This is a genomic window from Amycolatopsis benzoatilytica AK 16/65 (assembly GCF_000383915.1).
Taxonomy (GTDB): Bacteria; Actinomycetota; Actinomycetes; order Mycobacteriales; family Pseudonocardiaceae; genus Amycolatopsis; species Amycolatopsis benzoatilytica.
Map to the genome: position 1 here is coordinate 1978887 of NZ_KB912942.1, position 230686 is coordinate 2209572.

The window sequence follows — 230686 nt, forward strand, 5'->3', positions numbered from 1 at the left end:
CACATCGTCGGCACCTTGCACGACGGCCTCGCGCTGGCGCTGCTCGGCATCAGCCGGGGACGGCTGTCGATGTCCGCGTTGTGCGTCGGGACCGCACGCTGGGCGCTGGGCCGCGCTGTCGAGTACGCCAATCAGCGGCAGACGTTCGACCGGCCGATCGGCCAGCACCAGGCGGTGCAGATGATGCTGGCCGAGATGGCCATGGACATCTACTCGGCCAAGGCCACGGTCGCGCGCACGGCCTGGCTGGTCGAGCGCGGACAGAAGAGCGTCAAGGAAACCTCGATCACCAAAGCGCTGTGCACGGAAATGCTCGGGCGCGTCACGGACATGGCGATGCAGGTGCACGGCGGCATGGGATTGACCAACGAGCTGCGCATCGAGGAAGCCTGGCGCCATGCCCGCGCCCTGCGCATCCCCGACGGCACCGCGGAGATCCAGCGCCGCACGATCGCCCTCCGCTTGCTTCGCGGCGACACCGACCTGTAGGAGTCGAGCGTGACTTTCGACGACGTGAGCGTGTTGCCTGCCTACCGCGATCTGCCGCGGCTCGAGGACATCGGCTCGAACCATTCGTGGGGCGTCTTCGGCGACGAGGACGACTTCGGGACGCTCAACCTGCTCACCTCTGCGCGGGTGCGGGACGCGGCGCGGAGCGTGCGGACCGGCGAGCGGGTGGGGCTGAGCCTGCCGCTGCACGAACCCGACCCGCCGTTGTTCCGGCGCGAGCCGTACCGGCATACGGTCAAGCAGCTCGGCAGCATGTGGGACGATCGCCTCGACACGTTCTTCCCGCAGGGATCGACGCAGTGGGACGGGTTCCGCCACCACCGCGTGCGCCAGCACGGGTTCTACGGAGGCGTCACCGACGATCCGGCTCCGGGAAATCCGCGGCTGAGCGTCCACCACTGGGGCCGGACCGGGATCGTCGGCCGCGGGGTGCTGATCGACCTGGCCGCGCATCTGTTGCCCGGCGGCTACGATCCGCTGGCCGAGCGGCCGATCACGGCCGAGGAGGTCCGGGCGGCGGCCGCCGCGCAAGGCGTCGAAGTCCGTCCGGGCGACGTGCTTTGCCTCCGCACCGGATGGCTGCGCGCCTACCGCGCTCTCTCCCCGGAGGCGAAAGCGGAGATCTCGGCGAAGAAGGCGGGCTTGTACTCGGCTGGGCTGCGCGCCGACGAAGAAATCGCGGAACTGTTGTGGGACTGGCACATCGCGGCTGTCGCGGTGGACAACCCGGCCGTCGAAGCCACTCCCGGCGACCCGGCGGTAGGCAGCCTGCACCGCCGGGTGCTCGCGATGCTCGGCATCCCGCTGGGGGAGCTGTTCGATTTCGAGGCGCTGGCGGAGAAACTCGCCGGGCCGCGCGACTTTCTGTTCACCGCGGTTCCGCTGACGCTGGTCGGCGGCCTCGGGTCACCGGGCAATGCAATCGCCGTGTTGTGACCCGAGGCCGGGCCTGCGTCGTTCAGCGGCGCAGGCCCTCCGCCCGAGCGAGATGTTCGGTGATCGGCCAGGCGACGTCTGCCTCGCCCCGGCCGCCCCGCGTCCAACTGGGCGGGGCGGGCACCCCCGGCGCGCCGGCACCGCGCTGCTCCCAGTCGAGGAGCACCGTCCGGTGCGCGATCCGCCACGCCTCGGCCCGGCGCTCGAAAACGTCGAAGTACCGCAATCCTTGCATCAGCACCTCGGCCTCCGGGTCGAGCAGCTCTCGGCGGTAGAGGCAGTAGGTCTCCGCCATGGCCCGGCCGGGATCGCCGCCTGCCCCGACGACGATCAGCGGCACGCCCAGGAAATGGTACGTGCCGCGCAGATTCGCGCCGTAGCTCTCGAAAAACGCGAAAACGTCGTCGACGGAACCGTTGATCCGGCCGTGGTTGTCGATCGCGTCGGCGTGGTAACAGGTGCGCGCCAGCCGCCGGTCGCCTCGGTCGATCGCGTGCGCGTAGCGAGCCAGGACAGCGCCGATCTCGGCCCGCGCGATCAGCTCCTCGATTTCAGTCATCCCCGCGCTCCAGTGGCGCGCGGGGCCGCTACCTGAAAGGACTCCCTGCGATGACTGCTCACGAAATCACTCCTGTTCTGCGACGACGAGTCGCGCTGGTGACGGGTGCTGCGTCGGGAATCGGGGGGGCTATCGCGCGGCAGCTGTGCGCGGACGGCCTCGCAGTTGCGCTGGTCGACCGCGACGCCGAGGGGCTCGCGGCGGTCGCCGAGTCGTGTGCCGGACCGGTGCTGCCGGCCACCTGCGACGTCGTCGACGCAGCTGCGGTGCGCGAAACCGTCGACGCCGTGGCGCAGTGGGGCGGCCGGCTGGACGTCGTCGTGAACGGAGCCGGAATTCTCGTCCGCGCAGATGCCGAGAGCACCACGCCGGAGGTCTGGCACCGCGTGCTCGACGTCAATCTCACCGGCACGTTTCAGGTGATCCAGGCCGCGCTGCCGCACCTGCGAGCAGGTGCTCGCACCGCTGGGCGGCGCATCGTCAACATCGCCTCTGGCGCCGCGACACGCGGATACGTCTACCCCGCCTACTCGGCGTCGAAAGGCGGCGTGACGGCGCTGACCCGGCAGCTCGCCAGTGAGGTCGCGCCCCTCGGCATCACTGTCAACGCGGTCAACCCCGGCGTCGTGCGCACCGCCATCAACCGCGACTCTTGGGAGGACGACGCGGTGCGCGAGCGCTGGGAGCGCCTGATCCCGCTCGGCCGGCTCGGCGAACCCGAGGACATCGCCGCCCTCGTCGGGTTCCTGGCCTCGGAAGCGGCCGGATTCATCACCGCGCAGGACATCGGCGTCGACGGCGGCAGTTCGAACATCACCGCCAAACCTTGGTGAGGGTCCGCTGACCGGGGGCGGGTGCCCCCGGTCAGCACTCGCTGTCGACATAGGACAGTGCGTCCGAGCACAGCCGGGACGCGTGGACGAGCTGGTCGATGGCGGCCATCATGGTGTCGAACGGGATCTCGCCGTTCGGCCCCCACAGGGTGAGGGTGAACGCGAGCCCGTGCCTCGGATGGAAGACCGGCGCGGTCGCGGCATGGAACTCATACGCTCGCTGCGGGCTCAGGAACTCGATGTTGTAGTGCTGGCTCGCGCGCCGGATCGTCTGCCGGAACGCCCGCACCGCCGCCGTGCTGGCATCACGGCCGCGTCGGTCGCCCATCGACTCGATCGCGCGGCCGATCTCGTGGCCGACCGTGAAGCCGAATCCGCGCTCGCGGATCGTCTCGAGCATGCGTTCGGCGCGCTGCTTCTCGGGCCCGGCGTCCGGCGGGAGCTGCGAGAGCCAGTAGTCGCGTACGCGGTCGGTGCCGTAGGCGGCGAACACCGCGCCGACCGGGGGCAAAAACGGCGTCTGCCTGCCGACGCGGATGCGGGCGAGCTGCGAGGAGTCATTGGCCGCCGCGGCGGTGACCAGTTCTCCGTCGTGCAGGACGAGTGCGGTGATCTCGCGGCCGGTGTCGGAGGCGAGCCGTTCGATGATCGGCCGGGCTACGTCGACGTAGCGCAACTGGTCGAACAACTGCGGCGCTCCGGCCGCCAGAGACCGCGGCCGGAAGGAGCCGTAACCGCCCCGGAAGAACAACAGTGACTCGGTGGGTCGCTGCACGCCCATCTGGACCACCTCGCCGAGGACGAGATCGTGGTCGCCGGCGTCGCGCACCTCCACGGTCCGGCAGTCGAGATAAGCCACGCATCCGTCGAGGACAGGCATGCCGGCGGGGGAGGAATGCCACTCGACGCCGGTGAACTTGTCGGCGCCCGGGGACGCGATGCGCCGGCAGATCACTTCCTGGTCGGCGGCGAGAATGTTGACCCCGAACGCTTCCCCGCTGTCGCGCAGCGCCGCCCACGTGCGGGCGGTCTTCGACGGCAGGAACGCGATCAGCGGCGGGTCGAGGGAGACCGAGGTGAAGGAGCCGACAGTCATGCCGATCGGCTTGCCCTCGGGCGACATGGCGGTGACCACCGCGACGCCGGTCGGGTAGTGGCCGAGGGTCTGGCGGAACACGTGCTCGACGGGCGGATGCAGATTGTCCATGGGATTGGGCTTCCTGCCGTGCGGTGGTGCGGTGGAGGTGCCTGCACCGAGCGGAATCGCCGCGGTGCCAACGGGTCTGCGCAGCTGCCTAACAGTGACGCTCGTGTCATGTTTCGTCAAGGGGTCAGCGGGCGGTATAGCCGCCGTCGATGACGAGTTCCGAGCCGGTCAGGTAGCGCGACTCGTCCGACGCGAGGTAAAGCACGCCGTAGGCGATGTCGATCGGCTCGCCGCGACGGCCCAGCGGAATCGATTCGAGCGTGCGCCGGTTGTACGCCAGCGCTTTTTCGGTTTTGTCGGCGCGCACCGATGCGGGGGAGTGCGTCTCGATCGAACCGGGATGCACGGAGTTCACCCGGATGCCGTGCGGCGCGTACGTCACCGCGTCGGCTTTCGTCATGAGCCGGATCGCGCCCTTCGTCGCGTGGTAGGCCGGGATCAGCGCATTGCCGACGAGTCCGTACATCGAGGACATGTTGACGATGCTGCCGCGGCCGGCGGTCAGCATGTGCGGAATGACGTGCTTGGTGCACAGCCAGGTTCCGCGGACATTCACGGCGAAGACCCGGTCGAATTCCTCGGCGGTCACTTCATGTGCGGGTTTGCGCGGGCCGGGAATGCCGGCGTTGTTGACCAAGACGTCGATCCGGCCGTACTCGCAGGCGACCCGGGCGACGGCGGCGGCGACTGCGTGCTCGTCGCTGACGTCGACGCGGAACAGCAGCGGATCGGGGCTGACCGGCTCCGCGACGTCGAAGCCGATCACGGTCGCGCCCTCGCCGGCGAGCAGGTCCCGGGCGGCGGCGCCGAGCCCCGAAGCGGCACCGGTGATGACGCAGATCTTGTTCTCTGCACGGAGTGTGCTCATGCGCGGCCTCCTCGGGCGGGTCGGGCGGCGTTGACAATGACGCGCGTGTCATGTTTAGTCAAGACCCGTTCGCCGAGGACGCCCCGGGGAGCCGGGACCGGTGCCGAGCACGGAAGCGGAGGCAACGCCATGGGACCGCTCGCGGGCGTCAAAGTGGTCGAATTCGGCCAGTACATCGCGGCTCCCGCCGGGGCGCAGACGCTGCTCGATCTGGGCGCCGAGGTGGTGAAGGTCGAGCCGCCGGCCGGCGACGCGGCACGCCACATCGGTTCGCACGGCGAGGGAATCGTGCGCGCCTACAATCGCGGCAAGCAGTCGATCGCGTTGGATCTGCGCAACGACAACGATTTCCGCGTCGCCCGCGGCCTGGTCCTCGGCGCCGACGTAGTCGTGCAGAACCTGCGGTACGGCGCGCTGGCGGAGCTGGGCCTCGGACCCGGCGAGATGCGCGCCGCCCGTCCGGATCTCGTTTACGTTTCGGTGTCAGGATTCCCGCCCGGCACCGGATCCCGCCATCGCGCCGGCCTCGATATCGCGGCGCAGGCGGAGAGCGGCATCATGTCGTTGACCGGCGAGGGCGACGGCGATCCGCAGCGCGTGGGTTTCCCGCTCGTAGACGCGTCGGCGGGCTCGGCAGTGGTGCAAGCCGTGCTGACCGGCCTGCTGCAACGCGCCCGCACCGGCCAAGGAACGACGTCGCACATCTCGCTGCTGAATGTCGCGCTGGCGATGCAATCGGCGATGTGGGGCGAATGGTCGGTCACCGGCACGATGCCGCGGCGCAAGGGCAATGGCCAGGCGGCGATGGCCCCGGCCGCCGACTTGGTGCGCACGTCCGACGGCGTCGTGATGGTGTCGGCCTACACCCAGATCCACTTCCGCAAGCTGTGCGACGCGCTGGGGCATCCCGAGTGGGCCTGCGACGAACGCTTCGCGGTCAACCAGGCGCGGCTGGCCCATCGGGCGGAATTGCTTCGCCTGCTGAACCACGCGATGGGCCGCTGGACGACAGCCGACTGCGTCCGGCGGCTCGGGGACGCCGGCCTCGTCATCGCGGAAGTCCGCGATTTCGACCAGGTGCGCGACGCCTCCGATGTCGTCGAGGGCGGGCTGCTGGCGGAGGAGATCGACGAGAACGGCCGGCCGTTCCAGGTGCCGGGGATGCCGTTCTCGATCGAGGGGTACCAGCCGCCGGCGCGCCGACGAGTGCCGGTCGCGGGAGAGCACTCCGCGCGGGTGCGCGAGTCCGGTTGGGCACGAGGGCGGTGAGCGCTATGCGACCGGGCCGCCGTAGCGCGCTCACCGTCACGTGTGGCAGCCCGCTGCCGCCGCCGGCACGCGGCAAGCGGTCGAAGGTCCGGTCAGGCGGTGGTGCTGAGCGGCGGCTGCAAGCGGCGTCCGGTCACTCTCTCGGCCTGGATCCGGACGAAGCGGTCGCGGCGGCCGTCCGCCCACGGCACCAGCCAGGTACCCGACAGCTCGACCAGCTCCCCGACAGCGGTGATCAGGTTCGCGTGCCCGACCACGGTCACACTCCACCCGCACCGCAGATCCTGGTCCAGCTCGTCCGCTTCGAAGGCCACCACCGCGTTCCGGGTCGCAGCGGACAGCTTCGCCCCGCCGGCGACACGGATCACCAACTGTCCCCGGTGCAGGCGGAAGTTGACCGGCTGCACGGCGGGCAGCGCGCCCTCGGTGAAGACCAGCCGCCCCACCTGCACCGTCTGCAACAGCGCCAGGCACGAGTCACGGTCCAGCAGTTCAAGGTGTTGTCGATGTGTCATGGCGGCTCCACGCGAACGGACTGGCCTTGGTCAACCACCGTCCAGGATGCGTACGGCGCTCGCCGCCGGGCAGGGCCAGAGGTCCCTCGGACGGGGGCAGAGCGGCACTGGCAGCCGGTCCGTGTCCGGTTCGTGCTCCGCCGCACCTCGGCGGACGTGCCGCGCTCGGCCGTCAACCGAGGTGCGCGGCGGAGTATCCGGCGAACCGTTCGGCGACGTCTCGCGCGGTCAGGCCGAAGTCGGCAAGATGGTAGCGGTGCGCCGGTTTCGCCTGCCCGGAACGGCTTCGGGCGTGCAGTGCGGTCATCGCGTCGCGTGCGCCCGGACTGAGGTCGAGCCCGAAATAGCGGTATACCGTTTCCACCGTTCCGAGCGGGTCGGCGACGAAGTCGTCGTACTGGACATCGCAGAACTGTGCGGCGTCGTGCCGCGCGCGGACCTCCTGGAATCGTTCCGCGCCTCGGGCCCAGAGTTCTAGCTGGCTTCGTCCGATCACCTCGCCGCGGAAAGTGTCCGACCAGCCTTCCGATGCCTGCTGGGCAAGGCTGCACACCGACGCTATGACCGTGCCGGGCGCACGGTGGGTCTGGATCACCAGTGCGTCGGGGTAGACCTCCAACAGCGCGTCGAGCGCGAACAGATGGCTCGGGTTCTTGAGGACCCAGCGACGGCCCGCGTCGGGCAGGCCGATCAGCTGGAGGTTGCGCCGATGCCGGCGGTAGGCGTCGGCCCAGTCCTGGTGCGCGAGCCAGTCCGAGTAGGACGGCAGGTGCGCGAGGCATTCGTAGGACACGGATTTCATCGACTGCCGCAGCAACTGCCAGCATTCCTCGACCTGATCTGCCGACATGTGGTGCACGCCCATGAACTCGGGATGGTCGACGTGGTGCTGTTCGTAGCCGGACTGGATCGCCTGGAAAACCGGGTTTTCCGGCCAGGTGCGCCGCGGCGGGCGCGGTTGCGGGACTTCGGCCAGCCACACCTCCAGGCCTTGGTGCGCGGGGTCTTCGGCCAGCAGCCGGTGCAGCGCGGTGGTGCCGGTCCTGGGCAGGCCGGTGACGAAGACCGGCCGCTCGACGGGGACGTCGGCATGCTGCGGATGCTGTTTCCACGAGGCTTCGCTCAGCAGCCTGGCCGCCAGTGCGCCGCGCAAGAAGGCGCGGTGGACCTTGTTGCCGTAGGGCGTCAAGCCGGCCTCGGCCTCGTAGGAGCCGAGCAGCACGCGCAGACCTTCGAGGTATTCGTCGCCGCCGAAGTCCTCGAGGCCGGTGAGTTTCGCCGCGGAGGCGTGCAGGTCCTCGACGGTGCCGACGCTGTCTCGTCCTGGCAGCATGCTTCTCCCTCTCAGTGGTGGTATTCGCCGGCGTTGACGTCGAGGCACTGTCCGGTGACGCAGCGAGCGAGCGCGGAGGCAAGGAACACGACGGTGTCGGCGATCTCGTCCGGTTCCGGGAGGCGGCGCAGGTCGACGGTCTCCGCGGTTTCCGCGTACACCTGCTCGGCCGGCACCCCGCGTTCCTTGCCCAGATAGGCGAAGTACCACTTGAGCGAATCCGCCCAGATGTAGCCGGGTGCGACGGAATTGACCCGGATTCCGCGCGGGCCGAGCTCCGACGCGAGGCTCTGGGCGAGGGCGAGCAGGCTGGCCTTGGCCATTTTGTACGCGCCGAACGTCCGCCGGGAATGGCGCAGGACAGCCGAATTGATCATCACGACCGAACCGGCGCTGTCGGCGAGCGCGGGCGCGCACAACCGGGTCAGCCGCAATGCGGCCAGCACGTTGGTTTCGAAGCCGGTCCGGACCTCGTCCAGGTCGACCTCGGTGAGGTCGGTGATCGGCGGAATGGCGAAAGCGTTGTTCACCAAGGTGTCCAGCCGTCCGAACTCGTTGAGCGCGGCTTCGACGAGATGCCCGGCCGACGCGTCGTCGGTGATGTCGGTGCGCACCGCGAGCGCGCGCTGTCCGAGCGCCTTGACTTCATCGGCCACCGCGGCGAGCCGCGATTCGGTGCGTGCCGCGAGGACGACGTCCGCACCCGCCGCGGCGCTGCGCAGCGCGATCGAGCGGCCCAGTCCCGGCCCGATTCCGGAAACCAGGACTACCTTGCCGGTCAGCAGGTCCATCGGCTCAGCCCAGCATCCGGGCCGCGACCGCGGCCTGCCGCGCGGCGATCCGCTGTGTCCACTCGCCGCGGGTCACCCGGGCCTGGTCGTGGAAGGGCAGCCGGTCGGGCAGTTCGCCGAACTTCACGACCTGCACTTCCGGACCGTCTGCCGCGCCGAGTTCCCGGGAAAGGCGCTGCCATCGGATCTGGACGTAGCCGCGGTCGTGGCCGGTGCGTTCCAGCCAGTTCGCGAGCCCGGGATCGCGCTCGCTGATCACGAACCGGATCTTCCCGTCCGGGTCGACCCGGGCCTGGTCGGCGGTGAGGCTGGTCTGGTGGTTGAGGTAGTCCAGCGACACGTACCACATACTGCCGAGCTGGATGCCCTGATACGGCGCGTCCGAACGGGGCACCGTGACGATCATGACCTCGTCGTCGGCGAGTTCGTAATGTCCGGCCGAGGAGTACTGGGTGGGCAGGCCGCCGGGGGTGCTGCGCGGTTCGGTCATCGTGTTGACCGGCAGGTTGAGATAGAACCACTTCGGGAAGGCGAGGAACGTCCGGAGCCGGCTCAGCAGGATCTTGCCGGTGACGCCGTAGCGCTTTTCCATCGCGGTGCGGGAAAGCGCGGCAGGCGCCTGCCCGGCGGTGTCGGCGCACCGGAGCCGGATCGTTCCGCGCCGTTCGGTCGCCCAGTCGCTGTAGACCTCCCGGACGACGAGCATCGACGCTCCCGGGCCGAGTGCGAAATAGCCCGGCCCGGGGTCGGCTTTCGCCGGTCCGAAGCGGATCTCGAACGAGCCGTCGGCGGCGATCGGGATGTCGCGGTCGTCGAACGCGGCCACGCTGTCGGGCACCTCGACCGGGGTGTAGTCCCCGCCGAGGATCTGGAAACTCAGGTCGGCGGTGCTGCCGCGGGTCCCGGTGACGACGTATTCGCGATCCTCGCGGATGTTCGCGTTGAAATACAGCGTGTCCGGGTTGTCCAGGCCCATCTTCGTGTACGGGCCGGTGGAGAGCGTGAAGTACGGGAAGTCGCGGTCGTAGGCCCACGCCGTCTGCACCGAGGCCCGGATGCTGCCCGCGAGGTAGTCGTAGCCCTCGACGAGGTCCTGTTCGGTTCGCACGTGCGGGGCGTCCGCGATGATCTTCTCGGCTTCGGCGATCGCGTCGGCGAGTGGTTCGGTGAGCACCGGGAACTCCTCACGCTGGTCCAAATATGTACCGGACTGGTACGTTTGAGCTGGAAACAGACTAGAACGCGTTCTAAGGATGGGTCAATGGCCGTTACCCGGCGCTCGCCGCCGACCGAGCGGGTCGTGCGGTTGCTGGATTTCTTCGCGGCGCGGCCGGGGGAGCGCTTCGGGCTCTCCGCGCTCGCCCGCGAGCTGGACCTGAGCAAGCCCACCTGCCTGGGCATCCTGACCGAACTGACGGCGGGCGGCTATCTGCTCCGGGATCCCCGCTCGGCGACGTATCGCCTGGGGCCCGCGATGGTCGCGGCCGGCCGTGCGGCCGGGGAGGGGCTCGGCGCGAGCGAGGTGGCGCGCGCCCGCTTGGAGGAGCTCAGTGCCCGGTACGGGGCCACCTGCACCGCCTCGGCGGTGGTCGACGGGCGGATCGTGATGCTGCAGAGCGCCGGGCCGGGAAAGGTGCGGCTGGGCGAGAGCTACCCGTTCGCTCCGCCGGTGGGACTGATGTACGTGCTGTGGGACGAGGACGCCGCTTTCGACGCGTGGCTGTCCACGCCGCCCGCGGTGCCGGTGCGGCTGGACGAGGCGTACCTGCGGCGAGTGGTCGCCGAATGCCGGGCGCACGGCTACCTGGTGGAGAGCCTGACCGCGGCCGGACGCCGGCTCTACGCGCTGATGGCCGGCGTGGCCGCGGGCGACCTGCCGCCGGACGTGCGCGGCCTGGTCGGCGAACTGGTGTCGAGCCTGGGGGAGCGGGTGTATCTCGGCGCGGACCTCGAACCGAGGAAGAAGCACGCGGTGAGCCTGCTCGCCGCGCCGGCGTTCGACGCGTCGGGGCGGCAGGTTCTGGTCCTCACCCTGTCCGTCGGCGAGCCGATCACCGGTGCGGAGATCGCGCGGCGGGGTGCGGCGCTGGCCGCGGTCGCCGACGCGGTGACCGCCGAGTCCGGCGGCGTCCGGCCCGGCGACCGGTGACGGCCGCCGCGGCTGTCTCGATCAGGACGGGTCCTGGCCCCACCGGTTGGCGGTCAGGTTCCAGCCCGGCTGGTCTTTCAGCGAGGTCATGGTTTCGTACAGCCGCTCGTATCGGGTGCTGCTGATCAGCCAGGAGCCGTTCTCTCGCCGGTAGGTGTCCTCGTAGTAGGCGGCGCCTTCGATCACCGCCCGGTGCTCGGGCACGATCACTTTGTCCTGGAAGAGCCAGTTGCCGGTGGCCGTCTCGCCGTCGATCTCGATCTCCGGGTGTCCGGCGAAGTGCATCGTGGTGACGCCCGGGCCGACGGCGCGGCGGAGGAAGCCGATGACCGCGTCGCGGCTGTCGAAGTCCAGCGGTTCGCCGTACGAAGGCGTCCCGTAATGCACGCGGGCGTCCGGCGTCAGGGTCTCCGCCATCTCGTCCCACCGCTTGAGGTCGAGGCACCGCAGGTAGCGGAATTTCACGCGGCGGATCTCTTCAAGTGCGACCAGGTCCATGGCGCTCAGCCTCCTCCGGCGCTTGACCAAACGCAAGAACCTGTTCTACTTTCGGTGCTCGAACCTCGGAAGGGCGGATCCGATGGCGACCGTGATTCCCCCGGCCTACGAGCTGACCCACCTCGAAGCGCTCGAAGCCGAAGCCGTGCACGTCTTCCGCGAGGTCGCGGCGACCTTCGAGCGGCCGGTGCTGTTGTTCTCCGGCGGCAAGGACTCGATGGTGATGCTGCACGCCGCGGCGAAGGCGTTCTGGCCCGCGCCGCTGCCGTTTCCGGTGCTGCACATCGACACCGGCCACAACTTCGACGAGATCCTCCGCTTCCGGGACGAAACCGTTGCCGCGTACGGAGTTCGGCTTGAGGTCGCGAGCGTCCAGGACGACCTCGACGCGGGCCGGGCGGTCGAGGACCCGAAAGCCGGGAGGAACCGGCTTCAGACCGGCACTCTGCTGCGCGCGATTCGCGAAAACGGTTTCGACGCCGTGTTCGGCGGCGCCCGGCGGGACGAGGAGAAGGCCCGGGCCAAGGAACGGGTGTTCAGCTTCCGCGACGAGTTCGGCCAGTGGGATCCGCGCCGGCAGCGACCGGAGCTGTGGAACCTCTACAACGGCAGGCACCGCAAGGGCGAGCACATCCGGGTCTTTCCGCTGTCGAACTGGACCGAGCTGGACATCTGGCAGTACGTCGAGGCGGAGAACGTGAGGCTGCCGTCGCTGTATTACGCGCACCGGAGGCAGGTGATCGAACGAGACGGGATGCTGCTCGCGCACACCCGCTTTCTCGACCTGCGCGAAGGCGAAACCGCTCGCCCGGCGACAGTTCGCTTCCGCACCGTCGGCGACGCGACGTGCACGGGATGCGTCGAATCGAGCGCGACCTCTCCGTCCGAAGTGGTCGCCGAGGTCGCCGCGACCCGCGTCACCGAACGCGGCGCGACTCGCGCCGACGACCGAATTTCCGAGGCCGGGATGGAAGACCGCAAGAAGGAAGGCTACTTCTGATGGGCGCCTCGCCGCACCGGGACCGGGTCACCACCGTCCGGCTCGCCACCGCGGGCAGCGTCGACGACGGGAAATCGACCCTGATCGGGCGGCTGCTGTTCGACTCGAAGACGGTGTTCACCGACCAGCTCGAAGCGGTCGAACGCGCCAGCCGGGCGCGCGGCGACGCGCATCCGGATCTTTCGCTGCTGACCGACGGGCTGCGCGCGGAGCGCGAACAGGGCATCACCATCGACGTCGCGCATCGGTATTTCGCTACGCCCCAGCGCAAGTTCATCATCGCCGACACGCCGGGACATGTGCAGTACACGCGGAACATGGTCACCGGAGCGTCCACTTCGGACGTCGCGCTGATACTGGTGGACGCACGCAAGGGCGTGCTCGAACAGTCCCGGCGGCACGCGTTCCTGGCGAGTCTTCTCGGCATCCGGCACCTGGTGCTGTGTGTCAACAAGATGGACCTCGTCGACTGGTCGCGAGCCCGGTTCGAGGAGATCCGCGAGGAGTTCCGCCGGTTCGCGATGAAGCTGCAGGCGCCGGACCTGGCGTTTGTGCCGATGTCCGCGCTGCACGGGGACAATGTGGTGCATCGGGGCGCGAGCATGCCTTGGTATGAAGGCACTTCGCTGTTGCACCATCTCGAACAGGTGCACGTCGCCTCCGACCGCAATCTCGTCGACGCGAGGTTTCCGGTGCAGTACGTGATCCGCGATCACCGGAGGGATTTCCGCGGTTACGCGGGAACGGTGGCCGGCGGCGTGTTCAAGCCGGGCGACGAGGTGACTGTGCTGCCGTCGGGGTTCACCACGAGCGTGCGCGCGATCTGGGGCCCGGGCGGCGAAGCCGTGTCCGAGGCGTTCGCGTCGAGGGCTGTCACTCTCGAACTGGCCGATGAGCTGGATCTCGGCCGCGGCGACCTGATCTGCCGTCCGGGCAACCGGCCGCACGTCGGGCAGGACATCGACGCCATGGTGTGCTGGTTCTCCGACGAGGCTCCGCTCGTTCCGTGCGCGCGTTACCTCGTACGGCACACCACCCGGGAGACCAGGGCCGAAGTGCAGGCGCTCGACTACCGGCTCGACGTCACTACGCTGCATCGCAGTGAGAACGCGGAATCCCTGTCGCTCAACGAGATCGGCCGGATCCGTCTCCGGACCCGGCAGCCGCTGCTGTTCGATCCCTACCAGCGGAACCGGCCGACCGGCGGGATTCTGCTGATCGACGAACACACCGGAGACACCGTCGGTGCGGGCATGATCACCGGCCCCGCCGTGGCGCCGAGCGTCGTGTGGCATCCCGCTGCGGTGGCCAGGAACGAACGGGCGACCCGCGGGCACACGGTCTGGCTCACCGGGTTGTCCGCGTCGGGCAAGTCGAGCGTCGCGGTCGAAGTGGAGCGAGCGCTGGTCGCCGCGGGCCGGCCCGCATACCTGCTGGACGGAGACAATCTCCGGCACGGACTGAACGCGGACCTCGGGTTCGCACCCGCTGACCGGGCGGAGAACATCCGGCGGGTCGCGGAGGTCGCGAAGCTGTTCGCCGACGCGGGAGTGGTTTCGGTGGTTTCCTTGATCAGCCCGTATCGGGCGGACCGCGAACGTGCGCGGGCTGCCCACGAAGCGGCTGGGCTGCCCTTCCTGGAGGTCTTCGTCGACACTCCGCTGGAAGTATGCGAGGACCGTGATCCGAAGGGCATGTACCGCAGAGCGCGGTCCGGGGAGATCACCGGGTTCACCGGAGTGGACGCGCCTTACGAACGGCCGGGGTCGCCCGATCTGGTGCTGCGCCCCGAGGACGGTGATCCGGCGGCAATGGCCGCGATGGTTCTCGCCGCGCTGGAGTGACGCGGCCGGCCGGAAGGCGCGGAACGGCTTCGTCGGCCGTGTGAATGCCGGTGGGTGCAGTCGGGCCTGGCTGTGGGCGAGGTCGCCGGGCGTCGCGATTCGATACCGCGCATCGCCGTCGTAGCCGGGCAAACTCGGTCTCCGCTTTTAGAGCGTGTCTCAGTTGGCTGGGCGCCGAGATCGGTCACGGATGTCCGTGAAGGACCCCTTGAGGGACTCAGATTCCCTCAAGGGACCCTTCACGGACTTAAGTTCCCTCAAGGGGCCCTTCCCGGACCTGGGCCGCCGCGCCTGCACCGGCGTCCAGGTCAACCCCAAGAAACTCGCCGACCACAACGCAAGCCAAGACGCCGGAATCGCCGGACAGTAGTGATATTTTCACCTCGCCGGGCATTACTCGAAGCGGGCTGATCGAGTGCTTTCGGTGCCTTGCTGGCCTGTACACCGGATACCAATCGCGGCAGGCTGGCACCATGCGGAAACTGACCTTCGGCATGAACGTGACGCTGGACGGCTACATCGCCGCGCCTGGTGACGACCTCGGCTGGAGCGTGCCCAGCGACGAGCTGTTCCAGTGGTGGTCCGACCGGGTGCGGACGACGGGTCTGGCGCTGTACGGGCGCAAACTGTGGGAGACGATGAATTCCCACTGGCCGACCGCCGACCAGCAGCCCGGCGCCAGCCCCGCGGAGATCGAGTTCGCCCGCCGCTGGCGCGACATGCCGAAGGCGGTGTTCTCCTCCACGATCAGCACGGTCGAGGGCAACACCCGGCTGGTCACCGGCGACGCGGTCGCCGAGATCACCCGGCTCAAGGCCGAGGAGGGCGGCCCGATGGACATCGGCGGCGCCACGCTCGCCGCGGCGGCGATGCGGGCCGGGCTGATCGACGAGTACGTGCTGGCCACCGCTCCGGTCTTGGCGGGCGGCGGCACGCCGCTCTTCCCGGCTTTGGACAACTGGGTGAACCTGACCCTGGTGGAGACCCGGACGTTTCCCGAGGGCGTGGTCCTGACCAGGTACGAGACCAGGCGCTGACTGCCCGGCGGCTCTGGAGTTCGGGCTGCTGCGCGGCGTTTCGGCACGGCCCGCGACGCGAGTCTGTCAGGATTGTCGTGTGTCGCACGCGGCAACACTGCGCGTTTGATGGCCGCGCGCGACATGGAACGGCTGGCACGCGATCGCGCGTGACAGCTCCGACGAGAGCGGCGGGAGAGTTGGCGGTGCCGGGAACCAGGGGGTCGCGTCCGCGGGCGGTGACGATCGCGGATGTGGCGCAGGAAAGCGGCGTGTCCCGGACGACGGTGTCGCACGCGCTCAATGGCATCGGGCGGGTGGACGCGGCGACCCGGGAACGGGTGCAGCGAGTCGCTCAACAGCTGGGGTATCGGCCGAGCTTGCGGGCGCAGCGCTTGCGCCGCGGGCAGTCGCGGACGATCGGGTTGATCTCGTCGATGCCGCCTGCGGTCGCCGCGGGACCGGCGCGGCTGGGGTTCTACATGGAAGTCGCCGCGGCGGCGGCCGAAACGGCGCTGCTGCGCGGGTTCGCTCTCGTGCTGACGCCGCCGGTGCCGGCGGGGGTGTCGCTGGACCTGCTGGACATCGACGGCGCGATCGTGGTGGAGCCCGAACGCGACGACGCGGTCACCGCCGAGCTGCGGGCAAGGGGACTGGCGGTGGTGACGCTGGGGCCGCAGCCGGGCTCGGCGCTCCCGCACGTGGATTTGGGCGGCGAAGCGGTGACAGAGTTGCTGCTGGACCATTTGCGAGAGCAGGGCGCGCGGCGGATCGCCCTGATGATCGGCGACAGCAATCGGTTTTCGCACCTGGCCGCGCGCGCCGGATACGACCGGTGGACCGCCGAGCACGACGCCGAAAGCATTGTGGTGGCGGTTGCCGAGGAGGGCGGCGCAGCAGCCGGGCAAGAGGGCTGCGAGCGGCTGCTGGCCGAGCATCCCGAGGTGGACGCGGTGTGCGCGGTCGTCGATGCGTTCGCGGTCGGCTGCGTGCGCGCGCTGCGTGCCGCCGGGCGGCAGGTACCCGGCGACGTGCTGGTCGCGACCCGTTATGACGGACTGCTGGCCCGTACCTGCGATCCGCCGCTGACCGCGGTGGACCTGCATCTGAGCCAGGTCGCCGCCAGCGCGGTGGACCAGCTCCTCGCGCAGCTGGACCACCGCCCGGCGGCGGATCCGGCACCCGCGCCGCCGCCGGTCCTGATCGCCCGGCGCTCGTCATCGCGCGGCGTCGACGCCTAGGTGCGATGTCGGAGGACGCCGACCAGTCGGGTCGGCTGACGGACGGCTCCGTTTCGCTGGCCGTTCGCGGCGCAGAGGCGCGCACAGGGCCCACGGTCCGCGGCGGGTGGAATCTCCCGGCCTCGCCGCTGTCTCTGCACCCACGGCGTGTTTCACCATCTGCGGAGCCGCCTGCTGCTGCGGGCCGCCAACCGGTTCCGCTACTCGTACCGCCGCGCACACCACGTCCACGCCAGACTTTGGCCGGGCGCTGCGCGGTCGGCGAGAGTCAACCGCCCGCGCTCCTCATCATTCCGGGTCATTCGGGCGTGCCGGGCATCGCCGAGGCGTCGAACGAGAGCAGTTCCCAGCTGTGGCCGTCCGGGTCGTCCACCGCACGGTTGTACAGCCAGCCCATGTCCTGAGCGGGGCGCGGCTCGGACCCGCCCGCCTTCACCGCGGCGTCGGCCAGCCGGTCGACCTCCTCCTTCGACTCGGCGGGCAGCGCCAGGATCGACTCGATCGCACCGGAGGCGACCGGCCGCGAGGTGAACTGGCCGAACTGCTCGTGCGTCATCAGCTGCACAGTCACCACCTCGCCGAGGGCGACCTGCGCGGACGTCTCGTCGGTGAACTGCGGGTTGAGCACACCGCCCAGTGCCAGGTAGAACGACGTGCTCGCGTCCAGGTCGGTGACCGGCAGGTTGACATAGATCTGCGTGAAAGCCACTGGTGCTCCTCGGTTCTTGCGGCCGGTCCTTCCGGCTGATCTCGAACCTACGGCCGTACCTCGACCTCGGTCTTGTACAGCAGCGACACCATCTCGCCGGTGGTGGGCCGCCGCAGCTGGGTCGCCGTCCGGCCGACGAACCGGGTCAGCGACCGCGCCAGATGCGGCTGGTCGTGATACCCGACCAGATGCACGACCTCGGTCGCGGCCACGCCCTGCCGCAACAGCATCGTGGCCCGCCGCACCCGCTCGATCTGGCGGATCATGCCCTGCGTCAGGCCCGTGGCCGCGGCGACCCGGCGCTGCACCGAGCGCGGGGTGACCAGCACAGGCCGCTCCCCGGCGACGACATCGGTCACCAACGGGTCCCGCACCAGCAAGCCCGCCCGGACCAGGCGCTGCACAAACGTCTCCGCGTTCTCGTAGGTGGGGATCTCCCACTCGCTGCCCTGCAACACGAAGGAGCGCGGCGTCGTGCACGGACTCGACACGCTGCCGTCCACAAGCCCGCCCACGGGCAGGTTTCGCAGGAAGGCACCGTGCCGGAAGATCACACCGAAGGCGCTGCCCAGCCCGCCGCCCAACGGGACCACGGTGGGCCGGGTCTCGGGACCGCGGACCGACACGGTGGTGACGCCGTCCGACGCCCACACCAGCAGCTCCCAGTTCGAGTTCACGACTGACACCATGCGCTCCGGCGCGAAACTGCCAGGCCCACCATTCGGCGCCACCCGATATACGCCCTCGACATAGGGCGAGTCCGACGATCGGTACTCCAGCCCTGAAATGTCCTCAAACCGGTCGAGCGCCACGTCCGGCATCGTAGCGCGGAGAGACTAGGGGGTATTTCAAAGCTGCGGGCCGGGGTGTTGCTGGGTGCACCTTCGCAAGAAAAGGCTCACGGGATGGGCGGCCACCGGCTGACGGCTCACCGGCAGCGGCATGCGGTGGAGTGCGGCATCAACCAGGCCTGGCAGTCAGACCTTGACCAGTAGCGCGAGACCGGACGCGAGCGCGAAGCCGAGCACGCCGACGCGGACTCGCGGCCCGCTGACGCGATGGTGCACGAAATGGCTGGCACCCGCTCCGACGACGAGCGCTGGGAATAACAGCAGCGAGGCATCAAGCTGCTCGGCGTGCACCCGGCCGGTCGCGAACAGCACTGCCAGGGAAACGATCTCGCCGACGAGGAAACACAAGGCGACGGTGGCGCGCAGCTCGGCGGCGGGCCGGTGCTGGTAGGCCAGGGCGTAGGGCGGCCCGCCGACGCCGGTCGCGGTCTCGACGATCCCGGTCACCGCCCCGACCCCGAGCAAGGTCGCCTTGCCCGGGGTGAACGCGGGCGCGGCGAAGCTGGCGAGCGCGGCCAGTACGGTGGCCGCGCCGACGAGCAAGTTGAGCTTGGCGGCAGGGACCACGGCCAGCAGGGCGAGCCCGCCGAGCGTGGCCGGGACGCGGCCGAGGGTGATCCACCCGCTGCCGCCGAGGTCGATGTGCCGGCGGCCGCGCCAGGCGATGTAGGCGTTGAGCGGGATCATCAGGACCAGGGTCGTGACCGGCACCAGATCCGGTCGCACGATGCCGATCACCGGGGTGCAGATCAACGCGAATCCCAGCCCGCTGGCGCCCTGCACGAAGGCGGCCAGCACCACCGCGGCGGCCAGCAGGGCAAACGCGGCCCCGCTCACCGGGCACCGTTCCGGCGGTGCTCGGCGGCGGTGGGATGGACCCGGTGGACCTCCGCCTCGGCAAGCACCTTTTCGGCGGCCTTGGCGGCTTGGGACACCAGCGCCGGGCCGTCCCACTCGGTCGGCCAGCCGCGCCACAGGCGCAGCTTGCCCTCGACCACGACGGCGGTGATCTGGTCGCGGTTGGCCAGCCTCACCAGCTCCCAGGTCAGGTCGTGCGAGGGTCGCAGCTCCGGCACGGTGAGGTCCACCAGCAGGTAGTCCGCGGCCAGTCCGGCTGCGATCCGGCCGGTCACCTGCCCGAGGCCGACCGCGTCGGCGGAACCGGCGGTGGCGTGCTCAAGCCAGGTCCACCCCGCACCGCACGAGGAATCGCCGCTGGCCAAGCCGTAGGCGAGCCGTTGCGCGAACTCCGCGGCGTCCATCAGCCGGAAGGCGTCGCCGCGGGTGCCGTCCGTGCCGAGCCCGAACCGTATCCCGGCCGCGGCCATCGCGGTGGCCGGGGCGACCGCATTGCCTTTCCACGCGCTGGCGACCGGGTTGTAGCTGACCGCGGCCCCGGTTTCGGCGAGGAGATGCAATTCGCGGGGGGTGAGCAGGGTGGCGTGCGCGGCGAGCAGCTGCGGACCCAGCGCACCGGCGTGGTGCAGCTGCTCCAGCGGCCGGCGTCCGCACGCCACCAGCGACCGTTCCACCGCGGCGAGATGCTCGTTGACATGCACCTGGAATACCGCACCGGCCTCCGCGGACAGCGCGGACAAGCGCCGCAGCACCGCGTCCGAGGCGGCTTCCGGGATGGACACCGCCAGCGACGCGTGAACCAGCCGGTGCCCGCTCCAGTGGGCCAAGTGCGCCTCCGCTTCGGCAGCCGCGGCCCGCGGATCCGGGTCGAGGTCGTTGCCGACCTGGGCGAGCACGCAGCGCAGGCCGGCTTCGGTGGTGGCGTCCGCGACCGCGCCCAGGTCGATACCGGCGCGGGTGCCGGCATCGGCGACCGTGGTGAACCCGCCGCGCAGCGATTCGAGAGCTGACAGTTTCGCTGCCAGGTAAGCACTTTCCTCGTCCAGGCGGCTCTCCAGCGGGACCCACACCCGGCGGAAGATCTCCGACGGCTCACCGAACGCGAGTGCTTTGCCGAAGGACTGGGTGAGGTGGTGGTGCGCATCGACGAAACCGGGCATGAGCAACTGGCCGTCGAGGTGCCGTACCGCGAGCCGGGAGTGGCGCCGGGTCAGCTCGGCGGCGGGGCCGACTTCGGTGAACACGCCGTCGGTGATCAGCACGGCATAGCCGGACGCTGGACCGTCCGGCAGCAGCGTCACTTCGGGCGCCAGCAGCAATTGCTGGCCGCTCAGGGTGTCCGGAGTCAACTGGGTGCGCACAGTGCTCTCTCTCGTTCGTCGAGGGTTTCGTCGATGTCGGCGGCCGCGCGGTCAGCCGGTCGCGCCGGTTTTCGCCGGCGGCGCAGGCTGTTCGGGAACCTGCGGGAGGCGTTGCGCGGTGCGCGAACCGGGCAGACGGGTGTGGTGGAAAACGATGTTGAGCAGCACCGCGGTGATCGCGGTCATCGCCACTCCGCCGCCGAGGATGTTCTGCCACGCCGCGGGGAAGTGCGAGTAGGCGCCCGGGACCACGATCGGGAGCAGGCCCACGCCGAGCGCGACCGCGGCGATCACGATATTGGTGTGGTCGCCGGAAAAATCGACTCGCCGCAGCATGGTGATCCCCATGACCGAGACGACCGCGTAGACGACGAGCGCGGCGCCGCCGACCACCGGAGACGGAATGCCGTTGATCAGCCGGGCGACCGGGCTGAACAGTCCGATCAGGATCAGCAGCACGCCCGCGGCGGCCGTGACGAAACGGCTGCGTACTCCGGAAACCTGCACCAGCCCGACGTTCTCTCCGCTGGTGACCAGAAGCGAGGTGCCGAAGCAGCCGCCGATCAACGAGACGAGGGCGTCGGCGGCGATCAGCTTGGGCACATCTGCCTTGAGCCGGATCTGCTTGCCGACGATCTCCCCGTTGATGACCGTCTGGCCGGTGGCTTCCGCCATCGTGGCCAGCGCAACGGTGACCAGCGGCAGCGCCGCGACGATGTTGAACACCGGGTTGCCGAACGGGAACACCGACGGAGCCTGGAAGACCGGGCCGGTTCCGATGGCGCCGAACTGTCCGGTCAGCGCGGCCAGCGCGCCGCCGGCCACCAACCCGAACATCACCGAGAGCTGTCGCCAGGAACCTCGCAACAGCCGCCAGAACACCACCATGAACGCGATGGTGACCAGTGCCAGGCCGAAGTTCTTCGGCGAGGCGAACCCGGGCGTCCCGGGCGCCCCGGTGATCAGCTTCGCCGCGACGGCGATCACGTTGACGCCGATCACCACGATCAACGTGCCCAGCACCACGGTGGGGAAGAACCGCAGCAGCTGCACGAAAACCGGCAGGAACAACACCATCGTCACCCCGGCGATCAGCACCGCTCCGGAGGCCACCCGCAGGTCGTACTGCTTGCCGATGGCGATGAACACCACGAGCGGGGCGCCGCCCTGCAGCATCACGAACGGCAGCCGCACCCCGACCTTCCACACTCCCAGCGATTGGACCAGCGCGCCGATCCCGGACAGGACGAACGCGGCGGCGAGCAGGTCGACCGTCGTGCGCTGGTCGAGACCGAAACTCTTGCTGATCAGGAACACGGCCGAGATCGGGGTCGCGGCCATCACCAGCACATGCTGCAACCCCAGCGGCAGCATCCGGCGGACCGGTGGCACGGTGTCGACGGTGTCGGGTGTTGTTGTCACGGCAACTCCTCCAGGGGGACCGGGGGTCAGGCCAGGATCCGGATCGAACCGTCTGCCGACTGGTGCGGAGGGGACAGGCCCGCTGTGGTTGTGCGTGCGAGGCAAACGCTGCCAAATCGATTTGGCATATGGTAGTTCGTGGCGCGAGCCAGGTCAAGGGCTGCGGACGCGAGCGCGGTTCGATGGGATTGCCCGGCCGCTTCCAGGTGGTCGGCGTGGGCGTAGAACGGGCGTGCGCCCCGCCGGGCAGCTCTGGCCGGGTTTTCGCGCGAGTTCGCCGAGTCGGGGACTTCCGTCGTCGCGCAACGGTGCCGGGCGCGGTCCCTCAGGGTCGGCGAGCGCGACGAAGCTCATCGTCGGCTGGTGGCGGAGCCGACGCAAAAGGCGAGTGGCGGTGGGGATTGGCAGCCGACTGCGGTCGTGGGCGGGGGCAGTTCGAGCGCTAGTGCTCCGGCGTCTGCCGGCACCGACTGCCGCGAAAGCTGGTCGGCGACGGCGGTGAGGCGAGCGCGCTGGTGCGGCTGCCTCCGGGCCGCTCGCCGCTCAGTGCAGCGGCGAGAAGGCAGTCGGAATGGCGATGCTGGAAGTCGCCCGGGCGATGTTCTCCGGCCCGTTTTCCGGTGGCCAGATCCCTCGCTCGTAGGACTCGCGGCGGATGGCGAGGCGTGCGTCGAGGCTCGGGAACGGCCAGATGTGGGTGATCCGCGGTGCTCCGTCGAGTCCGTACATCGCGGTGGTGAGCGGAAAAAGCTTGGTGCGTTCGGGCAGTGCGGCTTCCCATCCCGCCATGGTGGGCAGCAGGCCGCCGACTTTCAGTTCGTAGGTGCGGAATTCGTAGACGTCCCCGAAGCGTCCGGGCTGGACGGGCGGGACGAAGGGGAACGGCGCGTAGCTGCTGACGGTGAACGAGTCCAGATGCTCGCCGACCCCGAACGGGTCCGAACTGGTGAGGATCCGCTGCCGCTCGTCGGCGAGTGCGCCCGCGTCCTCGAACTCCCGGAGCAGCAGCACGCGACCGACGATCTCTCCGTGTTCGGTCTCCCAGCAGCCGAGCAGCCTGCCGCGCGCCGCTGGGTTCGCGGCGTAGTCCTCAAGGGCGGGCAGTGCTTTCGGCACCGTGTAGAGCTTCATCGCGAGATGGGCGAGTTCGTACAGCACTGCGGAACCTCCGTAAGCGTGCGCATTATAAGTAAGCATGCTGATGCTAGTAGGATTGACAACGTCCGGTCCACGGCCACGTTGGCAGCGAAACGAACCCCGGCCCCGACCACCCCAATGTGGCATTGGGTGCGTCAGATGCACCCAATGCCACATTGGGTGCGGCAGATGCACCCAATGTGGCATTGGGGCGCTCGGGGCGTGGGCAACCGGGGCGGTAGGGTCGCACGCGCCCCTCGGAGTCGATTCGCACGCCGCCTAACGTGACCGGCTGAATGATCGGTTCCGGGCGATATCGGCCGCGGAGCTCGGTTCACCATCGGAAGGCGAGCGGTTGCCCGGCAGCGGGTCCATCCGGCACCGGCCCGGTGTGCCGGACGAAGCCCTTGCCGGGCACGTCGAGTTCGCCCGCCAGCCAGTTCGCTGCGCCGATCAGGCGCGGCAGATCGATCCCGGTATCCACATCGGACAGTTCGAGAAGCTGTACGGCGTCCTCGGTGCACACGCCGCCGCCCGCTGCGCCGGGCATGGCCGGGTGCCCGCCGCTGCCGGCGAGCGCGGTGTCGATGTTTCGCACGCCCAGGTCGAGCAGGGGGAGCAGGGCGGCCAGGCCCATGCCGCGGGCGTCGTGGATCTGCACGGTGAGGTTCTCCGCCGGAATGTGCGTGAGCGCGGCGGTGACGAGTGCGCGGATCTGCGGCGGCGCCGCGTAGCCGGACGAGTCGGCCAGAATCCAGCGGTCCACCCCGAGGTCGAGAAGCCGCCGGGCCAGCGGTTCCAGTTCGTCGGCGCCGCGGGCGGGTCCGGCCGGTCCGCCCCAGGCGAAGATCACGTACGTGCCGAGCTGGATCCGGTGGCCGGCGGCGTAACCGGCCATCCGTTCGAGCTCGGCCAGCGAGTCCATTGTGGAGCGACCGATGTTGGCGCGGGCGAAGTCCTCGTCTGCCGACAGCAGGAACGACGCGCTGTCCGCGCCCGCGTCGATCGCGCGTGCCAGGCCGCGGAGGTTGCCGACACAGCAGCCGAGGTGCAGATCCGGTGCGCGCGGGACCGCCGCGAACACCTCCTCGGCGTCGGCGAGTCCTTTGATCAGGTCGGGCCGCACGAACGAGGACAGCTCGAACGCGCGCACCCCCGCGTCGACCAGCCGTCGTACGAGCTCGATCTTGACCTCGGTCGGCACGACGTGGTCCTGGAAAGTCAGGCGTGGCGCGATTTCGCGAAGACGCACCGAGGTGGGCTCAGACATGACGAGTCGGGGCGAATCCGGCGGCCTGTGCGTCCCAAGCCTCCCCCCGGCCTTGGCCGCGCAGGTCGGTCTTGCGCACCTTGCCGGTCGGCGTTACCGGCAGCTGGTCGAGGACGCGGTAGTACCGGGGGACCATGAAGTGCGGAAGAGAACGGTCGCAGTGCGCGAACAGTCCGGCGAAGTCCAGCTGCCGCCCGGATTCCACCTGCAGCACAGCGAGGACCTCGTCCTCGCCCAGCTCAGAGGGAGTGGCGACGGCCGCCGCCGCGACCACTCCGGAGTAAGCGAGCAGGACCGATTCGACCTCGTGCGAGGAGATGTTCTCGCCGCGCCGGCGCAGGGCGTCCTTCTTGCGGTCGATGAAGTAGAAGTACCCGTCCTCGTCGGTGCGGCCGAGGTCCCCGGTGTGCCACCAGAGGTCTTTCATGGTGGCGAGGGTGGCTTCGGGCTCGCCGCGGTAGCCGGAGAACATGATGTCCGCCTCGCGTGGCCGGTACACGATCTCCCCGGCTTGGCCGGGCGCCGCGCGGTTCCCCGACTCGTCGTGGACTTCGAGGATCGACGACTCGGTGGGCAGCCCGATCGAGCCGATCTTGCGGGCGGCCAACGGGTTGTAGAGGACGTTCTTGATTTCGGTGAGCCCGTAGCCCTCCACGACGTGGATTCCGAACCGTTCCTCGAACGGTTCCAGCACCTGGGCAGGCGCGGGCGCGGCGAAAACGCGCTTCACCCGGTGGTCGCGGTCGCGCTCGGACGGCGGCTGGGCCAGCAGGACCGGCAGGATGGAGCCCAGCGCGTTGAACTGGGTGACCTCGCCGGCGCGGATCTCGTCCCAGAACCGGCGGGCGGAGAACCGGCGGCCGAGCACCACGGTGGCCCCCGCGAACAAGCCGTGCAGGGTGATGTTGACCTGGGCGGCGCCGTGGAACAGCGGCAGGCAGGTGTACAGCCGCTCGTCGGCGGCGGTGCCCATCTGCTGCGCGCATTCCTTGGCGGCGACGACCTGCATGCGGTTCGGGTACACGACTCCCTTGCTGCGGCCGGTGGTGCCGGAGGTGAGCATGACCGCCACCGGATCGGCGGGGCCGACCCGCGGAAGCTCGCGGGCCGGGTCGCCGGAGGCGAGCAGTTCCGGCCAGCCCAGCACCCGCAGCCCCGGCGGAATGCGGCCGGGCGCGGCGTCGTCGAGCACTACGAGCGTGGTCAGCGCCTGCGGCGGCTCGGGGAGGTCGGCGACGAGGTCGAGCAACGCGGGCTCGGTGACGAGGACCCGCACGCCGGTACTGCGCAGCGCGTGGTCGAGGAACTGTCCCTTGTAGGCGGTGTTGACCGGGACCTCGACGAGCCCGGCGCGGGCGGCGCCGAACCAGGCGAGGAGGTATTCGCAGCGGTTGGGCAGGAGAATGCCGACGGAGTCGCCCGGCTCGGCACCGGTGGCGAGCAGACCGCGCGCGACCTGGGACACCGCCTGGTCCAGCTCGCCGTAGGTCAGCTCGGCGCCGTCGACCACGAGCGCGGGTTTGTCCGGGTGCTGCCGTGCTCGGGCGGCGATCAGCCCGCTGACGGTCTCCGCGGCGAGATCTCCGGTCATGCCAGCTCCTTCTTGACCCTGGCGAGGAATCCTTCGAGAGCCGGGTCCCACGCCGCCTCGGCGCCGGTCGTCACCAGGAACGCGTCGACACCGAGATCACGATAGGTGCCGAGGGCGTTCAGGAGGCGCTCCTCGGTGCCGACCAGCGCCTGCGAGTTGGCGAACCCGCCCAGCAGCTTCGTCAGCCCGGTCCAGAAGCAGTCGTCGTGCAGTTCTTCGTCGGTCAGCGCGAGCGCACGCTGCCGCCCGACCGAGGTGTCGGACGACGACGAACGCAGGAATTTCCCGGCGGCTTCGGCGATCTGCCGCTCCGCCGCGCGCGCTCGGGCCCAGGCGTCGTCGTCGGTGTCGCCGAGGAAGAGGCGCAGGCTCAAGGAGAACCGCATTTTCCGGCGGTAGCCCTCGGCGGCGGCCCGGACGCGGTCGATGCGTTCCTTCGTGCCCGCGAACGGCTCGCCCCAGAGCATGTACAGGTCGGCGTGGCGGGCGCCGAAGTCGACCGCGTCGTCGCTTTCGCCGCCCATGAAGATCGGCACCTGGCCCTGCACCGGCTTGGTCAGGATCTTCACCGCGTCGGCGGTGTAGTACTCGCCGCGGTGGTCGAACTGCTCGGTCGAAGTCCAGGTGCGCCGGACCACGTCGAGGTACTCGACTGCGCGCCGGTAGCGCCCGGCCTTGGGCAGATCGTCGGATTCGCGGCGGAGGTCCTTGTCCGAGCCGCCGACGACCACGTTGACCGCCAGCCGCCCGCGGGCCAGCACGTCGAGCGTCGCGAAGTAGCGGGCGGCGGCGGCCGGCGGCATGACCCCGGGGCGGTGCGCGACGATCGGCGAGAACTTTTCGGTGAGCGCGAGGGCGAACGGCGCGGTCGCGTGGTTGTGCGGCCAGGTCGAGGAGTACCCGACCAGGACGCGGTCGATCACCTCCGAGCGGTCCAGTTCCGTTACCCGAGCGATCATTTCGTCCGGGCCGGTCTCGCCCGCTTCGAGGGGCTGCAGCCCGGTGAAGAATTCGACCATCAGGTCCTCCTTAGTGGTGTGCCAGCCAGGCATGGTGCTTGGCGAAGTGGTCGGGCCGCCGGGTGCGGAGTTCGGCGCTGGCGGAAGCCAGCGCCACGGTGTCGCCGGCGAGAGTCATCCGCGCGGAGACCTCCCAGCGCCTGCCCGCGTGGCTGTCGATCCGCGCCGTCACCTCCAGCGGCCGTTCGACGGGAATCGGGACGTGGTAGGAGATGTGCAGCGATTTCGTGACCAGACGGGCCTCGCCGCGCAGAGCGACGACGTTCAGCACGTCGTCGAACACCGCCGCGGTCCAGCCGCCGTGCGCGACCTCGGGTCCGCCGTGCCAGTGCCGCGGGCAGACGACGTCGAATGTCGTCGCGCCCTCGCCGGCGTGCGCGGTCTCGATGCCGAGACGGCAGCGGTCGTCCGGGGCGCAGCCGCCGCACAGCAGTCGTCCCGACGGCGACGGGCCGATCCGGAAGTCGTCCTCGCGCTCACTCATCCGCGGCCTTTCGCAGCGCCGTGACGACCGTGTCCGGCACGTCGATCGCGCCGCGCCGCAACGCCTCCTCGCGGCAGGCAGCGGACCGGTCGAACGGCACGCGGACGGCGGGACCCCTTTCCGCGGGCCGGGTCGCCCGGATCGACGCGGCGTACTCGCTGACGCGACGGCGGTAGTCGTCGGCGTCGGTGAGGGCGGCCGGATCGACCAGCAGTACGAAGAACCCGCAGTCGGAGATCCCCGGCGGGGCCGCGGCCGCGCCGCTCATCATGCCGAGCAACTGCACCACCATGGCCAGCCCGGAACCCTTGTGCGCGCCCCAGACGCCGAACGCTCCGCCCAGCGCCGCCGCCGGGTCGAGGGTGGGCGCCCCGGAAGCGTCGAATGCCTGGCCCTCTTCGAGTTTCTCGCCGAGCCGCGCCTTCAACACCACCTCGCCGTACATCACCGCGGAGGTGCCGATGTCCCAGATGACCGGCGTGGGCGCGGCGGGGAATCCGAACGCGATCGGGTTGGTGCCGAACCGTCCCTCGGTGCCGCCGTGCGGGGCGACGACCGCGGGTCCGCTGCCCGCGATCATCCCGGCGAGCCCGGCCGCGGCGGCCTTCTCCAGGTAGTAGGAGAACATGCCGGTGTACCAGGTGTTGCGGGCGCCGACGACCGCCATGCCCTGCCCGCGGGCCTTCTCCATCGCCAGGTCCAGCGCCCGCATGCCGACCAGGTAGCCCACCTGGTCCCCGCCGTCGAGCGTCGCTGACACTGGAGTCTCCGCGAGTACCCGGATCGGCCGCGGCGGCGCTGCCGCGGCGCGGATGCGCTCCACAATGGACAGCGCGCGGGCGAGGCCGCCGAACGTCAGCCCGCGCAGTTCGCAGTCGAGCAGATGATCGGCGATCACGGCGGCCTCGTCCGGCGAGTGGCCGGCGCGGGTCATCGCGGCCAGCACGAGGCCGTGGGCGTCGGTCAGGGGCAAGGTGGTCATGAGCTGGACTCCGCGGTCAGGGGAAGGGCGGACGGGGAAGGTGCGGCGGTTCGCGCCGCGCGGCGGGCGAGCGCGAACGCGGCGAGCGCGCTGACGGCTGCCGCGGCCGCCAACAAGTACGCGGGGGAGCGGGGGTCGCCGGTCAACTCGACCAATGCCTGGCAGATGAACACTGCCGAACCGCCGAGGACGCCGACGGTCACGTTGTAGGAGATGCCGACGAGCCGGCCGCGCCTGCGCACCGGAATGAGCTGGACGTAGGTGATCGGCGCGACGCCCGAGTAGAACGCCGGGCCGGCCGACAGCACCACGGTGCAGACGATGATCAGCCACAGGGGCGGGGCGCTGGCCAAGACGGCGAACATCGGGTAGCTCACCACGAGCACAGCGAGCGAGGACGCCAGCAGGACCTTCGGGCGGCCTCGCCAGTCTGAAGCGCGGCCGCCGGCGAGTACCAGAAAGATCCCGGCCAGCAGCGCGAGCGCGATCACCGCGGTCGCGGCGACGGCGGACAGGCGCAGCTGGATGAGGTAGCTCTGCACATAGGTGTAAACCAGGTAGATGCCGACGATGTGCAGCACGGACACGCCGACGAGCAGCAGCACCGGGGACCATTGCCGGTCCGTTCCCTGGCCGGAAGCGGCCGGCCGGTTGCGAGCGTCGAGGAACTCCGGAGTCTCGCCGAACCGGCTGCGCAGGTAGAGGCCGATCCCGCCGATGGGGAATGCCAGCAGGAATGGCACCCGCCAGCCCCACGCGAGCAGCTGCGCCGGAGTCAGCGCGGCGTTCAGCGACAGCACGACGATCGCGCCCAGCAGGAATCCGGCGAGGCTCCCGACCTGCACCCGGCTCGACAGCGCGCCGCGCCGGTGCGGCGGGGCGAACTCGGCGACGTAGATGATCGCCGTGGTGAACTCGCCGCCGCCGGCCAGACCCTGGGCGAACCGCAGCAGCACCAGGAGGATCGGGGCGGCGATGCCGATCGTCCCGGTCGAGGGCAGCAGGCCGATCAGCGTGCTGCCGCCGGCCATCAGCAGCAGCGACGCCACGAGTGCGGGGCGCCGGCCGAGCCGGTCCGCGAGCGGGCCGAAGACCAGCGCGCCCGCGGGACGCGCCAGGAACGCCGAGCCGAACACCGCGAACGACGACAGCAGGCCGACTCCGGCGCTAGCGGCCGGGAAGAAGACCTTCGCCAGGACGGCGGAGAGGAACCCGTAGACGGCGTAGTCGTAGGTCTCCACCGTGTTGCCGACCGCCGCCGCGAGCGTGGTGCGTCTTGCTTCTGCCGAAGTGGTCATGACCTGCCTCTCCGTTGAGGGTGACCGAACGGGCGGCTCAGGCCGCGAGGTGGTGGTACTGGCTGCGGAAGAACAGCAGCGGATCCGCCGTCGCGTCGGCGGCCAGATCGTCGACGCGGCCGAGGACGAGGTGGTGGTCGCCGGCGTCGTGCACGGCCTCGATCGTGCAGGCGATCCAAGCCACCGCGCCGTCGAGCACCGGATCGCCGTGCGGCCCGGGCCGCCAGCTCACGCCGGCGAACTTGTCCCCGCCGGAGACCGAGAGCGCGCGGCAGACGTCCTCCTGCCCGGCGGCGAGGACGTTGGCGCAGAAAGTGCCGCGCCGGGCGAGCGCCGGGAACGTCGAGGACGTCTTGCCGGGCAGGAACGCCACCAGCGGCGGATCGAGCGAAACCGACGTGAACGACGAGACGGCCATGCCTGCCGGCCGGTCGTCCGCGTCCCGCCCGGTGATCGCCACGACGCCGCTGGGGAAGTGCCCCAGAGCGGAGCGGAATCGAGCTGATGTAAGCATGCTGACACCATATAAGCGTGCGGATACGAATGCAAGCATGCTGATGCCTGCGCGCGCCCGGCGTTCTACGCTGCGGGGGTGACCGATCCCTTGCCTTACCTAGATCCGTTCGACGACGGCCGTTCCCCCGCCCGCGCGGCGACCGGCATGGACGAGGCGTCCTCCTTGATCGACGCCGTGTTCCGGTTCGAGCGCGCGGTCTCGCGGATCGGGAATGCGCGGCTGCGACCGTGGAACATGACGTTGTCCAGCTACACCGCGCTGCGAATCCTTGCCAACCGGCCGCATCTCACGCTGGCTCAGCTGTCGCGCCGGTGCTACGCGCGTCCGCAGACGATGACGCGCATCGTGGCGCAGATGGAGAAGCGCGGGTTCGTCGCCCGGAGCGCGCACCCGGAAAGCGAGCGGGCGCTCTCGCTGGAGGTCACCGCGGCCGGGCTCGCCGCACTCGAAGAGATGGGTGCGGAGGTGCTCAGGATCAGCGACACGCTGGGGGCGGTTCTCGGTCGGGAGGAGATCGTCGCCGCCGACCAGCAGCTGCGTCGGGCGGCTCTGGTCGTCGAGGGCGAGCTTCGGGAGATGGAACGCGGCGGAGAGTAAGCATGCGTAGATAGCATAAGCATGCTTATACTTGCGCCATGGACCGAATGACCATGGCGCTGGAGGCGCTGCGCGAGGGCAGGCCGGTGCTGGTCACCGACGCCGCCGACCGCGAGAACGAGGGCGACGTGGTGCTGGCCGCGCACGCCGCGACGGAGCACTGGGTCGGGTGGACTGTCCGGCACACCTCCGGGCTGCTGTGCGCGCCGATGACCCCGCGCCGCGCGGCGGAGCTCGGGCTGCCACCGATGACAGCGCACAACGAGGATCCGCGCGGCACCGCCTACACCGTGACCGTGGACGCGAAAACCGGGGTGAGCACCGGGATCGGCGCGGGGGACCGGGCCCGCACCCTGCGGCTGCTCGCCGATCCGGCGGCCGCGCCCGCGGATTTCGTCCGCCCCGGGCACATTCTGCCGTTGCGCGCACGAGCGGGCGGCGTCCTCGAGCGGCCGGGACACACCGAAGCGGCGGTCGATCTGTGCCGGTTCGCCGGAGTGCCGACGGTCGCGGCGATCGCGGAACTGGTGGCCGACGACGGGTCGATGCTCCGCGGCGCTGGCGTCGACGAACTGGCGCGCCGGTTCGACCTGCCCGCGCTGAGCATCGCGGAGCTGATCTGCCATCGTCGCCGGAATCCTCTCCCCGCCGGCGAGCAGCCGCGCGTGCGGCGGACCGCCGAAACCGAACTTCCGACCCGGTACGGCAGCTTCCGCGCACTGGGCTACCTGGACCTGCGTACCGGTGCCGACCACCTCGCGCTCGTCAGCGGCGAGCAGTGCGACGCGGCGACCGTACGAGTGCACTCGGAATGCCTCACCGGCGAGTCCCTCGGCTCGACGCGCTGCGACTGCGGACCGCAACTCGACGCCGCCCTGGCCCGAATCGGACGCGACGGCGGCGTGCTCGTGTACTTGCGCGGGCACGAGGGCCGGGCCATCGGACTGGCGAAAAAGCTGGCCGCATACGAACTCCAGGACCGCGGACTGGACACAGTGGACGCCAATCTCCGACTGGGCGAACCAGCTGACGGACGCGAATACGGTGCGGCTGCGGCAATCCTGCGCGATCTCGGCATCACCCAAGCGCAGGTCCTGACCAACAACCCGGAGAAGCTCCGGGATTTGGCGGCGGGCGGGGTTTCCGTCCTGCGCAGACTTCCGCTCGCTGTCGGGGCCACGCCGGCGAACGTTCGCTACTTGGACGCCAAGCGGCACCGCATGGGACACCTCTTCGAGGTCCCGAAAGACCGGCTGCCTCGCTGAGCCGCCTGGACAGTGCTTCAGTCCGGGAGGGACTCCTTGCGAGAATTAGATTCCCTCAAGGAGTCCCTGACGGACTTCAGCATCGGGTACCGGTCGCAGGCACCGCGCGTGGCTGGGGTTCGGCGGCGTCTTCGTCGCCCGTGCGGTACAGCCGGAGCAGAGCTTTGGCCCGGGCGAATTCGGCGAGCGTGAACGGCAGGAGCGGACGTCGCACTTCGATGAGCTCACCGGCACGGCCGTGCAGCACCATGGTCGTGTCGGCCACCCGCTCGTCCCGCCTGCGGCCGCCTGGTTTCCGGTGGACCGTGCAGGATTGACCGAGCAGGGTGCCGATCAATTGCCGGACGTCGGCTGCGGGGTCGGCGGCCTGCGCGGCGATGGCGAGCATCCGGGTCGGGAGGTCGACGAGTTCGTGCACGTCCGCTCGCACGACCCAGACATCTTCGCCCCCGCCGGAGCGAGCCGCTTCGGCGATGTCCGCGCCGGTCGTGCCGTCCGGAGCGCGGAGGAGGAATTCGTCCACAGCACCGTCGGGCACCGCGAGGACTTGCATGGAGGCGATGTCGTAGCGATGCGCGGCCAGGGTGGCGGTGAGCGCGGCCAGGCTCCCGGGCACGTCGCGCACGGTCGTGCGGAGGCGCCATCCGATCGCTGCCGTTTGCTCGGCTGGAGCGGGCCGACGATGCGGACGGTGGCTCCATCGGTGCCGCAACGCGGCCGAGACGACGAAAAGCCCGCCCAGCGCGAACAACAGCGCAGGACCGACGCGGTTGTTCGAGAGCGTGCTGACGAACAGGTCGGCGACTCCGGTGGCGAAGAACAACGCCGCCAGTTCGACCAGTTCCCGGTTGACCGAACGCTTCCGGCTCTCGGCGGTCGTACGCCGCTTCTCGGACGCTGTCATGCCGGTCAGCGTCGCGTCGGGTGTTTACCGTTGGCGGCACGGCCTGTCACGATTCAGTTAACCGTCGGCGACTAGATCGTCCTGTGAGGTGCGTCGGGGCGCCGCCAGCCCCGGAAGGCGTTCCGGGACTGGCGGCGGACGGACCGGACAGCGTGATTACTCCTGCGGGCCGCCCCTGGGGGCGCGGGCCGGCATTGGCCGTTGCGGGCCGGGTTTGCCGGCCGAGTGCAGCACGGTGTCGTCGAAGGCCATGTCGACGACCATCTTCGCGAATCCCCGGGAGATGAACGTCAGCACCGCCGGGTCGTTGTTGGAAAGGTTGTCGCACCAGCGGAACGGGTTGTCGACGCAGCCGCCGTCGAAGCTCGGCACGTTGCCTTCGAAATTGCCGAGCGAGCCGCCGAACAGGTCGACGTCCTGCTGGTTCTTGCAGCAGTCCTGTCCGGTCAGCACGCCGCTCGCGGGGATGCCGGCCATGTTGAAGCTGAAGGCGTCCGTGCCGACCGGCGAGAAGAGCTCGTGGTTCTTCCCGATCGAGTCGAAGTACTGGATGGCTTGGTCCCGCGCCACCGTCGAAGGCTGGTAGACCTGGGAGGGGAAGGTGGTCGAGACGGTTCGGCTGAACAGGTCGACCCCTGCCGGGTCGAGCACGCCGACCAGGTAGTTCGGCGTCGCGGTGACGTCGGCGTCGAGGTCGTAGCCGATCTTGCCCAGTTCGGTCGGGCTCAGGTTGTTGACGTAGTAAGCAGAACCCAGCAGGCCGAGTTCCTCGCCGCCGAACCAGACGAACCGCAGTTTGTTGCGCGGCTCGACTTTGCGCATCATCTGCGCGATGTCGAGGACGGTGACCGAGCCGGAGGCGTTGTCCAGCATCCCGGCGCCGTAGATCGCGTCGAGGTGCGCGTCGACGACCACGACATGGTTGGGGTCGCCGCCCTTGGAATCGGCGATGACGTTGTAGTCCTCGGCGTTCGGGTTGACGACGGCGCTGATGGCGAGGTTCACCACGGGCAGCGCGGTGCCGCCGGCCACCGCGGCGTTGTACTGGTCGAGCAGGCCGCTGCCGGTGTCGAACGCGGTGAACGACACCGGGATCGTCGGGACGATCCGGTTGCCGGCCGCGTCGACCAGGCTGCCGTTGACCAACGCGGTCCGGCCGGGGTTGCCTTCATTGAAGATCACCACGCCGGACGCACCGGCCGCCTGCGCGTTCAGCACCTTGACCCCGAAGCTGCATCCGCCGCGCTGAATGAGCGCGACGCGGCCGGACACGAAGCCGCTGAAGTCGGCCGCTGTGCACCCGCTGGTCGAACTCGGCGTCGGCGTCGGCGGGATGACGATGCCGTGCGCGGGCTGCACCGCGGCCGTCGTGGAGCCAGTGCTCTGCCCTGGATTCCAGTCGCTGGCCAAGGCAAAATCGCGCGCCGTCGGCGAGATCTCGCGAAACGTCGGCTTCGCCGTGTAGGCGAAATAGAAGAAATGGTAGGTCTGGAGCGTGGCGTCGTATCCCGCTGCGCGCATTTGGTTGGCGACGTATTCCGCCGACGCTTTGTAGCCCGGCTCGCCGGAGTTGCGCGATGGATGGCCGTCCGGACCCGGATTGGCGTCCGCGATCGCCTGCAGCGCCTTCATGTGCCGCCAGAGATCGTCGGTCCGGATGCACGGCAACAGTTTTTGCTCGGTGTTGTTGACCCGATTGGCGCAGCCGGCCGAACTTGGCTGCCCGCCGTCGCCCGGGGTGGCCGGGTCGGCAGTCGCGGCGGCCGCGGTGACGAAACCGGCGGCGACCACCAAGGCCGCGACAAGATAAGAAAATCTCCAACGATATCGTGACATTGGCAAGCTCCCATTTGTGATGGCATGCGTTGGCCAACGGGTAAATGTGCCACGAATCGGACGGGAGGAACAGATGCATTGTGGCGAGACAATGCTCGGTCGTGCCCGGGACTGAGTTCCGGACTGTGAGCGTGTCTCAGTTGGCTGGGCGCCGAGATCGCTCACGGATGTCCGTGAAGGACCCCTTGGGGGACTCAGATTCCCTCGAGGGGCCCTTCACGGACGAGGTCTGCGCCCTGTCAGCTGCACCAAGCGGCGAATCGTCGTTCATCGCCGAGATGGTGCGCCTGCGGCGGCACGTGTTCCCGTTCTTCCGGGAACACGTGCCGTGTGCGACCCGCTGCGGTCGAGAGAGATGCTGCGTGGCCGACGGCGTGATGTTCGCCGATCCGTTCGTGAAGCCAGCAGTCGCTTGGCCGAAGCCGGTTTGAGAGGAGGCCGGGCGGCGGCACGGGCACCCGGCCGCGGAAAGCGATCGGCCCGCCGGTCCTCAGTGCTGGCTGTTCGCGGTGCGACGTGCGGCGGCGGCGTCGCGACGCTCCTCGAAGCGGGATGCCTGGGTGTTGAGGGTGGTGACGAAGGCGGCGAGTTCCTCCCGTGCGGCTTCGCCGGCCGGGCCGAGGCCGGTCAGGTCGAACACCTTCCAGTAGCGCAGCAACGGCAGGATCACGTCGTCGTGGTGGATGCGCAGGTCGTAGATGCCGGCTTTGGCGATCAGCGCCGCTTTGCGGGCGAAGCTCGGAATCACCGCGCCCGGCATCGCGAAGTTCAGGACCTCGTCGGTGATCGCGCGCATCATCGCGTCGGGGGAGATCTCCAGGGCGGCCTTGACCAGGTTGCGGTAGAAGACCATGTGCAGGTTCTCGTCCGTGGACACCCGGGCGAGCAGCCGCTCGGCCAGCGGGTCCTGGGTGTAGCGGCCGGTGTTGCGGTGCGAGAGCCGGGTCGCCAGTTCCTGGAACGAGACATAGGCGCAGACCTGCAGCAGCGGCTTGTCCCCGGTCGAGTAGCCGGCCTGCATGGTCGCCATCCGCATGCGCTCCAGTTCGACCGGGTCGACGGCGCGGGTGACCAGCAGGTAGTCGCGGATGCAGATGCCGTGCCTGCCCTCTTCGGCCGTCCACCGGTGCACCCAGGTGCCCCAGGCGCCGTCGCGGCCGAACGCGCGCTCGATTTCGCGGTGGTAGCTGGGCAGGTTGTCCTCGGTGAGCAGGTTGACCTCCAGCGCCGTCCGCGCGATCGGGCTGACCCGGGACTGCTCGGGGTCCCACGGTTCCCCGCCCAGTTCCGCGAAGTCGCGTCCCTGGCTCCAGGGGACGTACTCGTGCGGCATCCACTCCTGGGCGGCGGCGAGGTGCCGGTTGAGGTTCTCTTCGACCGTCCCCTCCAGCTCGTACAACAGGCGCGTGCTTTCGGAAACCGGCATGGGGACGACCTTTCGTTCCTACGCGACCGTAACTTACGGTGCCGTAGGTTACGGCAACGGACGTGGGGGCCGGGCAGTTCCCGGCAGGTGCGGCTCTGTGATGCCACTCACGGGTTCCGGCGCCGCCGGGCAGACGACCTCGCGCGGCTGTGCTCGCCTCGGTCCCGGCGTAACCGGTCCGCGGCACGGCTCTGGTCGCGTCGCCGCGGCCGCGACGCCGGAGACGGCCGGTTGCGCGGAAGCCAGTGCGAGCTATTTTATTAACAGTACTGTACTGTTAATAAAAGATGGGAGGTGGCAGTGTGATGACGGTGCTGGTGGTCGGGGCTGGGCCGACTGGTCTGTCCCTGGCTTGCGGGTTGCTTGTCCAGGGCGTGCCGGTCCGCGTGGTGGACAGCGCGGCAGGCCCGGCGGCGACGTCGCGTGCGTTGGGGTTGCAGCCGCGCGGTCAAGAGGTGCTGCGGCGGCTCGGCGCATTCGACGGCTTGCCGCAGCGGGCTGTCGACATCCGGGCGACCGGGATCCATGTGGCGGGCCGGAAGGTGGTCGACGTAGGCGCGGCGCTGGGGTCGGACGGGCCGCGGATGCTGTGGATCCCGCAGACGGAGGTAGAGGCGCGGTTGCGCGCGCGGCTGGCCGAGCTCGGTGGTTCGGTCGAATGGGGCGTCGCGGTGCGGTCGCTCGTTCAGGACGCGGACGGGGTGGACGTCGAGCTCGCTGGCGGCGAACGACTGCATGCGGCTTGGGCGATCGGCTGCGACGGCGCACACAGCCAGGTCCGCAAGAGCGCAGGCATCGGGTTCCCCGGCGCTTCGGTGCTGGAACGGTTTCTGCTCGCGGATGTGCATCTTGAGCGGGCCGGCGCTGCTGGGACGTTCCTCGGCACCGGCGGACAGTTCGTGGCAATGCCCTTGCCGCACCCGGACGGCGATCTGTGGCGGCTGATGGCGCCCGCTCCGGACGGAATGGGCTCCGAACCGGACGAGGCGGAGATCCTGCGGTTGCTGTCCCGGCTCGCCGTCGAGCGGGCCGGATTCACGCAGCTGCGCGTCAAGGGCGCGGAGTGGACCTCGGTCTTCCGATTCCACCGCAGGCTCGCCGACTCCTATCGCAGCGGGCGGATGCTGCTCGCGGGGGATGCCGCGCACATTCATTCCCCGCTCGGCGGGCAAGGTCTCAACACCGGCATCGGGGACGCGGAAAACCTGGCGTTCAAGCTGGCGCTGGTCATTTCGGGGCGTGCCGGGGAGTCTTTGCTGGACACTTACACCGCCGAGCGGAGGCCGGTCGCGAAGTCGGTGCTGGCGGCGACCAGCTTCGGCACGAAGCTCGGCTTTGCCGAGAAGCGCGCCGTCCAGTTGCTGTTCGCGGCCACGGCTCCTGTGCTGCGCATGCCGATCGTGCAGCGGCGGCTGCTGCGCGCTTCGTCCCAGCTGGGCATCAGCTATCGGCACGGGCCGCTGGCTGCTGCCCCGGCGCGGCGGGTGCGTGCGCTGGGCGGGCCGAGAGCGGGCGATCGAATGCCGAACATCTGGACCCGCGACGCCGCCGGCAGGCGGGGCCGGCTGCACGACCGGCTGGAGGCGGGGTGGGCGTTGCTCGCCAGCGGCACGGCCGGCGACTGCGCGCGGGTGGCGTCGGAACGGCTCGGCGAGGCAAACGTCCGGGTGCTCGCACCCGAAACCGGGAGTTTGCCGGAGGTGTGCCTGGTGCGGCCGGACGCTCACCTGGCCTGGCGCGGCACCGGTATCGACGAGTTGACACGGTGGCTGGACGCGGCTCTGGCACCGGGGCGGGTGACGAGGCCATGACTCCTCCCACTGGCAGCGGGTCGCGCGGGCGGCCGCGCGATCCGAGCACCGACCGGGCGATTCTGCGAGCTGCGCTGGATCTTTTCCTCGAACAAGGTCCAGAGGGCGCGAGCGTCGAGCAGATCGCCAAGCGCGCCGGCGTCGCCCGGCTCACCGTCTACCGGCGTTGGGCGACGAAGGACGAACTGTTGCTGGCCGCCATCGATCACGCCCGCGAAATCGACGAGTTCGCGCTGTTCGAAGATTTCACCGCGGCCTCGGGCCGCGGATTGCCGCTCGACGCGATCGTCGAGCACTTGGTCCGGCTGGCCGCTGATCCGCGTTCGAAACAGCTGGTGCTGCGCCTGATCGGCACCTCATCGAGCCATCCCGATCTGCTGCGCGCGTTCTGGGACACCTATCTCTGGCCGCGCCGGCAGCGCGCGAACGCGCGGGTCCTCGAACTCGTCGAGCAGGGCTCGCTCCCCGCGGACACCGATCCCGACGCGTTGACCGATGCCGTCCTCGGCGCGCTTCTCTACCGCATCTTGCTCTACCCGGACGCGCCCACGGCCGAGGAACTGCGCGACCGGGTCCGTGCGGTCTTTCGGCAGGTCGGCCTCGGGCCGGCGGGCTGAGGGCGTCAGCCCGGCACGCGCCCCGCAGCTCACCTTGGCAGAGGAGACACCGCTCATGGGACGAATCGATCCGCAAATCGCTCAGCTTTACGCCGAATTGGCGGCTTCCGGCCGGGCAGCGCCGCCAGCTCCGCTGGAAAAGGGAAATGCTGCGCAACTGCGGCAATTGTGCGAGGCGGCAATGGCTTCGGCGGCACCGCCGCCGCCGAACGGGGTGTCGGCGCGGACCTGCGCGGTGCCGACCTCGGACGGTGCTTCGATCGAAGTTCGTTGGTACACCAGGGATTCCGGGTCGGCACCCGAGGGCGCGGCCGTGGTGTACTTCCACGGTGGCGGAATGATCGCGGGCAGGCTGGACGCGTTCGACGGCCTCGTCCGGCAGTACGTCGGCAAGACCGGGGTTCCGTTCGCGGTGCCGGATTACCGGCTGGCGCCGGAATCGAGCGGGACGCGGCTGGCCGAGGACGGCTTCGACACCGTGCGCTGGGTACGGGACCAGGCGGGCCGGTTCGGCATCGATCCGGCACGACTCGCCGTGATGGGGGACAGCGGGGGAGGGGGCGTGGCGGCCGGAACCGCGATTCTCGCCCGGGACCGTTCGGTGCCGCTGGCGCGGCAGCTGCTCGTGTACCCGATGCTCGACGATCGCAACACGGTCGCCGATCCGTTGCTCGCCCCGTACGCCACCTGGGATTGGGACCGGAACTGGACGTGCTGGCGGGCGGTGCTCGGCGACGACTTCGGAACCGACCGGGTTCCACCCGCCGCGGCTCCGGCCCGGCTGCGGGACTTCGCCGGCCTGGCTCCGGCATATGTCGAAGTCGGCGAGCTGGACATCTTTCGGGACGAAGCGATCGACTACGCACAACGACTGCTGCGCGCAGGCGTGCCGTGCGAGCTGCACGTGCTGGAAGGCGTCGTCCATGGGCACGACCTGCTCAGCCTCGACATCGACGTCAGCCGCCGCAGCATCGCCGACCGATGCCGAGTGATCGGCTCGCTCTGAGCAAGCGCCTTGCCCGGGAGTTCTGATCGAGCGCCGCGGGGCGCGAGTCTTTCCGTCGCCGTCAGGCGAGGTGGAAGCGTTGGGCCCACGACGATTCGCGGCGCTGCTCGAGTGCTGCGAGTCAGGGCTGGTCGCCCACGAGGGCGATTGCGCGCGTCTCGGGAACCCCCAGCATCAGCAGGCTGGTGATCGTCGCGGCACGGGCTCCCGGGGTCCCGCTCGGCAGGTCGCTGTCCGCGATCGCGAACACGGTGCCGTAGGCGACCTGGCTCAGAATGTCCGCCGGCAGGTGCGGTGCGAACACGTCGGCTTCCTGGCCCCGTTTCACGAGGTCGGCGAGAAGCTCGTCGACCGGACCGAGCAAGCCGTGGATCGCCTCGCCGTACTCGCCCCGGCGCAACGCCAGCAGCACCCGGTACCGGTGCGCCACCGGCCAGACGCGGGCGATGAATTTGACCCATGCCGCGTCCGCGTCCGCGCCGGAGGCGTTGACCTCGGCGAGCACTGCCGTCATCTCGGCGACGGCCCGTTCGGTGAGTGTCCGGATCAGGTCGAGGCGCGACGGGAAATGGCCGTAGACGGTGCGCCGGACGACGCCGGCGGCGGAGGCGATCTCGCCCATTCCGGCGTCGGGGTTCTCTCCCAGCACGTCGAGGGCTACGTCGAGGATGCGATCGCGCGTCTCGTTCATCGAGCGCACGCGGGAGGACTCGGTGGGCACGACACCAGTGTTGCACACCGCTGTGCAGTGACCTAGGCTGCACACAAGTGTGCAACGGCGAGCTGCGCCACGCATCGAAGTTCAGGAGAAGGCAATGACCGCACCAGCGCCGTCCTCGACCGCCGTCCGCCCCTTCACCGTCTCGATCCCGGATTCCGAGATCGACGACCTGCGGCAGCGACTGGCCAGAACTCGATGGCCGGATCCGGAAACGGTGGGCGACTGGTCGCAAGGGGTTCGCCTGGAGAACGCCAGATCACTGGTCGCCTACTGGGAACGCGGCTACGACTGGCGGCGCTTGGAGTCCCAGCTCAATCGCTTCCCCCAGTTCCTGACCGAGATCGATGGCCTGGACATTCACTTCCTCCACGTCCGGTCCAGGAACCCGCGGGCGATGCCGCTGCTGCTCACGCACGGATGGCCGGGCTCGATCGTCGAGTTCCTGAAGCTGATCGGCCCCCTGACCGACCCGGTTTCGTTCGGCGGGGACGCCGCCGATTCATTCGACGTCGTCGTGCCGTCACTGCCCGGGTTCGGGTTCTCCCAGAAGCCCGCGCAGACCGGGTGGACCGTTTCGCGCATCGCGAGCGCATGGGCGGAGCTGATGAAGCGTCTGGGCTACTCGAGATGGGCCGCGCAAGGCGGCGATTGGGGTGCGGTCGTCACCACCGCCCTCGGCGCCATGCGACCGGAGGGGCTCGCCGGAATTCACCTGAACACCCAGTACGCCTTTCCCGCGCAGATACCCGAAGCCTTGTCGCCCGAGCAGCGCCACGCGGTGGAGACCCTCGCTCTCTACACCGGCGAACTGGGCGGGTCGAACCACCTTCAGGGCACGAAGCCGGAGACAGTCGGATTCGCCCTGGCGGACTCTCCTGCCGGCCAGGCCGCCTGGATCTACGAGAAGTTCCAGTCCAAGACCGACAACCACGGGCTCGCCGAGGACGCGCTCAGCGTCGACGACATGCTCGACGCGATTTCCCTGTACTGGTTCACCAACAGCGCAGCATCGTCCGGCCGCATCTATTGGGAGAACAAATCGCTCACTTTCGCCGGCCCGAAGGTGAGGCTTCCGGTCGCGGTGACTGTCTTCCCGCGGGACATCCCACGCCTGCCGCGGAGCTGGATCGAAGACACCTACGCCGATCTGATCCACTACGGCGAGGCGGAGCACGGCGGGCACTTCGCGGCCTTGGAACAGCCAGAGATCCTGGTCAGTGAAATCCGTGCCGGTCTGCGCTCGCTTCGTTCCGCCGGCTGATCGGGCTCAGCTCTTGACGATCTCGATGTGCTTGGCGGGCTTGTTCTGCTGGAGAGGCACTGTCACTTCGAGAATCCCGTTGGCGTATTTCGCGGTGATCTTCGAGGTGTCGGCGCCTTCGGGCAGGGAGACGGTCCTGCGGAACGAGCCGTAGTGGAACTCGCTGTGGCCCTTTTCCTCGGTCCTGGCCTCGCGTTCGGCCGCGATGGTCAGGTGTCCGCCTTCGGCGGTGAGGTGGATGCCTTTGCCCGGGTCGAATCCGGGAAGCTCAGCGCGCACGGTGTACGAGCCGCCCTCGGCGGACTCTTCGATTCGGACCAGGTTGTGGTCGGCGAACGGCCAAGCGGTGTCGAACCAGTCGGCCAGTCCGGGCAACATGGTCCGGGTTCGCTGTAGCGCAGTGGACATCCGACGCTCCTCGTCGTTGTGGGGTGTGCCTGCCTCCTCAGGCAACCGCCGAGGGTCGGGGCCTGGATGCGGGCGTCCTTCCCTATTCTCGGTGACGAACGGCCCTTCTCGTTCGCTCGACCGGATCATTGCCGCCTGCGCGGGTGAAATGGACGAAGCCGGCGCCCGTCGCGTAGAGGAGTGTGCTGGTCAGCGGGAATCGCCCGGCGGGTGCGAATCCGGCCGTGGTGAAGCGGAAGAGCGCGTAGGCCGCCGTCGCGGTGCCGAGAAGGAGCGTCAGGCGGGCCAGCGTCGGCGGAACTCGGAACGACCGGGCAGGCCGCCGGTGCCGGGAACGGGTGTGTGCCAGGCCGAACAGCGTCAGACCGGCGACGGTGACGGCGGTCAGGAGCCCCACCCATGGGATGCGGACGAGCCACCAGCCGGCGGTGCCGAGTGCTGGCTGGGGCAGGAGCCTCGTCGGGTAGACGGCCGCCGCGACGAAGACGACGGGGATCATGTGCCACAGGTAAAGCGCCATCACGTTCCGGTTGGCGGTGGCCAGGAGCGGTCGCCCGCGTGAGGTGCGCAGTCTGCGGGCGAGCGCGGGCGCCAATGCGAGCAGCAGCCCGGCTTGTGCCGCGCTGAAGGCGAGCAGCGCGAGGGTGGGCGGCGAGGTGTTGCGTACTGGCGCGCCGGGCACGGCGACCATGCTGAGCGGGTAGAGCTCCAGCCGGACCAGAATGGTCAGCGCGACAAGCGCACCCGCGGTCAGCAACAGCGGTCGCGGGCCGGACAAGGTTCCGCTGAACCACGCCACCCCGAGTTGATAGACGGTCGCCCAGCCCAGCAGGTAGTTGGCCCAGCCGAGCACGGGCAGGTGGGCGCCGAGCGTGGCGGCGTCGACCGCGGCGACCGCGACGGTCAGCGCCGCCGGAGCCGCGAGTCCCCAGCGGCGCTGGGCCGCCAGCATCGCCGGAGTCAGCGATACGAGTACGAGGTAGACGGGCAGGAACCACAGGTGCAGCGCGACCGCCGACGCGCCGTAGGCCAGCTGCGACCGGTCTGCCCCGGACAGCTCGATTGCGGCGACCGCGGCGAGTACCGCGCTCACGTAGAGCGTGGTGGGTCCAAGGGTCGCCGTCACTCGGCGCCGGATCCAGTCCTCCCAGCGGTGAGCGTCGCCGTAGCGGCTCCAGGAGGCGGCGTTGCCGTAGCCGGCGACGAGGAAGAACACCGGAATGACCTGGAAGAGCAGGGTCAGCCACTGCGTCCAGGGCAGGCCGGCGAGCACATTCTGATCCCCGAACTGCCCGCCACGGTAGGTGAGCGACGCGGCGAGCCAATGACCGAGTACGACGACGATCACCGCCAGGACGCGGTAGAGGTCGACAGACAGGTCGCGACGCGGTTCCCGCACGGTGCGGCCGATCAGGTGCGGATGAGGAGGTCGTCGAGAGGTTTGTCCTCGTGCAGGCGGCGGATCGTGTCGGTGAGCAGCGGCGCGATGGTGTGCACCTCGGCGAAGGCGTCGTGCTGGGCCACGCTGTCGGTGACCAGTAATCGCCGGATGGGCAGCGCGTGCAGGCGGCGGATCGCCGAAGGCACCAGGGGGCCGTGCGTGGCGGCGACGTCGATCTCGGGAATCGCGCCGTGGTCGAGCAGGACGCCCGCGGCGGCCTCGATGGTGCCGCCGGTGCTGATCATGTCGTCGACGATGATCGGCCGGCGGTCGGCGACGTCGCCGATGAGTTCTTTGGCGTGCACGCTTGAGCCGCTTTCGCGGTGTTTGCGGACGATCGCGACAGGGGTGTCGAGCAGCGCGGCGTAGCGCTCGGCCAGTTTGACGGCGCCGAGGTCAGGCGCGACCACGACGAAGCCGTCGCCAGTGCCTGCCAGCCCGTGGGCGAGCACGGGGACGGCGGTCACCATCTCGACCGGGATCTCGCACAGAGCTTCCAGAGCCGGCGTGTGCGGGTCGACCACGACCAGCCGTTCGGCCCCCGCGGTGGCGAGCGCGTCGGCGATCACCCGAGCGCCGACGGCCTGCCCGCCATGCTGGCGGCGGTCCTGGCGCGCGTATCCGAAGTACGGGACGACCGCGGTAACGCGGGAGGCGCCGGCCCGGTGGCAGGCGTCGAGCAGCAGCAGGAGCGCGACAATCGAATCGCCTCCGCCCGGGCCGGTCGGCTGCACCACGTAGACGTCCGCGCCGTGCACGTCCCGCACCCAGGGGCGAAGCTCCCCGTCGGGGAACCGCTCGACGGCGGAGGGATCCGGTTCGCCGCCCAGCTCCCTGGCCACAGTGTCGGCCAGCACCCGGTTGGCGGGTCCCGCCACGATGCGCAGATCGTCTCGGCTCATCTCGCTCATGCCTCCCGTCGCGCGGTGCCAGGAACCGACCGCCGGCGGTGCCCGTCCTCGGCCCGAACCTCCGCGCGGCACCGGTTGAGCACTGGCCGTTCGAGCGCGACCAACCCTGCGGCGACGATCGTGGCCGCGAGCCTGGCCAGCACGCCCGCCCCGGCGCGATCGGCTGTCCGGGCGTCGCCAGCGTCGCGCGGTCCGCGCGCCGCCGGGCAGAGCCCAAGGTCCTCTCCTTGCCTCCCAACGGGTGCCCTTCGGCCCTGGCCACGGCGCGCGACCGGCCGTAGCACGGGCCCATGACTTCTTTCGCTCCGGCAGAAATCCGCATCGCGATCGAAGCGCACGCATTCCCGGGCATCGCCGACCACGGGGGCCGGGGCGCGGTGCTCTTCGGGCTCAGCACCCCCGCCGAGGAGAGACCGTGACTGGCTCTGGCGAGGGCCATCGCACAGTGGAGCACACCGCCGACCTGAGGATCGAGGCGTGGGCGCCGACGCGGGAGCAATGCATCGGCCACGCGGTAGCGGCGATGGTGGAAAGCCTGCTCGGCAGTCGGCTGCCGGCTGCCACGAGCGCCGTGGAGTGCGTTATCGCCCGCGACACCGACGCCGACCTGCTCGCGGGCGCGCTCGACGAGGTGATCTTCCTGCTGGACACCACGGGCCGCGTCCCGGTGGCGACCGAGGTCTGGGCGACAACCGCCGGTCTGCGGCTGCGGCTGCACACCGTCGACGTGAGCGGCCTGGTCGCAGTGGGCGCGGTGCCCAAGGCAGTGTCGCTGCACGAACTGCGGTGCGAGCGCCGCGGTGCCCAGTGGTGGTCCACGGCGACGATCGATGTGTGAGGGATGGCCATGCAGCAGGCGCTCGACATCGTCGAAGAATCGCCCTACCGGTTCCGGATCGAACGGACCGGCCCGATGCGCGTGCCAGGCATCGTGTTCGCCTCTCGGGTCCTGCTGCCCGATCCCGCGGCGGACAGGTCGTTGCTGCAGGTGGCGAATGTGGCGACGCTGCCCGGCATCGTGCGGGCGTCGCTGGCGATGCCGGATGTGCACTGGGGCTACGGATTCCCGATCGGCGGCGTTGCCGCCACCGACGTCGACGAGGGCGGGGTGGTCTCGCCGGGCGGGGTCGGATTCGACATTTCCTGCGGTGTCCGGCTGCTGGCGGCCGATCTCGACCGCGCCGCACTCGCGCCAGGCTTCGGCGCATTGATGGACACGCTGGGGCACCGGATTCCGCGCGGGATGCACCGCGGTGCCGTGTGGCCGTTGGCGTCGCCGCGTCAGCTGCGCGAGATCCTGACCGGTGGCGCGTCCTACGCGGTCGCGGCCGGACACGGGGTGCCTCGGGATCTGTCGCGGTGCGAGGACGGCGGTGTCGTTCCCGGCGCGGACCCCGGCCAGGTGAGCGAGCGGGCGGTCGAGCGCGGGCTCGCGCAGGTCGGCAGCCTCGGTTCGGGAAACCACTTCCTCGAAGTCCAAGCCGTCGCGGAAGTGTTCGACGAACCGGCCGCGCGCGCGTTCGGGCTGCGCGCCGACCAGGTATGCGTGATGATCCATTGCGGTTCGCGGGGGCTGGGGCACCAGATCTGCACCGATCACCTTCGCGTGATGGAACAAGCCATGCCCCGCTACCGAATCCAAGTGCCGGACCGGCAACTCGCCTGCGTTCCGTTCGACTCGCCGGAAGGCCGGGCCTATGCCGCGGCGATGGCGGCTGCCACGAACTACGCCCGCGCCAACCGGCAACTGCTCACTGAAGCCACCCGCGCCGCCTTCGACGCGCACGCCGGCGCGGCACTCGACCTCGTCTGCGATGTGTCGCACAACCTCGCCACCCTCGAGTCCCACCACGTCGAGGGGCGCCCGCGGCGACTTTGCGTGCACCGCAAGGGCGCCACCAAGGCGTTGCCGCCCGGCCACCCCGACCTGCCCGCCGATCTCGCCCCGGTCGGCGCGCCGGTGCTGATCCCGGGCACGATGGGCACCGCCTCGTACGTGCTCGCCGGCGTGGCGGGCAACCCGGCGTTCGAGTCTTGCTGTCACGGCGCCGGGCGCGTCCAGAGCCGGCACGCCGCTGCCCGCGCCGTCCGCGGACCTGAGCTGCGCGACGAACTCGAGCGCCGCGGCATCGCCGTACGCGGCAGCTCCTGGCCGGGGCTTGCCGAGGAAGCACCCGCCGCCTACAAGGACATCACCGCCGTCGTCGACGCCGCCGTAGGCGCTGGACTGTGCCGCAAGGTCGCCCGCCTCGTGCCGCTGGGCGTGGTCAAGGGCTGAACATCTTTCTGGGTAAGCACTTTTCTGACTGAATGGCTTGTCTTGAATTTCGTCGCCGGCAATGGGTCCGGTGACCACGCGGGTGGTGCGGGAGGACCCGTCGAGGGCCGAATGTCGCGGGCCGAGGACGTTCGTCTCTTTCCCTGCCCGGGTCCGGGTGTTTTGCTGCCCGGATGACGGCGAACTTTACGACGAACCTGAATTTCGGCGCCGCGTTCGAAGTTCTGGAGCGCTGTCCCGACTGCGGCTCGACCCGGCTGGCGGCCATCGCGTCGGACGGCGGAGCGAACTTCCGTTGTGCGCGATGCGGGGTGTGCTGGCATCTGGAACTCGGCCGCGTCCGGCGTGTCGACGAGGTGACCAGATCGGGTGTCCGGCCGTGCGCATCGGACTGATCGCACCGCCGTGGTTGCCGGTGCCCCCGCCGGCTTACGGGGGCACCGAATCCGTGCTCGACGATCTGGCCCGGGGTTTGGCGGATCGCGGCCACGACGTGCACCTGTTCACGCTGGCCGAATCCACCTGCCCAGTGGCCAGCACGGCGTTCTTCGCTCGCGCGGCGGAGCCCGTGGACAGCAGCGCCGCCGAGGCCGCGCATGTGCTCGCCGCCTACGAGGAACTGTCCGATATGGACATCATTCATGATCACACGTTGCTGGGACCGTTGATCGGCCCTCGTCTCCGGCGCGAGACGCCGCCGGTGGTGGCCACCAACCACAACCTGTTCAGCGAGGTGACCCGCCCGGTCTTCGCGCGGATCGCCCGGCGTGCCGCGGTGGTGTCGATCTCGCACGCCCAGGCTCGCACGGCCGGTGACGTGCCCATCACGGCGGTGATCCACCACGGCATCGACCTCGATGCGTATCAGTCTGGACCGGGTGGCGGCGACTACGTGCTGTTCGTGGGCAGGATGTGCCGGGACAAGGGCGTTCATGACGCCGTAGAGATCGCCCGCCGGGCGGGCCGCAGGCTGATCATCGCCACGAAAATGCGCAGCATGGACGAGAAGGCCTATTTCGATCAGCAGGTGCGTCCCTTGCTGGGCCCCGACGACGAGCTTCCCCTGGAGCGGCCGGTGAGCCAGGTCATCGAGTTGATGCGGCACGCCGAAGCGCTGATCAACCCGATCCGCTGGCCCGAACCGTTCGGTCTGGTCATGGCCGAAGCGCTCGCCTGCGCCACTCCGGTGCTGTCGTTTTCCCGCGGGGCGGCACCGGAGATCGTCGAGCACGGCAGGACCGGATTCCTCTGTGCCGATGCGGAGGACATGGTCATCGCGTTGGACAAGATCGCGGATCTGGACCGCGACCAGTGCCGCAGCGCGGCCGTGCGCCGGTTTTCGCGCGAGCGGATGGCCGCCGATCATGAACGGCTCTACGGCGCCGTCGTGACCAAGCACTCCGGCTGTGCGGAGTTCACGCGGTGACTTCGCCGTGGGCGTCGACGGGCGGACCGGTCGACCGGGGCCAACCGGACAGGGCGGTCACGGTGATCGAGGGATCGACCTTCGCCATCACCGACCACGCCGGCCGGATATCGCCGGGTTACGCGCACGGGGTGTTCGTGCGCGATACCCGGGTCCTGTCCCGCTGGGAGCTGCGCATCGACGGGGCGATGCCCGAGCCGCTGACTACGCAGTCCAGCGAGCCGTACGGCGCGACCTTTCTCAGCCGGGTGGCGCCCGCGCCGGGGCAGGCCGACAGCACGCTGCTGGTGTCGCAGAGCCTCTACGTCGGTGACGGAATGCGCGCCGATATCGCGGTGCGCAACTACGGTCGCTCCACCGCCGCGTGCACGATCAGCGTCGTCGCCGCCGCCGATTTCGCGGACCTGTTCGAGGTCAAGGAAGGCCGGGCGAACCCTGCCGGCGACGTGGTGACCAGCACCGATCGCAGCACGCTCACGTTCGCCCGCCAGCGTTCCAGCCGGGCGCAAGCCGTGCGGATCGTGCCCCAGCGCGGCGCCGCCGTCAACGGGTCCACGATCACGTGGCGAGTGTCGGTGCCACCGCGCGGCCGATGGCAGACCTGCCTGGAGGTCCATGTCGTCGACGGCGAGAGCACGCTGCGGCTGCGCCACCCCTGCGGGGTGCCGCTCGAACACACCCTGCCGGCCAGGAGCTTGCGGGAATGGCGGGATCGCGGTCCCGAGCTCACCACCGCGGACGCCGACCTGGCCGAGGTCCTGCGGCGCAGCGTGGAAGACCTCGGCTCGCTGCGCATCGTCGATCCCGAGCATCCAGACCGTGCGGTCGTCGCCGCCGGCGCACCCTGGTTCATGGCCCTGTTCGGACGCGACTCGCTGCTGACGTCCTGGATGCTGCTCCCGCTGGATCACCGCCTCGCACTGGGCACCCTGCAAACCCTGGCCGCCCACCAGGGCACTGCCGTCAACCCGGCCACCGAGGAACAACCCGGGCGGATCCTGCACGAAATGCGGTTCGGCCCGACCGCGGCACTCGCCCTCGGCGGCGGCAACGCCTACTACGGCACAGCCGATGCGACCCCTTTGTTCGTCATGCTGCTGGCCGAACTGCACCGGTGGGGCGTGGACCGGGCGGAGATCGAGTCGTTGCTGCCGCACGCCGACCGGGCGCTGGACTGGATCGAGCGCTACGGGGACGCCGACGGCGACGGGTTCGTCGAATACCAGCGCGCCAGCGATCAGGGCTTGGTCAACCAGGGATGGAAGGACTCCTGGGACGGCATCACCTACGCCGACGGACGGCTCGCGCAACCTCCGATCGCGCTCGCCGAGGTGCAGGGCTACGTCTACGCCGCCTACCTCGCCCGCGCCCACCTCGCCGGCGACACCGCCGTCGCCCGGCACTGGCGGGGCAAGGCCGACGCGCTCAAACGTGCCTTCAACGACCAGTTCTGGCTTCCCGACCGCGGCTGGTTCGCCCTCGGGCTCGACGCCGCCAAACACCCGGTCGACTCGCTCACCTCCAACATCGGGCACTGCCTGTGGACCGGGATCATCGACGAGGACAAAGCGCCCGCCGTGGCCGAGCACCTGCTCTCGCCGCAGATGTTCAGCGGCTGGGGCATTCGCACGCTGGCGACCTCGATGGGCGCCTACAATCCGCTCAGCTACCACAACGGATCCGTGTGGCCGCACGACAATGCCCTGTGCGCCGCCGGGCTGATGCGCTACGGGTTCGTCGAGCACGCCCAGCGGGTCGTCACGGCCATCGTGGACGCGGCCGCGCATTTCGACCACCGGTTGCCCGAGCTGTTCTGCGGTTTCGCGCGTGCGGAGTTTCCCGCGCCGATCCCGTTTCCCACCTCGTGCTCGCCGCAGGCATGGGCCGCCGCGGCCCCGCTGTCCCTGCTGCGCACCGTATTGCGGTTCGAACCGCACCTTCCCGGCCACTGCCTGGGGTTCGCGCCCGCGCTGCCGGAGCGCTATCTGCCGCTGCGCATCAGCGGTCTCGCCATGGGCGAGCGCCTGATCACCATCGACGTCACGGCCGACGAGGCACGCATCGACGGCCTCGACGATTTCGACCTGCCTCATCCGCCGCATCGAGAGGCGTGATCCAGTGAGCGCGCACCATCCGACCATTTTTCTCGGCGGCGACGTGATGACCGGCCGCGGCATCGACCAGATCCTGCCGCATCGAGGCGATCCGGCACTGCGCGAACGGGCGGTGACCGACGCCCGCACCTATGTGACTCTCGCCGAGCGGGCCAGCGGCCCGATCGCGCGACCCGTCGAGTTTGCCTGGCCGTGGGGGGACGCGCTGGCGGTGCTCGACGAGTACGCGCCTGACGTGCGGTTGATCAATCTCGAGACTTCGATCACCGGCGACGGCCAGTTCGCGCCCGGCAAAGCCGTGCACTACCGCATGCACCCGGACAACCTCGCCTGCCTGGCCGTGGCCAGACCGGATGTGTGCGTGCTGGCCAACAACCACGTCCTGGACTTCGGCGCCCGGGGACTCGCCGACACTCTGGACACGCTGGCGAAGGCCCGGATCTCCGCGGTGGGTGCGGGTCCGGACGCCCGCCGGGCGCACTGTCCGGTGTCGGTGGGCGCGCCGGGCGAGCGCCGGGTGGTGATCGCCGCGGGCGGGATGGAGTCGAGCGGAATACCGCGAGACTGGGCCGCAACGGAGCAGCGTCCAGGCGTGGCCTTCGTTCCCGATCTGTCGGATCGCAGCGCCGAGGCGCTGGCGGAGCGGGCCGTCGCGCTGAAACGACCGGGCGATCTGGCAATCGTGTCCCTGCATTGGGGCTCCAACTGGGGCTACTCCATCGCGTCGGCAGAGGTCCGGTTCGCGCACCGGCTGATCGACGCCGGCGCCGATCTCGTGTACGGGCACTCCTCACACCATCCACGGCCGATCGAGGTGTATCGCGGGAAACTGATCCTCTACGGCTGCGGGGACCTGATCAACGACTATGAAGGCATCACCGGCTTCGAGGCATACCGGGACGAGTTGCGGTTGCTGTACTTCGCCACGCTCGATCCCGGCAGCGGCACACTCGTCTCCTTGCGCCTCGTGCCCTTGGCAGCGAAGCAAATGCGGCTTCGCTACGCGTCGTCCAGCGACGTGGACTGGCTGCGCTCGACGCTCGAACGCGTCAGTGTGCGGTTCGGGACCACAGTTCAGCGAGATGCTGGCGGCGCGCTCACCGTGTCTGCGGCTTGACTCCTGGCAGGTGGCGGACCGCGGCGGCCGGAACAGGACGCCGTCGGCCTGGCCGGGCCGGCTTGCTCAGGATCTTCCCGGTTCGCACCGGCTCTCGCGTTCGCTGGCCAGCGGGACCAGCATGACGGGAACTGTCGATTCCCGCACCGTGCTGCGCACGGTGCGGGCCCGGCCCTCGTCCAGACGCTGTGACCAGCCGAGTGCGATGAGGTCGACCTGCTCGTCGGCGGCCACCCGCGCCACGTGTTCGCCGGGAGTGCCGTTCCGGAGTTCGATACGTGCGTCGACGGGTGCGCAGAATCTGGCGCGAAATTCGGTTTCCCAGCTGCGGCGCGCGTGCGCGGCCTGGTCCCAGAACGCGGGCACCGTAGTTTTGTCGAACACGTGGAGCACGATGACTTCGAGTCCGGCGCCGGCGAACAAGCGCATGGTGTCCGCGACGGCCGCCGCGGATTCCTCGGTGCCGTCGAGGGGAACAAGCACTCGCGACAGCGGCGCGGCAGGGCCGGGGGAGAACGCCGGCGGTACGACGACGACCGGTTTGGCCGCACCCGCGGCGACGCGCCAGGCCTGGCTCCCGGCACTCGCGTCGCGGCCGACGACACCGAGCACGATGTCCGGGCGGGCCAGCTCGGCAAGCACCGCCACCACCGGCTCCGCTCCGAAATAGTCTATTGTGGACACTGAGCTGTGCAGGAGGTCAGCGATGGCTCCGGCGACTTCGGCCACCGGTACCGCTGGTTCCTGGTGCTGCACCGCCAGCACGGTCCGCATGCTCGGTTCTCCTTCCGGTGCTCGCTCAGGGCCGGGCCAGCCGCGTGTGCCCGGCCGGCAGGAGGTGTTCCCGCCCGTTCAGGCTCACTCGCAGCAGGCCGTCGGTGTGGATCCGGACGTCGTCCGGTGTGATGTCGAGCCGGATGTGCCTTCCGAGGCAGCGGAACCGCACCCCGAGCCGAGGCCACGAGCTTGGCAGGTTCGGGGCGAGGCGCAGCGTCGCGCCGCGGACCTGCACGCCCGCGATTCCGGACAGCAGGGCCTGCCAGGCCCCGCCCATGGTGGCCAGATGCAAGCCTGCGGAGGTAGTTCCGGTCAGGTCGTCGAGGTCGAGGCGCAGTGCGGTGCGCAGCAGCGGCAGGGCCTCGTCCGGCTGGCCCGCTCTGGCCAGCAAGCCGGCCATGATCGCGGGGGACAGTGAGGAACCGTGTGCGGTGCGCGGGCCGTAGAAAGCCAGGTTGGGCCGCAGCGAGCCGGGTGCGACCTGCTCGGGCACCATGTGGTGGAGCATCAGCACGTCCGGTTGCTTGATGATCTGCGAGGCGGCGACGTACTGCTGGCCGAACAGCACGTCGGCGGCCACCGGCGGGCTCGCCACGTCGGCGATGAGGGTCGGCTTCAGCGCGAAGTACCCGGCGAACTGTTCGTATACGCCGGTCTCGGCCTGGTACCCGTCCACGAGTGCGTCCGCGAGGGCGAACCAGCCTGGCGCCTCCCGGCCGGCTCCGGCGTCCAGGCCGGGCACCAGGCGGGCCGCGGCGTGCAGGTTCCACCGGGCAAGCACGTTGGTGAACGCGTTGTCGGACACCGATTCGTGGTACTCGTCGGGCCCGGTGACGGTGTCGATGTGTGCCGTCCCGGCGGTGTCGACGCGGCATCGCGAGGCCCAGTAGCGGGCGGATTCGGCCAGCAGCGGCAGCAACCGGGCGCGAGCGAACCGGCGATCGCCGGTCCATTCCGCGCAATGCCATGCCGCCCACGCGACGTCGGCGGTGATGTGTTCTTCCAGCCGCCCGGTGGTGATCTCCACGGGTCTGCCGCCGAGGTGACCGGAGCGCGGCGTGACGTCGGTGCCGTCGGCGGCCGATTCCCACGGGAAGCGGGCGCCGCGCCTGCCAGCCGCGCGTGCCGCGAGGCGTGCGGCAGGCAGGCGGTGCGCGCGGTAGGCCACCATCGCCTTGGCCAGTCGCGGATCCATGCTCGCCACCGCCGGCAGCACGAACACGTCGGCGTCCCAGAACACGTGCCCGGCATAGCCCGCGCCGGACACGCCGCGCGCACCCACCGCGGCCTCGCGGCGGCCTCCGACGTTGCACCACAGCTGAAACAGCGCGAACCGGGCCGCCAGCTCCAGTTCCGGATCGCCGGGGATCTCGACGTTCACGCTCGCCCATCGGTGCGCCCACGCGGCCCGATGCTCAGCGAGCAGCCGGTCGAAGCCGAGGTCCTCGACGGCGGCGAGCGTCCCTGCCGCCTTCCCCGGTGGCGGGGCGTGCTTTCCGGAGACGATGGCGACCAGCCGTTCCACGGTGCGCACGTCCCCGTCGCGGCGCTGCCGCTGGGCCGCGACCGCGGTGACGCCGGACTCGCCGGACACCTGTACCCACCGGTAGCGCCCCTGCTCGCCCTCGGCCGTCCGCGCGCCGGGAGGCGGTCGCAAGGGTGTTCCCGCCCGCACCCGCCCAATGCCCCCTTCGGCCCGCAGGGCGACCACTCCCGAACGCGTGACACTGGCGAACCGCAGGGTCCGCACCGGATGGTCCGCATCGGACTCTTCACGCACCAGTACACCCGCGTGAAGGTCGAGCACGTGGCGGTCGGCCGTGACGGACGGCGTGATCTGCAAACCCGTCCAGTCCGGTGCCGGCAGCAGGTGCTCGTCCGCGGCACCGCGGACGTACACGCCGGAGACCAGTGTCAAGGGCACTGAGCCCGCCGTTGGCTCTTCCACCGCGCCACGGGTCGCGCATCGACCTGAGCCCACCGTGAACAACGCCTCGACCACCCGATGGCGCAGGGGATCCAGGCCGGTCTCGACCAGCGTCCACGCCGGATCGTCGTACCGCACGGGGACCCGGCCGCGCCGGCGGCGGCGCAGCTCCTCGTCCAGGACACGGCACAGCTCAGCCCCGTCGTCGCGGACCCCGTCGAGCGTCAGCGCCTGCCCGGCGCCGATGCCGTGCGCTGCCAGCTGCGGCTGCGTTGCCACGACAGCGACTCCCAGCCTGCGCAGCGCGGCGATCCGCCGCCGTACTGGTGCCGGGCAGTGCCTGTCCGGTCCCAGCACGACGGCGTCGAACACCCGCCCTCGGCCGTTCACCAGGCCACTCTCGACGCCTCCATGGCCCGCGAGCTAGCGACCAAAGTCCTCGAAACAGCGACGGTCGCCTCTGCGAACGCGGGTGATCCCATCGCAGGCTCGGCAGGTATTCGTCGGGTGGAGCGAGGCCGGGACGGGAGGTTGGCGATGCCCTTCACTGATCGCACCGAAGCGGGCCGGCGGCTGGGGGAGCGTCTCGACGGCTTCCGCGGCGAGGACGTCGTGGTACTGGGGCTGCCCCGGGGCGGGGTGCCGGTGGCGTTCGAGGTCGCGCGGGCACTCGACGCCCCGCTCGACGTGATCGTCGTGCGCAAGCTCGGCGTGCCTTATCAGCCCGAGCTGGCGCTGGGAGCCATCGGCGAAGGCGACGTCCGCGTCGTCAACGACGAGGTCATGCACCGGACCCAGGTGAGCGCCGAGGAACTGGCCGCCGTCGAACGGGCCGAGCGCGGCGAGTTGCGCCGGCGGGTGGAGAAATTCCGGGCCGGGCGAGACCGGGTATCCCTGACCGGCCGGACGGCGCTCATCGTCGACGACGGGGTGGCGACCGGATCCACTGCCCGCGCCGCCTGCCAGGTCGCGCGAGCGCAGGGCGCGGCCCGCGTGATCCTGGCCGTGCCGGTGGGCGCCGCCGACGCGATCCAATCGCTGCGCGCTGACGCGGACAGCGTGATCTGCCTGGAAACGCCGGTCTGGTTCCTGGCTGTCGGTCAGTGGTACCGGGACTTCCGGCAGACCTCCGACGATGACGTCGCCGCCCTGCTGCGCGCGGCGGAGCGTTTTCCGCAACCAGCAGTCGCGGCAGCCGACGATCCGCCGATCCGCGACGACGAGATCGAAGTGCAGGCCGGCCAGGTGCGGCTGGCCGGGCATCTGACCATTCCGGAGAACCCGGTCGGCTTGGTCGTCTTCGCCCATGGCAGCGGCAGCAGCCGCCACAGCCCCCGCAACCGGCATGTCGCCGCGATCCTCAACCGCGCCGGGCTCGGCACGTTGCTGTTCGACCTGCTCACCGACAGCGAAGAACTCCACCGTGCCCGCGTCTTCGACATCGAGTTGCTCGCGCACCGGCTGGTCGAGGTCACCCGCTGGCTGGCGACTCAGCCGGACGCCATGTCCCTCCCGATCGGGTATTTCGGGGCCAGCACCGGTGCCGGGGCGGCGCTGTGGGCCGCCGCCGACCCGCAGGTCGACGTGCACGCCGTCGTGTCCCGGGGCGGCAGGCCCGATCTGGCTGCCCGCCGCCTCGCCGCCGTCACCACTCCCACTCTGCTGATCGTCGGCGGGCACGACGACCTCGTGCTGGATCTCAACCAGCGCGCCAAGGCTGCTCTGCACTGCGAGTGCCAGCTCGCCGTCGTGCCCGGCGCGACCCACCTGTTCGAGGAACCCGGCGCGCTCGACGCGGTCGCCGCGCTCGCCCGTGACTGGTTCGTCCGGCATCTCGCACCGGCGACATCCGAGCCGAAGGCCTGAAGCCCACCTGGCGTCGTTCACCCCCTTGTCGCTTCCAGACGATGTCTGAGACTCGCCGGGCCGGGCTTCGGCTCGGCTGTCCGCCATGCTGGACCCGAGCACGATATTCCGTTGCGTCGCAGTGGTTTTGGACGTCCCGGTAAACTCAGGTGCCCGGCTCGCGCGCTTCCAGTACCAGCGTCTTCCTTTCGCGTTCTCGTCGACGAATTTCTTGAGTTGGTCTGGTCGAGGCGGACCTGGACGCCGGGCGCGGGACCCGGGTCCGTGAAGGGCCCCTTGAGGGAATCTGAGTCCGGCAAGGGGTCCTTCACGGCAGTTCCGCCGTAAAGCGGACTGCCGGGCGGGCGCCCGCACTCGGTTCACCGCGCGAGCGGAGCGACCGATGCCGGGGTGACGAGGACCCGGTCGGAGCCGGCTTCGCGGACCGGGCCGACCAGGTCGAACGACGCGGAACAAGGCAGGTCGCCGGAGGACGGGCCGACCAGAACGTCGATCGTGCCGGGCTCGACGATCCTGCGGAGGTCGAGGCCGGTGAAGGCGGTGCGGTCGGCGTGCAGGGCGAAGGTGACCCGGGCACTTCGGCCGGCCGCCAGCGATACCCGGGTGAAGCCCGCCAGCTCCAGCACCGGGCGGGTGACCTGGGCCTGCACGTCGCTGAGGTACAGCTGCACGGTCTCGTCCGCGGCGCGTCCGCCCGTATTGCGCACGGTGACCGAAATGGACAGCTCGCCGTCGGTCGGTATCTCCGGTGCACTCAACTCGAGGTCCGAGTAGGCGAACGTGGTGTAGGACAAGCCGTGCCCGAAGGGGAACAGCGGCGTCGGGTCGAGGTTGCTGATGCCTTCGCTGTTGCGGCCGAGGGGCGGGTTCAGGTAGGTACTCGGCGATCCGCCGGGCAGCCGCGGAAGCCGGCCGCGATGCCGCGCCGCCAACCGGGATGAGGCAGCCGGCCGGGCGGAAACGTCGCTGTGCCGGGCCTGGCTGGTGGCCCGTTCCGGCCCGGCATCGCGATGGGGCGCCGGATCGTCCGGGCCGGTCAATTCCGCCGGGATTCGCAGTCCCCGTGCGGATGGCTACTGTCTAGCGGTCGTTGCCGCGGCGAAGCGGGCGGTCAGCCACGCCGGGTCGGTGATCGCAGTGCCGACGACTACCGCGGTGGCTCCGTCGGCCAGCGCGGCTGCTGCCGCCTCCGGGGCGTGGTAGCGGCCTTCGGCGATGATCGGCTTGTCCGGCAATGCCTTTCGCAACGCCGCGACCAGTGCCAGATCAGGTCCGTTCTGCTGCGGGGAGTCGGCGGTGTACCCGGAAAGCGTCGTCGCGATCAAGTCCGCCCCGGCGGCGGCTGCCGCTATGCCTTCTTCGGCGGTGGACACGTCGGCGAGCACGAGCCTGCCTCGCTCGTGCGCCGCGGTGACGATGTCGGCGAAGTCCGATCCGTCCGGGCGAGGTCGCCGGGTGCCATCGCTGGCTACGACCGCCGCACCCGCATCGATCACGGCGCGCGCGGCGGCCACCGTCGGCGTGATGTAGACGCCTTCCGTGCCGTCCTTGGTGAGCCCGAGCACCGGGACGTCGACTGCTTCGCACACGGCGGCCACATCCGGCACGCCGCCTACGCCTCCGCATCGGATCGCCACGGCACCGCCGCGGGCAGCGGCCTGTGCCATCCGGACGATCGTCGGGGTGTCCCGCAACGGATGCCCGGTCGGCGCCTGGCACGAAACGATCAACCGGCCGTCGATCGTGCCGACGAATTCTTCCAGCGTCAATCGCATCGCACTGTTCCTTCCTGCAGCGCCAGCAAGGCGGCGCCGATGACCGGGGCTTCCGGGCCGAGAAGTGCGGATCGCACCGGCAGCGGCCGGCCCTGCGGACGCACTTCCGCGTGCAGGGCCTCGGCGACCGCGTGGACTAACGGCCCGCCGAGACCGAGGGCAGCGCCTCCGCCGAGGACCACCGCGTCGATGTCGGCGGCCGTCACGAACCCGCCCAGCACCCGGCCCATCGTGTGGCCCGCCTCCGTCACGACCGAGCCGGCGAGCGGGTCGCCGGCCCGCATCCGCGTCGCCACCTCTGGGAGAGACACGGGTTCTCCGGCGGCCCGGGCTGCGTACGCGGCGGCGATGGCGGGCCCGGCGGAGACTGCCTCGAGGTGGTCGAGGCGGCCGCAGCCGCATGGCTTCGCCCCGCGCGTCGGGGTGAGCAAATGCGCTACCTCCCCGGCGCTCCCGTGCTGACCGTGGACCAGGGCGCCGTCACGGGTCAGGGCACCGCCGAGTCCGGTGCCGACCGCCACGTACAACACGAGCCCGTCTCCGCGCCCGGTGCTCTGGCGGGATTCGCCGTACGCCATCGCGCGTACGTCGTTGTCGACTACCACCGGCACACCGAACTGCTCGGACAGCCGATCGCGGACAGGCGCCCCCGCCCAGCCGGGCACGACCTCCGTTGCCGACACGACCGTTCCGTCGCGGACGATGCCGGGCGAGCCGACGCCGATCGCCGAGAACGGCTCGGCCAGCTCGCACAGCATCGCCGCCACTGTGTCGAGCACTGCGGCGGCCCCTTCGGCAGGCGTGGGCCGCCGCAGGATCCGCACGACGGCACCCGCGTCGACGAGTCCGGCGGCGATCTTCGTGCCGCCGATGTCGACGCCGACGGTCCGCGTCACAGCAGGCCGCTCTCGGCGAGACAGGTCCGGACGTACTCGATTTCGCTGGCGTCCAACGGAATCTGCGGGGGAGCGGTCACCGCGTCGCCGATGACGCCGAGCAGATGCAACGCCGCCTTGAAAGCGCCGAGCGCGGACGAACCGCGGCCCATCCGGTCGGTTGACCCGGCGTTGACGAGGTCGAACAGCCGGATCAGCCGTTCCTGTTCCTTGGCCGCCGCGTCCCATTCGCCGGCCGCGCACTGCCGGTAGAGGCGCACGTAGCCGTGCGGGTCGACGTTGCCCAGGCCCGGCACCACTCCGTGCGCGCCCATCCGCAGTGCGGTGTCCACTGTGGTCTCCGAACCGGTGAGGATGCTGAACGCCGGTGCGGTGTCCCGGGTCGCGAGGGCCGCCATGCGCATGGCGGACTCGTCGCCGCTGGAATCCTTGAGCCCGGCCAGGACGCCGTCGGCGGCCCAGGCGGGCAGGAGGTCGGCGGGCAGCTTCGTGTGCACTGAAACCGGGAGGTCGTAAGCGAAAACCGGAACTGGGCTGTGCTGGGCGACCAGCCGGAAGTGGCGGTCGATCTCGGCCGGATGGGTGCGGGTGTAGAAGGGTGCGGTGACGACGACGCCGTCGCAGCCCGCAGCTGCCGCCGTCTGCACCTGGCCGAGCACGCGCAGCGTCGTCATGTCGATGGCGCCGGCCAGCACTGGCACCTGCCCGGCGACGTGGGCCACGGCGGTTTCCAGCACGGTGCGCCGGTGTGCGTCGGGCAGGAACGCGACTTCGCTGGTGGAGCCGAGCACGAAGACTCCGTCGACTTCGGCGTCGAGCAGGTGGTCGAGAAGCCGTTCCAGCGACGGCACGTCGACCTCGAAGTCGGCGGTGAGCGGGGTGCAGACCGGCGGCACGACGCCGCGCAGCGGTGCGGTGATCACAGAGTTTCCTCGCGGTTCGAGAGCGGGCGGTTCAGTGGGCGGCCGCGGCGGCGGAACGGGTCCGGCCGTCGACGGCGTCGGTGGTCCAGGCCGCGTCCGGGCGCAGCAGCCGCTGCATCCGGGTCGGGGCGTCGATCGCGATGAGGATCAGCACGACGAAGGTGAGCGAGAACGACAGCACGGCCAGCGCGGTCCCCAGCGGCATGCGGGTGGCCAGGCTCGCGCCGAGCACCGGGGCGACGGCCCCGCCGAGCGCGCCGACGTTGTAGGTGAAGCCGAGACCCGCCGCGCGGTGGCGGACATCGAAGTACCCGGCGATCCACTTCGGAAGCAGCCCGGAGATTCCCTGGCCGAACACCTGCTGCAGGAACAGCAGCACTCCGAGCAGGACGAGCTGCCGTCCGCCGAGCGCGAACACCGGGAAGATCAGCACCTGGGAGATCAGCAGGCTGACCCAGTACGCCCGGGCGGTGCCGAAGCGGTCGCCGGTGAAGCCGGCCACCCAGCATCCGACGGCCGCGCCGAAGCCGGCGAAGAACAGGACCGTGCTGGTGTGCGCGGGGCTGTAGCCGAGGCTGGTCTTGAGGTAGGTGGGCAGCAGCGACTGGATCGGCCACGAGTAGAGGAACGCGCAGAACACGATGACCATCACGGTGATTCCGGTCGGCCAGCGCCTGCCGGAGAACTGCACGATGTAGGCGACGAACACCGCGGCGGTCACCGCCGCGAGCGGAATCACCAGGGCGGCCGAATCCGCGATATGCGTGAAAATCAGCACCAGCGAGGTCAGCGCGACGGCGGCGAGCGCCAGATTCACGGGTGCGCGGCGGCCGCGGAAGAGGAGGTCGAGCACGGTCGGCTCGCCGGTTTTCTCCGCCTCGGCCCAGTCTCGGGCTTCGGGCAGGCTTCGGCGCAACCACACCGCCACCGCGATCGGGGCCAGGCCGATCCAGAACAGGGCGCGCCAGCCCCAGGCGGGTACCACCAGCGCGTAGGCGCCTGCGGCTACGACCGTGCCGATCGAGTAGCCGGAGATGAGGAACCCGCTGGCTTTGTTGCGCAGGTGCTGCGGCCAGGATTCGATCACGTAGGTGGAGCTGGCGCCATACTCGCCGGCCATGCCGAGGCCGATGACCAGCCGGGCCGCGAACAGCACGCCGTAGGACGGCGCGAGGCCGCAGACGAGGGTGCCGGCGGAGAAGAGCACGATCGAAGTGATCATCGCGCTCCGCCTGCCGTAGCGGTCGCCGAGCGCGCCGATCACCAGGCCGCCGACCCAGCGCGAGACGAAAGCGGCCGAGATCAGCGCGGCGCCTTCCGCGGTGCTCAGCTGGAAGGTGTCCTTGACCTCGGTCAGCACCAGCGTGATGAGCACGAAGTCGAATCCGTCGAGCAGGTAGCCGAGCCACGCGGCGGCGAACGCCTTCCACTGGCTGCGGTCGATCTGGCGGTACCACCGCGCGGGTACCTCGGTGTGCGTCATTGCTCCTCCAGGACCGGCCACTCAAGGTTGGACGTTGGACGTCCAATGTTGTGGGGTAGGGTAGGCACACGCCCAGCCCGAAGTAAAGGGCTTCTTCCGGAAGAGAGGTTGCGATGACCCGAGTCACGGCCGGCAAGCCGCGTCCGGCCAGCGGCGATCCGCTCGCCGCCGAGATCCTGCGGCTGATCCGGGAGCAGGGCTTGCGCCCCGGCGACCCGATGCCCACCGAACTGGAGCTCATCGACCGTCTCGAGGTTTCGCGCAACACCGTCCGGGAAGCGATTCGCGGCCTGCGCGCGCTGGGCATCGTCGAAATCCGGCACGGGCACGGCACCTTCGTCGGGGAAGGTTCGCTGGCAGTGCTCGCGCCGTCGCTCGTGTTCCGGACCCTGGCCGACGGGGGAGCCGGAGGACTGCTCAACCTGGTCGACATCCGCGAACTGGTCGAGGTCGGCACGATGGACGTGCTGGCGGGCGCGCTGAGCGCGGAGACCCTCGCGCGGCTGGACGAGCTGTGCGACGAAATGGTCCGGACAGCGCTCGACCCGGAGGTGGACCGCGAGTTCCACCGCACCTTGTACGGCGGCCTGGCCAATCCGCTGGTGGGTCAGCTGGTGGACCTGTTCTGGGACTCCTACCACGCTGCCGAGTCCGCACTCACGCTGCCGACGGACGCGCAGAACGTCGCACACACCGCCGAACAGCACCGCGCGATCGTCGCGGCGCTGCGCGCGGCGGACCCGCGGCACGCCCGGACCGCGATGACTGAGCACTTCGCGGACATTCGGGCCCGGCTGACACGGATCGACGACGCGGTCGCCGAAAGCGCAGACCGCTAGCCGCCGGAGCCCGGCTCACCGCGGCAGAGATCTTGTTCGCGGCGGTGTGGCACAACGCCCTGGCACGTCGAAGGCTGTGGCGTGGCAGAGAAGGCATGGCTGGAATAGTTCCTGCGTCCGGACCCCCGGCGTGGCTCGGGCCAGCGGGCTACCGTGCGGGCGGATCCACTTGGGTCGGCAGCCACCACCCGGACTGGTGCTCGGCGCGGTCCTCGCGGCGGCATCCGTCGAACAGGGCGAGCCGGTCGAGCCCTGGCACGAGGTGGTAGCCGATCGAGTCCGGCCGGCTGACCAGGGCGAGCACCCGCCAGAGCGCACGTGCGTACGCTTCCGCGGAGGCGGCGCCATCCCATTCGTACAGGCCGCGGTACCGTCCCTGCTCGTCGTCGGCGAGCCACAGTTTCGAGACCAGCCCGGGAAATCCCGCGAACAGCACGGTGTTGAGCAGGCTTTCCCGGCGGAACAGCGCATGTCCTCGGCCGCGAACCACGCGCAGCTCGAATGCGACCACGAGGATGCAGGGTTCGGGCGGAGGCGGACGGGTGATGACGGTTTCCCGGAACACCGGCGCTTCGGTGCCGTCGGCGAAACGTATTCGCAGCCCGACGTTGTCACGTGGCAGGCGAATCCGGCGGCGCGCCATGAGTCCGATGGTCACCGGCAGGGAGCGCAGGACAGCGCCGGCCGCTTGCCCCGCCGGCATGAGGGTAGGGGGCGTGGTCATCCGCGCACCGAAGGTGACGTTCCGTCCGGTCCGGCGGGGGTGCGCCCGGCTGGGCCGGCCGTGACGAACGGATCGTCGCGGCCTTGTTCGACGGTGCGCCGAAGTACTGCCAGCATGCGCGCCTGCATGATCCAGACGACGGCCGGAGAGAGCCACGAGGCAGCGGCTGCGAGCCACCGTGGGCGGAATGCTTCGTACCCGCCGATGACGAGCCGGGTCGCCCCGTCAGGCAGCGCGTTGAGCTGGAACCCCCACAGTCCTTCGGTGTAGGCGGCGGGGCGTGGCTGCTGCGGATCGAGGCGTCGCCCGCGAAGATCGCTCAAGCCGTGCAGCCCGAGGAACCGGCCTGGTTCCAGCATGGCGACCCGCCAGGCGTCGACCAGACCGTGGCGGCGGGTCCGGTACTTCACGTAGTCGCCGACGCGCAGCTCCTGCCACTCCGGGTGGATCTCGCGGGCGCTGGGACGAGACGCGTTGTCCAGCCGATCCCAGGAGTACCAGCCGCCGCGATCGCCGCCCAGCTGGACGAGCCATGGCCAGACCTGCGCGGGCGGCGCGTCGATGGTGGTCGCCATCGTCGCGCCGCGCTTGCCGTCGGGGATCAGCCCGGCACCGGGGTACGGTCGCGTGACCTCCGCGTCGGTGGCGCCCCAGCGCAACAGCCTCGGGCGGACCACGGCCGAGTAGGCCACGACGGCGATCCCGGCCACGCCTGCGATCCCGCGTCCGATTGTCATGCCTCCGACCGTGCGCGACCGCCGGCGCGGTCACAAGGGGCCAATGTCACGTCCACGGCGGCCGGTGTTCCCTCCGCTGCTTCAAAGCGGGGACACGGGCGGCTCAACCCTCAGTGGCCCGGCTTGGTCACCGGAATCGCCTGCGCGGCGCTGAAGCAAACTGTCCGATGCCGCCGGGAAGGTGCCGACCGAAAGCATTGAACCGGCGAAGAGACGTCCCCGAACCACGATGGCTACGCCGGGAATCCGTTCTCCTCATCGTCGGCGACGGCGAGCGCCAGCTCGCAGAACATCGAGTCCGCCCACGAAAACCACGGTCTCGAGAACGACGTCGGGTCCGAGGCGTCGAAGCTTTCGTGCACCCGGCCGGTACCCGCGTCGGTGTCGGCGATGAGCTGCAGCAACCGCCGCCGGTCCGCCGGGGTTCCAGTCAGGCCTTCGACGGCGAGGGCGATCGGCCACACACGGCCGGGTTTGGTGTGCGGGCTGCCGATTCCGCTCGCCGCACTGCCGCGGAAGTAGTACGGGTTGCCGTCGCCGAGGACGAATGCGCGCGTCGCCCGCCACACCTCGGCGTCGACGACGTCTGGCGCGACGAGCGGCAGCGAGAGCAGGGACGGCGTGTTCGCGTCGTCCATGCGGAGCACCCCGCCGAGGCCGTCGACTTCGTAGGCGTAAACGCCATCGACAATGCCGTGCTCCTCGACGCCGTCGACGAGTTCTCCGGACAGCGTGCGGGCGTCCGCGGCGAGGGCGGGATCGGCGTAGACGTTGTCGGCGATTTCGGTGATCGCCCGTAACGCCTGCGCGGCGAACAGGTTCGCGGGGATGTTGTAGCCGTAGGTGCAGGCGTCGTCGGAGGGCCGGAATCCGCTCCACGTCATGCCAGTGAAGGCGACCGGTGTGCCGCGGCCTTCGCGCGCGAGTGTCTCGGTCGGGATCGCGCCCGGCCGCTCGAAGCGGTACGGCGAGTCGTCGTGCCGTTGCTCCAAGCGCAGTTGCGCGACGATCGTCGCCAGCACGCGGTGGACACGAGCGTCGAACACGTCGGCCGAGCCGGTCTTCCGCCACAGCGCATGGGCTAGGGCGACCGGGTAGGCGAGGCTGTCGACCTCGTACTTCTGCTCCCAGACGTACGGGTCGTCGCATACGTCTCCGGGCTCGTAGCGGGCACCGGTCGGCCCGTCGTTGAACGCGTTGGCGTAGGAGTCGTGGTCGAGGCACGCGAACTGCCGGCGCACGACGGCGGCGACAAGCTCGGCCAGCGGCGGGCACTCGGCGAGGAACCGCAGGTAGGGCGTCAGCTGCGTGGTCGAGTCGCGCAGCCACATGGCCGGGATGTCGCCGGTGATGACGAACGCGCTGCCGTCGTCGCCGATCGTGATGGTGTCGCGGAGGGTGCGCAGCAACGCGGCTTCGACGAGGTCGCCGATCCGGTCGCCGGCCGCGGCGCGCACGCGGGCCGCGGCGAACCCGATCGTCTCGCTCACCGTTGCCACGGCGTCGTTCCGTCCTGGTCGGTGACGCGCACTCGCAGGGCGTGGCCGGTCTCGCCGGTGCTCCAGACGTCGACCTCCGCCGGGACGGCGACCGGTCGCCCGGTCGCCCGGTCGCCCACGAACCGAGCTCGTCGAGGCCCAGTTCGAATTCGATCGTCGTCTCGCCCGGCGGGCACAGCACTCGCTTTACGGTCAGGAGGCTGCGGCGGCGTGGCCGCAGGCCGAGTTCGTGCCGACGGCCGTAGAGCGGCACGGCGACGGACGCCGCGGCACCGGTATTGGTGATGTCCACTCTGACGGGTATCGCGCCTCCATTGCTGAGCTCGGATGCCGAGATGGCGCATCCGGTTTGGCTCACCCTGGCCGAAAGCGATGCACCGCTGCCGAAGGGAATTCCCACCGGGTGCTTGTGGTCGACGTAGCCCCGCGCTGTCTCCAGACGCTCGTCGTGCGCGACCGGGAAGACGCCGTCGGCCACGGGAAACGACACCGGCAGCCTCCCCGAGGCCGTGCCCTCGAACAACGCGCTCGCGATCGCGGCACCGCCGCTCGGGCCGGGAAACGGCACGACGAGCAGCGCGTCGGCGAGCTCGGCCAGCTCAGTGAGCGCTCGCGGCCGCCCGTCGATGACGACGGCGGCGACCGGCTTGCCACTCGCTCTGGCCCGTCGCGCGAGTTCGAGCTGCGGTTCGGGCAGCGCGATCGACGCGAGGTCGACGCCTTCGCCATTGGTCGTATCGGGTGCGGGGCCTTCGACCGCGCCGTTGTCGGCGAACTCGTCGTCGTAGCCCCGGCGGCTGGTGCCCCCGAGCACGAGCACGCAGACGTCGGCCTGCGCGATGACCTTGTCCACGGCCGTGAGCGCGTCTTGGCCGAGAGCATCGCGCACGCGTGAGCCCGGCGTATACAGCGCCCGATCACCGAGCGCGGAGCGCACGGTCGACGCGGCCGGGTCGTCGGCGGGCCGCGGCGGGCTGTAGTCGCCGAGCTGCGCGTCGAGGTCGTCGGCGTTGGGGCCGATGAGCGCGATCGTGGCGGTGGGGTCAAGCGGCAGAACACCGCGGTCGTGCACGAGCACGACGGCTTGACGGGCGGCCCGGTCGACGAGAGCGGCGACGTCCCGAGCGGGCGGCGAAGCCACCGCCTGCTCGCCGAACAACCCGACGCGGCGTTTGAGCGCGAGCACCCGGTCGACGGCGCGGTCGAGGTCGCGTTCGTCGGCGAGCCCGCGGTCGAGGGCCGACCCGAGGTGGGTGAACGCCTCGTCCCACAGGCTCAGGTCGACGCCCGCGCGCAGGGCCAAGGCAGCGGCCGCGGCGGGGTCGGGCGAGCTGTCGCGGAGGCGGTCGATCGCGGTGCCGTCGGCCATCACGATGCCGTCCCAGGCCCACTCCTCGCGGAGCTTGCCCGTCAACAGCTCTCGGTTCGCGGTGCACGGCACGCCGTCGATGTCGTTGTAGGCGGCCATGTACCCGGCGACCCCGCAGCGGGCCGCGGCATACGCGGGCCGAAGGTGGATCTCGCCGAGTTCCCGGGGCCCGATCGGGGCGCCGGAACCGTTGCGGCCGCCGATTCCCGCGCCCTGGGCGGCGAGGTGCTTGGCGACGACGGCGACGTTTCCGGCACCGATTGGCCCGGTTCCGGTCGAGCTGCCCTGCATACCGCGCACGGTCGCGGCGAAGAGCATCGCCGCGAGCGCGGGGTCCTCCCCGAAGCATTCCTCCGCGCGTCCCCAGCGAGCGTCGCGCAGGACGTCGAGACCTGACACCAGCACAACGTGCGTACCACGGGACCGCGCTTCCGCGGCGACCGCGGCCGCGAGCTCTTCGGTGAGGCTGACGTCCATGCCCGCGCCGAGCGCGAGGTTGACCGGCAGGGTCGTCGCGCCGAGGGCTTGGAGACCGTGCGGGGCTTCCTCCACGAACAGCACCGGGAGGCCGTCGCCGTTGTGCGCGACGTAGTCCTGTATGGCCGCGTAGGCTTCCGCGCTGCGTTCGGGCGGGACGCCGTTGTGCCAGTGGACGGCCGACCACGGGTCGGCACGCAGCACCCCGTAGATCGCGCCGATCCCGCCGAAGCGGTCGACTTCGCGCCGCAGGACGTCGGTGACGCGCGGGGCGCCGTCGACCCAGCGCAGCGCTTCCCAGCCTTTGAGGCGCTGGTTGACCTGGCCGATCCGGCTCCGCAGCGAGAGCGAGGACGCGGAGATCATCCCTTGACCGCCCCGGAAACGAGCGCACGTTGCATCTGGCGCTGCAGGATCGTATAGACGAGGTACACCGGCAGCAGCGTGAACAGCGTGCCCGCCATCAAGACGCCGTAGTCGGTGCCCGCGTCGACCTTGAGTGTCGGCAACGCGACCTGGATCGTGCGTTGCGCGGTGTCGGGCCCGGTGAGGATGAGCGGGTAGAGGTAGGCGTTCCAGAACGACAGGAAGTTCAGCAGCAGCACGGTCGCGATGCCGGGCACGCAGATGGGCAGATAGACCTGTCGCAGCACCTGAAACGTCGACGCGCCGTCCATCGAGGCCGCTTCTTCGAGCTCGCGCGGGATCGTGCGCATGAAGGACGTGAGGATCACGATCGACAGCGGCAAGGCGGTGGCCGGCAGCAGGAACACCACGAACGTGCGGCTGTGGAAGAGCCCGAGTGCCGCCGCGAGCAGGAAGGTGGGGAACAGCGCGGCGAACGACGGGATGAGGAAGCCGAGCGCGAAGACGTTCTCGACGAGCTTGCCGAGCCGGCCCGTCGAGCGCGCGAGCGCGAACGCGGCGGGCAGGGCGAGCAGCAGCGTCAGCACCAGCGCGCCGACGGTGGTCAGCACCGAGTTCGCGACCGCGAGAACGAGGTCGGCTTGGCCGATCGCGGCGGTGAAGTTCGCGAAGTCCCACGCTCTGGGCAGCGCCAGGGGCGATCCGAAGATCTCGTCGTTCGACTTGAACGACGAGACGATGAAGTAGTAGAAGGGCACGATCAGCAAGGCGGCGTAAATCCAGGCGAGCGTGCCGCTGGTGATCGAGCCGAAGCGGTCGCGCAGCGGGCGGAGGGCGGTCCGGGCCATGGTGGACTCCTTGGGGGCGGGTCAGTGGGTCGCGCGGAGCACCCGGCGGATCGCGCCCATGCCCAGCAGGCCGAGCACGAACAGGACGATGCCGACCGCTTGGCTGTAGCCGAGATCGGTTTCGACGAAGGCCTTGCGGTAGACGAGGTAGGACAGCGTGGTCGTCGACGTGCCGGGCCCGCCTTGGGTCAGCAGCAGCACGGTCTGGGCCGAGTTGAACAGCATCGACAGGAACTGCAGCATCGTCACGACCCCGATGAAGTCGCGGGCGATGGGCCAGTACATGCCCCACGCGATGCGCCAGTCTCCCGCGCCGTCGATGCGTGCGGCCTGCACGATCTCGGCGTCGACGCTGTCGAGCCGGGACGCGATGAGCACAGCCGAGTAGCCGATGCCGCTCCAGAGCTCGACCGCGACGATCGCGCCGAGCGCGGTCGAGGGGTCGGCGAGCCAAGCGGTGCCGTCGAAACCGAGCGGGCGCAGCACGCCGTTGAGGAGACCGTCCGGGTTCAGCATCGCGTAGAAGACCATCGCGGTCGCGGGTGCGGAGATGAGCGCGGGGATGAAGAGCAAGTAGCGCAGCACCTTGTGGCCCCGCGGCTTCTGCACCACGTAGAACGCGAGCAGGAACGCCAGTACCATCATGACGGGCAGGCCGACGACGATCTGGAGCGCGGAGTTCCCGGCCGCGGACCAGAATTTCTCGTCGGCGAAGACGCGCTTGAAATTCTCCAGGCCCGCGAAGCCGGGCTTGGCGAGCATGCCCGGCCACGCCAGGAAGCCGATCACGATCATCGCCACGACCGGGCCGATCATGAACACCGCGTACCAGATCAGCGCGGGCAGGGCGAGGCCGGGAAAGCGCTCTCGCAACGACTTGCGCGAGCCGCGTCCGAGCGGGGTGGGGGGTTCGGGGGCGGTCGCGGCGCCGGCGGCCACGTCGGTCAGTGCAGTCACGGGTGGGTCCTTCCTCAGGCCCTCAGGCCGTGGCGTAGGCCTTCTCGAAGACGTCGATGATGCGCTGCGCGGGTACCGGGCCGTAGGCCGTCGCGGTGGCCTGGATCAGCGGCTCGAACGCGGACTGGGGGATGACCAGGTCGGGGAGCATGACGGGCGAGACCTGCGCCGGCGTGAGCCGCGACGCCGCCGCGACGAGCGGAAAGTTCTTGCTCACCGTGCGGGTTACCCGGCTCATGTCCCGGCCGGAACCGAGGATCATCGCGTCGGTGACCTCGTCGCTGTAGAGGTACTGCACGAACGGCTTGATGAGGTCGAGCTTCTTCGCGCCGTTCTCGCTGATCCAGATGCCGTGGCCGTTGAAGCTGCGGATCACGCTCGGGTGTTGCAGCACGCCGCCGCGGGACGGCTTGGGCCAGCCGCCCACCGTGACCTCCTTCGCGCGGTCAGCGGGGACCTTGGCCAGCGCCGAGGACATCGCCGGCACGATCGCGGCCTTGCCGGTGTTGAACTGTGTCAGTTCGGAGTCGGAGGTGTAGCCCTGGACGTTGTCGATGAAGACTCCGGCGTCCCGCAGTTCGACGAAGTGTTCGACACCGGCGATCGCGCCCGGGCTTTCGGAGAGTTTGCCGCTCGCGAAGACCTTCTTCGCTTCCTCGGCGGTGAGAAATCCCTGGACGATCTGCAAGAACAGCTTCTGGCCGCTCCAGTCCGACCCGCCCACGGTCACCGGGCCGATGCCCTTGGCCCGCAACGCGTGGGCGGCGGCGATGAGCTCGTCCGAGGTCGTCGGGATCCCCACCCCGGCGCGCTCCAGCAATCTGGTGTTGTAGGAGACGGGCCAGTTCGTGCGGGTGAAGGGGAAGGCGCGCAGCCGGCCCTGGCCGTCGGTCCACTCCGCGACGGCGTCCGGGATGATCTTGTCGCGCAAGCCCCACTCGTCGAGCAGCCGGGTGACCGGGATGGTGGCGCCGAGCTCGGTCCACGACAGCGTACGGCCCTGCAAGTTGACCAGTGCGACATCGGCTTCTTCTCCGGCGAGGGTGCTGGTCTCGAACACGATGGGCAGATCGGAGCCGTTCTTCAGCAGCGCCACCGTCCCGCCGGTCCGGCGTTCGTAGGCGGCGACTGCGTCGGCGAAGACCTGGGCGCCGGCGACCGCTCCGCTGAGCTGGGTGTGCACCGAGAGGGCGCCGGGTTTGGCCGAGGCGGGCGTCAGCGCCCCGCAGCCCGCGAGCAGCGGGGCTGCGACGCCTGCCCCGAGCGCGGCGCGCAGGGCGGTGCGCCTGCTGACGGTGTGGGACACAGGTCCTCCTCGGGAAGCTTCGGCGCGTCCGGGATGCGCCGCTTGTAAAGCGGTACACATCAAGTGGCGAGCAAGGTATACCGCTTTACATCGAACGGTCAATCCCCTAATCTCGGCGGTGTCATGAGTGAACCCACCACCAAGCGCGTGACGATCGCCGCTGTCGCCCGGCTCGCCGGTGTGTCGCCTTCGGCGGTGTCGCATGTGTTCAACGGACGGCCGAACGTCTCCGAAGCGACGGCAGCCCGGATCCGCGCGGCCGCCGACGAGCTCAATTGGCGGCCGAACTTCGCCAGCCGCAAGGTCTCCGGCCAGGGCGGCCGCAGCCTCGGCCTGGTCGTCGCCCGATCGCGCGGCACGTTCGGCCGCGATCCCTTCTTCATGCGCCTGCTCGCCGGGCTGACCGAGCCGCTGGCCGAGATCGGCTGGGCGCTTTCGCTGACGCTGGTACGGGCCGAGGAAGAGGAACAGGTCTACCGGCAGTGGTGGGGCGAGCAGCGCGTTGACGCGTTCCTGCTCGTCGACGTGCGCGACGACGACCCGCGACTGGCGCTGGTCGAGCAGCTCGGCGCGCCGGCGGCCCTGCTCGGCGCCCCCGTGCCCGGCCCGGTCGCCGCGGTCACCGTGCGCGACGGCACTGCCTTCGCCGAGGCGATCGAGCACCTGGCCGGGCTCGGCCATCGCAGCGTCGCGCGGGTCACCGACGCCCCCGGCCTGGTCCATACCCGTGCCCGCGACAAGCGCTTCCGCGCCGCCGCGCGCGAACGCGGGGTCCAAGCCAGCCTGGCCGCGTGGAAACCGGACGCCGCGGACCCGGTCGCCGATCTGCTCGGCCGGCTGAAGGGCGCGACCGCGATCATCGTCGACAACGAAACGATCGCCGCCGAAATCGTCGCCCACGCACCCGAGGTCGGGGTGCGCGTGCCCGAGCAGTTGTCGGTGATCGCTTGGGAAGACTCCTGGGTGTCCGCCATCGTGCGCCCTCGGCTCACCGCGTTCGACGCGCCGGTCGAGGAAAGCGCCCGCACCGCGGTCGCCCTGCTCGAACGGCTCGTCCGCGGCGAAACCGTCGCACCTCAGACCGTCACCGGCCGCCGCCTGATCGTGCGCGAATCCACGGCGGCCGCTCCGCACAACCGCGAAGGAAGCTCTTGACCACCAGGTTTGGCGTCAACTACACCCCGTCGCACGACTGGATGTTCCACTGGATGGCGATCGATCCCGACGTCGTGCGCGCGGACTTCGCCGCGATCGCCGCGCTCGGCGTCGACCACGTCCGCGTGTTCCCGCTCTGGCCGGTGCTGCAGCCGAACCGCACCCTGATCCGGCAGCGGGCCCTGGACGACATCGCCCTGGTCGCGGATCTCGCCGCCGAGTTCGACCTCGACCTCGCGGTCGACGTCATCCAGGGCCACCTGTCCGGGTTCGACTTCGTCCCGGCGTGGCTGGTCAACTGGCACAACGGGAACATGTTCACCGACTCGCTCGCGGTCGAGGCCCAGGCCGCGCTCGTCGCCGCCGTCTACGACGCGGTGCGAGACCGGCCGAATTTCCTGGGCCTGACCCTCGGCAACGAGCTCAACCAGTTCCAGCGTCCCAACCCGGCGGCGATGCCGGCCTCGAGCGAGCAGGTGCGGCACTGGCTGGCCACATTGCTCGACGCTCCGCGCGATCGCGACCCTCGGCATATCGTCACCCACAGCGAGAACGACCACCTCTGGTACCGCGACGAGCATCCGTTCCTGCCCGCACACGCCGCCCGCCTCGGGGACATGACGACCGTGCATTCGTGGATCTTCAACGGCACGGCCGCGCGCTACGGCGCGCTTTCACCGCAGTCGGTGCGGCACGCGGAGTGGATGATCGAGCTGACGAAGGCGTTCGCGGCGGACCCGGCGCGACAGGTTTGGCTGCAGGAAGTCGGCGCGCCGTCGATGAACCTCGCCGAGGCGGAGATGCCCGAGTTCTGCACGCGCACGATCGAAGCCGCGCTCACGACCACCGACCTCTTCGCGATCACTTGGTGGTGCTCGCACGACGTGTCCCGAGCCCTCGCGGACTACAAGGACCTCGAGTACTCTCTCGGCCTCCTCGACATCGATAACAGGGTGAAGCCGCTCGGCCGCCGCTTCGCCGAACTCGTCGCCCAGGCTCGGAACCGCACGCCGGCAGCGCAGCCGCGCACAGTCGGTGTGGTCGTGGATGTCGACGAGAACGACCTGCCGCGTTCGCGCGCCGCTCTCGCCCCGGGTGGCGCGGTTTTCGAGCGCTGGCACGAGCTGCGGGAGCGGGGTGTCGACGTCACCGTCGTCACCAGCACGACGGCCGCCTCGCCCGGCGCGCTCGCGTCGCGGGGCATCCGCGGACTTGATCGCGTCGCTGTCGTCTGAGCCGGCTAGTACTGGCGCCTCGGTAGCGGCGCTGGGCCAGGCGCTAAATCCGTACCGCGGCGGAGTGGAAATCCCGGCGGACGGTCTCGATTCCGGTCGTCGTCCGGGTGGGGTGGACGCGGTTGGTGAGGAGCACGTAGTACCGGCCCCGGCCGGGTTCGAGCCATATGCTGGTTCCGGTGAATCCCGTGTGCCCATAGGAATCCCGTGCCAGCGCGGTGCCCACCGGGGAGCCAGGCACGTCCAGCCCCTGCCAGGCGAGGCCGCGGCGCAGGTTCAACCCGGTGGTCTGACAGGCGATCATCTCGGCGTGTGTCTCGGGTTTGAGCAGGGGGGCGGTGCCCGCAGCCAAGATCCGGGCCCATCTCTCCAGGTCGGACAGCGTGGAGAACAGCCCGGCATGGCCGCAGATCCCGCCCAGCACCACGGCATTCTCGTCGTGGACCTCGCCGCGGACGACGCGACCGCGCCACGGGCAGTCCTCGGTGGCGACGGCGTCCGGGACCGGCCCGAAGCTCGTCGCGGTAAGGCCCGCTGGAGTGCTGACCAGGTCGGTGACGAGCCGGTCCAGCGGGGCGCGTCCGGCGGCTTCGGCGACCAGGCCGAGCAGGATGAACCCCTGCGACGAGTACTCCACCTGTCCGCCGGTCCGGCGCGGTCCGGTGCGGATGGCCTCCAGCAGCTCCGAGCGGGTGGAATGGGTGCGCCACAACGGAGTTCCGCCGGGAAGACCGGAGGTGTGCGTCAGCAGCTGCCGGACCGTGATCTCGGCCGGGTGCGAGGGAAGGTAGTCGGAAACGGGGTCGTCGAAGGACAACAGGCCGCGATCCGCGAGCGCGCCGACGACCGTCCCGACGACGGGTTTCGTCACCGAGGCCAGATCCCACCGGCTGCCCTCGGCGACCGCCGGGCCGTCCCGCCACTGGGTGCCGAGCATGCCCCGGTCGAGCACGCCGTCCGCGGTGCCGACCGACCACGCGGCGGCGGAGTAGACGCGCTCCTCCCGGCCGCGCTCCAGGATCCCGGCCAGATCAGTCCTCATCGGACACCAACCGGACCGGCGCCCCGCTCAGCGTCGCCGAAATCCGGTTCGCCGCCTCCGCGACGAGCGGGCCGAGTGTCGCGAAGCTGTCCGGCGGCAAGGTGAACGTCAGCCCGGACACGCTCACCGCGCCCGCCACCTGCCCGTCCGCGGCCAGCACGGGAGCGGCGACACAGCGGACGTGCTGCTCGTGCTGTTCGTCGTCCACGACGTACCCGAGAGTGTCCACAGTGGTCAGCGCGGTGCGAATTTCTGCCGGATCCGTAACCGTCTTCGGAGTCAGCGCACGCAGCGGCGCGGCGTCGAGCACGGTGGCGACCTCCGGAGGCGACAGCCGGGAGAGGATCGCGAGGCCGACTCCAGTGCAGTAGAGCGGGACCTCGCCGCCGGGGCGGGTGTTGAGCCGGTACGCCTGGTCCGGTTCGAGCTTGTCCACGTACACCGCGCGGTCGCCGTGCCGGACCGCGTAGTGGACGGTGTGCCCGGTCCGCCGCCGCAGGTCGGCCAGGACCGGCCGGATCGCCGGCCGCGTGGCGAGTACCGCTGCCGACATCCCCAGCAGGCGCGGCCCGACGGTGTACCGGCCGCCGCCCAGTCCGACCGCGAACCCGGCTTCGGCGAAGGTCTGCAGCATCCGGTGGGTGGTCGGTTTCGGCAGGCCACACGCCTCGGCGAGGTCGGCCAGCCGGTGCGGTCCGCCCGGTCGCGACAGCATGGCGAGGACCTCGAGCGCCTTGTCGACAGCACCGCGGGGTTCGGCCCGCCCGGCACCGGCCGGGCCGTTGACAGCGTTCTTCACGCCGCCTACCTTAGCGCAATCGCGTTCCATCTGACGGAATGAGATTTCATCCACGGAAAGGACGACCCCGTGGCCCCACCTCCCCGCCTGTCCCGCCGCACGGCGCTCCGGCTGGCCGGGCTGACGCTCCCCGCGCTCGCGTTCCCCGCCGCGCTCACCGCGTGCGGCACCGCGACGGGCAGCCCCGGCCGCGTGCTGCGCGTCGCACAGACGGCAGACCCGAAGACGCTGGACCCGCAGAAACAGGGCGACCTGACCTCGATGAACGTCCTGGTCAACATGTTCGACACGCTCACCACCCGCGGGCCGGACAACCAGCTCGCGCCCGGCCTCGCACTGTCGTGGGCCGCGCTCGACCGGCTGACCTGGCGGTTCCGGCTGCGTCCCGGCGTGCGCTTCCACAACGGCGAGCCCTGCGACGCGAATGCGGTCGCGTTCAGCGTGCAGCGGCTGCTCGACCCGGCGACGAAATCGCCGATCGTCGAGCTGCGCTACGTCAAGAAGGCGGCGGTCGTCGACGACCTGACCGTCGACCTGCACCTCAGCCAGCCCGACCCGATCCTGCCGGCGAAGGTCTCGCTGTTCGGCGGAGTCGTCGTACCGCCGGACTATCTCCGGCAAGTCGGCAACGCGGGCTTCGCGAAGCACCCGGTCGGCACCGGGCCGTTCACGTTCGTCGAGTTCCAGCGCGACCACCAGATGCGGATGCGCGCGAATCCGGCGTACTGGGGCGGGAAACCGGCGTTCGACGAGCTGGTGTTCCTGCCGATGCCGGACCCGTCGTCGGCGCTGGCCTCGCTGCAGAGCGATCAGGTCGACATCGTCGCGAACCTGACCCCGGACGCAGCGCTGCAGATCCAGGGCTACCGCGGCGTCGAGATCCGGCACTACCCGGGCATCCGCACGTCGTATCTGTCGCTCGACACCACTGCCGGGCCGCTGCGCGACGTACGGGTGCGCCAGGCGCTCAACCACGCCGTCGACGTGCCGCTGCTGATCAAAGCGGTGCTCGACGGCAAGGCACGTGAGGTGCCGACGATGTTCCCGCGCGAATCCTTCGGCTTCGACCCGTCCATCCAGCCGTACCCCCGCGACGTCGGCCTCGCGAAACGGCTCCTCGCCGAGGCCGGCTTCCCGAACGGCTTCGACACGACGCTCACCGCGCAGACCGCCGACGCCAACACCGCCGAGGCGATCTCCGGCCTGCTCGCTCGCGCCGGGGTGCGCGCCCGGGTGGAACTCGTCGACGCCGGCACCTACAGCAGCCGGCTGACCTCGAACAACCGCGGCGCACTCGGACCGGTCTACCTCGCCGCGAGCACCGGCTGGACGCTCGACGCGGAAAGCCTCGTGCAGTCCAACGTCCGCCACGACCGCAGGCAGAGCCGGTGGCACAACCCCGAAGCCGACCGGCTCGTGGACGCCGAGGAGCAGTCGCTCGCGCCCGCCGAGCGGCAACGGGCTTTCACCGACCTGCAACATCTTCTGAGCGAGGAGGCGCCGTTCGTGTTCCTCTACCAGATCGACACCATCTACGCGGTCAACACGCGACCGCGGTGGCAGCCGGGCGTCGTCGGCCTGCTCGCCATGTCCCGGGCGCAGGTGGACTCGTGACCGCCCCGGCCGTCTCCGTCACCCGTCCGGCGGCGACGGGGATCGGTGTGCTGCGCGCCGTCGGGACCAAGGTGGCGACCGCCGTCATCGTGTTGTTTTTCGTTGCCACCGCGGCGTTTTTCCTCGTCCGGCTCTCCGGCGACCCGGTGAAGCTGATCCTGCCGCCGGACGCGACCGCGCACCAGGAAGCGACCCTGCGGGCGAGCCTCGGCCTGGACCGGCCGCTGCTCACGCAGTATCTCGACTACCTCGGCGGGCTGCCGCGCCTGCACCTGGGCACGTCGCTGGTCTACGACCAGCCGGTCGCGGAGGTGCTGTTCTCCCGGGTGCCGGCGACGCTCGAACTCGCCGGGGCCGCGTTGCTGATCGCGCTGCTGATCGCGGTTCCGGCGGGCACCTACGCGGCGACCAGGCGCGGCCGCGCGGGCGATTCCGGCGTGATGACCGGTGTCCTCATCGGACAGTCGACGCCCCCGTTCTGGGTGGGCATCCTGCTGATCCTGGTGTTCGCGGTGCAGTGGCAAGTGCTGCCCGCGTCCGGATACGGCGGGCTGGAACATCTGATCCTGCCCGCGATCACGCTCGCGGTGTACTCGGTCGCGGTGATCGCCCGGCTGCTGCGGTCGTCGCTGATCGACGTGCTCGGTTCGGACTTCATCCGCACCGCCCGGGCGAACGGCCTAGGCACCGGCGGCGTCGTCCTCTCGCACGGCCTGCGCAACGCCGCGTTGCCGGTGGTCACCGTGGTCGGGCTGGAGGTCGGCACCCTGCTCGGCGGCGCGATCCTCACCGAGCAGGTGTTCTCCTGGCCCGGCCTCGGCCGGCTGACCGTCGAAGCCATCCAGAACCGCGACTTCCCGCTGGTGCAAGCCGCCGTCCTGTTGTTCGCGGCCACGTTCGTCGTCGTGAACTTGCTCGTCGACCTGTCCTACACACTGCTCGACCCGAGGGTGCGGGTGACCTCATGACCGCCGTGACCGTAGCTGTCCCGACCGCCCGGCCCGGCGTTCTGCGCGCGGTGCTGCGCAACAAACTGGGCGTGGCCGCGATCAGCGTGCTCGTGGTGATGGTGCTCATCGCCGTTTTCGCGCCGCTGATCGCACCGTACGACCCGAGTGCGCAGAACCTCCTCGTGCGGCTCAATCCGCCCGCCTGGGCGAACGGCGGCACGTCGGCACACCTGCTCGGCACCGACCAGCTCGGCAGGGACATCCTGTCCCGGCTTTTCTACGGCGCACGCGTTTCGCTGCTCGTGGGCGCGGGTGCGGCGCTGCTGGCCGGGATTGTCGGCGCGGCGATCGGGCTGATCGCCGGGTATCTCGGCGGCTGGTTCGACCGGGTTCTGATGCGGATCGCCGACATCCAGCTCGCGTTCCCGTCGATCCTGCTCGCGCTCGCCATCGTCGGCTTCCTCGGCTCCGGGTTGTGGTACGTCGTGCTGGTGCTCGGCTTCACCGGCTGGGTGTCCTACGCCCGGGTCATCCGGTCCGAGGTGCTTTCCCTTCGCACCAGGGAGTTCGTCACCGAGGCGCGGGCGATCGGGGTGCGCGGCGGCACCATCATGCGCCGGCATCTGCTGCCGAACGTGGCGGCCCCGCTGGCCACCATCGGCACCCTGCACGTCGCCGCGGCGATCGTGGCCGAGGCGTCGCTGAGCTACCTCGGCCTCGGCGTGCCGAAACAAACCGTGACTTGGGGCGGAATGCTCAGCGACGGCCAGCTGTACCTGGGCACCTCGTGGTGGGTCGCGGTGTTTCCCGGGCTGGCGCTGATGCTCACCGCGCTTTCTGTCAACCTGACCGGCGACGTCCTGCGCGACGTCGCGGACCCGAAGGCGTACCGCTCATGAGCGCTCTGCTGGAGATCGACGACCTGCGGATCGAATTCCGCCTCGCGACCGGGACCGTAGTGGCCGCCGACGGCGTGAGTCTAGCTGTAGAGGCCGGGGAAACCCTTGCCGTGGTGGGGGAATCGGGCACCGGTAAGACCGCGACGGCGCTGTCGGTGCTGCGGCTGAACCCGGAACCGCCGTGCGTGTACGCCCGGGGAGAGGTGCGCCTCGACGGACGCGACGTGCTTCGCTTGCCGGAGAAGGAACTCCGGCGGATCCGCGGCAACGACGTCGCAATGGTCTTCCAGGACCCGATGACCAGCCTGAACCCGGTCAAGCGCGTCGGTGCGCAAGTGGCCGAGGTGCTGCGCCGCCATCAGGGCGCGACGCGGGCGCGGGCCCGCGCGGCAGCGGTGGAAGCGTTGCGGGAGGCAGGGATTCCCGACCCGGAGAGACGCGCGGGCCAGTATCCGCACCAGCTGTCCGGCGGGCTCCGGCAGCGCGTGATGATCGCGATGGCCCTCGTCGGACGGCCGCGGGTGCTGATCGCGGACGAGCCGACCACCGCGCTCGACGTGACGGTCCAGGCGCGGATCCTCGACCTGCTGGTGGACCTGCAGCGCAAGCACGGCATGGCGATTGTGCTGATCACGCACGATCTGGGCGTCGTCGCCGAGGTCGCCGACCGGGTCGTGGTCCTGCGGTCGGGGCAGGTGGTGGAGACCGGCGAAGTGGTGCCGGTGTTCGAGCAGCCGCAGGAGGAGTACACGCGCGAGTTGCTGCGCGCCACGCCGAAGCTGGAGCGGGTATGACGAACCTGGTGGAGATGCGCGGGCTGCGCAAGCACTACGGCGGGCTGGCCGCGGTGGACGGCGTCGACCTCGACGTGCGAGCCGGGGAAACCCTTGCCGTGGTGGGGGAATCGGGGTCCGGGAAGACCACGCTGACTCGGCTGCTGCTGCGGCTGGAGGAACCGAGCGCCGGCTCGGTGCGCTTCGACGGCGCGGACCTGTTCGCGATGCCTGCCGCGCAGCTGCGGAAGGTGCGGCGGGAGATGCAGGTGGTGCTGCAGGATCCGTACTCCAGCATGAATCCGCGCTGGCGGATCACCGACGTGGTGGCCGAACCGCTGGTGACGCACGAACCCGGGATGCGCGGCCGCCGCGGCCGGGCGAAGCTGCGGGAACGCGTCGGCGAACTGCTCGCCGCGGTCGGCCTTTCCCCGCAGATGCAGGACCGCTACCCGCACGAGTTCTCCGGCGGACAGCGGCAGCGCATCTCGGTGGCGCGGGCGCTGGCGGTGCGGCCGCGGCTGGTGGTGCTGGACGAGCCGACGAGCGCGCTGGACGTCTCGGTGCAGGCGCAGGTGCTGGATCTGCTCGCGGCTTTGCAGGCCCGGCTTGGGCTGACCTACGTGTTCGTGTCGCACAACCTCGCCGTGGTGCAGCAGATCGCGGACCGGGTGGCGGTGATGCGCGCCGGGAAGGTGGTGGAGCTGGCCCCGGCGGACCGGCTGTTCCGCGCGCCGGAGCACGAGTACACGCGGATCCTGCTGGACGCGGTGCCGAACCCGGACCCGAGAGCGCGCCAGCGGGTGGTTTCGTGAGCTCAGAGCTTCGAAAGGACCAGACCGGCGCCGCCGAGGAGGGCGACGTCGTCGGCGGGGCTCTCGTTCACGACCACGCGCGGCGGTTCCGCCCCGGTGGCCCACGACGAGTCCTCGCGCAGCCGCTGTTCGATGCGGGCGCGGAAGGGTTCGCCGCCCTCGGCCGCTTCTCCGTGCAGAACGAACAAGCCCGGGGCGAAGAGCTGCTGGATGTTGACCAATCCGAGCGCGATGTTGCCCGCGTACTCGTCCAGCAGCGGGTCGCCGGCGAGCTCGCGGATTGTCTTCGCGGCGAGGCCGCGCCGTTCGGCTTCGTCGCGCAGCCACGGTGTGGTCGCGACAGTTTTCCAGCAGCCGCGGGCACCGCAGGTGCATTCGCGGCCGCTCGCGGCGACCGTCATGTGCGCGCCGCTGCGGCCGCCGGGAGGGGCGAGGACTTCGCCCTCGTACAGCAGGCCGACGCCGAGCACCTCGCCGGTCGAGACCGAGGCGAACGTGCTGCGCCCCCGGCCCGGCCCGAACCAGCGGTCGCCGAGGACCTGCAGCCGGGCGCGGTGCTCGACATGGACCGGAACACCGGCCAGGCCGCCGAGCACCTCGGCGATCGGATAGCCGTGCAGCGCCGGCACCTCGTGCACCTCGATGATGGTGCCCGTCGCGGCGTCGACCAGCCCGGCGGAGGCGACGCCGATCGCGGCCGGCGCGGTCGGGAACCGGGTGACCTCGGCCAGCGCGGCCGCGATGCCGGTCTGGGCGGCCGTGCGCGGGTAGGTCGCTTCGGCGCGCCACCGCACCGTGCCGGCCAAATCCAGCAGCGCGGCGCGGACACGGCCGGGGAGCAGCTCTACCGCGCCGAGCACCGGCCCGGTCCCGGAGGGTGCCGCGACCGGAGCGGGAACCAGCCGCAGGGCCGGGCGTTCGCCGGAATTCATGCGGTCACGATGCCACGCGCCGCGCCGAGACGGGAGGCCACATGTCCGAACTGATGCGAATGACCTGGCGGGAGACGCGTGCCGCCGGCCGGTCGGCGATCGCGGTGCTGCCGATCGGCTCGCAGGAACAGCATGCCGGGCACCTGCCGATGGGCACCGACACGATGCTCGCCGAAGCGGTCACCGATGCCGCGCTGGCTCAGCTCGGCGGCGATCCGGCGGTGGTGCGGCTGCCCGCGCTGCCGTTCGGGCACAGCCCGCACCACCTGTTCGCGGCGGCGGTGTCGCTGCGCGCATCGACGCTGCAGGCGGTGCTCGACGACGTGCTCGACTCACTGGCCACCAGCGGATACCGGCGCGTGCTGATCGTGAACGGGCACGGCGGCAACGACGAGATCATGCGGCTGGCGGTGAAGCAGTATGTGCTGCGCGCCGACGTCGCGCTGGCCGCATGCTCGTACTTCTCCGTCGGCGACGGTCAGGTGCCCGGGCACGCAGGGATGTTCGAGACGTCACTCATGCTCGCGGCGCACCCAGACCTGGTGCGCACCCCGGAACCGCGCCCGGCCGTCGATCCGCCGCCGCTGTTCTACGACTCGCCGTATCCCGGGCTGACCGTGGAACGGCACGGCGAATGGGCCCGCGCGGGCGGGGCCACCGACGACGCCACCGCGGCCACCGCCGCGCACGGCGGAGAACTGCTCGCCGGGCGCAGCGCCGCGCTCGCCGAGGCGATCCGGGCGTTCGACCGGAGCACCCGGGACAGCCACGCATCCACTGAAGGGGCGCGATGAAGATCACCGACGTCGACGTGCGGGTCGTGAACCTGCCGCTGACCAACCCGTTCACCAGCTCGTTCGAGACCAAGACCGGCGAGACCCGCACCGTGGTGCGGCTGCGCACGGACACCGGGGCCGAGGGCTGGGGCGAGACGATGTGGGGCCGCCCGGTCGCCGAGCTGACGCGGAAACTGGGCGCGGAAATGATCGGGACCAGCCCGTTCGCGCTCGAAGCGTTCCACCGCCGCCACCACATGGTGCCGTTCTTCCACGGCTATCTCGGCTACGCCGCGCTCGCCGCCCTGGACGTGGCGTGCTGGGACCTCGTCGGACATGTCACCGGGCAGTCGGTCACCGATCTGCTGGGCGGGCCGGTGCGCACCGAGGTGCCGATCACCGCGCTGATCACGCGTGCCGACGCGCCCGGTGCGGAAGGCTCGGAACTGGCGCGGAGGCTGGCCGAGCACACGGCGAAAGTGGTCGCGGAAGGCGGCTTCACGGCGGTGAAGCTCAAGGGCACCCGGGACGTCCGCGGGGATGTCGAGATCCTCCGTGCGCTGCGGAGCGCGCTGCCGGACGTGGAGCTACGGGTCGACCCCAACGCCGCGTGGTCGGTACCCGACTCGATCCGCGCCGGGCTCGCGCTGGAGGAGCTGGACCTGGAGTACCTGGAGGACCCGTGCGTCGGCATCGAGGGGATGAGCCAGGTGCGCGCGAGGGTCCGGATTCCGTTGTGCACCAACATGTGCGTGGTCCGGTTCGAGGAGTTCGCCCCGGCCGTGCGGCTCGGCGCGGTCGACGTGATCCACGGCGACGTCTACAAGTGGGGCGGCATCTCGGCCACCAAGGCGCTCGCGGCGCACTGCGAAACGTTCGGCCTCGGCATGAACCTGCACAGCGGCGGCGAGCTCGGCATCGCCACCGCCGCGCACCTGGCGGTGGTGGCGAGCACGCCGGTGCTCTCGCGTGCGATCGACAGCATGTACTACCTGCACGCGGACGACATCGTGGCGCCGTTGCAGTTGTCGGACGGCCGGTTGCGGGTGCCGTCCGGGCCAGGGCTGGGGGTCGAGGTGGACGAGGAGAAACTGGCCTTCTACGCGGCGAAGAACGAGAAGGAGGGCGACCTGACCGGCTGAGCGCCGGCCGGTCTCGGGCGGCCGCCGGAAGGGCGGCCGGCCATCGCCGGATTCCGGGACGTGGGCTGGTGGCACCCGGCGTGGCGCACCGGGTGCCACCAGCGGTCCGGGCTTACCGGGCGGCGGACCAGCGGAGCGCGGTGTGCGCCCGGATGGCGGCCGCGAGTTCGGTAACCGCGGGTTCGCGGAGGGCCTGGTAGTGGTCGGCGGCCAGGTCGACGACGGCGGGCGGGGAGGCGCTGTAGCCGGTGGCGCTTTCGATGAACGAGTAGTCGTCGCCGGTCGCCTTGAGGAGAGTGACGGGCGCGGCCAGGCGCCGTTCGGCCAGTTCTTCGAAGGTGTAGTCGAACTGGTAGGTCCGGGCGACGATGCGGATGATGCGGCGGATGGTCGCGTCGTCCAGACCTGGGCGGTGTCGTGCGATCGCCTCGGCGAAGCTGTCTTCGTCGCGGGCCTGGGCCAGGCAGTCCTCCAGTTCCGGGCCATCGATCCGGCCGGTGAATACGGAGAAGAGAATGGTGACGTACACCGGATTGCGGTAGGAAGCCGTGCGATCGTCGCGGGTGCCGCCGGCCGCGCGCACGGTCGGGTTGCCCGGGCAGATCAGCACGACCTCGCGGACCTCCTGGCCGGCTTGTTCGAGCTGCCAGGCGGTTTCGAACGCGACCCGGGCGCCGAAGGAGTACCCCCACAGCGAGTACGGACCCTCCGGCTGGATCCGGCGGATCTCGGCGAGGTCGGCGGCGGCGGTCTCTCCGATGGAGCCGAACGGCGTTTCGCCGGGGTTGATCCCGTGTGCCTGGACGCCGTGGAACGGCCGCCCGGCCGCGCGGGCCAGCGGGCGCAGGTTCATCGGGTAGCCGCCGAGCCCGGGCCAGCAGAACACGGGCGTGCCGGTGCCGCTGTCGTGCAGGCGTACGAGCCGGGAGGCCGGCACGTCGCGGCCGGCGTCGATCCGGGCGGCCAGGTCGGCGAGCCGGGAAGCTTCGAACAGCACCTGGATCGGCAGCCGCGTGCCGAGGTCGGCGTTGACCGCGTTGATCAGTTTCACCGCGATGAGCGAGTTGCCGCCGACGGCGAAGAAGTCGTCCGACGCGGACACTTCGTCGTAGTGCAGAGCCTTGCCCCACAGTGCGGCGAGGCGCTGCTCGGTGGCGGTGGCCGGGGCGAGGTAGGCGCCAGCCGTGCCGGTGGCGGCGACCTGGTCGGACTTGGCGAGCGCGACGGTGTCGATCTTGCCGTTGGCGGTGCTGGGAAGCCGGTCGAACACGAGAACCCGGTTCGGGATCATGTAGTCCGGCAGCGTCGCGGCCAGTTCGTCGCGGATCAGTTCGGCCGGGCCCTTCATGTGCACGGCGTCCTCGCGCATGTCCTCGCCGCGGATCTGCTCCGGGCTGACCCGCCCGCCCAGGAAGAAGTAGGACGGTCCGGGTTCGATGCCGTGCCGGGAAAGGATCGCGTCGAGGCGGCGGGCGGCGGGCAGCGGGTGGCCGGTCTTCGAACTGTAGCCCGACGACATGAATCCGAAGCCGAGGCCGTTGTTCTGCAGCTGGTGCAGGGCGGTGCCCAGGACGACGTACCGCAGCCACGGTTCGCGGGCGCGGCTGACCGCGCTGATGCCGAGGCTCGCACGGGCGTACACCTGCTGGTTGATGGCGATGACGTGGTTTGCCTGCAGCAGCTCGTCGCCCAGCCGGTCGAGCTTGCCGTCGGCGTAGCGGTACTGCCCGGCGGGCAGATCCGCGATCCGGTCCGGATGCGCCTGCAGGTAGAGCTCGGTGCCCTCCAGCCACGGCGTGCGTCCGTCGTCCGGCACCAGTTCGAACGTGCCGAGGTAATGGTCCTCGGCGGAGATGTCCAGCCGGTGGCGGACGGCCGGGTCGTGGAGGGCGGGGCGGAGGGCGAGGCCGTGGCCCGGCAGCACGTCGGCGAAGACGCCGACCATGTGCCCGGCCTCCATCTCCAGGACTTCGCGGATGTTGGTGCGGTAGACGGGTTCGATCGCGCTGTGCCGGCCGGCGAAATGAACCCGCACCCCGGGTCGCCGCGCGGCGGCCGCGGAGACCAGCACGAGCTGGTGGTCGACCGGATGGTAGTAGTACACCCCGTCCGGCACACTGTCCACGCCGGACAGTTCGAGGTACAGCTGGGTGGCGTACAGCGAGCCGGGCGAGGCGTAGGAGTACTTGGGCAGCAGGCGTTGCTCGCTGTGGAACTGGCCGAACCAGCGCAGGATCGCGCCGAGCCCGGCCGCGCCGAGTTCGTGCGGCTGCCGGGGACAGGGTTGCCGCGCGGCCGGCGCGGCCAGCAGGCGGAGTACGTCGTCGCGTGTCACCCGGCCGCCGTCGTAGAACCGGTAAGTCTTGCGGGCGAAGACCTTCCGCCGTTGCTCCGGGGTTTCCTGCCGGCCTGGCAACGCGATAGCGGGCCGCCCGGCGAGCTGGCCGCCGCGGCGGACGCCGGGGTCGGCCAGCTGCGCCCGGACCTGCAGCCGGCTGGCTTTCGACTGATGGTGGCTGCCGTGGCTGCCCTGGTCCATGACAGCGGCTTCGGCGGGGTTGAGCTCGACGCAGGCGACCAGCTGCGGCGAGCCGGTGCGCGGGTCGTCGGCGACCAGTGTCGCGGCGTGGCGCACCCAGGTGTGGTTCTCGACGGCGAGAGTCACCTCTTCCAGCTCGACGCGGTAGCCGCGCAGCTTGACCTGGTTGTCCGCGCGCCCGCAGAACTGGATGGTGCCGTCCGGATTCCAGCGCACTAGGTCGCCGGTGCGGTAGAGCCGCTCGGTGGGCACGAACGGCGACGGGATGAACCGCTCCTCGGTCAGGTCCGGCCGGCCGAGGTAGCCACGGGCGAGCTGGGCGCCGCCGACGTACAGCTCTCCGGTCTCGCCGATGTCGACGGGTGCGCGGTCGGAGTCGAGGATGTAGCACTGGGTGTTGTCGACCGGCGTGCCGATCGGCACCGAGCCGGCGTCGTCGTCGAGGTCTTCCGGGTCGACGAGGTGTGCGGTCGCGTTGATCGTGCACTCGGTCGGGCCGTACAGGTTCACCAGCGACGAGCCCGGCATCGTGCGGAGGAACTCGCGGGCGAGCGGGACGGACAGCGCCTCGCCGCCGGAGAACACGCGACGCAGCGAAGTGCAGTCGGCGAAGCGCTCGGTGTCCAGCAAGGCGCGCAGCAGCGTCGGCACGCACTGCAAAGCGGTGACCTGGTGCCGGATGACGGTGTCGATGAGTGCTTCGGGGTCACGGTAGATGCCGGGCGCGCCGACCACGACGCTCCCGCCGACGGCAGGAGCGAGGATCTCCCACTGTGCGGCGTCGAAGCTGACCGGGGTCTTCTGCAGCACGGTGGTGTGCGGACCGACGTGTCCGAAGAAGTTCATCCAGCGCATTTGCGACAGCACGCTGCGGTGCTCGACCATGACGCCCTTGGGCCGGCCGGTGCTGCCGGAGGTGTAAATGACATAGGCGAGATCGGTCGGTCGGGCCTCGGCCCGGGCCGGCTCTTCGCCCGGTTCGGGCAGCTGGGCGCCGGTCACGATGCGCGTCGCGGGCGGACCGAATTCGCCCAAGCGTTCGGACAGGTGCTCCTGAGCGAGCACGACCCGGGCGTCCGCATCGGAGATCATGTACTCGACCCGGTCCTCGGGATAGTCCGGCGACAACGGCAGGTAGGCGGCGCCGGCGCAGAGGATGCCCCAGATCGACACGAGAAGCTCCGGGGACGGTTCGGCGTAGACGCCGACCCGGTCGTCCGGCCGCACGCCGAGGGCGCGCAGCCCGGCGCCCACGCGGCAGGCGGCTCGGTAGAGGTCCGCGACAGTGAGCGTGGCTTCGTCGCCGATCACCGCGGGGTGTCCGGGCGTCGCGGCGGCGCGGTCGGCGAGGAGCTCGGGCAGGGTGCGGGCGAGGCGGACGGGCAACGGGCCGGTCGGGGTGGGCAGCAGTGTGTCGGGGGACTGCATGGAACGCTCCGTTTTCACAGCTCGTGGGGACGGGCACGGTGAGCGGATTGCTCGGTTTCGTGGGCGGGGAGCACCCGCGGACGGCGGACGAATCGCGGTGTCAGCGATTCCGCGCGAGCCTTTCCGGCGTCATTCGGCACCGGCCGGCCGTGCGGCGGGGGCGGTCCGTGCGATTTTCCGAACCCATTCGACGACAGTCCACGGACCGGGACCGAGGGCGGCGATCAAGAGGAAGCCCCAGGCATACAATGCGGACGGTTCGCCCTGGTTCTCGATCGGGAACGGCGAATTCGGAAAATGTACCGTGAAATAGGCGTACGCCATCGACCCGGAGGCGACCAGCGCGGCGGCCCGGGTGCCGGCGCCGAGTGCCACGAGAACGCCGCACACCAATTGGATCGCGGCCGCCCACCAGCCGGGCCACGACGCGAACGGGACCGTGCCGCCGTGGGTGCCCACCGCGCCGCCCAGGACCCCGAACAGGGAAGCGACCCCGTGACAGGCGAACAGAAAGCCCACCACTACGCGGAAAACGGACTGCACGGCGGGCGCGGTCCGGCTGATCGACAAAGACTTCATGACGGCCTCTTTCCAGGGGCTGGTAATTCCATCAGCTGTCGCCGGTCGCCTCGTCGCGCTCCGGCGGCTCGCTCGGGTCGAGCGCCCAGAATTAGATCCGTCGAATGGAGAATCCGATTGCCCGGAACGTAAACCCCAGGTGTCGATGCCGTGACGGTTCCCCGCTTTCCGGCGATAGGGTGAAAATAAAAAACTGCCGCCTTCCCGGGTTCCGGGAAAGCGGCAGGAAATTGATCAATCAGCGGCCGAGCCGCTCCAGCAACAGGTCCGCCCATTCCGGGTCGTACTGTTCCAGCAACGGGAAACCCTTGCCGGGCGGCGCGGTCCATCGGTAGTCGGCGCCTGGGTTGTGCCGGTCGTATCCGTTCGCGGCGAACAAGTGCGGGCTGCCCTGCACGCGCGGACCGCGGGCACTCTCCCAGTCCCGGTAAACCTGCGCCCGTCCGTCGCCGCGCGCGAGCGCTGCCGCGAGCGCGAACTCGTCCACCCGGTCGCACGCCGCGGCGATTTCGAGAATCACCGGATGCAGGCTGATGCACCGGCCCTCGACGTAGAACGCCTGCCGCAGCGCGGCGTCGAGTTGAGTGGACGCGGCCAGCCCGCCCACTTCCGGGCTCTTCGCGGCCTGGACGGCCTCCATGGCCGGCAATGTCGTGACTGGGTACCGGTACTCGGGTCCCGTCCACAACCGCCAGTCCAGCTCGGGTCGGCGCGCGGCGATCGCCACGATCTCGGCGTCCAGGATCAGTTTCGGCGTCGGCTGGCGGTTGAACAGCTCCAACGGAAACGCCCGGTGGTCGACCAGCAGCTCCCGTCCCCGCGCCCGTGCTGCGCTGTCCAGGGTGGCTAGGGCCAGCGTGGCCCATGGGCAGCCGATGTCGGACCAGACGGTGACCACGCCCGGATCGGCGTGCACCAGCCCGTCCGCGGCCATGGCCAACCTCCGTCAGTAAGGTGAGCTGCTAACGAGTGGTTAGTAAAGGGGTGGGGACTCACGTTTGTCAAGCCGCTCACCAAGCGTTAGCGTTGTGAAGTGGACCGCAACACCGAAGCCTTCTGCCCACTGTTCCACCATGCGGTGGAGCTGATCGGGCGCCGCTGGAGCGGCGCGGTGCTGCGCGCCATGCTGCACGGCAAGACCCGGTTCCGCGACATCCGCGAGGCCATCCCGGGGCTGAGCGACAAGATGCTGGCCGAGCGCCTGCACGAATTCCAGGCCGAAGGCATCGTCGAACGCCGCGTGCACGACGAAACGCCGGTGCGCATCGACTACGTGCTGACCGCCAAGGGGCACGAGCTGCAGACGGCGGTCGACGCCTTGTCCGACTGGGCGGAGACCTGGGTCGCCGAGCCCGTGCCGCCTGCCGGCTGAGACCGGCCGGGGCGAACGGCGAGAGAGCGCTCGGCGTCGGTCGCTGAGCTGGCTTTTGCGGCGCTCGGTCGCTTCTGACTGTACCTCGGCGACGCTCGACCTCGTGCTGAGAGCGTTTCGGGCCAGGCGGCACACAGCATGGTGCGCGTGACCCCGCTCGCCGGGTTTCAGGTCGAGCAGACGTTCGTGCCGTGCCAGGTGCCCAGCGGAGGCTCCGCAAGTGTCCACATCGGACTGACCGGCGACAGTACGGTGCCGGCTGAGGCGCGGTAGCTGAGGTCGGCCGCGTCACTGGCCGCCGTGCCGTTGCCGTGCTGGCACCCGGATCGCGGCTGGAGCTGGTGACCTTGGCGGGACCAAACCGGCGGCCCGTCGCCTGAGAACTCGGGCGACGGGCCGCGAGCTTGCCCGGTTTGTCTGCTGCGGGCCGGGCGGTTACGGATTCAGGGTCCAGTGCTGGAGTCCGCCCGCGGGCCGCTGGGTGACCGGTGCGCCTTCGGCGACGGAGTCGGCAGTCAGCAGTAGTCCGCTCTTGACCGAGGCGAACGCGTAGCCGCTGGCTTGTCTCTCCACGGTCCAGCGTTGGTTGGCGGCTCCGGTGCAGGGCCACTGGATGACCGGGGCACCCGAGGCGGTGGAGCCGCCCGCCACGTCCGCGCACAGGCCGGACTCGCGGTTGCGCAGCTCGTAGGAGCCGTCGGGCTGCCGAGTGAAGGACCAGCGCTGGTTGGCGCCGCCGTTGGCGGTCCAGGCGACCAGCTGGGTAGCTGCCGCGGTGCTGTGGCCGGGGACGTCGAGCGCTTTGCCGCCGATCTTCAGCACGCGGGCCTCACCGAGATCGGCGTCGCCGGCCTCAGTGATCGAGAGGGTCTGCTCGGACGCGGTGCGAGCACCGCCGACCGGGCTTCCGGTGCGGTCGGTCCAATACCGGGCGGGAGTGGTCTCGCTGAGCCGGCCGGGCGTGCCGGAGAGGCCCAGCACTAGTCCGCTGTAACGGTTGACCAGTCGGTACGTGCCGTTCGAGGAGTGGATGACGAACCATTGCTGTCCGACACTCGGGCCTTCCGGTCCAGCGGCGCTGACTGTCGCAGCAGTGCCCCACGCCCGGGTTCCCGGGGAAGCAGTCCCGACGCCGAGCAGCCCGCCGGTGGCGGTGTTGGAGATCCGGTACGAGCCGTCGCCGTCGGCCGTGAACGACCACGCCGCGAATGCGCCGCCGGCCGCCAGCGAGGTGGTCGCGGAGCTGCCCGGGACCTGGACGAGCACCCGGCCGTCGCCGTTCGCGATCCGGTAGGACTTCGCCGGGTCGAACCGGGACGCCGCGGGGCGGGCACTGTCCACGGTGAGGTCGAAGTACATGCCCGACGCGCCCGCCGGGCAGCCGAACGCACAGTAGGAACGGAAGCTCTTGCCGACGATGGACGAGCTGGTCTTGTTCTTGCTGTCCAGGAACCAGCGGTACCAGGAGGCGTCCGTCCGGCTGCCGGTGTCGCCGATCAGCCGCCACTTCTGCGTAGCGAGGTCATCGGTGACGTAGAACTGCTGCGGTGCCTTGCCGCTCTGGTCCACCGCCTGCGGCTCGCCGATGTACTTGCCGAGGTAGGCGTCGTAAGCGACGTCCATGACGAACAGCGGTGACGTCGGCGGGATCTTGCCCGCCGCGACCTGCTCGGTGGCAGTCCCCGTGTTCGCCGGGTCGTATTCCTTGTCCACGGGGGTGTAGCCGGTGTGATTGGCTCCGTCGACCGGCACCATGTTGCTCTCCCGGCCGCCCTGGCCGGGCTCGGACCACTTGCCGTCGTACCACTTCTGCCAGGTTCCCGGTGCCATCTTGCCGGAGATCGGCGCCCGGGCGACGTGCTCGTAGAACGCCTTCCAGCCGCCGTTCTTGTCCACCACGCGAGAGCCGTAGTAGACGTAGAAGTATCCCGACGCGGTGTCCGCCAGCAACCGCTGGTCACCGTCGCCGTAGTAGTAGGTCTGCTGCGGGAAGGCGGCGTTGTCGCCGCGCCGGGTGCTGTACGGCGACGTGATCACGTGCGCCTTGATGGCCCAGGTGCGGCCGCCGTCCTTGGAGACCGCGTAGTCGATGGCGTCGTAGTGCAGGCCGTCGCCGAAGGGCTGCGGGGTGAATTCGTTGTGCACCAGGCCGTACCAGTCGCCGGTGTCCGGGTCGACCCAGACGCCGGACAGGTCGCAGAAGTTCCTCTGCGAGTAGCGGGATCCGGGCGGCGGTGCGGTGGCCTCCCTGCCGGTGGGGCTGGTGTTGCAGCGCCAGGTCGTGTCGTTGTTCTTGTCTCGCGGTTCGGCGGGGTTCACCGCGTCGCTCAGCGCACTCGACTTCGTCGCGGAGTCGAAGTCCCCGCCGGTGTAGAACTCCCACTCCCGAGGTGAGCTCGCGCCGTAGTCGGCAGCGGACTGCTGGAAGTAAAAGGTGCCGTCCTTGTCGAGGTAGCCGCTCGCGGGCGTGTCGGTTGGGTGGGCGTAGGCGCCCGTGCCGTTGACGGTGACGGTGTAGCCGTCGGGCGGTGGCATCGCGGCCGTCGATGCTCCGGCGGTCACCGCGGTCGCTGACGCTCCGGCGGGCGGCGGTCCGGCCAGCCCGCTCCCGAGGCACAGCATCGCCCCGGCGAGTGCGACGGCGGCTCTCCGGCCACTGCCGCGGGACTTGGGGCACGAGACGGGCATGGCTCCTCATTCCTGCCGGTCGCCGGACGCGGCTGTCGGGACTTGGACGAGCGCAAGCGCGCAACTGGTGGAAATGCGACGCAAATAAACAAGATCGAGCAGATCTGGCGCGCAGTGATGATGCACTCTGTGGTTTTCGTTGTCAACGCTTCCGGTTGGGCCTGCGGTAGCTGCTGGTGGCCGCTGGCGGCCGGTGCTGGGCTGCGCAGCACCCCGCGCAGCTGAATGATCGAATATGTACGAAGAGTGCATTGACGATTCAAAAACATGCATCTACGGTGACTGCTGTTGCGTACACCTGGTGCAGATGGGGAGTCGATGAGCGGGACTTTCATGGCGGACGAGATCGCGAGCCAGCCGAGGTGCTGGCGGGACGCGGCGAACCTGGCCGCGGCCAACGCGCGGCTCCTGCCGGCCCCGGGCACCCGGGTGGCGGTCGTCGGCTGCGGGACGTCGTGGTTCATCGCGCAGGCGTACGCGGTGCTGCGCGAGAAGGCCGGGCTCGGCGAAACCGATGCCTTCGCGGCTTCGGAGTTCCCCCTCGGGCGTGCCTACGACCAGGTCGTGGCCATCACCCGGTCGGGCACCACGACCGAGGTGCACACTCTGCTGGCCCGGCTGCGCGAGGTCATGCCGGGGACGCCGACCACGGCCGTCACGGGTGTCCCGGTCGAGATCGCCGGCGTCGCGGGCGCGGTGGTCGACCTGTCCTCAGTGGACGAACGTTCGGTCGTGCAGACCCGGTTCGCCACGACGGTGCTCGCCATGCTGCGCGCGCATCTGGGCGAGGACCTCGCTCCGGTGATCGCGCAGGCCGAGCGAGCGCTGGCCGAGCCGCTGCCGGCCGAGCTGGTCGGCGCCGAGCAGTTCAGCTTCCTCGGCACCGGCTGGTCGGTGGGCCTGGCCAACGAGGCGGCGCTGAAGTTCCGCGAGGCATGTCTGCTGTGGACGGAGTCGTACCCGGCGTTCGACTACCGGCACGGCCCGATCAGCATCAGCGAGGCCGGCCGCGTCACCTGGATGTTCGGCAGTGCGCCGGACGGGCTGGCCGAGGAGGTCCGGCGGACCGGGGGAGCGTTCGTCGAGACCGGGCTGGACCCGATGGCGGACCTGGTTCGCGCCCAGCGAGTCGCGGGTGCGATCGCCGAGCGCAAGGGACTGAACCCGGACAACCCGCGGAGCCTCACCCGCTCCGTCGTGCTGAGCTAGCGTGGAGCTCCTCGCGGCGGTCGACGTCGGCGGCACCACGGTGAAGGCCGCGGTGTACGAACGCGGCAGCTGGACGAGACGGGCGCGGCTGCGCCGCCCCACCGCCCGGGGCGCGGACCCGGGCGTCGCCGTGGCGGAGCAGGTCGAGGCGGTGGTCGGGGAACTGGCCGAGGCCGGGCCGATCACCGCGGCCGGGGTGGTGGTGCCCGGGGTCGTCGACGAGGCCGCGGGAATCGCGCGGTTTTCGGCGAACCTCGGCTGGCGAGACGCACCGCTGCGCGAACTGCTGGCCGAACGGCTGCCGATGCCGGTCGCCTTCGGTCACGACGTCACGGCGGGCGGGCTGGCCGAGCACCGGTTCGGCGCTGCCCGCGGGTTCGCCGACGCCGCGTTCGTCCCGGTCGGCACTGGGATCGCCGCGGCGCTGCTGCTCGGCGGCCGCCCGCACCGTGCGGCGGGGCACGCCGGGGAGCTGGGCCACCTCGACGTCGGCCATTCCCGCCGGTGCGGCTGCGGTTCCACCGGCTGCCTGGAGGCGATCGCGTCCGCGGGTGCGATCGCTCGCCGCTACACCGAACAGTCCGGTCGGCCGGTCACCGGTGCGCGCGAGGTGCTGGCGGCCGAGGCTGCCGGCGACGCGGTGGCGCGCGAGGTCGTTGAGGACGCGGTGGTCGCGCTGGCTGCCGGGCTGCGGGCGCTGGTCACGCTCCTCGCCCCGCAAGCGGTGGTGCTCGGCGGCGGCCTGTTCGAGGCCGGCGGGCTGCTCGAGCGCGTCGACCGCCGGCTGGGCGAGTCGCTCGTGTTCCAGCGGCGGCCAGTGCTGCGCCGCGCGGAGCTAGGCGACGAGGCAGGCTGTCTCGGCGCCGGCTTGCTCGCCGCGCAGCTGCTGGGACCGGCGGTGAGCGCATGATCCTCACTGTCACCCCGAACGCCGCGCTCGACGTGACGTACACAGTGGACAGTCTGGTTCCGGACGAGGTGCACCGGGTCGCGCAGGTACGGCAACGCGCCGGGGGCAAGGGGATCAACGTCGCCCGCGTGCTGCACGCGCTGGGCGGCGACACCCGGGCGCTCGCGCTGGCCGGCGGCGCCACCGGCAACGCCGTCGCGCGGGAGCTGGCGACCTCCGGGGTGCCCGCCGAACTGGTCCCCATCGCGGGGGAGACCCGCCGGACGACCGCTGTGCTCGCCCTCGCCGACCGGTCGGTCACGTTGCTCAACGAACCGGGCCCGGAGGTCACCGCGGGGGAGTGGGCGGCGCTGCTCGCCGCGGCGTCCCGGCACCGGCCGGAGGTGCTGGTCTGTTCCGGCAGCCTGCCGCCCGGCGCGCCGCCGGACGGGTACGCCCAGCTCGCCGCGACCGGGGCCCAGACCGTGCTCGACACCTCCGGGGACGCGCTGCTGGCCGGGCTCGCCGGGCGACCGGCCGTGGTCAAGCCGAACGTCAGCGAGCTGATCGAGGTCACCGGCATCCGCGACGTCGAGTCGGCCGCGGCCGAGCTGCGCAGGGCAGGCGCGGGCGCGGTGGTCGTGTCGCTGGGCCCGGACGGCCTGCTCGCCGTCACCGGGTCCGGCACCTGGCACGCGGCGCCTTCCGCCGCGCTGAGCGGGAACGCGACCGGGGCCGGGGACGCCGCCGTCGCCGGGATCGCGCTCGGGATGTCCTGGCGCGAACCGTGGCCGCAATTGCTGCGCCGAGCCGTCGCGCTCTCCGGGGCGGCCGTGCTCGGGCCGCTGGCCGGCGACCTCGACCTCGGCCACTACCACCGGGAACACGACCGGGTCGCCGTGCGCGCCCGGGGAACCTGAGGAGAGCCATGCCATTGGTGTCCACCGGGAAGATCGTCGGCGAGGCCGCCGCGCGGCGCCGGGGCTGCGCGGCCTTCAACGCCATCCAGCTGGAGCACCTGACCGCCATCGTGGCGGGGGCGGAGGCCGCCGATGCTCCGGTGATCCTTCAGCTGAGCCAGAACGCGGTGCGCTACCACGGCGCGCTCGCCCCGGTCGGCGGCGCGGCGCTCGCCGTCGCGCGGGCGGCGGGGGTTCCGGTGGCCGTGCACCTCGACCACGCCGAATCCCGCGAGCTGGTGCGCGAGGCCGTCGGCCTCGGCTTCGGCTCGGTGATGTACGACGGGTCCGCATTGGATTACGCGGACAACGTGCGCCAGACCCGCGAGGTCGCCGCGTACTGCCACGACCACGGCGTCTGGGTGGAGGCCGAACTGGGGGAGATCGGCGGGAAGGACGGCGTGCACGCGCCCGGCGTCCGCACCGACCCGGACGAGGCCGCCGGATTCGTCGCGAGCACCGGGGTGGACGCGCTGGCCGTGGCGGTCGGCAGTTCGCATGCGATGCTGTCGCGCGACGCGGTGCTCGACTTCGAACTGATCGCCGCGTTGCACGCGGCGGTGCCGGTGCCGCTGGTTCTGCACGGGTCGTCCGGCGTGCCGGACGCGGGGCTGGCGGGCGCGGTGGCCGCGGGGATGACGAAGATCAATATCGCCACGCAGCTGAACAAGGTGTTCACCGCCGCCGCGGCGAGCGATTGGCGCGAGCATCCGGACCGGGTGGACCCCCGCCGGTATCTCGGCGCGGGCCGGACCGCGGTGGCGGCGGAGGTGCGGCGGTTGCTCGGAGTGCTCATGCTGGGACAGGCGGAAGCCGCCAGATGACAATTATGCAGTTTCATCGACCGAACTTGTTGACAGATGCGTGAAATCAAACAAAACTGCGCGCTAACGCGCAGAATGCTGCGTTATTCCCTAGACCAGGTGGTGGCCATGCGGGTAGCACAAGGCAAGTGTTTTCTGGGGCCGGGCCAGGCGCCCGAGCCGGGGGCCGGAGCCTCGCGGAAGAAGCTGGCGGCGGCCTTCGCCGCCGGTGCCATGATGCTGCTCGCCGGCTGTGGCGGAGGCGCCGAGGCGGGCGGCACCGGCGAGAACGCCCTGCCCGGCGTCGATCAGTACTTGAACGCGCCGTGTCCCGAGCCGGGGGTGAAGCCCCCGACCGGAAAGCAGGTCACCTACTGGTCGATGTGGACCGCCGACGAGCCGCAGGGCAAGGTGCTGCAGAAGGCGTTCAAATGCTTCCAGGACAAGACCGGCGTGCACGTCGACGTCCAGTGGCTCGGCCGCAAGGCGTACACGCAGAACCTGGTGCCCGCGCTGAACACCGACACCGTGCCTGACCTGTTCGACCAGGACGTCAGCAAAGTCGGCGCCGCTGTCATGACCCCGGGCGGCACGCAGAGCCTCGACGACGTGTACGGGATGAAAGTGGGCGAGGGCGAGAAGACGGTCAAGGACGTGCTTGCGCCCAGCTCGTACGACTTCCCGCAGAACAAGGACCACGAGGGACACAGCTTCCTGGTGCCCTACACCGTCCAGTCCAGCGCCTGGTGGTACGACAAGGGAACAGCCGGCGCGGTGGCGCAGCCGAAGACAATGGACGAGCTGACCGCCCTGTTCGACAAGGCGAAGGCGGACGGCAAGGCGGCGATCAGCCAGGACGGGGACATCCCGTTCTACAACATGTACTTCTTCACCCAGCTCGCCGAGCGGTACGTCGGTTCGGGCGGGCTGTACAAGGCGGCCACCGACCGCAGCGGCTCGCTCTGGCAGTCCGACCCCGGATTCCTCAAGGCCGCCGCCGAAACCGCGAAGCTGCCCAAGTACTTTATCGACGGCTGGGATGCGGCGAAGTTCCCTCAGGTGCAGCAGCGCTGGGCGGACGGGGACTCGCGCTACCTCTACGTCGGCACCTGGGCGCCGAGCGAGACTCGTGAGTACCTCGACAAGGAAGGCGCGGGGAAGAAGATCGCGTACGGCTCCTTCCAGTTCCCGATGCCGCCGGGCGCCACGCACGACACGGTCGAGCAGATGTCGATCGGCTTCGCGGTGCCGAAGAAGGCCAAGAACCCCGAGGCGGCGAAGGCGTTCATCGCCTACTTCCTCAACAAGGACCTGCTCTCCGGCATCCCCGCCGTCGCGGACAATCTGGTGCCGCGCGCCGACCTCGCCGTGCCGGACGACCTCAAGCAGGTCAAGGCCGCGATGGACGATCCGAAGAAGGAGCACGTGCTGCAGTACGACGGGATCGACGGCATCGCGGGCGGCAAGTGGCAGACCGACGTGTTCGACCCGGCGGACCTCGCGCTGCTCAAGGGCCAGCTGAGCCCGCAGCAGTTCGTCTCCCAGCTTTCGGCCAAGAGCGCCGCGTTCTGGAAGGGCCAAGGCTGATGACGGCGGCGACCGGAGCGGCCCGGGCGTCGCGGCGGCCGGCCGCCCGGGCGAGCCGCGGCGCGCACCTTGGCCGCAAACGCAGGCTGTTCTGGCCGTTCGCCGCGCCGGCGCTGGCGCTGTACCTGGCTTTCCTGGTGCTGCCGACGGTCGCCACGGTGGTGCTGAGCTTCACCCACTGGGCCGGGGCGGGCGATACACCGGAGCCCGACGGCGTGACGAACTACGTGCAGATGTGGAACAGCGACTCGTTCCAGTACGCCTTCCGCAACACGCTGGTGTACGTCTTCCTCGGCGGCATCGGCACGTTCGCGGTCGCGTTCCTGTTCACCATGGTGCTGCGGGACATGCGCGGCGGCAAGGTGATCCGTGCCATCCTGTTCTTCCCGAACATCGTCGCGCCGGTGGCGCTCGGCATGTTCCTCGGGTTCGTGTTCAAGTACCAGCCCGGCAAGCAGGGCCTGGCGAACTACGTGCTGGAGCACGTGGGCGCGGACGCGGCGAAGTTCCTCGCCCCGGCCAACGTGACCGGGGTGGTGACCGCGTCGCTGATCTGGGCCAGCTCCGGCTTCTACATCACGATCCTGATGGCCGCGGTCGACCGGATCCCGCCGTACCTGTACGAGGACTCGGACTTGGCGGGCGCGTCGCCGTGGCAGAAGTTCCGCAACATCACGCTCCCGATGACCTGGGACGTGGTCGGGGTCGCCGGGGTGCTGTGGACGATCAACGCGCTCAAGATCTTCGAGCTGGTCTTCGTGCTGGCCGGCCCCGGCACCTACGCCCCGCCGAACCAGGCGTGGACCCTCGGCATCTACGTCTTCGACCGGACCTTCGGCTCCAACGGCACTCCGGACTTCGGCGCCGCCTGTGCCTGCGCGGTCGCGATGATCGCGCTCGTGTCGGTGCTCGTCGTCCTGCTGCGCCGGCTGATGCGGCGTGAGGCCATCCAGTTCTGAGGGGGAGACCATGTCCGTCACGGACGCACCCGCGCACCCCGCCCGCGCGGCGAAACCGGCACGGAAACCGCCGCGCCGTCCCAAACCCGCGCCCGGCTCCCGGCGGCACAGCCCGCTGCGGCTGCTCGGCTCGGCGATCGTGTGGCTGTTCACCGCCGGCAATGTGCTGGTGCTGTACTGGCTGCTGTCCGCGTCGTTCAAGACGCCGGTGGAGATTTTCACCAAGCCGTTCGCTTTGCCCTACCAATGGTTCCACCTCGGCAAGCCGTTCCGGAACTTCGTCTACGCGTGGAACAACGCCGGGTTCGGCGATGCCGTGCTCACGACAGTCGTTCTGGTCGGGCTCGCCACCGTGGTCACCGTCGCGGTGTCCGCGCCGGCGGCCTACGCGCTGACCCGGCTCGGCGTCCGCGGTTCCGGCCCGTTGACCAGCGCGGTCGCGATCGGCATGGGCGTGCCGTTCCAGACCGTGATCATCCCGTTGTTCGTCGTCATGAGCAAAATCCGGCTCGACAACGAGTACGGCCTGTTCCTGGTCTACGTCGCGCTGTCCATTCCGTTCACCGTGTTCCTGCTGACCGGGTTCTTCCGCTCGCTGCCGGACGAACTGGAGGAGGCGGCGGCGATCGACGGCGCCTCCCCGCTGCGCACCTTCTTCTCGGTGATGCTGCCGCTGGCGCGCGGCGGGCTGATCACCGCGCTGACGCTCAACGCCATCGGGTTGTGGAACGAGACCCTGCTCGCGATCGTGTTCCTCAAGGATCAGGCGCACTTCACGCTTTCCCGCGCGCTGTTCACCTTCTACGGCGCGGCCAGCTACCAGTCGGAGTACGGCGGCTTGATCGCCGGCGTCGCGATCGTGGTGCTGCCGATGCTCGTGCTCTACCTCGTGCTCGCCCGCCGGATCATCACCGGACTCACCCTCGGCGCCGGAAAGTAGGACCTTATGGCCACCGTGAGCTTCATCGACACCACGCGCTACTACGCGGGGGTCGAGCGGCCCGCCGTCGACGGCCTCGACCTTGAGATCGCCGACGGCGAATTCCTCGTCCTGGTCGGCCCTTCGGGCTGCGGCAAGTCGACCACCCTGCGGATGCTGGCCGGGCTCGAGGGCGTCGACGACGGCTCGATCCGCATCGGCGACCGCGACGTCACCGAGATGGCGCCCAAGGACCGGGACATCGCGATGGTGTTCCAGAACTACGCGCTCTACCCGCACATGAGCGTCGGCGACAACATCGGTTTCCACCTGAAGATCGCCAAGATGCCGAAAGCCGAACGGGACCGGCGCGTCCGCGAGGCGGCCGAGCTGCTCGACCTGACCCCGTACCTGGACCGCAAGCCGGCGAAGCTGTCGGGCGGCCAGCGTCAGCGCGTCGCCATGGGCCGTGCCATCGTCCGCGAGCCGAGCGTGTTCCTGATGGACGAGCCACTGTCCAATCTGGACGCGAAGCTGCGGGTCCAGACGCGCACGCAGATCGCCTCGCTGCAGCGACGCCTCGGCATCACCACGCTGTACGTCACGCACGACCAGGTCGAGGCGATGACCATGGGCGACCGGGTGGCGGTGCTGAAGGACGGCTTGCTGCAGCAGTGCGACACGCCGGTCGGGCTGTTCGCACGGCCGGTGAACGTGTTCGTCGCCGGGTTCATCGGGTCTCCCGCGATGAACCTGCTCACCACCACGGCCGACGACGGCGGCGCGGTCGTCGGAGGCGCCCGGCTGCCGCTGACCCCGGCGCAGCGTTCGGCGCTGACCGGCCCTGGAATCGTGGTCGGCGTCCGGCCGGAGGGCTGGGAGACCGGGCCGGAGGGACTGGCCGCCGTGGTCGAGGTGGTCGAGGAGCTGGGCAGCGACCAGTACCTCTACTGCCGGAGCGAAAACTCGGGAGTGCTGACCGTGCGGACGCCGGGGATGGCTCCGTGGCAGCGCGGCGAGAAGATCGGGCTGACGCCGAAGCCGGGTGCGGTGCACCTGTTCGACGAGGCCACCGGAGATCGGCTGCCGGACGCATGACCAGCCTGAGCCTGACCTCGCTGGTGCTGCCCGCCGCGGCGCTGGGCCCGGAGAACCCGTTGCCGCCGCTGGTGAAGCCCGTGCCGGTGCAGCAGGTGGCGAACCTCGCCGAGCTGCCGCCGGACCTGGCCGAGGGCCTCGGTTACGGGCATCTCTCGACCGTCCTGCCGTACCGGTTGCAGGACGGCTATACCCGGGAGCGGACGGAGACCGCGCTGCCCGCGCTGGTGCTGGAGAACGACCGGCTGCGCGCGACCGTGCTGCCGTCGCTGGGCGGACGGCTGTATTCGCTGTGGCACAAGCCGTCCGGGCGTGAGCTGCTGTACCGCAACCCGGTGTTCCAGCCGGCGAATCTGGCCTTGCGCGATGCGTGGTTCGCCGGGGGCGTCGAGTGGAACCTCGGCAGCACCGGGCATACCGCGCAGACCTGCGCGCCGATGTTCGCCGGCCGGATCGAGGGCCCGGACGGCACGCCAGTTCTGCGGTTGTGGGAGTGGGAGCGCACCCGGGACCTGCCCTATCAGCTGGACTTCTCCCTGCCCGAAGGCTCGGACTTCCTGCTGGTGGGCGTGCGGGTGCGCAACCCGCACGAGCACGCGGTGCCGGTGTACTGGTGGTCGAACATCGCCGTAACGCGGGAAGAGCGGACCCGGGTGCTCGCGCCCGCGACGGAGGCGTGGCACTACGGCTACGGCGGACGGCTCGACCGCGTGCCGGTGCCCGGCGCGCTGACCTACCCGGCCCGCGCGCAGGCCGCGGCGGACTACTTTTTCGAGTTGCCCCAGGAGGCGCCGCGCTGGATCGCCGCGGTCGACGGGCACGGCGACGGGTTGCTCCAGTGCTCGACCCGGCGGCTGCGGGGGCGGAAGCTGTTCGTCTGGGGAGAATCCGCCGGCGGGCGGCGCTGGCAGGAGTGGCTGGCCCCGGGAGCACCGGGATACTTGGAGATCCAGGCTGGGCTCGCGCGGACGCAGCTGGAGCATCTGCGCCTCGACGCAGGAGAGTCGTGGGACTGGCTGGAGGCATACGGCCCGGTGTCGGCTGACGCCGAGGTGGTGCACGGCGACGACTGGGCCGCGGCCACCGACGCAGTCCAGTCGAGCCTGCCGGACGTCGAGGAACACCATCGGCGGTGGCGGGAAATGGCCGACCGTCGGCCGGAAACTGTGCTGCACCGCGGTTCCGGGTGGGGCGCGCTCGAAGCGCACCGGATGGCGGCGGACTGGGCCGGCACGCCGTTCCCGGAGTCGGCGATGGGGCCGGAGCAGAAACCGTGGCGCGCTTTGCTGGAGGGGCGGACGCCGACGGGCGATCCGTCCGCGATCCCGCCGCCGACGCTCGTCGGCCCGGCGTGGGCGGAGCTGCTGGAGCGCGCGCCTCGGAACTGGCTGACTTCTTACCATCGCGGCGTAGCCAGGTGGGCGTCCGGCCAACACGATGGCGCCCGAGCGGCGTGGCGCGCTTCGCTGGAGTCGGCGGAGAACCCGTGGGCCCTGCGGAACCTGGCCGTGGCGTCGGCAGACCGGCGGGAGGCGGCGCGGCTCTACGAACGTGCGCTGCGGCAAGCGCCGCACCTCCGGCCTCTTGCGGTGGAAGCGATCGCGGCCCAGCTGGACGCAGGGCTGCCGGAACGTGCCGCGGAGCTGCTGTCGTCGTGGCGCGGGGAGCTGTCGGGACGATTGCTCTTGTTGACCGCGCGCTCTCGCCTCGCGCTCGGCGATGCGGCGGGCGCTCGCGCGGTGTTCGAAGCGGGCTTCGAGGTACCGAACGTGCGCGAGGGCGAAACGTCGCTTTCGGACACGTGGGCGGCGGCGGCCTCCGCGCCGCTGCCCGTCGAGTACGACTTCCGGATGGTCCCATCGTGAGGCGCTCGCGGTCTGCTTGACGCGGGGCCTGGCAGCGAAGCGAATGTCCGTGCCCCGCCACGTCCGCCGCGCAGCACGAGATCGCGTTCCGCCGAAAACCCGGCGTGCGGCGGATCATGCGGCACGAGCCGCCGTCGCCGGCTCGTGCGCGTGATCGCGCGGTGCTGCCGACGTCGGCTGCTGAGTACCGCCCTCGTGGCGCGAGGAGCGCACGGAAACCCTTGTGCGGCAGGCGAAACCTCGGGTGCCTTCTGGTGCCCGTGGTGCGATGCGACGGAAGTAGGGATTAGCCGGTCCGGACGCTGACAAGCGCGGCAGGGTCAGCTATACAGAGGACCTCGTGCGTTTTATTGCGTGGAAGGTGCCTGTAATGAGCAGAGCTACGCATAAGATCGGGGTGCTGGCCGCAGTGGCCGTACTGGGGCTCGCGCCGGCGGCGGCATCCGCTGATCCGTCCCCACCGTCCGGGCAGCTGGGTTCCCTCACCGGGATCTCCGCGGACGGGCCGGTGGTCACGCTGAACTCGGGCGCCGCCGCCGTGCGCGTGAGCTTCCCGGCCGCGGCCGCGGTGCGGGTCTGGCTCGCCCCGGACGGGAAGTTCACCGACCCCGCGGGCAGCAAGATCGTGCTGCCGCGCGGTACCGCCCCCGTCCCGCCGAAGCAGGTCGACAAGGGCGGCTACTGGGCCATTTCCACGCCGCAGGCGACGCTGCGGGCGTACAAGAATCCATTGCGCTTCGCCCTTTACGACGGCACTGACACCCATCGCCGGTGGGAAGAAGCGGCACCGCTGTCGTGGACCGGGACCACGACTACGCAGACGCTCTCCCGCGGTGCGTCCGAGCAGTTCGTCGGCGGCGGCGAGCAGAACGGCCGGTTCAGCCACCGCGACCAGACCATCAAGATCTTCGCCGACGACAACTGGAACGACGGCGGCGCGCCGAACTCGCAACCGTTCTACGCCTCCACCGCGGGGTACGGCGTGCTGCGCAACACCTTCTCCCCGGGCTCCTACTCCTTCACCGACCCGGTGAGGACCACCCAGGACGAGCGCCGCTTCGATGCCACGTACGTGCTGGGGGACAGCCTCAAGGACGTGATCTCCGGCTACACCGACCTCGTCGGCAAACCTTTCGTGCCACCGATCTACGGCCTCGAGACCGGTGATTCCGACTGTTACTTGCACAACGCCAACCGCGGTGAGCGGCACACGCTCGACGCGGTCAAGGTCGCCGACGGCTACGCCCAGCACGGCATGCCGAACGGCTGGATGCTGGTCAACGACGGCTACGGGTGCGGCTACGAGAACCTGCAGCAGACCGGCGAAGGGTTGCGCAAGGACGCCATGCAGCTCGGCCTGTGGACCGAGAACGGCGTGCCCAATCAGGCCGAGGAGGTGAAGGCCGGCGTCCGGGTGCGCAAGCTGGACGTCGCCTGGGTCGGCCCGGGCTACCAGTTCGCGCTCGACGCCTGCGACACCGCGCACAAGGGCATCGAGGACAACAGCGACGCCCGCGGCTTCGTCTGGCAGCCGGTCAGCTGGGCCGGAGCGCAGCGATGCGCCGTGCTGTGGAGCGGCGACCAGTCCGGCTCCTACGACTACATCCGCTGGCAGATCCCGACGTACGCCGGGGCCACCGCCTCCGGCATCGCCTACAGCACCGGGGACATCGACGGAATCTTCGGCGGCAGCCCACAGACCTATGTCCGCGACCTGCAGTGGAAGACGTTCCTGCCGGTCGCGATGACGATGGACGGCTGGGCCCCGGCCGACAAGCAGCCGTGGCGCCAGGGCGAGCCCTACACCTCGATCAACCGCCAGTACCTGCTGCTCAAGGAGCGGCTGCTGCCCTACACCTACAGCTATTCGGTGCAGGCCAGCAAGACCGGCGTGGGCCAGGTGCGCCCGCTCGCGCTGGAGTATCCGGACGACCCGAACGTCTGGACCGACAAGGCGAAGTACGAGTTCCTGTCCGGCACCGATTTCCTCGTCGCGCCGGTGTACGAGAATGCGAACGTGCGCAACGGGATCTACCTGCCGAAGGGCACCTGGGTCGACTACTGGAGCGGGAAGACCTACACCGGCCCGACCACTGTGGACGGTTACGACGCGCCGCTGGACAAGCTCCCGCTGTTCGTCCGCGGCGGCGCCGTCGTGCCGATGTGGCCGGAAGGCACGACCTCGTGGCAGACCCGGGACAAGTCCGAACTGGACCTCGACGTCTACCCGCAGGGCCAGGGCGGGTTCAGCCTGACCGAGGACGACGGGGTGACGCGGGCGAACCGGCAGGGCGCGCAGGCCACGCAACGGTTCACTGTCGACGCGCCGAAGTCGGGCCCGGGCACGGTGACGGTCGGGATCGGTGCGAGCACCGGTTCCTACGACGGGAAGCCAGCGGCCAGGAAATACCAGCTGACCGTGCACACGGGATCGAAGCCGGCCGTCGTGCAGGCCGGGAACGGGCTGCTGCGCCAGTACGATTCCCGCGCGGAGCTGGACAAGGCCGCCGCCGGCTGGTTCTACGACGGTTCCGTGGTGCGGGTGAAGACCGCGCCGGTCGCGGCGGGTGCGCGCCAGGACGTCCGGCTGCTCGGGACCAGCGCCGTCGGCGGGGTCTTCCCGGCGGATCAGAACGGGACGGTTTTACTGACCGCGCCCGGGTTCGTCACCCTGGGTGCGGCCGCGACGGCGCGAATGAGCTTCACCAACGGCACCCCGGTGCCGGTCGGCGAGGTCGCGCTGTCCGTGCAGGCGCCGGCCGGGTTGCGGGCCGACGTCGGGCCGGTGCCGGGCGGCTTGGTGCGGCCGGGGCAGACGGTCGCGGTGCCGGTGACGCTCACGCCGTCGGCCGAGTTGAAACCGGGCGACTACCAGCTCACTGCGACGGCGAGCTACCGGGCTCGGCTGAGTTCGCACGAGGTCACCGATTCGGCGACAGTGACGGTGCCCTATGCCTCGGTGTCAGCGGCGGCGGCGAACGTCGGCGTCACCGATGCCGCGCACTTGGCCGCTGGGAATCTCGACGGTGGCGGAAGCAGCTTCCGAGCCGAGGGGCTGGCCGGGGCCGGGCTGAGTCCGGGCGCGAAGTTCACCGCCGACGGCGTCGCGCTGACCTGGCCGGACGCGGGCACCGGCAAGCCGGACAACGTCGTCGCGGCCGGTCAGACGATCGCCGCGGCGGGCAGTGGAAGCAAGCTGGTCCTGGCGGGCACGGGCACGGGCACCGCGAAGGGCACGGTGGTCGTGCACTACGCCGACGGCAGCACCGGGCAGGCGGAAGTGTCCTTTCCGAACTGGTGCTGCGCCGACGCCGGGCACGCGACCACCGTGGCGAGCGTGCTGGGCAAGAACACCCCGGCCGGCCCGGCCTACCCGACAGTGGCGTACCGCGTCTTCGCCGCGACGGTCCCGCTGACTCCCGGCAAGGAGGTCGTCGCGTTCACCCTCCCGTCGAGTTCCGCGATGCACGTCTTCGCGGCGGCCCTCGGCTGAGCCGTTGAGATGCTTCCCCGTTGCACGGCCTGCTCCGGCAACGGGGAAGCGTCTCCCGGCCGTGCGTGCCGATCCGTCAAGGCGGAGACCAGGCCGGCGGGGTCGCCGAGCGGCGGTGCCACGGGGATCGGGCGAGTCGTTGAGGCATGTCGCGTGCAAAAGTGCAGCCAAATGCAGCATAATGCTCGAATCAGGGGTTTTGAACGCACAGCGATGCGCAGTACCGGCCCCGCGAGCAGCTAGGAGTACCGCTGATGGCCCGGCACGAACGGTTGAGCAGCCTGCTGGACATGCTCGGGCAGCGGGAGAAGCTGGACGTCGAGGAGGTGGCCGCGGAGCTGGGGGTGTCGGCGGCGACGGTCCGGCGCGATTTGGATCATCTGGCCGAGCAGCAGTTGCTCACCCGCACGCACGGCGGTGCGGTCGCCAATGATCTTGCCTACGACTTGCCGCTGCGCTACCGGACCGCGCGGCACGTGCCGGAGAAGCAGCGCATCAGCACGGCGGCGGCGGCGCTGGCCGAGCGGGGGATGGTGGTCGGGCTGAACGGCGGCACGACGACCGCCGGGGTCGCGCGGGCGCTGGCGATGCGTTCGGACCTGGCCGGGCGCGGCGACGCGTCGGGATTGACGGTGGTGACCAACGCGCTGAATATCGCGCACGAGCTGGCGGTGCGGCCGAACGTCAAGATCGTGGTGACCGGCGGGGTAGCGCGGCCGCAGTCGTTCGAGTTGAGCGGTCCGCTCGCTACCCGGGTGCTCAGTGAGCTGACGATCGATTTGTTGTTCCTGGGGGTTGACGCGCTGGACGCCGAAGCGGGCGCGTTCGCCCACCACGAGGGCGAGGCGAGCATCAACCGGTTGATGGTCGAGCGCGCGGAGCGAGTGGTCGCGGTGGCTGACGGTTCGAAGCTGGGCCGTCGCGCGTTCGCGCGTATCTGTTTGGTGAGCGAGATCGACGTGCTGGTAACCGATGCCGGTGCGGATCCGGCCACGGTGAAGGCTTTCGACGCCGCAGGGGTCGACGTTCGCGTGGTCTGACGCGTGGTCATCGCCGTCGCTCCAGAGTGCCATCGCTGCGAGCGATGCGTTGCTGCCGGGCGAGATCCGGAATCGGTTCGTGGCGAAGCGTGACGTCGTGGGCGGCGGTGTCGCCGTGCTCGGTCAGCCGGACGATGCTGGTGCTCGGCGGAAACCCGGTGGTGACGACCTCGTACCGGCCGCTCGGCAGTCCGGGGAATTCGTAGCGGCCGCTCTCGGCGGTGTCCTGGACGGCGACGGCGTTTCCGCGCTCGTCCAGGAGCGTGACGCGGGCTCCGGCGACCGGGTGAAGTCCATTATGGACGACTCCGGTCAGGCGGCCCGCGGGCGGAAGCGCCACCTCGATCGTTTCGTGCTCGCCTGGGTGCAGGTGGAGGCTGCGGACGGAGATTCTGGCCTGGCCGGCGGTGGCGGTGAGAGTCAGTGCTCCGGGTTCCAGTCCCTCGAAGCTGAAGGCACCGTCTTCACCGGTGCGGACGCTGCCGACGACCGTGCCCGCGGTGTCGGTGAGGACGACCGTTGCTGCGTTGACGGGAGTGTTCGCATCGTCGTGCACGAAGCCGGAGACTCGGGCCGTGTTGTGCCTCAGCACGAGTTCGAGGGAGGAAGCGGGATTCGCGGTCAGCGGTACCGCTTCTGCGCGGTGGCCCGCGCGCGCCGCGACCAGGAGCGCGGGTTCGTTCTCCAGGACGGGGATTTGGAAGGTTCCGTCGTCGCCGGTCGTCGCCACGTGCAACTGGTTGCCGTGGCTGTCGAGGATGGTGACGGCCGTGTCCGCGAGCGGGGTGGCGTCGGGTTGCCGGATCCGGCCGGTCAGCCAGCTTTCGGGTGCGGGCGGCAGGTAGTGGTCGGCGAAGTTGCGGCGGGTCGCGATGGCGGCTGCGGCGAGTGCGCTGCCCAGCGCGGCGGCGATGAGGAACAGCCATCCGTGGCGGTAGTCGGCGAGGGCGGGGGTACCGCCGTAGATCGCGACGAGCACCGCGGTGCCGAGGACGGTGCCGATCTGCCGGGCGGTGTTGATCATCGATGAGCCGGCTCCCCATTTCGCCGGCGGCAGGACCAGCCCGACGACGCCGGACAGGCTGGGCAGGATCAATCCGACTCCCGAGCCGGTGAACAGCTGCCCGGGCAGGAGGCCGCCGACGTAGTCCGGCGCGGGGCCGAGGCGCCACACCCAGGTCGCCACGCCGATCACGAACAGCAGGCTGCCGATGGCGACCGTGACGCCGGGGCCGAACCGGCCGGCCAGCCGCCCGCCCACGGTCAGCGAGACGGCCACGACCATGAGCGGGCCGGGAGCGAGCCAGAGCCCGGCGACGACCACCGACTCGTGCCAGAGACCGGTCAGGAACAGGACGTTGCCGAAGAGCATGCTGCCGAACGCCATGGTGAACAGCAGCATCGCCAGGCAGCTGAGCCACAGCGTCGGGATGCGCAGGGAGGGCAGGTCGAGCACCGGCGTGGGGTGCCGTCGCGAGCGCAGCACGACGGCGAGCAGGCCGAGCACGGCGATCGCGAAGCCGATCAGCACTTCGCGGCTGCCCCAGCCGTGGTCCGGGGCGGAGACCAGGGCCCAGGCCAACGCTCCGACTCCGGCGGCGAGGGCGATCGCGCCGGGCAGGTCGGGCATTCCGGAGCCGGTGTCGCGGCTTTCCCGCAGCACCCTGGGCCCGGACAGGAGAGCGAGCAGGCCGACCGGGAGGTTGACCAGGAAGACCCACCGCCAGGAGAACTGCACGAGGACTCCGCCGACGGGCGGGCCGAGTGCGGCGGCGACTCCGCCGACCGCGGCCCAGGTGCTCACTGCCTTCGCTCGCCGGGCGGGCGGGAACGCGGCCAGCAGCAGTGCGAGCGAGGTCGGCATGACCAGGGCCGCGCCGACCGCTTGCAGGACGCGGAAGGCGACGAGCAGCGGGACGGACGGGGCGATGGCGCAAGCGGCGGAACCCGCGGTGAAGACCGCGACGCCGATCAGGAAGACGGCGCGGCGGCCGTAGCGGTCGGCCAGCCGCCCGGCTGGGGCCAGCAACGCGGCGAAGGCCACCGTGTAGCCGTTGAGGATCCAGGACAAGCCGGCGAGACCGGTGCCGGGGAAGGCCAGGCGGATGTCCGGAAACGCGATGTTGACGATGAACAGGTCCAGGCTGGCCAGGAAAACGGCCGCGGAGACGACGAGCAGCACGGTGCCCGGTCGTCCGCCGGTTCGCGGAGCGGCGCCGACGTCGGCGGTCATGCTGCCTCACAGGTGCGGGGGAGGGGTGGGGAACCAGGTCTCCGGTTCGGTTGCCGGAAGGGACCAGGGTCAGGAGGGCCCGCCTACGCGCGCCGCTGCCGGCCGTCGCGCGGTTGGCAGCGGCGCGCTGCTCATGATGGGGAGCGGCTGGCTTCCAGGGCCGCTGTTTCAGTACGGGGAAGCGGCATTGTCCTTGGCCCAGGCCTTTTCTTCAGCGGAGCCGCCCGGCGGCGGCACCAGCCCGTTGATCATCCAGAGTTCTTCGCTGGACTCGTCGGCGTGGAACTCCCAGTGCACGCCGGGCCGTTTTTCCAGATGCGGCCGGAGCATGCTGCTGATCCACTGCGCGGTGCGCCGGCGGGAGTCGGGCCCGGTGCTGTGGCGCGCGATGTGATCGATCACGACGCGGATCCCGGCTTCGGCGGGTTCCCCGCCTACGTAGAAGTCCTCCCGCCGGGCTTCCTGAAAGACCGTGACCGCGTAGAACCGGGGCAGGCCGACCGCTTCGTAATGGTCGGCCACCCGGGAGGCGAGTTCGTGTTTCTCGGCGTCGCTGAAGAGTCCGGGGGTGTGGTGGATCGTCCACAGTGGCATGGCGGCTCAGTGCTCCTTCGGCTACCGGGAAACGGGGTCAGCGGGCGGCGGAGAACGTCAGGTTCTCCACCGGTCCGGACAGTGCCGCCTTGACGGTCACCGTGACGTCGTCGGCCAGCACCTCGGTGTCCCCGGCTTCGAGGCCGTCGAGGATTCGCGCGGCGATCTGTGCGGGCGTGGCCTTCGGCTGGTCCATCGCGGAGACCATGTCGGTGTCGATGAACCCGGCGTGCACGCCGACGACCTGGGTGTTCTGCGAGGCCAGTTCGACGCGCAGCGAGTTGGTCACCGACCACGCCGCCGCTTTGGACGCGCCGTAGGCGCCGCTGCCTGCCATCCACGACAGCACGGAGTGCATGTCCACGAGCGCGCCGCCGCCTTGCGCGGCCAGTACCGGGGCGAACGCCCGCGCGACCCGCAGCAGCCCGAAGACGTTTACGTCGAAGGTTTCGATCGTGGTCGCGAGGTCGCCGCCGAGCAGGGCCTCCGGCACGAGGACGCCGGCGTTGTTGAAGACGATCTCGGCATCGCTCGCGGCTTTCGCCAGTGCGGCGACCGACTCTTCCGAGCGGACCTCGAGTTCGACCGGGACCACTTCCGGGCGTTCGTCGACGTACGGCGAGCGGCCCGTGGCGTAGATCTTCCGCGCTCCGCGCGCGAGGAGCTCGTCCACCAGCGCCGCGCCGAGCCCTCGCCGCCCGCCGGTCACGACCGCCACCTTGCCCGCTGCTGCAACCACCGTGTCCTCCATCTGAATAACGAGACCGTTAGCCAGATGGAATCACAAGGTGCTGAGTAACGCAAACGTTAGATACACTGGCGCAGTGGCGATGGAGTTCGAGGAGCGATTGCGCGACCGGGAAGCCTGGGCGATCGGCGACCGGTGCTCGGCTGCCCGGGTGCTGGACCTGCTGAGCACCAAAACGGTGTTCCTGGCGGTGCGCGAGTGTTTCTACGGCACGACCAGGTTCGAGGATTTCGTGGCGCGCATCGGGACGTCCGCGCCCGCGGTGTCGCGGGCGCTTCGCCAGCTCGAATCCGCGGGGATCGTCGTCCGGGCACCCTATCGGGAACCGGGCAAACGGGTACGCGACGAGTATCGGCTCACCGAGGCCGGCGAGGACTTGCTGCCCGTGTTCCTGTCGCTGGTGCAGTGGGGCGACAAGCATCTCCAGGGCGGGAGCCCGCCGCTGTTGTTCGTCGAGGCGGAGACCGGCCGCCCCGCCCGGGTCAGCGTCACCGCCGACCCGGTGCGGGAGAGGGAATCCGGCGATCTTGAGATTCGGCGGAATCGCACCAGGTCGCATTGAGGGTTCCCGGCTGAGGGCGTCCCTGCGGTGCCGGCCGCGCACGGTTCCGTCCGGGCTTCCTCCTGCTGCTGTCCGAATCTGGATGCGCCGGTCGGGCGGTGGTCAAGCGGAAAGCGGGGTTAGCGTGGGGCGATGCTGATGGAACATCGAGGGAAACGGCCCGTGGTGCCCGAGTCGGCGTACGTCGCGCCGTCCGCGGTGCTCTGCGGTGCAGTCGTGCTGGGCGAGCGGGCCCGGATCCTGCACGGCGCGGTGCTCACCGCGGAAGACGGGGAGATCCGCATCGGCTCGGACGTCGTGGTCATGGAGCACGCGCTGGTTCGTGGCCGGGCCGCGCATCCTGCGACGCTCGGGGACGCGGTCCTGGTCGGGCCGCACGCCCACGTCAACGGAGCCGTCGTCGAGGACGAAGTGTTCGTGGCGACCGGTGCCTCGCTGTTCCCGGGCTCGGTCGCCGGTGCCGGGGCCGAGTTGCGGATCAACAGCGTGCTGCACGTCAATTCCCGCCTCGAACCCGGCGCGGTGCTCCCGATCGGCTGGATCGCCGTGGGGGACCCGGCCGAGCTGTTCTCCCCGGATCGGCACGACGAGCTGTGGGAACTCCAGCGCACGCTGGACTTCCCCGGCACCGTGTACGGCATGCCGAGAGGCGCCTCGATGCGGGAACTCATGGCCCGGCAAGCCCAGTTCTACGGCTCCCATCTGGACGATCGCGTGCTTGACGAATGACCCGCGACCTGCGGGCGGCCAAGAGGGAAATTACTCAACACATCCGTTGCTCCGAGCTGAGGGCAACCGGTCGTCTGGTCAGGCGGCAGACGGTGGCGTCCGGCGGAATGGTGTGTTGCTTCCGTCGGGCTAATGGGGATGCTGGTAAGCGAAAAGTACGGCTGAGGCTGGCTTCGTTTCCTATGTCGCCGCAATGGAAGAATTCGGGGCGGCCGACCAGTCGGTCGCGTCTGTCTGGAACGCTCACTCAATGATCGCGGTCCTCCCGCTCGCGACCTTCGGCACCGACCACCAAGAGGAACGCTGGCTCCGTCCGCTCACTGCCGGGGAAGCGATCGGCGCGTTCGGCCTGACTGAACCCACCGCCGACTCCAACGCAAGGGTATCCGGTCCCGGGCGATGCGCACTGAAGGCGGCTGGATCCTCAACGGCACCAAGACGTTCATCAGCGCAGGCACCGAAATGAGCCTCGGCGAGTCGCGCCGGTGCGCTGGGCGAACCCCGCCACCGAAATCTGCGCGATCCAGCCATTCCGCTCGGCCGGTGCCGCTCGCCCGGCACTGATCTGACTGCGGCGGCACAGGCAGCAGCTCACCAGCCGCTGTGAACCCGGCCGCGCGACCCGGTGGCGGAAACACCGGCGGGGAGCGGCACCCGGCCGCTCCCCGCCGGGCGGGGTCAGTTGGCGAACAGGTCGGCCACCTGGCCGGAGGTGGCCTCCGAGCAGGTGTTCTCCAGGCAGCCGAGGTGCCACAGCTTCTGGACGGTGGCCAGCACCGTGTAGTGGTCGGCGGGGACCTTGGACTGCTTGTGCGGCCCGGCCTGGGAGTTGATCACGATCAGCGGGGCGTCGCCGCCGCCGAGGACCGCGTTGCCGGCGCCGACCGGGCTGCCCGGTCCGCCGGAGTAGCCCGAGTAGTCGTTCTCGTCCCAGTTGACGACGATCGTCGAGTTGCTCGTCTTCCAGGTCCGGGAGTTCATGATCTTCCCGACGGTGTCCTTGAGGTAGTCGTCGCCGAGCTTGATCGCGCCGTGGTCAAGGCCCGAGTCCGGGAAACCGCACGACGGCAGGTTGATGGCCTTCGCCGCGGCCGGCGCGATGCCGTGCATGTCGTGGCACTGGTCCGGGCTGATCCACACGTAGTCCGGAACGTGCCCGGAAGCCAGGTCCGCGTCGAAGTTCTTCTCGAACGGAACGACCTTCTGCAGCCTCGGGTTGGCCGGCGAGTTGATGTCCGAGAAGTACATGAACGGGTTGTGCTTCTGCGCATAGAGCTTGACTTCGGTGCCGTTGACCAGGCCCGGGGCGTACTCGCCCGCGAAGCCGGTCTGCGGCATCGACTGCAGATAGGCCTTCCACGACTTGCCGTGCGCTTCGAGCTGGTCGACCAGATTGCGGCCGTCGAACAGATGCGGGGTCTTGCTCGCGCTCTGGTACTGCGCCTGGGTCAGCGACGCGTTGCTGGTGCTGTCGCCGGAGCCCGGCACGAACTCCTCGGGCGCGCAGGTCACCGTGCGGCCGGCCTTGCAGTCGTCCCAGACGCCCTGGAACGAGCCGGAGAAGGCGGCCAGGTAGTTCGGCATGCTGGGGTGGGTCACGCCGTGGAAGTTCGTCGAAACGTTGTACCGGTTCGCCAGCTGCGTCGTGAAGGGCGCGTCCGCGGTGTTGCCGACGATCTGGGAGAGACCGTGGTTCTCCATCATGATGTAGAAGATGTGGTCCGGTGCGCCGTGGGCCTGGTCCGGCGAGGCGGCGGCCGCTCCGCCGGTGACACCGGCAACCGCGACCGCTGCCACTGCGGCGGCGGCGACCCGCTTGATCGTCCGGCCACGCGTAGTACCGCTCATGTTTTTCGCTCCTGTCGTCCCAGGCTGGTGCAGGCGAACCCTCACAAGCCCTGGCGACCGGACCGGTCGCAACCGGTGAACGTCGCCCGAAGGTAGGGCGAACAGCTGGCTTCGTGGGGCCGGTGACCTAACGGGCGCGGGGAAATGCCGGATTGGCCGGAAGTTTCGGTGCGCGGCGGGATACCTTCGAACTCGACCGGGGAGGGGATCGGCGAACTGGTGGTGGGTGCCGCCCGGTTCGGCCGCCCCGCGTGCTGGATGTACTGAACGCAGGGTCGCCGGCGGCCGGACGCCTCCTCTGCGACGCGGCTTCGGTGGAAGGATTCCCGTTGTGAGGCAGGGGTCGAGGAAGCCGGCCAGGACGATGCGCTCGGCGTCGGTCACCGGAGGAGCGGCCCGGGTTTGCCTGCGCCACATGGCAAGTACCAGCCTCCGGCCGCGTTTGGACGGTGATTTCCTCGGCGCGGTGCACGCCGGATCTGCGCGGGTGCTGGACCGTCCGCGTTACCGTTTCCGTCCGCAAGGGCGATTTCGTGCCGGTAGTCGATTCTCTGCGTCAACGTCTTCGGTGGACAGACCCCGTCGCGACGCGGGGTTTGTTCCGAACGGAAGTCCGAGCGCGTGGCAGGGTGGTGTCATGCGGGTGTCGGTGCTGGGCCCATTGGAGGTGGCGGTCGACCGCGGGGTGCTGGAGATCGGCGGGGCGCGGCTGCGGGCCTTGCTGGCCCGGCTCGCGGTGGACGTCGGTCGTCCGGTCGCGGTGGCGGAGCTGATCGATGCGCTGTGGCCGGAGGGCACGCCGGTCAGCCCGGCCGCGTCGCTGCAGTCGCTGGTGTGGCGGTTGCGGCAGGCCCTGCCCGACGGCCAGGTGGTGCGGTCGGGTGAGGCCTGGTATCAGCTGGACTTGCCACGGGACGCGGTGGACGCCTTCCGGTTCGAGCGGCTCGCCGAGGAGGGGCAGCGAGCCCTGCGGGCCGGCGACGCGGTGCGGGCACGACAGCGGCTGCGCGAGGCACTGCGGTTGTGGCGCGGGGATCCGCTGGTCGACGTGGCGCCCGCGCCCTATGCGATCGCCCTCGGGGTTCGGCTGCGGGAGGTGTGGCTGACCGCGTTGGAGGACCGGCTGGCGGCCGACCTGCAGGCCGGGCCGGCGTCGTCGGTCGTGGCGGAGCTTACCGAGCTGACCGCCGCGCATCCGCTGCGTGAGCGGCTGTGGGTGTTGCTGGTGACGGCGTTGAACGCCGATGGCCGGTCCGCGGAAGCCCTTGCCGCCTGCGAGACGGTCCGGCGCCTGCTGGCCGAGGAACTCGGCTCCGATCCGGGGCCTGAGCTGCGGCAAGCGCATCTCGCCGCGCTGCGCGGCGAGCGGCTGGAGAAGGGCCGGCGCAAGGACAACCTGCCCGCACCGATGACGAGCTTCGTCGGACGCGCCGAGGAGCTGGCGCGGGTTCGCGAGCGGATGCGGGAAGGACGCCTGGTCACGTTGGTCGGGCCGGGAGGGGTGGGCAAGACGCGGCTGGCGACCACCCTGGCGGCCGAGCTGGCCGGCACCGTCGAAGGCGGAGTGTGGCTGGTGGAACTGGCACCGGCCGCCGCGGAGGACGATCTTGCCGAGGCGGTGCTGGCCGCGTTGGGGCCGCGCGAGATCGGTCTTCCGGCCCCGGACCGGGAGGCGCTGCGCCGGCTGACCGGAGTGCTGGCTGGCGCCGAGACGCTGATCGTGCTGGACAACTGCGAGCACGTCGTCGAGCCGGCCGCGCGGGTCGTGGCCGAACTGCTGGCGCGGTGCCCGTCCGTCCGGATCCTGGCGACGAGCCGCGAACCCCTCGGCGTCGCCGGCGAACGGTTGTGCCCGGTGTTGCCGTTACCGCTGCCGGAACCGGGCCGGGAACCGGACGAAAGCCCGGCGGTCCGGCTGTTCGCCGATCGGGCGGCCGCGGTCTGTCCCGGGTTCGCGCACAGCGGGGAAGAGGTGGCTCAGGTGTGCCGCCGGCTGGACGGATTGCCGCTGGCCATCGAACTGGCCGCGGCCCGGCTGCGGACCATGACCTTGCGTCAGCTCGCCACGCGTCTCGAGGACCGGTTCCGGGTGCTGACCGGCGGGGCGCGTTCGGCGCCGCACCGGCACCGGACGTTGCGCGCGGTCGTGGCGTGGAGCTGGGACCTGCTGGAAGACGACGACCGCAGCCTGGCCGCCCGGCTGGCGGTGTTTCCCTCCACGTTCTCCGCCGAAGCCGCCGACCACCTCGGTGTCGCCTGGGAGACGCTGGACATGCTGGCGGACAAGTCCTTGCTCCAGGTCGTCGGAGAGCGCTACCGGATGCTGGCGACCATCCGCGAGTACGGCCTGCACCGGCTCGCCGAAGACGGCGCCATCGATGCGACCCGATTCGCGCACGCCGCGTTCTTCGTCGATCTCGTCGAACGCGCGGCACCGCACCTGCACGACGCCGCGCAGTTGCGTTGGCTTCGCCTGCTCGCGGAAGAACGCGACAATCTGGCGGCCGCGCTGCAGTTCACCGCCGAAAGCGGCGATGCCATTGGCGCCCGTCGGCTGGGCGCTGTCCTCGGCCTGTTCTGGGCGATCCACGGCGGCCATGCCCACGCGGCGGATCGGCTGCGCACCGCGCTGACCACGCCTGGTGCCGCCCCTGCCGCGCTGACCTCGCAGGTCGCGGCCCAGTACCTGTTCCACGCGATCCTGGCCGGCCAGCTGCCCGACACGGACGCGGTGACGACGGCCGGCGCTGCGGTCGGACAGGAGGGTGGCGACTCGGCGGCGAGTGCCCTGACCGCGGCGCTGCTTGCGATGGCCGCCAACGACATCCCGACGGGCCTCGCTCTGCTGGACGGCCAGCCGGGCGGTGTCGATCCTTGGCAGCGCGGCGTCCGTTCGCTGGTCCGGGCCATGCTGGCCGGAGCGGGTGGTGATACGGCCACGATGCGGGCCGACCTCGCCGTCGCCGCGGCCCGGTTCCGGCAGGCAGGGGAGCGCTGGGGCCTGGCCACCACCCTGACCTATCTCGCCCTGGCCGACGTGATGGCCGACGATGTCGACACGGCTGCCGCGGCACTCGTCGAGGCGATCACCCTGATCGGAGAGCTGGGCGGTGCCGACCACTTCCAGCGCACCTGGCTGGCCGTCACGACCGCCCGGGCCGGGCGACTGGACGCGGCTCGCGCCGAGCTGCTGGCGATCCTCCGGGAAAACGTGCCCGGCCTGGTCGAGGTGGTGGCGCGGCTGTGCCTGGCCGATCTGGCCCGGTACCGCGGAGACCTGGCCGAAGCCGCGAACCAGGTCGAGCATGCCGAGCGGCTGAGCGACGGCGGCTTCACCGACGCGTTGCTGCGGCTGGGGCAGGGCCGGCTGGCTCTGGCGCGAGCGGACCTCCAGGTCGCCGAGACAGCGCTGCGGAAGGCAGTCACGTCGGCGTCGTCGTTGCCGGACCTCCCGATGGTCGCCGAAGTCGCGGTGGGGGTTGCCGAACTTGCGCTGCGGCGCGGGAACATCCGGCAGGCCGCCGCGGTGCTCGGTGCCGCGCACGCACTGCGCGGAGCCGCCGCCGCGACCGATCCGGACGTCGCCAGACTGGCTGAAGAGCTCAGCACTGCCCTCGGCTCGGCCTCCTACGAAGCCGCCTACAACGAAGGCCGGCGGCTCGGTCGCGCGGATGCCCTTGCCGCGATCGCCGGCCACGTCCCGCCCCCGGCGACCGGGCGAACCGCGCTGGAAGTCGGCTGAGAGCCGGCTGACAGCACACTGCGCCACCGTCTGTGACCAGCAAGTCCGACGCACCCGAGCGCGTCGGCCGGCCGATCACGGAGGACCTGACAATGATGTTTCTCGAGCTGTTCGTCCCGCGCGGCACGTTCGCCCCGGACGAACTGCACCAGCTCGCGACACGGCTGACCATGAAGCAACTGGTGACCCATGTGGACGCCATCCGGGACGTCGTGGACGCCCACGAAGTGGCCAGTGCCAACCTGGGCGTGCTGGACTTCCTGGATTCCATCAACCACGTCGTCGTCCACGAAATCGGCACTTGGATCGCGGACAGCCGCCAGCTCGACCCCGTCGAGCCGCCGCGCTACGTGGTGCGGGTCTCCGTGCCCGGCCCCTGGCGCAAGGCCATGACCCCATTCCTGGTCGCCAGCATCACCCGCGCGCTGGCGCAGGCCGACGACGACCCCGAGCGGCTCTACCGCCAGCCGCACGTCGAGGTGCACGTCGTCGGCGTGCCCGAGGGCGGATACGGCGTGTACGGCCGGGTGATCGGCGAGTCGGCGCTGCTGGAAATGATGAGCCAGGCCAAGACCGACACCCCGGCACCCGACGGCGCGCTCATCGACCCGGTGTGCGGCATGATCGCCACCGAACTGGTCGAAACCCTGGAACACCAGGGCACGACCTACGGTTTCTGCAGTGCGGGCTGCCGCCGGCACTTCGCCGACAAGCTGGTCCAAGAGGCGTCCCGATAACCTTCACCGGCCCGAACGCCGATTGGCCGAGGGCGACGCCCGGTACCGCGGCCGGTGACTGCCGGGAGGTGTTGCCCGGGAACGTCGCAGACCTGATCCCAGACGGTTTCCCGATCCAGGCATGAGTCTTGGCAGATCGGACAGTACGAAGCGGCCGCGCTTGCCGAGGCTCCGGCGCCGTGGTCGCTGGATGGCGTCGGGTGTGGAACCCGGGCAGGTCGCCTCGGTCGTGCGGGGTCGGAACCAGAACGAACTCCGTGCCCGAAGACCTGCCCGGGCACGGAGTTCGTTCGACGGCTAGTCCAATCCGTCGGCGCGACAGCCGCGGGTCAGCTCGTCGCGCCGTCGGCCAGTATCGCTGCCGCTGTGTGAAGGTCCTCAGTCAGGTTTCGATCCCTTGCCGATGACTGGAGCCGTTTTACCGCGGTTTCGTAAAAGTCGCGGAGCTCGCCGCATCCGGGCGGAACGAAATCGCGCAGCCGGAGCGCACGGATCGCGGCGAGCAATTCGCAGGCCAAAACGAGCTGGAACGGTTGCACCGAATCGAGGAGGCGACGGGCACCGGTGGAAGCGAAGCTCGCGTGATCCTCGGAGCCGCGGGAAATGACGGCGTGGCCGAGCGAGACCGGTTGTGCGTGCGTGCGCAGTTCGGCAAGCGCGGACTGGGCCGTGTACTCGGTGATCATGACGCCGCTGCTGCCCGGGCTTCCGTCGGACAGAAACGGCGACAGACCGGTGAAGCTGGGCTCGACAAGATAGCCGAGCCGAGCCGCCGACAGCGCGGCGGTGCCCACCAGGCTGAGCCGGAACTGATCGAGGGCAAGCGCCAGCTGTGCCTGGTGAAAGCCCCCGTGATGGTGGTAGTCCTCCTCGTCGGCGTCGAGCAACGGGTTCTCTGCCGCCGCATTGATTTCGACGGCGAGCACTTCGTCCAACCGCCGCCAGGCATCCACGGCCGCGCCGTCGACCTGGGGCAGGCAGCGCAAACCGAACGGGTCCTGAACCAGATGAGACGTCCAGTCAGCGGAGGAGAGGAGCTGACGCATCCGCGCCGCCACTGTCTGGGTGCCCGCATGCGGCTTGAGGTCGTGCACGCGCTGGCTGTACGCCTCGGCGGAACCGCGGATCGCGGTCAAGGTCAACGCGGCGATCAAGGGCACCTGATCCAGCAGTGCTTTCAGATCGGTCGCACCGAGAGCGGATTGTCCGATCGTCAGAGCGCCGCTGGACATCAGCGGGAGAGCGTCGCGACGATCGAGCACGATCGACGCGGGCGCCGGCCCGTTCCCGCCCTGCCAGGGCAGTTCTCCAGCCAGGGTGAGCCCCAGCTCTCCGAGCGCCGACAGATCGCCAGTGCCGATGGCGCCGAAGGCATGAACGGTCGGAAGGTGACCGCTTGCCAGCGCTTCGGCGATTCGGTCCAGCACTTCGACTTGGATCGACGTCCCGCCGGCGAGCAACTGGTTGAGCCGGACGGCGAGCATCGCGCGGACCTGCTCGCCGGGCACCTCAGGTCCGATACCGCCGCTGTGGCTGCGCAGCAGCTGCATGCCGAAGGCGTCGTGCGCGGGTGCCTTTGCCACGCACGTTGTGCGATTTGCTCCGACACCTGTTGTATACCCGTAAACGCGACGGTTTCCGACTATTCGTTGTGCGATGCCATGCGCCTCGCGCACCCGCTCGCGAGCCTTGGTGTCGACGGTGATCGTCAGGCGGCTGCGGGCGAGCGCGGTCACTTGAGCGGCGTCGAGCGAGTTTCCAGAAAGACAGAGGAACGGGTGCGCCATCAGTGCTGCCAATCATCGCCGGTGAGGGTATTGCGGGTTTCGGGTGCCCAGGCGACGCTCACGATCGTGCCGAGCAGGAGCACCGCGGCCATCCAGCCCATCGACCAGCCCATGCCGATCGTGCTCAGGCTGACCGGCAGGACAAAGGTGCCCACCGCGGAAGCGACCCGGCTCGCCGCGTTGAGGAAGCCGACTCCGGTGCCCCGCAGGGCAGTGGGGAACAGTTCAGGCGGATAGACCTGAGTGATGTTGGAAGCACCGGACATCACGAAGGTGTAGATGACGAACGGCACCATCAGCACCCAGCCGGAGGCATCGGCGAAGATCGCCATCAACCCGAGGCAGGCGGTGAGGATCACGAAGGTGACAATGGTGAACGGGCGCCGGCCCATCCGCTGGATCGGCCAGAGCCCGATCACGCCGCCGAGCAGCAATGCGAGGTTGAGCACCAGGTTCTGGGTGTTCGCGTCCGAAATATGAATGGTTTCCAAAATCTGCGACATGAAAGTGTAGATGGCGAAGTACGGCAGCACCTGTGCGCTGAAGAAAAGGACGCCGAACCAGGTTCTCTTCGCCTGCCCGGGGCTGAACAAATCGCGATAACGAGCAGCCGGCGGGGGCTCGGCCGGCACCGGGTTCGCATCCGCGGTGCCAGGGTCGGCCTGTCCGAGGTACCGTCGGCGGATCAGTCTTGCCTCGTCGACGCGGCCGTGGCTGGCGAGCCAGCTCGGGGATTCCGGGATGCCGATCCGAAGCAGCAGCACGAGGGCCGCGGGCAGCGCGCCGCTGGCGAGCAGCCAGTGTGCGGACGTGTCGTCGATCGAGATATAGCTGCCCAGGATATTGGCGACCACGTAGCCGACCGTCCACAGCACCGTGAGCGAGCCGAGAAGCAGTCCGCGCAGCCGCCGGGGAGCGAATTCGGCGAGCAGGGTCGGGCCCACCGCGTAGTCCGCGCCCAGGCCGAATCCGATCAGCAACCTGAGCAGGAACAGAGTCAGCGGGGTGTGTGCCCACAGCTGGGCCGCGGATGCGACTGTGATCAGTACGAAATTGTAGAGATAGAGCTTTTGCCGGCCGATGCCGTCGGCTACCCGCCCGAGCAGCATGCTGCCGAAGAAGAGGCCGATCAGGGCCGACGCGCCGAGCAGCCCCTCCCACGCGCCGGACAGATTCATGGTGGTGGTGAGCGTCGGCAGCAGCGCACCGATGATGCCGAGTGCGTAGCCATCCGAGAAGTTGGCGCCGAAAGTGGTCGCGGTTACCCGGAGATGGAATTTGGTCAGTGGCTCGTCGGTGTGCGCAGTTTTGACTTGCACATTCGCACCCATGGGTGCCTCCTGGTCGCTGTGGTGGGGACGCCTGCGGCGTCGGACACGTCTCCCCCCCCCGTCCCCGGTGTCGCGGGGACCGGTCGCGATCAGGCGCTGCGGCCGTAGAAAAGCTCCTGGGTCAGGGTGTTGAGCTTGTCGCCGGGCTTCGGCGAGTACGCGAGGACCGCGTTGATCCTCGGGTGGTCGCCAAGCACAGGCGTGACCCGGTGCAACGAGTGCTGGCCGCGGAACAAGCTGAGCGTACCGGGCTCATTCGGAAGCGTGATCCGGCCGGGATGCTCGCCGCGCAGCGCGGCGACGACCCCGTCCGCGTTCTCGTCCTCGCCGGTGCGCAGGCGATAGTGGTATTCGTACGCACCGCCGTCGGCGGACGGCTGGAGCATGAGCGTCACCGCGAACGGGGAACGGTCGAAGTGCCAGCCGAGCTCGTCGCCTTCATCGAAGATCATCAGCGAGGCGGCCCCCAGCGGATCCGCGTACCGGTAGAGGTCGGACTCGCCGAGCACGCGCCCCATGAATTCGGTGAGCGCATCCCATTCGTAGGCGATACGCAGCGGCGACTCGGCATCGACGAGGTCCCAGGCGATCGCGGACTTGGAGGAATGCAAGAGCTGCGAGCGCGGGTCGGCGGAGTCCGCGGCCTCCGGGACATTCTCGAAATAGACATTGTGTTTCGCGTCAGTGCGGAAGGCCGCGTCCCGTTTGGCCAGCGCCTCGGCCACCAGCTGCCGCACCGCGTCCGGCCGGAGGAACCCCGGAAGCTGGCAGGCGCCCTCGAATGCCAGGGACGCTCGGCAGAAGGCGATCATGGCTTCCCCTTTGGGGCTGTCCAAGCGATCGATCGGGTACCGCTCAAGATCGATTACCTGTGCGGCTCGGACAGCCTGCGGCGAGTGGGTCATCGCATTTCTCCTTCAACGGTTCGGCCGGTGTGGCACCCCACTCTGCGGTCCCTGGCGCATAAGGGCCAGCGAGTCTATTGTGTGGCGACCATTAGAGAGGCTTATGGAGGTCGCCGTGTCGCCGCTCTGGGCGCGTTTGGACATCCGCCACTTCGTCTCGTTGTCCGCGGTCGTGCGGACGGGATCGTTCACCGCGGCGGCCGAGTCGCTCGGCTACACCCAATCTGCGGTCAGTCAGCAGATCGACCGCCTGGAGAAGCTGATCAACGGCCGGGTCGTGAACCGCTCGGTCGGCGGCCGGCCGGTCTCGCTGACCCCCGCGGGACGCGTGCTGATGGAACACGCGGCGACCCTCACCAGCACGTTGCAGGAGCTTGCCGACGAGGTCCTCGCCCTTTCGCAGGGCCAGCCCCGGGTGCTGCGCGTCGGATGTTTCGAGAGCGTCGGCGCCAACCTGCTGCCGGCCGCCCTCGCCGGTTTCGTGCGGGCTTTTCCGGACATCCGAGTGGAGCTGACCGAGCTGCCCGACGACGGCGACCTGCTCGAACGGCTGGAGCGGGACGAGCTCGATCTGACTTTTGTCGTGTTTCCGTTGCCCGAAGGCCCGTTCGAAGCGCGGGCGCTGCTGGAGGATCCGTACGTGCTCGTCGCAGCCGAGGGCTCGGCCCTCGCGCAAGCCGACGGGCCGATCGTGCTGGACGACTACCCAGACATCCGGCTGATGACCTACGCCGAGCTCCGGCCGGTGCACTCGATGGTGTCGCGAGTGGGCCGCCCCAGTTATGCCGAACGAGTCGTGTTCCGGAGCAACCACACTGCGACGTTGCTCAGCCTCGCCGCGGAAGGCCATGGCGTCGCCTTCGTTCCCCGGCTCGCGGTCGAGCAGTTTCGCCCGGGAATACGGATCATCGAACTGGCCAGGGTCAGCCCGCGGATCATCGGCATCGCCTGGCGGCACCATCAGGTGCTCAGTGAACCAGCGGCCGCGTTCGTCCAAGCGGCGGAGGCGAACGCCGACCGGATGTCGGCGCGAACGTCGTGAGGCCAAGATGATCACAGACCACGACGCTGCCCGTACCGAGCACCCGGCGGCCAGCAGCGCACCCAGCCGCCCATCCGGGCGTTCGAGGCCACCGCTCGATGTCTCCGAGGCCTCCCAGCCGGGCCGCCAACGCGGCGAATCCCGCAGTGGTGTGGTCGCGCCCGTGGTGGCCACGCCCGCGCGTTGAACGGTTTCCCGGAGCGAGCTGGCGGAGCAGTCGCTGTCTACCAGCGGGTTTTCAGCGCCTCCGGTTGCTCGCCGGCCAGGTGCGTGCAGAGGAAGGCCGCAGACCGGCGCAGTGCCCAGCGTGCTTCCGGCAGTACGCGGTTGAGCACCACGTAGGAATGCACCTGTCCAGGTGCGACCACGAGTTGGTTGCGCACCCCGGCTTGGTCGAGTTGTTCATGCAGCCGTTTGGCATCGCCCGCGAAGCACTCGGTGCCGCCGACGTGGGTCTGCACGGGGGGAAATCGGCGCAACAGAGCCGGATCCAGCTGCAACGGTGCCAGCCGAGGATCGCTGAAGTCACCGCCGGGGCGGAACACAGCCGAGCACCGGGCGGCGAATGCCGGGGTGATGATCGGGTCGGGTCGTTCGGCGTCGCGGTGGACGGCCTCGGTCAGCGCTGGATCGAGCAGCGGGGAGAACAGCGCCAGCGCGGCCGGACAGGGACGGCTGAGCTGAGCCAACGTCGTCACGAGGCCGACCGCGAGGTGCGCGCCCGCCGAATCACCCGCGATGGCGATCCGCTCCGGCGGGACACCGTGGGTCAGCAGCCATTCGTACGCGGCGAGGGCGTCGTCGATCGCGGCCGGGAACGGATGTTCCGGTGCCCGGCGGTAACGCACGGCGAGCACCGCGAGCGCGGTCAGCCGGGAGAGCGGGCCGGTCACGCCGCGATACGCGCGCGGCGACGAGGAGACGTAGCCGCCGCCGTGCAGGTAGATGACCGCGCCGGCATCGATCGGACGCGCGTCGCGGGCCCGCACCCATTCGCCCGAGAAGCCCGCTGTCCGCACCGGTTCGACCACCGCGCCTCCGCACCACCCGGCGAGTATCCCGGCAGCGGCGACGCCCGCGCGCAGATACCGCAGTGAAGCGCCATCGAGCCGGACCGTGTCCATCCGCGGCCGGACGAGCAGCCGCGCGCCGGCCAGGACGGCCAGACTGGCCAGGCTCGGTCCGCCCAGCAGGCTGCGGTTCACGGCCGCGGCTCGCGGCGGCGTTCCAGCTCGCGGATCAGCTCGACCACCCGCCGATCCCGGACCAGCACCTGATCGAGCAGCGGGTTGACCACACCGCGCAACAGCGAGTAGGGCAGCCACCGGGCGGGCGCGATCGTGGTGGCGGCCCGCCGCGTGATTCCGCGGGCGATCGAGGCGGCCGCCTGCTCCGCGGAGATCCGCCGGTTCAGCGGCCAGCCCAGCAGCTGGTCGAGACGGCGGCCGGTGGCGTCGTCGTCCAGCGTCGCGGTGGCCAGCGGGGTGTCCACGAAACCGAAGTACGCCACGCCCGCGCTGGCGCCGTGCGGGGCCAGTTCCAGCTTCAGCGCGCGGCCGATCTGCTCGGCCGCCGCCTTCGTCGACATGTAGGCCGATCCGCCCATGCCCGCCGAGAACGCCGCGCACGACGAGACCACGACGACGTGGCCCCGCGTAGCGATGATCGATTCGAGCGTGGGCTGGACCGTGTTGAGCACGCCGATCTGGTTGATCGCCACGACCCGGTCGTAGTCCGCGAGGTCCATCGCCCGGATCGTCGCCGGCACCGGGGTGACCCCGGCGTTCGCGACGACGACGTCGAGCCGCCCGTGCCGGGCGTGCACGGTGCGGGCCGCCTCCGCCATCGCGGCCCGGTCGGTCACGTCCGCGGTCACCGTGAACGCCCCGGCCAGCTTCTGCCCGGCCCCGGCCAGGCGCGTCGGGTCGACGTCGAGCAGCGTCACCTGCGCACCGGCGCGGTGCAGTTTCCTGGCCAGCGCGAACCCGATGCCCTGCCCGGCACCGGTGATCAGCACGACTTTGTCGCGCACGTCGAAGGGCCGCCGGGTGCTCATGCCTGCGTCTCCTCGGTGACGTTCGCCGGCCGGACCGTGTAGTGCTCGAAGGCGACTTTGCGGGTACGGGCACGGAATCCGGCGGAGAAGCCGGGGTAGTGGGCGAAGTTGCGGCCGGCGGAACTGAGGTAGTAGCTGGTGCAGCCGCCGGTGAGGAAGACCGAGCGCCGCAGGCCGTGGTCGGCCCATTCCGCGAATTCCCGTTCCGCCTCGGGCGTGACCTCCAGCGCCGCCAGCTCGCGCCGGTCCAGCTCCTTGAGCGCGTCGACGAGGTAGCGCACCTGGTCCTCGATGGTGATCACCGCTGAGGTGTAGACGCCGGAGTTGGGGCCGAGGATCAGGAACAGGTTCGGGAAACCGGCCATGGTGGTGCCCAGGTACGCGGTCATCCCGCCGGATCGCCAATGATCGGCGACGCTGCGGCCGTCCCGGCCGCGGATCAGCTCGAACCCCGGGTGGTCGGTCATCCGGAAGCCGGTGCCGAAGATGATCGTGTCGAGCTGGTGCTCGGCGCCGTCCGCGGTCCGGATCCCGTGCTCGGTCACTTCGGCGATCCCCGCGGTCACCACCGTGCTGTTGGGTGCGGTGAGCGCCGGGTAGTACGCGTTCGAGAAGGTCGGCCGCTTGCAGCCCACGGCGTAGGAGGGAGTGAGCTTCGCCCGCAGCACGGGGTCCGCGACTTGGCGGCGCAACAGCGCCCGGGCCGACCACTCCAGCGGCTTCTGCAGCTTCGGCTCGATCACGAAACCCGGAACCAGCGCCTCGAAGGTCAACGCCCACGCGTTGCGGACGGCGGCCTGCAGGCCAGGCACTCGACGGTAGAGCCGCCGGATGCGCCGGCTGACCGGGCGGTCCGGATGCGGCAGCACCCAGATCGGCGTGCGCTGGAAAACCGTCAGCTGACCGGCTTTCGGTTGCACCCGCGGGATGAACTGCACAGCTGAAGCGCCGGTGCCGATCACCCCGACTCGTTCACCGGTCAGGTCGTGGTCGTGGTCCCACGACTGCGAGTGGAACACCGTGCCGCGGAACCTCGCCAGACCGGGCAGCTCCGGCACCGACGGCGAGCTGAACGGGCCGATCGCACCGACCAGCACCTGCGCGGTGAACTCCCCGGTGCTGGTCGAGATCCGCCACCGGCAGGACTCGTCGTCCCACACCGCGCCGGTGACCTCGGTACCGAACCGGATCTTCGGCAGCACCCCGAACTCGACGGCACAGCGGTGGAGGTACTCCTTGAGTTCGCTCTGCAGCGGATAAAGCCTGCTCCACTCCGGGTTCGGAGCGAAGGAGAACGAGTAGATCAACGCGGGCACGTCGCACTGCGCACCCGGATAGTCGTTGATCTGCCAGGTGCCGCCGACCTCGTGCGCCCGTTCCAGCACGACGAAGTCGCCGATTCCCTCCTGCTGCAAGCGGATGGCGGTGCCGAGCCCGCCGAAGCCGGCGCCGATGATCGCAACGCGGACATGCTGGGTCATGGAATCACTCCGGCTCACAGGTCGAGGGTGAGGGGTCCGCCGGTCGATCGCGAGACGCAGACGAGCATGTCGGTCTCGCGCTCGGCCGCGCGCAGCCTGGTGTCCCGGTGCTCGACGTCGCCGGCGAGCACGCGCAGTTTGCAGCTGCCGCAGAACCCCTGCTGGCAGGAATAACGGACGCCGGGCCGGACCCGGCGGAGGGCGGCCAGCACCGACTCGTCGGCGGCGACCGGCACCGTCTCGCCGTGCCGTGCCAGATGCACTTCGAACGCTTTGCCGCCGACGACCGGCGGGGCGGAAAAACGTTCGCTGTGCAGCGATCCGGTCGGGTTCAGCTCGGGCTGCACGGTACGGGCGGCTTCGATCAGGGGCGGCGGGCCGCACACGTAGGTCGCCGCGCCGGGCCGCGCGTGCCTCAGGAGTTCGGTCGCGTCTGGGACACCATGCTCGTCGTCCGGGCGCAGGAGCACCCGGTCCGGGTCGATTGCCCGCAGTTCTTCGACGAACGGCATCGTCGCCAGAGACCGTCCGGTGTAGAGCAGTTCCCACTCGACGCCGCGACCGGCGGCCGCGCGCACCATCGGCAGGATGGGGGTGATCCCGATGCCGCCGGCGACGAACAGGTAGGACGATGCCGCGATCAGGCTGAAGGCGTTGCGCGGCCCGCGCACGGTGAGCATGCTGCCTTCGGTCACTTCTTGGTGCATGGCCAGCGATCCGCCGCCACCGCCGTCGATCCGGCGCACCGCGATCCGATAGCAGGTGCGGTCGGCGGGGTCGCCGCACAACGAGTACTGCCGCAGCAAGCCCGAAGGCAGGAAGACGTCGAGGTGCGCGCCGGGGACCCAGGCCGGCAGCACGCCGCCGTCGGTGCGGCGCAGCGTGAAGCCGCGGACGTCCGGCGTCTCGGCGGTCGTCGCGGCGACCCGCAGATCGAGGTCGAATCCGTGGCGCCGCACCGGGTTAGGCCGAGACAGATAGGGTGCCGCCGCGCTGTCGGCGAACACTCTGGCGTAGGCGCGAACGCCCTTGGCGATCGCCCGAGCGGCCCGTGCGGGCTGATAGCCGGTCGTTTCGGTCATGGCGTCGCCGCGCCCCGCGCCGCCGGCGACTGCGCGAGATAGCGCACGGCCTTGTCGATCGGGCCCATTCGCGAGGGATGGAACCGCGGCCGCAAATACTGCGGGATCTCCCTGAATATGAACCGGGTCCCCGGGATCAGCCCGGCACGCACCGCCTTGACGAACTCCAGCGGCCACGCCCAGCGGCGTTGGGCGACGGTCGGATCGCTGGCATACAGCCAGCTCGAGGTGTAGAGCCAGAGCACCAGGAGCCCGGCTGAGGCGAGCAGCGCGGTGCGCATCCGGCGGCCGTAGCTGCCGTCGACGTACTGGAAAACGTCGTAGGCCACGTTGCGGTGCTCCATCTCCTCCGCACCGTGCCAGCGCAGCAGGTCGAGCATCGTAGGGTCGACGCCGATCTCGTCGAGCCGGCGGTTGTCGAGCAGCCATTCGCCGACGGTCGCGGTGAAATGCTCGGCGGCGGCGTAGATGCCGAGCCGCTCCCGCAGCCAGGCTTCGCCCGCGCGGCCGGTCAGGCCGTGGTCGCCGAAGACCTTGTCCATCACGAACTCCATCAGCCGCATGATCTTCGAGACGTCGAAACCGTGCTGCTGCAGGTAAACCCGGAACGACTCGTGCGAGCTGGCGTGGGTCTCTTCCTGGCCGATGAAGCCGATCAGCTCCTCGTGCAGCCGGGGGTCGTCGATCCGCGGCAGCGCCCGGCCGAGCACGTCGGCCATCGCGCGCTCGCCCTCGGGCAGCACCAGGTGCATGACGTTCCAGAAGTGGGTGGCGTAGGCGTGGCCGGGGATGTACTCGGTCGGCACCCCGGCCCAGTCGAAGCGCACGTCCCGGGCTCGGATAGCGAGCGCTTCGTCCTCGTAGGCCGGCGGATTCCGTTCTGGCATGGCACATCACCTCTCAGTCACGAACATTGCGCTGTTTCCGGCCTGGCCCGGCCGGATTCGGCCCGGGCGTGGTCAGGCCGGGTGGGACTCGCTGTCCAGCCACGGCAGGAACCCCGGCAGATCGGCGCCGACCGTGCCGCGAAATTCCGGTGCCCGCTTCTGCAGAAACGCGGTGATGCCCTCGCGAGCATCGGGGCTCGCGAACGCATGCGCGATCAGCCGCGAATCGAGCCGGAAAGCCGGTTCCGGACTCGGCTCGCCGTGCATGTGCAGCAGGGCCTGCCGGATCACCGCCGCCGCCACTGGCGCGGTGGCGGAAACGATCTCCCTGGCGATGCCGTAGGCGGTGTCCAGCAGCAGCTCCGGCTCGACCACCCGCGATACCAATCCGGCGGCGAGTGCTTCAGCCGCGGGTATCAGCCGGCCGGTGAGCATCCACTCCTGTGCCCGGGAAAGCCCGACGATCCGGGGCAGGAACCAGGTCGAACCGCCCTCGGGGAACAGTCCGCGGCGGGCGAAGACGAAACCGAATCGCGCGCCGGACGCGGCGACGCGGATGTCGGCGGGCAGGATGAGCGTGGACCCGACCCCGACCGCGGCTCCCTGCACCGCGGCGATGACCGGCTTGTTCGCCCGGAACAGCGGCCGAGTGGCGCGCGACGCGGGTTCGACCCAGCCCGGCACGGTGAAGTCGTCGCCGCCTTCGCTCAGGTCCATGCCGACGCAGAAGTCCTTGCCCGCGGCGTTGAGCACGATCGCCCGGACGTCCTCGTCGGCGTCCGCCCGGGCGAACGCGTCGCCGAGTTCGTTCGCCATCGCGACCGTGTAGCCGTTGCGGGCCCCGGGCCGGTCGAGGGTGATCGTCGCGATCCGCTCCGCCACGCGGTAGACGATGGTCTCGAAGGTCATCGATGCTCCTGGGGCTGTCATCGGCACCGGCCGTGCAGCAGCGTGGTCAGCGCAGCGACGACCCGGTCGGTGAACTCGGTCCTAGTGAAGGTCGTCAACGCCAGCGGCGAGGGGAAGCGTTGCCGGGTAATGGCTTTGGGGTAAGTGAACTCGCGCAGCCCGTTCGGGCCGTGGACCCGGCCGAAGCCGGAATCGCCCACGCCGCCGAGCGGCAGGGCCGGTATCGTGGCGTAGGCGACGAAGGCGTTGACCGCGACGCCGCCCGCTCGGATCCGGCGGGCGATGTCCTCGCCCTGTTTGCGCGCGAAGACCGTGGCGCCCAGGTGGTACCGGCTGGCGTTGACCCGCTCGACCGCTTCGCCCATGTCGGCGACCCTGGCGACGGTCATCGTCGGGCCGAAAGTCTCGTCGGTCACCGCGAGCGCGTCTTCCGGCACGTCGGCCAGGATCGTCGGCTGGACGAACTGACCCGCGATCGCGTCAAGGCCGCCGAGCACGACCCGGCCGCCTCGATCGACCGCGTCCCGCAGGTGCTCGCGGATGACCTCCACCTGACTGGGCATGGTGACCGGGCCGATCTTGGCGGCTGGATCCGAGCCCGCCCGCACATCCTCGGCTGCCGCGATCACCTTGGCCAGGAACGCGTCGTACACCGCTTCGTGCACGTAGACCCGTTCGACTCCGAGGCAGGTCTGACCGGCGTTGGACAGTGCGCCCCAGACCGCGGCGTCGGCGGCCGCGTCCAGATCCGCGTCGGCGTCGACCACCAGCGCGTCCTTTCCCCCGCACTCCATCAGCACCGGCGTCAGCGACTCGGCGCAGGCGGCCATCACTTTCTTGCCGGTGGCGGTCGAGCCGGTGAAGCCGATCTTGTCCACCCCGGACGCGCACAACGCCGCCCCGGTCGCCCCGGAACCGGTGACCAGCTGCAGCACCGGATGTCCCGGCACGGCTTTGGCGAACGCCTCGGCCAGCCATTTCCCCACCTCTGGCGAGAATTCGCTCGGCTTGAACACGACCGCGTTGCCCGCGGCCAGTGCGCACGACAGCGAGCCGAGCGGGGTGAACACGGGATAGTTCCACGGCCCGATCACGCCCACCACGCCTAGCGGCGGGTACTCCAGCGTCGCCCGCTGGTTGATGGTCATCAGGTCGCTGGGCACCGGGCGCGGGCCGAGCACCTTGCCGGCGTTCTTGCTCGCCCAGGCCAGATGCTGCAGCCCCATCACGATCTCGAGCTTGCCGTCCGCTGGCGGTTTGCCGATCTCCGCGTGCATCACCGCGGCGAGCTCAGCGCTGCCCCGGGCGATTTCCGCCCGCCAGCGGCTCAGCATCCGGCCGCGCTCGGCGAAACTCAGCGCTGCCCACCGCGGTGCCGCGGACCGCGCGGCGGCCACCGCGTCCGCGACCTCGGCCTCGTCGTGCTCGGGGTACGTCCCGACCACCCGGCCGCTGCCGGGATCTCGCACCTCGAACGTGCGCGCATTCGCCTGGACCTGCGTCATCGGCGGGCTCCTTTCTGTTCGACCGCCGTGCGGACACCCCGGGCGACACTGCCCAGCACTCGGCTGTTGACTGCGCTGCTCAGCTTCAGGACCGGTGCCGGCGCGGGCACCCCGGTGTAGGCGAAGGTCCAGGTGAGCCGCGTTCCGGCGGGGGTGGCCTCCAACCGGAGGTCTTCGCCGAACTTCGTGAACAGCGACCAGGTCGCTGCGTCCCGCACCACGTCGCCGTCGGACGCGGCGAGCGGGTACCAGTTCGACATTGTCAGCTCCCTTGCAGCGCAACGGTTTCGTGCACACCGGTGCCTGGATCGCGGGCGTAGAGCGCCTCGATTTCGGCGGCGTACTTGGCGAGGATCGGCTTGCGGCGCAGCTTCATCGTCAAGGTGAGCTCGTCACCGCCGGGCTCCCAGAACGTCGGCAGGACCAGGAATCGGCGGATCTGCTCGACCCGGGAAAGCTTCGCGTTGCCCGCCGCGATCCCCGCGGTGATCAGCTCGATCACGTCTGGGTCTTCGGCCAGCGCCTCGGCGCTCGCGTCGGACATGCCGCGCTGTGCCGCGTACGCGGTCGCACCGTCCGCATCGAGCACGACGAGCGCGGTGTTGAACGGCCTGCCCTCGCCGATCGTGCTCAGCGCACCGATCATCGGCGCCGCGGCCTTGATCGTGTTCTCGATGTTCGCGGGCGACATGTTCTTGCCGGAGGCGTTGATGATCAATTCCTTCTTGCGGTCCACCACCCACAGGAAGCCGTCGTCGTCCCGCCGCACGATGTCGCCGGTGTGCAGCCAGCCCTCGGCGTCGACGGCCTCGGCGGTCTTCTCCGGCTCCTTGCGGTAGCCCCGCATCACCAGCGGGCCTCGCACGAGCAGCTCGCCCTCGTCGGTGAGTTTTCCTTCCATCCCAGGCAACAGCCGGCCGACGGAGCCCAGCTTGGCGTCGCGCGGATGCGCAACACTGGCCACGCAAGTCAGCTCCGACATGCCCCAGATTTCGGCGATCGGGATGCCGAGGCCGGCGAAGAACCCGAGAGTCTCCGCCGCGATCGGCGCGGCGCCGGAGATCGCCCAGCGGACCTGGTCCAGCCCGATCTTCCGGCGCAGCGGAGCCAGCACAAGGCGGTCGGCTTCGGCCCATTCAGCGGCGGCGTCGTCCGGCATGGCGGTACCGGCCAGCGCGGCTGCCCCCCGTTTCGCCGCGACGGCCAGCCCCTGCCGCAGACCTTGCCGGCGGGCCTCGTCCGGTTCCGCGGCGACGCCCGCCTCGATGGCCGCCTTCAGTTTTTCCCACACCCGCGGGACTCCGCCCCAGATCGTCGGGCGCACGTCCGGCAACGCCGCCGCGATCCGCCGTGCGTCGGCGACCGCGGTGATTTGGAGGCCGAAGACTTCCTGCAGGTACAACGTGGTGAACCGGTCGGCGATGTGCGCGGCGGGCAGGTACGAGGTGATCCGGTCGCCGAACTCCAGGTCCATCACCTGCGCGAACCCGTACGCCTCGGACATCAGGTTCGCGTGGGTGGATTCCACCCCCTTCGGCGTGCCGGTGGTGCCCGAGGTGTAGGTCAGAGTGGCGACGTCGTGCGGGCGCACGGCCCGCCAGCCTGCCTCGAAGTCGTGGTCCGCCGCGCCGCCCGCGATCAGGTCCGCGACGGTCAGCGTGCCTTCGGGTGCTTCGCCGTCGGCGTCGATCACCACCAGGTGCTCGATCTCCGCTCCGCTCGCGCGGATCCGGTCGACGTACTGGGCCTCGCAGCACACCAGCCTGCTGCCCGCGTTGCCGAGGACGTGCGCGAGCTGGTCTGTCGCCAGGGTGTTGTAGACCGAGAACGAGGTCGCGCCGACATGCTGCGCGCCGACCTCGAGCGGATAGAACTCGATCCGGTTGCCCATCATCAGCGCGACCGCGTCGCCGCGCCTGATGCCCAGCGCGGCGAGGCCCGCTGCGACCTGGCGGACCTGCTCCGCGTAGGCCCGCCAGGTCAGGGTCTGCGCCGCACCCGGAGTGCGCAGCGCGATCGCGTCGGGATCGATGCGCGCGGTGCGCTGGAAGGCTTCACACAGAGTGGCGGGCCGCTCAGGCATCCGAAGCTCCTCGCGATGTCGGGGTCGTCGCCAGACTCTACGATGCAACAAAGAATGTTGCAATGTGGCATTGGTGCAACAGTATTGGCGAAATGTTGCGAGCGACCCGTAGGCTGGGCCCATGACCGCCCGCTTCGACGAGCCGCACCCGACCGCGGGTTCCGCCACCGACCGCATCCTCGACGCCGCCCTCGCCCTGTTCGAGGAGGTGGGCATCCGCCGAACCACGCTGGAAGACGTCGCCGGGCGGGCCGGGGTGGACCGGGTGACCATCTATCGCCGCGTCGGGTCCAAGAGCGAGCTGGTCGAGGCTGTGAACGCCCGCGAGGCGCGCCGGATCTTCGCGTCGGTGTTCGACACCGCGGACAAGGAGGACGCCATCGCCGACCGGATCGCGGTCGCGTTCGCCACCGTGGTGCACACCCTCTGGAACCATCCGCTGATCAACCGGCTGCGAAGGCTGGAACCGGCGACCGCGCTGCCCAAAATGACAACCGAGGCCAGCGGCCTGATCCAGATAGCCGTGGCCGGCACCGTGGACCTGCTCGAGCGGTCGATCCGCGACCGGCAGCTGCCCCCGGCCGACGACCTCGCGGCCAGGGCCGAAGTGCTGGTCCGGATGGCGCACTCGTTCATCGTGACCCCGCGCGGTCACCTCCCGCTGGACGACGAACCCGGACTGCGCGCCTTCGCGCACCGGTACCTAGTTCCGATCGTCACGGCGGACCTGTGCGCGCGGCCGTCTTCGATGGGCTGAACTGGCGGCACCCCGGGCGCACGAACGCGTGAGGTCGAGATCGACGGGTGCGTTGTGCTTGCGGTCCGTGGGCCGGATCCTGTTTGGATCCGGCGCTCGGGAGGAACGCCGATGAACCGCGAACCGAATGGCCCGGGTCGCGTTAAGCGTGGCTGCAAAACGTCTGTTGCGGTGCTTCCTTCAGGTGCCGACAGGGAACGGCGGGGGAGGGGAACGACGCGCGGGATTGGATGCGCCTGAACGACCCGAATTCGCGCCTCGTGCAAGCTGATGGAACACCTTCGGCACATGGCCAGGCAGTCGGCTCGAGCCCAGCGGCAAGAGCTACTTCGTGGCGAGAGCGACGGCGGCGACGAGTGCGGACCCGGTACCGGCCATGGCGCTGACGGCTGCGGCGGCGTTGGCCGTGTTGCTCCAGAATTTGCCGAACAGTTCGCCCCATTTGCTGGCGCGGAAAGACATTTTCAGCTTCTGCCACTTGTGCTCGCGCAGGGAACATCCGAGCAGCAGCCCGTGGGAGTTCCGGCGGCAGGCGAGCCCGTCCCGGGTGGTAGCCATGCACCAGGCAGGCACTGCGAAGAGCGCGTACAGGATGGTCAGCGACGAGGCGATCAGGATGAAGGCTGCGCTCATGTTGCCCGATGTCCAGCCATATACGATTATCGGCAACAACAGATAGCCGAAGTAGCGGCCTGCGATCCCGGATGCTTTCTTCCGTTTCCTCCCCATGTTTTCCTATCGTAGGGACCGCTCCGGTTCGGCAACGCCGCTGAGCCCCGCTACGTTCGGCGACATCCGCCGGTCTGGTGGCCGAATCCCCTCAAGCCGCCAGGAAGCCCTGACCGGCCTACGGGGTGGACAATTGCCGAAGACCAGGGTGGAACCCGCGAAGCGCCGACCGTCCCGAGGGTTGCTGTAACAGCGGTTGTCCGGGCGGCGACTGCGTGGCATGAAGCGCAGCGGGATGTGGCCAGTAGTGTCGCGCTGGAGTGCGGTGGCGGTTGTGGCCGCGGTGTCCACCCTGGCGGCGGTTGTGCCCGCCCAGGCAGTGGGAGTGGGCCGGCCGTTGTCGGTGATGACGCGCAACCTGGATTCGGGCAGTGACTACGGGCCGATCTTCGCGGCGCAGACGGCGCCGGAGCTCGTGCAGGCCACTACCGAGGTGTGGCAGGAGGTCCAGGCCAGCGGCATCCCGGAACGGATGGGCGCGATCGCCGGCGAGATCGCCGCAGCCGAACCCGATGTGGTGTCGTTGCAGGAGGCCGAGCTCTATCGCACCGGCCCGCTGAGTGCGACGGGAACACCTCAGGCCCAGAACGTGGCCTACGACCAGCTCAGTCTGCTGATGAACGGGCTGGCCGCCCGCGACGCGCACTACCGGGTCGTGGCCGCGCTGGACGAGTCTGATGTCGAGGCGCCCACGCTGCTGGGCTACGACGTGCGCATGACCGATCGGGACGCGCTGCTCGTCCGCGACAACGCGCCAGCCAACCTGCTGTCCACCGCCAATGTCCACACTGGACACTTCACCGCCGAGCTTCGCGTGCCGACGCCGTTGGGCATTGTGCCCGTCGTGCGTGGCTGGATTTCCGCCGACGTCACCAGCCTGGGCCGCACCACCCGAGTGCTGGCCACCCACCTGGAGGCGTTCTCCGCGGAAATCGCCACTGCCCAGGCCGCCGAACTGCTCACCGGACCCGGCGGCACCAGCCTGCCGCTGGTCGCGGCCGCCGACTTCAATACCGGCCCCGGGGTCTCTGCTACCTATAGCGCCCTGTTGGGCTACGGGCTGACCGACACCTGGACCGCCACGAATCCCGCCCAGGCCGGCAACACCTGGCCGCTGCACCTGGAGGACCCGGCCACCGCCGAGTCCACCCCGACCCAGCGGATCGACCTGGTGCTCGAACGCGGACTGACCCCGGTCGCGGACTCCCTGCTCGGTGCCGCCACCGCCGACCTGACCCCGTCCGGACTGTGGCCCAGCGACCACGCCGGCGTCCTGGCAACGCTTCGCCTCGCCGCTGCCAAGAAATGATCGGCCAGGACGTGTCCGATGTCCGGGGCACGGCTGTCTAGGTCGGTTCGATCAGGCCCCCGAGCCGTCTCGCCGTGTCCGACTTGGACAAGCTCCTCCGAAGAACGCGGCCGGGCAGCAGGACACGTCGCCGGCCGCCCTCGTCCTCGGCCAGCACGGCGGGACGAGCCCGGGGAGCTCGGGCGCGGCACGCAGTAGCTGCGGTCCGGATGCTTCCCGCGTTGCGGTCGAGCAGTAGCGCCCGGACCCATCCGGCGCTTGCGCGCCAGCCGCGCGACGTGGTCGGTCGTCGGCCGTTCCTCGAAAGGACCCAACCTGGACACTTTCAGGACCGCGTCCGTCGCCGTCGTGGTCTGACAGGTGATGACGCGACCGCGACGAGCGTCCCGGGGGCCAACCGCGGGCGCGCCCGGAAACAGCAGTTCGACCTCGCCCGAGACGAGGGTGGCCTTGCAGACCCCGCACGACCCCCATCCGCATTCGAACCTCGCCAACGACACCGTGTTCGGCCTTGGCGGCGTCGTGTTCGGCAGCGACCCGAGCCAGGCTTTCGCGGTGGCCCAAAGGATGGACACCGGTTCGGTCGGGATCGGTTTCTTCGCCTCCAACCATGCCGCGCCCTTCGGCGGCCGGCGTGACTCCGGCCTCGGCGTCGAATACGGCGTGGAGGGGCTGGCGGCGTATCTCGCGTTGAAGTCGATCCACCGCCGAGCCTGACCTCGCGGCCGGTGCCGCGCGGTTCATTGCGCGGCGGGGCCGGATCGGCCGGATGCGGTGCAGCAGCCGGCCGATCCGATCCGCGGGTCCAACTGGCGTGCGGCTAAAGCACGACGACCGCGAACACGTCGGAGAAGGCGGCGGCGAACACACTGGTTTCGGGGTGGAAGATGCGCAAGGTCAAGGTCCCGGACGTGCTCTGCGCGAGGGTGATGTCGAAGTCGCTGTCCGGTGCGCACGGGGCGGAGGCGAGGTTCACCCAGACCCCGGCCTGGACCTGTGTTTGCAGGTACAGCGTGTCGCCGGCGTCGCTGCGGCCGCGCGGGCCGGTCGCGACGTGCCCGTGGATGCGGATCTGTTCTCCGCGGTGCACCTTGCCTTTGACCGGACCGGCATGGATCTGCATCGAAGTCTTCTTGCCTGCCGGCTGATGCGCGGCCGGCGCCGCAGGCCGGGGGACAGCCGCCTGAGCCGGCAGGGACGCCAGGCACAGGCCGGTGAGCGTGAGGGACAGGACGAGACCGGCCAATCGGGCGGGCCGCCGCATCGAGGTCGTAGTCATGGCTCCATTGCGCGGCACTGTCGATCATGTCGCGTTCTGGATCACCTGACTGTGGAGGGACGGGCCCCGAACGCCACCGACCCGGGGGACACTGTGACCGAACGGTTCCAGCCGCGCGCCCCGCCCACGGTCACCGGCTCGGACGGAGCGCGGAGCCGGTCTGACCAGGTCAGGTGCCGAGACTCAACCCTGGCTTTGCCGGCTCCGGTAGGCCGCGACGCTGGCCCGGTGCGCACAGTTTCGGGTGCAGTACTGCTTCGAGCCATTGCGCGACAGGTCAACGAAAGCGGCTCGGCAGTTCAGCCCGGCACATACGCCGAGACGAGCCGGGCCGAGTGTGGCGATCACGGAAGCCAGTGAGCTGAGCGTGGTCGCGGCCAGGTGCGCCGAGCAGCGGTCGGCATCGGAAGTCACCTCGGTCCACCAGCGGTCGTGCTCGTGACGCAGCGCCGGGGTGGCTCGGCTGCGACGCAGACCATCGTTGATCAGGGCCGCAGCCCCGGCCGCGTCGGTGTTCGCTCGTTCCAGCACGGCACGCACCGTCTCGCGCAACACGCGGACTTCCGCCAGGTCGGCGCGGGTGAGACGCCGTCGCGGACCGGCCCGTCGGTCCGCGCCCGAACCCGAATGCCCGGCCGGCCCGGCCGGGGAATGGTCGTCGAGGAAGTCCCGGAGCTGCGCCACGGTCTTGAGCGCGTCCTCTCCCTTGATCGGCCTCAAGGTGTTGGCGAGATCGACGGCCGTCTGGACCGCCGAGACGGTGTAACACGCATCAGGCATTTGACGTGTCTCCTCACCGTTCCTTAATGTGACCTCCATAATAGCTGTCACGTGTCACAACACACTCGGGAAGAGACGACGATCCGGTCCCGAGGGGCGCTGAGCGGCGGACTCGCCCTCACCCCGGCCTGGCGGACTGGCGCGTGAGCCGGTCGGCTGTTCCCCTGGCATCTGTCCGACCGCTCCTGAACGAGGAAGGAAGCACCCGCGATGGCCGCAGAGCCGTTCGAGGTCACCGTCACCGAAGCCGAGATCACGGATCTGCGTGAACGGCTGCGCCGGACGCGGTGGCCCGAGCCCGAGCCGGTGGACGACTGGTCGCAGGGGCTGCCGCTGGCTTATGCGCAGGAGCTGTGCCGCAGCTGGGCCGAGGACTACGACTTCGGGTTCGCCCGGCGGCTGAACGCCTTCCCGCAGTACCGCGACACCGTCGACGGGCTCGGCATCCACTTCGTGCACGTCCGCTCGCCGGAGCCGGATGCGTTCCCTCTCGTCATCACGCATGGCTGGCCGGGTTCGGTGCTGGAGTTCCTGGACGTCCTCGGCCCGCTGACCGATCCGCGCGCGCACGGCGGGGACCCGGCGGACGCGTTCCACGTGGTCGCGCCCTCGTTGCCCGGGTACGGCTGGAGCGACAAGCCGTCGACGACCGGGTGGGACGTCACGCGCATCGCGCGCGCTTGGGACGCGTTGATGGTGTCGCTGGGCTACGAGCGGTACGGCGCGCAGGGCGGCGACTGGGGTTCGGCGGTGTCCGGTGCACTGGGCGAGGTCGCGCCCGAGCGGGTCGCCGGTGTGCACCTGAACATGGGAGCCGTCGCACTGGGCGGCTTCGCCGACCCGACGCCCGCCGAGCTGGCGAATCTCGAAGCCGCGAAGGAGTTCCAGCGCACCGGCCGAGGCTACTCGGGGCAGCAGGCGACCCGGCCGCAGACGCTCGGCTACGGTCTCACCGACTCCCCGGCGGGCCAGGCCGCCTGGATCGCCGAGAAGTTCTGGGCCTGGACGGACAACAACGGCCACCCCGAAGACGCGGTGTCGCGCCAGCAGATCCTCGACGAGATCTCGGTCTACTGGTTCACCGCGTCGGCGACGTCGTCGGCGCGCCTGTACTGGGAGAGCTTCGCCAGCTTCCGGGACAAGGTCACCGCGCCGTCCGGGCTGTCGATCTACCCGCGCGATATCACCCGCCCGTCGAGGCGGGAAGCCGAGCTGCGGTTCACCGACCTGCGCTGGTTCGAGGAGATGCCGCGCGGCGGCCACTTCGCCGCGATGGAGCAGCCGGAGTCGCTGGTCGAGCAGGTGCGCGGGTTCTTCCGCCTCGTCCGCTGACAGTCGGTGCCAACTCCCGGAAACGCCTGCGCCCGAGGGGGGTTCAAATACGGCGGTTGCCATCGCGAGGTCGGACGATCAGCACTGCCCATACCGCTAGCGGACGGCACGACCACCGGCACGGCATCGAACGGACTCAGTGCCGCTACGAGCCCGGACAGCGAGCGGGTCCCGCCGACGAGGCTGGCGCGCCGCTTGTGGGAAACAGCCGGAGTGATAGGCGTCGCGAGCATGGGTGAGCGGGGCACATGGCCCTCCGTTCAGTGCTGAGCGGAGTCAGGCATGAACTGTGGAGGGAACCACGCGCGGGTGCTACGTCTCAGCGGGTTCCAAGTCCAAAGCCTTGACCGTGGCTTTCACAGCGCTGCCTGTTCAGTGGTTTCGCGCTGGGGGAATGGGTGGCGGATCAGTCGCGAGGCCAAGACTGTGCACACGATGGCGATGGGAATTTCCACGCATACTGCCATCACGATCGCGATAGCCAGCTCGCCCCCGGACGTCGCCGCGGTAACGTCGAACCAGGCGTCTGTCAGAAGAAGCGCAGCGGCCGCGGTGGCGGTTAGCGTGCAGCGATTGTCCGCCTGCTTCAGGAATCGACCGGTGGCGAACAGGGTCAGTGCCTCGCAACTGTCCAGACCGACCCAGGCGAGCGCCCAGTGACTGTCCATCGCCTGCTTCGGCAACGACATCGACAGATAAAGAATCCACGGGATCATGATCAGGCCCGCGGTGGCGAAGGCCCGGCCGAGACGTCGCGCGCTTCGCGTACCGGGTAAGTCCGGTATCGCCGACGAGTGGTCAGCGCTGCTGAGCGCTTCGATCGTGTTGGTGCTCCGACATTCCGGGTCCTGCTTCATGCTCGGGGAGAACCCGCCACTAGGGCGGCGCGCAACGCCGGACAGACCAGAAGCGGCCAGCGGGCACCGGAATCGGGCGGACCCAGGATCATCCGCACCGTCGTGGACAAGGTCACGCCGGCCGGGCCGTCGTCGTATTTCTTCGTCGCGTCGCGAGGATCGATCACCGGGGAAATCGTCATGACCACGAACCTAGGAACAGACCGCTGTCCGTCGCGTCGGCCCGCGGATGTCATCGTGCCCAAGGCCGTCGTCCCTGAGGTGTACCGGCGCGTACCTCCCCGGGGCGACGCGCAAAGCTGACGCCGTTGCATACGGTCTTCCGTATGGAAGAGCTTCTCCAGCGTCTCTCGACATCGAAGCGGGTGACCTGGTTGATGTCGCATGCCGTGGTGCTGGTCACCGCGTGCTTCTACGCGCTGATGCTCGGCGAGACGATGCCGACCCATGAGGTCGCGGGCTACGCCGGCCTGCTCCGGTATCCCACCCTCCGGTTCCCTCAGCTGGTGGGTCTGTGCGTTGTGCTCGCTCTTCCGGTTCTGCTGGTGCGCCGTCTGCCGACGGTGGTCTTCGTCATGATCCTGGGCGAATCAGTCCTCGGCGACCTCTTCGGCGCGCGGCCCTGGATCGTGCTTGTCCTGCTCGTCGCCTTGAGCGGGTACCTCGCCGTCCGGCGGCCGAAGGCTGCCGCCGTCGGCTCCGTCGCGGGCGTCGCGGCCGCGTTCGCCAGCGACATCCACTCGTACCCCGGGGAAACCCTCAGCGACGCGGCCCAATGGGCTGGGCAGTCCGCGTTGTGGTTCGCGGTCGCGTGGGTCTTCGGAGGGGTGTATCGCAAACGCCGTGAATACGTCGAAGCACTGGACGAGCAGCGGGCGGCCCGCGCCGTCGTGACCGAGCGGCTTCAGATCGCCCGCGAATTGCACGACAGCGTCGCGCACAGCATCGGGATCATCACGGTGCTGTCGGGAGCGGCGGCGCGGGTCGTTGAGTCCAAGCCCGAGCAGGCACGGCAGGCGTTGACCGGCATCGAGACCACCAGCCGGCAGACGCTACTCGAGCTGCAGCGCATGCTCGGCGCGCTACGCCGCGCCGAGCCGGACGACGCCCTGCCGCCTGCTGCTCCGCTGGCGCCGGCCGGCAGCCTGGCCGAAATCCCGCAGCTCGCCGAACGGACGGCCGACGCCGGGGTGCGGGTCCACGTGAGCTGGCGGGGCGAGCGGCGTCCGCTGCCGCCGGAGATCGAACTGTCGGCGTTCCGGATCGTCCAGGAGTCGGTGACGAACGTGGTGCGGCATTCCGGAGCGGCCGCGTGCCGGGTCGCGGTCGGTTACGAGCCGGAAGGCGTGACGGTCGAGGTGGTGGACGACGGGGACGACGGTCTCGGCGGCCCGGGCCGTCCGAAGCTCCCGGCGGCCGGCGGGAGCGGCTTCGGCCTGCTCGGCATGCGCGAGCGGGTCACGCTGTTGTCCGGCCAGTTCAGCGCGGGCCGGCGTCCGGAGGGCGGGTTCCGGGTGACGGCAAGGCTTCCGGCATGAGCGTGCGGGTGCTGCTGGTCGACGACCAGCCGCTGATGCTGGTTGGGCTCGCGATCCTGATCGGCGACACCGAGGATCTGGAGGTGGCCGGCCAGGCCGGCGACGGCCGGGAGGCCGTGCGCCTGGCGCGTGAGCTGCGGCCGGACGTCGTGGTGATGGACATCCGGATGCCGGGCATGGACGGGATCGAGGCGACCCGCCAGGCGACCGCCGAGCCGGATGCGCCCAAGGTGCTGGTGCTGACGACCTTCGACGACGACGAGTACGTCTACGGCGCATTGCGTGCCGGGGCAAGCGGATTCCTCCTCAAGAGCATGGCCCTGGACGCGATCCTGGACGCGATCCGCGTGGTGGCCGCCGGGGACGCACTGATCGCGCCCAGCGTGACCCGCCGGCTGATCGCGGACTTCGCGGGCGCGTCCCGCCCCGCGTCCCCCGGACCGGACCCCGAACCCGCCACGGACTCGAGTCTCCTCGGGGAGATCACCGACCGGGAGCGCGAGGTGCTGACACTGGTCGGACAGGGACTGTCGAACACGGAGATCGCCGAACGATTGGTGATCAGCGTGGCGACGGCGAAGACTCATGTCGCGCGTCTGTTCGCCAAGCTCGAGGCCCGGGACCGCGTCCAGCTGGCGATCATCGCCTTCCAGACCGGACTCGTGCTTCGCAGCCGATAGGGCAGGCGGAGAACGATTGCCGACCACGAGTTCATCGAGTCCTTTGCGTTGCAAGGACTCTGCGCGTCGATCGAGCCGGTGGGAAATGCCTGCGGCCAACGCGTTGGCCGAGTCCGCCAACCGGCTTCACTCCCGCCTCGGCTACCTCCTAAGCAGGGCAACCGCGGCGGTAGCCGACCGAATCCGGATCGTCGGTGTGGCCGCGCTGGCCGCCGAACGTGCGAACCAGGGAGCGATCGAGCGGAACCGGGCGGATGACGACACCGTCCAGATAGGACCGGCCCGCGAGGCGCACCGCCGTCCGGACCGCGAACCGGGGATCGGGCAGGCTGTGTACCCGACGCAGATTCGACGGGCTGATCGCGGCGAGGACTTCCCGCCCCAGCGGCCGGAGCGGGCCCGGCAGGACGCGCGCGGCGAAGTCTTCGGCGAGAGCTTCGGCGACCGCTCGACCGGCCGTGCTGGGGGCGAACTCGCGGCGCTCGTAGTCGTCTGCCCACTGCTGCATGCCGGCGCGGGTGGTGGGGATGCCGTTCAAGTGCTGTCGCTGGGCGACCGCCCGCCAGAACCGCCAATGGGCTTCGAGTTCCGCCGGCGTGAACGGCCGTGCTCCCAGAGCGAGCGCTACGGCCGCCGGGTCGAGCGCCAGGGTGCTCAACGTGTAGAGCGCATCGTCATTGCGGATCGGGAAGTGGGCGTGGATCTCGTTCATCCGCTCGATCCACGCGATGCCTTCCGGCGAGTCGGGCCCGTGGTCCAAGAGCTGGCCGAAGAACAGGATGGTGTCGTCGTTGCGCAGTGCCGTGTCGCGGATGATGTCACCGGTGCCGCGTCGCCACAGGATCCGGGCCATGGCCGGCACCGCGACCTGCTTCATGAACGCGATGGTGAACATCGCGAGGACCAGCCGCCGGTTGCCGTGCAGCACCTGCAGGCTGGACCGCGCGATCTCGACGTGATCCGCCTCCGGGTCCAGCCGCGCGATGCGCCGGCGTTCCGCGCCGCCGGTCCGCCAGCGGCGCCCGGCCGCTGTCCTCTCGATCGCCTTGCTCGCGCCAACCATCGACCGGCCTCCTTTTGACACTACGCCGTGTCAACTTTCACCATGCTGCCTGGAACGACCTCGTGTCAAGATGGGGCGTGGCACGTACCGTCATCCGCCCCCACCGCGGCGTCAGCGCCGAAGACCGCACCACCGCACGCCGGGCGCGCTTGCTCGCCGCCGGACGTGCGCAGGTCGCGGAGAACGGCGTGGCCGGCCTGTCGGTCGACGGCGTCTGCCGCCAGGCAGGGCTGACCAAGCGCTACTTCTACGAGAGCTTCACCGGCATGGACGCCATGCTGGCGGCGATGTTCGACGACGCGGTCGAAGCCTTGCGAGCCGCCTTGTCCGCAACGCTCGCATCGGCTCCGCCCGTCTTCGAGCAACGCGTACGCGAAGCGGTGCGAACAGTTCTCACGACCCTGTCGTCCGACCGTGGCTGGTCTCGGCTGTGGGCCGAAGCCTCCGCGCACCCAGTCCTGCGAATTCGCCGCAACGCCGCCCTCGACGGGTTCGTCGCGGCCCTGACCGGCGAGCTGGACGACGCAGGCCCCCAAGATCCCGCGACGACCCTGCTCGTCCTCGTAGCGGGCGTCACCGAGCTGGTCGAACGCCGCCTGCAGGACGACCTGGACATCAGCGACGACGCCTTGGTCGACCAGCTTGTTCTGATCGGCGTCGCGGCCTGCGCGCCGCTGCGGCCCGGCGGTGGCCAAACGGGGTAGAGGCGCACCTCGAATAATCGAATGGTTGTCCGCCTTCGGCGCGGGTAGTCCTCCGGAGTGAACGTCAAGATCTTCATCCGTGAGTTCCCCGTCGCGCACCTCGCCATCGGGGTGGTCGGCAACGTCATCTTCTTCGTCGGGAGTGTCCTGTTCATCTGGCATGCGACCGAGCTCGTCGCGATCTGGTTGTTCATCATCGGCTCGTTCGGGATGATGCTCGGCGCGGTCGGCCAGGCGGTCTACATCCACGAGCGGCATCGTCTCAACGGCGCACCCGGGGAGGCCGCCCGGTCATCGCTGCGGGGTTGACCGCAGCGCCGTCGCAGCGACGGCGGGCGATGCAGTGGCGGTCAGCTCGCGCCGAGGCCGCCTGCCCGATCGTGCCGCTGCCCGCATCGGTCAGGCGATGTCGCGGACCGTGTTGCGCAGCGTCCCGAGTTTGGTCACGTCGGGTTCCTCGGGCAAAGGAGCCGACCGCGGCGATCACGTAGACGGTATTGCTGGCGGGGGTATGGGGATCGTTGCCGTCGGGACCCTGCTGCACGACCGCCGACCCGCGGAAGCGCGGCGGGAGTACGGTGGTACGCATGACTTTATGAACCTCGTTCCGGTGCTTCGATCGGTGCCTCAACAGGAGTTCAACCCTTGGTAATTGACGATGGCAGCTGACGTATCAGCGAACCTTAATGCGCACCGGACGTATGAGAAACCATGTGACGGGCTTGGGGGAAACCCGTTCAAGCTTGCATGTTCATGTGCGGAGCCTGCTACCCGTCCGGAGATAGCTTCGGCATGGCGCGGCCGTGATGTACCAGACGAACTGGTCCAAGCGTGGCTGGTCAGTCGGCAGTCTCGACAGTTTGAAGGCGTAGAGTATGGTCAGTGGGGATTTGTCCTCCTCTCGCCTGAAGCTGCACTGAAGCGAACAATTGAAGAATTGTCCCATCGTGCTTCCGATTACCGTTCTCGCGATATTGTGGCGGGCGAGTTCATTGGAGATGAGGAGCTGGTCGTTCTCGCTCCTTTTCCTTGCCGATGGACGGTCGGACTGAATGGTATCCTGGAGGCGGCAGTTTTGCGGAGTTCTTGGAATGCTATTTGTGCTCTCTGGGTGAGAAGTATTGGGAACGGCGGAATCTGCCGGACTAGTCGGACGTGAACGGGTGCGGTGTTCCGTGCCGGTCGAGCGCGGAGCCGGCGGAGAACTCGGACCGGTCCGGGTCCCGGCGGATCGTCAGGGACACGCGGTCGGCTTAGAGCGTGTCTCGTTTGGTGCAGTGGACGGGGCGGGCTCGTCCGTGAAGGGCCTCTTGAGGGAATCTGAGTCCCTCAAGGGGCCCTTCACGGACGTCCACGCGCGATCGCGGTGCCCCAGCCAACTGAGACACGCTCTTAGAATGCGGTGCGCTGAACGCGGACCTGGGAATAGGGGGTCGGGCCGGTCAGCAGTGGTTCGGGACGGCTCTGAGTCACGTGGTCGGCGAACGCGGCAAGGTAGGCGTTGGCGATGGTGAGCGCTTCGGTGCCGTCGATGGGACCGAGCGGGATTTGGGACCGGATCGGTGCGGCGAGGTAGTAGCTGCCGTAGTCGCTGAAATTGAAATGCTCGGCTCCGGTGATCTGGTAGCACCAGGCACCGTCGGTGCTGGCGGCCAGCAGGGTGCGGGCGGCGTCCTGACTGGCCCGGTCGCCCGCGTCGGCGGGTCGGCAGGTGCCGGTGATGCAGGAGTTGTCGCTGCCGATCAGCAGCATTGGTTTGGCCAGCCCGAGGTGCACGACGGGGCCGTACTGAGTGCCGTCGAGGTCGGCCGCGCCGGCGCAGTGGGGATCGGTGCGGCACGCCTCCAGCGCGGAGCTGCCGCCGAAGGAGTGGCCGATGTATACGACGGTGCTGGCGTTGATGTGCCCGGTGAACCGGCCGCTGGAGTTCAGTGTCGCGGCCTGTGTGGCGGCGAATCTGCCGTCTGCGGCCCAGATGGCGATCAGCCGGTCGCCGTCGGTCTGCGCTTGGCCCGCATGCTCGTTCGCGGAGTCGGTCGATGCCGGCTTGCCTGCGTCCGTGCCGGCCACCGCCTGTCCGTTCAGGACGGTGAGGTTCGCACTGTAGGTGGGGGTGACGCCGACGACCAGATAGCCGTGGCTGGCCAGGTTTTCCGCGAGCGTGGTGTATTGCGGCGCGGCGAGGCCCATCCCCGGTTCCAGCACGACGACGGGGAACCGGCCGGCGGCGATCGGCGCATCGGCGAATGAGTGGTCCCGAACGTCGGTGAAGCTGGTTTCGCCAAGGGCGGCCGGACCGCCGACATGCAATCCCGTCCAGGCGCCCGGAGCGTAGGGCGCGGGCTGCGCACCGGGGCCGGGCCGGCCCGGATACCACAGCCAGACCGACAGCTCTCGTGGCTTACCCGGGCCCGGCGCGAGCGGATCGGCGCGGGTGCGGTCGGTCCATTCGAGGATGGTCCGGCCGACCTGGTAGGGGCCGGTCGGGGCGGGCAGCGTGACCGGCTGCGCGGCCCGGATCGCGAAGTAGCCGACGGAACCGCCGAGCACGAGAACGAGGGCGAGCCCGATCCAGAGAACCCACCGCGGCCATCGGCGTCTCCGCTTGCCTGTTGCGTCTTCACCCATGCCTGGATAGTACGCGGCACGTAGCATCGAGTCACGTACTATGGTTGGGGCAGCAAGGAGGACGCATGCACAGCAACGACGCTCAGCTGCTGGTGCTCACCGCGCTCGCCGGCGGCCCGTTGCACGGGTACGCCATCAACACCGCGATCGAGGACCTGACCGGGGCCCGGCTCGGTCCGGGCAGCCTGTACGGCGCGCTCGCCCGTCTGGAGGCGCGACACCTGATCGAGCCCGTGGCGGGCCGGTCCGACGCGCGGGATCGGCAGCGCACCGTCCGCATCACCGCAGCCGGACGGGAGACCTTGCGCGCGGAACTCGAACAGATGGCCCGGGTTGCCCAGGTCGGGCTGCGCGCGCTGGGGGTCGCACCGGCATGAACGTGCCCGCACTGCTGCTGCGGCTCTATCCGCCCGGGATCCGCGAGCGATGGGGCAGCGAGATCGTGCACGAGGCGCGGCTGGCCGGACCGCGCTCCTGGTTCGACACCGCCGCCGGGGCCGCGAAACTGTGGCTGCATCCCAGCGACTGGCCCGAAACCGCGAACGAACAGACCAGCCGGGTCCTGACCACCGCGTTCGTCGCGGTCACCGTCGTAGCCACGCTGCTGGTGCGCGCGGCCGGCCCCGCCTCGCTCACCGCGAACCTCGGCCGTCCCACCACCAGCGCGTGGTTCGCGCCGGTCCTTGCCGGGCTGGCCCTGGCCGCACCGTTGCCGCCGCCGCACTGGGCCACGCTTGGACGCCTGGTCGTCGCGGCTGCCCACAGCCTCATCGCGCCGGTCCTCGCGTTCGGCACCCTGTTCCTGATCGCGCACAGCGGATTGATCGTCCACCCGACCGGCGTGGCCAAGGTCCTGCTGGTCGGCTCCTACTGGGCCGTCCTCAGCTTCATTGCGATTCATTTGTGCCTGCTGACCGCACGCGTCGGCCGGTTCGCCGTGCTGCCGAGCACCCGGCGGCTGCGCCTCGCGTTGTTGCTGCTCGGGGCAGGGCTGGCGCTCGCGGCCGTGCAAACGCTGCTGACCGGCACGCTGGTGCTGTCGTGCGGGCTGGCCGCTCTCGCCGCGGCCGTGTTCGCCGCTGGCCTCGACCTGCGCCGTATTGCAGAGTGACGCGGACGGTGCACCTGATGTTCGAGACGACGAGGCCGGACGACTATCTATTGCGATTGGCAGGCGTCCGACCTGGGCCGCGCGACCCGGCGCTCGCACTCGCCGAATTCGAGATGGGGCTCGCCAGGTAGTCCTCGCCCTGGGATGCGGACCCGGCGCGGACCTTTCGGCCTATGCCGATGCAGCACGGTACGCGGTCCCTGTGCGAGCAGAGCCCCCGCTTTCACCGCCTCACCGGTCCTCACGCCGCCGCCGGTCTTGAGCAAATCGAAAGCCTGAAACCAGCAGGCTCCACGAGTTCCTGAGCACCCGGTCTCGCGGCCGGCGGCGTGGTGTTGTCCACGCTGGCAGACGCTGCGGACCGCGACTACTGGCTCGTCGTCCTGAGTGACGTGTGCGCGGATCCGGATCCGCAGCTGCGCGAGGACCCCTGTCGTCGGTGCTCCCGCAGCATGCGGAGGTGCTTGCCGCCAGAGAGTTCGCGGCTGACCTGCAATCGTGAGCGCTCGAACTCGCCGCCGCTTCTCCCGGTGCGCGACGAACGGCCCGGACAACGTACGGGTATCTGGGTATTGCGAGCCAGTCAGGGGTCGTAAACCCTTGGAAGCAAAGGGTTTACGTGCGGCGAAGCCAATGCATCAGCAGAGTGCGATCGCGCTGGCGTGCGTTTTGGCGACACACCGGAACAGCGGCCCCTGGCCGGGCTCGGGCCACGCTAGGGACACCCGCTGGGCGCAGGTAGCCGCCCCGGCGATCTCGATCCGGGCCTGGCGGCTGCTGGTGGATCCACAATGGAGGGTCGCTGGTCGGTTGTGCGGTAGTCCGGTGTGGAAGCCCGATTCCTCCATTCGGTGCGCGGCACTGCTCGTCCTCAGCACTGGTATGACCACTTGACCAGTGGCCGCTCGCGTCGTACGGTCCGCACATGCACTTGCAGCCAGTCGCTCGACGGTCCGTTCCCGACGAGGTCTACGACCAGCTCCTCGGCGAGCTGATGGCGGGCGATATGGCCGCTGGTGAGCGGCTGCCCAGCGAGCGCCGGCTTGCCGAGGTCCTCGGGGTGTCGCGCCCGGCGGTCCGCGAGGCGCTGCAACGGCTCTCCCATGCGGGATACGTCGAGGTACGGCAGGGCGACACGACCACCGTCCGCGACTTCCGCCGACACGGCGGCCTGGACCTGCTCCCGCGCCTGTTGGTGGTGCAGGGCCGGATCGACCTCACCGTCGCGCGCAGCATCCTCGAGGCCCGGGCGTACGTCGGCCCGCGGATCGCACAGCTCGCCGCGGAACGCGGGGGCACGAAGCTGGCGAAGCCGCTGCAGCACGCGGTGGAAGCGCTGGAGTCCGACCTGGATCCGGTCGCGCGGCAGCGTGCTGCGCTGGACTACTGGCAGGTGCTCGTCGACGGTGCCGACTCGATCGCGTTCCGGCTGATGTTCAACAGCATGCGCGCGGCGTACTTGCCACTGATCGATGCCCTCGCCTCGGTGATGTCCGCGGAGGTCGACCAGATCGACACCTACCGGCGGCTGGCCGAGGCAGTGAGCTCCGGCGACGGCGGTACGGCACGCGACCAGGCCACGCAGCTGCTCACGTCGGCGACCGATGCGCTGACCTCGATGATCGACACATTGCAGGAGGACCCTTCGTGAACGACCACGTGGAGCGACTCGCGCAGGAACGGCTGAATGCGGCCGAGCGGGAGCTGGCGCGCCGGCCGGCAGTGACGCTCGGTTCGACGTGGCGCGCGTTCTGGCGCTATCCGTCTCCGTGGATGATCAGCGCCTTCATCGTCGGTGCGCTGACCGGTCGTCTCGTCGTCGCGCAGTGGGCACTCAGCGACCTATGGGCACCGCTCGTTTTCGTCGCGCTCTTCCCCTTCATCGAGTGGACTATCCACGTCTTCATCCTGCACTGGCGCCCGCGTCGGATCGCCGGTGCGTACGTCGACACCCTGCTCGCCCGCGACCACCGGCGGCACCACGCCGAACCACGCGACGTACCGCTGGTATTCGTGCCCTGGCGTTCACTGATCTGGGTCATCCTCATCGTCGGCTGCGCACTCCCGATCGCGGTCGGCCTGCTGGTCGGGGCATCGTGGGGCGAGATCCTGTCGTACATGCTCACCGAGGCGCTCGCCCTCGGGATCTACGAGTGGACGCACTACCTGATCCACAGCGACTATCGGCCGAAATCACGCGCCTACAAGGTGATCTGGCGCAACCACCGGCTGCACCACTACAAGAACGAGCACTACTGGTTCTCGATCACCACGAGCGGTACATCGGACCGCGTGCTCGGCACCCACCCGGACCCGGCGAAGGTGCCCACCAGCGGCACCGCGAAGAACCTGCACGGAGAGGTCGCGTGAGCGACCGATCGCGTCCTCGCTCGCCAAGCGGAGCATCTGGCTGTTCGGGTTGAGCGCGAGCCTGGGATCCAATTCCCTACGGGAGAACAGTTAATGCGATGCTTTGCCGCAGGCTGGCTGTCACCCTGACGACATGCTGCTCAAGCTGACCGGATCGAGCTGTTCCGGCAAGTCCACGCTGGCTTTCGCTGTCGCTGACCGGCTCCAGCGGGTCGCCGTGCACGACTTCGACGAGGTCGGCGTGCCGGAGCGTCCTGATCATCACTGGCGCCACCGCACAACCGAACTGTGGGTGCGGCGCGCGTTGGAGTATCAAGACTGCGGGATCGACCTCCTGCTGACCGGGCAGTCGCCGCTGGGCGAGGTCCTGGCGGCTCCCTCTGCTCCGCTGCTGGACGGGATCCACGGTATCGACCCGAAGCAATCACCGCGGGCAGCCGGTCGGACATGGCCTGGCACCGCTGGACAGGGTGGGCCGCCGAGGATCCACGGTGGTGCACCCGCCTGCTTGACACTACCGGTCAACCCGTTGCGAAATCCGTGGACCAGGTGGAGCGATGGGTGAACGAACAGCGCGAGGCGCGCACGGCAGGCCAACTGCCCTTGAGCCATCGCTGGCCGGAAGGGAGACCCTCCCGCAGGCCGTGAGGGTTGATCTACTTTGCAGCGCCTAATCCGCGTCGGCGACTTTCGCCTGCCACGCCTTCACCCGCGCTCTTGTAGTGACCGCAACAGAAAGCCATCGGGTGGACCGGGAAGAGCCCGATTGTATTGACAAATACACGTCGCGCGCAGGATGTCGGCCTCTTCCGGGCAACAAGCCCTCGCCGTCGAGCCCAGGGCCAGCCAAGACCTCACCGAGGGGGAGACGGAATTCTTCCGCAGCGGCGACATCGGCTGGCTGGAGGAGGAGAGCTTCCTTTGCTGCCGCGGCCGTCGCAAGGGGACAGTCAAGACCGGCGGTGAGAACGTCAGCATGCAGGAGGTCGAGCCGTTGCTCTAACTCGAGACACCCGACCTGAGCACGGCCATCCGCCGACGTCAGGGGATGACCTGGAGAGCGGCGAGGAGTCAGCTCTGACGGGCGATCGGCTCGGAACCGGCGTCGAGCGCGGCGAGCACGGCGTCGCCGTTCGCCCTCGCCCAGTCGGTTAGTACCTGGATCGGGTCGGTCAGCGTCGCCCCGAGCGGGGTGAGTTCGTACTCGACGCGGGGCGGCACCTCGGCGTAGGCGTGGCGGCGGACAAGTCCGTGCGATTCGAGCCGTCGCAGCGTCTGAGTGAGCATCTTGCGGGAGATGCCGCCGATCAGCTCGATCAGCTCACCATGTCGCACGGGGCCTCTGCTCAGGCCGGCGAGCACGACCACCGTCCACTTGTCGGCGATCAGTTCGACCGCCAGCCGCGCCGGACAGTCCGCGAGAAAGACCTCACCGCCACCGAAACCGCTCATGGAGCCAAAGGTACCTGGCGGTTCCTATCGGACACCTACGCTGGGTTTCTGTTCCCCTTCACAGCCAGGAGAGTCATGCGAGTCATCACCAGGCAGGCGCTCGGCGGTCCCGAGGCGCTCGTCATCGCGGACGCGCCGGTGCCCCAGCCCCTCCCGACCGAGGTCCTCGTCCGGGTCAAGGCGATCGGGCTGAACCCGCTGGAGGCGCGTCTGCGCGCCGGCGAGTTCCCACTGCTCGGAAAGCCGCCGTTCGTTCTCGGCTGGGACATCAGCGGCGTGGTCGAAGAAGCGCTGACATACCGGTTCAGGCCCGGCGACGAAGTGTTCGGAATGCCGATGTTCCCCCGAGCGGCCAACGCGTACGCAGAACTCGTGGCGGCCCCGGCATTGCACTTGGCGCGCAAACCGGCGTCGCTCTCGCACATCGAGGCCTCGGCGTTGCCGGTGGTCGGGCTCACTGCGTGGCAGGGTCTCGTCGACCTTGGCGGCGTAACCGCCGGCGACCGCGTCCTGGTCCACGGCGGTGGCGGCGGGGTCGGCCACGTCGCGATTCAGATCGCGAAGGCCCTCGGCGCGCACGTGATCACGACCGCCAGCGGGAGCAAACGAGAGTTTGCCGAGGCGCTTGGCGCCGACGAAGTGATCGACTACACGACGACCGACTTCACCGAGACGGTCGGCGAGGTCGACCTCGTGCTGGACACGCTCGGCGGCGACACCGCCGAGCGCTCGCTCGGTGTGCTCCGCCCAGGCGGTCACCTGGTGACGGCGGTCGCCGAGGACGATTCCGAGCTCGCCGCCAAATTCGAGGCAGCCGACATGCGCTTCAGCGGCATCGCGGTCGATCCCGATCCGGTCGCGCTGCGAGGTCTCGTAGAACTCGTCGAACAGGGCAAGCTTCGGGTCCACGTACAGGAAACGTTCCCTTTCGATCGCATCGCCCACGCGCACCGGCTACTCGACACCGGGCATCTCCAGGGCAAACTCGTCCTTACCGTCTGAGCCGGTCGCGGGCAACCGTGAGCGGTACGGGTCGCTACGAGCTGCGCCGAAGCCTGCAGTCCGAGCGGGTGCTCGGCACTCGCTCAGGTATTCGTCGCCCGCGCGGACCTCGGCTTACCCGGTCGGCGGCGGTTGCGGGCCAAGCGGACCGGCCCCATCGCTGTGTCACGCCAACTTGCGGCTTGGCCACATCGGAGGGAGTTACTCACCGGTGAGGGCACCGGGGCCAAAGCGGGACCGGACGCCCGTCGATCGCAGTTTGTCCGAAGTCGGTCCGTCGGCGGGGATCAGGAAGCTGACGCGGATGTTCGGACCGTGCTGGGTCCGCACCGGCACGTGCTGGAACACGAGAGTCCCCAATCCGGGGTGATCGAGTGTGATGGCGGCTTCGCCGCGGGTTTGCGCGGGATACTGCTGCCACCACTGACGGAACTCGGGACTCGCCTCGGTGAGCCGGTTCACCATCGTGCTGAGCGCGGGATCTCCCGAGTGCAGCGCGGTGCTCAGCCGGAACTCCGCGAGCAGTAGCCGTGCCTGCTCGTGCCAGTCCCGAAACAGGGTGCGCATGAACGGATCAGTGAACATCAGGCTGAGGATGCCTCGATCCGCGACGTCCAGGCGGGTCCAGTCGCCGAACACGAGCTTCGCGCTCTCGTTCTGTCCGAATCCTTCCCAGCGCGGCCCGACCATCCAGGCCGGTGCCGGGTCGTGTTGAGCCACCAGCCTGAGGAGGCCCTCAGGCACGCCGGCGGAGCCATCGTGCTCTGGTGATGCCGGCCCGCGACCGCTGAGGAGCGTGAGCACCAGTTGTGTTTCCTCGTCGGTGCACGCCAGCGCCGCGGCGACGCGGGTGAGGGCGGCGGCGGAGACCGGAATCGGGCGTGCTTGCTCGAGCCAGGTGTACAACGTGGTGCTGATCTCGGCCAGTACCGCCACCTCCTCTCGGCGCAATCCGGCCGTACGACGACGGCCGGTAGCCGGGAAGCCTGCTGCCGACGGATCGATCGCCGTGCGCCGCGCGCGGAGAAAAGCGGCGAGCTGCTGCCTGCGTTCGGGGTCCTCGATAAGCACAAGCGTTCTCCCTCGTGCCTGGTAACTGCCATTACTAGGAAGGTTCCGGAACTGGTGACCTGCCCGTCAGGTGCCACACACTACTCGGCAGCACGCGGGATCCCGCTCGATGCGCGTCTGCGCGGTCAATGACGACACGGAGAAGGACGGAAACGAGCATGGCTACTCGGGGTGGAATGCATATTTCACGGAAGCTGATTTTGTTGCTGTGCTTCTGCGTAATCGTGATCGAGGGCTACGACCTGATCGTCTACGGGACGGTGCTGCCGACAATCCTGAAGACGCCTTCCTGGGGGCTCACCCCGGCGACGGCAGGACTGATCGGCAGCTGCTCGCTGGTCGGTCTGCTGATCGGCTCGCTCTTCGCCGGCGCGCTGGCCGATCGCCTGGGCAGACGCCGGACGCTCATCGTGGGCACCGTGTGGTTCTCGTCCTGGATGGCCGTGTGTGCCTTGCCGGCCGGCGTTCCGATGTTCGGCATCGCCCGGTTCATGGTGGGCCTCGGGGTCGGGTCGGCTGTGGCCGCGGCTGGTGTGACCGCGGTGGAGTTCGCGCCGCGCGGCCGCGGTCAGTCCTACAGCGCCATCGCATGGACCGGTGCCGCAGCAGGGGGCATCGCCTCGTCGTTGCTGGCTCTGGCACTGCTGTCGCAGTTCGGGCCGCGCGTGATGTTCTGGCTCGGCGCGCTCCCGTTGGTGGTCCTGGTGCCGGCGCTGGCTGTCCTGCTGCCGGAATCGCCGGAGTGGCTCCGTGCGCACGGCCGCACTGCGCAGGCCGACGCCATTGCCGCCGACTTCCGGCTCTCGGGCGGGGCGACGCCCGGCCCGGCCGCCGCTGAGCGGGTCAGCGGGGGGATGAGGGGCCTGTTCTCCCGGGATTACTTGCGGGTGACGGTCTTGCTGGGATTGCTGAGCATTCTCACTCTGCTGCTGGTTTACGGACTGTCGACCTGGCTGCCGGTGCTGATGCAGAGCACCGGGCACAGTCCGTCGACGTCACTGCTGTTCCTGCTCCTGCTGAGCGCAGGCGGCATGCTCGTCCCCGTGCTCGGCGGCCGTGTCGCCGATCTCGCCGGACCCCGCGTCGTGACCGCTTCCGTGCTCGCGCTCGCCGCGGTATGCATCGTCCTGCTGACTGCCGACCTGCCCACTCCGGTGCTGCTCGCACTCGCATTCCTCACCGGGGGCGGCACCCTCGGCGCGCAGGTCCTGATCTACGGGTTCGCCGCGAACTTCTATCCGGCGTCCTGCCGCGCGTCAGGTGTGGCCTGGGTGTCGGCCGCAGGGAGGCTGGGGTCCATCGTCGGTCCCGTTGTCACGGGTTTGATTGTCGGCGCCGGTGCCAGCGCGGCAACCAGCTTGGTCCTGTTCGCTTCTGTGGCCGTTGTCGCCGCGGTGTGCACGGGGTTCGTGCGGCACCGCACTGCGTTTCCCAGCGAGTCGCGCCCGCCTCGGGCCGCCGAATACGACACACGAGCCTGATCGAGCCTTTCCCGTGCTCTGTAAGTATTCCGTCGGCGAAGGCGGCCGGTATCCGGAAGAGTTTTGTGAGGAGTTCTGCTATGCGCGCCACCAACCATCCGCTCTCCGACAAAGACGCCACGCGGATGGCGGAAGTCCGGGCACAAGTACGCGGCTCTGCCGACACCGGCGAGGTCCTGATGCGCATGGCCACCGGCCAAGACCCCGCGCGGCCGATCGCGACCTCATCGTTTCGGGCCGGCGGTCTCACCGGCGAATGGGTCGCTGCTCCAGGCACTGCTGCCGACGGTGTCGTCCTGTACTTGCACGGCCGTCGTTTCCAGTTCGAGGAACCCGCGAACGTGCTCGCCGGCAAGCTGTCCGCCGCCTCCGGCTGGCCGGTGCTGATGCCGCACTACCGGCTAGCCCCGGCTCACCCCTATCCGGCCGCACTCGACGACACGCTCGACGCCTACCGTGCACTGCTGGAACAGGGTTTCCCGGCTGGCCGAATACTCCTCGTCGGCCACTCTGCCGGTGCGACGCTGACTTTGCAGGCGTTGCTGCGGCTCCGGGCGTCCGGCGGGCCATTGCCGGCGGCCGCCGTCGCGATCTCGCCGATCACCGACTTCGCCTTCGGCGGAGCGAGCATCGCGAATGGCAATGACGACGTGGTCTCGTGCCCGGAGCTTTTGCAGGTGCGGGAGGCGCTTCTTGCCGACGCGGACCCGGCCGGTGACGTGTCGCCGCTGAACGGAATATGCCCAGGCCTGCCCCCGCTCTTGATGGCGTGCGGCAGCGTGGAGCGGCTGCGGGACGACACCGTGCGGTTCGCCGAGCGCGCCGCGGCCGCCGGCAACGAGGTCAGCCTCGAACTGTACGACGGCATGCCGCACGGCTTCCCCGTCCTCGATACCGACGCGACGAACCTGTTGCTGGACCGGATCGCCGCGTTCGCCGCTGAGCACCTCGCCTGCCGTCCGGAAGACACGGCATCCGGCCCGCTGACCGTCCAGCGGGTTGGGTGGGCGAGCTACGTGGTCACTACCGAACGAGGGACCAGAGTCCTGGTGGACCCGTATCTGGCGGGCAGCGAAGGAATCCATTATGGACTCCCGCAGAGTCCGATCCGGCCGATCGACCTGGCGGACGTCGATGTGGTGGTCGTGACCCACGCCGGATTCGACCACCGCGGCCAGGCGCTGGAGATCGTCCAATCGGGACAGGCCGTCCTCGTGTGCGGAACAGCCCTGTTGGCGGCCGCTCGCGCGGCGGGCGTTCCGATGGAACGGATTGCGGTGACCGTTTCCGGCGTCGAGGTGCGGCACCGGGACGTGAAGCTGCGCTCCCTGCCGGCCCGCCACGAATCGAGCATGACCGTCGGCGGCGGATTCATCGCGGACCAGCCGCAGTCGTTCATGCTCACCACGGCCGGCGGCGCGCGGGTGTTCTGCGGCGGCGACACCTCGCTGTCCCAAGACCTGCGGACCTGGGGCGAGCTCTACCAGCCCGAGACAGCCGTGCTCGGGATCGGCGGGGTGTGGATCGGAGCGGCTCGCGTGGTCGAACTGCCGCCCCTGGACGCAGCAGTTGCGGCCCGATGGCTTGGGGTGTCGACGGTGATCCCGGTCCACCACACGCCGGGTGACGCCTTGCCGGCGCAGCTTGCGGCAAACCTCGCCGAAGACCCGATCGAGGTCGTGTCTCTGGACTTCGGTGAGAGCTGGACCGCGACAGAGCAGAGCCCGGGCTGAGGAGAGCGGCGGGTGGGTTCTGCCGCCGGGGATTGTGTGGCTGTCCTGCTGGCGAGGGGGTTGAGCCGGGACTCGGAGTCGGTGCCGGGCGAGGTTCCTGGGCCGCCCGGCGTCACAGGTCCAGCACGAGCCGCGGCGAGCACGCTCGCGACACGCAGATCATCATCGCGTCGTTCGCCGCTTGTTCGTCGTCGGTCAGGACGGAATCGCGGTGGTCGGGAACGCCGTCGAGGACGGTCGTCTCGCAGGTGCCGCAGGTCCCCTCCCGGCAGGACGACAGCACTTGGATCCCTTCGGCCTCGACGACGTCGAGCACGGATTGGCCAGCGGGCACGGTCAGCGCGATCCCGGTCCGCGCCAGCTCGATCTCGAAGGACTCGCGCGGTCCGTCGTCCGCGCCGGTCTTCGGAGCGAAGCGTTCGACGTGCAGAGCGCCGCGTGGCCACCGGCTGCACTCTCGCTCGACGGCGGCCAGCAGCGGCTCTGGCCCGCAGCAGTACACCGCGATGTGTTCCGCGTTCTGACCGGGAGCGGCCAGGATGTCGGCCAAGTCGAGCAGACCTGTCTCGTCCTGCGGACACATCGACACGTTGCCGGGATACTGCTCGTCGAGTTGGTCGCGGAAGGCCATGGAGGTGCGGGTGCGCCCGCCGTAGACAAGCCGCCAGCCCGCGCCGACGGCCTCGGCCCGGATGATCATCGGCAGGATCGGCGTGATACCGATTCCGCCCGCGATGAAGACGTACTCTTTTGCTTCCACGAGCGGGAAGTGGTTGCGCGGCCCTCGCACGCGCACGGTGTCTCCCTCGGCAAGATTGTCGTGGACATACGCGGAACCGCCGCGGCCGTCCGGTTCGCGCAGGACGGCGATCTTCCAGACCGGGCGCTCCGCCGGGTCGCCGCAGAGTGAGTACTGGCGGGTGCGCCCGCCTTCGAAGACGAGGTCGATGTGCGCACCTGGTTCCCAGGGCGGGAGATCGTCGCCGTCGGCACTGCGCAGGGTCAGCTGGACGATGCCGTCGGCCACGAGTTCTTTCTTCTCCAGCACAAGGTCCAGTTCGGCGTCGCTGTGAAGGGTGGCGTTCATTGTTTGTTCCTGGTGGTGTCAGCAGATGCCAGGATCGGCTCGGGTGTCGAGGCGGACGGAGGTTGCGCGGCCGGGTTCGGCAGCGGCGGGGGCAGGTGGCCTTCGGGATGGGAGAGAAGCCACTCCCACAGCTCGACCGGGTCGTCGAAGATCCGTTCGCTGCCGCAATGGCAGACCGCGCGCAGCTGGTCGGTGCCCAGCACCCAATGGATCCGGTAGACGCGGCTTCCGTTGAGCACCGGCGGCGCCGCGGGAATGCCGCCCTCGTACGCGCTGGTCATCGAGCCGGCGCAGCGGGCGCGTTGTGCGGAGCCTGGCCGGCCATGCGAGCGAGCATGCGGCGGGCAGCGAGGCCGCCGGTGTCGATGTTGATCGAGAGTTCCTGGTAGCCCTCGGGTTCGTGCTGGATCACCTTCTCCAGGACGTCGAGCGCCTCGACGTCCTGGAGAACGACGGTGCGGTTGTTCTCGGCCAGGAAGCGGGAGACGTCTTCGTCGTCCAGGGCGAAGTCGCGCGCCACCATCCAGAAATCGTGGGTGGAGTGTTCGGTCTCCGGGGTGATCGCGTAGACGACCTCGACGTGGAAAGCGTCCGGGTCGGTTCCGTCGGCGCCCGGCACGGAGCCGACCGGGGCGATCCGGCTGTGCAGCTTGTACAGGCAGGGCGGGCTGTACTCGATGTCCTGCCAGCGGGCGATCCGTCCCTGCAGGCCGGTTGATTTCGCGTAGAACGGCGGGCATTCGGCGTCGTCCATGTGCCGGGAGACGTAGACGATGCCGGCGTCGTCGTCGACTTCGGTCGAGATCGGGGTGGAGGCTACCTCGGGCGTGCCGATGTACCCGCCGTGCAGGTAGGTCTCGTGGGAGAGGTCGAGGAGATTGTCGACGAGCAGCGAGAAGCGGGCCTGCAACGGTTCCATCCCGCGCACCGTCGTGTAGTCCGGAGAGTCGAGATACGAGGCTCGGCGGATGCGTGCCGGGTCCGCGAGTGCGGCGTCGCCGATCCAGATCCAGACCAGCGAGTCCAGTTCGACGACCGGGTACGGGGTGAGCCGTGCGGTGCGCGGCACACGCGTCTGACCCGGGACTGCGACGCATTTGCCGTCGCTGCCGTAGGTGAAGCCGTGGTAGCCGCAGACGACATTGCCCTCGACCAGCCGAGAAGGCGCTTGTGACAACGGGAACCGCCGGTGCACGCATCGGTCGGAGTTGGCGACGACCTGGCCGGACTCGGTGCGCCAGAACAGGATCGGCTCGCCGCAGATGGTGCGGGCGAACAGCTCGTGCTTGATTTCGCAGCTGTAGGCAGCGACGTACCACTGGTTGTGCGGGGTCGTCGTCATTGACGAGGTCCTCTCCGCTTCTCGTTTCGTCGGACTCGGTTCTCCGGCGTCGGGCGACCAGCCGGTCCGTCGAGGATGCGGCGGCCGGCGATCGGAGTGAACCTGCGTTCTCAGAAAATGGAAGGCCGGTCCGGTGCCACGGGCTGGCTCATGACGAGCTGGCGAGCGTCCGGCTAATCGCTCTCGCGCTGGTACGCACCAGGGGTGCCAAGGACTGGACGGTGGCGGTGCCGTGGCGCACGACGAGGGAAACGGCCGCGACTACCTCTCCCCGGCCGTTCTCGACCGGCGCGGCGACGGAGATCGCGTCGAGGGTCACCTGGCGGTCGCTGACCGCGTACCCGTCGCGCCGGACGTCGGCCAACATCCGGCGCAGGCGGAGCGGGTCGGTGACGGTACGAGGGGTGAAGCGCTCGATTCTGCTGTCGAGCACGGCCGTCTGGATCTCGTCGGGTGCGTGGGCGAGCAGCGATAGCCCGACTCCGGTCGCGGTCAGCGCGAAACGCCCTCCTACGCGGGTGAGGACCGGCACTGCGCCGGAGCCGGCGATGCGTTCGACGAAGATCAGCTCGGTGCCCTCGCGCACCGCGAGCTGTACGTTTTCCCGGGTGATCTGCGAGAGGTCTTCCAGGTACGGCAAAGCAAGCTCGCGCAGCCCTTGTCCGCGGGGCGCAAGCGAACCCAGCTCCCACAGCCGCAATCCGATGCGGTAACGGCCGTCTGCGCCGCGTTCCAGCGCACCCCACTGGTTGAGGACGGCGACCAACCGGTGGGTGGTCGACAACGGCAGCCCAGACAGGCGCGACAGCTGGCTCACGGTGTGCTGCGGCGTCGCGACGGTGAACAGGTCGAGCAGGGCGAGCGCTCTGCTGACCACCGGGCCGGTCGGGCCTGCCGGATGTCCGCGTCGGGAGGTCATCGGCTCGGGGCCTGGCTCCGGAGAAGCCGGCGAAGGACTTTCCCGCTGGGGGATTTGGGGATCTCGTCGACGAACTCGACCTCGCGGATCTTTTTGTACGGCGCGACCCGCTCGGCGACCCAGTCCATCAGGGCTTGGGCATCGGTCGGACCTGCGGCGACCACGACTGCCTTGGGCGCTTCGCCGCCTTCCCGGTGCGGCACGCCGACGACCGCGGCGTCGAGGACGTCCGGATGTGTCAGCAGCACTGATTCAAGTTCGGCGGGGGCGATCTGATAGCCCTTGTACTTGATCAGTTCCTTGAGGCGGTCCACCACCCAATAGTGCCCGGCCTCGTCGATTCGGACGATGTCGCCGGTGCGCAGCCACTTTCCGTCGACGATCGTCTCCGCGCTGGCTTGAGGATTGTCCAGATAACCGCGCATCACTTGCGGTCCGGACACCCACAGCTCGCCCGGCTGCCCGGGCGCGGAGTCCTCGCCGGTGGCGGGGTCGACGAGGCGGGCTTCGGTGTTCGGGACGAGCCTGCCGACCGACCCGGCAGGGGTGGTCGGGAACTCCTCGTCGGGGACGAAGTTGGTGCCCGGACTGGCTTCGGTCATCCCATACCCTTGCCGGATCAGGACGCCGATGCGGCTCTCGGCCCGCTCGGCGACGTTCACGTCGAGCGGTGCCGCGCCGCAGATGCCGCGTTGCAGCGACGACAGGTCGTATCGGTCGACCTCGGGTGCCGAGGCCAGCGCGAGGACTATCGGCGGCGCCAGGAACGCCCTTGTCACCCGGTAGTCCTGCACCATCTGCAGGTAAGCCGCCAGCGAGTACTTGGGCAGCGTCACGATCGTCGCCCCAGCGCGCAGCGCGGTCGCCAGAATGATCACGAAGCCGTAGATGTGGAAGAAGGGCAACGCAGCCGATACCACGTCAGCGGAGCCGACGTGCCACCCCGCGGCGTTCTGCTCCAGGTTCGCGACCACGTTGCGGTGGGTCAGCATCACTCCTTTCGGGAGGCCGGTCGTGCCGCTGGAGAACGGCAGGACTGCCAGGGCGGTGGCCGGATCGATCTCGAGGTCCGGCGGCGTCCGGCGGCTGGTGAGCAGTTTGGCGAACGGCGTGCCCGGACCCGGCCAATCCGCGCTGCTGTCGAGGACCAGGTGGTGCGGCGTTCCGGCGGACAGTGCGGCGTCGGCCGCTTTCGGCGCCGACGCCGCGGAGCTGACGACTGCCTTGGCTTTCGCCAGGGCGAGTTGCTTAGTCAGCTCCTCGCCGGTCAGGACCGGGTTCATCGGCGCGACCGCGGCACCAGCCCGCAAGACGGCGTAAACGGCGAGCGCATACCTGGGCTGATTGTGGCTCAGGACAGCGACGACATCGCCAGGACCGACGCCGAGTTCGGCGAGCCCGGCCGCCGCGGCGTCCACCCCGTCAGCGAGGTCGCGATAGGAAAGGCGTTCTCCGCTGAGGGCGTCGACGAGGGCGGTCTTGTCCCCGTGTTCCCGAGCGTGTTCGAGCACGTGCTCGACGAGTGTGCCGCCAGGGATTTCTACGTCGGGAAAGCTGCTGCGGTAGATCACGAAGACTCCTCGCTGAGCCGCGATCGCAGGGCAGGCGGGTCAGGGGTAGAACCGGAAGACCGGCCGCGCCACGCACGCGGGCTTGTCCGCGTTCTCGATTTCGACGGTCACGTCGCCGGTGAGCTGGACGCCGCCGCCGGCGACCTGCTCGACTTTCGACAGCGAGCCCACTGCGCGAATCCGCGCGCCTGCCGGAACCGGAGCGGGGAAGCGGACCTTCTCCAGTCCGTAGTTGACCTTCGTCCGGACGCCGGTGACGTCGAGGAGGTCGGTCCACAAGGGAATGAGCAGCGACAGGGTCAGGTAGCCGTGCGCGATCGGTCCGCCGAACGGCCCGTCCTTGGCGCGCTCGACGTCGGTGTGGATCCATTGGTAGTCGTGGGTCGCGTCGGCGAACTGGTCGATCATCGACTGGGTCACCTCGATCCAGCCGCTCGTGCCCAGCGCGCTGCCTTCGAGCGCGGGCAGGTCCTCGATAGGCACCGTTGTCGTCATCCGGATTCCTCCTGGTCGAGCAGACCGAGCGCACGCACCGCGTTGGCCTTCAGGATCTTGGGCCGCACGTGGTCTTTGATGTCGAGCTTGGCGAAGTCGGCGCGCCAGCGGTCCGGGGTGATGAGCGGGTAGTCGGATCCAAACAGGACTTTGTCCTGCAACAGGGTGTTGGCGTAGTGCACGAGTTGCGGCGGGAAGTATTTCGGCGACCACCCGGACAGGTCGATGTACACCTTGGGCTTGTGGGTGGCCACCGCGAGCGCCTCGTCCTGCCAGGGGAATGACGGGTGCGCCATGATGATGGTCAGCTCGGGGAAATCCACTGCGACGTCGTCGAGCAGCATGGGGTTCGAGAGCCCTAGCCGGATCCCGCCGCCGCCGGGCAGTCCCGCGCCGATCCCGGTCTGCCCGGTGTGGAACAGCGCCGGCACGCCGAGTTCCTGTGCGACCTCGAGCAGCGGATAGGCGGTGCGGTCGTTCGGTGCGAAACCCTGGATCGACGGGTGGAACTTGATGCCGCGCATGCCGTGGCGCTCCACGAGGCTCCGGAATCGGCGGGCGCCCGCGACGCCCTTCGCCGGATCGACGCTGGCGAACGGGATCAAGGCGTCCGGATGCTCCGAGGCGGCCTGGGCGATTTCCTCATTGGACAATGCCGTATGCCCAGTCGCCGCCTCGATGTCGACGGTGAACACGACCGCGGCGGTCTTGCGCTCCCGGTAGTACGCAGCGGTTTCGGCCAAGGTCGGTGCCCGATGATCGGCGGCGAAGTATTTGGCCGACGCCGCGACAAGGTCGTCGGGCAGCGAGAGATGCCCGTGGCTGTCGATCTCGACGTGCGCGTGCACGTCGATGGCTTCGAGCGAGGCGATGTCGAGCTTCCGGGCTGGCGTGCTCACGACGCGTCCTCCGCGGGCGGCTCGGGGAGCTTTTCCCCGACGGTTTGCTGATGGTCGGCGAAGATCGTGGGCCAGGCCTGCGCGATCGCGTCGGCGCTCCATCCGCCGTCCGCGTAGGCCGCCACTGTCTGCACCGGGTGCGTCCACAGGCTCAGCCGGTCTCCGCCGACGCCGATCGCCTGGCCGGTTATGCCGGACGCGGCATCGGAGGCGAGGAAGGTGACCAGCCCGGCGGCGTCTTCCGGCGTGCCGAACGCGAGCGCGCGGCGGGCGAACGGCGGCATCGCTTCGCCTGCTCGCATCTTCTGGACATAGGGGCTCAGCGCCGGGATGGTCTCGGTCATCGCGGTCGCGGCGACCGGCACCAGCGCGTTCACCGTGACTTTGGCCTTGGCGAGCTCCATCGCCCAGGTGCGGACGAAGCCGACAATGCCGGCCTTGGCTGCCGAGTAGTTCGTCTGCCCGAAGTTGCCGCGTTGTCCGGCGGGGGAGCCGACGAGGATCAATCGGCCGCCGTCGCCCTGCTCGCGGAACCGGACCGCGGCCGCACGGGCACAGGTAAAAGTGCCGCGGAGATGCACCTGGACGACGGCGTCGAAGTCGGCGTCGGTCATCTTCCAGAGCACTCTGTCGCGCAGGATGCCGGCGTTGGTCACCATGACGTCCAGCCGGCCGAACTCGGCTACCGCGCGCTCGACCAGGGCATCCGCTGCTTCGCTCGTGCCGATCGCCGCCACCTCCGCGACCGCACGTCCTCCTGACGCGACGATCTCCTTGACCGCGGCGTCCGCTGCCGCGGCATCCACATCGTTGACGACCACGGCCGCGCCGGCTGCGGCCAGGTCTCTCGCGTACGCCAGTCCGAGACCTCGTCCGCTCCCGGTGACGACCGCGACCTTTCCGTGCAGGTCCATCGCTCTCTCCTCCTTGAGGGGGCAAACCATGAATAACCACAATCATTGAGAATGTCAATGATTGATGTCTTGAGGTATTGTGGCGAAGGGTCCGAGCGAGGGGAGTCCGCGATCAGCAGCGCGAACGCAGTGTCCAGCGGTGCGGGGGTGCCGCCCGTGCTCGCTGGCCGGCTCGGCTATCTCCTGGCCCGAGTGGGCGGCCGGGTCGTGCGCGACCTCAACAAGACCTTGGCGTCCTTCGGGTTGCGCAGTCGCCACTACACCGCGCTCCTTCTGGCGGCCGACGGGGCCGGGCTCGCGCAGCGCGACCTGGCCGGCGTCCTGGGCCTCGATCCCAGTGCGGTAGTCGCGATCGTCGACGACCTCGTCCGCGACGGCCTGGTCCGGCGGGAGCCGCATCCCGGCGACCGGCGCACGCGCCTGGTGGCGGCGACAGACGCGGGCCGGGCCCGGCTCGCCGAGGTGCAGGAATCGGTGAACGCGATCGACGAGGCTCTGGTAGCCGATCTCAATGCGGCGGAGCTGGAGATCGTGTGCGCGTTTCTCGAGCGCAACGCCGTTGACTGAAGGCCCGCCCGAGAGAAATGAATTGTGCTGGGGTGAACTCGCCAACGGCGAACTCCGCCATGACGGTCGTCTCCCCGGACGCGGCCGGTTCTCTGGATCGCGTCTGCCCGGCCGCCCGCTGAGCGTCCGGTCGCGGCACGCCGGTTCCGCGGGGCAACCGCCTGTGGTGTTCGCGAAATTCGGTGGCTAGGACGGGTTGCGGCTGGGCAGGATGCCGGTGTGGATGTCGTGACCGTACCGTTCGTGCTGACCTGCCTGGCCATCGTGGTCGCCCCGGGCCCCTCGCTCGCGGTGATCGTCAACCGGGCGTTGCGCTCGGGGCGGGTGGCCGGCTACGCGACGGTCGCGGGCAACACCACCGGCCTGGTGTTCTGGGCGGCCGCTTCGGCGCTGGGCCTCACGGCCCTGGTCCGGGCTTCGGAGGTCGCGTTCGTGGTGCTCAAGGTCGTGGGCGCGGCGTATCTGTGCTGGCTCGGCTTTCAGTCCCTGCGCCGGTCCCGGGTCCGGTCGGCCCAGCCGGATGCGCCGGAGGCGGCCCCGGCCGGCGTATTCGCCGCCTTTCGCGCGGGACTGATCGCCAACGTGTCCAATCCCAAGGCGGCGGCGCTGTACCTGGCGCTGCTGCCGCAGTTCATCCCGGCGCACAGCGCAGTGCTGGGTGCCACGATGACCTTGGCCGGCGTGCAGATGGTCATCAGCGCTGCCTGGTACAGCGTGGTGGTCACTCTGGTGAGCGCGGTGCGCCGCCTGCTGTCTCGTCCGCCGGTACGGGCGCGGCTCGACCAGCTCAGCGGTGTCGTGCTCATCGGACTCGGGCTCCGGATGGCCACTCTTTCCCGCGCGGCGCTCTAGCTGCGGGAAACGCTGTTGGGAACGCAGCGGGCGCGGTCGGGCATGCTGCGGCGAAGGTGTGAGAGTCGATCTTCTGATGTCGGTATGGCCAGTGCAACCGCACGCGAGCCTGCTTCAGAGCGCTCAATGTCCTGCTTGCGTGCCGTGGGGTGAGAGGCCGAGCAGAGGCAGCCACACCGTGTCCACGATCTCGACGATTGTCGCGTCCGGCACCGCGCCGATGGCCATCAGCATGTCGTGGCGCACGAGGTCGAAGGGCAGGTTCACCACCCGTTCGGACCGCGGCGCCTCGGCCAGCTCGCCGCGTTCGACGGCGCGGTCGACAAGCGTGGCGAAGGGCGGGGGCTGGTCCGTGATCCGAAGGCGGCTGCGCAGGTCGTTGAAGCTGGTGCCGGTTTCGCGGAAGTAGTCCGCCAGCTTCAGGTGCAGGAGCACCATCGTGCGGTCCCGCTTGGCGTTGATCGCGCGCAGGAGGGCGAGGGCGTCCTGGCGCAGGCTGCCGGTGTCGGGGAGGTCGAGCGGGTGCCAGTGGCGGGCGAGCGTGGCGATGAGGAGGTCTTCGCGTTGCGGCCAGCGCCGGTAGAGCACCGGCTTGCTGGTTCCCGCGCGCGCGGCGACGGCCTCGTAGGTGAATCCGTGGTAGCCCTGCTCGACGAGAACATCCCAGGCGGCATCGGTGAGCGCGCTCTCCAGCGCGGTGCCCCTGCGCCGGGTGGGAGTGCCCTCCGCTCGCCGTTGCTCGTTCGCCACTGTTCTCCGTTCCCGCGGCATGCGGCAGATCCGGTTAGACCCGCTTGCGTATCTTAACTCGGCCTCGTACGCTAGGCCCATAAGATACGGACCCGTTTCTAGGTGGGGTGGGATCACGCAAGGAAGCAAGCATGTCCATGATCAACGCCGCGCTCGTGGAGTCGTTCGACGAGCCGCCGCACTACCGCTCCGTCCCTGCTCCCGAGGCCGCTCCCGGCCAGGAGACGGTGGACGTCCTCGCCGTCGGCGTGCACCCCGCCACCCGCGGGATCGCCGCCGGAAAGCACTACACGAGCCCCAAGACCTTGCCCGCGCCGGCGGGGGCGGACGCGGTTGTCCGCCGGGCGGACGGCAGCCTCGGCTACGTCATGCTCATGGGCGCCGGCACGCTGGCCGAGCGCGTCGTCGTCGATCCGACCGCGGTCATCCCGGTCCCGGACGGAACCGATCCCGCGGTCCTGGCCGCCACCATGAACCCCGCGCTGTCCTCGTGGACCGCGCTGCGCACGCGCGTCCCGTTCCAGGCCGGACAGTCGGTCCTGGTGCACGGCGCGACTGGCAATGCCGGCTCGATGGCCGTCAAGGTCGCCAAGCACCTCGGCGCGGAGCGAGTGGTCGCCGCCGGACGAAACCGCGCTCGCCTCGACGAACTCAAGGGCGAGAGCGCGGACGCAGTGGTCCAGCTCGTGCCCGACGAGGACGCCACCGCGGCTGCGCTCGCCGAGGCCGCCGCAGAGGTCGACGTGGTCCTGGACTATGTGTGGGGGCCGCCTACCGAACTCGCCATGCGCGCCGTACTCGGAGCGCGTACCCAGCACACCCGATTGCTGGACTGGGTGCAGATCGGCGGAATGGGCGGAGACGCGATCACCCTGTCCGGGCACGAGCTGCGCTCGAACGCGTGCCGGATCCTGGGCAGCGGCTTCGGCGCGGTGGACCCGCAGGTCATGCAACGAGAGTTCACCGAGCTGGTCGCCGCGATCGCCGCGGGCGGCATGGCAGTGCGCCCGCATCCGTTCCCGCTCGAGCAGGTCGAGGCCGCCTGGGCGCACCAGGACGCACCCGGCGAGCGGACCGTCATCCTCCTTTAGCCCACCCGTCACCCGCCGCCTGATACCGGGCGCGGGCGGCGCTCTCGACCACTGCGAGCACCGAGTCGCCGCGCAGTCAGCTCCGCCCCATGATCGCGCACGTCACGCCGAAGGTGGACTGCTTTCGCACACCCACTCCGCACGCGCCGATCCACCTGCGCATGACGCCACCCCGGTGAGGTTCTCATGCCGCGCCCGACCGCCCGGCCCACCGTCCACGGCGGACGCATGCTGTTTGGCCGGGTACGAGCCGGTCGACCGCGGCGCACGTGCAGCACCGGCGGATTCTGGGGTTTTCCCGGTCGCCGGCGGGAGACGCTGGGGCATGGACAACCCTGACGGGTACCCGCACTGCCCGGGGGCGGGAAAGGCAGGTGCGAGGCACCGATCTGCGGCCCGGCCTCGTCCGCCCACTGTGGAGGCCGGGCGGGGATCCGGCCAGGAACCAGAACGCATGGCATGCCCGGATGTTGCCCGCGAACCCGGACCCGACCGGCCCGGACCAGTTGTTGCACAAGCTGCGTGCCACGAAGTCGCTTGGCGAGATCGTCTCGGTCGCGCCGGAAACGGCACGCCGGCCAACGGGGAACCACCACGGCCGGGCGCCGTTCTCATCGGCACGGCGCAGATCCGCGACGGAGTGAAAGGTGTGAAATGGGCAGAGGACAACGGTTCACCCGCCGCGTGGCACCGCTCGAACGGTGGTATCTCGGTTTCCCACGGGCCTTTTCGCCCGTGCAGAACCTCGTCGTGGAAGGCGTGGGACAGCTCGGCGCCGACGAAGTCCGGCACGCGGTCGCGGCAGCGGGTGAGGTCTATCCGGGCTCGCAGCTCGTTCGCCACGGAAACCACTGGGTCGACCGGCTAACGCCGCCGCCGGTCCGATTCGCCGCGGGAATGCCGTTATCCCGGCCGGCGCTCGCTACTGCGCTGCCCCGCGCTGGTGCCTTCTGCGAGGTCGTGGTATTCGACGGTGCACTGGTTTTTCGCGCCTCGCACGCAGTGATGGACGCGCGGGGGATCAAAATCTGGGCTGCGGAGGTGTTTCGTGCACTTCGTGGCGAATGCCCGAGCAGACGCGAGTCCGAACGTACCGTGCTCGATCTCGACGAACCTCTTCTGGATGCCGCCGAGGCGGGCGGGCACCGCCTCGCCCCGCCGGCGCTTCTCGCGACCCCCCGCCGGTCCCGGCCCGGGGAATGGCAGTGGGCCCGCCGGACGATCGACGGCACTTTCCCGGCTGTGGTGGCGAGGATCGCGACCGAGCTCGCGAGGCTGTCCGGCCGGGACAGCGCGCCGGTCAGCGTCCCGCTGGACCTGCGGGTGTTCCATCCGGACCTGGACTCGACCTCGAACCTGGCGGTCACCGTCGCGATCGACGTCCCGGCAGGCCAGAGCTGGGCGGAGACGCACCAGCAGCTTCTCGGCGTGCTCGCCGAGCGGCGGGGAACGGTGTTCGCGCCGGGTGCCGCGATCCTTCGAGCACCGCTGGGATACCTGCGGGCGATCGTCCGGGGGCTGGACCGGCGCGCCCGACGCGACGAGCGCTTTTCCACCGTCGCGACGGTGAGCAACGTGGGCCGGATCGATTCGGCGAGCTTCGGGACTCCTGCCTTCGAACCCACCGCGGTCTACCTGCTGGGCGCGCGCGAACCGGCCAGCCCGCCGGGCGTGAACATCGTCGAATGTGACGGCCGCACGGAACTCACGCTGCCGTGGTGGCCTGGGGAGCGGAACGAAACGGAACAGTTGCTCGCCAGTCTGCACGAAGCGCTTTCCCCTGCAGCGCATCGCCAGCACAGCACACTGGCTGCCCCGGAACCGGCGAAGTCCGCCGCGGTGCCCGCGGAGAAGGGTGTCGTCGAGCAGTTTCGCGAGCAGGTGCGAGCGCACCCGGATGCCGTCGCGATCAGCGGCCCTTCCGGTGACGTCACCTACGCTGAACTTGATCGCCGCGCGCGAGTCGTCGCCGCGACGCTGATCGAGCACGGGGTCGGCAGGGACGACGTCGTCGGCCTTCTCGCGGATCGTTCGGTCGAGGCCGTCGTCGGGGCGTGGGGTGTCCTGATGGCCGGGTCGGCCTATCTGCCGATGGACACGAAGCATCCCGACGAGCGCATCCGCGGCCTGCTGACCGATGCGGGTTCGCCGCTGTGCCTGATCGGAAAGCCGCACAAAGACCGCACGCTCCTGCCCGGGGGATGCGCGGGGGTGGTGATCGAGGACCTGCCGTACGACCGGGAACCCACGGTGGCGCCGCGGGCCCCGGAGCCGTCCGATCTCGCTTACGTGGTCTATACCTCCGGCTCGACAGGCAAGCCGAAAGGGGTCGAGATCGAGCACCGCAGCCTGAGCAACTACGCGAGCTGGGCTACCCGCGAGCACGGCATCGATTCCGGTACCCGGTTGCCGCTGCTGTGCTCGCTCTCTTTCGACGTGGCCGAGATTTCGCTGATTCTCCCGTTTCTCACCGGGGGGACCCTGCTGCTGATGCGGGAGGAGCTGAGCCATGTCAGCCTCCAGGAGGTTTTCGATGCCGGAGCGACCGCGCTCGCGTTGACGCCGTCGCATCTGGATCTGATCACCCGGCTCAGGCTGCGGCCCGGCGGGGTGCGCACCCTGATGGTCATCGGGGAGCAGTTCCCGCGCTCGGTGGCGCAGCGCGCGCAGGAGATGTTCGGTCCGCACTGCCGGATTTTCAATCTGTACGGACCGGCCGAGGCGACGATCGGGGTGAGCCATCACCTTTTCGACGCTGCCGCGGACTCCGGTCCGAGCGTCCCGATCGGGCTTCCGCTGGATGGCGTCACGATGTACGTGCTCGACGCCGAACGCCGGTTCGCCGCGCCGGGGGAGACCGGTGAGCTCTACCTGGGCGGGAAGCAGCTGGCGCGCGGGTACCGGGGCCGTACCGACCTGACCCGGCAGCGGTTCGTCTATCTCGCCGACGGCACCCGCGCGTACCGCACCGGCGACATCGTGCGCCGGTTGCCGTCCGGGGAGCTGGAGTTCTGCGGTCGGATCGACGACCAGATCAAGGTGCACGGCCATCGGATCGAGCCGGCGGAGATCGCGCACACGCTGGAATCGCATCCGTCGGTGGCGGCCGCAGTGGTCGTTCCACGGGAGCGGCCCGGCGGGGACAAAGCACTGTGCGGCTACGTCGTCGCAGCGCCCGGAATGTCTGGGGTGTCAGCCGGGGAACTGGAAACACATCTGCGGTGCACACTGCCGGACTACATGATTCCCGCCGCGATTGTCCCAGTCGCGGAGATCCCGCGGACGATCAATGGCAAGGTCGAGGTCGCGGCCTTGCCGGACCCGGCAACGGGTGTGCCGCGCGAAACCGGTGCCGCGGCACCGCTCAACGATACCGAATCCGCGGTGTCGCGCATCTGGGCTCAGGTGCTGCAGGTCGAGTCCGGCCGCATTACCCGCGACGCTGACTTCCATGAACTCGGCGGGGATTCGCTGAGCCTGATCACGATGGTCGCCGAAGTGGCTCGAGCGGTGGCCGGGCCGTCCGGGGAAGTCGCACTGACCGGGAAACTCCCGGACATCATCCGGCGGCCGACGGTCGCGCACATCGCCGAATTGGCCTTGCTGGCCCAGGTGCCCGCGTGAGTGGAGAACTGGTGAGGTCAGGGCTCGGGCAGGTCTTCGGCCGGCCGCCGGTTCGTCGAGGCACGGCCACGACGTGGCAGGGGGAGAAAACTACGGAAAACTCCAAAAACTGGCGAGGTTGGTGAGCCTATTGTGGACTTTGCGTCCTGGTCCGTACGGTCCGAACTGCGGGAACCCGGCAGGGAGGGGGGCTGAGGATGAGCGCCGAGGACGGTGGCCGGACGATTGCGGACTGGGCGGGACCGGGCCGGGCGGGGACACGGGCTGGCTCGCCGGCAGAACGTGAGCTCCGGGGAGAGAGTATGCGAACTTTCCCTCCCGGCTGGGAATCCAAGCGAATCGTGCTGGTCAGTCCGGATTCGTGAGGCGCTGACAGGAAGCTGAGACAGAGTGGTCCCCTCGACTGCCGACGCGCGACGCGATGGTCGGCGGTGCGCCTTCCCAAGCCCGGCCGCCCCGGTGGCTGAGCTGGCGGGCCGTGACTGGGAAATGCGCCTGCTCCTCCGGCAGGCGCGTGAGGCCGCGCTCGGCGAAGGCCGGGCCGTGCTGGTGCGCGGGCCGGCCGGGATCGGCAAGACCCGCATGGTCTCGGCCGCACTCGACGAGCTGGACGGAATCGCCCGCGCGGTGCTGACGGTCAGGTGCCCGCAACACGGTTCGGCGGAATACGAAGCGGTACGCAGGCTGCTCGAACCGCTTGTGCAGACCGGAGAAGGAGCCGGTCCGGACGCCGTGACCGCTGGCACGGCGTGGCTCGAGCCGGCCGCGTTGCGTGGGCCCGACCCGGGGGATGTTTACGCGGTGATGCACGGGCTGCTGGGATTCGTGGCCGCACACGCGACCGAGGGACTGCTTGCCCTGGTGGTCGACGATGTCCAGTGGAGTGACGAGACCTCCTTGCGGTGGCTCGGTTTCCTGCTGCGACGGGCGGAGAATCTGCGGCTGCTGGTGATCATGACTCAGCGGACCGGGCCGGGGGAGCGGAGTCTCGACGCGCTGGGCGAGATCGGCGCATCGCCTCGCTGTCTCACTGTCGATCTCGGTCCGCTGTCCGGCGAAGCGGTCGCCGAGCTGCTGGAATCCGGTTTCGACACGGCGCCGGAGCCGGCGTTCGCCGCCAAGTGCGGGGAGGTGACCGGCGGCAACCCGCATCTGCTCGCCAAAGTCATCGAGCGGTTGCGCGGCGAGGTCAGGCCCGTCGCCGCGTCGGTCGGCATGCTGGAGGAGGTGGGCCGCCGGGTCGTTGCGCTGTCGGTGCTGGACCAGCTGCCGACGGACACTTTGGCGGTGGCCCGGGCGATAGCCGTGCTCGGCTGCGAGGAACTGGAGATGATCGCGGCGCTGGCCGCAGTCCGGCCGAGTGCGGCGGTCGCCGCGGTGCAGGCGTTGCGCGGCAATGGTTTGCTGATGCCCGACCGGCTGGAGTACGCACCCGATCCGGTTCGCGCCGCGATCGTCGAAGCCGTGCCCCCAGCCGAGCTCACCGTGCTCCGGTGCCGGGCGGCGACTCTCCTCAACGACTGCGGACGCCCGGCCGAGGATGTCGCTGTCCAGCTGATGCTGCTCGAGCCGATCACCCGGCCGTGGATGGTGAACATCCTGCGCGACGCCGCCGCGCAGGCCGAGCGGCGGGGTGCGTCCTCGACGGCGGCCCGTTACCTGGTGCACGCGCTGGAAGCGGACGAGGATTCGGTCGCCATCCTCACCCACCTGGGCCGGGTGCTCGGCAAGGTCGACCCGCGATCGGCGTTGCAGTACCTGGAACGGGCGTATCAGCTGGCGCCGGATCCGCGGGAGCGGGCACCCATCGTCGTCCAGTACCTGCTGATCTCCCTGGCGAGCCAGGACCCGCGGCGGGCGATCGAGCTGGGCGGCGAGGTGCTTGCCGAGTTTGCCGCCGAGCCGCAGGCAGAACCGCCCCGGGCGATGCAGATGCTCAGGATGATGTTGCTGATGTCGGGCCGGCACGAGACGACCGCCGCCGCGAGCTCGGGCGAACACCGCCCCGTCGTCATGCCGGGAGGCGGCCGTACCGCCGAGGATCGCGAGCTGCTGGCGATGTCCGCATCGCTCGGCGCTTTGCAGGGCCGGCCCCGGTCGGAGGTCGTCGCGCAGGCTGCGGAGGTACTCCGCCTCGGCAACGCCGCTGTCGATGGATGGGCGGCGCTCGGCGCGGCGCTCCCGCTGTATCTCGCCGACCGGATCGAACCTGCGCTGGCAGCAGTCAACGACGTGCTCGACAACGCACAGCGGTCCGGCGAGGCGTTCATGCACACCCTGGCCGTCGGCGTGCGGGCGTTGATCTGGCTTTCCACCGGCAACCTTGCCGAAGCATTTTCCGACGCCCGGTCATCGCTCGACCGCGCGACGCAAGGTCCGGGCCCGCACTGGCGTCTGCCGCACGGCGTCCTGGCCTGCGTCCACCTCCACCAAGACCGGCCGACCAGCGCTGGACAAGTGCTGAACAGTGCGGAAAGGCTCGGGCCGGATCAGTTCTGCCTGAGCCAGCACGCTTTCCTGATGGCTCAGGCGAAATCGCTGCGCGCACTGGGGAAAGAAGAGGCCGCGCTCACCGTCCTGCGCCACTGCGGTGACAGCCTCGCGGAGGCCGGCTTCCGCAATCCGATGGTCGCGACCTGGTGGTGCGATGCCGCGGAGATCCTCGCCGGCCGCGATCGGGCCCGCGAGGGCAGAGAGCTGATCGAGGCGGTGGAGGCGGCTGCCGAACACTGGGGTACCCCGCGTTCGACCGGGATGGTCCGCCTTGCCCGCGGCATGCTGACGCCAGGGGACGCGGGGATCGTGCTGCTTGAAGAGGCTGCGGAACGGCTGGCGGCGTCCCCGGCCAAGCTGGAACTGGCCAAGGTCGAGTACCTGCTCGGAGGCCGGCTGCTGCATCGGGGCGACAGCGAGCGAGCACGGGAACGGCTGCGGCGGGCGATTTCTCTTTCGGTGCGCTGCGGGGACAAATACCGGCTGCGCTTGTCGTTGTCGGCGCTGGCCGCCGCAGGCGGCCGGATGCGCAGCGGGACCGCGTCCCCTGCCGACGCGCTGAGCGGGAGTGAGCTGCGGGTGGCCCAGCGCGCAGCGGAGGGCTTGACCAACCGGGAGATCGCCGATGCGTTGTTCCTCGCCCAGCGGACCGTGGAACTGCACTTGACGAGCGTCTACCGCAAACTCGGCATCAACGGCCGGAGTGGCCTGACGAGCGCCCTGTGGCACAGATGAGCGGAATAGCGCGAGCCGGTTGCTGTCACTTAGTGTGACGATCTTCCTCTGTTCGGCCGCTTGCGGTACCCGATGGGGCCGAATGGGCTACTGACGCGTAACCGCCCTGTTCAAACCGGTGGTCTTGCAGAAATTTTGCCGACCGTTGTAACCTTCGGCACAGGATCCAAGCTTGAGAGTAACCGTTCGGGGACGCCGGGAGGGCAATATGCTGCACCTCCAGTCACGTATTGTAGCTGATCCACTTGCGGAGCGTGAAGTCGAAGTCGTCACGCTGGAGCGAGCGGTTGCCGACCTCGTCGAACGCGTCAATGCAGGATCTGCTCATGTGAGCGTTTATGGCCCGCCTGGGGTTGGGCGCAGCGCGTTGCTGCAGCACGTCCTCCGGTCTGCGCGCGCTGCCGGTATCGCCACCGCCTTCTCCCGCTGCTCCCCGCTCGATGCCGACATCCCGTACGCCGCGGTGTTGCAGCTGAGCGCCGTGCTGCACGAGCCAGCAGGGTTCGCCGATCTGGCTGCGGCTTCCTGCGCTGCGGACGGCGATGCCGCGATGGGCCTGATGTCGGAAGCATTTGCGGAACTGGCCGCGGCTGCGCCGCTGGTCTTGGTCGTGGACGACGTTCAGTGGGCGGATGCCTGGTCACTCCGCTGGTTCGACGTGCTGTCCCACTCGGCACAGAAGCATCCGCTGCTCCTGGCGACGGCCACGTATGGACGGCTCACCCGGCACTCTGACAACGTTCCCGCTTTCGACGACGCTCGGCCGGTACCGCTCCGCGAGTTCCGTCTCGCACCGCTAGGCCCCGCAGGGACTACCCGGATGCTCCGTGATGCCTTCGGCGCGGGTGCCGATGAGGATTTCATCGCGGCTGCGGCGGGCATCACGCGCGGGTATCCCGCAGTCGTGCGCGAGGTGGCAGACCGGTTCGCGGAGACCGGGCTGCGGGCGGTGCGCGAGGGGATTCCGGACTTGAGCGGCGTCGGCAGGGCGGCGTGGTCGGAACGGGCTGCCCGGGTCATGTCCGGGCTGTCCGCGGGGGCGCTCGAGCTTCTGCGGGTGCTCGCGGTGGGTGGGGACGGGTCCGATTTCCGGATGGCCTGCGCGCTCGTCGGTTCGGGCACCGATCTGCAGGCAGCGCTGGAGCAGCTGGTCGTGGCGGGGCTGGCCACCGAACTTCCCGCGCCGCGTGTGGCGAGTCCGTACCTGGCGATCGACGTGCTCGAAGCGATGCCGGTCGCCGAACGGGAGGAGCTGTACCTCCGGGCTGCCGTATTCGAGCATCGGGCCGGTGCCGCGTCCGGCAGAGTGGCGGATCTGCTGTGCGCCACCAGGCCCGTAGGGCAGCCCTGGGCGGGTACGGTGTTGGCCGAAGCCGCCGCCGAGCGGGCGCGGCAGGGTCGCTTGACGGAGGCGGCCGAGGCATTGCGGCGGGCGCTGGCCGAACCGATGAGCCCAGCCGACCGGGAAGCGGCGTTGACCCGGCTCGCGGGGATCGAGGTCACGTATGCACCGGAGGCCAGCGACGGACGGCTCCGGCAGATCCTGCACGAGTCGCCGTGCTCGCCAGCTGCGGTCGTAGCCGCCGATCTGCTGCTCAGCCGCGGCGACGCCGGCACCACCCGTGAAGTGGCGCTGACCTCGGCCGGTCGCGAGCGGGGACCGGAAGAAGTTCGGCAGACATTGACCGCGCTCGGCCGGTTCGCGCACGAGGAGGCTCCAGCCGAACCAGACGCTCCGTTCGCGTTGGCGGACCTGCCGGCAGGACCGCCCCGCAACCCCGCGCAGGCTGGCGTGCTGGCCTGGCAGCTGGCGGTCCGGGCAACCGACCGGGAGCGGGTCCGGCTACTGGCAGCAGATGCGCTCGCCGCGCGCCACGACACTCCGTTGATCCCGCGGTTGGCGGCCTGCCGCGCCTTGCTGTGCTGCGATGACCTCGATCAGGCTGTCGTCGGGCTGGATGCAGTGCTCGTCGCTGCCCGGCGGCGTGATGCGCGAGCCGCGGCCGCCCAAGCCTTGCTGTACCGCGCGGTCGCCGCGGTCAGGGGCGGCCGTCCCGAGGACGCAGTGCGCGACCTGGCCGCTGCCACGAGGGAACTTCCGCTGCAGTCCTGGCACCCGGAGCTGGTGCCGCGGCTGGTGGCCGGCAGGCTCGGAGCCGAGGTCGCGCTTGGCAGGCTCGATCTCGCCAGAGCGATCGCGGCCGAGCCGCTGCCGCCGGGCGCGGACGCCGGCGTCGGCTGGGCCTTTCTGCTGTCGGCGCGCGGGGCGGTCCGGCTGGCCGGTGGCGATCCGGCAGGCGCGCTCGGGCCGCTGCGCGAGTGCGGCCGGATCCTGCGCTCGCGACACTGGCACAACCCGATGCTCTCGCCGTGGCGCACCCTGGCCGGCATTTCGCTCCACCTGCTCGGCGACTCGCCTGCGGCGCAGGCGCTGTTCGCCGAGGAATCGGCGCTCGCACAGCGGTGGGGCACCGGCTTTGCCGTGCAGACGCACCGCGACCGGATCATGGCCCGCGCCGGCCACGACGACGTCGACCGTGCGGCCGGTCCCGGATTCCCGTGCGAGGCCCTGCGCTCGTCGGCGAGCCTGTCCCCGGCCGAGCGCGAGGTCGCGGAACTGGCTGCCCGCGGGACGGGCAACCGGGAGATCGCGGCCGAGCTCTCGATCGCGGTGCGCACGGTGGAGTTACGGCTCACCAAGGTCTACCGCAAGCTCGGCCTCGGCGGACGCGCGGAACTGGTCGACGCGTGGATGGCGGAGGCGTGACCCGTGCTGCTGGAACGCGAATCCGCACTGGCGCAGCTGGACTGCGCCGTTCGCGGAGTTGACGCGGGCGCCGGTGCCGTGGTGGTGATCGGCGGGGCTGCCGGGACCGGGAAGACGGCGTTGCTGCGGCAGCTGGCCACGATCGCCGACCGCCTCGGCGCTCGCGTGCTGCACGCAAGAGGGGCCGGGCCGGAAGCGGACTTCCCGCTCGGTGTCGTGCGGCAGCTCGCTCTTCCCTCGCTGAGCGCACCGGATGAACCGGAGATACCGCTCGTTGCGCGGAAGTTGCTGCGGTGCCTGGGCGGCGGGTTCGCGGACGAGGCGGCGGAGCACGACACGCAGCCGGCGATGGTGCTGCACGGCCTGCACGCGCTGATCGCCGCGTTTGCCCGGCAGCGGACGGTCTTGGTGCTGGTCGACGACCTGCAGTGGGCCGATGAGCCTTCGCTCCGCGCGCTGGTGTTCCTCGCGGCGCGGTTGTCCGGGATGCGGCTGCTCGTCGGCGTGGTGCTCCCGGATGGTGCCGGCCGGGATTGTCCGTTGATCCGGGAGATCGCCGCGAGTGCAGGCCACCGCGTTCGCGCGGTGGCGCTTTCGCCGGCGGCCACCGGGGAGCTGGTCGGCCGCCGGTTCGGCCCCGCCCTCGAACCCGAGTTCGTCCGGGCCTGTCACGAAATCACGGACGGCTGTCCGAAGGAACTCGGCAGTCTGCTCGACTCTGCGTTCAGCCACCGGCTGTCCGGCCGGGCGGAGGAAGCTGAGCAGGTTCGCGCGCTCGGCGGAGCGGTCCGGGCGGAACGGCTGCGGTCCGTGCTGGGGCGCGATCCGGCCGCCGCAGCGCTGGCGAAAGCCGTGGTCGTCTTGGGAGTCCGGGCCGAGCATCGGCTACCGGCGATGCTGTCCGGACTCGATGCGAGGCAGTACGCAGCAGCCAGGGAAGTCCTCGAAGGGAGGTGGCTGACGGCGGCCGGGGAGGTGCTTGCCGTCCGCGACCCCGCCATCGCCCGGGTGATCGAGGGAGCGATGAGCGCACGAGAGAGCGCTTCGCTGCACCGGGCCGCGGCTGCACTCCTGGCCGAGAACGGGTATCCGGTCGAGGAGGTGATCGGGCATGTGCTGCGCGTCGACAGCACAGGCGGACGCGGCGAGGCCGGGTGTCTGCGCGCGGCGGCCACCGACGCGCGGCGGAGGGGAGAGCCGGACACCGCTGCCCGGTACTTGCGCTGGGTCTTGCGGGATCAGCCGACGGAAGACGCGGACCGCGCGTGGTTGCTTGCAGAGCTGGCTGACGCGGAGTTCGATGCCGGTTCGGCCGTCGCGGTTCGGCACTTGGCACAGGCAGCGTCCCTGCTGGAAGCGGCGCGCGACCGGGCGGCGGTGATCGCGCGGAGCCCGCTGTCGATCGCGGCGGCCGGACCGCTGATCGCCGAGCTGGTGCGGGACGTGTCGGAGGACCTCGGCCCGGCCGAGGAACTGCACCACCGCGACCGTGAGCTGTCTCTGCGGCTCGAGGCCCGGGCGTGGTACGCGGCGTTGCCGGACCGGTCCCGGCTGGCCGGTGCAGTGGCGCGGCTGCGGAGTCTCCCGGTTACTCCCGTGCCCAGTGCCGCGGAACGCGAGCTGCGGACGGTGCTGCTGCTCGCCGGTACCTTGAGCGAGCGGCTGAGCCGGAACGAAGTCCTCGCTCCGATCGTGCAGATCCTGGACCATCAGCCTGCACACTGGCTGCAGGCGCGGGCGGTCATGCCGATCCTGCCGGCCATCCTGGTGGCAGTCGGCGAGGCCGGCCGCGCGTTGAGCTGGCTCGATGCGGCCGGCGACTACCCGCAGCTGCGCGCCGGCACGGTCCCGCGGGCCATGGTCGATGCCCAACGCGCCTTCGTGCTGCTCGCGCAGGGCCGCCTTGCCGAAGGCAAGGAGCACGCCGTCCGTGCGTGCGACGCCGTCGCGACGCAGGAATCCGACGTGCGAGTCTTGCCGGAGCACGCGCTCGGGGTAGCGGCTTTCTTGTTGCGGGACAAAGCGTTGGCTGGCCGGGTCTTCGCGGCACCCGAATCCTCTGATGACCCGTGGCAGTTCCTCATCCGTCGCTCCCTGCGGGCCATTGCCGCTGCCGTGCGAGGTGATTTCGACGCGGCGCGGGCGCATTTCACCGACTGCGGGCGGTACTTCGACCGCATCGGCTGGTGCAACCCGGCGCTGCTCCGGTGGCGGGAGCCGATTGCCCTGCTGTCGCATCGCCTCGGCCGCGTCGGGGAGGCCAAGCGGGTGGCAGAGGAAAATTACGAGCGTTCGATCGCCTGGGGTGAGCCGGTCGGGGTCGCCCGCTCGTTGCGGATCCGGGCCGTGGTGCACGGCGGCGAGCCGGCCGTGCGCTGGCTGCGCGAATCCCTCGAGCTGATGGAGGGATCGGGCAACCCGTTCGAACAGGCGAAGACCCTGGTGAGCCTCGGCGAACGGATTCGGGAAACCGACGTGGCCGAGGCGGATCGCCTGTTGCGGCTGGGACAGAAATTGGCCGAGCAGAGCGGAGCGAGCTGGCTGAGCGCTCGCGCCGGCCGGCACGCCGTGCGCAGTGCGGTCGCAACCGAGACGCCGCGGCGGACCGGGCTTACTCGCGGCGAGGCCACTGTGGCCGAGCTGGCGGCGCACGGGCACACCAATACGGAGATCGCCGAAACACTCGGGATCTGTCGGCGCGCGGTCGAGAAGCAGCTGACCGGTGTTTACCGCAAATTGCGCATCGGCGGCCGGGCCGGTCTGGCCGACGCACTGGGACAGGCCAGGGCCGGCTGAATCGGCCGGTGCCGGAAACGGCGGGCCGAATCCTGGTTTGGCTTGTGAAAGAAGTTTCCGGCCGTCTCGCCGGGTGGCTCCGGCGGCGGGTGGCCAGGGTTTCTTAACCATGCCTCAATGCCTCGGACCGGTATCTTGTTCCCGGTGCCGGTCCGCGATTCTTGACCATCGGATAGTGGGTGGGATACACCTTCAACGGGATCTGAACTCTCTTCCTGCGGAAATATCGGGCAGAGTCCGGTGCGGTCAGGTCTCCGGCGAGTTGCAGCCGGTTGTCGGTAATCAGGCGGTGGGACCGCATGCGGGCCGAACCATCCGGATACGGTACCGCAGTGTTAAGGACGAAGGGCTCAGATCTGTTGACTCGGTCGATTCTTGATCGATACGATGCGGACACGGAAAATAACGGAGCAAAGGTTCCGGTAATCGTTTGGAATAGTTCGCCGGGTATCGGGTTCAAAAATCTCTCATGAAATGAGAAGAACGGTCTGATCGCATGAATTCAACCACAGTGGTCACTCGCTATGCGGTGCCGGTTCCCCCTGTGCGCACCGAGTACGGCGACAGATACCGGTCGCTTTTCGACGAGTCCGGGATGTGCATGGCGAACCTGGACCTGGGGCTGCGGGTGACCGACGCCAATCGGTTTTTCTCGCGGCAGTTCGGCCGCAGCGGTCAGGATCTGCGTGGTCGCGGATTCTGCGAGTTCCTGCACTCGAGTGCGCACGATAAGGTACGCCGCCAGCTCAGCCTGCTGAGGGACGGCGGCCATCCACGCTTCGCCGAGCAGGTAGTCGCGATGGGTGCCCGGCAAGCAGTGTTCGCCGGTGAGCTGACCGGCATGGCGGTGCGGGGAGAAGCCGGCCGGGTCAACGGGCTGCTGGTGGTGGTCCGGCCGGACGAGGCCGAGGGTGCCCTGCAGCTGGCCAGTGGCAAGCAGGTGCTGCTGAGTCCCATCGACGCCCGAGTCCTCGAGGGGGTCGCGACGGGCGAGTCCACCGTGCAGCTGGCGGCGAAGCTGTTCCTGTCGCGGGGCGGGGTCGAGTACCACGTCACGACGCTGCTGCGGCAGCTCAAGGTCACCAATCGGCCGGCCCTCGTCTCGAAGAGCTATTCGCTCGGAATCCTGAGCCTCGGGCAGTGGCCACCGCGCGTCCGGCCAGAGCACATCCGGGCTTCGTGAGCCCGCGCGCGAAGTCGGGCGCGCAGGCGTCGAGCATGGCCCGGCTGCTCGATGCGTGGACCGGCGTACGGGAGGAGCCCCCGCCGCGGCATCGGTGCAGTGCGTTTCCTTCCCCGCTCAGGCAACCGGTGGGTGTCCCGGGTGGGAATGTTCCCCTGCGGTGCAAAGGTTTTCTGCGGGTGCGAGAATCCTCTCAACCGACCATCGGGCAGTCCGCCTCCGGAGCGCCCTCGTGGGTTGTCGCAGGCAGGGTAGTCGCTGCGGACGTCAGGCGACGCCAGATCGTGGGTCTTCCGGCAACGCTTCCGCACGGCTGGACTGCGATGCGTCCCTGGGGGAGACCGGAACCTGTGCAGAACCCGGACGCATCGAAACCTCCTCAGCGCCGCGGCTTGCTCGCTGTTGCCGGTGTGACAGCGACTATCTCGCCGAGGGATTTGGTGGCGTCGAGTTTGTGGAACAACTGATCGGGTCCGGTGACGAAGACGGTGTCCACGCCCAGGCCGGCCAGGCCGGCGACCGCGGCGGGCCAGTCCACCGGATGATCGAAGCCGTCCAGGAGCATGGAGGAGACTTCGGCCGCGGTCCGCACGACCCTGCCGTCCTGGTCGGCCACGATCGCCAGCGCCGGGTCGGCGAGCGAGTACGCGGCCAGCGCCGCGGCCGCCTTTTCCCGCAGCGGGGTGAAGCGCCTGGCATGCACCGCCGGGCGCATTGCCTGCATCACGTAGCCGCCCATCTTGCGAACCGCCGAGACCACCTCGTCGAGAATCGCCTCGCGCACCGACATCATGAGGGAATCGCCGCCGAGGATGACCGAGACTTCCGCCCATTCCCCACGCTGATCGAGTTCGGCGAGCAGCTCCCGGAACGGGTCGGGCGGCACCCGCACGAAGCACTGGGTCACGAAGCCTTCGGGCTCTGCCGCGAAGTATTCGGCCTCGCAGCGGGCCCAGTCCGCGGTCAGCCGGGCCGCGTCACTGAACCCGAGTGCGCCTGAGTACACCGCCGCGGCGCGTTGCCCGAGACTGGGGCCGACACACACGTCGGCCGTCATCGCGTGCTCGGCCTCGGCCCGATCGGCCAACGCGAGCGAGGTCACCAGGAAGGCCACCTGGGAAAATGGCCCGTAAGTTCCGGACTCGGCCCGAAAGCCGGGTATCAGCGGTTCGCCCAGCGCGTCGTCGGCGGCCCGCACCCAGCGGCGGACGTAGCGATCGAGCACGAGAAACCGCCCGAGATCGCCGAAAGTCGCGGGAGCCATGCCTGGGAAGAGCGCTGCGGTCGTGCCGCTCATGCGATGTCCGCCTGTCCTAGCGAAGACCTTCCGTCAACGTTTCCCCGCCGGCAGCGGGGAAACGTTGACGTACGTCGTCAGTATGGGAAGAGCGACCGCACCGGACGCGGAGGAGCATCCCCGCCGCATACGTCGTGGCTGCAGATCCACGGCGAATTCGACCGGCCATGCGGCTCGGATCGGCGGTGCCCAAACCGCGCACGAACCGGAAATCCCCGCCACCGCGAGCCTGCTTTCCTTGCCGTGGGTGTTCTCGTTCACCCGGTCGAGTCGCTCTGAGGCACACCCTCTCCTGCGAACAACCAGAAAAACCCTAGAACTCAGCTGGATTCGCCGTGCCGGAGCAAGCCGGGGAAACGGCAGCCGGACAAGGCATGTCACCAGTAAGTACTGAGGAAGTGGAGCAGGGAGCACGGCATCGAGGTGAACGACCTGATGGGGAGGTCATCTGACGAGCCGCATTGGTCCCGGCCCGGAGAGGCCTTCCTGCTGCACGTCCGGACAGGTGGGTCGGATCGCGTCCAGCCAGGCTGTGGAAGAATCGGAGTTCGGACGCTGCCTCGCGGCCGCCGCGTCGCCCTCCGGCGCGCGCCGCCGGTGCCGAGCGGCAGTCCACTGAATTGCCGCCAAAGTGCACGGATGAGCATTTCGGTTTGGGACAGGATCGCCTCAGGCGTCACTCTTCGGTTGGGTAATCACCCTCGTGCAGGAAAAACTGCACGTCCTTACCTGGCTCCTGGTCCGTTCAGCCTAGCGTTATTGCACGGCGTCTGCCTGCGGTTGTAGCGTAGCGTGTGCTAGTGAGGGGTCTAGCGTCACCAGTTCGCATGGCGGGAGTGTGCACTATGACACCGTTAATAACTTATTGTCATCAGCCTGACTACGAATTGCATGCGCGGGATGAGCGTGTCGAAACGGTCCACAGTGGTGGCCGTGCCGAATATATTGCTCAAACGAGCATTGTTGGCGCGGTTGGGTCGGCGCGCGATACGCCACTGCGAGTCGCCCGGCCGACAGCTCGCGCGGCCGGGAGCACTTGTGCGCCCTTCGGTGCCCGCCGGGCGAAGCGGGTCGTGCCGGCAGTGTCGCGAACGGCGGGTTCCGGCGGGGAATCGCGGACGGAAGCCGATGCCTGCGCGTAGGCGCTGGCCGAGGCCCGTGGACCGGGTCGATGCGTGCGGAACAGGTGGGGCCGCTCGGCTTCCGGTGCGCGTGCCACCGTTCCACCCCCTGTTCTCGTCGCGTCTCGGCAGACGGGCCCGGGATTGATTCGTCGACCACGTTCTCCTTGTCGCGGGCTTGCACCGTGCTGAAAAAGATTGCCAAGAATAGCCCGGCGGCGACAGCTTGCTGTTCGCTCGATGCGTGGCAGAGGTCGCTCCGGCTTGGTTTTCCGCATCTGCGACGGCAGGAAAGGAACGGTCAGTTCAGATGAGTTCACCTCCGATGGCCACTCGCCCCGCAGTGCCGGGGCACGGTCCACACGGGACCGAGCACGGCGAGCGGTATCGTTCGTTTTTCGACCAGTCCGGGATGTGCATCGCGAACCTGGACCTAGGGCTACGCGTGACCGACGCGAATCGCTTCTTCTCGCGGCAGTTCGGCTGCGGTGGGCAGGATCTGCTCGGCCGTGGTTTCTGCGAGTTCCTGCATCCGAGCGTGCACGGGAAGGTGCGAGACCAGCTGACCCGGCTCAGGGAAGGCGGGCATTCCCGGATCACCGAGCAGATAGTTGCGATCGGCGCCGGCGAAACGGCGTTCGAGGGCGAGCTGATCGGCGTCGCCGTGCGCGGCGACGCGGGCCGGGTCAACGGATTGCTGATGCTCGTGCGGCCAGAGGACACCGAGACCGTTCCGCAGCTGGCCGCCGGCAAACGGGTGCTGCTGAGCCCAATCGACGCGCGGATCCTCGAGGGCGTTGCGACGGGGGAGTCCACGGTGCAGCTGGCGGCGAGGCTGTTCCTTTCGCGGGGCGGGATCGAGTACCACGTGACTACGTTGTTGCGGATGCTGAAGGTGACCAATCGCCCGTCGCTTGTCTCGAAGGGCTATTCGCTCGGCATCCTCAGCCTCGGCCAGTGGCCACCGCGAGTGCGGCCGGAGTTCATCCGGGAGTCCTGACACCGAACGGACAGGAGCGTTGCGCATGGGAGCACGCCGCTGCTGGCTGTTGAGCGGTCAAGCCGGTGCGCTACCGGGGCGCGAGCGCCGTGCGACGGATCGCCGATGCTTTGCCCGCAGGCCGACAGGTGCGCCGAGTCTCCTGGAAGGCCGCCTCTCGCTTACGCTGAGGTGGCGGAGCCGCTGATCCGCGTGGCGGGGCCGGCCGCAGTTTCGTTGCCGAGCCTGGCGAGCTCGGCGGCTATCTCCTGGTTGACTGCGGCAGTGTGCGTGATCAGGTAGAAGTGCCCTCCCGGAAAGCTCCGCATGCGGAATGCGGCGGTGGTCTGCTCGCGCCAGCGGTCGACTTCCGCGAGGGTAGCCTTCGGGTCGGAGTCGCCGATCAGCGCGATGACCGGGCATTCCAGCACAGCGCTCGCGGCGCCTTCGTAGGTTTCGGCGGCCCGGTAGTCGCTGCGGATCGCGGGCAGGGACATCCGGAGGATCTCTTCATTGTCCAGTGCCGCTGTTTCGGTTCCGCCGAGCCGGCGGATCTCGCGCAGCAGCCCCGCGTCGTCCAGCTGGTGGAAACGCTCGTCCCGGCGGGTCGCCGGTGCTCGACGCCCGGAAACCACCAGTGCGGACGCGGCGCCGGTGCGCAACGCGGTCTCGAACGCGATCGAAGCGCCCATGCTGTGTCCGAAGTAGACGGTAGGCAGCTCCGGCTCGGCGGACAGCAATTCCGCGATCTCGTCGGCATAACGGCCGACCGTGGGTACGCACGGTTCGCGATGGCGTTCTTGTCTCCCCGGATATTGCAGCACGACGACGTCGGCTCCGGGCGCGTGCGCCGCCGCCAGCGGCTGGTAGAAGCTGGCCGAGCCGCCGGCATGCGGGAAGCAGACCAGGCGGACAGCGGCCGCCGGGGACGGGCGGAACCGGCGGAGCCAGCGATCGGAGTTCCTCGCGCTGGTGCGCATGGGTAGTTTCCTTCAGTCGGGGACCGTCGGGGAACGGTCGATGTCGTTGCCGGAAGTCAACCCCTGCCGGAACGAGGAAATCACTAAAGATGTCGGGCGAGGAGCCGGCGAATGGGTCACCGGAGTCCGCGGGATTTGGTGCTTTCCCCACCCTTTCGCCAGGAGCTTTGACAGCGCTTCCACGCCGCTGGGATGTTCGACCTTGACTTGCCGGAGAACTACGTCGAGCCGCAACGGAGCCTGAAAATGCCCAGTCGTTCCGAGGATCTGCCCAGCCTGGCCGCACTGTCCGCGCCGGTGCTCCGGCCCGCCCCAGACTGGCGGTCGCTGCAAGAATCCCGTGCGGTCGTGCGGGTACGGACTTACGCAGACGACAGCGCGTGGCTGATCACCCGCTACGCCGAGATCAAGAACCTGCTGATGAGCGAGAAGCTCGGGCGCGCACACCCGGACCCGGCGAACGCGCCCCAGTTCATCGACTCCCCGATCATCGAGGAGGCCACCGGCCGCACCGACTACGAAAACGAGTATGCCGACCACCGCCTGATGCGGTCGGTGCTGACCCCGTATTTCTCCCGCAAACGAATGACCGAACTGGAACCGCGGGTCGCGGCGATCATCGAGGAGGCGGTGGCCGCGCTGGCGTCCCACGGCCCGCCCGCCGACGTACTGGAGCTGTTCGCGAACCCCGTTTCCATGGCGGTGGTGTGCGAGATGATCGGCATTCCCGCCGGAGACCGCGACCGTCTGGGCCGGCTGCTCTCCGAGGTGAGCATGCTCGGCGTCGACACCGACGGTCTGTCCCCGCTCGCGGACGCGCTGAAGCCGTTGATCACGCAGCGGCGGAAGGAGCCCCACGACGACCTGATCTCCGGCTGCTGCACCGCCGGGCTGTCGGACGGGGATATCGCCGACACGATCGCCGGGGTGATCTTCGGATCCCGCGGCGTGGTGAACCACATCGCCTTCGGCGTCGCACGGCTGTGCAGCGACGAAGAACTCCGTGCGGCGGTGACCGCCGATCCGGCGTTGATGCCCGCTGCGGTCGAGGAAATGCTGCGCACCGCCAGCGCGGGCGGGGTGATCATGCCGCACTACGCGCGGGAAGACATCGACCTGGACGGAGTCCGCATCCAGGCCGGCGATCTGGTGCTGCTCGATCTGGCACTGGCGAACACCGACGTACGTGCCTTCGCTCAGCCCGACCGGATCGATCTCGCCCGCCCGTCGAACCCGCACTTGACCTTCGCGCTGGGCATGTGGCACTGCGTCGGCGCGCCGCTCGCGCGGATGGAACTGCGGCTGGCGTATTCCACGCTGCTGCGGCGGCTTCCTGGGCTGCGCCTGATCCGGCCGGTGGCGGAGCTGGTGGCTCCGGACGACGAGTTCGCGGCCGGGCTGTCGGAGCTGCTGGTCGCCTGGTGAAAAGGCGGCACTGGGCCGTCGTGCCGGGCGCGGCGGCGCAGTGCGCCGGTACGGATCCCGCCCGCGAAAGCCAGTAATGTCCAGCGCGGCAATCCCGCGCTGGACATTGTGGTGCGGCGGCGATCAGAGCGGACGGCGGAAGCCGGGAAGAGCCGCGAGGGCGCCGCCGACGGCCAGGACCGCACTGATGGCCACCGTGAGCGCGGCGGGGCCGAAGCCGCCGCCGGGCAAGCCGAGCGCGAGTGCCCGCATGGTGTCGACGGCGTAGGTCAGCGGATTGAGCGTCGCGATGGCGCGGACCCAGCCGGGAAGCGCCGAAAGCGGCACGTAGGCGCTGGAGATGATCGTCACCGGGAACACAGCCACGATGCTGATGTTCTGCATCGTCTGCGCCCGCCGGAGCCACGAGCCCAGTGCGAGGAACACCCAGCCGACCCCCCAGCAGACCACCATCGCCAGCAAGAGCGACGTCGCCGCGCCGGCCAGCCCGCCGCTGGGCCGGTAGCCGAACAGGGCGATGGCGATGCCCAACATCACCACCAGCTGCAGACCGCAGAACGCGAGGTCCGCACAGCTGCGGGCGACCAGGGGCGCGATCGGGTGCACCGGCATCGACCGCAGCCGCGCGAGGAACCCGTTGTGCAGGTCCTCGACCAGCCCGCTGCCGGACTGCATCGCCTGTTGCAGTGCGTTCGTCAGCAGGATCGCGGGCATCAAATAGTCTACATAGGACAGACCAGCGGGGAATCCGGTCGTCGTCGTCAGCGCCGCGAACACTTGGGTGAACATGAACAGCAGCACCAGCGGCTGCAGGAGTGCGAACAGGATCTCCTGCGGGTCGCGCACCGAGGTGGACAGCTGGCGCCCGGCCAGCGCGGCGACCTGCGCGGCGAACGAGGCGGACTTCCAGCGCCCAGTCGCCGTCGCGGCCGGGCCGGGGAACGTCGTGGTCATGGCGAGGCTCCAGACAGGGTTAGGCCGCGAACTCGGGGTCACGAGAGGTGAGGCTCAGATAGACGTCGTCCAGCGTCGGTTCGCGCAGCGCGATGTCCTCGGCCTCGACCCCGATGTCGTCCAGTGCGCGGATGACGGAGGCGATCGCGCGCGCCGTGGCGACCGGCGTGACGACGACGCCGGGCTCGGCTACCGCCGGCTGCAGCCCCGCGCCGTGCAGTGCCGCGCACGCCGAATCCGTCTGCGCGACGTGCGGAAGACGGACGTGCACCGAGCGCTGGCCGACTCGCGCCTTGAGCGCGGCAGCCGTCCCGGACGCGACGATCCGGCCGTCGGACATGACGGTGATGATGTCGGCCAAGCGGTCGGCCTCGTCCAGGTATTGGGTGGTGAGCAGCACCGTCGTGCCCTGCTCGACCAGCCCCTCGACGATCTGCCACAGGTTGATCCGGCTCGTCGGGTCCAGCCCGGTCGTCGGCTCGTCCAGGAAAAGCACCTCGGGACTGCTGACCAGGCTCGCGGCCAGGTCGAGGCGTCGCCGCATGCCGCCGGAGTAGGTGCGGGCCGGCCGGCCGGCGGCCTCGGTCAGTGCGAACGCCGCCAGCAGTTCCTCGGCCCGCCGCGCCGCCTGCTGCCTGCTCGCGCCCAGCAGCTTGGCCAGCAGAACGAGATTGGCCCGCCCGGTGAGCCCGACGTCCACGGACGCGAACTGCCCGGTGAGGCCGATCCGCCTGCGCACCTCGGTGCCTTCGCGGACGGTGTCGTACCCGGCCACGCGGGCAGATCCGGACGTTGGCGGCAACATCGTGGCCAGAACGTTGACGAGTGTCGTCTTGCCTGCGCCGTTGTGGCCGAGCAAGCCCAGCACTCGGCCCCGCTCGACGACGAGGCTCACCTCGTCGAGTGCGGTCACGGAGCCGAACGTCCGAGTGATCCCGGCGGCCTCGATCATCAGGTCGCGGCTCATGCGCTGCCCTTCGTCGGAAAGACCCGGTGTGCCGCCAGTATGTGCCGAACGATCTGGGGAAACTCCCAGTTCTGCTTACTGCCAGCCGAAACACTAGAGGTTTCCCCGGTGGTCTTCTGCGAAGGTCCGTGGCGGGCGTGTTCCGAGCCCGCGTCGAAGGGAGTAAGCGGAAATGTGCGGTATTGCGGGGTGGCTGTCCTTTCAGCGGGACTTGCGGACCGACCGGTCGGCGGTGGGCGCGATGACCCGGACGATGGCCTGTCGCGGCCCCGACGCCGAAGGCGGCTGGGCGGATCGGCACATCGCGTTCGGGCACCGCAGGCTGGCCGTGATCGACCTCGAGGGCGGCGCGCAACCGATGACCGTCGATACGGCGGGCGGACGGGTGGCGATGACTTACAGCGGCGAGGCGTACAACTTCGTCGAGCTGCGCGACGAACTGCGCCGGCGCGGGCATCAGTTTCGGACCTCGAGCGACACGGAGGTAGTGCTGCGCGGCTATCTGGAATGGGGCGAGGCGCTCGTCGACCGGCTCGACGGCATGTACGCGTTCGCGGTCTGGGACTCTCGTGACGAGAAGCTGGTGCTGGTCCGGGACAGGCTGGGCATCAAGCCATTGTTCTTCCATCCGACCGCGGACGGCGTCCTCTTCGGTTCGGAGCCGAAAGCGATCCTGGCTCACCCGCAGGTGAAGCGGGTGATCAAAACCGAGGGCCTGCGCGAGATGCTGAACGGCTGGAACACCCCCGGCGTCGCGGTCTGGGACGGCATGCGTGAGGTCCGGCCCGGCGGCCTGGTCGTGATCGACCGCTCCGGCGTGCGCGAGCGCACGTACTGGCAGCTCTCGCCCCGAGAACACACCGACGATCTGGACACCACCATCGCGGCCACTCGCGACCTGTTCGAGGATGTCGTGGCACATCAGCTCGTCGCGGACGTCCAGCAGTGCGTGTTGCTCTCCGGAGGGCTGGATTCGAGCTCGCTCACCGTCGTGGCGGCCAAGCAACTGGCCGCGCAGGGCGAACGCGTACACACCTATTCAGTCGATTTCGTCGGCCGCAACGAAGCGTTCCGGCCGGACTTGATGCGGGCCACGCCCGATTCGCCGTTTGTCCACGACGTCGCCGGCCACATCGGTTCGGTCCATCAGGACATCGTACTGCCCTATACGTCCATGGCCGACTGGGACAATCGCCGCGCGGTCATCGCGGCGCGGGATTTCCCGGTCGGCATGGCGGATGTCGACGTGCCGCTGTACATGCTGTTCAAGGCGATCCGGGAACACTCCACGGTCGCGCTGTCCGGCGAGGGCGCGGACGAGGTCTTCGCCGGGTATCCGTGGTTCCACATCCCCGAACTCGCCGAAGCCGAGATCTATCCGTGGATGGTTCCCGTCCTGGCCGCGTGGGACGACGCGAACGCGACGGGCATGATGAATCCGGACCTGGTGGCCGCGCTCGACCTGGAGACCTATTTCAAGGACTCCTACCACGACGCGGCGGCCGCGGTCGAATCGCTGCCCGCCGAAGACGAGCGCGAACGGCGGATGCGGGTCATGTGCCACCTGCATCTCACCCGGTTCCTGCCGATGCTGCTCGACCGCAAGGACCGGATCAGCATGGCGGTCGGGCTCGAGGTGCGGGTGCCCTACTGCGATCACCGACTGGTGGAATACGTCTACAACACGCCTTGGGCGATGAAGACGTTCGACGGCCGCGAGAAGAGCCTTCTCCGCGCCGCGGCGGGCGAACTGCTGCCCGCTTCGGTTCGCGAACGGGTCAAGAGCCCTTTCCCGGCCACGCAGGACGACCGCTACGCGGGCGAGCTTCAGCAGATGGCCAGGGAACTGGTCAGCGAGCCCGACCACCCCGTCTTCCAATTCACCGACCGTGCCTGGGTGGAGAATGTCGTGCGGATGGATCCGGCGGACGTCTCGGACAGCACCAGGGAAGCTCTCGACCGCACGATCGATATCGCGACGTGGGTCGACCTCTACCAGCCGGAGATCCAGCTCGGCTGATCCCGGCGCCGCGCAGTGAACGGCGGTGCCGCCGTGCACTGCGCGGACTGGGCCGGCAGAGCCAGTTCGGCGACGTGCGCGACGGTCGGCCGCTGGACGATGTCCGGAAGGTTCCCAGCGAGCGCCGCTTCGCCCGCAGCGGCACCGGCCCGCCGCGCGTCACCGGAACGTTGCCGCCGCCGGTGCGGTCGTCAACCCGAAAATCCCTAGAACCCGCGCGCGTGCCGGCCACTTCGCAGAATTCGGCGACGGACGAGCTATAGGGGAAAGACCAGTGTTGCGGTGGGAGGCTGGACCAGGCCCGGCCGCAGGGCGCACGCTGGAATTCCGCTCGAACTCGGGCACGGAGAACGTGCGTTTTCGAAAAGGACGACCGAGACTGCCAGGTGCGTGTCGTGCTCGCTGGCGGGCCGAAAGAGGTGAGGAAGACGGAGGCGGCGCGGAAGCGGCTGGCCCGGACGACCGGGCCGAGATCCTGTCCTCTTCCGGGTACGAGCACTTTTCGCGCGGCGGCGAGTTTACGAAGCGGACGGCGAGGTTCCTCCGGTGGGCGTACTTGAGATCGCCGAATTGCGCGACGGCGAAGACGTGTATTTCGTGAATGTTTCGCACGCGTTGTCGCCGGTCGGGAACCCTGGAATGTCCCGCCGGAAGTCTCGGGAAAATCCTTGGCCAGTCCGTCTTCGGTTGACACGCTTCGCTCGCCGCTGCGACTGTCGGTTTCGCTTCCTCCGGGCGGGTTCGCCTGGATGCCGGCCTCGCGTCCGGTGGGCGTGCGGTGCGGAGGACCGGACCGCTGCTTCGCCGCGACGGACAGCCGCGCGAGGCGAATCATTCTTGGCCGAGATAGGGGATTGACATGTCCAGGCGTGCATTGATCACGGGGATCACCGGTCAGGACGGGTCCTACCTGGCTGAGCACCTGCTGGCGCAGGGGTACCAGGTGTGGGGGCTGATCCGCGGGCAGGCGAATCCGCGGAAGTCGCGGGTCAGCAGGCTCGCCGCCGATCTCAATTTTGTGAACGGCGACCTGCTGGACCAGTCCAGCCTCGTCTCGGCCGTCGACAAGATCCAGCCCGACGAGGTCTACAACCTCGGGGCCATTTCCTTCGTCCCGATGTCCTGGGAACAGGCCGAGCTGGTCACCGAGGTCAACGGCATGGGCGTGTTGCGCATGCTCGAAGCGATCCGGATGGTGAGCGGGCTGTCGATCGCCTCTCGTTCCTCGGCCAGCGGCCAGATCCGGTTCTACCAGGCGTCCTCTTCGGAGATGTTCGGCAAAGTGATGGAGACGCCGCAGTCGGAGACGACGATCTTCCACCCGCGCAGCCCGTACGGGGTAGCGAAAGCCTATGGGCACTACATCACGCGCAACTACCGTGAGTCCTTCGGCATGTACGGGGTCTCCGGGATGCTGTTCAACCACGAGTCTCCCCGGCGCGGCGCGGAGTTCGTGACCAGGAAGATTTCGCTGGCCGTGGCCCAGATCAAGCTGGGTCAGCAGGGCAAGCTGAAATTGGGCAACCTCGACGCGGTCCGCGACTGGGGCTTCGCCGGCGACTACGTGCGCGCGATGCACCTCATGCTGCAGCAGGACGTCCCCGACGATTACGTGATCGGGACCGGCCGGATGAACTCGGTGCGCGAGGCGGTCCGGATCGCGTTCGACTGCGTGGGCCTGAGCTGGGAGGACTACGTGGTGATCGACCCGGAGTTGGTCCGGCCCGCCGAGGTCGAGACGCTGTGCGCGGATTCCGGCAAGGCACGGCAGGTGCTGGGCTGGGAACCCACCGTCGCGTTCGACGAACTGATGCGCATGATGGTCGAGTCCGATCTGCGCCAGGCCACGCGCGAACGCAAGATCGACGACCTGTCGCTGGCGGGGGCCTGGTAGCCGGTGCGCTTTGCCGCCTTCGACAGTGTAGGGATTTCCCAACCCGACAGGGATGAAACTGGCGTGGTGGGAACGAATTCCGAAGCTTCGCACGGGCGGGGCCCGGCTCCGACCGGGCGCGCGATGTCCGTGGTGTGTCACTGGAAACGTGTGATGTGCGATGCGGACAGCTGCGGTCCGCTCGCGGTCGGGATGGGTTGAGCCGGGATGGACAACGAACAAAAGCTCCGGGACTACCTGAAGCGGGCAGGCGCCGATCTGCAGCGGTACCGCAGGCGGGTGACCGAACTCGAGGAAGCCGCCGTAGAACCGATTGCCATCGTCGGCATGGCGTGCCGGTTCCCGGGGAACGTCGCCAGCCCGGAAGATCTGTGGCGGATGGTCCTCGACGGCGAGGACGGAATCTCGGGCTTCCCGCCTGACCGCGGGTGGGACCTCGGCGACACCGTGTCCGCTGGTGGCGGTTTCCTTCACGGGGCAACGGAATTCGACCCGGACTTCTTCGGTATTTCGCCGCGGGAAGCCCTCGCGATGGACCCCCAGCAGCGCGTACTGCTCGAAGCGTCCTGGGAAGCCTTCGAACGCGCCGGGCTCGATCCGGCCGCGCTGCGGGGGAGCCGGACCGGGGTATTCGTCGGTGCGATGGCCCAGGACTACCGCATCGGTCCTGGCGAGGGAGCGGAGGGCTTCCAGCTGACCGGTGCCACGACCAGCGTCCTCTCCGGACGGTTGTCTTACACCTTCGGCCTGGTCGGCCCGGCGGTGACAGTGGACACCGCCTGTTCCTCATCACTGGTCGCGATGCATTTCGCGGCGCAGGCGCTCCGCGGCGACGAATGTTCGCTGGCGCTGGCGGGCGGCGTCACGGTGATGTCCAGTCCGGCCACCTTCGTCGAGATGGGCCGGCAGGGCGGCCTCGCCGCCGACGGCCGCTGCCGTTCGTTCTCCGATGACGCGGACGGTACGGGCTGGTCCGAAGGCGTCGGAATCCTCGTCCTGGAAAGGCTGTCCGACGCCCGGCGCAACGGGCACGAAGTACTGGCGGTCGTCCGAGGCTCCGCGGTCAACCAGGACGGTGCATCGAACGGCTTGACCGCGCCGAACGGCCCGTCGCAGCAGCGGGTCATCCAGCAGGCTCTCGTCAGCGCCCGGCTGTCCCCGGCCGAGGTCGACGTCGTGGACGCGCACGGGACCGGTACCGCACTCGGCGATCCGGTGGAGGCGCAGGCGCTGCTGGCGACCTACGGGCAGGATCGGGACGCGGCCAGTCCGCTGCTGCTCGGCTCGGTCAAGTCGAACCTCGGCCACACCCAGGCCGCTGCCGGGGTGGCTGGGGTGATCAAGATGGTGATGGCGATGCGGCACGGCGTGGTTCCCCGCACGCTGCACGTCAGCGCTCCGTCGTCGCATGTGGACTGGAGCGCGGGCGCGGTCCGGCTGGTGACCGAGCAGGTCCCGTGGCCGCACACCGGCGAACCCCGCCGGGCCGGGATCTCTTCGTTCGGCATCAGCGGCACCAACGCGCACACCATTATCGAGGAGGCGCCGCGCGTTGAGACCCCGGCGGACCCCGGCGGCACCGTCGCCGGTGTCGTGCCGCTGCCGGTTTCCGGCAAGACGGCTGAGGCGCTGCGGGCCCAGGCGGCCAATCTGCGGTCGTTCGTGGACGAGCACCCGGATCTCGACCTGGGCGATCTGGCCCGCTCGCTGGCCACTTCGCGATCGAGTTTCGAGCACCGGGCAGTGCTGGCCGCCGCCGATCGCGAGGCGGCCGTCGCTGGGCTGAGCGCCCTGGCCGCGGACAGCTCCGCATCGGGCCTCGTTCGCGGAATCGCCTACGGAAAGCCGAAACTCGCGTTCTCGTTCACCGGGCAAGGCGCCCAGCGGCTGGGCATGGGCCGCGAACTGTACGCGCGCTTCCCGGAGTTCGCCGCTGCGCTGGATCTGGTCGCCGCGGCTCTCGACGCGCATCTCGATCGTCCCCTGAAGGACGTGATGTGGGGCGAGCAGGCGGAAACGCTGGAGCGGACCGAGTACGCCCAGCCCGCGCTGTTCGCGCTCGAAGTCGCCCTGTTCCGGCTAACGGAAGCCTGGGGTGTCAAGCCGGATTTCCTCGTCGGCCACTCGATCGGCGAACTCGCCGCGGCTCACGTGTCCGGTGTCTTCAGCCTCGAAGACGCGGCCGCGCTGGTCGCCGCTCGGGGCCGGTTGATGCAGGCCTTGCCGGCCACCGGATCGATGGTGTCGTTGCAGGCGTCGGAAGCCGAGGCCGCGGCGCTCGTGGCGGGCAGGGAAGACGCGGTCTCGATCGCCGCGGTGAACGGACCTGCTTCGGTGGTCGTGTCTGGCGCCAGCGAGGTGGTCGACGAGATCGCCGCGCACTTCGCGGCGCTGGGCCGCAAGACGAGAAAACTCAAGGTTTCGCACGCGTTCCACTCGCCGGACCTCGATTCGATGCTCGGCGAGTACAGAACGCTGGTGGCGGGGCTTTCCGCGCAGCCGCCGCTGATCCCGATCGTGTCGACGGTGACCGGCGCAGCGATGACAGCCGAACAGGGGACATCCGCGGATTACTGGACCGACCAGGTCCGCCGTGCCGTCCGGTTCGCCGACGCCGTCGGCTGGCTGTGGGACCACGGCACCGGAGTGTTCCTCGAACTCGGCCCGGACGGGGTGCTCTCGGCCATGGTCCGGGACTGCCTGGACGATATCGGCGACGCTGCCTTCCCGGCGTTGCGGGCGGGCCGTTCCGAGACCGCCTCGATCACCTCCGCCGCTGGCGGCCTGCACGTGCACGGGGTCCGCCTCGGCTGGGAGGCCTTCTTCGCCGGAACCGGCGCACGTCGCGTGGACCTGCCGACCTATCCCTTCCAGCACAGCCGGTTCTGGCCGAAGTCGTGGGGAGCCGAAGCGGGCGATCCGCGCGCGGCGGGCCTGGGCGCGGCCCGCCATCCGCTGCTCGCCGCTGCCGTCTCCTTGGCCGACTCCGACGGATTCCTGCTCACCGGCCGGCTGTCCCTCCAGACTCATCCCTGGCTCGCCGATCACGCGGTGCGGGGCGCGGTCCTGGTGCCTGGTACGGCTTTCCTGGAGCTGGCGATCCGGGCGGGCGACGAGGTCGGCTGCGACCGGATCGAGGAGCTGACGCTCGCCGCTCCGCTGGTCCTGCCCGAGCACGGCGGCGTCCAGGTCCAGGCCTGGGTCAGTGCGCCCGACGAGTCCGGCTGCCGTTCGTTCTCCCTCTACTCCCGGCCCGAGCCCGCCGAGGACGCGGCCGAGCAGCCGTGGGTCAGGCACGCGGCGGGCGTTCTCTCTGCCGATGGCCCCGCCGCCGCGCCCGAGGCGGACCTGGTTGACTGGCCGCCCGCCGACGCCGAGCCTGTCGACCTCGACGGGCACTACGACCGGCTCGCCGACAACGGGTTCGAATACGGTCCGGCGTTCCGCGGTCTCACTGCCGCCTGGCAGCGCGGGGACGAGATCTTCGCCGAACTGACGCTGCCCGAGGGCACCGACGCCGACTCGTTCGGCATCCACCCGGCGCTTCTCGATTCCGCGTTGCACGCTTCGGCGTTCGCGGGTCTCTCCGGCGGTCTTCCGTTCTCGTGGGAAGGCGTCTCGCTGCGAGCCACCGGGGCGACCGGTGCCCGGGTGAAACTCGCCAAGCTGGCTGACGACACCATTTCCGTCGTGGTCGCCGACACCGCAGGCGAACCGATCGCGTCGATCGACGCACTCGTACTGCGCGCGGCGGACGGGCCCGGCAGCGCCGCCTCGGCGGAGCGGGACTCGTTGTTCGCCGTCGACTGGCGGAAGGCCCCAGCGAGCCGGGCGGTTCTGCCGTCGACCGTCGGCGTACTGGGTGAGGACGTCTTCGGTCTTGCCGATGCTGTTCGCGAAGCGGGAGCCGCGGCCGAGACGGAGCTGGGTTCGGCGTGGTCCGGCAGCACGGTGCCGGAGATCGTCCTGGTGCCGTTGCGGGGCAACGGAACCGATGTCGCCGCGGAGGCGCACCGCCTGGCCGCCGAGACGCTGAGCCTGGTCAAGGCGTGGCTGGCCGACGAGCGGTGTGCGGCCTCGCGGCTGGTCTTCGTGACGCGCGGAGCCGACCGCGACGACTTGGCCGCCGCATCGGTGCGGGGACTGCTGCGGGCTGGCCAGAACGAGCATCCCGGCCGGTTCGCGCTGCTCGACCTGGACCCGGCGGCGGCTTCCGTCACCGGGCTTGGCGCGGCGCTGGCGGTGGTGGACTCGGCCGAACCGCAGGTGATGATCCGGGACGAGGTCGTGCTGCGAGCCCGGCTGGTTCGGGTTTCCCCGGCAGGCGAAGAAGAATCGCCGTGGCGCGGGGACGGGACTGTCCTCGTTACCGGGGCCGCGAACGGTCTCGGCGGAGTCTTCGCCCGCCACCTCGCCGCCGAACACGGCGTGCGTCGACTGCTGCTGGTCAGCCGACGCGGCGCGGCGGCCGAAGGCGTCGCCGATCTCGTGGCCGAACTGGCCGAACAAGGCACCGAACTCGTGGTCGCCGCGTGCGATGTCGCCGACCGGGCCGCGCTGGCGGCGATGCTGGAGTCGATCCCAGCCGAGCACCCGCTGACCGGGGTGGTCCATACGGCGGGCGTGCTCGACGATGGTGTCGTTGACGCGCTGACGCCCGAGCGGCTCGATGCCGTCTTGCGGCCGAAGGTCGACGCCGCTTGGCATCTGCACGAGCTGACCCGTGACCTGCCGCTGACCGCGTTCGTAGTCTTCTCCTCGGTCGCGGGCACCTTCGGTGCGGCTGGACAGGCGAACTACGCCGCCGCCAACGCATTCCTGGACGCCCTCGCCGCGCACCGCCGGGACGCAGGCCTGCCCGGCGTGTCGCTTGCGTGGGGGCCGTGGGCCGGGTCCGGCGGCATGACCGCCGAGCTGACCGACACCGAGTTGGCACGCCTGGAGCGGGCAGGGACACCGCCGCTCTCCGTGGAACAGGGCGTCTCGCTGTTCGACGCCGCCCTCTCCGCGCCGGACGCGCTGCTGCTGCCAGTCCGGCTCGACCTCGGCGCGCTGCGCACACTCGACGAGATTCCGGCTCTGCTGCGCGGGCTTGTCAAGACCCGCCGCCGCTCCGTGATCGCCGGCACCGGCACGGCGTCCGCGCTGGTACAGCGGCTTGCCCGGCTCACCGAGGCGGACCGCGCCGACGCGGTGCTGGACCTGGTGCGCACCGAGGTCGCCGCAACCCTTGGACACGACAGTGCGAGTGCGGTCCAACCCGGCCGCGCCTTCGCCGACCTCGGGCTCGACTCGCTGACGGCGGTCGAACTGCGCAACCGGCTCAGCCGGGCGACCGGACTGCGCACCTCGGCCACGGTCGTCTTCGACTATCCGACGTCGAGCGCGCTGGCCGCGCACCTGCTCGCCGAGTTGACCGAAGCCGAGTCTGCAGCCGACGCTCCGGCCGTACGTGCCTCGCGCGCCGCTGCCGCCGACGACCCGATCGTGATCGTGGGCATGAGCTGCCGCTATCCCGGCGGCGTGGCTTCGCCGGCTGACCTGTGGCGGCTGGTCAGCGAAGGAGCCGACGCCATCTCGGGCTTCCCGGCGAACCGCGGCTGGGACCTGGCCTCGCTCTACGATCCGGACCCGGACCACCCGGGCACGACCTACGCGCGCGCTGGCGGCTTCCTGCACGACGCGGGCGAATTCGACCCGGCTTTCTTCGGCATGAGTCCGCGCGAAGCGACGGCGACCGACGCGCAGCAACGGTTGCTGCTGGAGGCTTCCTGGGAAGCGATCGAGGGTGCCGGAATCGACCCGGTGTCGTTGCGCGGCAGCCAGACCGGCGTGTTCGCCGGCGTGATGTACAACGACTACGGCGCGGTGCTGGCGCACGGCGACTTCGAGGGATTCCAGGGCAGCGGTACGTCGCCGAGTGTCGCATCGGGCCGCGTCTCCTACGTCCTCGGGCTGGAAGGCCCGGCGGTCACCGTCGACACGGCGTGCTCTTCCTCGCTGGTCGCGATGCACTGGGCGATGCAGGCGCTGCGCGCGGGGGAGTGCTCGCTGGCGCTGGCCGGCGGCGTGACGGTGATGTCCACGCCAGCTTCGCTGATCGAATTCGCCCGGCAGCGCGGCCTTTCCCCAGACGGCCGCTGCAAGTCCTTTTCGGACTCCGCGGACGGCGTCGGCTGGTCCGAAGGCGTCGGGATCCTTGTCCTCGAACGGCTGTCCGACGCCCGGCGCAACGGACACGAAGTCCTCGCGATCGTGCGCGGCTCCGCGGTCAACCAGGACGGCGCGTCCAACGGGCTGACCGCGCCCAACGGTCCGTCGCAGCAGCGGGTGATCCGCCAGGCGCTGGCGAGTGCCGGACTGTCCGCTTCGGACGTCGACGCGGTGGAAGCACACGGCACGGGGACGACGCTCGGCGACCCGATCGAGGCACAAGCGCTGCTGGCCACCTACGGCCAGGACCGCGACGAGGAGCGGCCGCTGCTGCTCGGCTCGGTGAAGTCGAACCTCGGCCACACCCAGGCCGCCTCGGGCGTTGCCGGGGTGATCAAGATGGTGCTGGCGATGCGCCACGGCGTGCTGCCCCGTACGCTGCACGCCGGCGTGCCGTCGTCCGAAGTGGACTGGGCGGCTGGCGCGGTGGAGTTGTTGTCCGAAGAGACCGAGTGGCCGGCCACCGGACGCCCGCGCCGCGCCGGGATATCGTCGTTCGGTATCAGCGGGACCAACGCCCACCTCATCGTCGAACAGGCCCCGGAACCGCGGCCCGCCCGGCCCGTCGAGCCGCAGCGGAACGATCTGGTTCTGCCCTGGCTGGTGTCGGGCAAGACCCCGGAGGCGCTGCGCGCACAGGCGGCCGCCCTGAAGTCCTTTGTGGAATCCCAGCCGGAACTGCGCGCGGCGGACGTCGCGTTGTCGCTGGCCACCACCCGCTCGGCGCTGGACCGGCGCGCGGCGGTCGTCGGTGCGGACCGCGCCGAGATGCTGGCCGCGCTGGCCGCGTTGAGTTCCGGCTCCCCGGCGCGCGGACTGGTCGAGGGCGCGTCCGGCGGGGGTGTCAAGCCCGCGCTGCTTTTCACCGGGCAGGGCAGCCAGCGTCCCGGCATGGGACGCGCGCTCTCCGAGCGGTTCCCAGTTTTCGCCTCGGCGCTCGACGAGATCGCCGCCCTGCTGGACGAATCGCTCGACCGGCCTTTGCGCGACGTTCTTTTCGCACCGGCGGGCAGCGCCGAAGCGCGGCTGCTGGACCGGACGGACTGGACTCAGCCCGCGCTGTTCGCGCTCGAGGTGGCGCTCTTCCGATTGCTGGAATCGTGGGGCGTCAAGCCCGCCGCGGTGGCCGGCCATTCGGTCGGCGAGCTGGCCGCGGCGCACGTCGCCGGGGTGCTTTCCCTGGCCGACGCCTGCACGCTGGTCGCGGCGCGGGCGAGGCTCATGGCGGACCTTTCCTCCGATGCCGGCGTGATGGTTTCGGTGCAGGCGGGGGAGGACGAGGTTGTCCCGCTGCTGACCGAAGGCGCGTCCCTCGCCGCGGTCAACGGGCCCGCGTCGGTGGTCGTCGCCGGCGACGAGGACGCGGTCAGCGCGGTCGCCGCGCACTTCGCCGAGCTGGGCCGCAAGACCAAGCGGTTGCGGGTGAGCCATGCGTTCCACTCGTCCCACATGGACGCGATGCTCGAAGACTTCCGTGCGGTGGCGCAGGGACTGTCCTACGCGGAGCCGGTGCTCCCCCTGGTGTCGAACCTGACCGGCGAGTTCGCCGCCGCGGGACAGGTGTCTTCCCCGGAGTACTGGGTCGAGCACGTCCGCGGCACGGTGCGGTTCGCTGACGGTGTCGCCGCGTTGCGGAACTCCGGGCTGACCACGTTCTTGGAACTCGGCCCGGATGGCGTCCTGTCGGCGATGGCCGAGGACGTCCTGGCCGGCCAGGACACTGAGGCTGAAGCCTTGCCGGTGCTGGGCGGCCATCGGCCGGAGGACCTCGCGCTGACTGAGGCGCTGGCCCGCCTGCACGTGCGCGGGATCGCGGTCGACTGGTCCGCGTTCTTCGCCGGTACCGGTGCCCGCAAGGTCGGCCTGCCGACCTACGCCTTCCAGCACCAGGCCTTCTGGCCTGAGGTCGTCCCCGCGCGCCCGGCGGCCGACCCGGCCGACGACCGGCTGTGGGCCGCCGTCGAGCGCGGCGACGCGGACGATCTCGCCGCCCTGCTCGGCCTGCGTGCCGAGCAGCTGTCCGCGCTGGGCTCGGTGTTGCCTGCCTTCACTTCGTGGCGACAGGACCGGCGGGAACGCTCGCTGCTGGACTCATGGCGCTACCGGCTGGAATGGAAGCCACTCCGGCCCGCGACGGCACCCGTGCTCGGCGGCACCTGGCTGGTCGTCACGACCGATCAGATCGACGCTGAGCAGATCGACCCTGAGCAGATCGAGTCGGCGCTCACCGCGCACGGTGCCGAGGTCCGCCGCGTCAGCATCGGCGAATCGCACGCCGACCGCGCCGCGCTCGCGTCCCTGCTCGCCGAAGCAGCCGAGGACGTGACGGGCATCGTGTCGTTGCTCGCCTTGGCGGGACAACCCGACGACGCCTTCCCCGTGCTGTCCCGCGGGCTGGCCCTGACCGTCTCGCTGGTCCAAGCGCACGGCGACGCTGGGGTCGCGGCTCCACTGTGGACAGTCACCAGCGGAGCCGTCTCCACCGGGCACTGGGACCCCGTCACCAGCCCGGCCCAGGCCGCGGTGTGGGGGTTCGGCCGGGTCGCGGCGCTGGAGTACCCGCGGAGCTGGGGTGGCCTGGTCGACGTCCCCGCGACCCTGGACGGCGCCACCGGGACCCTGGCGGCCGTTCTGGCCGGGCTCGACGGCGAGGACCAGGTCGCCATCCGGCCGTCCGGCGCATCGGGTCGCAGGCTGGTGCGCTACCCGGTGAGTGAGCTGCCCGACGAGTTCACCGCGTCCGGCAGCGTGCTGGTGACCGGCGGGACCGGCGCGCTCGGCGCCGAATGCGCGCGCTGGCTCGCCCGCAGCGGCGCGGAAAACCTGATCCTGGTCAGCCGCCGCGGCGACGCCGCGCCCGGCGCGGCCGACCTGCGTGCCGAACTGGCGGCACTGGGCGCGCGCGTGGACATCGTGTCCTGCGATGTCGCGGACCGCGCCGCGCTGGCGGCGGTGCTGGACCGAATCCCCGTCGAGCACCCGCTGACCGGCGTGGTGCACGCCGCGGGCACCGGCCAGTCGTCGCCGCTGCCCGAGACCGACCTCGAAACGTTCGCCGGGGTCATGTCGGCGAAGGTTTCCGGCGCGCTCAATCTCGATCATCTGCTCGGCGACACCGGCCTCGACTTCTTCGTGCTGTTCGCCTCGATAGCGGGAGTGTGGGGCAGCGGCGGTCAGAGCGCCTACGCCGCGGGCAACGCGTGCCTCGACGCGCTCGCCGGAGCGCGGCGCAACCGGGGACTGGCCGCGACCTCGATCGCGTGGGGACCGTGGGCCGAGGCCGGAATGGCACTGGACGACGCAGTTTCCGAGGACCTCGCCCGCCGCGGGCTGTCGTTCCTGAACCCCGAAGCAGCGATCGCCGAACTGCGCCGCGCGGTGGTGCAGCAGGACGTCGCGGTGACCGTCGCCGACGTCGATTGGCAGCGGTACTTCCCGATCTTCACCTCGTCTCGGCCCAGTCCGCTGCTCGCGGACCTGCCCGAAGCCCGCACCGCGCTCGACGCGGAATCCGCCGCGAGCGGTTCGGATTTCGTCGCGCGTCTGCGCGGGATGGACGAGCCCGAACAGCACCGGTCGGTGCTCGAACTGGTCCGTGCCGAAGCCTCGGTCGTGCTCGGGCACGATTCCGCGTCGGCGGTCGCGGAGCGGCAATCGTTCCGCGACCTCGGGTTCGACTCGATGACGGCGGTGGAACTGCGCAAGCGGCTGGCGAGGGCGACCGGCCTGGCGCTGCCGGCCACCCTGGCCTTCGACTATCCGAACCCGGCCGCGCTGGCGGCGTTCCTGCGCACCGAGGCGCTCGGCGGCGACACGGCGGTCCCGGACGCGGCCGGAACGGTGGCCGCCGACGGCGACCCGATCGTCATCGTCGGCATGAGCTGCCGGTTCCCCGGCGGCGTCCGCTCGCCCGAGCACCTGTGGGACCTGATGCGCCGGGGCGTCGACGCGGGCACGGATTTCCCCGCCGACCGCGGCTGGGACGGCGAGAGCCTTTACGACCCGGATCCGGACCGGCCCGGCCACACGTACACCACTCACGGCGGGTTCCTGCACGAAGCCGGTGAATTCGACCCCGGATTCTTCGGAATCTCGCCGCGCGAGGCGCTGGCGACCGATCCGCAGCAGCGGCTGCTGCTGGAGACCGCGTGGGAGGCCTTCGAACAGGCGGGGATCGATCCGGAAACCGTCCGCGGCAGCCGCACCGGCACGTTCGTCGGAGCCAGCTATCAGGACTACGGCGCCGGAGCCGATCTCAGCGGATCCGAGGGCATGCTGGTCACCGGCACGAGCCCGAGTGTCCTGTCCGGTCGCGTGGCCTACTTGTTCGGGCTGGAAGGCCCGGCGGTCACCGTCGACACCGCGTGCTCGTCCTCGCTGGTGGCACTGCACCTTGCCTGCCAGTCGCTGCGCAGCGGGGAAAGCTCGCTCGCACTCGCGGGCGGCGCGCACATCATGGCCAACCCTGGCCCGTTCATCGCCTTCAGCAGGCAACGGGCGCTCGCCGCCGACGGCCGGACCAAGGCGTTCGGCGACGGTGCCGACGGCATGCTGCTGGCCGAGGGGGTCGGGCTGGTCCTGATGGAACGCCTCTCCGACGCACGCCGCAACGGGCATCCGGTGCTGGCGGTGGTGCGGGGTTCGGCGATCAACCAGGACGGTGCGTCCAACGGGCTGACCGCGCCGAACGGTCCGTCCCAGCAGCGCGTCATCCGGCAGGCTCTGGCCGGGGCCGGACTGTCCGCTTCGGACATCGACGCGGTCGAAGGCCACGGCACCGGCACCGCGCTGGGCGACCCGATCGAGGTGCAGGCGCTCCAGTCCACCTACGGCCGCGACCGTGACCCGGAGCGGCCGCTGCTGCTCGGCTCGGTCAAGACCAACATCGGTCATACGCAGTCTGCGGCCGGGATCGCCGGGGTCATGAAGATGGTGCTGGCGATGCGGCACGGGATGCTGCCGCGCACGCTGCACTCGGAGACCCGTTCGCCGCACATCGACTGGTCCGCGGGCAGCATCGAGCTGCTGCGCGAAGCGAAGGAGTGGCCGGAGACCGGCAGCCCGCGCCGCGCGGCCGTTTCGGCGTTCGGCATCAGCGGCACCAACGCGCACCTCATCCTCGAACACGTCCCGGAGGAGGTTCCCGCCGAGGAACCCGAAGTCGCGGCCGGGATCTTCCCACTGGTGCTCTCCGGCAAGTCCCCGGCCGCGCTCCGGGGACAGGCCGAGGCCCTGAGGTCCTATCTGGACACGGAGACGGAACTCCGGCTCGGCGACGTCGGCTACTCGCTCGTCACCTCGCGCTCGCTCTTCGAGCACCGCGCGGTCGTGCTCGGCGCGGACCGCGCCGGGGCACGGACGGCGCTGGACGCATTCAGCCGCTCCGGCTCTTCGCCGGAGGTCGTGACCGGGACGGCGGACGTCGACGGCCGTACGGTGTTCGTGTTCCCCGGCCAGGGGGCGCAGTGGGCCGGGATGGGCGCCCGCTTGGTGGACGAGTCGGCGGTCTTCGCCGGGCGGCTCGCCGAGTGTGCGGCCGCGTTGTCGCCGTTCGTGGAGTGGTCCCTGATCGACGTCCTGCGTCAGGTCGAAGGCGCGCCGACGCTCGACCGCGTGGACGTCGTTCAGCCCGCCACGTGGGCGGTCATGGTTTCGCTGGCGGAGCTGTGGCGTTCACACGGGGTCGAGCCCGACGCCGTGGTCGGCCACTCCCAAGGCGAGATCGCCGCCGCGGTCGTGGCGGGAGCGCTGTCGCTGTCCGACGGAGCCAGGGTGGTCGCGCTGCGCAGCCAGGCCATCGGGCGCACGCTGGCCGGAGCGGGCGGCATGATGTCGATCGCCTTGCCCGCCGCGGACGTCGAAGCGAGGCTGTCGGGCCGCGGCGAGGGAATCTCGATCGCGGCGGTCAACGGACCGGCGTCGGTCGTCGTATCCGGCGAGCCCGAGCTGCTCGATACCTTGTTCGCGGAGCTGACCGCCGAGGAAATCCGGGTGCGCCGGATCGCGGTGGACTACGCGTCGCATTCCGCGCAGGTCGAACTGCTCGAAGCAGAGCTGTCCTCGGCGCTGGCCGAGGTCCGCCCGCGGGCTTCGGAGGTCCCGCTCTTCTCCACGGTGACCGGCGACTGGCTCGACACCACCGGGATGGACGCCGGCTACTGGTACCGGAACCTGCGGCAGCGGGTCGAATTCGCCCCGGCGATCGCCGAACTGATCGCCCAAGGGCACCGCGCGTTCGTGGAGGCCAGCCCGCACCCGGTGCTGATCGCGGCGGTGCAGGACGTCGCGGACGCGGCCGCCGTCAAGGCGGTGGTGGCCGGTTCGCTGCGCCGCGACCAGGACACCGTGACCCGGTTCCTGACTTCGCTGGCCGAGGTCTTCGTGCGCGGGGTGCGGGTCGGCTGGCCGGAGCTGTTCCCGGGCTTCCGCCGTGTCGCGCTGCCGACCTACGCCTTCCAGCACGAGAACTTCTACGCGGTCGCGGTCGAGCCGCAGCACGCGGCAGCCGACAGTGCCGACACGGAACTCTGGGAAGCCATCGAGGGACAGGATTTCGACTCGCTCAGCGCGAGCCTCGAAGTCGACCGTGCGGCGCTGGACGCAGTGCTGCCTGCGTTGTCGGCCTGGCGGCGGAACCGGCAGGATAAGTCCACAGTGGACTCCTGGCGCTACCGCGCGGTCTGGAAGCCGGTCAAAACCGGGCCCGCGGCCGTGCTGTCCGGGACCTGGCTGGTGGTGTCCGCCGAGAACGCCGGTGCCGATGCCGAGGTCCTCGCACTGCTGGAAAGCCACGGCGCCCGGGCCGAACGGCTCGTGCTGGACGAATCCGCGACCGACCGCGAAGTCCTCGCCGGGCTCTTGAACGCGGTCCCGGACGTGGCCGGCGTCGTCTCCTTGCTGGCCTTCGCGGAGCAGCCGAGCGAAGGCCACCCCGAACTCACCCTCGGCCTCGCGCTGAGCGTCTCGCTCGTCCAGGCGCTCGGCGACCTCGGCTGCGACGCTCCACTGTGGAGCCTCACCCGAGGCGCGGTTTCCACCGGCCACGCGGACCGGGCGGCCCGCCCGCTGCAGGCGCAAGTGACCGGCCTGGGCTGGACCGCCGCACTGGAGTTCCCGCAGCGCTGGGGCGGCGTCGTGGACCTTCCCGAGGACCTCGACCGGCGAGCGGCCGGGAGGCTGGCGAGCGTGCTGACGGGGGCGACCGGCGAAGACCAGCTCGCGATCCGCTCGTCGGGCGTGCTCGCCCGGCGGGTGGTCCCCGCCCAGGCGGGCGAACCGGACCCGGACCGGGCCTGGACCCCGCGTGGCACCACACTGATCACCGGCGGCACCGGAACCCTGGCCAAGCATCTGGCGAGGTGGCTGGCAGAACAAGGCGCCGAGCACATCGTGCTGACCAGCAGGCGCGGCATCGACGCGCCCGGCGCGCCCGAACTGCTGGCCGAGCTGACCGCCTACGGCGCCGAAGCGGACCTGGTCGCGTGCGACGTGGCCGATCGCGAAGCGGTCGCGCGGCTGCTGGGCGAGCTGAAGTCCGCGGGCCGGACGGTGCGAACGGTCGTGCACACCGCCGCGATCATCGAACTCGCCTCGCTCGACGCCACCGATCTGCCGTCCTTCGCCCGGGTCGTGCGGGCGAAGGTCCAGGGCGCGCGGCACCTCGACGAACTGCTCGCCGAAGAGGAGCTCGACGCGTTTGTGCTCTACTCCTCGACTGCGGGGATGTGGGGGAGCGGGCTGCACGCCGCCTACGTGGCCGGCAATGCCTATCTCGCCGCCCTCGCGGAAAACCGCCGGTCCCGCGGGCTCCCGGCGACCTCGGTCTCGTGGGGCATCTGGGCCGACGACCGGGAACTCGGCCGGGTCGATCCCGAGCAGATCCGCCGCAGCGGCCTGGTGTTCATGGAGCCCGCGCTGGCGCTGGCCGGGCTCCGGCGCGCGCTGGACGGGGACGAGGCGGCGGTCGCGGTCGCCGACATCGACTGGGAGCGTTATCACCCGGTCTACACCTCGGTCCGGCCCACCGCGCTGTTCTCCGAGGTGCCGCAGGTGCGTGGGCTCGCCGTCGAGGAAGAGACCAAGACGGCTGCCGGGGACGGCGAGTTCGCCACCCGGCTGCGGTCGCTGCCCGCCGCCGAACAGGATCGGACGCTGCTCGGCCTGGTCCGCACAGAAGCGGCCACCGTGCTGGGGCACGACTCCGCCGACGCGCTCGGCGAGCAGCGGGCGTTCCGCGACGCCGGTTTCGACTCGCTGACCGCGGTGGACCTGCGCAACCGCCTCGCCGCCGCCACCGGACTGGCCCTGCCCAGCACGATGGTGTTCGACTACCCGAGCCCGGTGGCGCTCGCCGCGTTCCTGCGCTCGGAGATCGCTGGGACGCCGGTCGCCACCACTGCACTGGCCGGCCCTGCCCTTGCCGAAACCGGCGAGCCGATCGCCGTCATCGCGATGAGCTGCCGTTACCCGGGCGGGGTGCGGTCCCCGGAGGACCTCTGGGACGTCGTCGTGCGCGGCGCGGACGTCATCTCCGGCTTCCCGGCCGACCGCGGCTGGGACGAGGCCGGACTCTTCGACGCCGACCCGGACCGCAAGGGCAAGACCTACTCGACGAAGGGCGGGTTCCTCACGGACGTGGCCGCCTTCGATCCGGGGTTCTTCGGGATCTCGCCGCGCGAAGCGCTGTCGATGGACCCGCAGCAGCGGATCCTGCTGGAGACGGCGTGGGAGGCGTTCGAACGCGCTGGAATAGATCCAGCCACCGCACGCGGAAGCCGGACCGGCGTCTTCGTCGGCGCCAGCTACCAGGACTACAACGCCGTCGGCGACAGCGCTTCGGACGGCTCCGAAGGGCACCAGGTCACCGGCACGCTCCCGAGCATCCTGTCCGGCCGGGTCGCGTACCTGTTCGGGCTGGAGGGCCCCGCGGTCACCATGGACACCGCGTGCTCGTCCTCGCTGGTGGCGCTGCACCTCGCGTGCCAGTCCGTGCGCAGCGGCGAGAGTTCGATGGCGCTGGCGGGCGGGGTCAGCGTGATGGCCACGCCCAACGCTTTCATCGGCTTCAGCCGCCAACGCGCGATGGCCGCGGACGGCCGCTGCAAGGCCTATGCCGAAGCTGCCGACGGCATGAGCCTGGCCGAGGGCGCCGGTCTCGTGCTCGTCGAAAGACTGTCCGACGCGGTCCGTAACGGCCACCAGGTGCTTGCGGTGATTCGCGGCTCGGCGGTGAATTCCGACGGCGCGTCCAACGGGCTGACCGCGCCGAACGGCCCGTCGCAGCAGCGGGTGATCCGTCAGGCGCTGGCCAACTCGGGTCTGGCCGCCTCGGAAGTCGATGTCCTGGAAGGACACGGCACGGGCACCGCGCTCGGCGACCCGATCGAGGCGCAGGCGATCCTCGCCACCTACGGGCAGGACCGGGAACGCCCGTTGCTGCTGGGCTCGGTGAAGTCCAACATCGGGCACACGCAGATGGCTTCCGGGGTCGCGAGCGTGATCAAGGCCGTGACGGCGATGCAGCACGGCGTGGTCCCGAAGACGCTGCACATCGACGAGCCTTCGTCGCAGGTGGACTGGTCCTCGGGCGCGATCCAGCTGCTGACCGAACAGGTCGAGTGGCCCGAGACCGGCCGGCCGCGCCGGGCGGCGGTGTCTTCGTTCGGGCTGGGCGGCACCAACGTCCATACTGTGCTGGAACAGGCTCCCGCACCCGCGGAACCGGCGGAGGCCGGCGAACCGGTGGGCGGGGTCGTCCCGGTCCTGCTGTCCGGCCGCACCGACCAGGCCCTGCGCGATCAGGCCGGACAACTGCTGTCGCTGCTCCACACCCGGCCGGACACGCATCTGACCGACCTCGCGTTCTCGCTGGCGACCTCGCGGGCGAGCTTCGAACGCCGCGCCGGCGTGGTCGCTCGTGAGCACGGCGACGTCGTCCGCGGCCTGACCGCGCTGCGCGACCGGATGCCGGACGGCAGTCTGGTCCTCGGCACCGCGACGGGCGGCCGGACCGCGTTCCTGTTCACCGGGCAGGGCAGCCAGCGGCCGGGCATGGGCAGCGAACTGTACGAGCGGTTCGGGGTCTTCGCCGACGCTTTCGACGCCGCGGCGGCCTGCTTCGACGTCGAACTGAACCGCCCGCTGAAGGAGATCGTCTTCGCGGCGGCCGGAACGCCCGAGGCCGAGCTGCTCAACACCACCGGCTACGCGCAGCCCGCGCTGTTCGCACTGGAAGTCGCGCTGTTCCGGCTGGCCGAGTCCTGGGGCCTCCGGCCGGACTGCCTGGCCGGGCACTCGATCGGCGAGATCGCCGCCGCGCACGTCGCCGGGGTTTTTTCGCTGGAAGACGCCTGTGCGCTGGTGGCCGCTCGCGGCCGCCTGATGCAAGCACTGCCCGAGGGTGGCGCGATGGTCTCGCTGGAGGCGACCGAGGACGAGGTGACGCCGCACCTGACCGAGCGGGTCTCGATCGCCGCGATCAACGGACCGGCCTCGCTGGTCGTCTCGGGCGACGAGGAAGCCGTACTGGCCGTCGCCGCACGGTTCAAGGCCGAGGGCCGCAAGACCAAACGGCTCATCGTGAGCCACGCTTTCCACTCGCCGCTGATGGACCCGATGCTGGAAGAGTTCGGCCGCGTCGCGGAAGGCATCGCTTACCAGGAACCGGTGATCCCGCTGGTTTCCACCGTGACTGGCACGCTCGCCACGGCCGCGCAGATGTGCGATCCGCGCTACTGGACCGAGCACGTCCGCACCTGCGTGCGGTTCGCCGACGCTGTCACCGTACTGGCCGCCGACGGCGTCGCCACGTTCGTCGAACTGGGCCCGGATGTCGTGCTTTCCAGTGCGGTGGAACAGATTCTCGGTGAGGAGTGCGATGTCGTAGTGGTCCCGGCGCTGCGCCGGGACCGGCCCGAGGCGACTGCCCTGGCCACCGCGCTGGCCCGGCTGCACGTCCACGGCGCCGCGCTCGACTGGGCCGCGTTCTTCGCCGGTTCCCGGGCGAGCCGGATCGACCTGCCGACGTATCCCTTCCAGCACCAGCGGTTCTGGCCCGAGCCCGGCGAGACCCCGGCCACCGGTGCCGCCGACCCGGTCGACGCGGAGTTCTGGGCCGCGGTCGAACGCGAGGACCTCGGTTCACTGGCGGCACTCGACCTCGATGCCGCCACGCTCGCCGCGATCACGCCCGCGCTGTCCACCTGGCGCCGCCGCAGGCAGGACCGGTCCACTGCGGACCGACTGCGCTACCGGACGAGCTGGAAACCGTTGCCCGCCAGCGCGGACCGCGGGAAGGCCACTGGCACCTGGCTGGTCGTGACTACCTCCGGCGCGGACGCTGAATGGATCGGCACCGCGGTGAGCGGGCTGGGCGCGGACACCGTCCGAGCGGAGCTGACCGGGACCGATCGCGCCGCCATCGCCGAACAGCTGCGCGAGTGCGGCACCGGTTTCGCTGGCGTGCTTTCGCTGGTGGCATTGGACAATCGGGAATCCGTCGTGCCCGCCGGGCTGACGCTGACCGCCACCTTGGTGCAGGCCCTCGGCGACGCCGGGATCAGCGCGCCGCTGTGGTGCGTCACCCGCGCCGCGGTGGCGATCGGGCAGTCCGAGCGGATCGCCGATCCCGCCGGGGCGGGGGTGTGGGGCTTGGGCCGGGTAGTCGCGCTCGAATATCCCGACCGCTGGGGCGGCCTGGTCGATCTTCCATCCGAAATGGACAGTGCCACCGCAGGGCGGCTCGCGTCCGCGGTGGCCGGAACCGAGGACCAACTGGCCATCCGCGCTTCGGGTTCCTTCGTGCGACGGTTGGCCCGCCGGACCGCCGTTGGCGTCGAAACCGAGACTTACCAGCCTTCGGGCACGGTGCTCGTGACCGGCGGCACCGGTGCGCTCGGCGGGCACGTCGCGCGCTGGCTCGCCAGCGGCGGGGCGGAGCACGTGCTTCTGCTCAGCCGGCGCGGACCGGAGGCTCCCGGCGCTGAAGAACTGAGGACCGAACTGACCGAACTCGGCGCTGCCTCGACCATCCTGGCCTGCGACGTCGCGGATCGGGCCGCGCTGGCCGAAGTTCTCGACCGATACCCGGTCACCGCGGTGTTCCACGCCGCGGGCGTGGTGGAGGACACCGTTGTCGACGCGCTGAACCCGGAGAAGTTCACCGAGGTGTGGCAGTCAAAGGCGGCTTCGGCGCAAGCGCTGGACGAGCTGACGCGGGAGGCGGACCTGTCCGCGTTCGTGCTCTTCTCGTCTGTCTCGGGCACTCTCGGCTCGCCGGGACAGGGCAACTACGCCGCGGCGAACGCGACCCTGGATGCGCTGGCCGAACAGCGTCGCTCGGCCGGGCTCGTGGCGACCTCGGTCGCCTGGGGCCCGTGGGCGGACGGCGGCATGGCCGACGGGGACTCGCTCGGCAGCCGGCTGCGGCGCGGCGGATTCGGGCTGCTGGCACCGGAACTCGCGCTCTTCTCGCTGGGGCAGGCGATCGGGCTCGGCGACCCGGCCGTGGTCGTGGCGGACATCGAATGGGACCGGTTCGCCGAAGCGTTCGCCACCCTGCGGGCGAATCCGTTCTTAGCGGACCTGCCCGAGGTCAAGGGGCTCGCCGCCGCGCCGGACTCGCGCGCGGCCGGCGAGCCGGAACTGCGGCAGCGGCTCGCTGGACTGTCCGCGCCCGACCGGACCGCTGCGGTGCTCGAACTCGTGCGCGTCCGGGTCGCCGCGGTGCTCGGCCACCCCGACCCGGCAGCGATCGAGACGGACCGGGCGTTCAAGGACCTCGGGTTCGACTCGCTGACCACTGTGGAGCTGCGCAACGCGCTGGCCGCGGCTACCGGGCTGAAGCTCGCCGCGTCGATGATCTACGACTACCCGAGCACTGCCGAACTGGCCGAGTACCTGCTGTCCGAACTGCTCGGCTCGATCGCCGAGCCCGCGGTCGCCTCGGCCTCGGCCCGCGCGGCGGTCGACGATCCGATCGCGATCGTCGGCATCGGCTGCCGGTTTCCGGGCGGCGTGTCGTCGCCGGAAGACCTTTGGTCGATGCTCGCTGAGGGCCGCGAAGGCATCTCTTCATTCCCCGAGGACCGCGGCTGGGACCTCGAAGCGCTCGCGGACGGCGCGTCCGCGACTCGCGAAGGCGGTTTCCTCAGCGGTGCGGCCGACTTCGACGCTTCGTTCTTCGGCATCTCGCCGCGCGAAGCGCTGGCGATGGACCCGCAGCAGCGGCTGATTCTCGAGACCAGCTGGGAGGCGCTCGAACGGGCCGGGATCGACCCGGCCGTCCTGCGCGGCAGCGCGACCGGCGTGTTCGTCGGCACCAACGGCCAGGACTACGCCAGCGTGCTGCGGGAAGCCGCGGCGGACGTCCAGGGCCATGTGGCCACCGGCACCACCGCCAGCGTGCTGTCCGGGCGCCTGGCCTACGCCCTCGGGTTGGAAGGCCCCGCGGTCACTGTGGACACGGCGTGCTCGTCGGCGTTGGTCGCCTTGCACTGGGCCGCCGGGGCGCTGCGCGACGGCTCCGCCTCGCTGGCGTTGGCCGGCGGCGTGTCGATGATGTCCAGCCCGGACTCGTTCGTCGAGTTCAGCGTGCAAGGCGGCCTCGCGCCGGACGGCCGCTGCAAGCCGTTCGCCGACGCCGCGGACGGCACGTCGTGGTCCGAAGGGGCCGGGATTCTCGTGCTGGAAAGGCTCTCCGACGCGATCGCCAACGGCCGCGAGATCTGGGGAGTCGTGCGCGGCAGCGCGATCAACTCCGACGGCGCGTCCAACGGGCTGACCGCTCCCAACGGCCCCTCTCAACAACGGGTCATTCTCGGCGCGCTCGCCGACGCCGGGCTGCGCGCGGCCGAGGTCGACGTGGTGGAAGCGCACGGCACCGGGACCGCGCTCGGCGACCCGATCGAAGCCCACGCGCTGCTGCGCACCTACGGCCGCGACCGGGCGGAACCGCTGCGCCTCGGCGCGGTCAAGTCGAACATCGGGCATACGCAGGCGGCGGCGGGGGTCGCCGGGATCGTGAAGGCGGTCCTGTCGATGCGCCACGGCGTGCTGCCGAAGACCTTGCACCTGGACAAGCCGACCTCGCAGGTCGAGTGGGGCGAAGGCGCGGTTTCGCTGGTGCGAGAGCAGCAGGAGTGGCCGGAGACTGGGCACGCCCGGCGCGTCGGGGTCTCGGCGTTCGGCGTCAGCGGCACCAACGCGCATGTCATCATCGAGCAGGCCCCGGCCGTCGAACCCGCCGCGCCCGAAGCGCCTGAGGCTCCGATCGTCCCGGCGGTCGTGCCCTGGGTCGTGTCCGGCAAGAGCGCCGCCGCGTTGCAGGCGCAGCTGGACCGGCTTGCCGGGTTCGTCTCCGGCGCCGAGCTGTCCGCTGTGGACGTCGGCTACTCGCTGGCCACCAGCCGGAGCTCGTTCGGGCATCGCGCGGTGCTGCTCGCCGGTCCGGACGGACCGGTCGAATCCGCCAGGGGCACGACCTCGGCGGGCAAGACCGCGTTCCTGTTCTCCGGACAGGGTTCCCAGCGGCTCGGCATGGGCCGCGAGCTGTCCGCCCGGTTCCCGGCTTTCGCCGCGGCGCTGGACGAGGTCTTCGCGCACTTCGACGTCGAACTCGACCGGCCGCTGCGTTCGGTCGTCTGGGGCGAGGATGCCGAGCTGCTGGACGAGACCGGCTACACCCAGCCCGCCCTGTTCGCGATCGAGGTCGCGCTCTTCCGACTGCTCCAGTCCTGGGGCGTGCGGCCCGATCGCGTCGCCGGCCATTCGATCGGCGAGATCGCCGCCGCGCACGTCGCGGGGGTGCTTTCCCTGCCGGACGCGGTGCGGCTCGTCGCCGCTCGCGGCCGCCTGATGCAGGCGTTGCCCGCCGGGGGAGCGATGGTCTCGCTCGAAGCGGCCGAAGGCGAAGTCCGTCCGCTGCTGACCGCCGGGGTTTCGATCGCGGCGGTCAACGGACCGGCCGCGGTGGTGGTCGCCGGGGCCGGGGACGAGGTGGCGGCGATCGCCGGGCACTTCCGCGACGTGGGGCGCAAAACCAAGCGGCTGCGGGTGAGCCATGCGTTCCATTCGCCGCTGATGGACCCGATGCTCGACGACTTCCGCCGCGTCGCCGAAGAGCTTTCCTACGCCGCGCCCGAGATTCCGCTGGTGTCGACCGTGACCGGGGCGCCCGCCGCGGATGAGCAGTTGACCTCGCCGGAGTACTGGGTGGGCCACGCCCGGGAGACGGTCCGGTTCGCCGACGCTGTCGCGGTGCTCGGTGCCGCCGGAGTATCGACGTTCGTCGAGGTCGGCCCGGACGGCGTGCTGTCCGCCATGGCGGGGGAAGTGCTGGCCGACGAAGCCCGGTTCGCTGTCGTGCCGGTGCTGCGGGCGAACCGCGACGAGGAGACGGCGATCTCCGCTTCGCTCGGCCTGCTCCACGTGCGCGGCGTGCCGGTGGCGTGGGAGGAGTTCTTCGCCGGGACCGGTGCTCGCCGGATCACCTTGCCCACGTATGCCTTCCAGCGCGAGCGGTTCTGGCCGGAAGCCCGGCCGCGCGCCACGGACCCGGTGGCGGACCCCGCTGAGGGCGAATTCTGGTCCGCAGTCGAGAGGGAAGACCTCTCGTCGCTGTCTTCGATCCTGGAACTCGACAACGACTCGCTGACCGCGATCGTGCCCGCGCTGTCGGCGTGGCGGCGCGAGCAGCACGACCGGTCCACCGTGGACGGATGGCGCTACCGAGTCAGCTGGAAGCCGCTCGCCGGTCGGACCGCTGCCGGGCGACGGTGGCTCGCGGTGACCCCGGAGCGGGACGATCCGTGGCTGGACAAGGCTGTCGCGGCGCTCGGTGACGACGTCATGCGCGTCGAACTGGGCGACGACCTCGATGACTTCGCCACCCGGCTGGCCGAAGCGCACGAAGGCGGCGGGGGGATCGACGGGGTCGTCTCCCTCGCGGTGCCGAGGTGGCCGAGCGCTCTGCTTCGTCTCCTGTCCGAAGCCGGGGTCGAAGCTCCGCTCTGGTGGGTTACTCGCGGCGCGGTCGCGGTCGGCCGGTCCGAGCGGCTCGCCAATCCCGGTCAGGCAGCCGAATGGGGCCTCGGCCGGGTGCTCGCACTGGAGAACCCGGCCCGATGGGGCGGTCTCGTAGACCTTCCCGAAACCCTCGACGACCGCTCGGCACAGCGGTTCGCCGCCGTGCTGGGCGACACCGAAGACCAGGTCGCGGTCCGCGCTTCCGGAGTCTTCGCGCGCCGCGTGGTCCGGATTGCCGACGAGACGACCGGCTCGTGGACGCCGTCGGGCTCGGTACTGGTCGTCGGCGGCACCCGCTCCGTCGGCGCCGAAGTGGCCCGCTGGCTGGCCGCGCACGGTGCCAGCCGCCTCGTGCTCACCTCGAAGCACTCGGATCCGGCCGCCGAACTGCGAGCCGAATTGACCGGGCTCGGCGCCGAGGTGTCGGTCGTGCAATGCGACGCGGGCGACCGCGATGCGCTCGCCTCGGTGCTGGCCGCGACAGAAGACCCAGAGCATCCGTTGACGGCGGTGATCCATGTCAGCGACGAGCTGGGCGAGCACACCGGTGACCTGACCGCCGATGTCAACGCGGCGGTCGCCGGGGCGGAGCAGCTGGACGCGCTGCTCGCCGACCGTCCGCTGGACGCATTCGTTCTCTTCGGCACGGTCGCCGGAGTGTGGGGTTCGGCAGGCCGGGGCGTCGAGGCTGCGGTCGGTGCCCGTCTGGACGCCATCGCCCGTCAGCGTCGCGACCGCGGGGTTCCCGCGCTCTCGATCGCCTGGGGCGCTTGGGCAGACGGGATCTCCGACACCCTCGCCGCGCACCTGCGTCGCAACGGAGTTCCGGCGCTCGACTCCGGTCTCGCGCTAGCTGCGTTCGGCCGCGCGATGGCCGACGCGACCGATGAGTCGGCGGTGATCGCCGACGTCGATTGGGAGCGCTTCGCCGCCGCTATCACCGCGGACCGGCCGAGCACCTTGTTCGCCGAACTTTTCGAAGCTCAGGCGGTTTCGGCACCGGCCGGGGACGCCGGAGCCGGGAATCTGCTGCGGCAGCGGCTGCGGGAGCTGCCCGAAGCGGGCCGGGCCGCCGAAATGCTCGGCCTGGTCCGCGAGAAGGTCGCGGCTGTGCTTGGACACGCCAGCGCTGCCTCGGTTGAGGTCGACGTGGCGTTCAAGGAGCTCGGGTTCGACTCGCTGACCGCGGTCGACCTGCGCGCTCAGCTGGCCGCGGCGACTGGGCTGGAGCTGCCCGCGACCCTGGCCTTCGACCACCCGACGCCCGCGGCGCTGGCCGAGCATCTGCGAGCGGCGGTGCTCGAAGAGGCTGCCGGCCCGGCATTGTCGGAGGCGGGCATCCGCGTGTCGGCGGACGACCCGGTCGTCATCGTAGGCATGAGCTGCCGCTACCCGGGCGGAGTCCGGTCGCCGGAGGACCTCTGGCAGCTGATGAGCGACGAGGTCGACGCTATCGGCGCGCTGCCGGTCGACCGGAACTGGCCGCTCGGCGAACTCGCCGGGGACGGTGCGGGCAGCACGATCGCCCGGGCCGGCGGGTTCCTTTACGACGCGGGCGATTTCGACCCCGGCTTCTTCGGCATTTCGCCGCGCGAAGCGCTCGTGATGGACCCGCAGCAGCGGATCGCGCTGGAAGGCGCGTGGGAAGCGCTGGAGCGGGCCGGGATCGACCCAGCGGCCCTGCGCGGCACCGACGCCGGGGTGTTCGTCGGCGGCGGGAGCGGCGACTACCAGCCGGATACCGAGGAAAGCGGGCAGTGGCGGACCGCCCAGTCCGCGAGCCTCCTCTCCGGACGGTTGGCTTACACGTTCGGGCTGGAAGGCCCGGCGGTCTCGGTGGACACGGCGTGCTCGTCGTCCTTGGTGGCGCTGCACCTGGCCGCTCAGGCGCTGCGGGCGGGCGAGTGCTCGATCGCGATCGCGGGCGGGGTGACGGTGATGTCCACCCCGGCCAACTTCGTCGAGTTCGGAGATCTCGGCGCGCTTTCGGCGGACGGACGCTGCAAGGCGTTCGCCGACTCCGCGGACGGCACGGGCTGGTCCGAGGGCGTCGGCATGCTGGTTGTCGAACGGCTTTCCGATGCTCGGCGCAACGGGCATGAAGTGCTGGCCGTGGTCCGCGGTTCGGCGGTCAACTCCGACGGCGCGTCGAACGGGCTCACCGCGCCGAGCGGGCCCGCTCAGCAGCGGGTGATCCGCAAGGCGCTGGCGAACGCCGGATTCGCCGCCGCCGACATCGACGCGGTCGAGGCGCACGGCACCGGCACCGCTCTCGGCGACCCGATCGAGGCGCAGGCACTGCTGGCGACCTACGGGCAGGACCGGGAACGGCCGCTGCTGCTCGGGTCGGTGAAGTCCAACATCGGCCACAGCCAGGCCGCCTCCGGCGTCGCCGGGGTGATCAAGATGGTGCTGGCGATGCGGCACGGGGTGCTGCCGAAGACCCTGCATGTGGACGCGCCCTCGTCCTATGTGGACTGGAGTGCGGGTGCGGTCGAGCTGGCCTCCGAAGCCGTGCGGTGGCCCGATGCGGGCCGTCCGCGCCGGGCCGCGGTGTCGTCGTTCGGGGCCAGCGGGACCAACGCGCACCTCATCGTGGAACAGGCGCCCGAGCTCGCCGAAACCGGCGCCGACGCCGAAACGGCGGCCGGGCCGGTGCGGGAAGCGGGCGTCGTGCCGGTGCCGTTGTCCGGGAAGACGGTCGCGGCACTGCGCGACCAGGCCGCCGCGTTGCGCGCCCGGCTGCTGGCCGCGCCCGATCTCGGCCTCGCCGACGTGGCCTTCTCCTCGGCCACCTCGCGTGCGGCGTTCGAGCAGCGTGCCGCGGTCGTCGCGGTCGACCGGGACCAGCTCCTCATCGGGCTGGCGACGCTGGCGGCAGGAGACACCTCGTCTGTCGCGCTGCGGGGCACCGCCAGACACGGCAAGCTCGCGTTCCTGTTCTCCGGCCAGGGCGCGCAGCGCGCGGGAATGGGTGCCGCGCTCTACGCCCGGTTCCCGGTGTTCGCCGAAGCCTTCGACGAGGTGCTGGCGCACCTGGAAGCACACCTGGACCGGTCGTTGCGCGAACTCGTCTTCGCCGCCCCCGCGACCGAGGAAGCCGAACTGCTCGACCAGACCGGGTACACGCAGCCCGCGTTGTTCGCCGTCGAAGTCGCGCTGTACCGCCTCGTACGGTCATGGGGCCTCGAAGCCGACTTCGTGGCGGGGCACTCGGTCGGCGAGCTGGCGGCGGCCCACGCTGCCGGGGTGTTCTCGCTGGCGGATGCCTGCGAACTGGTCGCGGCACGCGGTCAGCTGATGCAGGCGTTGCCCGCTGGCGGCGCGATGGTGTCGCTGGAAGCGACCGAGGACGAGGTCGCGCCGCACGTTGCCGCCGGGGTCTCGATCGCCGCGGTCAACGGCCCGCGCGCGGTGGTGATCGCCGGTGACGACGACGCGGTGACCGCGATCGCCGACCGGTTCGCCGCCGACGGGCGCAAGACGAGGCGGTTGCGCGTCAGCCACGCGTTCCACTCGGCGCGGATGGACGCCATGCTGGAGGACTTCGGCCGGGTCGCGCGGCGGGTGTCCTATGCCGCGCCCGTCGTGCCGTTCGTCTCCTCCCGGACCGGCGAGGCGGCCACCGCCGAGCAGCTTTGCGACCCTGGCTATTGGGTCGGCCAGGTCCGCGACGCGGTCCGTTTCGCCGACGGGGTAGCCGCATTGGCCGCGAATGGCGTCACGAGGTTCCTCGAGATCGGCCCGGACGCAGTCCTGGCCGCGATGGCGCAGGAGAGCCTCGACGCCAGTGCGCTGGTCATTCCGCTGCTGCGCAAGGATCGCGACGAGGAGACGAGTGCCGTCGCCGCGCTGGCCCGGCTCCACGTCGAAGGCGTCGCCGTTTCCTGGCACGGCTTGTTCGCCGGAACCGGTGTCCGACGGGTCGACCTGCCGACCTACGCCTTCCAGCATCAGCGGTTCTGGCCGTCGCCTTCGGCCAAGGCGGTCACCGGCACCGGCAGCGGAGCCGACCGCGAGTTCTGGGCCGCGGTGTCGGGCGAGGACTTCTCCTCGCTGGAAACGACATTGAACGTGGACCGCGACGCACTCGCGAAGGTGCTTCCCGCACTGCTGGACTGGCGCCAGCTGCACGAGGAGAACACCGTGGTCGACGGCTGGCGGCACCGGATCGTATGGAAGCCGCTCGGCCCGGTCGTCCCCGCAAACCTGACCGGCACTTGGCTCGCTCTCGTTCCGGAAGGCTGCGGCGACGAGTGGATCCCGGCCGCGCTCGACGCGCTCGGCGAGCGCGTGGTCCGCGTCGAGGTTCCGGCCGGTCCGGACCGGGAAGCGCTGGCCGGATCGCTGAACCCGGTGGCGGCCGCGGACTTCGCCGGAGTCGTTTCGCTGCTTGCCTTGGCCGGCTCCGGGCCAGCGGAGCCGGCCGGAGTGGCCGCGACCGCCACGGCACTGCAAGCACTGGGTGACTCGGGGATCACCGCTCCGCTGTGGTGCGTGACGCGGGGCGCGGTCTCGGTGGGCTCCGGCGAAGCACCGGTCCGCGCGCAGCAGGCCGCGATCTGGGGGCTCGGCCGGGTGGCCGCGCTCGAACACCCGGAGCGCTGGGGCGGGCTGGTGGACCTTCCCGAAACCGTCGACACCAAGGCCGCGGAGCGGTTCGCCGCGGTGCTCGCCGGAGCCGACGGCGAGGACGAGGTCGCCATCCGCGTCTCCGGCCTGTTCGGTCGTCGCCTGACCAAGGCGGACCCGCACGGTTCCGCGCCGGTGTGGGAACCCGACGGGACCGTCCTGATCACCGGTGGTACGGGTGCGCTGGGCGGGCGGCTCGCCCGTCTGCTCGCCAAGGCTGGTGCCGGGCACCTGTTGCTCGCCAGCCGCAGCGGCCTCGACGCTCCCGGTGCCAAGGAGCTGCGCGACGAACTCGCCGCTGCCGGGGCCAACGTCACCGTCGCCGCCTGCGACGTCGCGGATCGGGCCGGGCTGCAGGACCTGCTCCGGAGCGTCCCGGCGGAGCATCCGCTGACCGCGGTCGTGCACGCGGCCGGAGTATTGGACGACGGCGTGCTCGACGGGCTCACCCCGGACCGGTTCGACGCGGTGTTCCGGTCGAAGGTCGCCTCGGCCTTCCTGCTGGACGAGCTGACCAGGGATCTGGACGTGCGGGTCTTCGCGCTGTTCTCGTCGGCGTCGGGCGTGGTCGGCAACGCCGGCCAAGCCAATTACGCGGCGGCCAACAGGGTGCTCGACGCGATCGCCGAACGGCGGCGCGCGCTCGGGCTGGCCGCGACCTCGATCGCTTGGGGCGCGTGGGGCGGCGACGGCATGGCGGCGAACGGCCGCGCCGGAGACGCCGCCCGCCGCACCGGAATCGGTGCGATGGACCCGGAACTCGCGTTCGCCGCGCTCCGCCAGGTCGTCGCCGAGGGCGAGCCGACCGTGCTGGTCGCGGACGTCGACCCCACTCGATTCACCGCGGCAGCCCGGCCGAGCGCGCTGCTGCGGGAGCTGCCCGGCTACGCGGAACTGGTGGCGGCCGCCGACGCGCCCGGCGCGGAGCCCGACCTGCGGGCGGAGCTCGCGGACCTCGCGTCCGGTCAGCGCCTGGACGCCGTGCTCGACCTGGTACGGGCGCGCGCGGCGGAAGTACTGGGCCACCCCGACGTTGAGCCGGTAGGCCCGGAGAAAGCGTTCCGCGACCTTGGTTTCGATTCGCTGGGAGTGGTGGAGCTGCGCAACCGGCTCACCGCCGCGACCGGGCTGACTTTGGCCTCGACGTTGATCTTCGACCATCCGACGCCGGTCGCGCTCGCCGAGCACCTGCTGGCAGGGATGCTGCCCGGCGACACTCCGGAAGACGGCGAAGACGGCGAAGAGATCGATGTCCAGGCCCTGCTCGGCTCGGTCTCGGCGGAGCAGCTGCGCGAGATCGGCGTCTTGGGTCCGCTGCTGCGGCTGGCGCGGAGCACGGCAGCGGCGGCGCAGGCCGAGGAAGAAGACGGGGATTCCATCGACGAGATGGACCTCGACGACCTGGTCCAAACGGCCCTCGAGAGCCGTTCGGACGACTGACGGAGCTGATGATGACATCGTCGAGCGAGAAGGTAGTCGCGGCGCTGCGGGCTTCCCTCAAGGAGGCCGACCGGCTGCGGCGGCGCAACCGCGAACTCGCGGCCGCGGCGGCGGAGCCGATCGCGATCGTCGGGATGAGCTGCCGGTTTCCCGGCGGGGTGGCGTCGCCGGAGGACCTGTGGGAGCTGGTGTCCTCGGGAACCGACGCGGTCTCGGCCTTTCCCTCCGACCGCGGCTGGGAGCTGGACGCGCTCGGCGCGGCCGGAGTGGACGCACGGGGCCACGGCATCAGCACACAAGGTGGCTTCCTGCGCGGCGCGGCCGAATTCGACCCCGGGTTCTTCGGGATCTCGCCGAGGGAAGCGGTTTCGATGGACCCGCAGCAGCGGCTGCTGTTGGAGGCGTCGTGGGAGGCGGTCGAACGGGCCGGGATCGACGCGACCCGGCTGCGCGGCAGCCGGACCGGGGCGTTCGTCGGCACCAATGGGCAGGACTACGCCTACCTGGTCGTCCGCGCGCCTGCCGAGGCCACCGGAGACCTCGGCACCGGATTCGCCGCGAGCGCGATGTCCGGCAGGCTGTCCTATGCGTTCGGCTGGGAAGGGCCCGCGGTGACCGTCGACACCGCGTGCTCGTCGTCGCTGGTCGCCCTGCACCTGGCCGCGCAGGCGCTGCGAGCGGGGGAGTGCTCGCTGGCGCTCGCCGGCGGGGTCAACGTGATGTCCACTCCCGGTTCGCTGGTCGAGTTCAGTCGTCAGGGCGGGCTCGCTTCCGATGGCCGGTGCAAGGCGTTTTCCGACCGCGCGGACGGCACCGGTTGGGCCGAGGGCGTCGGAATGCTGGTGCTGGAAAAGCTGTCCGACGCCCGGCGGAACGGGCACGAGGTGCTGGCGCTGGTCCGGGGCTCGGCGGTCAACTCCGACGGGGCGTCCAACGGCTTCACCGCTCCGAACGGCCGCGCACAGCGGCGGGTGATCCGGCAGGCGCTTGCCGCCGCCGGGCTGAGTCCGGCCGACATCGACGTGGTCGAGGCGCACGGCACCGGGACCCCGCTGGGCGACCCGATCGAGGCGCGGAGCCTGATCTCGGTCTACGGCAAGAACCCGGACCGCGCACAGCCGCTGCTGCTCGGGTCGGTCAAGTCGAACTTCGGCCACACCCAGGCGGCCGCCGGCGTCGCCGGAGTCATCAAGACGGTGCTGGCGCTGCGGCACGGCCGGGTTCCCGAGACCCTTCACGCGGAGCCGCTTTCGTCCCATGTGGACTGGGCGGGCTCAGGGGTGGAGGTGCTCGCCGCAGCACGCGAGTGGCCGGAGAACGACCGGCCCCGCCGAGCAGCGGTGTCCGCGTTCGGGGTCAGCGGCACCAACGCGCACGCCATCCTGGAACAAGCGCCCGCCGTCGAGGCCGAGGCCGACGACTCGTCGCTCCCGGAGGTCGTTTCCTGGCTTCTTTCCGGCAAAACCGAGGCCGCGCTGAAGGACCAGGCCCGCGCTTTGCTGTCCAAACTCGACGGTGAAGCCGGACTCCGTCCCGCCGACGTGGCGCTTTCGCTCGCCACGACCCGAGCGGCCTTCGAACACCGGTTGGCCGTGACGGCCGACGACCCGGCCGGATTGCACGCCCTGTTGAGCGACTGGGCCGACGGTGCCCCCGCGCCCGGCGTGGTCGAAGGACGCGTCGCCGGGCGCGCGAAACTCTGTGCGGTGTTCTCCGGGCAAGGGTCGCAGCGCGCTCGGACGGGCAAAGAACTGGCCGAGGCGTTTCCGGTTTTCGCCGACGCGCTGGACGCGGTGCTGGCGCAGTGGGACGCGCCGATCCGCGAGGTCCTTTTCGCCGAACCCGGGACTGCGCAAGCCGCGCTGCTGGACGAAACCGGATATGCGCAACCCGCGTTGTTCGCCGTTGAGGTGGCGTTGTACCGGCTGGTCGAGGCGTGGGGCGTCGTTCCGGATTTCGTGACCGGCCATTCGGTCGGGGAGATCGCGGCGGCGCATGTCGCGGGGGTGCTTTCGCTCGCCGACGCGTGCGCTCTCGTGGCGGCCCGCGCCCGGCTGATGCAGGCGCTGCCCGCCGGCGGGGCGATGGTTTCCTTGCAGGCGAGCGAAGCCGAGGTGTCGCCGCTGCTCAGCGACCCGGTATCGATCGCGGCGGTGAACGGGCCGAGCTCGGTGGTCGTGGCCGGAGCCGCCGAACCGGTCGAGGAGATCGCGGCGAAGTTCGCGGCGCTGGGCCGCAAGACCAGCAAGCTCGCGGTCTCGCACGCCTTCCACTCGCCGCTGATGGACCCGATCCTCGAAGAGTTCCGCCGGGTGGTCGGCGGGTTGGCGTTCGCCGCGCCGGCGATCCCGATGGTTTCGAACCTCGCCGGCGAGGTCGCGAGCGCGGACTTGGTCCGGTCCCCGGACTACTGGGTGCGTCACGTGCGGGAGCCGGTCCGGTTCGCCGACGGCGTCGAGGCCGCTCGTGCCGCCGGGGTGACGGCTTTCCTCGAACTCGGCCCGGGCGGCGTCGCTTCAGCCATGGTGCAGGGCGTGCTCGGCGACCGCGCCGAAAGCATTGTGGCCGTTCCGGTGCTGCGCGACAACCGCAGCGAACAGTCCTCGATGCTCTCCGCGCTGTCGCGACTGCACGTGGCCGGCGTCCCGGTCGATTGGGCCGGCGTCTACGCCGGGACCGCCGCGCGCCGGATCAGCCTGCCGACCTACGCCTTCCAGCACGAGCGCTTCTGGCCGGAGGCGAACGAAGCCAAGACAGCCGAACCCGCGCGGTCCACTGTGGACGCCCGGTTCTGGGCCGCCGTCGAGCGCGAAGACCTCGACGGGCTCGCAGCGGACCTGAACGTCGAAGGCAGTGCTCTCGGCGCGGTCCTGCCCGCGCTGGCCGAGTGGCGGCGTAAACGGGAAGCCCTGTCCGCCATGGACTCCTGGCGGTACCGGGAGAGTTGGGCGCCGCTGGGCGGGCTCGGGGCGGAGGTGCTGCGGGGCTCGTGGCTCGTCGTCGTCCCGCAGGGGCTCGCCGAGGACGCCTGGACCGCGTCGGTGATCGACTCGCTGGGCGCGGCCGCGGTCCGGCTCGACGTCAGCACGACCGGGCGGGCCGAACTGGCCGACCTGCTGCGGGACCGGAACATCGGCGACTACGCCGGTGTGGTGTCTCTGCTCGCTTTCCTCGACTCCGGAGCCGCAGCCACTGCGGAACTGTTGCAGGCGTTGGGCGATGTGGGGTGCGGGGCGCGGGTGTGGGCGGTGACGTGTGGTGCTGTGTCGGTTGGTGGTGGGGATCGGGTTCGTTGTGTGGGTCAGGCTGGGGTGTGGGGGTTGGGGCGGGTGGCTGCTTTGGAGTGTCCGGAGCGGTGGGGTGGTTTGGTGGATTTGCCTGGGGTGGTTGATGGTGGTGTGGGGCGGTGGTTTGTGGGGGTGTTGGCGGGGGGTGGGGGTGAGGATCAGGTTGCGGTGCGGGGTGGGGGGGTGTTCGGTCGTCGGTTGGTGCCGGTGCCGGTGGGGGGTGAGGCGGGGGGTTGGGTGCCGTGGGGGACGGTGTTGGTGACTGGTGGTACTGGGGCGTTGGGTGCGCATGTTGCTCGTGATTTGGCGGCGCGGGGTGCGGAGCATGTGGTGTTGGCGAGTCGTCGGGGTGAGGCGGCGCCGGGTGTGGCGGGGTTGCGGGGTGAGTTGGAGGCGTTGGGTGCGCGGGTGAGTGTTGTTGCGTGTGATGTGTCGGATCGTGGTGCGGTGGGGGAGTTGTTGGCGGGTATTCCGGAGGAGTTGCCGTTGCGGGGGGTGGTGCATGCTGCGGGTGTTGTGGACGATGGTGTGCTGGACGGGTTGACGCCGGAGCGGTTTGAGGGTGTGTTTCGGTCGAAGGTGGCGTCGGCGTTGGTGTTGGATGAGTTGACTCGTGGTTTCGAGCTGGATGCGTTCGTGTTGTTTTCGTCGGTTGCTGGTGCGGTGGGGAGTCCGGGGCAGGGTAGTTATGCGGCGGCGAATGCGGTGTTGGATGCGTTGGCGCAGCGTCGTCGGGAGGAGGGTTTGGCGGCTACGTCGATTGCGTGGGGGGCGTGGGCAGGCGGCGGCATGGCGGACGACGTCAAGGTGGCGGAGCGCTCCCGCCGGGTCGGCACGTCGATGCTGGAACCCGGAATGGCGCTGGCCGCTCTCAATCACGTGGTCGCCGAGCCCGCCGCGACGGTGGTGCTCGCCGACCTGCAGAATCCCGAACTGCTCACCGCGTTGCTGAGCCTGCGGCCGAGCCCGCTGCTCGGCGATCTGCCCGAAGCCAAGCGGATCCAGTCGACGATGGCGGTGCCCGCCGACGCCGGTTCCGCGGTGGCCCAGCTGCACGAACGGCTGGCGGAGCGGTCCGAAAGCGACCGCGTCGCGCTGCTCCTCGACACCGTCCGCGCGGACGCGGCCGCGGTGCTCGGCCACGCGTCGGCAACCGCTGTCGACGCAGACAAGGCGTTTCGCGATCTCGGGTTCGACTCGCTGACCGCGATCGAGATCCGCAACCGGATCGCCGCCGCCACCGGACTGCGGCTGCCTGCCACGCTCGTCTTCGACTATCCGACCCCCGCCGTGCTCGCCGGCCATCTGGTAGGCCTGCTCGCCGGTCGCACGCCCGAAATCGCGCCGGTCGCGGCAAGTGTGGCCGCCGACGAGCCGGTGGCGATCGTCGGGATGGGCTGCCGGTTCCCGGGCGGGGTGGCGTCGCCGGAGGACTTGTGGCGGTTGCTGGACGAGGGCCGTGACGCGCTGTCGCCGTTCCCGTCGGATCGCGGCTGGGACCTGGCCGCGCTGGCCGGGGGTGGACGGGGCGCCAGCGCGACCGGGCAGGGCGGGTTCCTGGACGACGTCGCCGGTTTCGATCCGGGGTTCTTCGGGATCTCTCCGCGCGAGGCGCTGGCGATGGATCCGCAGCAGCGGATTCTGCTGGAAACGGCGTGGGAAGCCTGGGAACGCGCCGGGATCAACCCGGCGACGCTGCGGGGCAGTTCGACGGGGGTGTTCATCGGCACCAACGGCCAGGACTACGCGAACCTGGTGGTGAGTTCGCGCGACGACATGGAAGGGCACGCCAGCACCGGCCTCGCGGCGAGCGTGGTGTCCGGCCGGCTTTCGTACGTGTTCGGCTTGGAGGGCCCGGCGGTCACGGTGGACACGGCGTGTTCGTCGTCGCTGGTGGCACTGCATTGGGCGATCCGGGCACTGAGGTCCGGCGAATGCTCGATGGCGTTGGCGGGCGGCGTGACGGTGATGTCGACGGCGATCGGTTTCGCCGGTTTCACCCGGCAGGGCGGGCTGGCTCCGGACGGCCGGTGCAAGGCGTTCTCCGACGACGCGGACGGCACTGGGTGGTCCGAGGGCGCGGGCGTCCTTGTCCTCGAACGACTCAGTGACGCGGAACGGAATGGGCATCGGATTCTGGCGGTGGTGCGGGGTTCGGCGGTGAACCAGGATGGTGCGTCGAACGGGTTGACGGCGCCGAACGGTCCGGCGCAGCAGCGGGTGATCCGCCAGGCACTGGCGGACGCTCGTCTGTCCACTGTGGAGGTCGACGCGGTGGAGGGCGCACGGGACGGGGACTGTGCTGGGTGATCCGATCGAGGCGCAGGCGTTGCTGGCGACGTACGGCCAGGAGCGCGAGATTCCGTTGTGGCTGGGCGGGATCAAGTCGAACATCGGGCACACGCAGGCCGCGGCCGGGGTGGCCGGGGTGATCAAGATGGTGCTGGCGATGCGGCACGGGGTGTTGCCGGAGACGTTGCATGTGTCCGAGCCTTCGTCGAAGGTCGACTGGTCCGCTGGTGCGGTGTCGTTGCTGACGGAGCGGACGGCGTGGCCGGAGACGGGCCGGGTGCGTCGGGCTGGGGTGTCGTCGTTCGGGTTGAGCGGGACGAATGCGCATGTGATTTTGGAGCAGGCGCCGGTGGTTGAGGTTGCTGCGGTGGTCGAGGTCGCGGGTGTGGTGCCGTGGCCGGTGTCGGGCCGGTCTGGTGCGGCTGTTGCGGAGTTGGTGCGGGGGCTGGAGTCTCTTGCCGTGTCTGGGGTTTCGGCGGTCGGGGTGGGTCGTGGTCTGGTCGAGGGGCGGGGTTTGTTCGAGCATCGCGCGGTGCTGCTGGCTGGGGCGGACGTGGGTGCGCGGTTGGTGGAGGGGGTGGCGGGGGAGCGCCGGGTCGGGGTGGTGTTTCCGGGTCAGGGTGCGCAGGTGTTGGGGATGGGCCGGGAGCTGTATGGCCGGTTTCCGGTGTTCGCGGCGGCGTTCGACGCGGTCGCGGAACAGCTGGACTGTCCGGTGCGGGAAGTCATGTGGGGCGAGGACTCGGAGCTGCTGAACCGGACTGAGTGGGCGCAGTTGGGGTTGTTCGCGGTCGAGGTGGCGTTGTTCCGGTTGGTGGAGTCGTTCGGCGTGCGGCCGGACTTCGTGGCGGGTCATTCGGTCGGTGAGGTCGCGGCTGCGCATGTGGCGGGGGTGTTGTCGCTGGAGGACGCGTGTGTGCTGGTGTCGGCGCGGGCGCGGTTGATGGGCGGGTTGCCTGTTGGTGGCGTGATGGTGTCGGTGCGGGCCAGTGAGGCGGAAGTACTGCCGTTGCTGACCGAGGGGGTCTCGATTGCGGCGGTGAACGGCCCGGAGTCGGTGGTCGTGTCGGGGACCGAAGCCGCGGTCCGCGCCGTCGAGGAGCGGCTGGCGGAGGTGGGGCGGCGGACGCGGCGGCTGGCGGTTTCGCATGCGTTCCATTCGTCGTTGATGGATCCGATGCTGGCGGAGTTCGGGCGGGCGATCGCGGGCTTGTCGTTTGGTCGGGCGCGGGTTCCGGTGGTGTCGACGGTGACCGGCGGGTTCGCGGGGCTGGATTCGGCCGAGTACTGGGTGGCGCAGGTGCGGGAGCCGGTCCGGTTCGCCGATGCTGTGACGGCGATGGTCGAGGGCGGGGTGGACACGGTTCTGGAGCTGGGTCCGGGTGGGGTGCTCGGGGGGTTGGTTCTCGATGTGGTGGATCCGGGTGAGGTGATGGTCGTGTCCGCGTTGCGGGAAGGGCCGGACGAGGACACCGCGTTGTTCGCTGCCTTGGCCCGGTTGCACGTGAGCGGCGTGGATGTGGACTGGACTCCGGCCTATCCGGAGGGTGTCGGTGCGGTGGTGGACCTGCCGACGTATCCGTTCCAGCACGAGCGTTACTGGCCGACCCTCGCCCCGGCCCCGGCCGACGCCGCCGGGCTGGGCCTGCTCGCGGCAGGGCACCCCTTGCTCGGCGCGGCGACAGCGGTGGCCGGTTCGGAGCGCGTGCTGCTGACCGGACGGCTTTCGGTCGCCGCGCTGCCTTGGCTGGCTGAGCAGGTCGTGGACGGCACAGTTTCCCTTCCCTCGGCCGGATTCGCCGAGCTGGCGCTGCGCGCGGCGGACCAGGCGGGCTGCGATCGGGTCGAGGACCTGGCCGTCACGGCTCCGCTGCGGTTCGGCGAGCAGGACGCGGTCGCCCTTCAGGTGTGGGTCGGCGAGCCGGACGAAACCGGAAACCGGGAGATCACGATCCACTCGGGTGGTGCGGAAGCCGGCTGGACTCGGCACGCGAGCGGGACCCTTGCCGCCGGGCGCACGGCCAGCGCAGCGTTCGGCGACGAGACCTGGCCGCCCGCCGGAGCGGTCGAAGCGGACGATTTCGACGTCAGCCCGGTGCTTCGCGCAGTGTGGCGGCGTGACGACGAGGTTTTCGCCGAAGTGGCTCTCCCGGACGACATCGAGGACGCAGCCGAGTTCTGCCTGCATCCGCTGCTGTTGGACGCGGCCCTGCAAGCAGCGAGCTTCACTGGACCCGACGATGCCGCCCACGGGCTCGGCGCGGTGTCCTGGACCGGGTTGGCCCTGCACGCGGACGCCGCGTCGGTCCTGCGACTCCGGTTGGCCGCCATCGGAAAAGACACCTTCGAGCTGTCCGCTGTGGACGCCGAAGGCGCTCCGGTGCTATCGGCCAAGTCGGTGCGCCTGCTGCCGACGGACACCGCGCGACCCACCCCGTCGCGCGAGCCGGACGGCTCGCTGTTCGTGCTGGACTGGGTTCCCGCCGAGGCCGAGCCGGCACCGCCGGAACCGGACAAGACGTGGGCCGTGCTGGGCGCCGACGAGTTCGGTCTGGCCGCTTCGGCCAAGGCCGCCGGTTGCGTGGTCGTGGCCTCCTGCGCCGAGTTCGCGGAGCTGCCCGGGGAGACCGCGCCGGACTTCGTGCTCGTCCCGGTCATCGGTGTCGGCGGCGACGTGCCCGCGTCGGCGCACGCGACGACGTCGCAGGTGCTGAAAGTGCTCCAGGACTGGGCTTCCGACGATCGGTTCGCTGACACGCGCTTGCTGTTCGTGACGCGAAACGCGGTCGGAGCGACCGGGGCTGACCTCGCGGCGGCACCGGCGTGGGGACTCGTCCGCGCCGCGCAACTGGAGAACCCCGGCTCGTTCCTGATCGCCGACCTGGACTGCGAAGACGTTCCCGCGACGGTGCTCCGGCAGCTTCCCGGTCTGCTCGCGGCCGGCGAAACCCAAGCCGTCGTGCGAAACGGCGCGGTCAGGGTGGGCCGGTTGCGCCCCGCACCCGCCGAAGCCGGCGGCCGTGCCTGGGATCCCGACGGCACGGTGCTCATCACCGGCGGCACCGGGGGCTTGGGCAAGCTGCTCGCGCGGCACCTCGTCGCCGAACGCGGCGTCCGGCACCTGCTGCTGGCCAGCCGTCAGGGCCGGTCGGCGCCCGGCGCGGAGGAAGTTCTCGCGGATCTGACCGCGCTCGGTGCCGAAGCGACCATCGCGGCTTGCGACCTCGGCGATCGCGACGCGGTCGCGAACCTGCTCCGCAGTGTCCGTCCCGAGCATCCGTTGACCGCGGTCGTGCACACCGCGGGAGTGCTCGACGACGGAGTCCTGGGCTCGCTGACTCCGGAACGCCTCGCCGCGGTGGCTCGCCCGAAGGCCGACGGCGCCTGGCATCTCCACGAACTCACCAAGGACCTCGATCTCGCGGCGTTCGTGCTGTACTCCTCGGTCGCCGGGGTGATGGGCAGCCCCGGCCAGGGCAACTACGGGGCGGCGAACGCCTTCCTCGACGCGTTGGCGCAGTTCCGGGCGGGCCGCGGGCTGCCGGGCATGTCGCTGGCCTGGGGTCCGTGGGCCCGCGACAGCGGTATGACGAGCACGCTGAGCGACACGTCCCTGCGCCGGATCGCCAGCACCGGACTCCCGTCGCTGTCCCCGGAACAGGGCCTGGCGCTGTTCGACCGGTCCACCGCGTCCGGCCAGGCGCTGCTGGTGCCGCTTGCCGCTGGGGCCGGCGGGCAGCGAGCGGCGGGCGAGGTTCCGGCGGTGCTGCGGAGCCTGGTGAAGAGCCGACGGCGTACGGCGGTCAACGAGGCAGCAGTGTCGAAGGCCGATTTCGCCGCGCAGCTCGCGGAACTGCGCGAGGGCGACCGGCAGCGCCGCCTGGTCGACCTCGTGCGGACCGCCGCGGCCGCCGTGCTCGCCCACGAGTCGGCCGAAGCGGTCGGTGCCACGCGCGAGTTCCGCGAACTCGGGCTCGACTCGCTGACCGCGGTCGAACTCCGCAACCAGCTGACGCTGGCGACCGGCCTGCGCCTGCCTGCGACGCTGGCCTTCGACTACCCGACCCCATCGGTGCTGGCGGAGCACCTCGGCACACAGCTGCTCGCCGACGGTCCCGCCGTCGCGAAACCGTCCCTGCTCGCCGAACTCGACCGGCTGGAGGCCGCGCTCGCCGCGAGCGAACCCGACGAGGTCGCCCGGGGCGGGGTCGCCCTGCGGCTGCGGCGGCTCGCGAACGAATGGTCCGGGACCGCGGGCGGGCAGACCTCGCCCGAGGTCGCCGAGCGGATCCAGGCGGCGAGCGCGGACGAGGTCTTCGACTTCATCGACAAGGAACTCGGACGGCTGAAAGATCGCTGACCCGCGGCCACGGACAGGAAAGGTTCAACCACGATGCCCGACGACAAGAAACTCGTCGAATACCTGAAGTGGGTCACCGCGGATCTGCACGAGACCCGCAGGCGGCTGGAGGAGGCCGAGTCGGGACGGCAGGAGCCCGTCGCGATCGTCGGGATGGCCTGCCGGTTCCCCGGCGGGGTGTGTTCGCCGGAGGACCTGTGGGACCTCGTGGCGTCCTCCTCGGACGGGATCACGCCGTTCCCGACGGACCGGGGCTGGGACCTCGACGTCCTGGCAGGCGACGGCCGCGGCCGCAGCGCGACCGCGGAAGGCGGCTTCCTGGACGACATCGCCGGTTTCGACGCGGGGTTCTTCGGGATTTCGCCGCGGGAAGCGCTGGCGATGGACCCGCAGCAGCGCTTGCTGCTGGAGACGTCGTGGGAGGCCGTCGAACGCGCTGGGATCGACCCGTCGACCGTGCGCGGCAGCCGGACCGGCGTCTTCGTCGGCACGAACGGCCAGGACTACGCGAACCTCGTCCTCGCCTCGGGCGAAGACGTCGAGGGACACGCGGGCACCGGCCTCGCGGCAAGCGTGGTGTCGGGGCGGATCTCCTACACCTTCGGTTTCGAGGGCCCGGCCGTCACGATCGACACGGCATGCTCGTCTTCATTGGTCGCTCTGCATCTAGCCGCCCAAGCCGTGCGCGCGGGCGAATGCACGATGGCCTTGGCCGGCGGCGTGACCCTGATGGCGACTTCTCTCGGCTTCGCCGGTTTCACCCGGCAGGGCGGGTTGGCTCCGGACGGCCGGTGCAAGGCGTTCTCCGACGACGCCGACGGCACGGGCTGGTCCGAGGGCATCGGCATGGTGGTGGTGGAGAAGCTGTCCGATGCGGAACGGAATGGGCATCGGGTTTTGGCGGTGGTGCGGGGTTCGGCGGTGAATCAGGATGGTGCGTCGAACGGGTTGACCGCGCCGAACGGTCCGGCGCAGCAGCGGGTGATCCGGCAGGCGCTTGCTGCTTCTGGTCTGTCCGCTTCGGATGTGGACGTGGTGGAGGCGC

169 protein-coding genes and 2 pseudogenes (2 of these 171 only partly in view) are annotated in these 230686 nt (G+C 70.2%); 83 read left to right on the forward strand and 88 right to left on the reverse strand.

Annotated elements, in window-relative coordinates:
* Window positions 1–489: the final stretch of an acyl-CoA dehydrogenase family protein gene (locus tag AMYBE_RS0109360; RefSeq protein WP_020659106.1), read on the forward strand. 744 nt of this gene lie to the left of the window's left edge; the window shows 489 of its 1233 coding nt (coding positions 745–1233); its start codon lies off the left edge, out of view; the stop codon is at window positions 487–489.
* 9 nt (window positions 490–498) lie between these two features.
* Complete coding sequence (locus AMYBE_RS0109365) at window positions 499–1446, forward strand: cyclase family protein (RefSeq protein WP_020659107.1); 948 nt, start codon at window positions 499–501, stop codon at window positions 1444–1446.
* A 22-nt stretch (window positions 1447–1468) separates the two neighbouring features.
* On the opposite strand, the gene AMYBE_RS43305 is transcribed toward AMYBE_RS0109365, so the two are convergent.
* A complete protein-coding gene (locus tag AMYBE_RS43305; RefSeq protein ID WP_020659108.1) occupies window positions 1469–2005 on the reverse strand; it encodes a nuclear transport factor 2 family protein in 537 nt (178 codons plus the stop codon).
* 50 nt (window positions 2006–2055) lie between these two features.
* On the opposite strand from AMYBE_RS43305, the gene AMYBE_RS0109375 reads away from it, so the two are divergent.
* On the forward strand, window positions 2056–2838 hold the full coding sequence (locus AMYBE_RS0109375; protein WP_063710037.1) for an SDR family NAD(P)-dependent oxidoreductase: 783 nt from the start codon (window positions 2056–2058) through the stop codon (window positions 2836–2838).
* 31 nt (window positions 2839–2869) lie between these two features.
* Here AMYBE_RS0109375 and AMYBE_RS0109380 read toward each other — a convergent pair whose 3' ends face one another.
* Both AMYBE_RS0109380 and AMYBE_RS0109385 read right to left on the reverse strand, forming a co-directional pair.
* Window positions 2870–4045, reverse strand: a complete 1176-nt coding sequence (locus AMYBE_RS0109380; protein ID WP_020659110.1) for a flavin reductase — start codon at window positions 4043–4045, stop codon at window positions 2870–2872.
* A 124-nt stretch (window positions 4046–4169) separates the two neighbouring features.
* Window positions 4170–4913, reverse strand: coding sequence for an SDR family NAD(P)-dependent oxidoreductase (locus AMYBE_RS0109385; protein WP_020659111.1), 744 nt, complete (start codon window positions 4911–4913; stop codon window positions 4170–4172).
* Between the two features lie 129 nt (window positions 4914–5042).
* Between AMYBE_RS0109385 and AMYBE_RS41300 the strand changes: the two genes are divergently transcribed.
* A complete protein-coding gene (locus AMYBE_RS41300; RefSeq protein WP_020659112.1) occupies window positions 5043–6182 on the forward strand; it encodes a CaiB/BaiF CoA transferase family protein in 1140 nt (379 codons plus the stop codon).
* A gap of 92 nt (window positions 6183–6274) precedes the next feature.
* Here the strand turns inward: AMYBE_RS41300 and AMYBE_RS0109395 are convergent, their stop codons facing one another.
* The 4 genes from AMYBE_RS0109395 to AMYBE_RS0109410 all read right to left on the reverse strand — a co-directional run bounded on the left by AMYBE_RS0109395 (window position 6275) and on the right by AMYBE_RS0109410 (window position 9995).
* Window positions 6275–6697 carry a pyridoxamine 5'-phosphate oxidase family protein gene (locus AMYBE_RS0109395; protein ID WP_020659113.1) on the reverse strand — a complete coding sequence of 141 codons (423 nt, stop codon included), beginning with the start codon at window positions 6695–6697 and terminating at the stop codon, window positions 6275–6277.
* A 172-nt stretch (window positions 6698–6869) separates the two neighbouring features.
* Complete coding sequence (locus AMYBE_RS0109400) at window positions 6870–8030, reverse strand: sulfotransferase family protein (RefSeq protein WP_020659114.1); 1161 nt, start codon at window positions 8028–8030, stop codon at window positions 6870–6872.
* An 11-nt stretch (window positions 8031–8041) separates the two neighbouring features.
* Complete coding sequence (locus AMYBE_RS0109405) at window positions 8042–8821, reverse strand: SDR family oxidoreductase (RefSeq protein ID WP_020659115.1); 780 nt, start codon at window positions 8819–8821, stop codon at window positions 8042–8044.
* Window positions 8822–8825: 4 nt separating this feature from the next.
* Entirely contained in the window at window positions 8826–9995 is a 1170-nt protein-coding gene (locus tag AMYBE_RS0109410) for a hypothetical protein (RefSeq protein WP_020659116.1), read from the reverse strand.
* 87 nt (window positions 9996–10082) lie between these two features.
* On the opposite strand from AMYBE_RS0109410, the gene AMYBE_RS0109415 reads away from it, so the two are divergent.
* Window positions 10083–10970, forward strand: a complete 888-nt coding sequence (locus AMYBE_RS0109415) for a helix-turn-helix domain-containing protein (protein ID WP_020659117.1) — start codon at window positions 10083–10085, stop codon at window positions 10968–10970.
* A 21-nt stretch (window positions 10971–10991) separates the two neighbouring features.
* Here AMYBE_RS0109415 and AMYBE_RS0109420 read toward each other — a convergent pair whose 3' ends face one another.
* Window positions 10992–11468, reverse strand: coding sequence for a nuclear transport factor 2 family protein (locus AMYBE_RS0109420; RefSeq protein ID WP_020659118.1), 477 nt, complete (start codon window positions 11466–11468; stop codon window positions 10992–10994).
* 82 nt (window positions 11469–11550) lie between these two features.
* Between AMYBE_RS0109420 and cysD the strand changes: the two genes are divergently transcribed.
* The 4 genes from cysD to AMYBE_RS0109440 all read left to right on the forward strand — a co-directional run bounded on the left by cysD (window position 11551) and on the right by AMYBE_RS0109440 (window position 16569).
* Window positions 11551–12468: a sulfate adenylyltransferase subunit CysD gene (gene cysD / locus AMYBE_RS0109425; RefSeq protein ID WP_027927512.1), complete on the forward strand. Its 918-nt coding sequence runs from the start codon at window positions 11551–11553 to the stop codon at window positions 12466–12468.
* Complete coding sequence (cysC, locus tag AMYBE_RS0109430) at window positions 12468–14312, forward strand: adenylyl-sulfate kinase (RefSeq protein ID WP_020659120.1); 1845 nt, start codon at window positions 12468–12470, stop codon at window positions 14310–14312. The genes cysD and cysC overlap by 1 nt, the downstream gene beginning before the upstream one ends.
* 473 nt (window positions 14313–14785) lie before the next feature.
* Window positions 14786–15349: a dihydrofolate reductase family protein gene (locus tag AMYBE_RS0109435; RefSeq protein ID WP_020659121.1), complete on the forward strand. Its 564-nt coding sequence runs from the start codon at window positions 14786–14788 to the stop codon at window positions 15347–15349.
* 185 nt (window positions 15350–15534) lie between these two features.
* Complete coding sequence (locus tag AMYBE_RS0109440; protein ID WP_027927513.1) at window positions 15535–16569, forward strand: LacI family DNA-binding transcriptional regulator; 1035 nt, start codon at window positions 15535–15537, stop codon at window positions 16567–16569.
* A gap of 298 nt (window positions 16570–16867) precedes the next feature.
* Here the strand turns inward: AMYBE_RS0109440 and AMYBE_RS0109445 are convergent, their stop codons facing one another.
* The 13 genes from AMYBE_RS0109445 to AMYBE_RS0109505 form a co-directional block, all read right to left on the reverse strand.
* A complete protein-coding gene (locus tag AMYBE_RS0109445; RefSeq protein WP_020659123.1) occupies window positions 16868–17278 on the reverse strand; it encodes a VOC family protein in 411 nt (136 codons plus the stop codon).
* 47 nt (window positions 17279–17325) lie between these two features.
* On the reverse strand, window positions 17326–17955 hold the full coding sequence (locus AMYBE_RS0109450) for a helix-turn-helix domain-containing protein (RefSeq protein ID WP_245573167.1): 630 nt from the start codon (window positions 17953–17955) through the stop codon (window positions 17326–17328).
* Between the two features lie 300 nt (window positions 17956–18255).
* On the reverse strand, window positions 18256–18966 hold the full coding sequence (locus tag AMYBE_RS0109455; RefSeq protein ID WP_020659125.1) for a sulfite exporter TauE/SafE family protein: 711 nt from the start codon (window positions 18964–18966) through the stop codon (window positions 18256–18258).
* Window positions 18963–20348 (reverse strand): amidohydrolase family protein, encoded by a 1386-nt coding sequence (locus AMYBE_RS0109460; protein WP_020659126.1) that lies wholly within the window; start codon window positions 20346–20348, stop codon window positions 18963–18965. The genes AMYBE_RS0109455 and AMYBE_RS0109460 overlap by 4 nt, the downstream gene beginning before the upstream one ends.
* Window positions 20349–20399: 51 nt before the next feature.
* Window positions 20400–21770: a uracil-xanthine permease family protein gene (locus tag AMYBE_RS0109465; RefSeq protein WP_020659127.1), complete on the reverse strand. Its 1371-nt coding sequence runs from the start codon at window positions 21768–21770 to the stop codon at window positions 20400–20402.
* 543 nt (window positions 21771–22313) lie between these two features.
* The gene (locus AMYBE_RS0109470) at window positions 22314–22967 is read right to left on the reverse strand and encodes an NIPSNAP family protein (protein WP_245573168.1); all 654 of its coding nucleotides are present in this window, start codon (window positions 22965–22967) and stop codon (window positions 22314–22316) included.
* Between the two features lie 274 nt (window positions 22968–23241).
* Window positions 23242–24177, reverse strand: a complete 936-nt coding sequence (locus tag AMYBE_RS0109475) for a beta/alpha barrel domain-containing protein (RefSeq protein ID WP_027927515.1) — start codon at window positions 24175–24177, stop codon at window positions 23242–23244.
* Window positions 24170–25768 carry an AMP-binding protein gene (locus AMYBE_RS0109480; protein WP_020659130.1) on the reverse strand — a complete coding sequence of 533 codons (1599 nt, stop codon included), beginning with the start codon at window positions 25766–25768 and terminating at the stop codon, window positions 24170–24172. Before AMYBE_RS0109480 ends, AMYBE_RS0109475 begins: the two co-directional genes overlap by 8 nt.
* A complete protein-coding gene (locus AMYBE_RS0109485; protein WP_020659131.1) occupies window positions 25765–26787 on the reverse strand; it encodes an LLM class flavin-dependent oxidoreductase in 1023 nt (340 codons plus the stop codon). The genes AMYBE_RS0109480 and AMYBE_RS0109485 overlap by 4 nt, the downstream gene beginning before the upstream one ends.
* 10 nt (window positions 26788–26797) lie before the next feature.
* On the reverse strand, window positions 26798–27271 hold the full coding sequence (locus AMYBE_RS0109490) for a PaaI family thioesterase (RefSeq protein WP_020659132.1): 474 nt from the start codon (window positions 27269–27271) through the stop codon (window positions 26798–26800).
* Window positions 27264–28253: an Ldh family oxidoreductase gene (locus tag AMYBE_RS0109495; RefSeq protein WP_020659133.1), complete on the reverse strand. Its 990-nt coding sequence runs from the start codon at window positions 28251–28253 to the stop codon at window positions 27264–27266. Before AMYBE_RS0109495 ends, AMYBE_RS0109490 begins: the two co-directional genes overlap by 8 nt.
* On the reverse strand, window positions 28250–29551 hold the full coding sequence (locus tag AMYBE_RS0109500; protein ID WP_020659134.1) for an MFS transporter: 1302 nt from the start codon (window positions 29549–29551) through the stop codon (window positions 28250–28252). The genes AMYBE_RS0109495 and AMYBE_RS0109500 overlap by 4 nt, the downstream gene beginning before the upstream one ends.
* 37 nt (window positions 29552–29588) lie before the next feature.
* On the reverse strand, window positions 29589–30065 hold the full coding sequence (locus AMYBE_RS0109505) for a flavin reductase family protein (RefSeq protein WP_027927516.1): 477 nt from the start codon (window positions 30063–30065) through the stop codon (window positions 29589–29591).
* Window positions 30066–30143: 78 nt separating this feature from the next.
* Here AMYBE_RS0109505 and AMYBE_RS41305 point away from each other — a divergent pair, with 78 nt between their 5' ends.
* Window positions 30144–30665, forward strand: coding sequence for a MarR family winged helix-turn-helix transcriptional regulator (locus tag AMYBE_RS41305; protein ID WP_020659136.1), 522 nt, complete (start codon window positions 30144–30146; stop codon window positions 30663–30665).
* A 38-nt stretch (window positions 30666–30703) separates the two neighbouring features.
* Window positions 30704–31930, forward strand: a complete 1227-nt coding sequence (locus tag AMYBE_RS0109515) for a bifunctional 3,4-dihydroxy-2-butanone-4-phosphate synthase/GTP cyclohydrolase II (RefSeq protein ID WP_027927517.1) — start codon at window positions 30704–30706, stop codon at window positions 31928–31930.
* A 76-nt stretch (window positions 31931–32006) separates the two neighbouring features.
* On the opposite strand, the gene AMYBE_RS41310 is transcribed toward AMYBE_RS0109515, so the two are convergent.
* The 3 genes from AMYBE_RS41310 to AMYBE_RS0109535 all read right to left on the reverse strand — a co-directional run bounded on the left by AMYBE_RS41310 (window position 32007) and on the right by AMYBE_RS0109535 (window position 36096).
* Window positions 32007–32834: a hypothetical protein gene (locus tag AMYBE_RS41310; RefSeq protein WP_020659138.1), complete on the reverse strand. Its 828-nt coding sequence runs from the start codon at window positions 32832–32834 to the stop codon at window positions 32007–32009.
* Window positions 32835–32990: 156 nt separating this feature from the next.
* A complete protein-coding gene (locus AMYBE_RS41315) occupies window positions 32991–34670 on the reverse strand; it encodes a M28 family peptidase (protein ID WP_084469912.1) in 1680 nt (559 codons plus the stop codon).
* 490 nt (window positions 34671–35160) lie between these two features.
* A complete protein-coding gene (locus AMYBE_RS0109535; RefSeq protein WP_020659141.1) occupies window positions 35161–36096 on the reverse strand; it encodes an acyl-ACP desaturase in 936 nt (311 codons plus the stop codon).
* 305 nt (window positions 36097–36401) lie between these two features.
* Between AMYBE_RS0109535 and AMYBE_RS0109540 the strand changes: the two genes are divergently transcribed.
* The 3 genes from AMYBE_RS0109540 to AMYBE_RS0109550 are packed head-to-tail and all read left to right on the forward strand — an operon-like array spanning window position 36402 to window position 39530.
* Window positions 36402–37907 carry an FAD-dependent monooxygenase gene (locus tag AMYBE_RS0109540; protein WP_020659142.1) on the forward strand — a complete coding sequence of 502 codons (1506 nt, stop codon included), beginning with the start codon at window positions 36402–36404 and terminating at the stop codon, window positions 37905–37907.
* Window positions 37904–38524: a TetR/AcrR family transcriptional regulator gene (locus AMYBE_RS46620; RefSeq protein WP_020659143.1), complete on the forward strand. Its 621-nt coding sequence runs from the start codon at window positions 37904–37906 to the stop codon at window positions 38522–38524. The genes AMYBE_RS0109540 and AMYBE_RS46620 overlap by 4 nt, the downstream gene beginning before the upstream one ends.
* Before the next feature lie 55 nt (window positions 38525–38579).
* Window positions 38580–39530 (forward strand): alpha/beta hydrolase, encoded by a 951-nt coding sequence (locus AMYBE_RS0109550; protein WP_020659144.1) that lies wholly within the window; start codon window positions 38580–38582, stop codon window positions 39528–39530.
* A 121-nt stretch (window positions 39531–39651) separates the two neighbouring features.
* Here AMYBE_RS0109550 and AMYBE_RS0109555 read toward each other — a convergent pair whose 3' ends face one another.
* Window positions 39652–40251, reverse strand: a complete 600-nt coding sequence (locus tag AMYBE_RS0109555) for a TetR/AcrR family transcriptional regulator (RefSeq protein ID WP_027927518.1) — start codon at window positions 40249–40251, stop codon at window positions 39652–39654.
* Between the two features lie 94 nt (window positions 40252–40345).
* On the opposite strand from AMYBE_RS0109555, the gene AMYBE_RS0109560 reads away from it, so the two are divergent.
* Complete coding sequence (locus AMYBE_RS0109560; protein WP_020659146.1) at window positions 40346–41512, forward strand: epoxide hydrolase family protein; 1167 nt, start codon at window positions 40346–40348, stop codon at window positions 41510–41512.
* 6 nt (window positions 41513–41518) lie between these two features.
* Here AMYBE_RS0109560 and AMYBE_RS0109565 read toward each other — a convergent pair whose 3' ends face one another.
* The 3 genes from AMYBE_RS0109565 to AMYBE_RS0109575 all read right to left on the reverse strand — a co-directional run bounded on the left by AMYBE_RS0109565 (window position 41519) and on the right by AMYBE_RS0109575 (window position 44272).
* Window positions 41519–41920, reverse strand: coding sequence for an Hsp20/alpha crystallin family protein (locus AMYBE_RS0109565; RefSeq protein WP_020659147.1), 402 nt, complete (start codon window positions 41918–41920; stop codon window positions 41519–41521).
* A gap of 82 nt (window positions 41921–42002) precedes the next feature.
* Window positions 42003–43319, reverse strand: a complete 1317-nt coding sequence (locus tag AMYBE_RS0109570; RefSeq protein WP_020659148.1) for an acyltransferase family protein — start codon at window positions 43317–43319, stop codon at window positions 42003–42005.
* An 11-nt stretch (window positions 43320–43330) separates the two neighbouring features.
* The gene (locus tag AMYBE_RS0109575; RefSeq protein ID WP_020659149.1) at window positions 43331–44272 is read right to left on the reverse strand and encodes a ribose-phosphate diphosphokinase; all 942 of its coding nucleotides are present in this window, start codon (window positions 44270–44272) and stop codon (window positions 43331–43333) included.
* 290 nt (window positions 44273–44562) lie between these two features.
* Here AMYBE_RS0109575 and AMYBE_RS46625 point away from each other — a divergent pair, with 290 nt between their 5' ends.
* From AMYBE_RS46625 to AMYBE_RS0109610, 6 genes are all read left to right on the forward strand, one after another.
* Window positions 44563–44691, forward strand: a complete 129-nt coding sequence (locus AMYBE_RS46625; protein ID WP_020659150.1) for a hypothetical protein — start codon at window positions 44563–44565, stop codon at window positions 44689–44691.
* Window positions 44688–45110, forward strand: coding sequence for an archease (locus AMYBE_RS41320; RefSeq protein ID WP_020659151.1), 423 nt, complete (start codon window positions 44688–44690; stop codon window positions 45108–45110). The genes AMYBE_RS46625 and AMYBE_RS41320 overlap by 4 nt, the downstream gene beginning before the upstream one ends.
* A 3-nt stretch (window positions 45111–45113) precedes the next feature.
* Window positions 45114–46550, forward strand: coding sequence for an RtcB family protein (locus AMYBE_RS0109590; RefSeq protein WP_020659152.1), 1437 nt, complete (start codon window positions 45114–45116; stop codon window positions 46548–46550).
* 415 nt (window positions 46551–46965) lie between these two features.
* Complete coding sequence (locus AMYBE_RS0109600) at window positions 46966–47976, forward strand: glycosyltransferase family 4 protein (RefSeq protein WP_425386942.1); 1011 nt, start codon at window positions 46966–46968, stop codon at window positions 47974–47976.
* Window positions 47973–50090 (forward strand): amylo-alpha-1,6-glucosidase, encoded by a 2118-nt coding sequence (locus AMYBE_RS0109605; protein WP_020659155.1) that lies wholly within the window; start codon window positions 47973–47975, stop codon window positions 50088–50090. Before AMYBE_RS0109600 ends, AMYBE_RS0109605 begins: the two co-directional genes overlap by 4 nt.
* A 4-nt stretch (window positions 50091–50094) precedes the next feature.
* Complete coding sequence (locus AMYBE_RS0109610) at window positions 50095–51207, forward strand: CapA family protein (RefSeq protein WP_020659156.1); 1113 nt, start codon at window positions 50095–50097, stop codon at window positions 51205–51207.
* A gap of 66 nt (window positions 51208–51273) precedes the next feature.
* Here AMYBE_RS0109610 and AMYBE_RS0109615 read toward each other — a convergent pair whose 3' ends face one another.
* Window positions 51274–51981, reverse strand: coding sequence for a universal stress protein (locus tag AMYBE_RS0109615; RefSeq protein WP_020659157.1), 708 nt, complete (start codon window positions 51979–51981; stop codon window positions 51274–51276).
* Between the two features lie 25 nt (window positions 51982–52006).
* Window positions 52007–54301 (reverse strand): glycosyl hydrolase family 65 domain-containing protein, encoded by a 2295-nt coding sequence (locus AMYBE_RS0109620; protein WP_154676154.1) that lies wholly within the window; start codon window positions 54299–54301, stop codon window positions 52007–52009.
* Window positions 54302–54448: 147 nt separating this feature from the next.
* Between AMYBE_RS0109620 and AMYBE_RS0109625 the strand changes: the two genes are divergently transcribed.
* A complete protein-coding gene (locus AMYBE_RS0109625; RefSeq protein ID WP_020659159.1) occupies window positions 54449–55777 on the forward strand; it encodes a phosphoribosyltransferase family protein in 1329 nt (442 codons plus the stop codon).
* Between the two features lie 359 nt (window positions 55778–56136).
* Here AMYBE_RS0109625 and AMYBE_RS0109630 read toward each other — a convergent pair whose 3' ends face one another.
* Genes AMYBE_RS0109630 through AMYBE_RS0109650 form a run of 5 tightly spaced genes read right to left on the reverse strand, consistent with a single transcriptional unit; the run spans window position 56137 to window position 60854 of the window.
* Window positions 56137–56817 carry a fibronectin type III-like domain-contianing protein gene (locus tag AMYBE_RS0109630; RefSeq protein WP_020659160.1) on the reverse strand — a complete coding sequence of 227 codons (681 nt, stop codon included), beginning with the start codon at window positions 56815–56817 and terminating at the stop codon, window positions 56137–56139.
* 33 nt (window positions 56818–56850) lie between these two features.
* Entirely contained in the window at window positions 56851–57552 is a 702-nt protein-coding gene (locus AMYBE_RS0109635) for an N-acetylmannosamine-6-phosphate 2-epimerase (protein WP_020659161.1), read from the reverse strand.
* Window positions 57543–58448, reverse strand: coding sequence for an ROK family protein (locus tag AMYBE_RS0109640; RefSeq protein WP_020659162.1), 906 nt, complete (start codon window positions 58446–58448; stop codon window positions 57543–57545). The genes AMYBE_RS0109635 and AMYBE_RS0109640 overlap by 10 nt, the downstream gene beginning before the upstream one ends.
* Window positions 58445–59371, reverse strand: a complete 927-nt coding sequence (locus AMYBE_RS0109645; protein ID WP_020659163.1) for a dihydrodipicolinate synthase family protein — start codon at window positions 59369–59371, stop codon at window positions 58445–58447. Before AMYBE_RS0109645 ends, AMYBE_RS0109640 begins: the two co-directional genes overlap by 4 nt.
* A 31-nt stretch (window positions 59372–59402) precedes the next feature.
* Window positions 59403–60854 (reverse strand): MFS transporter, encoded by a 1452-nt coding sequence (locus tag AMYBE_RS0109650; protein WP_020659164.1) that lies wholly within the window; start codon window positions 60852–60854, stop codon window positions 59403–59405.
* Window positions 60855–60967: 113 nt separating this feature from the next.
* On the opposite strand from AMYBE_RS0109650, the gene AMYBE_RS0109655 reads away from it, so the two are divergent.
* Complete coding sequence (locus AMYBE_RS0109655) at window positions 60968–61693, forward strand: FadR/GntR family transcriptional regulator (protein ID WP_020659165.1); 726 nt, start codon at window positions 60968–60970, stop codon at window positions 61691–61693.
* 148 nt (window positions 61694–61841) lie between these two features.
* Here AMYBE_RS0109655 and AMYBE_RS0109660 read toward each other — a convergent pair whose 3' ends face one another.
* From AMYBE_RS0109660 to AMYBE_RS0109700, 8 genes and pseudogenes are all read right to left on the reverse strand, one after another.
* A complete protein-coding gene (locus AMYBE_RS0109660) occupies window positions 61842–62417 on the reverse strand; it encodes a hypothetical protein (protein ID WP_034286891.1) in 576 nt (191 codons plus the stop codon).
* Entirely contained in the window at window positions 62414–63154 is a 741-nt protein-coding gene (locus AMYBE_RS0109665) for a hypothetical protein (RefSeq protein ID WP_211226809.1), read from the reverse strand. The genes AMYBE_RS0109660 and AMYBE_RS0109665 overlap by 4 nt, the downstream gene beginning before the upstream one ends.
* A gap of 233 nt (window positions 63155–63387) precedes the next feature.
* Window positions 63388–64644, reverse strand: coding sequence for a glycoside hydrolase family 125 protein (locus AMYBE_RS0109670; protein WP_020659168.1), 1257 nt, complete (start codon window positions 64642–64644; stop codon window positions 63388–63390).
* Window positions 64641–64772: a hypothetical protein gene (locus AMYBE_RS46630; RefSeq protein ID WP_020659169.1), complete on the reverse strand. Its 132-nt coding sequence runs from the start codon at window positions 64770–64772 to the stop codon at window positions 64641–64643. Before AMYBE_RS46630 ends, AMYBE_RS0109670 begins: the two co-directional genes overlap by 4 nt.
* Before the next feature lie 365 nt (window positions 64773–65137).
* A pseudogene (locus tag AMYBE_RS41325) lies at window positions 65138–66865 on the reverse strand (glycoside hydrolase family 3 protein); the annotation flags it as partial.
* Window positions 66862–67713 carry a carbohydrate ABC transporter permease gene (locus AMYBE_RS0109690; protein WP_020659172.1) on the reverse strand — a complete coding sequence of 284 codons (852 nt, stop codon included), beginning with the start codon at window positions 67711–67713 and terminating at the stop codon, window positions 66862–66864. The gene AMYBE_RS0109690 and the pseudogene AMYBE_RS41325, both read right to left, overlap by 4 nt.
* A gap of 21 nt (window positions 67714–67734) precedes the next feature.
* Window positions 67735–68670, reverse strand: a complete 936-nt coding sequence (locus tag AMYBE_RS0109695) for a carbohydrate ABC transporter permease (protein ID WP_020659173.1) — start codon at window positions 68668–68670, stop codon at window positions 67735–67737.
* A 22-nt stretch (window positions 68671–68692) separates the two neighbouring features.
* On the reverse strand, window positions 68693–69976 hold the full coding sequence (locus AMYBE_RS0109700) for an ABC transporter substrate-binding protein (protein WP_020659174.1): 1284 nt from the start codon (window positions 69974–69976) through the stop codon (window positions 68693–68695).
* A gap of 123 nt (window positions 69977–70099) precedes the next feature.
* Here AMYBE_RS0109700 and AMYBE_RS0109705 point away from each other — a divergent pair, with 123 nt between their 5' ends.
* Window positions 70100–71131: a LacI family DNA-binding transcriptional regulator gene (locus AMYBE_RS0109705; protein ID WP_020659175.1), complete on the forward strand. Its 1032-nt coding sequence runs from the start codon at window positions 70100–70102 to the stop codon at window positions 71129–71131.
* The gene (locus AMYBE_RS0109710) at window positions 71128–72366 is read left to right on the forward strand and encodes a glycoside hydrolase 5 family protein (RefSeq protein WP_020659176.1); all 1239 of its coding nucleotides are present in this window, start codon (window positions 71128–71130) and stop codon (window positions 72364–72366) included. Before AMYBE_RS0109705 ends, AMYBE_RS0109710 begins: the two co-directional genes overlap by 4 nt.
* A 43-nt stretch (window positions 72367–72409) precedes the next feature.
* Here the strand turns inward: AMYBE_RS0109710 and AMYBE_RS0109715 are convergent, their stop codons facing one another.
* Together AMYBE_RS0109715 and AMYBE_RS0109720 are read right to left on the reverse strand one after the other, a co-directional pair.
* Window positions 72410–73408 (reverse strand): serine hydrolase domain-containing protein, encoded by a 999-nt coding sequence (locus AMYBE_RS0109715; protein ID WP_020659177.1) that lies wholly within the window; start codon window positions 73406–73408, stop codon window positions 72410–72412.
* Window positions 73398–74207, reverse strand: coding sequence for an IclR family transcriptional regulator (locus tag AMYBE_RS0109720; RefSeq protein WP_020659178.1), 810 nt, complete (start codon window positions 74205–74207; stop codon window positions 73398–73400). The genes AMYBE_RS0109715 and AMYBE_RS0109720 overlap by 11 nt, the downstream gene beginning before the upstream one ends.
* 69 nt (window positions 74208–74276) lie before the next feature.
* Here AMYBE_RS0109720 and AMYBE_RS0109725 point away from each other — a divergent pair, with 69 nt between their 5' ends.
* From AMYBE_RS0109725 to AMYBE_RS0109745, 5 genes are read left to right on the forward strand one after another with little or no spacing between them, the layout of a single operon-like run.
* Entirely contained in the window at window positions 74277–75821 is a 1545-nt protein-coding gene (locus tag AMYBE_RS0109725; protein ID WP_020659179.1) for an ABC transporter substrate-binding protein, read from the forward strand.
* Entirely contained in the window at window positions 75818–76789 is a 972-nt protein-coding gene (locus AMYBE_RS0109730; protein WP_020659180.1) for an ABC transporter permease, read from the forward strand. Before AMYBE_RS0109725 ends, AMYBE_RS0109730 begins: the two co-directional genes overlap by 4 nt.
* Window positions 76786–77670, forward strand: a complete 885-nt coding sequence (locus AMYBE_RS0109735) for an ABC transporter permease (protein ID WP_020659181.1) — start codon at window positions 76786–76788, stop codon at window positions 77668–77670. The genes AMYBE_RS0109730 and AMYBE_RS0109735 overlap by 4 nt, the downstream gene beginning before the upstream one ends.
* A complete protein-coding gene (locus AMYBE_RS41330; protein ID WP_020659182.1) occupies window positions 77667–78464 on the forward strand; it encodes an ATP-binding cassette domain-containing protein in 798 nt (265 codons plus the stop codon). The genes AMYBE_RS0109735 and AMYBE_RS41330 overlap by 4 nt, the downstream gene beginning before the upstream one ends.
* Window positions 78461–79258: an ATP-binding cassette domain-containing protein gene (locus AMYBE_RS0109745; protein ID WP_020659183.1), complete on the forward strand. Its 798-nt coding sequence runs from the start codon at window positions 78461–78463 to the stop codon at window positions 79256–79258. Before AMYBE_RS41330 ends, AMYBE_RS0109745 begins: the two co-directional genes overlap by 4 nt.
* Before the next feature lie 2 nt (window positions 79259–79260).
* On the opposite strand, the gene AMYBE_RS0109750 is transcribed toward AMYBE_RS0109745, so the two are convergent.
* A complete protein-coding gene (locus AMYBE_RS0109750) occupies window positions 79261–80190 on the reverse strand; it encodes an ROK family protein (RefSeq protein ID WP_020659184.1) in 930 nt (309 codons plus the stop codon).
* Window positions 80191–80231: 41 nt separating this feature from the next.
* Here AMYBE_RS0109750 and AMYBE_RS0109755 point away from each other — a divergent pair, with 41 nt between their 5' ends.
* Both AMYBE_RS0109755 and AMYBE_RS0109760 read left to right on the forward strand, forming a co-directional pair.
* Window positions 80232–80984, forward strand: a complete 753-nt coding sequence (locus tag AMYBE_RS0109755) for a creatininase family protein (RefSeq protein WP_020659185.1) — start codon at window positions 80232–80234, stop codon at window positions 80982–80984.
* A complete protein-coding gene (locus tag AMYBE_RS0109760; protein ID WP_020659186.1) occupies window positions 80981–82108 on the forward strand; it encodes a mandelate racemase/muconate lactonizing enzyme family protein in 1128 nt (375 codons plus the stop codon). The genes AMYBE_RS0109755 and AMYBE_RS0109760 overlap by 4 nt, the downstream gene beginning before the upstream one ends.
* Window positions 82109–82220: 112 nt before the next feature.
* Here AMYBE_RS0109760 and AMYBE_RS0109765 read toward each other — a convergent pair whose 3' ends face one another.
* From AMYBE_RS0109765 to AMYBE_RS0109775, 3 genes are all read right to left on the reverse strand, one after another.
* Window positions 82221–86075, reverse strand: a complete 3855-nt coding sequence (locus AMYBE_RS0109765; RefSeq protein ID WP_020659187.1) for a non-ribosomal peptide synthetase family protein — start codon at window positions 86073–86075, stop codon at window positions 82221–82223.
* A gap of 129 nt (window positions 86076–86204) precedes the next feature.
* Window positions 86205–86654, reverse strand: a complete 450-nt coding sequence (locus AMYBE_RS0109770; RefSeq protein ID WP_020659188.1) for a DoxX family protein — start codon at window positions 86652–86654, stop codon at window positions 86205–86207.
* Window positions 86655–86892: 238 nt separating this feature from the next.
* Window positions 86893–87588, reverse strand: coding sequence for a DsbA family oxidoreductase (locus AMYBE_RS0109775; RefSeq protein ID WP_020659189.1), 696 nt, complete (start codon window positions 87586–87588; stop codon window positions 86893–86895).
* A gap of 99 nt (window positions 87589–87687) precedes the next feature.
* Between AMYBE_RS0109775 and AMYBE_RS0109780 the strand changes: the two genes are divergently transcribed.
* Window positions 87688–88026, forward strand: a complete 339-nt coding sequence (locus tag AMYBE_RS0109780) for a winged helix-turn-helix transcriptional regulator (RefSeq protein ID WP_020659190.1) — start codon at window positions 87688–87690, stop codon at window positions 88024–88026.
* A 435-nt stretch (window positions 88027–88461) separates the two neighbouring features.
* Here AMYBE_RS0109780 and AMYBE_RS0109785 read toward each other — a convergent pair whose 3' ends face one another.
* Complete coding sequence (locus tag AMYBE_RS0109785) at window positions 88462–90714, reverse strand: RICIN domain-containing protein (RefSeq protein ID WP_245573169.1); 2253 nt, start codon at window positions 90712–90714, stop codon at window positions 88462–88464.
* A gap of 318 nt (window positions 90715–91032) precedes the next feature.
* Here AMYBE_RS0109785 and AMYBE_RS0109790 point away from each other — a divergent pair, with 318 nt between their 5' ends.
* The 11 genes from AMYBE_RS0109790 to AMYBE_RS0109840 all read left to right on the forward strand — a co-directional run bounded on the left by AMYBE_RS0109790 (window position 91033) and on the right by AMYBE_RS0109840 (window position 105535).
* Window positions 91033–91923 (forward strand): SIS domain-containing protein, encoded by an 891-nt coding sequence (locus AMYBE_RS0109790; protein WP_027927528.1) that lies wholly within the window; start codon window positions 91033–91035, stop codon window positions 91921–91923.
* Window position 91924: 1 nt separating this feature from the next.
* Window positions 91925–92833, forward strand: coding sequence for an ROK family protein (locus AMYBE_RS0109795; protein ID WP_020659193.1), 909 nt, complete (start codon window positions 91925–91927; stop codon window positions 92831–92833).
* A complete protein-coding gene (locus tag AMYBE_RS0109800; protein ID WP_020659194.1) occupies window positions 92830–93732 on the forward strand; it encodes a 1-phosphofructokinase family hexose kinase in 903 nt (300 codons plus the stop codon). The genes AMYBE_RS0109795 and AMYBE_RS0109800 overlap by 4 nt, the downstream gene beginning before the upstream one ends.
* Before the next feature lie 8 nt (window positions 93733–93740).
* Window positions 93741–94595, forward strand: a complete 855-nt coding sequence (locus tag AMYBE_RS0109805) for a class II fructose-bisphosphate aldolase (protein WP_020659195.1) — start codon at window positions 93741–93743, stop codon at window positions 94593–94595.
* Between the two features lie 213 nt (window positions 94596–94808).
* Window positions 94809–96161, forward strand: coding sequence for an ABC transporter substrate-binding protein (locus AMYBE_RS0109810; protein WP_020659196.1), 1353 nt, complete (start codon window positions 94809–94811; stop codon window positions 96159–96161).
* A complete protein-coding gene (locus tag AMYBE_RS0109815) occupies window positions 96161–97120 on the forward strand; it encodes a carbohydrate ABC transporter permease (RefSeq protein ID WP_020659197.1) in 960 nt (319 codons plus the stop codon). Before AMYBE_RS0109810 ends, AMYBE_RS0109815 begins: the two co-directional genes overlap by 1 nt.
* 10 nt (window positions 97121–97130) lie before the next feature.
* Window positions 97131–98060: a carbohydrate ABC transporter permease gene (locus AMYBE_RS0109820; RefSeq protein ID WP_020659198.1), complete on the forward strand. Its 930-nt coding sequence runs from the start codon at window positions 97131–97133 to the stop codon at window positions 98058–98060.
* 6 nt (window positions 98061–98066) lie between these two features.
* Window positions 98067–99137, forward strand: a complete 1071-nt coding sequence (locus tag AMYBE_RS0109825; protein ID WP_020659199.1) for an ABC transporter ATP-binding protein — start codon at window positions 98067–98069, stop codon at window positions 99135–99137.
* Complete coding sequence (locus AMYBE_RS0109830) at window positions 99134–101002, forward strand: DUF5107 domain-containing protein (RefSeq protein ID WP_020659200.1); 1869 nt, start codon at window positions 99134–99136, stop codon at window positions 101000–101002. Before AMYBE_RS0109825 ends, AMYBE_RS0109830 begins: the two co-directional genes overlap by 4 nt.
* A 370-nt stretch (window positions 101003–101372) precedes the next feature.
* Window positions 101373–104495: a TIM-barrel domain-containing protein gene (locus AMYBE_RS0109835; protein ID WP_245573171.1), complete on the forward strand. Its 3123-nt coding sequence runs from the start codon at window positions 101373–101375 to the stop codon at window positions 104493–104495.
* Window positions 104496–104749: 254 nt separating this feature from the next.
* Entirely contained in the window at window positions 104750–105535 is a 786-nt protein-coding gene (locus tag AMYBE_RS0109840; RefSeq protein ID WP_020659202.1) for a DeoR/GlpR family DNA-binding transcription regulator, read from the forward strand.
* 7 nt (window positions 105536–105542) lie between these two features.
* Here the strand turns inward: AMYBE_RS0109840 and AMYBE_RS43655 are convergent, their stop codons facing one another.
* The 3 genes from AMYBE_RS43655 to AMYBE_RS0109855 all read right to left on the reverse strand — a co-directional run bounded on the left by AMYBE_RS43655 (window position 105543) and on the right by AMYBE_RS0109855 (window position 109101).
* Window positions 105543–107768 carry an MFS transporter gene (locus AMYBE_RS43655; protein WP_020659203.1) on the reverse strand — a complete coding sequence of 742 codons (2226 nt, stop codon included), beginning with the start codon at window positions 107766–107768 and terminating at the stop codon, window positions 105543–105545.
* Between the two features lie 168 nt (window positions 107769–107936).
* Window positions 107937–108362 (reverse strand): tautomerase family protein, encoded by a 426-nt coding sequence (locus AMYBE_RS0109850; RefSeq protein ID WP_020659204.1) that lies wholly within the window; start codon window positions 108360–108362, stop codon window positions 107937–107939.
* 37 nt (window positions 108363–108399) lie between these two features.
* Window positions 108400–109101: an SDR family oxidoreductase gene (locus AMYBE_RS0109855; protein WP_027927531.1), complete on the reverse strand. Its 702-nt coding sequence runs from the start codon at window positions 109099–109101 to the stop codon at window positions 108400–108402.
* Window positions 109102–109192: 91 nt separating this feature from the next.
* Here AMYBE_RS0109855 and AMYBE_RS0109860 point away from each other — a divergent pair, with 91 nt between their 5' ends.
* The 3 genes from AMYBE_RS0109860 to AMYBE_RS46075 all read left to right on the forward strand — a co-directional run bounded on the left by AMYBE_RS0109860 (window position 109193) and on the right by AMYBE_RS46075 (window position 110867).
* Window positions 109193–109672 carry a winged helix-turn-helix transcriptional regulator gene (locus tag AMYBE_RS0109860; RefSeq protein WP_034288275.1) on the forward strand — a complete coding sequence of 160 codons (480 nt, stop codon included), beginning with the start codon at window positions 109193–109195 and terminating at the stop codon, window positions 109670–109672.
* A 132-nt stretch (window positions 109673–109804) separates the two neighbouring features.
* The gene (locus AMYBE_RS0109865; protein WP_020659207.1) at window positions 109805–110401 is read left to right on the forward strand and encodes a gamma carbonic anhydrase family protein; all 597 of its coding nucleotides are present in this window, start codon (window positions 109805–109807) and stop codon (window positions 110399–110401) included.
* Window positions 110402–110594: 193 nt separating this feature from the next.
* Window positions 110595–110867: an acyl-CoA dehydrogenase family protein gene (locus tag AMYBE_RS46075; RefSeq protein WP_245573172.1), complete on the forward strand. Its 273-nt coding sequence runs from the start codon at window positions 110595–110597 to the stop codon at window positions 110865–110867.
* Between the two features lie 212 nt (window positions 110868–111079).
* Here AMYBE_RS46075 and AMYBE_RS0109870 read toward each other — a convergent pair whose 3' ends face one another.
* Window positions 111080–112249: an alkaline phosphatase family protein gene (locus AMYBE_RS0109870; RefSeq protein ID WP_020659208.1), complete on the reverse strand. Its 1170-nt coding sequence runs from the start codon at window positions 112247–112249 to the stop codon at window positions 111080–111082.
* 637 nt (window positions 112250–112886) lie between these two features.
* Here AMYBE_RS0109870 and AMYBE_RS41340 point away from each other — a divergent pair.
* On the forward strand, window positions 112887–115991 hold the full coding sequence (locus tag AMYBE_RS41340) for an ATP-binding protein (protein ID WP_020659210.1): 3105 nt from the start codon (window positions 112887–112889) through the stop codon (window positions 115989–115991).
* Window positions 115992–116023: 32 nt separating this feature from the next.
* Window positions 116024–116728, forward strand: coding sequence for a YHS domain-containing protein (locus AMYBE_RS0109885; protein WP_020659211.1), 705 nt, complete (start codon window positions 116024–116026; stop codon window positions 116726–116728).
* Window positions 116729–117057: 329 nt separating this feature from the next.
* Here the strand turns inward: AMYBE_RS0109885 and AMYBE_RS0109890 are convergent, their stop codons facing one another.
* The 3 genes from AMYBE_RS0109890 to AMYBE_RS0109900 all read right to left on the reverse strand — a co-directional run bounded on the left by AMYBE_RS0109890 (window position 117058) and on the right by AMYBE_RS0109900 (window position 120658).
* A complete protein-coding gene (locus AMYBE_RS0109890) occupies window positions 117058–118527 on the reverse strand; it encodes an aromatic amino acid ammonia-lyase (RefSeq protein WP_169515220.1) in 1470 nt (489 codons plus the stop codon).
* Window positions 118515–119846, reverse strand: coding sequence for an MFS transporter (locus AMYBE_RS0109895; protein ID WP_020659213.1), 1332 nt, complete (start codon window positions 119844–119846; stop codon window positions 118515–118517). Before AMYBE_RS0109895 ends, AMYBE_RS0109890 begins: the two co-directional genes overlap by 13 nt.
* 89 nt (window positions 119847–119935) lie before the next feature.
* On the reverse strand, window positions 119936–120658 hold the full coding sequence (locus AMYBE_RS0109900; RefSeq protein WP_084469922.1) for a HalD/BesD family halogenase: 723 nt from the start codon (window positions 120656–120658) through the stop codon (window positions 119936–119938).
* Window positions 120659–120866: 208 nt separating this feature from the next.
* On the opposite strand from AMYBE_RS0109900, the gene AMYBE_RS0109905 reads away from it, so the two are divergent.
* Window positions 120867–121793, forward strand: a complete 927-nt coding sequence (locus tag AMYBE_RS0109905; protein WP_169515222.1) for a LysR family transcriptional regulator — start codon at window positions 120867–120869, stop codon at window positions 121791–121793.
* A 224-nt stretch (window positions 121794–122017) separates the two neighbouring features.
* Here AMYBE_RS0109905 and AMYBE_RS41345 read toward each other — a convergent pair whose 3' ends face one another.
* The 9 genes from AMYBE_RS41345 to fadD11 form a co-directional block, all read right to left on the reverse strand.
* Window positions 122018–122998: an alpha/beta hydrolase gene (locus AMYBE_RS41345; protein WP_020659216.1), complete on the reverse strand. Its 981-nt coding sequence runs from the start codon at window positions 122996–122998 to the stop codon at window positions 122018–122020.
* Window positions 122995–123849, reverse strand: a complete 855-nt coding sequence (locus tag AMYBE_RS0109915; RefSeq protein ID WP_020659217.1) for a short-chain dehydrogenase/reductase — start codon at window positions 123847–123849, stop codon at window positions 122995–122997. Before AMYBE_RS0109915 ends, AMYBE_RS41345 begins: the two co-directional genes overlap by 4 nt.
* Entirely contained in the window at window positions 123846–125330 is a 1485-nt protein-coding gene (locus tag AMYBE_RS0109920) for a flavin-containing monooxygenase (RefSeq protein WP_020659218.1), read from the reverse strand. Before AMYBE_RS0109920 ends, AMYBE_RS0109915 begins: the two co-directional genes overlap by 4 nt.
* Window positions 125331–125344: 14 nt before the next feature.
* A complete protein-coding gene (locus tag AMYBE_RS0109925) occupies window positions 125345–126412 on the reverse strand; it encodes a PDR/VanB family oxidoreductase (protein ID WP_020659219.1) in 1068 nt (355 codons plus the stop codon).
* Window positions 126409–127299, reverse strand: a complete 891-nt coding sequence (locus AMYBE_RS0109930; RefSeq protein WP_020659220.1) for a metal-dependent hydrolase — start codon at window positions 127297–127299, stop codon at window positions 126409–126411. Before AMYBE_RS0109930 ends, AMYBE_RS0109925 begins: the two co-directional genes overlap by 4 nt.
* Before the next feature lie 72 nt (window positions 127300–127371).
* Window positions 127372–128208 (reverse strand): enoyl-CoA hydratase-related protein, encoded by an 837-nt coding sequence (locus AMYBE_RS0109935; RefSeq protein ID WP_020659221.1) that lies wholly within the window; start codon window positions 128206–128208, stop codon window positions 127372–127374.
* A 17-nt stretch (window positions 128209–128225) separates the two neighbouring features.
* Window positions 128226–129713: an aldehyde dehydrogenase family protein gene (locus AMYBE_RS0109940; protein WP_020659222.1), complete on the reverse strand. Its 1488-nt coding sequence runs from the start codon at window positions 129711–129713 to the stop codon at window positions 128226–128228.
* Entirely contained in the window at window positions 129710–129973 is a 264-nt protein-coding gene (locus AMYBE_RS0109945) for a hypothetical protein (RefSeq protein WP_020659223.1), read from the reverse strand. The genes AMYBE_RS0109940 and AMYBE_RS0109945 overlap by 4 nt, the downstream gene beginning before the upstream one ends.
* Window positions 129974–129975: 2 nt before the next feature.
* Window positions 129976–131796 (reverse strand): fatty acid--CoA ligase FadD11, encoded by a 1821-nt coding sequence (gene fadD11, locus AMYBE_RS0109950; protein ID WP_020659224.1) that lies wholly within the window; start codon window positions 131794–131796, stop codon window positions 129976–129978.
* A gap of 121 nt (window positions 131797–131917) precedes the next feature.
* Here fadD11 and AMYBE_RS41350 point away from each other — a divergent pair, with 121 nt between their 5' ends.
* Window positions 131918–132553, forward strand: coding sequence for a TetR/AcrR family transcriptional regulator (locus AMYBE_RS41350; protein ID WP_020659225.1), 636 nt, complete (start codon window positions 131918–131920; stop codon window positions 132551–132553).
* A 324-nt stretch (window positions 132554–132877) separates the two neighbouring features.
* On the opposite strand, the gene AMYBE_RS41355 is transcribed toward AMYBE_RS41350, so the two are convergent.
* Complete coding sequence (locus AMYBE_RS41355; RefSeq protein WP_027927534.1) at window positions 132878–133282, reverse strand: hypothetical protein; 405 nt, start codon at window positions 133280–133282, stop codon at window positions 132878–132880.
* 265 nt (window positions 133283–133547) lie between these two features.
* Between AMYBE_RS41355 and AMYBE_RS46080 the strand changes: the two genes are divergently transcribed.
* Both AMYBE_RS46080 and AMYBE_RS46085 read left to right on the forward strand, forming a co-directional pair.
* Window positions 133548–134591, forward strand: coding sequence for an endonuclease/exonuclease/phosphatase family protein (locus AMYBE_RS46080; protein ID WP_020659227.1), 1044 nt, complete (start codon window positions 133548–133550; stop codon window positions 134589–134591).
* 450 nt (window positions 134592–135041) lie between these two features.
* Window positions 135042–135308: an aldehyde dehydrogenase family protein gene (locus AMYBE_RS46085; RefSeq protein ID WP_245573173.1), complete on the forward strand. Its 267-nt coding sequence runs from the start codon at window positions 135042–135044 to the stop codon at window positions 135306–135308.
* Between the two features lie 103 nt (window positions 135309–135411).
* On the opposite strand, the gene AMYBE_RS0109975 is transcribed toward AMYBE_RS46085, so the two are convergent.
* Window positions 135412–135870, reverse strand: a complete 459-nt coding sequence (locus tag AMYBE_RS0109975) for a hypothetical protein (RefSeq protein WP_154676156.1) — start codon at window positions 135868–135870, stop codon at window positions 135412–135414.
* Window positions 135871–136053: 183 nt separating this feature from the next.
* Entirely contained in the window at window positions 136054–136650 is a 597-nt protein-coding gene (locus AMYBE_RS0109980) for a CGNR zinc finger domain-containing protein (protein WP_020659230.1), read from the reverse strand.
* Between the two features lie 210 nt (window positions 136651–136860).
* Here AMYBE_RS0109980 and AMYBE_RS0109985 point away from each other — a divergent pair, with 210 nt between their 5' ends.
* On the forward strand, window positions 136861–137982 hold the full coding sequence (locus AMYBE_RS0109985) for an epoxide hydrolase family protein (protein ID WP_020659231.1): 1122 nt from the start codon (window positions 136861–136863) through the stop codon (window positions 137980–137982).
* Between the two features lie 356 nt (window positions 137983–138338).
* Here AMYBE_RS0109985 and AMYBE_RS0109990 read toward each other — a convergent pair whose 3' ends face one another.
* Together AMYBE_RS0109990 and AMYBE_RS0109995 are read right to left on the reverse strand one after the other, a co-directional pair.
* A complete protein-coding gene (locus AMYBE_RS0109990; protein ID WP_020659232.1) occupies window positions 138339–138839 on the reverse strand; it encodes a hypothetical protein in 501 nt (166 codons plus the stop codon).
* On the reverse strand, window positions 138836–139021 hold the full coding sequence (locus AMYBE_RS0109995) for a hypothetical protein (protein ID WP_020659233.1): 186 nt from the start codon (window positions 139019–139021) through the stop codon (window positions 138836–138838). The genes AMYBE_RS0109990 and AMYBE_RS0109995 overlap by 4 nt, the downstream gene beginning before the upstream one ends.
* Window positions 139022–139165: 144 nt before the next feature.
* On the opposite strand from AMYBE_RS0109995, the gene AMYBE_RS0110000 reads away from it, so the two are divergent.
* Entirely contained in the window at window positions 139166–140377 is a 1212-nt protein-coding gene (locus AMYBE_RS0110000; RefSeq protein ID WP_245573174.1) for a sensor histidine kinase, read from the forward strand.
* Window positions 140374–141057 carry a response regulator gene (locus AMYBE_RS0110005; RefSeq protein WP_020659235.1) on the forward strand — a complete coding sequence of 228 codons (684 nt, stop codon included), beginning with the start codon at window positions 140374–140376 and terminating at the stop codon, window positions 141055–141057. Before AMYBE_RS0110000 ends, AMYBE_RS0110005 begins: the two co-directional genes overlap by 4 nt.
* Window positions 141058–141205: 148 nt before the next feature.
* On the opposite strand, the gene AMYBE_RS0110010 is transcribed toward AMYBE_RS0110005, so the two are convergent.
* Window positions 141206–142120: an oxygenase MpaB family protein gene (locus tag AMYBE_RS0110010; protein WP_020659236.1), complete on the reverse strand. Its 915-nt coding sequence runs from the start codon at window positions 142118–142120 to the stop codon at window positions 141206–141208.
* A gap of 77 nt (window positions 142121–142197) precedes the next feature.
* Between AMYBE_RS0110010 and AMYBE_RS0110015 the strand changes: the two genes are divergently transcribed.
* Window positions 142198–142824: a TetR/AcrR family transcriptional regulator gene (locus tag AMYBE_RS0110015; protein ID WP_020659237.1), complete on the forward strand. Its 627-nt coding sequence runs from the start codon at window positions 142198–142200 to the stop codon at window positions 142822–142824.
* Window positions 142825–142881: 57 nt separating this feature from the next.
* A complete protein-coding gene (locus tag AMYBE_RS0110020) occupies window positions 142882–143133 on the forward strand; it encodes a YrhK family protein (protein WP_020659238.1) in 252 nt (83 codons plus the stop codon).
* A 1083-nt stretch (window positions 143134–144216) separates the two neighbouring features.
* Here AMYBE_RS0110020 and AMYBE_RS0110030 read toward each other — a convergent pair.
* A complete protein-coding gene (locus AMYBE_RS0110030) occupies window positions 144217–145452 on the reverse strand; it encodes an alpha/beta hydrolase family protein (RefSeq protein ID WP_051124666.1) in 1236 nt (411 codons plus the stop codon).
* A 65-nt stretch (window positions 145453–145517) separates the two neighbouring features.
* Between AMYBE_RS0110030 and AMYBE_RS0110035 the strand changes: the two genes are divergently transcribed.
* From AMYBE_RS0110035 to AMYBE_RS0110065, 6 genes are all read left to right on the forward strand, one after another.
* Window positions 145518–145829 carry a PadR family transcriptional regulator gene (locus AMYBE_RS0110035; RefSeq protein WP_020659241.1) on the forward strand — a complete coding sequence of 104 codons (312 nt, stop codon included), beginning with the start codon at window positions 145518–145520 and terminating at the stop codon, window positions 145827–145829.
* Window positions 145826–146563, forward strand: coding sequence for a hypothetical protein (locus AMYBE_RS41365; protein ID WP_020659242.1), 738 nt, complete (start codon window positions 145826–145828; stop codon window positions 146561–146563). Before AMYBE_RS0110035 ends, AMYBE_RS41365 begins: the two co-directional genes overlap by 4 nt.
* 925 nt (window positions 146564–147488) lie before the next feature.
* Window positions 147489–148214 (forward strand): FadR/GntR family transcriptional regulator, encoded by a 726-nt coding sequence (locus tag AMYBE_RS0110050; protein ID WP_020659244.1) that lies wholly within the window; start codon window positions 147489–147491, stop codon window positions 148212–148214.
* Window positions 148211–148933 carry a sterol desaturase family protein gene (locus AMYBE_RS0110055; RefSeq protein WP_020659245.1) on the forward strand — a complete coding sequence of 241 codons (723 nt, stop codon included), beginning with the start codon at window positions 148211–148213 and terminating at the stop codon, window positions 148931–148933. Before AMYBE_RS0110050 ends, AMYBE_RS0110055 begins: the two co-directional genes overlap by 4 nt.
* Window positions 148934–149066: 133 nt before the next feature.
* Window positions 149067–149498, forward strand: coding sequence for a hypothetical protein (locus tag AMYBE_RS41370; protein WP_020659246.1), 432 nt, complete (start codon window positions 149067–149069; stop codon window positions 149496–149498).
* A gap of 231 nt (window positions 149499–149729) precedes the next feature.
* Window positions 149730–149936, forward strand: coding sequence for a hypothetical protein (locus tag AMYBE_RS0110065; protein WP_020659247.1), 207 nt, complete (start codon window positions 149730–149732; stop codon window positions 149934–149936).
* Between the two features lie 68 nt (window positions 149937–150004).
* Here the strand turns inward: AMYBE_RS0110065 and AMYBE_RS0110070 are convergent, their stop codons facing one another.
* Window positions 150005–150385 (reverse strand): winged helix-turn-helix transcriptional regulator, encoded by a 381-nt coding sequence (locus AMYBE_RS0110070; protein ID WP_020659248.1) that lies wholly within the window; start codon window positions 150383–150385, stop codon window positions 150005–150007.
* A 75-nt stretch (window positions 150386–150460) separates the two neighbouring features.
* Here AMYBE_RS0110070 and AMYBE_RS0110075 point away from each other — a divergent pair, with 75 nt between their 5' ends.
* Window positions 150461–151387: an NADP-dependent oxidoreductase gene (locus AMYBE_RS0110075; protein WP_020659249.1), complete on the forward strand. Its 927-nt coding sequence runs from the start codon at window positions 150461–150463 to the stop codon at window positions 151385–151387.
* A gap of 201 nt (window positions 151388–151588) precedes the next feature.
* Here the strand turns inward: AMYBE_RS0110075 and AMYBE_RS41375 are convergent, their stop codons facing one another.
* On the reverse strand, window positions 151589–152458 hold the full coding sequence (locus AMYBE_RS41375) for a helix-turn-helix transcriptional regulator (RefSeq protein WP_084469928.1): 870 nt from the start codon (window positions 152456–152458) through the stop codon (window positions 151589–151591).
* Between the two features lie 176 nt (window positions 152459–152634).
* Between AMYBE_RS41375 and AMYBE_RS41380 the strand changes: the two genes are divergently transcribed.
* Together AMYBE_RS41380 and AMYBE_RS43310 are read left to right on the forward strand one after the other, a co-directional pair.
* Entirely contained in the window at window positions 152635–153939 is a 1305-nt protein-coding gene (locus AMYBE_RS41380) for an MFS transporter (protein WP_020659251.1), read from the forward strand.
* Between the two features lie 80 nt (window positions 153940–154019).
* Window positions 154020–155672: an alpha/beta hydrolase fold domain-containing protein gene (locus AMYBE_RS43310; protein ID WP_020659252.1), complete on the forward strand. Its 1653-nt coding sequence runs from the start codon at window positions 154020–154022 to the stop codon at window positions 155670–155672.
* Between the two features lie 112 nt (window positions 155673–155784).
* Here AMYBE_RS43310 and AMYBE_RS0110095 read toward each other — a convergent pair whose 3' ends face one another.
* The 8 genes from AMYBE_RS0110095 to AMYBE_RS0110130 form a co-directional block, all read right to left on the reverse strand.
* Window positions 155785–156759 carry a PDR/VanB family oxidoreductase gene (locus tag AMYBE_RS0110095; protein ID WP_020659253.1) on the reverse strand — a complete coding sequence of 325 codons (975 nt, stop codon included), beginning with the start codon at window positions 156757–156759 and terminating at the stop codon, window positions 155785–155787.
* Window positions 156756–157040, reverse strand: coding sequence for a hypothetical protein (locus tag AMYBE_RS0110100; protein ID WP_020659254.1), 285 nt, complete (start codon window positions 157038–157040; stop codon window positions 156756–156758). The genes AMYBE_RS0110095 and AMYBE_RS0110100 overlap by 4 nt, the downstream gene beginning before the upstream one ends.
* Complete coding sequence (locus tag AMYBE_RS0110105) at window positions 157037–158101, reverse strand: aromatic ring-hydroxylating oxygenase subunit alpha (protein ID WP_020659255.1); 1065 nt, start codon at window positions 158099–158101, stop codon at window positions 157037–157039. Before AMYBE_RS0110105 ends, AMYBE_RS0110100 begins: the two co-directional genes overlap by 4 nt.
* Before the next feature lie 148 nt (window positions 158102–158249).
* Window positions 158250–159020, reverse strand: a complete 771-nt coding sequence (locus AMYBE_RS0110110) for an IclR family transcriptional regulator (protein WP_020659256.1) — start codon at window positions 159018–159020, stop codon at window positions 158250–158252.
* Window positions 159017–160591, reverse strand: a complete 1575-nt coding sequence (locus tag AMYBE_RS0110115) for an AMP-binding protein (protein WP_020659257.1) — start codon at window positions 160589–160591, stop codon at window positions 159017–159019. The genes AMYBE_RS0110110 and AMYBE_RS0110115 overlap by 4 nt, the downstream gene beginning before the upstream one ends.
* 39 nt (window positions 160592–160630) lie before the next feature.
* A complete protein-coding gene (locus AMYBE_RS0110120; RefSeq protein ID WP_020659258.1) occupies window positions 160631–161086 on the reverse strand; it encodes a MaoC family dehydratase in 456 nt (151 codons plus the stop codon).
* Window positions 161083–161985 (reverse strand): 4-hydroxyphenyl-beta-ketoacyl-CoA hydrolase, encoded by a 903-nt coding sequence (locus AMYBE_RS0110125; protein ID WP_020659259.1) that lies wholly within the window; start codon window positions 161983–161985, stop codon window positions 161083–161085. Before AMYBE_RS0110125 ends, AMYBE_RS0110120 begins: the two co-directional genes overlap by 4 nt.
* Complete coding sequence (locus AMYBE_RS0110130) at window positions 161982–162899, reverse strand: SDR family NAD(P)-dependent oxidoreductase (RefSeq protein ID WP_020659260.1); 918 nt, start codon at window positions 162897–162899, stop codon at window positions 161982–161984. Before AMYBE_RS0110130 ends, AMYBE_RS0110125 begins: the two co-directional genes overlap by 4 nt.
* Before the next feature lie 147 nt (window positions 162900–163046).
* Here AMYBE_RS0110130 and AMYBE_RS0110135 point away from each other — a divergent pair, with 147 nt between their 5' ends.
* Window positions 163047–163466, forward strand: a complete 420-nt coding sequence (locus AMYBE_RS0110135; RefSeq protein ID WP_020659261.1) for a MarR family winged helix-turn-helix transcriptional regulator — start codon at window positions 163047–163049, stop codon at window positions 163464–163466.
* Window positions 163467–163685: 219 nt separating this feature from the next.
* On the forward strand, window positions 163686–164318 hold the full coding sequence (locus AMYBE_RS0110140; RefSeq protein ID WP_020659262.1) for a LysE family translocator: 633 nt from the start codon (window positions 163686–163688) through the stop codon (window positions 164316–164318).
* Between the two features lie 123 nt (window positions 164319–164441).
* On the opposite strand, the gene AMYBE_RS0110145 is transcribed toward AMYBE_RS0110140, so the two are convergent.
* Window positions 164442–165068, reverse strand: a complete 627-nt coding sequence (locus AMYBE_RS0110145) for a TetR/AcrR family transcriptional regulator (RefSeq protein WP_020659263.1) — start codon at window positions 165066–165068, stop codon at window positions 164442–164444.
* Between the two features lie 131 nt (window positions 165069–165199).
* On the opposite strand from AMYBE_RS0110145, the gene AMYBE_RS0110150 reads away from it, so the two are divergent.
* The 6 genes from AMYBE_RS0110150 (at window position 165200) to AMYBE_RS0110185 (ending at window position 179757) form a co-directional block, all read left to right on the forward strand.
* Complete coding sequence (locus tag AMYBE_RS0110150; protein WP_020659264.1) at window positions 165200–166159, forward strand: quinone oxidoreductase family protein; 960 nt, start codon at window positions 165200–165202, stop codon at window positions 166157–166159.
* A gap of 459 nt (window positions 166160–166618) precedes the next feature.
* Window positions 166619–169783 carry a non-ribosomal peptide synthetase gene (locus AMYBE_RS0110160; protein WP_245573175.1) on the forward strand — a complete coding sequence of 1055 codons (3165 nt, stop codon included), beginning with the start codon at window positions 166619–166621 and terminating at the stop codon, window positions 169781–169783.
* 459 nt (window positions 169784–170242) lie between these two features.
* Window positions 170243–173011 carry an AAA family ATPase gene (locus AMYBE_RS0110165; protein WP_027927538.1) on the forward strand — a complete coding sequence of 923 codons (2769 nt, stop codon included), beginning with the start codon at window positions 170243–170245 and terminating at the stop codon, window positions 173009–173011.
* A 328-nt stretch (window positions 173012–173339) separates the two neighbouring features.
* Window positions 173340–175778 (forward strand): AAA family ATPase, encoded by a 2439-nt coding sequence (locus tag AMYBE_RS0110175; protein ID WP_027927539.1) that lies wholly within the window; start codon window positions 173340–173342, stop codon window positions 175776–175778.
* A 3-nt stretch (window positions 175779–175781) separates the two neighbouring features.
* A complete protein-coding gene (locus AMYBE_RS0110180) occupies window positions 175782–178574 on the forward strand; it encodes an AAA family ATPase (RefSeq protein ID WP_020659270.1) in 2793 nt (930 codons plus the stop codon).
* Between the two features lie 496 nt (window positions 178575–179070).
* Window positions 179071–179757, forward strand: a complete 687-nt coding sequence (locus AMYBE_RS0110185) for a PAS domain-containing protein (protein WP_051124670.1) — start codon at window positions 179071–179073, stop codon at window positions 179755–179757.
* Window positions 179758–180136: 379 nt separating this feature from the next.
* On the opposite strand, the gene AMYBE_RS0110190 is transcribed toward AMYBE_RS0110185, so the two are convergent.
* Complete coding sequence (locus AMYBE_RS0110190; RefSeq protein WP_020659272.1) at window positions 180137–181054, reverse strand: ACP S-malonyltransferase; 918 nt, start codon at window positions 181052–181054, stop codon at window positions 180137–180139.
* A 1431-nt stretch (window positions 181055–182485) separates the two neighbouring features.
* Here AMYBE_RS0110190 and AMYBE_RS0110195 point away from each other — a divergent pair.
* The gene (locus AMYBE_RS0110195; protein ID WP_245573176.1) at window positions 182486–183175 is read left to right on the forward strand and encodes a PAS domain-containing protein; all 690 of its coding nucleotides are present in this window, start codon (window positions 182486–182488) and stop codon (window positions 183173–183175) included.
* Window positions 183176–183336: 161 nt separating this feature from the next.
* Here AMYBE_RS0110195 and AMYBE_RS0110200 read toward each other — a convergent pair whose 3' ends face one another.
* A complete protein-coding gene (locus AMYBE_RS0110200) occupies window positions 183337–184134 on the reverse strand; it encodes a thioesterase II family protein (RefSeq protein WP_020659274.1) in 798 nt (265 codons plus the stop codon).
* A gap of 246 nt (window positions 184135–184380) precedes the next feature.
* Between AMYBE_RS0110200 and AMYBE_RS0110205 the strand changes: the two genes are divergently transcribed.
* The gene (locus tag AMYBE_RS0110205; protein WP_027927540.1) at window positions 184381–185559 is read left to right on the forward strand and encodes a cytochrome P450; all 1179 of its coding nucleotides are present in this window, start codon (window positions 184381–184383) and stop codon (window positions 185557–185559) included.
* A 123-nt stretch (window positions 185560–185682) separates the two neighbouring features.
* Here the strand turns inward: AMYBE_RS0110205 and AMYBE_RS0110210 are convergent, their stop codons facing one another.
* Both AMYBE_RS0110210 and AMYBE_RS0110215 read right to left on the reverse strand, forming a co-directional pair.
* Window positions 185683–186513, reverse strand: coding sequence for an ABC transporter permease (locus tag AMYBE_RS0110210; protein WP_020659276.1), 831 nt, complete (start codon window positions 186511–186513; stop codon window positions 185683–185685).
* A 19-nt stretch (window positions 186514–186532) separates the two neighbouring features.
* Window positions 186533–187480 (reverse strand): daunorubicin resistance protein DrrA family ABC transporter ATP-binding protein, encoded by a 948-nt coding sequence (locus AMYBE_RS0110215; protein ID WP_020659277.1) that lies wholly within the window; start codon window positions 187478–187480, stop codon window positions 186533–186535.
* Between the two features lie 172 nt (window positions 187481–187652).
* Between AMYBE_RS0110215 and asnB the strand changes: the two genes are divergently transcribed.
* From asnB to AMYBE_RS45415, 6 genes and pseudogenes are all read left to right on the forward strand, one after another.
* Complete coding sequence (gene asnB, locus AMYBE_RS0110220; RefSeq protein ID WP_020659278.1) at window positions 187653–189500, forward strand: asparagine synthase (glutamine-hydrolyzing); 1848 nt, start codon at window positions 187653–187655, stop codon at window positions 189498–189500.
* An 859-nt stretch (window positions 189501–190359) separates the two neighbouring features.
* Window positions 190360–191394, forward strand: a complete 1035-nt coding sequence (locus AMYBE_RS0110225) for a GDP-mannose 4,6-dehydratase (RefSeq protein WP_020659279.1) — start codon at window positions 190360–190362, stop codon at window positions 191392–191394.
* A 207-nt stretch (window positions 191395–191601) separates the two neighbouring features.
* Window positions 191602–219702: a type I polyketide synthase gene (locus tag AMYBE_RS0110230; RefSeq protein ID WP_020659280.1), complete on the forward strand. Its 28101-nt coding sequence runs from the start codon at window positions 191602–191604 to the stop codon at window positions 219700–219702.
* Window positions 219699–225299: a type I polyketide synthase gene (locus AMYBE_RS44725; RefSeq protein ID WP_425386943.1), complete on the forward strand. Its 5601-nt coding sequence runs from the start codon at window positions 219699–219701 to the stop codon at window positions 225297–225299. The genes AMYBE_RS0110230 and AMYBE_RS44725 overlap by 4 nt, the downstream gene beginning before the upstream one ends.
* Window positions 225289–229641 (forward strand): type I polyketide synthase, encoded by a 4353-nt coding sequence (locus AMYBE_RS44730; protein WP_020659281.1) that lies wholly within the window; start codon window positions 225289–225291, stop codon window positions 229639–229641. Before AMYBE_RS44725 ends, AMYBE_RS44730 begins: the two co-directional genes overlap by 11 nt.
* Window positions 229642–229674: 33 nt before the next feature.
* Window positions 229675–230686: pseudogene (locus tag AMYBE_RS45415) on the forward strand (type I polyketide synthase); its annotated part runs 6083 nt beyond the window's last position; the annotation flags it as partial.

Excerpts from the sequence above, each read along its gene's own strand:
- AMYBE_RS43305 (WP_020659108.1), bottom strand. The coding sequence starts at position 2,005 with ATGACTGAAATCGAGGAGCTGATCGCGCGGGCCGAGATCGGCGCTGTC.
- AMYBE_RS0109375 (WP_063710037.1), top strand. The coding sequence starts at position 2,056 with ATGACTGCTCACGAAATCACTCCTGTTCTGCGACGACGAGTCGCGCTG.
- AMYBE_RS0109380 (WP_020659110.1), bottom strand. The coding sequence starts at position 4,045 with ATGGACAATCTGCATCCGCCCGTCGAGCACGTGTTCCGCCAGACCCTC.
- AMYBE_RS0109385 (WP_020659111.1), bottom strand. The coding sequence starts at position 4,913 with ATGAGCACACTCCGTGCAGAGAACAAGATCTGCGTCATCACCGGTGCC.
- AMYBE_RS41300 (WP_020659112.1), top strand. The coding sequence starts at position 5,043 with ATGGGACCGCTCGCGGGCGTCAAAGTGGTCGAATTCGGCCAGTACATC.
- AMYBE_RS0109395 (WP_020659113.1), bottom strand. The coding sequence starts at position 6,697 with ATGACACATCGACAACACCTTGAACTGCTGGACCGTGACTCGTGCCTG.
- AMYBE_RS0109400 (WP_020659114.1), bottom strand. The coding sequence starts at position 8,030 with ATGCTGCCAGGACGAGACAGCGTCGGCACCGTCGAGGACCTGCACGCC.
- AMYBE_RS0109405 (WP_020659115.1), bottom strand. The coding sequence starts at position 8,821 with ATGGACCTGCTGACCGGCAAGGTAGTCCTGGTTTCCGGAATCGGGCCG.
- AMYBE_RS0109415 (WP_020659117.1), top strand. The coding sequence starts at position 10,083 with ATGGCCGTTACCCGGCGCTCGCCGCCGACCGAGCGGGTCGTGCGGTTG.
- AMYBE_RS0109420 (WP_020659118.1), bottom strand. The coding sequence starts at position 11,468 with ATGGACCTGGTCGCACTTGAAGAGATCCGCCGCGTGAAATTCCGCTAC.
- cysD (WP_027927512.1), top strand. The coding sequence starts at position 11,551 with ATGGCGACCGTGATTCCCCCGGCCTACGAGCTGACCCACCTCGAAGCG.
- cysC (WP_020659120.1), top strand. The coding sequence starts at position 12,468 with ATGGGCGCCTCGCCGCACCGGGACCGGGTCACCACCGTCCGGCTCGCC.
- AMYBE_RS0109435 (WP_020659121.1), top strand. The coding sequence starts at position 14,786 with ATGCGGAAACTGACCTTCGGCATGAACGTGACGCTGGACGGCTACATC.
- AMYBE_RS0109470 (WP_245573168.1), bottom strand. The coding sequence starts at position 22,967 with ATGCTTACTTATAATGCGCACGCTTACGGAGGTTCCGCAGTGCTGTAC.
- AMYBE_RS0109475 (WP_027927515.1), bottom strand. The coding sequence starts at position 24,177 with ATGTCTGAGCCCACCTCGGTGCGTCTTCGCGAAATCGCGCCACGCCTG.
- AMYBE_RS0109480 (WP_020659130.1), bottom strand. The coding sequence starts at position 25,768 with ATGACCGGAGATCTCGCCGCGGAGACCGTCAGCGGGCTGATCGCCGCC.
- AMYBE_RS0109485 (WP_020659131.1), bottom strand. The coding sequence starts at position 26,787 with ATGGTCGAATTCTTCACCGGGCTGCAGCCCCTCGAAGCGGGCGAGACC.
- AMYBE_RS0109490 (WP_020659132.1), bottom strand. The coding sequence starts at position 27,271 with ATGAGTGAGCGCGAGGACGACTTCCGGATCGGCCCGTCGCCGTCGGGA.
- AMYBE_RS0109495 (WP_020659133.1), bottom strand. The coding sequence starts at position 28,253 with ATGACCACCTTGCCCCTGACCGACGCCCACGGCCTCGTGCTGGCCGCG.
- AMYBE_RS0109500 (WP_020659134.1), bottom strand. The coding sequence starts at position 29,551 with ATGACCACTTCGGCAGAAGCAAGACGCACCACGCTCGCGGCGGCGGTC.
- AMYBE_RS0109505 (WP_027927516.1), bottom strand. The coding sequence starts at position 30,065 with ATGCTTACATCAGCTCGATTCCGCTCCGCTCTGGGGCACTTCCCCAGC.
- AMYBE_RS0109515 (WP_027927517.1), top strand. The coding sequence starts at position 30,704 with ATGGACCGAATGACCATGGCGCTGGAGGCGCTGCGCGAGGGCAGGCCG.
- AMYBE_RS41310 (WP_020659138.1), bottom strand. The coding sequence starts at position 32,834 with ATGACAGCGTCCGAGAAGCGGCGTACGACCGCCGAGAGCCGGAAGCGT.
- AMYBE_RS41315 (WP_084469912.1), bottom strand. The coding sequence starts at position 34,670 with ATGTCACGATATCGTTGGAGATTTTCTTATCTTGTCGCGGCCTTGGTG.
- AMYBE_RS0109535 (WP_020659141.1), bottom strand. The coding sequence starts at position 36,096 with ATGCCGGTTTCCGAAAGCACGCGCCTGTTGTACGAGCTGGAGGGGACG.
- AMYBE_RS0109540 (WP_020659142.1), top strand. The coding sequence starts at position 36,402 with ATGACGGTGCTGGTGGTCGGGGCTGGGCCGACTGGTCTGTCCCTGGCT.
- AMYBE_RS46620 (WP_020659143.1), top strand. The coding sequence starts at position 37,904 with ATGACTCCTCCCACTGGCAGCGGGTCGCGCGGGCGGCCGCGCGATCCG.
- AMYBE_RS0109550 (WP_020659144.1), top strand. The coding sequence starts at position 38,580 with ATGGGACGAATCGATCCGCAAATCGCTCAGCTTTACGCCGAATTGGCG.
- AMYBE_RS0109560 (WP_020659146.1), top strand. The coding sequence starts at position 40,346 with ATGACCGCACCAGCGCCGTCCTCGACCGCCGTCCGCCCCTTCACCGTC.
- AMYBE_RS0109565 (WP_020659147.1), bottom strand. The coding sequence starts at position 41,920 with ATGTCCACTGCGCTACAGCGAACCCGGACCATGTTGCCCGGACTGGCC.
- AMYBE_RS0109575 (WP_020659149.1), bottom strand. The coding sequence starts at position 44,272 with ATGAGCGAGATGAGCCGAGACGATCTGCGCATCGTGGCGGGACCCGCC.
- AMYBE_RS46625 (WP_020659150.1), top strand. The coding sequence starts at position 44,563 with ATGACTTCTTTCGCTCCGGCAGAAATCCGCATCGCGATCGAAGCGCAC.
- AMYBE_RS0109590 (WP_020659152.1), top strand. The coding sequence starts at position 45,114 with ATGGCCATGCAGCAGGCGCTCGACATCGTCGAAGAATCGCCCTACCGG.
- AMYBE_RS0109615 (WP_020659157.1), bottom strand. The coding sequence starts at position 51,981 with ATGCGGACCGTGCTGGCGGTGCAGCACCAGGAACCAGCGGTACCGGTG.
- AMYBE_RS0109625 (WP_020659159.1), top strand. The coding sequence starts at position 54,449 with ATGCCCTTCACTGATCGCACCGAAGCGGGCCGGCGGCTGGGGGAGCGT.
- AMYBE_RS0109635 (WP_020659161.1), bottom strand. The coding sequence starts at position 57,552 with ATGCGATTGACGCTGGAAGAATTCGTCGGCACGATCGACGGCCGGTTG.
- AMYBE_RS0109650 (WP_020659164.1), bottom strand. The coding sequence starts at position 60,854 with ATGACGCACACCGAGGTACCCGCGCGGTGGTACCGCCAGATCGACCGC.
- AMYBE_RS0109655 (WP_020659165.1), top strand. The coding sequence starts at position 60,968 with ATGACCCGAGTCACGGCCGGCAAGCCGCGTCCGGCCAGCGGCGATCCG.
- AMYBE_RS0109660 (WP_034286891.1), bottom strand. The coding sequence starts at position 62,417 with ATGACCACGCCCCCTACCCTCATGCCGGCGGGGCAAGCGGCCGGCGCT.
- AMYBE_RS0109665 (WP_211226809.1), bottom strand. The coding sequence starts at position 63,154 with ATGACAATCGGACGCGGGATCGCAGGCGTGGCCGGGATCGCCGTCGTG.
- AMYBE_RS0109690 (WP_020659172.1), bottom strand. The coding sequence starts at position 67,713 with ATGGCCCGGACCGCCCTCCGCCCGCTGCGCGACCGCTTCGGCTCGATC.
- AMYBE_RS0109705 (WP_020659175.1), top strand. The coding sequence starts at position 70,100 with ATGAGTGAACCCACCACCAAGCGCGTGACGATCGCCGCTGTCGCCCGG.
- AMYBE_RS0109715 (WP_020659177.1), bottom strand. The coding sequence starts at position 73,408 with ATGAGGACTGATCTGGCCGGGATCCTGGAGCGCGGCCGGGAGGAGCGC.
- AMYBE_RS0109735 (WP_020659181.1), top strand. The coding sequence starts at position 76,786 with ATGACCGCCGTGACCGTAGCTGTCCCGACCGCCCGGCCCGGCGTTCTG.
- AMYBE_RS41330 (WP_020659182.1), top strand. The coding sequence starts at position 77,667 with ATGAGCGCTCTGCTGGAGATCGACGACCTGCGGATCGAATTCCGCCTC.
- AMYBE_RS0109745 (WP_020659183.1), top strand. The coding sequence starts at position 78,461 with ATGACGAACCTGGTGGAGATGCGCGGGCTGCGCAAGCACTACGGCGGG.
- AMYBE_RS0109750 (WP_020659184.1), bottom strand. The coding sequence starts at position 80,190 with ATGAATTCCGGCGAACGCCCGGCCCTGCGGCTGGTTCCCGCTCCGGTC.
- AMYBE_RS0109755 (WP_020659185.1), top strand. The coding sequence starts at position 80,232 with ATGTCCGAACTGATGCGAATGACCTGGCGGGAGACGCGTGCCGCCGGC.
- AMYBE_RS0109760 (WP_020659186.1), top strand. The coding sequence starts at position 80,981 with ATGAAGATCACCGACGTCGACGTGCGGGTCGTGAACCTGCCGCTGACC.
- AMYBE_RS0109765 (WP_020659187.1), bottom strand. The coding sequence starts at position 86,075 with ATGCAGTCCCCCGACACACTGCTGCCCACCCCGACCGGCCCGTTGCCC.
- AMYBE_RS0109770 (WP_020659188.1), bottom strand. The coding sequence starts at position 86,654 with ATGAAGTCTTTGTCGATCAGCCGGACCGCGCCCGCCGTGCAGTCCGTT.
- AMYBE_RS0109775 (WP_020659189.1), bottom strand. The coding sequence starts at position 87,588 with ATGGCCGCGGACGGGCTGGTGCACGCCGATCCGGGCGTGGTCACCGTC.
- AMYBE_RS0109785 (WP_245573169.1), bottom strand. The coding sequence starts at position 90,714 with ATGCCCGTCTCGTGCCCCAAGTCCCGCGGCAGTGGCCGGAGAGCCGCC.
- AMYBE_RS0109790 (WP_027927528.1), top strand. The coding sequence starts at position 91,033 with ATGAGCGGGACTTTCATGGCGGACGAGATCGCGAGCCAGCCGAGGTGC.
- AMYBE_RS0109800 (WP_020659194.1), top strand. The coding sequence starts at position 92,830 with ATGATCCTCACTGTCACCCCGAACGCCGCGCTCGACGTGACGTACACA.
- AMYBE_RS0109805 (WP_020659195.1), top strand. The coding sequence starts at position 93,741 with ATGCCATTGGTGTCCACCGGGAAGATCGTCGGCGAGGCCGCCGCGCGG.
- AMYBE_RS0109810 (WP_020659196.1), top strand. The coding sequence starts at position 94,809 with ATGATGCTGCTCGCCGGCTGTGGCGGAGGCGCCGAGGCGGGCGGCACC.
- AMYBE_RS0109815 (WP_020659197.1), top strand. The coding sequence starts at position 96,161 with ATGACGGCGGCGACCGGAGCGGCCCGGGCGTCGCGGCGGCCGGCCGCC.
- AMYBE_RS0109820 (WP_020659198.1), top strand. The coding sequence starts at position 97,131 with ATGTCCGTCACGGACGCACCCGCGCACCCCGCCCGCGCGGCGAAACCG.
- AMYBE_RS0109825 (WP_020659199.1), top strand. The coding sequence starts at position 98,067 with ATGGCCACCGTGAGCTTCATCGACACCACGCGCTACTACGCGGGGGTC.
- AMYBE_RS0109830 (WP_020659200.1), top strand. The coding sequence starts at position 99,134 with ATGACCAGCCTGAGCCTGACCTCGCTGGTGCTGCCCGCCGCGGCGCTG.
- AMYBE_RS0109835 (WP_245573171.1), top strand. The coding sequence starts at position 101,373 with ATGAGCAGAGCTACGCATAAGATCGGGGTGCTGGCCGCAGTGGCCGTA.
- AMYBE_RS0109840 (WP_020659202.1), top strand. The coding sequence starts at position 104,750 with ATGGCCCGGCACGAACGGTTGAGCAGCCTGCTGGACATGCTCGGGCAG.
- AMYBE_RS43655 (WP_020659203.1), bottom strand. The coding sequence starts at position 107,768 with ATGACCGCCGACGTCGGCGCCGCTCCGCGAACCGGCGGACGACCGGGC.
- AMYBE_RS0109850 (WP_020659204.1), bottom strand. The coding sequence starts at position 108,362 with ATGCCACTGTGGACGATCCACCACACCCCCGGACTCTTCAGCGACGCC.
- AMYBE_RS0109860 (WP_034288275.1), top strand. The coding sequence starts at position 109,193 with ATGGAGTTCGAGGAGCGATTGCGCGACCGGGAAGCCTGGGCGATCGGC.
- AMYBE_RS0109865 (WP_020659207.1), top strand. The coding sequence starts at position 109,805 with ATGCTGATGGAACATCGAGGGAAACGGCCCGTGGTGCCCGAGTCGGCG.
- AMYBE_RS46075 (WP_245573172.1), top strand. The coding sequence starts at position 110,595 with ATGGAAGAATTCGGGGCGGCCGACCAGTCGGTCGCGTCTGTCTGGAAC.
- AMYBE_RS0109870 (WP_020659208.1), bottom strand. The coding sequence starts at position 112,249 with ATGAGCGGTACTACGCGTGGCCGGACGATCAAGCGGGTCGCCGCCGCC.
- AMYBE_RS41340 (WP_020659210.1), top strand. The coding sequence starts at position 112,887 with ATGCGGGTGTCGGTGCTGGGCCCATTGGAGGTGGCGGTCGACCGCGGG.
- AMYBE_RS0109895 (WP_020659213.1), bottom strand. The coding sequence starts at position 119,846 with ATGGGTGCGAATGTGCAAGTCAAAACTGCGCACACCGACGAGCCACTG.
- AMYBE_RS0109900 (WP_084469922.1), bottom strand. The coding sequence starts at position 120,658 with ATGATCGCCTTCTGCCGAGCGTCCCTGGCATTCGAGGGCGCCTGCCAG.
- AMYBE_RS0109915 (WP_020659217.1), bottom strand. The coding sequence starts at position 123,849 with ATGAGCACCCGGCGGCCCTTCGACGTGCGCGACAAAGTCGTGCTGATC.
- AMYBE_RS0109920 (WP_020659218.1), bottom strand. The coding sequence starts at position 125,330 with ATGACCCAGCATGTCCGCGTTGCGATCATCGGCGCCGGCTTCGGCGGG.
- AMYBE_RS0109925 (WP_020659219.1), bottom strand. The coding sequence starts at position 126,412 with ATGACCGAAACGACCGGCTATCAGCCCGCACGGGCCGCTCGGGCGATC.
- AMYBE_RS0109930 (WP_020659220.1), bottom strand. The coding sequence starts at position 127,299 with ATGCCAGAACGGAATCCGCCGGCCTACGAGGACGAAGCGCTCGCTATC.
- AMYBE_RS0109935 (WP_020659221.1), bottom strand. The coding sequence starts at position 128,208 with ATGACCTTCGAGACCATCGTCTACCGCGTGGCGGAGCGGATCGCGACG.
- AMYBE_RS0109940 (WP_020659222.1), bottom strand. The coding sequence starts at position 129,713 with ATGACGCAGGTCCAGGCGAATGCGCGCACGTTCGAGGTGCGAGATCCC.
- AMYBE_RS0109945 (WP_020659223.1), bottom strand. The coding sequence starts at position 129,973 with ATGTCGAACTGGTACCCGCTCGCCGCGTCCGACGGCGACGTGGTGCGG.
- fadD11 (WP_020659224.1), bottom strand. The coding sequence starts at position 131,796 with ATGCCTGAGCGGCCCGCCACTCTGTGTGAAGCCTTCCAGCGCACCGCG.
- AMYBE_RS41350 (WP_020659225.1), top strand. The coding sequence starts at position 131,918 with ATGACCGCCCGCTTCGACGAGCCGCACCCGACCGCGGGTTCCGCCACC.
- AMYBE_RS41355 (WP_027927534.1), bottom strand. The coding sequence starts at position 133,282 with ATGGGGAGGAAACGGAAGAAAGCATCCGGGATCGCAGGCCGCTACTTC.
- AMYBE_RS0109975 (WP_154676156.1), bottom strand. The coding sequence starts at position 135,870 with ATGACTACGACCTCGATGCGGCGGCCCGCCCGATTGGCCGGTCTCGTC.
- AMYBE_RS0109980 (WP_020659230.1), bottom strand. The coding sequence starts at position 136,650 with ATGCCTGATGCGTGTTACACCGTCTCGGCGGTCCAGACGGCCGTCGAT.
- AMYBE_RS0109985 (WP_020659231.1), top strand. The coding sequence starts at position 136,861 with ATGGCCGCAGAGCCGTTCGAGGTCACCGTCACCGAAGCCGAGATCACG.
- AMYBE_RS0109990 (WP_020659232.1), bottom strand. The coding sequence starts at position 138,839 with ATGAAGCAGGACCCGGAATGTCGGAGCACCAACACGATCGAAGCGCTC.
- AMYBE_RS0109995 (WP_020659233.1), bottom strand. The coding sequence starts at position 139,021 with ATGACGATTTCCCCGGTGATCGATCCTCGCGACGCGACGAAGAAATAC.
- AMYBE_RS0110000 (WP_245573174.1), top strand. The coding sequence starts at position 139,166 with ATGGAAGAGCTTCTCCAGCGTCTCTCGACATCGAAGCGGGTGACCTGG.
- AMYBE_RS0110005 (WP_020659235.1), top strand. The coding sequence starts at position 140,374 with ATGAGCGTGCGGGTGCTGCTGGTCGACGACCAGCCGCTGATGCTGGTT.
- AMYBE_RS0110010 (WP_020659236.1), bottom strand. The coding sequence starts at position 142,120 with ATGGTTGGCGCGAGCAAGGCGATCGAGAGGACAGCGGCCGGGCGCCGC.
- AMYBE_RS0110030 (WP_051124666.1), bottom strand. The coding sequence starts at position 145,452 with ATGGGTGAAGACGCAACAGGCAAGCGGAGACGCCGATGGCCGCGGTGG.
- AMYBE_RS0110035 (WP_020659241.1), top strand. The coding sequence starts at position 145,518 with ATGCACAGCAACGACGCTCAGCTGCTGGTGCTCACCGCGCTCGCCGGC.
- AMYBE_RS41365 (WP_020659242.1), top strand. The coding sequence starts at position 145,826 with ATGAACGTGCCCGCACTGCTGCTGCGGCTCTATCCGCCCGGGATCCGC.
- AMYBE_RS0110050 (WP_020659244.1), top strand. The coding sequence starts at position 147,489 with ATGCACTTGCAGCCAGTCGCTCGACGGTCCGTTCCCGACGAGGTCTAC.
- AMYBE_RS41370 (WP_020659246.1), top strand. The coding sequence starts at position 149,067 with ATGCTGCTCAAGCTGACCGGATCGAGCTGTTCCGGCAAGTCCACGCTG.
- AMYBE_RS0110065 (WP_020659247.1), top strand. The coding sequence starts at position 149,730 with ATGTCGGCCTCTTCCGGGCAACAAGCCCTCGCCGTCGAGCCCAGGGCC.
- AMYBE_RS0110070 (WP_020659248.1), bottom strand. The coding sequence starts at position 150,385 with ATGAGCGGTTTCGGTGGCGGTGAGGTCTTTCTCGCGGACTGTCCGGCG.
- AMYBE_RS0110075 (WP_020659249.1), top strand. The coding sequence starts at position 150,461 with ATGCGAGTCATCACCAGGCAGGCGCTCGGCGGTCCCGAGGCGCTCGTC.
- AMYBE_RS41380 (WP_020659251.1), top strand. The coding sequence starts at position 152,635 with ATGCATATTTCACGGAAGCTGATTTTGTTGCTGTGCTTCTGCGTAATC.
- AMYBE_RS43310 (WP_020659252.1), top strand. The coding sequence starts at position 154,020 with ATGCGCGCCACCAACCATCCGCTCTCCGACAAAGACGCCACGCGGATG.
- AMYBE_RS0110095 (WP_020659253.1), bottom strand. The coding sequence starts at position 156,759 with ATGAACGCCACCCTTCACAGCGACGCCGAACTGGACCTTGTGCTGGAG.
- AMYBE_RS0110100 (WP_020659254.1), bottom strand. The coding sequence starts at position 157,040 with ATGACCAGCGCGTACGAGGGCGGCATTCCCGCGGCGCCGCCGGTGCTC.
- AMYBE_RS0110105 (WP_020659255.1), bottom strand. The coding sequence starts at position 158,101 with ATGACGACGACCCCGCACAACCAGTGGTACGTCGCTGCCTACAGCTGC.
- AMYBE_RS0110110 (WP_020659256.1), bottom strand. The coding sequence starts at position 159,020 with ATGACCTCCCGACGCGGACATCCGGCAGGCCCGACCGGCCCGGTGGTC.
- AMYBE_RS0110120 (WP_020659258.1), bottom strand. The coding sequence starts at position 161,086 with ATGACGACAACGGTGCCTATCGAGGACCTGCCCGCGCTCGAAGGCAGC.
- AMYBE_RS0110130 (WP_020659260.1), bottom strand. The coding sequence starts at position 162,899 with ATGGACCTGCACGGAAAGGTCGCGGTCGTCACCGGGAGCGGACGAGGT.
- AMYBE_RS0110150 (WP_020659264.1), top strand. The coding sequence starts at position 165,200 with ATGTCCATGATCAACGCCGCGCTCGTGGAGTCGTTCGACGAGCCGCCG.
- AMYBE_RS0110160 (WP_245573175.1), top strand. The coding sequence starts at position 166,619 with ATGCCCGGATGTTGCCCGCGAACCCGGACCCGACCGGCCCGGACCAGT.
- AMYBE_RS0110185 (WP_051124670.1), top strand. The coding sequence starts at position 179,071 with ATGAATTCAACCACAGTGGTCACTCGCTATGCGGTGCCGGTTCCCCCT.
- AMYBE_RS0110190 (WP_020659272.1), bottom strand. The coding sequence starts at position 181,054 with ATGAGCGGCACGACCGCAGCGCTCTTCCCAGGCATGGCTCCCGCGACT.
- AMYBE_RS0110195 (WP_245573176.1), top strand. The coding sequence starts at position 182,486 with ATGAGTTCACCTCCGATGGCCACTCGCCCCGCAGTGCCGGGGCACGGT.
- AMYBE_RS0110200 (WP_020659274.1), bottom strand. The coding sequence starts at position 184,134 with ATGCGCACCAGCGCGAGGAACTCCGATCGCTGGCTCCGCCGGTTCCGC.
- AMYBE_RS0110205 (WP_027927540.1), top strand. The coding sequence starts at position 184,381 with ATGCCCAGTCGTTCCGAGGATCTGCCCAGCCTGGCCGCACTGTCCGCG.
- AMYBE_RS0110210 (WP_020659276.1), bottom strand. The coding sequence starts at position 186,513 with ATGACCACGACGTTCCCCGGCCCGGCCGCGACGGCGACTGGGCGCTGG.
- AMYBE_RS0110215 (WP_020659277.1), bottom strand. The coding sequence starts at position 187,480 with ATGAGCCGCGACCTGATGATCGAGGCCGCCGGGATCACTCGGACGTTC.
- asnB (WP_020659278.1), top strand. The coding sequence starts at position 187,653 with ATGTGCGGTATTGCGGGGTGGCTGTCCTTTCAGCGGGACTTGCGGACC.
- AMYBE_RS0110225 (WP_020659279.1), top strand. The coding sequence starts at position 190,360 with ATGTCCAGGCGTGCATTGATCACGGGGATCACCGGTCAGGACGGGTCC.
- AMYBE_RS0110230 (WP_020659280.1), top strand. The coding sequence starts at position 191,602 with ATGGACAACGAACAAAAGCTCCGGGACTACCTGAAGCGGGCAGGCGCC.